193 protein-coding genes, 1 pseudogene and 1 riboswitch are annotated in these 211,847 nt (G+C 63.1%); of the genes and pseudogenes, 104 read left to right on the top strand and 90 right to left on the bottom strand.

All coding sequences use genetic code 11. From position 1 onward, the window contains the following. Nucleotides 1-998: NADP-dependent phosphogluconate dehydrogenase (gndA, locus tag ACQ5BM_RS22120; protein WP_429815940.1), on the top strand; the 998-nt coding region annotated here is incomplete at its 5' end. 740 nt (nucleotides 999-1,738) lie between these two features. On the opposite strand, the gene ACQ5BM_RS22115 is transcribed toward gndA, so the two are convergent. Continuing rightward, on the bottom strand, nucleotides 1,739-2,737 hold the full coding sequence (locus ACQ5BM_RS22115; RefSeq protein ID WP_429815937.1) for a chemotaxis protein CheB: 999 nt from the start codon (nucleotides 2,735-2,737) through the stop codon (nucleotides 1,739-1,741). Nucleotides 2,738-2,985: 248 nt separating this feature from the next. Between ACQ5BM_RS22115 and ACQ5BM_RS22110 the strand changes: the two genes are divergently transcribed. Further along, complete coding sequence (locus tag ACQ5BM_RS22110) at nucleotides 2,986-6,477, top strand: chemotaxis protein CheB (RefSeq protein ID WP_429815934.1); 3,492 nt, start codon at nucleotides 2,986-2,988, stop codon at nucleotides 6,475-6,477. Next, on the top strand, nucleotides 6,452-6,901 hold the full coding sequence (locus ACQ5BM_RS22105) for a response regulator (protein WP_429815931.1): 450 nt from the start codon (nucleotides 6,452-6,454) through the stop codon (nucleotides 6,899-6,901). The genes ACQ5BM_RS22110 and ACQ5BM_RS22105 overlap by 26 nt, the downstream gene beginning before the upstream one ends. A 45-nt stretch (nucleotides 6,902-6,946) precedes the next feature. Here the strand turns inward: ACQ5BM_RS22105 and ACQ5BM_RS22100 are convergent, their stop codons facing one another. The 3 genes from ACQ5BM_RS22100 to ACQ5BM_RS22090 form a co-directional block, all read right to left on the bottom strand. Beyond that, nucleotides 6,947-7,135, bottom strand: coding sequence for a hypothetical protein (locus ACQ5BM_RS22100; protein WP_429815928.1), 189 nt, complete (start codon nucleotides 7,133-7,135; stop codon nucleotides 6,947-6,949). A gap of 198 nt (nucleotides 7,136-7,333) precedes the next feature. Then, nucleotides 7,334-8,956 carry an ABC-F family ATP-binding cassette domain-containing protein gene (locus ACQ5BM_RS22095; protein WP_429815925.1) on the bottom strand — a complete coding sequence of 541 codons (1,623 nt, stop codon included), beginning with the start codon at nucleotides 8,954-8,956 and terminating at the stop codon, nucleotides 7,334-7,336. Between the two features lie 170 nt (nucleotides 8,957-9,126). Further along, nucleotides 9,127-10,185, bottom strand: a complete 1,059-nt coding sequence (locus ACQ5BM_RS22090; protein WP_429815922.1) for a LacI family transcriptional regulator — start codon at nucleotides 10,183-10,185, stop codon at nucleotides 9,127-9,129. A 520-nt stretch (nucleotides 10,186-10,705) separates the two neighbouring features. Here ACQ5BM_RS22090 and ACQ5BM_RS22085 point away from each other — a divergent pair. The 11 genes from ACQ5BM_RS22085 to ACQ5BM_RS22035 all read left to right on the top strand — a co-directional run bounded on the left by ACQ5BM_RS22085 (nucleotide 10,706) and on the right by ACQ5BM_RS22035 (nucleotide 23,471). Continuing rightward, nucleotides 10,706-11,941, top strand: coding sequence for an ABC transporter substrate-binding protein (locus ACQ5BM_RS22085; RefSeq protein WP_429815919.1), 1,236 nt, complete (start codon nucleotides 10,706-10,708; stop codon nucleotides 11,939-11,941). A 190-nt stretch (nucleotides 11,942-12,131) separates the two neighbouring features. After that, nucleotides 12,132-13,040, top strand: a complete 909-nt coding sequence (locus ACQ5BM_RS22080) for a carbohydrate ABC transporter permease (protein ID WP_429815917.1) — start codon at nucleotides 12,132-12,134, stop codon at nucleotides 13,038-13,040. A 19-nt stretch (nucleotides 13,041-13,059) separates the two neighbouring features. After that, nucleotides 13,060-13,983 (top strand): carbohydrate ABC transporter permease, encoded by a 924-nt coding sequence (locus ACQ5BM_RS22075; protein WP_429815966.1) that lies wholly within the window; start codon nucleotides 13,060-13,062, stop codon nucleotides 13,981-13,983. Nucleotides 13,984-13,987: 4 nt separating this feature from the next. Beyond that, nucleotides 13,988-15,082 (top strand): ABC transporter ATP-binding protein, encoded by a 1,095-nt coding sequence (locus ACQ5BM_RS22070; RefSeq protein ID WP_429815914.1) that lies wholly within the window; start codon nucleotides 13,988-13,990, stop codon nucleotides 15,080-15,082. 148 nt (nucleotides 15,083-15,230) lie between these two features. Next, a complete protein-coding gene (locus ACQ5BM_RS22065; protein WP_429815911.1) occupies nucleotides 15,231-17,705 on the top strand; it encodes a beta-mannosidase in 2,475 nt (824 codons plus the stop codon). 5 nt (nucleotides 17,706-17,710) lie between these two features. After that, nucleotides 17,711-18,400, top strand: a complete 690-nt coding sequence (locus ACQ5BM_RS22060; protein ID WP_429815908.1) for a D-lyxose/D-mannose family sugar isomerase — start codon at nucleotides 17,711-17,713, stop codon at nucleotides 18,398-18,400. A 26-nt stretch (nucleotides 18,401-18,426) separates the two neighbouring features. Continuing rightward, nucleotides 18,427-19,188, top strand: a complete 762-nt coding sequence (locus tag ACQ5BM_RS22055) for a sugar phosphate isomerase/epimerase family protein (RefSeq protein WP_429815905.1) — start codon at nucleotides 18,427-18,429, stop codon at nucleotides 19,186-19,188. Nucleotides 19,189-19,203: 15 nt separating this feature from the next. Beyond that, nucleotides 19,204-20,382 (top strand): Gfo/Idh/MocA family protein, encoded by a 1,179-nt coding sequence (locus ACQ5BM_RS22050; protein ID WP_429815902.1) that lies wholly within the window; start codon nucleotides 19,204-19,206, stop codon nucleotides 20,380-20,382. 128 nt (nucleotides 20,383-20,510) lie between these two features. Continuing rightward, nucleotides 20,511-21,539 carry an L-glyceraldehyde 3-phosphate reductase gene (mgrA, locus tag ACQ5BM_RS22045; protein ID WP_429815899.1) on the top strand — a complete coding sequence of 343 codons (1,029 nt, stop codon included), beginning with the start codon at nucleotides 20,511-20,513 and terminating at the stop codon, nucleotides 21,537-21,539. Nucleotides 21,540-21,814: 275 nt separating this feature from the next. Further along, on the top strand, nucleotides 21,815-22,921 hold the full coding sequence (locus tag ACQ5BM_RS22040) for a TRAP transporter substrate-binding protein (RefSeq protein ID WP_429815896.1): 1,107 nt from the start codon (nucleotides 21,815-21,817) through the stop codon (nucleotides 22,919-22,921). A 136-nt stretch (nucleotides 22,922-23,057) separates the two neighbouring features. Further along, nucleotides 23,058-23,471, top strand: a complete 414-nt coding sequence (locus ACQ5BM_RS22035; protein ID WP_429815893.1) for a cupin domain-containing protein — start codon at nucleotides 23,058-23,060, stop codon at nucleotides 23,469-23,471. A gap of 342 nt (nucleotides 23,472-23,813) precedes the next feature. On the opposite strand, the gene ACQ5BM_RS22030 is transcribed toward ACQ5BM_RS22035, so the two are convergent. Next, nucleotides 23,814-25,637, bottom strand: a complete 1,824-nt coding sequence (locus ACQ5BM_RS22030; RefSeq protein WP_429815890.1) for a TRAP transporter large permease — start codon at nucleotides 25,635-25,637, stop codon at nucleotides 23,814-23,816. Continuing rightward, nucleotides 25,634-26,209 carry a TRAP transporter small permease subunit gene (locus tag ACQ5BM_RS22025; protein WP_429815887.1) on the bottom strand — a complete coding sequence of 192 codons (576 nt, stop codon included), beginning with the start codon at nucleotides 26,207-26,209 and terminating at the stop codon, nucleotides 25,634-25,636. Before ACQ5BM_RS22025 ends, ACQ5BM_RS22030 begins: the two co-directional genes overlap by 4 nt. Before the next feature lie 347 nt (nucleotides 26,210-26,556). Here ACQ5BM_RS22025 and ACQ5BM_RS22020 point away from each other — a divergent pair, with 347 nt between their 5' ends. Both ACQ5BM_RS22020 and ACQ5BM_RS22015 read left to right on the top strand, forming a co-directional pair. After that, nucleotides 26,557-28,212, top strand: a complete 1,656-nt coding sequence (locus ACQ5BM_RS22020) for a glycoside hydrolase family 43 protein (protein WP_429815884.1) — start codon at nucleotides 26,557-26,559, stop codon at nucleotides 28,210-28,212. A 97-nt stretch (nucleotides 28,213-28,309) separates the two neighbouring features. Next, nucleotides 28,310-28,687, top strand: coding sequence for an RcnB family protein (locus ACQ5BM_RS22015; protein ID WP_429815881.1), 378 nt, complete (start codon nucleotides 28,310-28,312; stop codon nucleotides 28,685-28,687). Between the two features lie 243 nt (nucleotides 28,688-28,930). On the opposite strand, the gene ACQ5BM_RS22010 is transcribed toward ACQ5BM_RS22015, so the two are convergent. From ACQ5BM_RS22010 to znuA, 3 genes are all read right to left on the bottom strand, one after another. Continuing rightward, nucleotides 28,931-29,143, bottom strand: a complete 213-nt coding sequence (locus ACQ5BM_RS22010; RefSeq protein ID WP_429815878.1) for a hypothetical protein — start codon at nucleotides 29,141-29,143, stop codon at nucleotides 28,931-28,933. After that, nucleotides 29,143-30,345 (bottom strand): zinc metallochaperone GTPase ZigA, encoded by a 1,203-nt coding sequence (gene zigA, locus ACQ5BM_RS22005; RefSeq protein WP_429815875.1) that lies wholly within the window; start codon nucleotides 30,343-30,345, stop codon nucleotides 29,143-29,145. The genes ACQ5BM_RS22010 and zigA overlap by 1 nt, the downstream gene beginning before the upstream one ends. Before the next feature lie 341 nt (nucleotides 30,346-30,686). Further along, a complete protein-coding gene (gene znuA, locus ACQ5BM_RS22000; protein WP_429815872.1) occupies nucleotides 30,687-31,724 on the bottom strand; it encodes a zinc ABC transporter substrate-binding protein ZnuA in 1,038 nt (345 codons plus the stop codon). A 182-nt stretch (nucleotides 31,725-31,906) separates the two neighbouring features. Here znuA and ACQ5BM_RS21995 point away from each other — a divergent pair, with 182 nt between their 5' ends. The 3 genes from ACQ5BM_RS21995 to ACQ5BM_RS21985 are packed head-to-tail and all read left to right on the top strand — an operon-like array spanning nucleotide 31,907 to nucleotide 34,030. Further along, nucleotides 31,907-32,812 carry an ATP-binding cassette domain-containing protein gene (locus tag ACQ5BM_RS21995; RefSeq protein WP_429815869.1) on the top strand — a complete coding sequence of 302 codons (906 nt, stop codon included), beginning with the start codon at nucleotides 31,907-31,909 and terminating at the stop codon, nucleotides 32,810-32,812. Continuing rightward, a complete protein-coding gene (gene znuB / locus ACQ5BM_RS21990) occupies nucleotides 32,805-33,635 on the top strand; it encodes a zinc ABC transporter permease subunit ZnuB (RefSeq protein WP_429815866.1) in 831 nt (276 codons plus the stop codon). Before ACQ5BM_RS21995 ends, znuB begins: the two co-directional genes overlap by 8 nt. Further along, nucleotides 33,635-34,030 (top strand): Fur family transcriptional regulator, encoded by a 396-nt coding sequence (locus ACQ5BM_RS21985; protein ID WP_429815864.1) that lies wholly within the window; start codon nucleotides 33,635-33,637, stop codon nucleotides 34,028-34,030. Before znuB ends, ACQ5BM_RS21985 begins: the two co-directional genes overlap by 1 nt. Before the next feature lie 44 nt (nucleotides 34,031-34,074). On the opposite strand, the gene ACQ5BM_RS21980 is transcribed toward ACQ5BM_RS21985, so the two are convergent. The 7 genes from ACQ5BM_RS21980 to ACQ5BM_RS21950 form a co-directional block, all read right to left on the bottom strand. Next, the gene (locus ACQ5BM_RS21980; RefSeq protein WP_429815861.1) at nucleotides 34,075-34,605 is read right to left on the bottom strand and encodes a gamma carbonic anhydrase family protein; all 531 of its coding nucleotides are present in this window, start codon (nucleotides 34,603-34,605) and stop codon (nucleotides 34,075-34,077) included. Nucleotides 34,606-34,680: 75 nt separating this feature from the next. After that, nucleotides 34,681-35,367 carry a fumarylacetoacetate hydrolase family protein gene (locus ACQ5BM_RS21975; protein WP_429815857.1) on the bottom strand — a complete coding sequence of 229 codons (687 nt, stop codon included), beginning with the start codon at nucleotides 35,365-35,367 and terminating at the stop codon, nucleotides 34,681-34,683. A gap of 252 nt (nucleotides 35,368-35,619) precedes the next feature. Further along, nucleotides 35,620-35,826 (bottom strand): hypothetical protein, encoded by a 207-nt coding sequence (locus ACQ5BM_RS21970; RefSeq protein WP_173516759.1) that lies wholly within the window; start codon nucleotides 35,824-35,826, stop codon nucleotides 35,620-35,622. A gap of 323 nt (nucleotides 35,827-36,149) precedes the next feature. Then, nucleotides 36,150-36,386, bottom strand: coding sequence for a DUF982 domain-containing protein (locus tag ACQ5BM_RS21965; RefSeq protein ID WP_429815854.1), 237 nt, complete (start codon nucleotides 36,384-36,386; stop codon nucleotides 36,150-36,152). 196 nt (nucleotides 36,387-36,582) lie between these two features. Continuing rightward, a complete protein-coding gene (locus ACQ5BM_RS21960) occupies nucleotides 36,583-36,819 on the bottom strand; it encodes a hypothetical protein (RefSeq protein WP_429815851.1) in 237 nt (78 codons plus the stop codon). 104 nt (nucleotides 36,820-36,923) lie between these two features. Further along, a complete protein-coding gene (locus ACQ5BM_RS21955) occupies nucleotides 36,924-37,316 on the bottom strand; it encodes a hypothetical protein (RefSeq protein WP_429815849.1) in 393 nt (130 codons plus the stop codon). 236 nt (nucleotides 37,317-37,552) lie between these two features. Then, nucleotides 37,553-37,675, bottom strand: a complete 123-nt coding sequence (locus tag ACQ5BM_RS21950; RefSeq protein WP_429815846.1) for a hypothetical protein — start codon at nucleotides 37,673-37,675, stop codon at nucleotides 37,553-37,555. A gap of 365 nt (nucleotides 37,676-38,040) precedes the next feature. Between ACQ5BM_RS21950 and dusA the strand changes: the two genes are divergently transcribed. Beyond that, complete coding sequence (gene dusA / locus ACQ5BM_RS21945) at nucleotides 38,041-39,138, top strand: tRNA dihydrouridine(20/20a) synthase DusA (protein ID WP_429815843.1); 1,098 nt, start codon at nucleotides 38,041-38,043, stop codon at nucleotides 39,136-39,138. Nucleotides 39,139-39,521: 383 nt separating this feature from the next. Here the strand turns inward: dusA and ACQ5BM_RS21940 are convergent, their stop codons facing one another. Then, complete coding sequence (locus ACQ5BM_RS21940) at nucleotides 39,522-39,734, bottom strand: cold-shock protein (protein ID WP_173516754.1); 213 nt, start codon at nucleotides 39,732-39,734, stop codon at nucleotides 39,522-39,524. A 925-nt stretch (nucleotides 39,735-40,659) separates the two neighbouring features. Between ACQ5BM_RS21940 and ACQ5BM_RS21935 the strand changes: the two genes are divergently transcribed. Beyond that, nucleotides 40,660-41,301 carry a DnaJ domain-containing protein gene (locus ACQ5BM_RS21935; RefSeq protein WP_429815840.1) on the top strand — a complete coding sequence of 214 codons (642 nt, stop codon included), beginning with the start codon at nucleotides 40,660-40,662 and terminating at the stop codon, nucleotides 41,299-41,301. Nucleotides 41,302-41,491: 190 nt separating this feature from the next. Continuing rightward, the gene (locus ACQ5BM_RS21930) at nucleotides 41,492-42,226 is read left to right on the top strand and encodes an LssY C-terminal domain-containing protein (protein ID WP_429815837.1); all 735 of its coding nucleotides are present in this window, start codon (nucleotides 41,492-41,494) and stop codon (nucleotides 42,224-42,226) included. Here the strand turns inward: ACQ5BM_RS21930 and ACQ5BM_RS21925 are convergent. Further along, nucleotides 42,153-43,058 carry an NAD(P)-dependent oxidoreductase gene (locus ACQ5BM_RS21925; RefSeq protein WP_429815834.1) on the bottom strand — a complete coding sequence of 302 codons (906 nt, stop codon included), beginning with the start codon at nucleotides 43,056-43,058 and terminating at the stop codon, nucleotides 42,153-42,155. The two genes, ACQ5BM_RS21930 and ACQ5BM_RS21925, sit on opposite strands and share 74 nt — an antisense overlap. Before the next feature lie 165 nt (nucleotides 43,059-43,223). Between ACQ5BM_RS21925 and ACQ5BM_RS21920 the strand changes: the two genes are divergently transcribed. Further along, nucleotides 43,224-43,574, top strand: coding sequence for a winged helix-turn-helix transcriptional regulator (locus ACQ5BM_RS21920; RefSeq protein ID WP_429815831.1), 351 nt, complete (start codon nucleotides 43,224-43,226; stop codon nucleotides 43,572-43,574). Nucleotides 43,575-44,194: 620 nt separating this feature from the next. On the opposite strand, the gene tyrS is transcribed toward ACQ5BM_RS21920, so the two are convergent. The 5 genes and pseudogenes from tyrS to ACQ5BM_RS21895 form a co-directional block, all read right to left on the bottom strand. Continuing rightward, nucleotides 44,195-45,457 carry a tyrosine--tRNA ligase gene (gene tyrS / locus ACQ5BM_RS21915; RefSeq protein WP_429815829.1) on the bottom strand — a complete coding sequence of 421 codons (1,263 nt, stop codon included), beginning with the start codon at nucleotides 45,455-45,457 and terminating at the stop codon, nucleotides 44,195-44,197. Nucleotides 45,458-45,757: 300 nt separating this feature from the next. Beyond that, complete coding sequence (locus ACQ5BM_RS21910; protein WP_429815826.1) at nucleotides 45,758-46,510, bottom strand: hypothetical protein; 753 nt, start codon at nucleotides 46,508-46,510, stop codon at nucleotides 45,758-45,760. After that, complete coding sequence (locus ACQ5BM_RS21905) at nucleotides 46,503-47,045, bottom strand: hypothetical protein (RefSeq protein ID WP_429815823.1); 543 nt, start codon at nucleotides 47,043-47,045, stop codon at nucleotides 46,503-46,505. The genes ACQ5BM_RS21910 and ACQ5BM_RS21905 overlap by 8 nt, the downstream gene beginning before the upstream one ends. 565 nt (nucleotides 47,046-47,610) lie before the next feature. Continuing rightward, nucleotides 47,611-47,871 carry a hypothetical protein gene (locus tag ACQ5BM_RS21900; RefSeq protein WP_429815821.1) on the bottom strand — a complete coding sequence of 87 codons (261 nt, stop codon included), beginning with the start codon at nucleotides 47,869-47,871 and terminating at the stop codon, nucleotides 47,611-47,613. Nucleotides 47,872-47,956: 85 nt separating this feature from the next. Then, nucleotides 47,957-48,283 (bottom strand): annotated as a pseudogene (locus ACQ5BM_RS21895) (excinuclease ABC subunit UvrB); the annotation flags it as partial. A 299-nt stretch (nucleotides 48,284-48,582) separates the two neighbouring features. On the opposite strand from ACQ5BM_RS21895, the gene ACQ5BM_RS21890 reads away from it, so the two are divergent. Continuing rightward, entirely contained in the window at nucleotides 48,583-49,248 is a 666-nt protein-coding gene (locus ACQ5BM_RS21890) for a uracil-DNA glycosylase (protein WP_429815819.1), read from the top strand. An 8-nt stretch (nucleotides 49,249-49,256) separates the two neighbouring features. Here the strand turns inward: ACQ5BM_RS21890 and uvrB are convergent, their stop codons facing one another. After that, on the bottom strand, nucleotides 49,257-52,328 hold the full coding sequence (gene uvrB, locus ACQ5BM_RS21885) for an excinuclease ABC subunit UvrB (protein WP_429815817.1): 3,072 nt from the start codon (nucleotides 52,326-52,328) through the stop codon (nucleotides 49,257-49,259). A 319-nt stretch (nucleotides 52,329-52,647) separates the two neighbouring features. Here uvrB and ACQ5BM_RS21880 point away from each other — a divergent pair, with 319 nt between their 5' ends. Both ACQ5BM_RS21880 and ACQ5BM_RS21875 read left to right on the top strand, forming a co-directional pair. Then, nucleotides 52,648-53,598 (top strand): FecR family protein, encoded by a 951-nt coding sequence (locus tag ACQ5BM_RS21880; RefSeq protein WP_429815815.1) that lies wholly within the window; start codon nucleotides 52,648-52,650, stop codon nucleotides 53,596-53,598. Between the two features lie 183 nt (nucleotides 53,599-53,781). Next, nucleotides 53,782-54,801: a FecR family protein gene (locus ACQ5BM_RS21875; RefSeq protein ID WP_429815812.1), complete on the top strand. Its 1,020-nt coding sequence runs from the start codon at nucleotides 53,782-53,784 to the stop codon at nucleotides 54,799-54,801. A gap of 157 nt (nucleotides 54,802-54,958) precedes the next feature. Here ACQ5BM_RS21875 and ACQ5BM_RS21870 read toward each other — a convergent pair whose 3' ends face one another. Then, nucleotides 54,959-57,130 carry a CHASE2 domain-containing protein gene (locus tag ACQ5BM_RS21870; protein ID WP_429815809.1) on the bottom strand — a complete coding sequence of 724 codons (2,172 nt, stop codon included), beginning with the start codon at nucleotides 57,128-57,130 and terminating at the stop codon, nucleotides 54,959-54,961. Between the two features lie 6 nt (nucleotides 57,131-57,136). Next, a complete protein-coding gene (locus tag ACQ5BM_RS21865) occupies nucleotides 57,137-58,891 on the bottom strand; it encodes a tetratricopeptide repeat protein (protein ID WP_429815806.1) in 1,755 nt (584 codons plus the stop codon). 169 nt (nucleotides 58,892-59,060) lie between these two features. Here ACQ5BM_RS21865 and ACQ5BM_RS21860 point away from each other — a divergent pair, with 169 nt between their 5' ends. Both ACQ5BM_RS21860 and ACQ5BM_RS21855 read left to right on the top strand, forming a co-directional pair. Then, nucleotides 59,061-59,216, top strand: a complete 156-nt coding sequence (locus ACQ5BM_RS21860) for a hypothetical protein (RefSeq protein ID WP_429815803.1) — start codon at nucleotides 59,061-59,063, stop codon at nucleotides 59,214-59,216. Nucleotides 59,217-59,372: 156 nt separating this feature from the next. Next, nucleotides 59,373-59,918 carry a GNAT family N-acetyltransferase gene (locus ACQ5BM_RS21855; RefSeq protein WP_429815800.1) on the top strand — a complete coding sequence of 182 codons (546 nt, stop codon included), beginning with the start codon at nucleotides 59,373-59,375 and terminating at the stop codon, nucleotides 59,916-59,918. A gap of 30 nt (nucleotides 59,919-59,948) precedes the next feature. On the opposite strand, the gene ACQ5BM_RS21850 is transcribed toward ACQ5BM_RS21855, so the two are convergent. Then, nucleotides 59,949-60,392, bottom strand: a complete 444-nt coding sequence (locus ACQ5BM_RS21850) for a TIGR02594 family protein (RefSeq protein ID WP_429815797.1) — start codon at nucleotides 60,390-60,392, stop codon at nucleotides 59,949-59,951. A 571-nt stretch (nucleotides 60,393-60,963) separates the two neighbouring features. Between ACQ5BM_RS21850 and ACQ5BM_RS21845 the strand changes: the two genes are divergently transcribed. After that, entirely contained in the window at nucleotides 60,964-61,317 is a 354-nt protein-coding gene (locus ACQ5BM_RS21845) for a DMT family protein (RefSeq protein ID WP_429815794.1), read from the top strand. 102 nt (nucleotides 61,318-61,419) lie between these two features. Here the strand turns inward: ACQ5BM_RS21845 and ACQ5BM_RS21840 are convergent, their stop codons facing one another. The 3 genes from ACQ5BM_RS21840 to ACQ5BM_RS21830 all read right to left on the bottom strand — a co-directional run bounded on the left by ACQ5BM_RS21840 (nucleotide 61,420) and on the right by ACQ5BM_RS21830 (nucleotide 63,179). Continuing rightward, the gene (locus ACQ5BM_RS21840) at nucleotides 61,420-62,055 is read right to left on the bottom strand and encodes a TerC family protein (RefSeq protein ID WP_429815791.1); all 636 of its coding nucleotides are present in this window, start codon (nucleotides 62,053-62,055) and stop codon (nucleotides 61,420-61,422) included. 132 nt (nucleotides 62,056-62,187) lie between these two features. Next, complete coding sequence (locus ACQ5BM_RS21835; protein WP_429815963.1) at nucleotides 62,188-62,721, bottom strand: hypothetical protein; 534 nt, start codon at nucleotides 62,719-62,721, stop codon at nucleotides 62,188-62,190. A 68-nt stretch (nucleotides 62,722-62,789) separates the two neighbouring features. After that, nucleotides 62,790-63,179 (bottom strand): acyl-CoA thioesterase, encoded by a 390-nt coding sequence (locus ACQ5BM_RS21830; protein ID WP_429815789.1) that lies wholly within the window; start codon nucleotides 63,177-63,179, stop codon nucleotides 62,790-62,792. 274 nt (nucleotides 63,180-63,453) lie between these two features. On the opposite strand from ACQ5BM_RS21830, the gene ACQ5BM_RS21825 reads away from it, so the two are divergent. The 8 genes from ACQ5BM_RS21825 (at nucleotide 63,454) to ACQ5BM_RS21790 (ending at nucleotide 71,416) form a co-directional block, all read left to right on the top strand. Further along, complete coding sequence (locus ACQ5BM_RS21825) at nucleotides 63,454-65,268, top strand: methyl-accepting chemotaxis protein (RefSeq protein ID WP_429815787.1); 1,815 nt, start codon at nucleotides 63,454-63,456, stop codon at nucleotides 65,266-65,268. Nucleotides 65,269-65,673: 405 nt separating this feature from the next. Continuing rightward, the gene (locus ACQ5BM_RS21820) at nucleotides 65,674-66,225 is read left to right on the top strand and encodes a Kazal-type serine protease inhibitor family protein (protein WP_429815785.1); all 552 of its coding nucleotides are present in this window, start codon (nucleotides 65,674-65,676) and stop codon (nucleotides 66,223-66,225) included. A gap of 319 nt (nucleotides 66,226-66,544) precedes the next feature. Then, the gene (locus tag ACQ5BM_RS21815) at nucleotides 66,545-67,801 is read left to right on the top strand and encodes an extensin family protein (RefSeq protein WP_429815782.1); all 1,257 of its coding nucleotides are present in this window, start codon (nucleotides 66,545-66,547) and stop codon (nucleotides 67,799-67,801) included. 608 nt (nucleotides 67,802-68,409) lie between these two features. Next, nucleotides 68,410-68,742, top strand: a complete 333-nt coding sequence (locus tag ACQ5BM_RS21810) for a metalloregulator ArsR/SmtB family transcription factor (RefSeq protein WP_429815780.1) — start codon at nucleotides 68,410-68,412, stop codon at nucleotides 68,740-68,742. After that, nucleotides 68,739-69,146, top strand: a complete 408-nt coding sequence (locus ACQ5BM_RS21805; protein WP_429815777.1) for a YeeE/YedE family protein — start codon at nucleotides 68,739-68,741, stop codon at nucleotides 69,144-69,146. Before ACQ5BM_RS21810 ends, ACQ5BM_RS21805 begins: the two co-directional genes overlap by 4 nt. Next, the gene (locus tag ACQ5BM_RS21800; RefSeq protein ID WP_429815774.1) at nucleotides 69,143-69,625 is read left to right on the top strand and encodes a DUF6691 family protein; all 483 of its coding nucleotides are present in this window, start codon (nucleotides 69,143-69,145) and stop codon (nucleotides 69,623-69,625) included. Before ACQ5BM_RS21805 ends, ACQ5BM_RS21800 begins: the two co-directional genes overlap by 4 nt. A gap of 106 nt (nucleotides 69,626-69,731) precedes the next feature. Beyond that, on the top strand, nucleotides 69,732-70,658 hold the full coding sequence (locus ACQ5BM_RS21795; RefSeq protein WP_429815772.1) for an ABC transporter ATP-binding protein: 927 nt from the start codon (nucleotides 69,732-69,734) through the stop codon (nucleotides 70,656-70,658). Next, nucleotides 70,655-71,416, top strand: a complete 762-nt coding sequence (locus tag ACQ5BM_RS21790; RefSeq protein WP_429815770.1) for an ABC transporter permease — start codon at nucleotides 70,655-70,657, stop codon at nucleotides 71,414-71,416. The genes ACQ5BM_RS21795 and ACQ5BM_RS21790 overlap by 4 nt, the downstream gene beginning before the upstream one ends. A gap of 13 nt (nucleotides 71,417-71,429) precedes the next feature. Here ACQ5BM_RS21790 and ACQ5BM_RS21785 read toward each other — a convergent pair whose 3' ends face one another. From ACQ5BM_RS21785 to ACQ5BM_RS21770, 4 genes are all read right to left on the bottom strand, one after another. Next, nucleotides 71,430-72,119 (bottom strand): permease, encoded by a 690-nt coding sequence (locus tag ACQ5BM_RS21785; RefSeq protein WP_429815769.1) that lies wholly within the window; start codon nucleotides 72,117-72,119, stop codon nucleotides 71,430-71,432. A gap of 92 nt (nucleotides 72,120-72,211) precedes the next feature. Then, complete coding sequence (locus ACQ5BM_RS21780) at nucleotides 72,212-72,913, bottom strand: retropepsin-like aspartic protease family protein (RefSeq protein WP_429815767.1); 702 nt, start codon at nucleotides 72,911-72,913, stop codon at nucleotides 72,212-72,214. Further along, nucleotides 72,910-73,131, bottom strand: coding sequence for a DUF1289 domain-containing protein (locus tag ACQ5BM_RS21775; protein ID WP_429815765.1), 222 nt, complete (start codon nucleotides 73,129-73,131; stop codon nucleotides 72,910-72,912). The genes ACQ5BM_RS21780 and ACQ5BM_RS21775 overlap by 4 nt, the downstream gene beginning before the upstream one ends. A 36-nt stretch (nucleotides 73,132-73,167) precedes the next feature. Then, nucleotides 73,168-73,956, bottom strand: coding sequence for an adenosylcobinamide-GDP ribazoletransferase (locus ACQ5BM_RS21770; RefSeq protein ID WP_429815763.1), 789 nt, complete (start codon nucleotides 73,954-73,956; stop codon nucleotides 73,168-73,170). A 213-nt stretch (nucleotides 73,957-74,169) separates the two neighbouring features. Between ACQ5BM_RS21770 and cobT the strand changes: the two genes are divergently transcribed. Both cobT and ACQ5BM_RS21760 read left to right on the top strand, forming a co-directional pair. Beyond that, nucleotides 74,170-75,186, top strand: a complete 1,017-nt coding sequence (cobT, locus tag ACQ5BM_RS21765) for a nicotinate-nucleotide--dimethylbenzimidazole phosphoribosyltransferase (protein WP_429815761.1) — start codon at nucleotides 74,170-74,172, stop codon at nucleotides 75,184-75,186. Nucleotides 75,187-75,514: 328 nt separating this feature from the next. Next, nucleotides 75,515-75,928, top strand: coding sequence for a diacylglycerol kinase (locus tag ACQ5BM_RS21760; protein ID WP_173516722.1), 414 nt, complete (start codon nucleotides 75,515-75,517; stop codon nucleotides 75,926-75,928). A 79-nt stretch (nucleotides 75,929-76,007) separates the two neighbouring features. Here the strand turns inward: ACQ5BM_RS21760 and petA (ACQ5BM_RS21755) are convergent, their stop codons facing one another. Then, the gene (petA, locus tag ACQ5BM_RS21755) at nucleotides 76,008-76,577 is read right to left on the bottom strand and encodes a ubiquinol-cytochrome c reductase iron-sulfur subunit (RefSeq protein WP_429815759.1); all 570 of its coding nucleotides are present in this window, start codon (nucleotides 76,575-76,577) and stop codon (nucleotides 76,008-76,010) included. Between the two features lie 233 nt (nucleotides 76,578-76,810). Further along, on the bottom strand, nucleotides 76,811-78,346 hold the full coding sequence (locus tag ACQ5BM_RS21750; protein WP_429815756.1) for a sensor histidine kinase: 1,536 nt from the start codon (nucleotides 78,344-78,346) through the stop codon (nucleotides 76,811-76,813). A gap of 277 nt (nucleotides 78,347-78,623) precedes the next feature. Here ACQ5BM_RS21750 and ACQ5BM_RS21745 point away from each other — a divergent pair, with 277 nt between their 5' ends. The 3 genes from ACQ5BM_RS21745 (at nucleotide 78,624) to ACQ5BM_RS21735 (ending at nucleotide 80,429) form a co-directional block, all read left to right on the top strand. Then, complete coding sequence (locus ACQ5BM_RS21745; RefSeq protein WP_429815753.1) at nucleotides 78,624-79,244, top strand: thermonuclease family protein; 621 nt, start codon at nucleotides 78,624-78,626, stop codon at nucleotides 79,242-79,244. After that, entirely contained in the window at nucleotides 79,237-79,875 is a 639-nt protein-coding gene (locus ACQ5BM_RS21740) for a uracil-DNA glycosylase family protein (RefSeq protein WP_429815750.1), read from the top strand. The genes ACQ5BM_RS21745 and ACQ5BM_RS21740 overlap by 8 nt, the downstream gene beginning before the upstream one ends. A 65-nt stretch (nucleotides 79,876-79,940) precedes the next feature. After that, complete coding sequence (locus tag ACQ5BM_RS21735; RefSeq protein WP_173516716.1) at nucleotides 79,941-80,429, top strand: Lrp/AsnC family transcriptional regulator; 489 nt, start codon at nucleotides 79,941-79,943, stop codon at nucleotides 80,427-80,429. Nucleotides 80,430-80,438: 9 nt separating this feature from the next. On the opposite strand, the gene ACQ5BM_RS21730 is transcribed toward ACQ5BM_RS21735, so the two are convergent. The 3 genes from ACQ5BM_RS21730 to ACQ5BM_RS21720 all read right to left on the bottom strand — a co-directional run bounded on the left by ACQ5BM_RS21730 (nucleotide 80,439) and on the right by ACQ5BM_RS21720 (nucleotide 83,051). Next, nucleotides 80,439-81,149, bottom strand: a complete 711-nt coding sequence (locus tag ACQ5BM_RS21730; protein WP_429815748.1) for a DNA alkylation repair protein — start codon at nucleotides 81,147-81,149, stop codon at nucleotides 80,439-80,441. Next, nucleotides 81,146-82,015 (bottom strand): NAD(P)-dependent oxidoreductase, encoded by an 870-nt coding sequence (locus ACQ5BM_RS21725; RefSeq protein ID WP_429815745.1) that lies wholly within the window; start codon nucleotides 82,013-82,015, stop codon nucleotides 81,146-81,148. Before ACQ5BM_RS21725 ends, ACQ5BM_RS21730 begins: the two co-directional genes overlap by 4 nt. Before the next feature lie 208 nt (nucleotides 82,016-82,223). Next, nucleotides 82,224-83,051 carry a methyltransferase gene (locus tag ACQ5BM_RS21720; protein ID WP_429815742.1) on the bottom strand — a complete coding sequence of 276 codons (828 nt, stop codon included), beginning with the start codon at nucleotides 83,049-83,051 and terminating at the stop codon, nucleotides 82,224-82,226. Nucleotides 83,052-83,254: 203 nt separating this feature from the next. Between ACQ5BM_RS21720 and ACQ5BM_RS21715 the strand changes: the two genes are divergently transcribed. Continuing rightward, the gene (locus ACQ5BM_RS21715) at nucleotides 83,255-83,980 is read left to right on the top strand and encodes a DUF2270 domain-containing protein (RefSeq protein WP_429815740.1); all 726 of its coding nucleotides are present in this window, start codon (nucleotides 83,255-83,257) and stop codon (nucleotides 83,978-83,980) included. Between the two features lie 119 nt (nucleotides 83,981-84,099). On the opposite strand, the gene ACQ5BM_RS21710 is transcribed toward ACQ5BM_RS21715, so the two are convergent. The 4 genes from ACQ5BM_RS21710 to ACQ5BM_RS21695 form a co-directional block, all read right to left on the bottom strand. After that, nucleotides 84,100-84,366, bottom strand: coding sequence for an usg protein (locus ACQ5BM_RS21710; RefSeq protein ID WP_173516711.1), 267 nt, complete (start codon nucleotides 84,364-84,366; stop codon nucleotides 84,100-84,102). A 252-nt stretch (nucleotides 84,367-84,618) separates the two neighbouring features. After that, entirely contained in the window at nucleotides 84,619-85,449 is an 831-nt protein-coding gene (locus tag ACQ5BM_RS21705; RefSeq protein ID WP_429815736.1) for an ABC transporter permease, read from the bottom strand. Further along, nucleotides 85,446-86,249, bottom strand: coding sequence for an ABC transporter permease (locus ACQ5BM_RS21700; RefSeq protein WP_429815733.1), 804 nt, complete (start codon nucleotides 86,247-86,249; stop codon nucleotides 85,446-85,448). The genes ACQ5BM_RS21705 and ACQ5BM_RS21700 overlap by 4 nt, the downstream gene beginning before the upstream one ends. A gap of 168 nt (nucleotides 86,250-86,417) precedes the next feature. Further along, complete coding sequence (locus ACQ5BM_RS21695; RefSeq protein ID WP_429815730.1) at nucleotides 86,418-87,200, bottom strand: ABC transporter substrate-binding protein; 783 nt, start codon at nucleotides 87,198-87,200, stop codon at nucleotides 86,418-86,420. A 416-nt stretch (nucleotides 87,201-87,616) separates the two neighbouring features. Here ACQ5BM_RS21695 and ACQ5BM_RS21690 point away from each other — a divergent pair, with 416 nt between their 5' ends. The 4 genes from ACQ5BM_RS21690 (at nucleotide 87,617) to ACQ5BM_RS21675 (ending at nucleotide 94,014) form a co-directional block, all read left to right on the top strand. Beyond that, nucleotides 87,617-90,076: an OmpA family protein gene (locus ACQ5BM_RS21690; protein ID WP_429815728.1), complete on the top strand. Its 2,460-nt coding sequence runs from the start codon at nucleotides 87,617-87,619 to the stop codon at nucleotides 90,074-90,076. 149 nt (nucleotides 90,077-90,225) lie between these two features. Continuing rightward, complete coding sequence (locus tag ACQ5BM_RS21685) at nucleotides 90,226-90,969, top strand: polysaccharide deacetylase family protein (RefSeq protein WP_429815725.1); 744 nt, start codon at nucleotides 90,226-90,228, stop codon at nucleotides 90,967-90,969. A gap of 53 nt (nucleotides 90,970-91,022) precedes the next feature. Further along, nucleotides 91,023-92,267 carry a tetratricopeptide repeat protein gene (locus ACQ5BM_RS21680; RefSeq protein WP_429815723.1) on the top strand — a complete coding sequence of 415 codons (1,245 nt, stop codon included), beginning with the start codon at nucleotides 91,023-91,025 and terminating at the stop codon, nucleotides 92,265-92,267. A gap of 145 nt (nucleotides 92,268-92,412) precedes the next feature. Then, entirely contained in the window at nucleotides 92,413-94,014 is a 1,602-nt protein-coding gene (locus ACQ5BM_RS21675; RefSeq protein ID WP_429815721.1) for a tetratricopeptide repeat protein, read from the top strand. Between the two features lie 28 nt (nucleotides 94,015-94,042). Here the strand turns inward: ACQ5BM_RS21675 and mobB are convergent, their stop codons facing one another. From mobB to ACQ5BM_RS21660, 3 genes are read right to left on the bottom strand one after another with little or no spacing between them, the layout of a single operon-like run. After that, nucleotides 94,043-94,570 carry a molybdopterin-guanine dinucleotide biosynthesis protein B gene (mobB, locus tag ACQ5BM_RS21670; RefSeq protein ID WP_429815718.1) on the bottom strand — a complete coding sequence of 176 codons (528 nt, stop codon included), beginning with the start codon at nucleotides 94,568-94,570 and terminating at the stop codon, nucleotides 94,043-94,045. Further along, nucleotides 94,567-95,232: a molybdenum cofactor guanylyltransferase MobA gene (gene mobA, locus ACQ5BM_RS21665; protein ID WP_429815715.1), complete on the bottom strand. Its 666-nt coding sequence runs from the start codon at nucleotides 95,230-95,232 to the stop codon at nucleotides 94,567-94,569. The genes mobB and mobA overlap by 4 nt, the downstream gene beginning before the upstream one ends. Before the next feature lie 10 nt (nucleotides 95,233-95,242). After that, the gene (locus ACQ5BM_RS21660; RefSeq protein WP_429815713.1) at nucleotides 95,243-96,151 is read right to left on the bottom strand and encodes a DMT family transporter; all 909 of its coding nucleotides are present in this window, start codon (nucleotides 96,149-96,151) and stop codon (nucleotides 95,243-95,245) included. A gap of 407 nt (nucleotides 96,152-96,558) precedes the next feature. On the opposite strand from ACQ5BM_RS21660, the gene ACQ5BM_RS21655 reads away from it, so the two are divergent. Continuing rightward, entirely contained in the window at nucleotides 96,559-99,102 is a 2,544-nt protein-coding gene (locus tag ACQ5BM_RS21655) for a methyl-accepting chemotaxis protein (RefSeq protein WP_429815711.1), read from the top strand. Between the two features lie 303 nt (nucleotides 99,103-99,405). Here the strand turns inward: ACQ5BM_RS21655 and moaA are convergent, their stop codons facing one another. Continuing rightward, entirely contained in the window at nucleotides 99,406-100,455 is a 1,050-nt protein-coding gene (moaA, locus tag ACQ5BM_RS21650; RefSeq protein ID WP_429815708.1) for a GTP 3',8-cyclase MoaA, read from the bottom strand. Between the two features lie 207 nt (nucleotides 100,456-100,662). Between moaA and ACQ5BM_RS21645 the strand changes: the two genes are divergently transcribed. Beyond that, nucleotides 100,663-101,037: a gamma-butyrobetaine hydroxylase-like domain-containing protein gene (locus ACQ5BM_RS21645; protein WP_429815705.1), complete on the top strand. Its 375-nt coding sequence runs from the start codon at nucleotides 100,663-100,665 to the stop codon at nucleotides 101,035-101,037. Between the two features lie 114 nt (nucleotides 101,038-101,151). Here the strand turns inward: ACQ5BM_RS21645 and ACQ5BM_RS21640 are convergent, their stop codons facing one another. After that, the gene (locus tag ACQ5BM_RS21640) at nucleotides 101,152-101,634 is read right to left on the bottom strand and encodes a MarR family winged helix-turn-helix transcriptional regulator (protein ID WP_429815702.1); all 483 of its coding nucleotides are present in this window, start codon (nucleotides 101,632-101,634) and stop codon (nucleotides 101,152-101,154) included. A 47-nt stretch (nucleotides 101,635-101,681) separates the two neighbouring features. Here ACQ5BM_RS21640 and ACQ5BM_RS21635 point away from each other — a divergent pair, with 47 nt between their 5' ends. The 3 genes from ACQ5BM_RS21635 to ACQ5BM_RS21625 all read left to right on the top strand — a co-directional run bounded on the left by ACQ5BM_RS21635 (nucleotide 101,682) and on the right by ACQ5BM_RS21625 (nucleotide 104,153). Further along, nucleotides 101,682-102,590: an alpha/beta fold hydrolase gene (locus ACQ5BM_RS21635; RefSeq protein ID WP_429815699.1), complete on the top strand. Its 909-nt coding sequence runs from the start codon at nucleotides 101,682-101,684 to the stop codon at nucleotides 102,588-102,590. 86 nt (nucleotides 102,591-102,676) lie between these two features. After that, nucleotides 102,677-103,285, top strand: a complete 609-nt coding sequence (locus ACQ5BM_RS21630; protein ID WP_429815696.1) for a pyridoxamine 5'-phosphate oxidase family protein — start codon at nucleotides 102,677-102,679, stop codon at nucleotides 103,283-103,285. 61 nt (nucleotides 103,286-103,346) lie between these two features. Next, on the top strand, nucleotides 103,347-104,153 hold the full coding sequence (locus ACQ5BM_RS21625) for a M15 family metallopeptidase (RefSeq protein ID WP_429815693.1): 807 nt from the start codon (nucleotides 103,347-103,349) through the stop codon (nucleotides 104,151-104,153). A 23-nt stretch (nucleotides 104,154-104,176) separates the two neighbouring features. Here the strand turns inward: ACQ5BM_RS21625 and ACQ5BM_RS21620 are convergent, their stop codons facing one another. The 3 genes from ACQ5BM_RS21620 to fumC form a co-directional block, all read right to left on the bottom strand. Then, complete coding sequence (locus ACQ5BM_RS21620; protein ID WP_429815691.1) at nucleotides 104,177-104,821, bottom strand: L,D-transpeptidase; 645 nt, start codon at nucleotides 104,819-104,821, stop codon at nucleotides 104,177-104,179. A gap of 174 nt (nucleotides 104,822-104,995) precedes the next feature. Beyond that, nucleotides 104,996-106,066: a GGDEF domain-containing protein gene (locus ACQ5BM_RS21615; RefSeq protein ID WP_429815688.1), complete on the bottom strand. Its 1,071-nt coding sequence runs from the start codon at nucleotides 106,064-106,066 to the stop codon at nucleotides 104,996-104,998. 191 nt (nucleotides 106,067-106,257) lie between these two features. Further along, nucleotides 106,258-107,649: a class II fumarate hydratase gene (gene fumC / locus ACQ5BM_RS21610; protein WP_429815685.1), complete on the bottom strand. Its 1,392-nt coding sequence runs from the start codon at nucleotides 107,647-107,649 to the stop codon at nucleotides 106,258-106,260. Nucleotides 107,650-108,160: 511 nt separating this feature from the next. Here fumC and ACQ5BM_RS21605 point away from each other — a divergent pair. Continuing rightward, nucleotides 108,161-110,059: a L,D-transpeptidase family protein gene (locus ACQ5BM_RS21605; protein ID WP_429815682.1), complete on the top strand. Its 1,899-nt coding sequence runs from the start codon at nucleotides 108,161-108,163 to the stop codon at nucleotides 110,057-110,059. A gap of 46 nt (nucleotides 110,060-110,105) precedes the next feature. Here ACQ5BM_RS21605 and ACQ5BM_RS21600 read toward each other — a convergent pair whose 3' ends face one another. Next, nucleotides 110,106-110,783 carry an HAD family hydrolase gene (locus ACQ5BM_RS21600; protein WP_429815679.1) on the bottom strand — a complete coding sequence of 226 codons (678 nt, stop codon included), beginning with the start codon at nucleotides 110,781-110,783 and terminating at the stop codon, nucleotides 110,106-110,108. A gap of 224 nt (nucleotides 110,784-111,007) precedes the next feature. On the opposite strand from ACQ5BM_RS21600, the gene rpiA reads away from it, so the two are divergent. The 5 genes from rpiA to ACQ5BM_RS21575 all read left to right on the top strand — a co-directional run bounded on the left by rpiA (nucleotide 111,008) and on the right by ACQ5BM_RS21575 (nucleotide 116,426). Then, nucleotides 111,008-111,703: a ribose-5-phosphate isomerase RpiA gene (gene rpiA, locus ACQ5BM_RS21595; RefSeq protein WP_429815677.1), complete on the top strand. Its 696-nt coding sequence runs from the start codon at nucleotides 111,008-111,010 to the stop codon at nucleotides 111,701-111,703. Nucleotides 111,704-111,825: 122 nt separating this feature from the next. Then, nucleotides 111,826-112,371, top strand: coding sequence for a DUF2059 domain-containing protein (locus ACQ5BM_RS21590; RefSeq protein ID WP_429815674.1), 546 nt, complete (start codon nucleotides 111,826-111,828; stop codon nucleotides 112,369-112,371). Nucleotides 112,372-112,563: 192 nt separating this feature from the next. Then, a complete protein-coding gene (gor, locus tag ACQ5BM_RS21585; protein ID WP_429815671.1) occupies nucleotides 112,564-113,952 on the top strand; it encodes a glutathione-disulfide reductase in 1,389 nt (462 codons plus the stop codon). Nucleotides 113,953-114,467: 515 nt separating this feature from the next. Further along, complete coding sequence (locus tag ACQ5BM_RS21580; protein WP_429815668.1) at nucleotides 114,468-115,841, top strand: class II 3-deoxy-7-phosphoheptulonate synthase; 1,374 nt, start codon at nucleotides 114,468-114,470, stop codon at nucleotides 115,839-115,841. Nucleotides 115,842-116,027: 186 nt separating this feature from the next. Further along, nucleotides 116,028-116,426, top strand: a complete 399-nt coding sequence (locus ACQ5BM_RS21575) for a GFA family protein (protein ID WP_429815960.1) — start codon at nucleotides 116,028-116,030, stop codon at nucleotides 116,424-116,426. 4 nt (nucleotides 116,427-116,430) lie between these two features. On the opposite strand, the gene ACQ5BM_RS21570 is transcribed toward ACQ5BM_RS21575, so the two are convergent. The 5 genes from ACQ5BM_RS21570 to ACQ5BM_RS21550 form a co-directional block, all read right to left on the bottom strand. Further along, nucleotides 116,431-117,348 (bottom strand): hypothetical protein, encoded by a 918-nt coding sequence (locus ACQ5BM_RS21570; protein WP_429815666.1) that lies wholly within the window; start codon nucleotides 117,346-117,348, stop codon nucleotides 116,431-116,433. Between the two features lie 193 nt (nucleotides 117,349-117,541). Continuing rightward, nucleotides 117,542-119,281 (bottom strand): pilus assembly protein TadG-related protein, encoded by a 1,740-nt coding sequence (locus ACQ5BM_RS21565; protein ID WP_429815664.1) that lies wholly within the window; start codon nucleotides 119,279-119,281, stop codon nucleotides 117,542-117,544. Between the two features lies 1 nt (nucleotide 119,282). Continuing rightward, on the bottom strand, nucleotides 119,283-119,705 hold the full coding sequence (locus ACQ5BM_RS21560) for a TadE/TadG family type IV pilus assembly protein (RefSeq protein WP_429815662.1): 423 nt from the start codon (nucleotides 119,703-119,705) through the stop codon (nucleotides 119,283-119,285). A 287-nt stretch (nucleotides 119,706-119,992) separates the two neighbouring features. Then, a complete protein-coding gene (locus ACQ5BM_RS21555) occupies nucleotides 119,993-120,541 on the bottom strand; it encodes a DUF1003 domain-containing protein (RefSeq protein WP_429815659.1) in 549 nt (182 codons plus the stop codon). Nucleotides 120,542-120,659: 118 nt separating this feature from the next. Continuing rightward, a complete protein-coding gene (locus tag ACQ5BM_RS21550; protein ID WP_429815656.1) occupies nucleotides 120,660-122,591 on the bottom strand; it encodes an LTA synthase family protein in 1,932 nt (643 codons plus the stop codon). Between the two features lie 268 nt (nucleotides 122,592-122,859). Between ACQ5BM_RS21550 and ACQ5BM_RS21545 the strand changes: the two genes are divergently transcribed. The 5 genes from ACQ5BM_RS21545 to ACQ5BM_RS21525 all read left to right on the top strand — a co-directional run bounded on the left by ACQ5BM_RS21545 (nucleotide 122,860) and on the right by ACQ5BM_RS21525 (nucleotide 127,875). Continuing rightward, nucleotides 122,860-124,542: an NAD+ synthase gene (locus tag ACQ5BM_RS21545; protein WP_429815653.1), complete on the top strand. Its 1,683-nt coding sequence runs from the start codon at nucleotides 122,860-122,862 to the stop codon at nucleotides 124,540-124,542. Between the two features lie 74 nt (nucleotides 124,543-124,616). Beyond that, nucleotides 124,617-124,820: a hypothetical protein gene (locus ACQ5BM_RS21540; protein ID WP_429815650.1), complete on the top strand. Its 204-nt coding sequence runs from the start codon at nucleotides 124,617-124,619 to the stop codon at nucleotides 124,818-124,820. An 85-nt stretch (nucleotides 124,821-124,905) separates the two neighbouring features. After that, entirely contained in the window at nucleotides 124,906-125,733 is an 828-nt protein-coding gene (locus ACQ5BM_RS21535) for a TolB family protein (protein ID WP_429815647.1), read from the top strand. 134 nt (nucleotides 125,734-125,867) lie between these two features. Further along, nucleotides 125,868-126,071 (top strand): hypothetical protein, encoded by a 204-nt coding sequence (locus ACQ5BM_RS21530; RefSeq protein WP_429815644.1) that lies wholly within the window; start codon nucleotides 125,868-125,870, stop codon nucleotides 126,069-126,071. Between the two features lie 262 nt (nucleotides 126,072-126,333). Beyond that, a complete protein-coding gene (locus ACQ5BM_RS21525; RefSeq protein WP_429815641.1) occupies nucleotides 126,334-127,875 on the top strand; it encodes a diguanylate cyclase domain-containing protein in 1,542 nt (513 codons plus the stop codon). On the opposite strand, the gene ACQ5BM_RS21520 is transcribed toward ACQ5BM_RS21525, so the two are convergent. Then, nucleotides 127,850-128,869, bottom strand: coding sequence for a LacI family DNA-binding transcriptional regulator (locus ACQ5BM_RS21520; protein ID WP_429815639.1), 1,020 nt, complete (start codon nucleotides 128,867-128,869; stop codon nucleotides 127,850-127,852). The genes ACQ5BM_RS21525 and ACQ5BM_RS21520 overlap by 26 nt on opposite strands. 104 nt (nucleotides 128,870-128,973) lie before the next feature. On the opposite strand from ACQ5BM_RS21520, the gene ACQ5BM_RS21515 reads away from it, so the two are divergent. The 3 genes from ACQ5BM_RS21515 to bluB all read left to right on the top strand — a co-directional run bounded on the left by ACQ5BM_RS21515 (nucleotide 128,974) and on the right by bluB (nucleotide 132,174). Further along, nucleotides 128,974-130,167 carry a phytanoyl-CoA dioxygenase family protein gene (locus ACQ5BM_RS21515; RefSeq protein WP_429815637.1) on the top strand — a complete coding sequence of 398 codons (1,194 nt, stop codon included), beginning with the start codon at nucleotides 128,974-128,976 and terminating at the stop codon, nucleotides 130,165-130,167. Between the two features lie 88 nt (nucleotides 130,168-130,255). Next, the gene (locus tag ACQ5BM_RS21510; RefSeq protein WP_429815635.1) at nucleotides 130,256-131,068 is read left to right on the top strand and encodes an SDR family oxidoreductase; all 813 of its coding nucleotides are present in this window, start codon (nucleotides 130,256-130,258) and stop codon (nucleotides 131,066-131,068) included. A 104-nt stretch (nucleotides 131,069-131,172) separates the two neighbouring features. Continuing rightward, nucleotides 131,173-131,384: riboswitch (cobalamin riboswitch) on the top strand. A 46-nt stretch (nucleotides 131,385-131,430) separates the two neighbouring features. Beyond that, nucleotides 131,431-132,174 (top strand): 5,6-dimethylbenzimidazole synthase, encoded by a 744-nt coding sequence (gene bluB / locus ACQ5BM_RS21505; protein ID WP_429815632.1) that lies wholly within the window; start codon nucleotides 131,431-131,433, stop codon nucleotides 132,172-132,174. On the opposite strand, the gene ACQ5BM_RS21500 is transcribed toward bluB, so the two are convergent. The 4 genes from ACQ5BM_RS21500 to ACQ5BM_RS21485 form a co-directional block, all read right to left on the bottom strand. Beyond that, nucleotides 132,131-133,210 carry a DUF2865 domain-containing protein gene (locus tag ACQ5BM_RS21500; protein WP_429815629.1) on the bottom strand — a complete coding sequence of 360 codons (1,080 nt, stop codon included), beginning with the start codon at nucleotides 133,208-133,210 and terminating at the stop codon, nucleotides 132,131-132,133. The two genes, bluB and ACQ5BM_RS21500, sit on opposite strands and share 44 nt — an antisense overlap. Before the next feature lie 154 nt (nucleotides 133,211-133,364). Further along, on the bottom strand, nucleotides 133,365-134,009 hold the full coding sequence (locus ACQ5BM_RS21495; RefSeq protein WP_429815626.1) for an acyl-homoserine-lactone synthase: 645 nt from the start codon (nucleotides 134,007-134,009) through the stop codon (nucleotides 133,365-133,367). 143 nt (nucleotides 134,010-134,152) lie between these two features. Continuing rightward, on the bottom strand, nucleotides 134,153-134,887 hold the full coding sequence (locus ACQ5BM_RS21490; protein WP_429815623.1) for a helix-turn-helix transcriptional regulator: 735 nt from the start codon (nucleotides 134,885-134,887) through the stop codon (nucleotides 134,153-134,155). A gap of 279 nt (nucleotides 134,888-135,166) precedes the next feature. Continuing rightward, on the bottom strand, nucleotides 135,167-137,479 hold the full coding sequence (locus ACQ5BM_RS21485) for an NADP-dependent malic enzyme (RefSeq protein WP_429815620.1): 2,313 nt from the start codon (nucleotides 137,477-137,479) through the stop codon (nucleotides 135,167-135,169). Nucleotides 137,480-137,651: 172 nt separating this feature from the next. Between ACQ5BM_RS21485 and ACQ5BM_RS21480 the strand changes: the two genes are divergently transcribed. Together ACQ5BM_RS21480 and ACQ5BM_RS21475 are read left to right on the top strand one after the other, a co-directional pair. After that, nucleotides 137,652-138,488 carry a UDP-2,3-diacylglucosamine diphosphatase gene (locus tag ACQ5BM_RS21480; RefSeq protein ID WP_429815617.1) on the top strand — a complete coding sequence of 279 codons (837 nt, stop codon included), beginning with the start codon at nucleotides 137,652-137,654 and terminating at the stop codon, nucleotides 138,486-138,488. A 96-nt stretch (nucleotides 138,489-138,584) separates the two neighbouring features. After that, a complete protein-coding gene (locus ACQ5BM_RS21475) occupies nucleotides 138,585-139,805 on the top strand; it encodes an MFS transporter (protein WP_429815614.1) in 1,221 nt (406 codons plus the stop codon). Here the strand turns inward: ACQ5BM_RS21475 and dgcA are convergent. After that, nucleotides 139,757-140,740, bottom strand: a complete 984-nt coding sequence (gene dgcA, locus ACQ5BM_RS21470) for an N-acetyl-D-Glu racemase DgcA (protein WP_429815612.1) — start codon at nucleotides 140,738-140,740, stop codon at nucleotides 139,757-139,759. The two genes, ACQ5BM_RS21475 and dgcA, sit on opposite strands and share 49 nt — an antisense overlap. Before the next feature lie 236 nt (nucleotides 140,741-140,976). Between dgcA and ACQ5BM_RS21465 the strand changes: the two genes are divergently transcribed. The 4 genes from ACQ5BM_RS21465 to ACQ5BM_RS21450 all read left to right on the top strand — a co-directional run bounded on the left by ACQ5BM_RS21465 (nucleotide 140,977) and on the right by ACQ5BM_RS21450 (nucleotide 145,218). After that, a complete protein-coding gene (locus tag ACQ5BM_RS21465) occupies nucleotides 140,977-142,125 on the top strand; it encodes an MlaE family lipid ABC transporter permease subunit (RefSeq protein WP_429815610.1) in 1,149 nt (382 codons plus the stop codon). Nucleotides 142,126-142,148: 23 nt separating this feature from the next. Further along, a complete protein-coding gene (locus ACQ5BM_RS21460) occupies nucleotides 142,149-142,958 on the top strand; it encodes an ABC transporter ATP-binding protein (RefSeq protein WP_429815957.1) in 810 nt (269 codons plus the stop codon). Between the two features lie 183 nt (nucleotides 142,959-143,141). Next, nucleotides 143,142-144,512, top strand: a complete 1,371-nt coding sequence (locus ACQ5BM_RS21455) for an MlaD family protein (RefSeq protein ID WP_429815607.1) — start codon at nucleotides 143,142-143,144, stop codon at nucleotides 144,510-144,512. Between the two features lie 88 nt (nucleotides 144,513-144,600). Beyond that, entirely contained in the window at nucleotides 144,601-145,218 is a 618-nt protein-coding gene (locus ACQ5BM_RS21450; RefSeq protein ID WP_429815605.1) for an ABC-type transport auxiliary lipoprotein family protein, read from the top strand. A 6-nt stretch (nucleotides 145,219-145,224) separates the two neighbouring features. Here the strand turns inward: ACQ5BM_RS21450 and ACQ5BM_RS21445 are convergent, their stop codons facing one another. Beyond that, complete coding sequence (locus ACQ5BM_RS21445) at nucleotides 145,225-145,497, bottom strand: BON domain-containing protein (protein WP_429815602.1); 273 nt, start codon at nucleotides 145,495-145,497, stop codon at nucleotides 145,225-145,227. 155 nt (nucleotides 145,498-145,652) lie between these two features. On the opposite strand from ACQ5BM_RS21445, the gene ACQ5BM_RS21440 reads away from it, so the two are divergent. Next, a complete protein-coding gene (locus ACQ5BM_RS21440) occupies nucleotides 145,653-145,829 on the top strand; it encodes a hypothetical protein (RefSeq protein ID WP_429815599.1) in 177 nt (58 codons plus the stop codon). Nucleotides 145,830-145,877: 48 nt separating this feature from the next. On the opposite strand, the gene hemF is transcribed toward ACQ5BM_RS21440, so the two are convergent. Beyond that, a complete protein-coding gene (hemF, locus tag ACQ5BM_RS21435; protein WP_429815597.1) occupies nucleotides 145,878-146,789 on the bottom strand; it encodes an oxygen-dependent coproporphyrinogen oxidase in 912 nt (303 codons plus the stop codon). 307 nt (nucleotides 146,790-147,096) lie between these two features. On the opposite strand from hemF, the gene ACQ5BM_RS21430 reads away from it, so the two are divergent. Further along, nucleotides 147,097-147,357, top strand: coding sequence for a hypothetical protein (locus tag ACQ5BM_RS21430; protein ID WP_429815595.1), 261 nt, complete (start codon nucleotides 147,097-147,099; stop codon nucleotides 147,355-147,357). Between the two features lie 18 nt (nucleotides 147,358-147,375). On the opposite strand, the gene soxR is transcribed toward ACQ5BM_RS21430, so the two are convergent. Next, nucleotides 147,376-147,846: a redox-sensitive transcriptional activator SoxR gene (gene soxR, locus ACQ5BM_RS21425; RefSeq protein WP_429815592.1), complete on the bottom strand. Its 471-nt coding sequence runs from the start codon at nucleotides 147,844-147,846 to the stop codon at nucleotides 147,376-147,378. Nucleotides 147,847-147,922: 76 nt separating this feature from the next. On the opposite strand from soxR, the gene ACQ5BM_RS21420 reads away from it, so the two are divergent. Beyond that, complete coding sequence (locus ACQ5BM_RS21420) at nucleotides 147,923-148,498, top strand: NADPH-dependent FMN reductase (RefSeq protein WP_429815589.1); 576 nt, start codon at nucleotides 147,923-147,925, stop codon at nucleotides 148,496-148,498. Nucleotides 148,499-148,586: 88 nt separating this feature from the next. On the opposite strand, the gene ACQ5BM_RS21415 is transcribed toward ACQ5BM_RS21420, so the two are convergent. Together ACQ5BM_RS21415 and ACQ5BM_RS21410 are read right to left on the bottom strand one after the other, a co-directional pair. Then, on the bottom strand, nucleotides 148,587-149,048 hold the full coding sequence (locus ACQ5BM_RS21415; RefSeq protein ID WP_429815586.1) for a tRNA (cytidine(34)-2'-O)-methyltransferase: 462 nt from the start codon (nucleotides 149,046-149,048) through the stop codon (nucleotides 148,587-148,589). A 6-nt stretch (nucleotides 149,049-149,054) separates the two neighbouring features. Then, entirely contained in the window at nucleotides 149,055-149,627 is a 573-nt protein-coding gene (locus tag ACQ5BM_RS21410; RefSeq protein ID WP_429815584.1) for a GNAT family N-acetyltransferase, read from the bottom strand. On the opposite strand from ACQ5BM_RS21410, the gene ACQ5BM_RS21405 reads away from it, so the two are divergent. From ACQ5BM_RS21405 to ACQ5BM_RS21380, 6 genes are all read left to right on the top strand, one after another. Then, on the top strand, nucleotides 149,615-150,052 hold the full coding sequence (locus ACQ5BM_RS21405) for a hypothetical protein (RefSeq protein WP_429815581.1): 438 nt from the start codon (nucleotides 149,615-149,617) through the stop codon (nucleotides 150,050-150,052). The genes ACQ5BM_RS21410 and ACQ5BM_RS21405 overlap by 13 nt on opposite strands. Next, complete coding sequence (locus ACQ5BM_RS21400; protein ID WP_429815578.1) at nucleotides 150,036-151,889, top strand: ABC transporter ATP-binding protein; 1,854 nt, start codon at nucleotides 150,036-150,038, stop codon at nucleotides 151,887-151,889. Before ACQ5BM_RS21405 ends, ACQ5BM_RS21400 begins: the two co-directional genes overlap by 17 nt. 120 nt (nucleotides 151,890-152,009) lie before the next feature. Next, the gene (locus tag ACQ5BM_RS21395; protein WP_429815576.1) at nucleotides 152,010-153,875 is read left to right on the top strand and encodes an ABC transporter ATP-binding protein; all 1,866 of its coding nucleotides are present in this window, start codon (nucleotides 152,010-152,012) and stop codon (nucleotides 153,873-153,875) included. A gap of 369 nt (nucleotides 153,876-154,244) precedes the next feature. Next, a complete protein-coding gene (petA, locus tag ACQ5BM_RS21390) occupies nucleotides 154,245-154,823 on the top strand; it encodes a ubiquinol-cytochrome c reductase iron-sulfur subunit (RefSeq protein WP_173516657.1) in 579 nt (192 codons plus the stop codon). Between the two features lie 14 nt (nucleotides 154,824-154,837). Then, nucleotides 154,838-156,118 (top strand): cytochrome b, encoded by a 1,281-nt coding sequence (locus ACQ5BM_RS21385; RefSeq protein ID WP_429815572.1) that lies wholly within the window; start codon nucleotides 154,838-154,840, stop codon nucleotides 156,116-156,118. 32 nt (nucleotides 156,119-156,150) lie between these two features. Beyond that, entirely contained in the window at nucleotides 156,151-157,020 is an 870-nt protein-coding gene (locus tag ACQ5BM_RS21380; protein ID WP_429815569.1) for a cytochrome c1, read from the top strand. A 173-nt stretch (nucleotides 157,021-157,193) separates the two neighbouring features. Here ACQ5BM_RS21380 and ACQ5BM_RS21375 read toward each other — a convergent pair whose 3' ends face one another. After that, nucleotides 157,194-157,760 carry a GrpB family protein gene (locus tag ACQ5BM_RS21375; protein ID WP_429815566.1) on the bottom strand — a complete coding sequence of 189 codons (567 nt, stop codon included), beginning with the start codon at nucleotides 157,758-157,760 and terminating at the stop codon, nucleotides 157,194-157,196. A gap of 166 nt (nucleotides 157,761-157,926) precedes the next feature. Between ACQ5BM_RS21375 and ACQ5BM_RS21370 the strand changes: the two genes are divergently transcribed. After that, nucleotides 157,927-158,310: a hypothetical protein gene (locus ACQ5BM_RS21370; RefSeq protein WP_429815563.1), complete on the top strand. Its 384-nt coding sequence runs from the start codon at nucleotides 157,927-157,929 to the stop codon at nucleotides 158,308-158,310. A gap of 326 nt (nucleotides 158,311-158,636) precedes the next feature. Here ACQ5BM_RS21370 and ACQ5BM_RS21365 read toward each other — a convergent pair whose 3' ends face one another. Together ACQ5BM_RS21365 and ACQ5BM_RS21360 are read right to left on the bottom strand one after the other, a co-directional pair. Next, complete coding sequence (locus tag ACQ5BM_RS21365; RefSeq protein ID WP_429815561.1) at nucleotides 158,637-159,059, bottom strand: VOC family protein; 423 nt, start codon at nucleotides 159,057-159,059, stop codon at nucleotides 158,637-158,639. Between the two features lie 331 nt (nucleotides 159,060-159,390). Next, nucleotides 159,391-166,026, bottom strand: coding sequence for a kinesin (locus ACQ5BM_RS21360; RefSeq protein ID WP_429815559.1), 6,636 nt, complete (start codon nucleotides 166,024-166,026; stop codon nucleotides 159,391-159,393). Nucleotides 166,027-166,565: 539 nt separating this feature from the next. Between ACQ5BM_RS21360 and ACQ5BM_RS21355 the strand changes: the two genes are divergently transcribed. Next, on the top strand, nucleotides 166,566-166,934 hold the full coding sequence (locus ACQ5BM_RS21355; protein WP_429815557.1) for an Hpt domain-containing protein: 369 nt from the start codon (nucleotides 166,566-166,568) through the stop codon (nucleotides 166,932-166,934). A 225-nt stretch (nucleotides 166,935-167,159) separates the two neighbouring features. Beyond that, entirely contained in the window at nucleotides 167,160-167,480 is a 321-nt protein-coding gene (locus tag ACQ5BM_RS21350) for a 2Fe-2S iron-sulfur cluster-binding protein (protein ID WP_173516650.1), read from the top strand. Nucleotides 167,481-168,013: 533 nt separating this feature from the next. Here the strand turns inward: ACQ5BM_RS21350 and ACQ5BM_RS21345 are convergent. Beyond that, a complete protein-coding gene (locus ACQ5BM_RS21345; protein ID WP_429815554.1) occupies nucleotides 168,014-168,643 on the bottom strand; it encodes a DUF922 domain-containing Zn-dependent protease in 630 nt (209 codons plus the stop codon). 107 nt (nucleotides 168,644-168,750) lie between these two features. Between ACQ5BM_RS21345 and folP the strand changes: the two genes are divergently transcribed. The 3 genes from folP (at nucleotide 168,751) to folK (ending at nucleotide 170,611) form a co-directional block, all read left to right on the top strand. After that, nucleotides 168,751-169,602, top strand: coding sequence for a dihydropteroate synthase (gene folP / locus ACQ5BM_RS21340; protein WP_429815552.1), 852 nt, complete (start codon nucleotides 168,751-168,753; stop codon nucleotides 169,600-169,602). Between the two features lie 126 nt (nucleotides 169,603-169,728). Continuing rightward, nucleotides 169,729-170,097 (top strand): dihydroneopterin aldolase, encoded by a 369-nt coding sequence (gene folB / locus ACQ5BM_RS21335; RefSeq protein WP_057248908.1) that lies wholly within the window; start codon nucleotides 169,729-169,731, stop codon nucleotides 170,095-170,097. Further along, complete coding sequence (folK, locus tag ACQ5BM_RS21330; RefSeq protein WP_429815549.1) at nucleotides 170,087-170,611, top strand: 2-amino-4-hydroxy-6-hydroxymethyldihydropteridine diphosphokinase; 525 nt, start codon at nucleotides 170,087-170,089, stop codon at nucleotides 170,609-170,611. The genes folB and folK overlap by 11 nt, the downstream gene beginning before the upstream one ends. A gap of 87 nt (nucleotides 170,612-170,698) precedes the next feature. On the opposite strand, the gene ACQ5BM_RS21325 is transcribed toward folK, so the two are convergent. From ACQ5BM_RS21325 to ACQ5BM_RS21310, 4 genes are all read right to left on the bottom strand, one after another. After that, nucleotides 170,699-171,250 (bottom strand): hypothetical protein, encoded by a 552-nt coding sequence (locus tag ACQ5BM_RS21325; RefSeq protein WP_429815547.1) that lies wholly within the window; start codon nucleotides 171,248-171,250, stop codon nucleotides 170,699-170,701. Nucleotides 171,251-171,457: 207 nt separating this feature from the next. After that, entirely contained in the window at nucleotides 171,458-172,546 is a 1,089-nt protein-coding gene (locus tag ACQ5BM_RS21320; protein ID WP_429815545.1) for a YcjF family protein, read from the bottom strand. Beyond that, nucleotides 172,543-174,039 (bottom strand): YcjX family protein, encoded by a 1,497-nt coding sequence (locus ACQ5BM_RS21315; protein ID WP_429815542.1) that lies wholly within the window; start codon nucleotides 174,037-174,039, stop codon nucleotides 172,543-172,545. Before ACQ5BM_RS21315 ends, ACQ5BM_RS21320 begins: the two co-directional genes overlap by 4 nt. 130 nt (nucleotides 174,040-174,169) lie before the next feature. Then, nucleotides 174,170-174,685, bottom strand: a complete 516-nt coding sequence (locus ACQ5BM_RS21310; protein WP_429815541.1) for a SixA phosphatase family protein — start codon at nucleotides 174,683-174,685, stop codon at nucleotides 174,170-174,172. A gap of 416 nt (nucleotides 174,686-175,101) precedes the next feature. On the opposite strand from ACQ5BM_RS21310, the gene dksA reads away from it, so the two are divergent. Continuing rightward, nucleotides 175,102-175,521 carry an RNA polymerase-binding protein DksA gene (gene dksA, locus ACQ5BM_RS21305; RefSeq protein WP_043614592.1) on the top strand — a complete coding sequence of 140 codons (420 nt, stop codon included), beginning with the start codon at nucleotides 175,102-175,104 and terminating at the stop codon, nucleotides 175,519-175,521. 129 nt (nucleotides 175,522-175,650) lie between these two features. Here dksA and ACQ5BM_RS21300 read toward each other — a convergent pair whose 3' ends face one another. Further along, nucleotides 175,651-176,634 carry a flagellar biosynthetic protein FliO gene (locus ACQ5BM_RS21300; protein ID WP_429815539.1) on the bottom strand — a complete coding sequence of 328 codons (984 nt, stop codon included), beginning with the start codon at nucleotides 176,632-176,634 and terminating at the stop codon, nucleotides 175,651-175,653. A gap of 268 nt (nucleotides 176,635-176,902) precedes the next feature. Between ACQ5BM_RS21300 and cckA the strand changes: the two genes are divergently transcribed. Continuing rightward, nucleotides 176,903-179,527 (top strand): cell cycle histidine kinase CckA, encoded by a 2,625-nt coding sequence (gene cckA, locus ACQ5BM_RS21295; protein WP_429815536.1) that lies wholly within the window; start codon nucleotides 176,903-176,905, stop codon nucleotides 179,525-179,527. A gap of 436 nt (nucleotides 179,528-179,963) precedes the next feature. Here the strand turns inward: cckA and ACQ5BM_RS21290 are convergent, their stop codons facing one another. Both ACQ5BM_RS21290 and ACQ5BM_RS21285 read right to left on the bottom strand, forming a co-directional pair. Further along, a complete protein-coding gene (locus ACQ5BM_RS21290; RefSeq protein ID WP_429815533.1) occupies nucleotides 179,964-180,893 on the bottom strand; it encodes a pseudouridine-5'-phosphate glycosidase in 930 nt (309 codons plus the stop codon). Nucleotides 180,894-180,924: 31 nt separating this feature from the next. Next, nucleotides 180,925-181,872: a carbohydrate kinase family protein gene (locus ACQ5BM_RS21285; protein ID WP_429815530.1), complete on the bottom strand. Its 948-nt coding sequence runs from the start codon at nucleotides 181,870-181,872 to the stop codon at nucleotides 180,925-180,927. Nucleotides 181,873-182,193: 321 nt separating this feature from the next. On the opposite strand from ACQ5BM_RS21285, the gene recA reads away from it, so the two are divergent. Beyond that, a complete protein-coding gene (gene recA, locus ACQ5BM_RS21280) occupies nucleotides 182,194-183,282 on the top strand; it encodes a recombinase RecA (protein ID WP_173516638.1) in 1,089 nt (362 codons plus the stop codon). A gap of 229 nt (nucleotides 183,283-183,511) precedes the next feature. Further along, entirely contained in the window at nucleotides 183,512-186,175 is a 2,664-nt protein-coding gene (gene alaS / locus ACQ5BM_RS21275) for an alanine--tRNA ligase (protein ID WP_429815527.1), read from the top strand. Nucleotides 186,176-186,219: 44 nt separating this feature from the next. Here the strand turns inward: alaS and ACQ5BM_RS21270 are convergent, their stop codons facing one another. Next, nucleotides 186,220-187,893: a SulP family inorganic anion transporter gene (locus tag ACQ5BM_RS21270; RefSeq protein WP_429815524.1), complete on the bottom strand. Its 1,674-nt coding sequence runs from the start codon at nucleotides 187,891-187,893 to the stop codon at nucleotides 186,220-186,222. Between the two features lie 173 nt (nucleotides 187,894-188,066). Between ACQ5BM_RS21270 and ACQ5BM_RS21265 the strand changes: the two genes are divergently transcribed. Both ACQ5BM_RS21265 and ACQ5BM_RS21260 read left to right on the top strand, forming a co-directional pair. Then, nucleotides 188,067-188,915 carry an AraC family transcriptional regulator gene (locus ACQ5BM_RS21265; RefSeq protein WP_429815522.1) on the top strand — a complete coding sequence of 283 codons (849 nt, stop codon included), beginning with the start codon at nucleotides 188,067-188,069 and terminating at the stop codon, nucleotides 188,913-188,915. 210 nt (nucleotides 188,916-189,125) lie between these two features. Beyond that, entirely contained in the window at nucleotides 189,126-190,121 is a 996-nt protein-coding gene (locus ACQ5BM_RS21260) for a carbon-nitrogen hydrolase family protein (RefSeq protein WP_429815954.1), read from the top strand. Here the strand turns inward: ACQ5BM_RS21260 and ACQ5BM_RS21255 are convergent. Continuing rightward, the gene (locus tag ACQ5BM_RS21255) at nucleotides 190,118-190,435 is read right to left on the bottom strand and encodes a LexA family protein (RefSeq protein WP_429815520.1); all 318 of its coding nucleotides are present in this window, start codon (nucleotides 190,433-190,435) and stop codon (nucleotides 190,118-190,120) included. The two genes, ACQ5BM_RS21260 and ACQ5BM_RS21255, sit on opposite strands and share 4 nt — an antisense overlap. Before the next feature lie 33 nt (nucleotides 190,436-190,468). On the opposite strand from ACQ5BM_RS21255, the gene ACQ5BM_RS21250 reads away from it, so the two are divergent. Further along, complete coding sequence (locus ACQ5BM_RS21250) at nucleotides 190,469-191,593, top strand: IS630 family transposase (protein ID WP_429815518.1); 1,125 nt, start codon at nucleotides 190,469-190,471, stop codon at nucleotides 191,591-191,593. Nucleotides 191,594-191,760: 167 nt separating this feature from the next. Here the strand turns inward: ACQ5BM_RS21250 and ACQ5BM_RS21245 are convergent, their stop codons facing one another. Next, on the bottom strand, nucleotides 191,761-192,975 hold the full coding sequence (locus ACQ5BM_RS21245) for an NADP-dependent isocitrate dehydrogenase (RefSeq protein ID WP_429815515.1): 1,215 nt from the start codon (nucleotides 192,973-192,975) through the stop codon (nucleotides 191,761-191,763). Between the two features lie 278 nt (nucleotides 192,976-193,253). Here ACQ5BM_RS21245 and ACQ5BM_RS21240 point away from each other — a divergent pair, with 278 nt between their 5' ends. The 4 genes from ACQ5BM_RS21240 (at nucleotide 193,254) to ACQ5BM_RS21225 (ending at nucleotide 198,708) form a co-directional block, all read left to right on the top strand. After that, entirely contained in the window at nucleotides 193,254-195,230 is a 1,977-nt protein-coding gene (locus ACQ5BM_RS21240; RefSeq protein ID WP_429815512.1) for an FUSC family protein, read from the top strand. Nucleotides 195,231-195,314: 84 nt separating this feature from the next. Further along, complete coding sequence (locus ACQ5BM_RS21235; protein ID WP_429815509.1) at nucleotides 195,315-196,160, top strand: RNA methyltransferase; 846 nt, start codon at nucleotides 195,315-195,317, stop codon at nucleotides 196,158-196,160. Beyond that, nucleotides 196,147-196,992 carry a glutamate racemase gene (gene murI, locus ACQ5BM_RS21230; RefSeq protein ID WP_429815507.1) on the top strand — a complete coding sequence of 282 codons (846 nt, stop codon included), beginning with the start codon at nucleotides 196,147-196,149 and terminating at the stop codon, nucleotides 196,990-196,992. The genes ACQ5BM_RS21235 and murI overlap by 14 nt, the downstream gene beginning before the upstream one ends. Nucleotides 196,993-197,190: 198 nt before the next feature. Beyond that, the gene (locus ACQ5BM_RS21225; protein WP_429815505.1) at nucleotides 197,191-198,708 is read left to right on the top strand and encodes a helicase HerA domain-containing protein; all 1,518 of its coding nucleotides are present in this window, start codon (nucleotides 197,191-197,193) and stop codon (nucleotides 198,706-198,708) included. A 50-nt stretch (nucleotides 198,709-198,758) separates the two neighbouring features. Here the strand turns inward: ACQ5BM_RS21225 and ACQ5BM_RS21220 are convergent, their stop codons facing one another. Beyond that, the gene (locus ACQ5BM_RS21220; RefSeq protein ID WP_429815502.1) at nucleotides 198,759-199,094 is read right to left on the bottom strand and encodes a cupin domain-containing protein; all 336 of its coding nucleotides are present in this window, start codon (nucleotides 199,092-199,094) and stop codon (nucleotides 198,759-198,761) included. Between the two features lie 117 nt (nucleotides 199,095-199,211). On the opposite strand from ACQ5BM_RS21220, the gene ACQ5BM_RS21215 reads away from it, so the two are divergent. The 5 genes from ACQ5BM_RS21215 to ACQ5BM_RS21195 all read left to right on the top strand — a co-directional run bounded on the left by ACQ5BM_RS21215 (nucleotide 199,212) and on the right by ACQ5BM_RS21195 (nucleotide 203,543). After that, a complete protein-coding gene (locus ACQ5BM_RS21215; protein WP_429815500.1) occupies nucleotides 199,212-199,739 on the top strand; it encodes a MarR family winged helix-turn-helix transcriptional regulator in 528 nt (175 codons plus the stop codon). Nucleotides 199,740-199,966: 227 nt separating this feature from the next. Continuing rightward, nucleotides 199,967-200,584: a 30S ribosomal protein S4 gene (gene rpsD / locus ACQ5BM_RS21210; protein WP_429815498.1), complete on the top strand. Its 618-nt coding sequence runs from the start codon at nucleotides 199,967-199,969 to the stop codon at nucleotides 200,582-200,584. Between the two features lie 173 nt (nucleotides 200,585-200,757). Then, nucleotides 200,758-201,705, top strand: coding sequence for a glutaminase (locus ACQ5BM_RS21205; protein ID WP_429815496.1), 948 nt, complete (start codon nucleotides 200,758-200,760; stop codon nucleotides 201,703-201,705). Nucleotides 201,706-201,837: 132 nt separating this feature from the next. Continuing rightward, nucleotides 201,838-202,722 (top strand): tRNA 2-thiocytidine(32) synthetase TtcA, encoded by an 885-nt coding sequence (ttcA, locus tag ACQ5BM_RS21200; protein ID WP_429815494.1) that lies wholly within the window; start codon nucleotides 201,838-201,840, stop codon nucleotides 202,720-202,722. Then, nucleotides 202,719-203,543 (top strand): inositol monophosphatase family protein, encoded by an 825-nt coding sequence (locus ACQ5BM_RS21195; protein ID WP_429815491.1) that lies wholly within the window; start codon nucleotides 202,719-202,721, stop codon nucleotides 203,541-203,543. Before ttcA ends, ACQ5BM_RS21195 begins: the two co-directional genes overlap by 4 nt. 116 nt (nucleotides 203,544-203,659) lie before the next feature. Here the strand turns inward: ACQ5BM_RS21195 and ACQ5BM_RS21190 are convergent, their stop codons facing one another. The 5 genes from ACQ5BM_RS21190 to ACQ5BM_RS21170 all read right to left on the bottom strand — a co-directional run bounded on the left by ACQ5BM_RS21190 (nucleotide 203,660) and on the right by ACQ5BM_RS21170 (nucleotide 207,888). Further along, complete coding sequence (locus ACQ5BM_RS21190) at nucleotides 203,660-204,952, bottom strand: multidrug effflux MFS transporter (protein ID WP_429815488.1); 1,293 nt, start codon at nucleotides 204,950-204,952, stop codon at nucleotides 203,660-203,662. Between the two features lie 164 nt (nucleotides 204,953-205,116). Then, nucleotides 205,117-206,355, bottom strand: coding sequence for a multidrug effflux MFS transporter (locus ACQ5BM_RS21185; RefSeq protein WP_429815485.1), 1,239 nt, complete (start codon nucleotides 206,353-206,355; stop codon nucleotides 205,117-205,119). 480 nt (nucleotides 206,356-206,835) lie between these two features. Then, a complete protein-coding gene (gene grxD / locus ACQ5BM_RS21180) occupies nucleotides 206,836-207,174 on the bottom strand; it encodes a Grx4 family monothiol glutaredoxin (protein ID WP_173516619.1) in 339 nt (112 codons plus the stop codon). Between the two features lie 225 nt (nucleotides 207,175-207,399). Beyond that, entirely contained in the window at nucleotides 207,400-207,648 is a 249-nt protein-coding gene (locus tag ACQ5BM_RS21175) for a hypothetical protein (RefSeq protein WP_173516618.1), read from the bottom strand. Nucleotides 207,649-207,654: 6 nt separating this feature from the next. Beyond that, nucleotides 207,655-207,888: a BolA family protein gene (locus ACQ5BM_RS21170; RefSeq protein WP_057248940.1), complete on the bottom strand. Its 234-nt coding sequence runs from the start codon at nucleotides 207,886-207,888 to the stop codon at nucleotides 207,655-207,657. A gap of 301 nt (nucleotides 207,889-208,189) precedes the next feature. On the opposite strand from ACQ5BM_RS21170, the gene ACQ5BM_RS21165 reads away from it, so the two are divergent. Beyond that, entirely contained in the window at nucleotides 208,190-208,645 is a 456-nt protein-coding gene (locus ACQ5BM_RS21165) for an ester cyclase (RefSeq protein ID WP_429815481.1), read from the top strand. Here ACQ5BM_RS21165 and ACQ5BM_RS21160 read toward each other — a convergent pair. Together ACQ5BM_RS21160 and purL are read right to left on the bottom strand one after the other, a co-directional pair. Further along, complete coding sequence (locus tag ACQ5BM_RS21160) at nucleotides 208,642-209,553, bottom strand: LysR family transcriptional regulator (RefSeq protein WP_429815479.1); 912 nt, start codon at nucleotides 209,551-209,553, stop codon at nucleotides 208,642-208,644. The two genes, ACQ5BM_RS21165 and ACQ5BM_RS21160, sit on opposite strands and share 4 nt — an antisense overlap. 45 nt (nucleotides 209,554-209,598) lie before the next feature. Beyond that, entirely contained in the window at nucleotides 209,599-211,830 is a 2,232-nt protein-coding gene (gene purL, locus ACQ5BM_RS21155) for a phosphoribosylformylglycinamidine synthase subunit PurL (RefSeq protein WP_429815476.1), read from the bottom strand. Nucleotides 211,831-211,847: the final 17 nt, after the last annotated feature.

Below are 211,847 nucleotides of genomic sequence, written 5' to 3'. Positions count from 1 at the left end.
GCGGCACGGAAGAGTCCTGGAAGCGGGTCGAAAGCGTGCTGACCTCGATCGCCGCGAAATACGACAACGACCCCTGCGTTGCCTGGCTCGGCGAAAACGGCGCCGGCCACTTCGTCAAGACGATCCACAACGGCATCGAATATGCCGACATGCAGATGATCGCCGAAATCTACGGCATCCTGCGCGACGGCCTGAAGATGTCGGCGACCGAGATCGGCGAGGTCTTCGGCGCCTGGAACAAGGGCCGTCTCAACTCCTACCTGATCGAGATCACCGAGAAGGTGCTGAAGGCTGCCGATCCGCTCACCGGCAAGCCGATCGTCGACATGATCCTCGACAAGGCCGGCCAGAAGGGCACCGGCAAGTGGTCGGTGATCGAGGCGCAGAACATGGGCGTGCCGGCAACCGGCATCGAGGCCGCCGTTGCCGCGCGCAGCATCTCCTCGATGAAGGACGAGCGCGAGGCGGCCGAAAAGATCCTCGGCCTGCCTCAGGTCGGTGACTTCCAGGTCGCCGACAGGGCCGCCTTCATCAAGGATCTCGAAAGCGCGCTGCTCGCCGCCAAGATCGGCGCCTATGCGCAAGGCTTTGCGGTGATGTCGGCGGCGTCGAAGGAGTTCGGCTGGAACCTGCCGATGCCGACGATCGCCAAGATCTGGCGCGCCGGCTGCATCATCCGTTCGCAGTTCCTCGACGAGATCACGACCGCCTTCACCAAGGCGCCGGATGCCGCCAACCTGATCGTCACGCCGGCCTTTGCCGCCATGGTCAAGGAGACCGACGGGGCGCTGCGGCGCGTCGTCTCGGCGGCGGTGCTCGGCGGCCTGCCGGTGCCGGCGCTCGCCTCGGCGCTCGGCTATTTCGATAGCTACCGCCGCGGCCGCGGCACGGCCAACGTCATCCAGGCGCAGCGCGACTTCTTCGGCGCCCACGGCTTCGACCGCGTTGACGGCGCCGACAGCCATCACGGCCCGTGGGGCAGTGGCCTCAACGGCTAAGTCTGACGAGCCGCTCGTAACGGGGTGGTCTTGGCTGCCCCTGGACTGCCGACAAACCCGTCGATTTTTTCGGCGGGTTTTGTTTTTGTTTGTGGGGCGCGACGAGCGAAGATGGCCAGTCGGGCTTGAAGGCACAAGCGCGGCGGCTTGGCCCAGGCCAGCCCCGCCCGGCCGCACGCATGGGCTCGCTTTGATGCGCCGGTCCCCAGGGAAAAGAACGGCGGCGCTTTCGATGTTCAAAGCGTCGAGGGTTGCGGCACGAGCTTCGTCCGATCGGAACCTTGTACCCCTCCGAACGGTTCTTCCATTGAAAGCGCGAGGACGAACCTGTGACCGAGAACCCTACCGCTCCACCGAAGCCAGGCAGCCCCAAGACCGGGCCCTCCCGACGGCGCGTTCACCAGGAAGGGGCGCCGAAACCCAACGATGACAAACATCCGCCTCGCGACACAAGGGAGGCTCCAGCGGCCAACCCGAACGGGCAGCCGCCCGATGATCCTCACCACGCGCCGAAGGATGACTGAGCAGTTGCGAGCTTTGGTCGATGCGCCCGAGGTGGCACAACAGCTTGCGGAGGCCCGCCAAAGAGGCTGGATGGGGGCAAGTCCTGGGCCGGCGAACAATCGTCCTGGACGGCTAATTCGCCAATAGGTCGTCTGCAAGGACTCACGGCCTTGCCGGACGAGATTGAAAGACAACTCAACGCACCCGCAGTTCTGCCTTTCTCGACCGGGAAAATCTCAGCGCGAGACGGGAGCGGAAAATCCTTCGGCTAACCCCCGTCGCAGGATGTCGGCATAGCCCCGGCTTTCTTCTGCCCGCCGCTCATTGGCGGTCGCAGCAGCGGTTCGCCCGCTCTGGCGGGCATCCTCAGCCATTTTCTCGCTAAGCGTGATGCGTTCCTCAATAACGCGGAGCGCCATCCGTATTGCCCCTGTTATCGATTCGTCCTCCCTCGAAGCAAGCACGTCTGACGTGAAGGCGTGGCCGACCTGACAGCGAAACCTCAGGGGAGGCGAGGATTTGATTTGCGAAAGAACGCCCCCGCACGAAGGACAGGACAAAGGCACGGCTTCCGCGATCTCGGCGATGGCATTCGTCCCTGATTGGCGACCGAGTGCAATGTCGATTTCCAGCTTGATGTCGTCTGGAACCGGCGGCGAGGGGCCAGCGGGTTCGGCGGCGAGTTTGACCAGGAGGGCAGGGAGATCGGCAAGGGGCGCGCGATAGTCGACGTCCGTTGCCGCCAAGGCCCCGAACGGCATGTCCGGCGCTTCTGCGTCGGCAGGGTTCTGGACGACGGCGATGCCGCCGCACCGCTTCAGATCGGCAAGACCCGCAGCGCCGTCGTTTAACAGTCCGGAAAGGACGAGACCGATGGCTTTGCTACCGTACGCGACCCCCACCGATCGAAACAAAGGATCGATGGCCGGCCGGGCGAGGTTCTCCCGCGGACCGTTGCCAAGACGGATCGAACCCCGACTTATGATCAAGTGACGGTCGGCCGGCGCGACATAGGCATGCCCGCGTTCGATCGGCTCACCATCAATCGCTGTTGTCACCGGGATCGGTGCGTGCTCCGCGAAGATGTCGGAAAGCAGGTTGTTTCCCCGGGCGCCGACATGAACGGCGATGAAAATCGTGGGATTGAAGCCAGCCGGCAATTCCGCAAGCAGTTGCCTTATAGCAGCTACCGAGCCCACCGACCCGCCCATCGCGATGAAACTGCGGGTTTCCATCGTGGCTTCTCCTTCACGTCAGAACCCCTGGCACGCCATTTTGTTCTCGGAATTCTTCGAATAGGGAAGTTTTCCCAAATCTGCTTGGTATCGGTCTGGCCACTGCTGTAAGAGTTGTGCCGGCAAATCGTACTCAGGTGTAGAATGCTCGGCCATTCCGGAGCAGGAAAATCGCGCCGGAAGGCACGGACAATACACGGCCGATTTGCGGCCGCAAGCGACGCAGCGGCGAGCGTCAGGGGGTAAGCATGGACAAGGAACTAGACCTTCCAATCGTCGCCATCGGAGCTTCGGCAGGTGGCGTTCAGGCGCTCCAGACCTTCTTCGATCAGATGGCCGACGATACCGACGCGGCATTCGTCGTGATCGTTCATCTCGACCCCGAGCACAGGAGCGAACTCGCGGGCATTCTCGCAGTGCATACGGCAATGCCAGTGATGCAGGTCGACGAGGAAGCGCCCCTCAGGGCAAACCATGTTTACGTCATTTCACCAAACCGGCGCCTCAAAATCGAAGACGGGATGATTACCGCGCTGCCGTATAATGAAGGTTACAACCGCCGCGCCCCAATCGATCTCTTCTTGAGATCGCTTGCCGAAGACCATGGGCCAGCGTTTGCGGTGATCCTCACCGGTGCGGGTGCTGACGGTGCCCTAGGCGTGACCGCCATCAAGGAAGCCGGCGGGATCGTGCTGGTACAAGATCCGAACGATGCCGAATACGCTTCCATGCCGCGCAGCGCTATCGACACCGAGGCCGCTGATTTCGTGCTGCCGCTTCCACAGATCGCCGACCGACTTGCAGAATTGCTGACGCTGCGCGACCAGCTTCCGTCGACCTATGTTCGATCTGGAGACGAGGATTGGCTTGGAAGAATCCTGGCACATGTGCGGGTGCGCACGGGCCACGACTTCTCGCAGTACAAGCGGGCGACGATTCTGCGTCGCATTGCGCGGCGCGCGCAGGTCACCCGCAAGGAGACTCTTGCCGACTATTACGCGCATCTGCGCGATACGCCCGAGGAGTCTCAGGCGCTCTTTACCGACTTTCTGATCTCGGTCACCATGTTCTTCCGTGATCAGGCCGCATTCCATTCACTGGCGCAGAACGCAGTTCCGCAGATTTTCGATGCCAAGGAAATGGGCGAACGAATTCGAGTCTGGGTGCCGGGCTGCGCGACGGGAGAAGAGACATACACGATCGCCATCCTCTTGCTAGAGGAAGCCGCCCGGAGAGACCTTTCACCGGAGATTCAGGTGTTCGGCTCCGATCTGGACGACCGAGCACTGGCAATCGCCAGGGAAGGCCGATACCCCGTGACGATCGAGAGCGATCTTTCGGAAGAGAGATTGCGCCGGTTCTTTCAGCGCGAAGGCGAGCACTACCGGGTGCGTCGCGAGCTGCGTGACACTGTCATGTTTGCCAGTCACAGCCTTCTTCGAGATCCGCCCTTTTCGCATCTGGATATGATTTCCTGCCGTAACCTGTTGATCTACCTCGACCGGCAGCTGCAACAGCAGGTTTGCAACACCTTCCACTACGCGCTCAATGCCGGCGGCTTCCTCTTTCTCGGGTCGTCTGAAAACGCCGACCAACCCGCAGGTCTCTTCCGCACCGTCGACCGAGAAGCCCGGATCTACCGCTCGCTTGCAAGCAGCAACGACCGCAGACCGGCATTGCCGGTCTTGCTTGGCCCACACCACACTGCCGAGCGTGCGCCGATCTACACGCGTGCTCCGTCAGCGGGCGGCAGCATCAGCGATGTCGCGCTCCACCGGCAGATGCTTGAGAAGATCGCCCCACCGAGCATGCTTGTCGATGAAGGTCATCGCGCCATCCACCTATCTGAAAATGCCGGCCGGTTTCTTCGTCCGTCCGGTGGGCCAGTCAGCACCGACGCGACCGATCTCGTGCGCGAAGAGTTCCGCTTCGACCTGCGGGCCGCTTTGCACAGGGCATTCGAGCGCAACGAAGCAACCTTGAGCATGCCAATCCTCGCGCAATTGGAGGGACACCAGCATCGCGTCTACATTCAGGTCAAGCCGGTCATTCAGGGCAGCGATCCAACGCGCCACGTTCTGGTTCTCTTTATAGAAGGCGAGCCTGTCGAGAAGACGGACGAGATTTTCTCCGAAAACCTCGATGACAGACCGGCGACGAACCAGACGATCCGCCAACTGCAGGAGGAACTGCAACTTGCCCAGAACCGTCTACGGGTGACGCGGGAGGAGTCCGAGGCCGCAAACGAGGAATTGCGCGCTGCAAACGAAGAGCTCCAGTCGATGAACGAGGAATATCGTTCAACCGCTGAAGAGCTCGAAACGAGCAAGGAGGAATTGCAGTCGATCAACGAAGAGCTTCAGACCGTCAACAACGAGCTGAAACTCAAGCTCGAAAGCGTTTCGCGCGCCCACAGCGATCTGCAAAACCTCATGGCCGCGACTGATGTCGCGACGCTCTTTCTCAATCCCTCATTGCGCATCAAGCGCTTCACGCCGCGGCTTACCGAAATCTTCAACGTCACACAGAACGATGAAGGACGGCCGATCACCGACTTCACACATCAGCTTGACTATGAAGGCCTGGCGGACGATGCGCGTTCCGTCCTCGAGAACCTCGCGCCAGTGGAGCACGAGGTCAAAAGCCGGAACGACAGATGGTATCTCGTGCGGATACGCCCTTACCGGACGATCGACGACAAGATTGACGGCGTCGTTGCCACCTTCGTCGATGTCACGGAGCGGCGCCGCGCCGAAGAGAGCGCAAGGGAAAGCAAACAGCGGCTGGAGCAAGCCTCGCGGCTTCTCGAGCTTTCGCGCTCGCCGATGTTTGTCTGGGACTTCGACAACGGCATAATGCAGTGGAATCGCGGCAGCGAGGAACTCTACGGCTACTCGCGTGACGAAGCTCTCGGTCGGAGAAAGGAAGAGTTGCTGAAAACCGAAGTTCCTGACTCGTCGTTCGAGCAACTGCGCCAATCGCTTCTTGCGACCGGTCACTGGAGTGGCGAACTGCGCCACACGACGAAATCGGGCCAGGTCCTGACGATCGAGAGCCAGATCGAGTTGCTTCCGCTCGGCGATCGGCGGCTCGTACTCGAAAGCACTCGCGATGTCACGGATCGAAAGCGGTGGGAAAAGCGCCGGCAGCTCCTCGTCAACGAGCTTAGCCATCGTGTCAAGAACACGCTTGCGGTGGTCCAGTCGCTTGCCCGTCAATCCCTGCGCGCGGCAAGCTCCAGCGAAGAGTTCGTCGAGCGTTTTGAGGGGAGGCTCTCAGCCTTGGCCAACGCCCACCAGTTGCTGTTCAAATCGGAATGGAGCGGGGCGGAGCTTGGTGCGCTGGCCATGAGCCAGCTCAATGCCTACGGCGCCGACAAGAAAAAGCTGCAGATCAAAGGCGCACCATTTGAGTTGCCACCCTCGCTTGCCACGCCTTTTGGCCTGGTCCTGCACGAGCTTGCCACGAATGCTCTGAAGTATGGAGCGCTCAGCACCGAAAATGGGCGTGTCAAGCTGAGCTGGAAAAACGGGAACAACGACCGGGAGTTGATTGTTGTTTGGGAAGAGAGCGGCGGACCGCCGGTCAAGGCGCCGGCCAAACAAGGATTTGGCGGCGTGGTGATCGAGAAAAGCCTTCCGGGCGCCACGGTAAACCGAGAGTTTCGTCCTTCCGGCTTGATCTGCACGCTCGAAATCGAGCTTCCGGAGACCCATGATGACGACGGCGGGGACAGATAATGAAGGGGTGCTTCGAGGTACGAGGGGTCTTGTTGTCGAAGATGAGCTGTTCATCGCTCTCGACATCGAAGCGGCGCTGCAAGAGGCTGGCGCCGACGTTGTCGGGCCATTTTCCGAGTTATCAGATGCTGTAGCCGCAGCCGGAAATGAGACCCTGTCCTTCGCGATCTTGGACATTCGGCTCGCGCGCGTAACCACGCAGCCCGTTTGCGATTTGCTCACAGAGCGTGGGATTCCGTTTCTTTTCTACAGCGGGCAACCGTTGCCTGAATCGATGACGGCACATTACGGGCGAGTTTCCTTCATCGACAAACCTGCGAGGATGGCCGACCTGGTGCACGCGGCGAAGCTGCTTTTGCCTGTCTCCGGAGAAAGAAGTGACAAAGCGGAAAAAAGTGACAAGGCGCGCAGGGCGACTAGCTGAAGCTCCAGAAGCCTTGAAACGGTTTTCCGCCGCAATATTCGGCCATTAACCGATCGTCGAAACGGGCGTCGATATCTCCGCCGAACCGGGACCGCTCGAGGGTCCTGGATTGGAGCATGACTTGATCGGCAACACGGCGAAGAGCGAGGCGATCATCAATGAAACGATGATCAGCAGCAGCCTGTCGGTGAAGGCGGCCCGAAAAATTTGCAGCACATAGTGCTTGGTCTTCATGATGCCCACACGCTTTCATCGTCACCAGCAAACGATGGCGGCAACGCACCGTCGGCACCTCAGCATCACGGTCCATGAGACGCGCGAAACCCCCTGACGATGCGTTGCCTGCGTCAATAGGATAAACCGCCGACAGCCGAGATGGTTCCGGAAAAGCGCGCCGGGCTTGGCGAAAGCGGCGCGCGGGCCGGCGGAGACTTAGCTCCTGAGCCCCGGGGCCTCCTGGCCGGTGCGGGCGACATATTCGGTATAGCCGCCGCCATATTGGTGGATGCCTTCGGGCGTCAGCTCCAGCACGCGGTTGGAGAGTGCGGCGAGGAAGTGCCGGTCGTGCGAGACGAAGAGCATGGTGCCTTCGTATTCTGCCAGCGCCCTGATCAGCATTTCCTTGGTGTCGAGGTCCAGGTGGTTGGTCGGCTCGTCGAGCACCAGCAGGTTCGGCGGATCGAAGAGCATGATCGCCATCACCAGGCGCGCCTTCTCGCCGCCGGAAAGCACGCGGCACTTCTTCTCGACATCATCGCCGGAAAAGCCGAAGCAGCCGGCAAGCGCGCGAAGCGGCGCCTGGCCGGCCTGCGGGAAGGTATCTTCCAGTTGCTGCAGTACCGTGCGGTCGCCGTCGAGCAGGTCCATGGCGTGCTGGGCGAAGTAACCCATCTTGACGCTGGCGCCGAGGGTGACATTGCCTTCGTCCGGCTCGGTGGAGCCGGCAACGAGCTTCAGCAGAGTGGACTTGCCGGCGCCGTTGACGCCCATGATGCACCAGCGCTCGCGACGGCGCACCATGAAGTCCAGCCCCTCATAGATGCTGCGGCTGCCGTATTTCTTGTGCACGCCCTTGATGTTGATGACATCTTCCCCGGAGCGCGGCGCCGGGCGAAATTCGAAGGCGACCGACTGGCGGCGCTTCGGCGGCTCGACCCGGTCGATCTTGTCGAGCTTCTTCACCCGGCTCTGCACCTGGGCTGCGTGCGAGGCGCGCGCCTTGAAACGCTCGATGAACTTGATCTCCTTGGCAAGCATCGCCTGCTGGCGCTCGAACTGCGCCTGCTGCTGCTTTTCGTTCTGGGCGCGCTGCTGCTCGTAAAAACCGTAGTCGCCGGAATAGGCGTTGAGCGAGCCGCCGTCGATCTCGATAACTTTAGTAATGATGCGGTTCATGAACTCGCGGTCGTGCGAGGTCATCATCAGCGCGCCGTCGTAGTTCTTGAGGAAGTCTTCGAGCCAGATCAGGCTTTCGAGATCCAGGTGGTTGCTCGGCTCGTCGAGCAGCATCACGTCGGGCCGCATCAGCAGGATACGGGCGAGCGCTACGCGCATCTTCCAGCCGCCCGAAAGCGCCGAAACGTCGCCGTCCATCATTTCCTGGCTGAAGCTCAGGCCCGCCAGCACTTCGCGGGCGCGACCCTCGAGCGCGTAGCCGCCGAGCTCTTCGTAGCGCGCCTGCACCTCGCCGTAGCGCTCGATGATCGCGTCCATCTCGTCGAGACGATCCGGATCGACCATGGCAGCCTCGAGCTCGTGCAGCTCGGCGGCGACTTCGCTCACCGGACCGGCACCGTTCATCACCTCGGCAACGGCGCTGCCGCCGGCCATTTCGCCGACGTCCTGGTTGAAGTAGCCGATGGTCACGCCCTTATCGACGGCGACCTGGCCTTCATCCGGCACTTCCTCGCCGGTGATCATGCGGAAGAGCGAGGTCTTGCCGGCGCCGTTCGGGCCGACGAGGCCGACCTTTTCGCCGCGATTGAGCGCGGCTGAAGCTTCGATGAACAGGATGCGGTGGCTGAGCTGCTTGCTGATGTTTTCGATACGGATCATGTCTGCGGTAGCCTGAAGGGAGGAGAGGGGCGCACTTGCGCCGAAATGTTGCCCCGGCCTGTCGCAGGTTTCTGCGTCACAAGCAAGACAGCAAGGGAATTTCGGAGACGAGTTGAAGCGGGATGCGGGCGGAAAACCGCATACACTTCTCCTCATCCCGCTCTGTCGGTTCAGGCTCGCAAACCGCGGATGATCGGCGGCTGGAACTCCGGCTGGCTGAGGCTCTGCAGCGTCTCCGGCGGCGCGCCGTCGATATGGCCGATCACGGCCTTGGCGAGCTCCCGGCCGGCGACGCGGATGTCCTCGTACATGGTCATGACCTCCGGCCGCAGCCAGCGCAGGAAGTCGCTCGGGACCTTCGAGACCATGTCGCAGTCCTCCGTGAGCTTCTTCTTGGCCATCTCCAGGCCGGCGATCAGCGCGATCGCGCCGGAGCCGCTGCCGGAAACGATGCCGTCGGGCGCATCCTCGGAGCGCATCAGCACTTCGAAGGCGTCACGGATCTCGACGAGCGAATGATCGATGTTGGTCTGGTGAAAGCCGACCGCGTCCGCCTGAAAATCGCGCAGCCCTCGCTCGAAGCCGGCGCGCATGTGGGAATAGAAGGTGAGGTGGGGAGGCGGTTCCAGAAGCACGAGCCGCCGACGGCCGCGTGCGACAAGCTTGCGCACCGCCTCATAGGCGAAGCGCTCGTTGTCGAAGTCGTGATAGGGGTGGACGATCCCCATCTCGGTGCGGCCGTGGGTGACGAAGGGCAGGCCGCGCTCGGTCAGAAGCGCCACGCGCGGGTCGTGCGGCTCGGTGCGCGAGATGATCACGCCGTCGGCGGCGCCCGTGTCGAGAATGTAACGGATCGGAGCCAGCGCGTCCTTGACGGCGCTATAGGGCGTGACCACCAGATGATAGGGCGTGCCGGCGAGGATCTCGGTGATGCCGACGACCATCGGGCTGGTGATGCCCATGATCTCTTCCTCCAGGGTCAGCACCAGGCTGATGACATTGGTCTTGCCGGTCCGGAGGCGCACGCCGGCGCGGTTCGGCTGATAGCCGATCTGCTTGGCGACGAGGCGCACGCGCTCCTTGGTTTCCGCGCCGATGTCGGGCGCATCCTTCAGCGCCCGCGACACCGTGGTGATGCCAAGTCCGGTCATGAAGGCGATCGTCTTCAGGGTCGGCCGGCCACCGTCCGGCGGCGGCGTCTGCGGCCTGTTTTTCGTCTTGCTGTCCATTGCCGTCACCCGCCCATTCTCTGCCCGCCCGCTGCCGGCGTTGTCCGTCCGGCAGCGAACCGCGTCGGTTCAGCCCTGTCCACTGCTGCCCGCCGCGTCACTTCATCGCCTTATATACGAAAAGCAGCGAGCGGCTATCCTGCTTCGGACGGAGCGAATTGCTTCAAATCTGTAACGATACAGTTGCGATGTCGAGCATTTTTGTTGCTGCGCTGCGAAAGATGAAGCGGTCTGGTTGAATCTCGCTTTTGTCCGCGTGCGTTTTGCCCATGACGGGTGAAGATTGTCGACTTGGCCTATGGCATCTCATTAAAATTTAGTTATATCAGTTATTTATATGGATCTTTCTCGTGCAATGAGGAGTTCAGGCCTGAGTGCAAAGCGCTTTGGACGCCCGATGTCATATGCACGCAATAGGTGTTTTCCAAGATTCTGTTTAAATCGATTGTGGTGGGTGTTGCGTCCTGTAATCGATTGCATTAAGTTTTTTACGGTAACGTTACAGTGAGGGAGGAGACTCATGAATTTACGTTCTTTCGCCGTCGTGCTTTCGGCCGCCGTGGCCCTGCCGCTCAGCGCGGCCAAGGCTGCCGATCTTGAAGTGACCCATTGGTGGACGTCCGGTGGCGAAGCTGCCGCGGTTGCGGAACTGGCCAAGGCCTTCGATGCGACGGGCAATCACTGGGTCGATGGCGCGATCGCCGGATCCGGCGGCACCGCCCGCCCGATCATGATCAGCCGCATCACCGGCGGCGACCCGATGGGCGCCACGCAGTTCAACCATGGCCGCCAGGCGGAAGAGCTGGTCCAGGCCGGTCTGATGCGCGACCTGACCGATGTCGCCACCCGCGAGAAGTGGAAGGACATCATCAAGCCGGCGAGCCTGCTCGATTCCTGCACGATCGACGGCAAGATCTATTGCGCGCCGGTCAACATCCATTCCTGGCAGTGGCTGTGGCTGTCGAACGCCGCCTTCAAGAAAGCCGGCGTCGAAGTGCCGAAGAACTGGGATGAGTTCGTGGCGGCAGCACCGGCGCTGGAAAAGGCCGGCATCGTGCCGCTTGCCGTCGGCGGTCAGCCCTGGCAGGCAGCCGGCGCTTTCGACGTGCTGATGGTCGCGATCGCCGGCAAGGACACCTTCCAGAAGGTCTTCGGCGACAAGGACGAGGAAGTGGCGGCAGGCCCGGAAATCGCCAAGGTCTTCAAGGCTGCCGACGATGCCCGCCGCATGTCGAAGGGCACCAATGTCCAGGACTGGAACCAGGCTACCAACATGGTCATCACCGGCAAGGCCGGCGGCCAGATCATGGGCGACTGGGCGCAGGGTGAGTTTGCTCTGGCCGGCCAGAAGGCCGGAACGGATTACACCTGCCTGCCGGGCCTCGGCGTCAACGAGATCATCTCGACCGGCGGCGACGCCTTCTACTTCCCGCTCCTGAAGGACGAGGAGAAATCCAAGGCGCAGGAAGTGCTCGCATCGACGCTGCTTGATCCGAAGACGCAGGTTGCCTTCAACCTCAAGAAGGGCTCGCTGCCGGTGCGCGGCGACGTCGATCTCGCCGCCGCCAACGACTGCATGAAGAAGGGCCTGGACATCCTTGCCAAGGGCAATGTGATCCAGGGCACCGACCAGCTGCTTTCGGCCGACAGCCAGAAGCAGAAGGAGGACCTGTTCTCCGAATTCTTCGCCAACCCGTCGATCACCCCGGAAGACGCGCAGAAGCGTTTCGCCGAGATCATCGCCGCGGCGGAGTAACCGCAACTGCCTTGGCCGGCCTCGTTGAAGAGGCCGGTCAAAGCCTCCCATCCGGCATGGCGTGAGCGTGCCGTGAGTCCGCGCGTGATGCGTTCGCGGCCCCATGGGAGTGGTTGTCGCCCTGATGAGGCAAGGCGCCTGAAAGCGCTGCCCATCGTCCGAAACCCATTGCAGTTCCGGAGGAACAAACATGGCAGGCTACAGTGAGGGTTCGGGCCGACCGAACCAGTGGCTGCGGAACCTGAATGCGAAGATTGCCTCCGTCCCGATGATCCTGACGGCCGTGGTCATTTTCCTCGGCGGCACGATCTGGACGGTCGTCTATTCCTTTACCAATTCCAAGCTCTTGCCGCGGCTCTCTTTCGTCGGCCTCGATCAGTACGAACGCCTCTGGGCGGCGCCGCGCTGGCTCGTCTCGGTCGAGAATCTGGCGATCTACGGCATCTTCTCTCTGATTTTCAGCCTGGTCATCGGCTTCGTGCTGGCGGCGCTGATGGATCAGAAGATCCGCTTCGAAAACACCTTCCGCACCATCATGCTCTACCCCTTCGCCCTGTCCTTCATCGTGACGGGCCTCGTCTGGCAGTGGCTGCTGAACCCGGAGTTCGGAATCCAGTCGGTTGTGCGCTCGCTCGGCTGGGAGAGCTTCACCTTCGACCCGCTCTACAATTCCGACATCGTCATCTACGGCATCCTGATCGCCGCACTCTGGCAGGGCACGGGGCTCGTCATGTGCCTGATGCTCGCGGGCCTGCGCGGCATCGACGAGGATATCTGGAAGGCCGCGCGCGTTGACGGCATTCCCATGTGGAAGACCTATCTCTTCGTCGTCATCCCGATGATGCGCGGCGTCTTCATCACGACGCTCGTCATCATCGCCAGCGGCATCGTCAAGGTCTACGACCTGGTCGTGGCGCAGACGAGCGGCGGCCCGGGCATCGCCTCGGAAGTCCCGGCAAAGTATGTCTACGACTACATGTTCCAGGCGCAGAACCTCGGTCAGGGCTTCGCCGCCTCGACCATGATGCTCATCACCGTCGCCATCATCATCGTGCCTTGGGCCTATCTGGAATTCGGGGGAGGGCGCAAGCGTGTCTGATATCGTTGCTTTCAATTCGGTGGACGAAGAGGCCGTGGCCCAGGCGCAGACGGACCGCGTCGTGGCTGGCCCTCGCGGGCGGAAACCCCGCCGGGCGCTGTCCTCGCGCAATATCGTGATCTACGGCACGCTGATCGTCGTGGCGCTCTATTACCTGCTGCCGCTTTACGTGATGGTGATGACCTCGCTGAAGGGCATGCCGGAAATCCGCCTCGGCAACATCTTCGCCCCGCCGGTCGAGATCACCTTCGAGCCCTGGGTCAAAGCCTGGGCGAGCGCCTGTACCGGGCTTAACTGCGACGGCCTTTCGCGCGGCTTCTGGAACTCGGTGCGCATCACCGTTCCCTCGACGATCGTCTCGATCGCGATCGCCTCGGTCAACGGTTATGCGCTCGCCAACTGGCGCTTCAAGGGCGCGGAACTGTTCTTCACGATCCTGATCGTCGGCGCCTTCATTCCCTATCAGGTGATGATCTACCCGATCGTCATCGTGCTTCGCGAGATGGGCATTTACGGCACGCTCACCGGCCTCATCATCGTGCACACCATCTTCGGCATGCCGATCCTGACGCTGCTCTTCCGCAACTATTTCGCCGGCCTGCCGGAGGAACTGTTCAAGGCGGCGCGTGTCGATGGCGCCGGCTTCTGGACGATCTACTTCAAGATCATGCTGCCGATGTCGCTGCCGATCTTTGTGGTGGCCATGATCCTGCAGGTTACCGGCATCTGGAACGACTTCCTGTTCGGCGTCGTGTTCACCCGGCCGGAATACTATCCGATGACGGTTCAACTCAACAACATCGTCAACTCGGTCCAGGGCGTGAAGGAATACAACGTCAACATGGCGGCGACGATCCTGACAGGCGCCGTGCCGCTCGTCGTCTACTTCGTCTCCGGGCGGCTTTTTGTCCGCGGCATCGCCGCCGGCGCAGTGAAAGGGTAACAACATGCAAAACGTCAGCGTATCGGTCAAAGACCTGTCGTTGAGCTTCGGTGCCGTCACTGTGCTCGACACGCTCAACCTCGACATCAAGGATGGCGAGTTCCTGGTGCTGCTCGGCTCGTCCGGCTGCGGCAAGTCCACCCTGCTCAACTGCATTGCCGGCCTGCTCGATGTCAGCGACGGGCAGGTCTTCATCAAGAACAAGAACGTTACCTGGGAGGAGCCTAAGGACCGCGGCATCGGCATGGTGTTCCAGTCCTACGCGCTCTATCCGCAGATGTCGGTGGAGAAGAACCTCTCCTTCGGCCTGCAGGTTGCCAAGGTCCCGAAGGAGGAGATCGACAAGCGCGTGCGCCGCGCCGCCGAGATCCTGCAGATCCAGCCGCTCCTGAAGCGCAAGCCCTCGGAACTCTCCGGCGGCCAGCGCCAGCGCGTGGCGATCGGCCGGGCGCTGGTGCGCGATGTCGACGTGTTCCTGTTCGACGAGCCGCTCTCCAACCTTGATGCCAAGCTGCGCTCGGAGCTGCGCGTCGAGATCAAGCGGCTGCACCAGTCGCTGAAGAACACGATGATCTACGTCACCCACGACCAGATCGAGGCGCTGACCCTGGCTGACCGCATTGCGGTCATGAAGAGCGGTGTGATCCAGCAGCTTGCCGATCCGATGACGATCTACAACGCGCCGGAAAACCTGTTCGTCGCCGGTTTCATCGGCTCGCCGTCGATGAACTTCTTCCGTGGCGAGCTGCAGCTTCGCGACCAGCGCGCCTACGTCCACGTCAACGGCGTCGATTTCGACGTGTCCGCCTATCCGTCACGCGCGCCGTTCGTGCATGGGCAGAAGGTCGTGCTCGGCCTCAGGCCAGAACATGTGCGTGTCGACGAGGTGGCGGGCGGCGCAGCGGCCTCGCATCGTGCAGTCGTCGATATCGAGGAGCCGATGGGTGCCGACAACCTGTTGTGGCTGAAGCTCGCCGGGCAGTCGATGTCGGTGCGCATCGCCGGTCAGCGGCGCTATGCGCCGGGTACGGCCGTGACGCTTTCCTTCGACATGGGCGTCGCCTCGATCTTCGATGCGACGAGCGAGAACCGCATCTAGCTGCATGTCGCGCAAAAGACTGAAGCGGTTTTGCGGAAACGACATGCGCGGACGTAAAGAATAGAGGGTGGCGCCGGGCGGAACTGCTGCCCGGCCGATCCCGACAATGACTGTGCCGGCGTTGCCGGTCGACCCGTGGAATACGATAATGCTTTCTGAGGACTACACCCGAAACGCCATCCGTCTCGACCTCGCAGGCGATTGGCAGCTCTCTTCCGTCGACCACAGCCACACGCTGACGATGGCGTTGCCGGGCGACGTGCACTCGGCCTTGCTCAAGGCTGGCGCGATCGACGACCCCTATGTCGGACGCAACGAGAACGACGTGCAGTGGGTGGCGCACAAGGACTGGGTGATCGAACGCACGGTTATGGTCGCAGCCGATGACCTCTCGGGCTACTGGTATCTCGACCTCGAATGCCTCGATACAGTTGCCTCGGTCTTCGTCAACGACCGGCTGGTGCTCGAGGCGGACAATTGCTTCCGCCGTTATCGGCCGGACGTCTCGAAGGCGCTCGTCGCCGGTGAGAACCGCATCCGCATCGCGCTACGATCCTCGATATCAGAAGGCGCGCGGCGTCAGGCAGCGCAGCCCTTTTATGTGCCCTATCATCCCGGCAATTCGCCGATCGCCAATGGCAATATGTTGCGTAAGCCCCAATGCCATTTCGGTTGGGACTGGAACCTCGCGATCGCGCCGCTCGGCGTCTATGGGGAAATCGCCCTTTGTCGGCTGGAGATCGCCCGCATCGAGCATGTGACGACGAAGCAGGTCTGGCTGGAGGATGGTGCCGTCGACCTTGTGGTGACGGTGACGCTCTTTGCCGATGCGCCCGGCATCGTGCCCGTACATTTCTCGCTCGACGATGATCGCGAGCGGCTGGACTGCGCCGTCGGCAAAGGGGAGACGCGCATCACCCATGTCTTCACCGTCGCCAAGCCGAAGCGCTGGTGGCCGGCGGGCAGCGGCGAGCAACACCTGTCCGTCCTGACCGTCGAAGTGCCGCAGGAGCAGGTGACCCGCCAGATCGGCTTCCGCACCATCGAACTGCTGACCGACAAGGACGAGGCCGGGAGCCGCTTTGCCTTCCGCGTCAACGGGCGCGAGATCTTCTGCAAAGGCGCCAACTGGATCCCGGCCGATGCGCTGGCGTCGCGGGTGACGCGCGAAGGCGTCGAGGACCTTTTGACCTCGGCCGTCGACGCCAACATGAACATGATTCGCGTTTGGGGCGGCGGCTTCTACGAGCCGGCCTGGTTCTACGATCTCTGCGACCGGCTCGGTCTCATGGTCTGGCAGGACTTTATGTTCGCCTGCAACCTCTATCCGTCGACCCCGGATTTCCTGGAGAACGTCGCGGCCGAAGTAGACTATCAGGCCAAACGCCTATCGACCCATCCGTCGATCGCGGTCTGGTGCGGCGATAACGAACTCGTCGGCGCGCTCACCTGGTTCGACGAGCCGCGCAAGGATCGCGACCGCTATCTCGTCTCCTATGATCGGCTGAACCGCACGATCGAGGTGGCGCTGAGAACCGCACTTCCCGAAGCGATCTGGTGGCCGTCGAGCCCGGCGTCCGGCTATTTCGACTTCGGCGATGCCTGGCATGCCGATGGCTCCGGCGACATGCACTACTGGTCGGTCTGGCATGAGAACAAGTCCTTCGACAATTATCGCAGCGTGCGCCCGCGCTTCTGCTCGGAGTTCGGTTTCCAGTCCTATACGTCGATGCCGGTCATCCGGCAGTTTGCGGCGGAAAAGGACCTCAACATCGCATCGCCTGTGATCGAGAGCCACCAGAAGAATGTCGGCGGCAACGAACGCATCGCCGGCACGATGTTCCGCTACTTCCGCTTCCCCAAGGATTTCCCTGCCTTCGTCTATCTCAGCCAGATCCAGCAGGGGCTGGCGATCCGCACCGCCGTCGACTACTGGCGCTCGCTGAAGCCCCATTGCATGGGCACGCTCTACTGGCAGCTCAACGATACCTGGCCGGTCGCGTCCTGGTCGAGCCTGGACTATGGCGGCAGCTGGAAGGCGATGCACTACATGGTCCGGCGCTTCTTCCAGCCGGTATCGGTTGCGGCGATCCCGTCAACTGACGGCAAGGAGGTCGCCTTCTCGATGGTCAACGACACGGCGGGGCCGGTGACGATCGAGCTGCAGACCTTCCTGGTTTCGCTCGACGGCAAGCGCACGCCGCTGACGGCAGCCGCCGGCACCTGCAGCCCGGATCGCGCAGCAACGCTGGTGACGATCGCTGCTTCCGATATTCCCGCCGACAGCCTGCTGTTCTGGTCCTTCGAGGCGTCGAACGGGATGCGCGGCGAGGGGCATCACGTCAACGGCACCTACAAGGCGCTCGATCTTCAGCCATCCGGCCTGACGCTTGATGTCGCACCATCAGGCGAGGGCGCTTTCGACGTCACCGTCAAGGCGAGTGGGCTGGCGCTGCATGTGATGATCGAGGCCGACGTCGCCGGCCGCTACTCCGACAATGCCTTCGACCTTTCCGTCGGCGAGGCGAAGGTCGTCCGCTTCACGCCGAAGGTGCCGCTTGGCGCAGGTGACCTCCCACGCTTTGCCGCCTTCGATCTCGAATCCTGCCAGGGAAAGGGTTGACCGCCATGAAACGCAGCCACGTCAACGATATCATCGCCAAAAGCGATGCCTTCATGAAGAGCTTCGGCTTCACGCTGCCGCCCTTTGCCTATTGGTCGCCGGAGGAATTGAAGGCGCGTGTCGCCTCCGACAGCCCGACGATCTTCGATGCCCGCCTCGGCTGGGATATCACCGACTACGGCAAGGGACGCTTCGACGAATTTGGCCTCGTGCTCTTCACGCTCCGCAACGGCGATGCCTCCAACCTCAGGACCGGGCAAGGCATGGTCTATGCCGAGAAGCTGATGATCACGGCCAAGAACCAGGTCAATCCGCTGCATCGCCATGCGGTGAAGACCGAGGACATCATCAATCGCGGCGGCGGCGCGCTGGTGCTGCAGATGTACAATTCCAGGCCCGACGGCTCCGTCGACGAGGAAAGCGATGTCGTCGTTGCCACCGATGCGCGGCTGCGCACCCTCAAAGCCGGTGATTTGCTGAAGCTGAAGGCTGGCGAAAGCGTCACGCTTTTGCCCGGCAACTGGCACGCCTTCTGGGCCGAAGGCGCCGACGTGCTGATGGGCGAGGTTTCGACCGTCAACGACGATCTCACCGACAATTATTTCCGTGAACCCGTCGGCCGCTTCTCGGCAATCGAGGAGGACACGGCACCCACCCACCTGCTGGTGTCGGATTACGACACCTGGCTCAAATGATCCCAAGACCAAACGAGGAGGATTTCATGAAGGACGTCAGTTTCCAGCTCTATAGCGCCCGCAATTTCCCGCCTTTCGCCAACGTGCTCACGGCGCTCGGTGAGGCCGGCTACAGCCAGGTCGAAGGTTATGGTGCGCTCTATGCGGCGCTCAGTGACGCGGAGATCGCGAGTTTCAAGGAAGGGCTCGACAGCAACGGCCTTGCCATGCCGACCGCCCACTTTGGTCTCGACATGCTGGAGAGCGATCCGGCACGCGTGCTCGAGATCGCCAAAGCGCTCGGCATCAAGGCGATCTATTGCCCCTACCTGATGCCCGACCAGCGCCCGACGGATGCCGCCGGCTGGCGCGCCTTCGGCGAGCGGCTGCAGAAAGCCGGCAAGCCCTATCGCGACGCCGGGCTGATCTTCGGCTGGCACAACCACGACTTCGAATTCGCGGCGCTTCCGGACGGCAGCATCCCGCAGGATCTGATCTTTGCAGGCGGACCGGATCTTTCCTGGGAGGCCGACATCGCCTGGATCATCCGCGGCGGTGCCGATCCGATCGCCTGGATCAAGAAACATGGCGACCGCATCACCGCTGTGCACGTGAAGGACATCGCGGCGGCGGGCGAGAAGAAGGACGAGGATGGCTGGGCCGATGTCGGCGAGGGCACCGTCGACTGGAAGGGCCTGTTCCAGGCGCTTGCCTCCACCAAGGCCCGCTACTTCATCGCGGAGCACGACAATCCGAGCGATTTCAAGCGCTTCGCCAAGCGCTCGCTCGCCTCCATCCAATCCTATTGAGAAGCAGGTTCATCCATGACCAAGGAACTCGGCGTCGGCATCATCGGATGCGGCAACATCTCCACCACTTATTTCCGGCTCGCGCCGCTCTTTAAGGCCATCAAGGTTATCGCCTGCGCCGACATCAATCCGGCGGCGGCCGAGGCGCGGGCGGCCGAATACGGCGTCGAGGCACAGAGCATCGAGGCGCTGCTGGCCAATCCGGATGTCGATATCGTCGTCAACCTGACGATCCCCGACGCGCATTTTCCGGTATCGAAGGCGATCCTCGAAGCCGGCAAGCACGTCTACTCCGAAAAGCCGCTGGTGCTTTCGCTGGAACAGGGCGAAGAACTGCGGGCGATCGCCAAGGCGAAGGGCCTGACGGTCGGCTGCGCGCCGGATACCTTCCTCGGCGGCGCGCACCAGCTTGCCCGCAGCACCATCGACGCCGGCAAGATCGGCCGGGTAACGTCCGGCACCTGCCACGTCATGAGTCCGGGCATGGAGATGTGGCATCCGAACCCGGACTTCTTCTTCCTGCCGGGCGGCGGGCCGATCCTCGATCTCGGGCCCTATTACATCGCCAACCTGATCAACCTGATCGGGCCGGTGAAACGCGTCGCCGCCCTTTCCTCGATGGCCAATCCGACCCGCACGATCACCAGCGAGCCGCGCAAGGGCGAGGTGATCCCGGTCAAGACCCCGACCAACATCCATGCGCTGCTCGAATTTGAGAACGGCGCGACGATCACGCTGTCGGCAAGCTGGGATGTCTGGTCGCACCGCCATGCCAACATGGAGCTCTACGGCACCGAGGGCTCGCTCTACGTGCCCGATCCGAACTTCTTCGGCGGCAAGGTGGAAGCAAGCGGCCGCGACAAGAATATCCAGCCGCTGGAACCCTGGGATCACCCTTTCGGCATCGAGAACCAGGAGCACCCGCAGGGACCGATGGCGAACTACCGCACCGCCGGCCTTGCCGACATGGCGCTGGCGATCCTCGAAGGCCGCGATGCCCGTTGCTCGCTCGACCGCGCGCTGCACGGCGTCGATGTGATGGTGTCGATCCTGAAGTCGGGCGAGGAGGGCCGCTTCATCGAGCTTTCCACCACCTGCACCCAGCCGGCCGCTCTCGGCATCGAGGAGGCGAGGGCGTTGCTGCGTGAGGCAGAGGAAGAAATATCGGGAAATCGTGTCGCTGCCGCTTCATAGCGACGGCGGACAGGTTTAGACCTTTGTGAACTGAGGTTTCCGTTGCGGCCAACCGCTACGGAAACCGTTTCATTTTCGAGAGTGGCGGATACGGCCGCCACCTGCACCCGATCGCGGAGGATTGTGCGATGACCTGGCTACCGGCGGAAAACCGCTACGACACCATGAAATATAACCGCGTCGGGCGCTCCGGCCTGAAGCTGCCGGCGATCTCGCTGGGGCTCTGGCACAATTTCGGCGGCGACACGCCGCATGACCGCAAGGTCGACATGTGCCGCACCGCCTTCGATCTCGGCATCACCCATTTCGATCTCGCCAACAATTACGGCCCGCCTCCGGGCTCGGCCGAGACCGCCTTCGGCGAGATCATGCGCACGGACTTTGCTGGCCTGCGCGACGAGCTGATCATCTCCTCCAAGGCCGGCTACGACATGTGGCCCGGCCCTTACGGCGAGTGGGGCAGCCGCAAATACATGATCGCTTCCTGCGACCAGAGCCTGAAGCGCATGGGCCTCGACTATGTCGACATCTTCTATTCGCACCGCTTCGATCCGGATACGCCGCTCGAAGAGACCTGCGGCGCGCTCGACCATATCGTGCGCTCGGGCCGGGCGCTCTATGTCGGCATCTCCTCCTACAATTCGCAGCGCACCCGTGAAGCGGCGGCGATCCTTAGGGATCTCGGCACGCCGTGCCTCATCCACCAGCCGAGCTATTCCATGCTCAACCGCTGGATCGAGGATGACGGCCTGATCCATACGCTCGAAGATCTCGGCATCGGCTCGATCGTCTTCTCGCCGCTCGCGCAAGGGATGCTGACGACCAAGTACCTCCAGGGCATTCCGGCCGACAGCCGTGCGGCGCAGAACCACTTCCTCAAGAAGGACTTCATCCGGCCGGAGATCATCGACAACATCCGCAAGCTGAACGGCATTGCCGAAAAGCGCGGCCAGACGTTGGCGCAGATGGCGCTCGCCTGGGTCTTGCGCGGCGGCCGCATCACCTCGGCGCTGATCGGCGCCAGCCGCTCCGAGCAGATCGTCGATTGCGTCAAGGCGCTGGAGAACGATACGTTCACGGCAGACGAACTGGCCGAGATCGATCTCTATGCGCGTGAGGCGGACATCAACCTCTGGGTCAAGTCAGCGGAGCTCTAAGCTCTGCTGAAAACATTGATTTGCCTGCATTTTAGGCAAAATCCCGGGCTTTCCGGCGCATTAGACAAAAGTCGAATAGGTGCCGGAAAGCGGCTTCTGGACATGCCTTGGTGTTTCTGTAAGGTGCGGGCATGCCCGTCGATGGCGGCGCCGATTTGCGTCGTTTCGGCAGGTTAACGAGGAGGAGCCACCTTCGTCCGGGAAGGCGCAGGGTGGATTGATGGGTGGTGGCGCTGATCGCGGCCGCCCTTTTGGCGAGAACTAGGGGAGGAACCATGGATCGCCGTTCATTTATCAAAAACGCGAGTCTCGGTGGGCTTGGTGCGGTCGCCGCCACGGCACTCGCATCGCCGGCCATCGCGCAATCAAACCCGAAGATCAACTGGCGCCTGGCATCGTCGTTCCCGAAGTCGCTCGACACGATCTACGGTGGCGGCGAAGTGCTGTCGAAGTACGTGTCGGAAGCAACCGACGGCGCCTTCCAGATCCAGGTCTTTGCTGCCGGCGAAATCGTTCCCGGTCTGCAGGCCGCTGACGCGGCTGCTGCAGGTACCGTCGAAGCCTGCCACACGGTCGCCTACTATTACTGGGGCAAGGATCCGACCTGGGCGCTGGGTGCCGCCGTTCCCTTCGCGCTCAATGCGCGCGGCATGAACGCCTGGCACTACCATGGCGGCGGCATCGACCTCTTCAACGAATTCCTCGGCACGCAGGGGCTCGTCGGCTTCCCCAACGGCAACACCGGCGTGCAGATGGGTGGCTGGTTCCGCAAGGAGATCAAGACGGTCGCCGACATGCAGGGCCTGAAGATGCGCATCGGGGGTTTCGCCGGCAAGGTCGTCGAAAAGCTCGGCGTCGTGCCGCAGCAGATCGCCGGCGGCGACATCTATCCGGCGCTCGAAAAGGGCACCATCGATGCCGCCGAGTGGGTCGGCCCCTATGACGACGAGAAGCTCGGCTTCTACAAGGTCGCGCCCTATTACTACTACCCCGGCTGGTGGGAAGGTGGCCCGACGGTCCACGCCATGTTCAACAAGGCGGCCTTCGAGGGCCTGCCGAAGAACTACCAGTCGCTGCTGCGCACCGCCTGCCAGGCGACCGACGCGAACATGCTGCAGAAGTACGATTACCTGAACCCCTCGGCAATCAAGCGCCTGGTGGCTTCCGGTGCCAAGCTCAGCCCATTCAGCGCCGAGATCCTTTCGGCCTGCTTCGATAAGGCGAACGAAGTCTATGCCGAAATGGAAGACTCGAACCCGACCTTCAAGAAGATCTGGGACTCGATCAAGGCCTTCCGTGGCGAATACTACCTCAACGCCCAGATCGCCGAATACAACTACGACACCTTCATGATGATCCAGCAGCGCGGCGGCAAGCTCTAAGCTTCCGCCCATTGCAGATAGGTCAGGAGCCGCTCGCAACATCCGTTGCGGGCGGCTTTTTCGTTTGGCGCGATCAACCGGCGAACATGCCGATTTCGTGGTAGGGTTGCGGCCTCAACGGAGCGGAGGAGCAGCCATGCCAAGTGAAGGCCAATCGCTGGTGCTCGGACCCGACGCGGGCCGGCGGTACGACATGGGCGCCATACAGGCGGTCTTCAAAGCCGATGGGCCGGAGACCGAGGGACGCTTTTCGATCTCGGAATGGTGGCTCGATGCCCGGCATGAAGGGCCGGGTGCCCACAAGCACGACGACAATGACGAGATCTTCTATGTGATCGAGGGAACCGCCAGCATCCTCGTCGGCGAGACCTGGCACCAGATGGCCAAGGGCTCGCTTTGTGTCATCCCGCGCGGGACGATGCATGATTTTCGCAACGAGAGCGCCTCGCGCATGGGCCTGCTCAACGTCTTCGTCGGAGGCCCGTTCGAGGAGATGATGCCCATGATCGTCGATTGGTATCGGGAAAACCCGGTCAAGCGGCTCGACTGAGCGGAATATCCATCCGGAGGAACCTGTCAGCAAATGAAGACGGCGGCTTTCTGGCAAGCGGGCATCCCCTTCTCCTTCATCCTCGCCCTTATGGTGGGGATCCAGCAACCCGACGTCCGTCGGGTCAAAAGACTCTTTTCAGCCCAAGAACTTGGGCTGTCTAGATTCCCGTGACAGGCACAGGAATCTTGGATAGCGCCCGGGCTTGCCCCGCAAGCTGCGATGATCAGATATGCCTTTCCCGGCAGCCTGACGGCGGCGCCGCAAAGGGCCATCTCCGGGGGGACCGCAAGCTGAGAGGGCGGCCCGTGGGGCCGCCCTCTATTTGCGTGCCTGTCCGCTCTACTTGAACGATGGCGGCTGGCTGAGGTCGTTTGAAGGTGCCGTTTGCGGCTGGGCACCTGTGCCGCCAAACGAAGGCGGCTGGCTGAGGTCGTTCGACGGAGCCGTCTGCGGTTGGGTGCCGCCACCCTGGTTGGCCGGCTTCTGGTCGAGCGGGCTGCCGCCCGGAAGCTGCAGGCCGCCGGGCAGGCCGAGGCCGCCGCCGCCGGGGGCAAAGCCCGGCACCTCGATCTTGATGGTGTTCGGATCGACGCCAGCACCGGTTCCCTTGTAGTGCATGACCATCTGCGGGAACATGATCGTCAGCGCCACCATCAGGATCTGGATGCCGACGAAGGGCACCGCACCCCAGTAGATCTGCCCGGTGGTGACCGGCTGGATCGTCTTGCCGGTGATCTTGTCGAGATAGGGTACCTTTGCCGCAACCGAGCGCAGGTAGAAGAGCGCGAAGCCGAAGGGCGGGTGCATGAAGCTCGTCTGCATGTTGATGCCGAGCAGCACGCCGAACCAGATGAGGTCGATGCCGAGCTTGTCGGCGGCGGGCGCCAAGAGCGGCACGATGATGAAGGCAAGCTCAAAGAAATCCAGGAAGAAGGCCAGGAAGAAGACGAGCGCGTTGACGGCAATGAGGAAGCCGACTTCGCCGCCCGGCATCGCCGTCAGCAGGTGTTCGACCCAGATGTGGCCGTTGACCCCGTAGAAGGTGAGCGAGAAGACGCGCGCCCCGATCAGGATGAACAGCACGAAGGCCGAAAGCCGGGTGGTGGCCGTGAGCGCGCCGCGCACGACGTCCATGTGCAGCCGGCCCTTGGCCGCAGCCATGATCAGCGCGCCGACCGCGCCCATGGCGCCGCCTTCCGTCGGCGTCGCAATGCCGAGGAAGATGGTGCCGAGAACGAGGAAGATCAGCGCCAGCGGCGGAATCAGCACGATGATGACCTGCTGGGCGAGCCGCGACATCGCATTGATCTTCAGGTTCTTGTCGGCAAGGGCAACGACATAGATGAAGGCGACGCCAACCGTTGCACCGAGGATGTCGGCGTTCTCGCCCTGGGTCGGGGAGAGGTAGACGTGGGCGGCATAGGCGATGCCGGCTGCGACCGCAAGCGCGATCGCCAGCGAGGTGACGCCGGAACCCAGCGTGCGCGCTTCCAGCGGCAGCGCCGGCATGGAGTCACGCTTCAGGATGGTCATGATCAGGATGTAGATCATGTAAAGGCCGGTGAGCACCAGACCCGGGATCAGGGCGCCGGCATACATGTCGCCCACCGAGCGGCCGAGCTGGTCGGCAAGAACGATCAGGACGAGCGACGGCGGGATGATCTGGGCGAGCGTGCCCGAAGCGGCGATGACGCCCGAGGCGACCTTCCGGTCATAGCCGTAGCGCAGCATGATCGGCAGCGAGATCAGGCCCATGGCGATGACCGAGGCGGCAACGACGCCTGTCGTGGCGGCCAGCAGCGCGCCGACGAAGATCACCGCATAGGCAAGACCGCCGCGGATCGGGCCGAAGAGCTGGCCGATCGTGTCGAGCAGGTCTTCGGCCATGCCCGATTTCTCGAGCACGATCCCCATGAAGGTAAAGAAGGGGATGGCGAGCAACGTGTCGTTGGACATCACCCCCCAGAACCGGTCCGGCAGCGCGTTGAGCAGCGGCCAGGAAAGGTTGATCGAGTCGGACAGCGGCGCGAGTTCGACGCCGACGATGAAGAACAGCAGGCCGTTGGCGGCGAGCGAGAACGCGACCGGGTATCCCAAAAGCAGGAACACGATCAGCGACGCGAACATGATCGGCGCCAGGTTTTCAGCGATGAATTCGATCATGGACGGGTCTCCGGAGACACGGCATCGTCAAGCGGCGCATGGGTCGGCACATAGGGTGTCGGGTCTTCCATGTTGCCGGTCATGATCGCGATCTTCTTGATGATCTCGGATACGCCCTGAAAGGCGAGCAGCAGAAAGCCGACGAGCAGGATGGCCTTGGCCGGCCAGATGATCAGGCCGCCGGCCGAGGAGGAGACTTCACCCGAGACGTAGGACATCTTCACATAGGGGAAGAGGTAGTAGAGCACGAGCAGCACGAAGGGCATCAGGAACAACAGGTGTCCCAGCAAATCGATCCAGTGCTGCACGCGGCGCGAAAACTGGCCGTAGACCACGTCGATGCGGATATGCTCGTTCTGGCTCAGCGTGTAGGCGGCCGCGAACATGAAGGCGGCGCCGAACAGGTACCATTGCGCCTCGAGCCAGGCATTCGACGACATGTTGAAGATTTTTCGGATCACGGCATTGCCGGCGCTGACGAGCACCGCGGCCAGAATCAGCCATGAAACGCTCTTTCCGATGAATTCCGTAATCGTGTCTATTAATCGGCTGAAGCCGAGCAAAGCTCTCATCGATTTCCTCCCCGCGATGGCTTTTTATGGTTGTTGTGCCAAGCACAGCCAGAGTGCCGATTTCAAGCGCGCGTTCAAGTCCAAGGCGTGATTTTCCCGTGTAGTTCGGCCGCCTCCGACTAAAGTAGAATGCGCCGTCCCCGCGCTCTGCTCATTGTTTGTGCAAACCCGTTCCGCCTCGTCGGTCCGAGCATCGGCGGATGGTTCAAGGCAGCGCGTCGGCCGCCCGAATCGGTGTGGAAAGACGGCCACAGAGGGCGGGGCGCGTGTTTTACTGCAACGTTGCAGCCTTGAAATTGTATGATTTTTGAGATCGGATGCGCCCACCAACGGAGGACGCCGAAACCATGACCGCCATGATCCGCAACCCGATTCTCAGGGGATTCAACCCCGACCCTTCGATCTGCCGCGTCGGCGACGATTACTATATCGCGACCTCCACCTTCGAATGGTATCCGGGCGTGCAGATCCATCACTCGCGCGACCTCGTGAACTGGCGGCTCGTTCGCCGGCCGCTGGAGCGCGCCAGCCAGCTCGACATGCGCGGCAACCCCGATAGCTGCGGCGTCTGGGCGCCGTGCCTCTCCTATGACGACGGGCTGTTCTGGCTGGTCTATACCGACGTCAAGCGCTTCGACGGCAACTTCAAGGACGCGCACAACTACATCGTCACCGCGGAGGCGATCGAGGCGACCTGGTCGGACCCGGTCTATGTCAATTCCTCCGGCTTCGACCCCTCGCTTTTCCACGACGACGATGGCCGCAAGTGGTTCCTCAACATGCAATGGAACCACCGCACCGAGAGTTTCGGCGGTTCGCCGAAGCATCCGGCGTTCGACGGCATCTTGCTGCAGGAGTGGGACGAGCGCACACGCAAGCTCGTCGGTCCGGTGAAGAACATCTTTGCCGGCTCGCCGCTCGGCCTCGTCGAGGGCCCGCATCTCTTCAAACGGAACGGCTGGTACTATCTGACGACCGCCGAGGGCGGCACCGGCTACGATCATGCCGTCACCATGGCGCGTTCGCGCACTATCGACGGCCCCTACGAGATGCATCCGAGCACCTATCTGATCACGTCGAAGGATCATCCGGAAGCGCCCCTGCAGCGCGCCGGTCACGGGCAATATGTCGAGACGCCGGACGGCCAGGCCTATCACACGCATCTTGCCGGCCGGCCGTTGCCGCCGCAGCGGCGCTGCACGCTCGGGCGCGAGACGGCGCTGCAGAAATGCGTCTGGCGCGACGACGGCTGGCTCTATCTCGAAAGCGGCGGCCCGGTGCCGGAGGTACTCGTGCCGGCTCCGGCTGCGGTGGAGCAGCTACCGGAAGAAACCGTCGTGGAGACGGAGTTCGACGAGGGCGTCCTTCCGATCGAGTTTCAGTGGCTGCGCACGCCTCAGCCGGAGCGGGTCTTCTCGCTCGACGCGCGGACCGGACATCTCAGGCTCTTCGGACGGGAGAGCATCGGCAGCTGGTTCGAACAGGCGCTGGTGGCGCGTCGGCAAGAGCATCATTCCTTCCGCGCCGAAACAGCGGTCGAGTTCGTGCCGGAAACCTACCAGCAGGTTGCGGGCCTGACGCATTACTACAACCGCCACAAGTTCCATGCGCTTGGCGTAACGTGGCACGAAACGCTCGGGCGGGTGCTGACGATCCTTTCATGCCCCGGCGATTTCCCGCATGGGCGGCTGGAGTTTCCTGTCGGCAGCGGTATCGCCATTCCAGAGGGGCGGATCGAGCTTGCCATGGAGATCCTCGACAACGACCTGCAGTTCTTCTGGCGGGAGACGCGCGCCGAGGATTGGCACGCAATTGGCCCGGTTCTCGATGCGGGCGTGGTCTCGGACGAGGGCGGTCGCGGCGAACATGGATCTTTCACCGGCGCCTTCGCCGGCATGTTTGCCTTCGACACTTCCGGCGCGGGCAGGGCGGCGGATTTCGGTTGCTTCCGGTACGTCAGCCTTGCAGCGGACGGATGTTTGTGCATTAGAAAAATAGAATAAGTGTCGGATATCATTACGCATTTGTAATGTAGAGCTTCATATTCGGTTCAGGAAGCGGGGCCTAATTTCCGGGTGTAGACAACGAAAGGACACCCGAATGAAACGTCTCCTGATCGCGCTCGTCGCCAGTTCCGTTCTGATCACGCCGGTCGCAGCACTTGCCCAGCCGGCAGGATCCTTCGAGGTGGCGCAGAACTATGACCGCTCCCGCCGCCCTGTTGATCGTCACGTCGACCGCCACGTCGACAAGCACGTCACGATCGAGAAGCGCGTGATCGTCAAGAAGAAGGAGCGCTGGGCGCGCGGCCATCGCCTGACACCGGCCGAACGCCGCCACATGGCGCAGGTGCGCGACTATCGCTATTACAAGCTGCGCCCGCCGCCGCGCGGCCAGCAGTGGGTGCGGGTCGACAACGACTTCCTGCTGATCAGCCTGGCGACCGGCGTCATCGTCGGACTGGCGACGGCTCGGTAAGTATCATTTGCTGGCCACGGGGCGGTGGTTTCGCCATCCCTTGCTGCCGCCGGGAAAGACATCTCTGTCGTTCAGAGGATGCCAGTGGACCACTGGCATCAACCAGGATCTGCCTCTTCTCTGTGTCTGTCACAGAGATCCAGCCGCCGTGCGTCGGCACGGCGAAAGATTCCGATACTCTCGGAGCTTTCTCGCGCCGCCGACGCGGCGCGGCTGGGCCCTCTGCGAGCCTTGTTTGCTTCCTCACGTGGCGCGCACCATAGCCATTTCGAGGGCAGGCAACCTTTCCCGCTCCCCAAACAGCAGATGTTCGATCTCACCCATTGGCTCCAGCGCCGCTTCGTCCCCGGGCGCATCGCCGAAAAACGGATCGAACATCGGCACCGGCCGGCCGGCGGCGTTCAGCGCCATGCATGTGAAGCGCGGCCGGCGCGGGGCGGGCGCAGTCTTGGCCATCAGGCGGCCCGTGGCGACCAGTTGGCGAAGGGATCGGCGAGATCGCGCCAGCGTTCCGGGCGGAAGCTTTCGTCCGTCAGCAGGCAGGCGTCGAGTTCGGCGCGAAGCTCTGCCTCGTTCATCGGGTCGGCGCCGATGAAGACGATCTCCTGCCGGCGGTCGCCCCAGACCGGATCGATATAGGGGCCGACCGCCTTCAGGAAGCCGGGATCGCGCGGCCATTGTTCCTTCGGCACCGCCGACCACCAAATGCCCATCTTGCCGGTTCTGACCAGCGGCCCCGCCTGGCTGATCTCGCCGACGTAATGCGGGCGGGTGGCGAGCCAGAAGAAGCCCTTGGCCCGCAGCACGCCCGGCCAGGAGCGATTGAGGAAGGCCTGGAAGCGCATGGGGTCGAAAGGTCGGCGGGCGCGATAGACGAAGGAGCGGATGCCGTATTCCTCCGTTTCGGGAATATGGTCCTTGAAGCCGTTGAGTTCCTTGTACCAGAGCGGATGCTGCTCCGCCTTCACAAGATCGAAGCGGCCGGTTCCAAGCACGTCGCGCAAGCTCACCTTGCCGAAATCGGTTTCGATCAGTCGCGCGTCCGGGTTTAGGCCGACGATGATCTTGCGGGCGGCATCTACCTGCTCGGGCGTGGCGGTGCCGATCTTGTTCAAGACCACGACATCGGCAAACTCGATCTGCTCGACCAGAAGGTCGACGAGCGTGCGCGTATCGCCTTCGCCTGCGGTCTCGCCACGATCGGCAAGGAAATCGAGCGAGGAATAGTCCGCAATCAGGTTCACGGCATCGACCACCGTCACCATCGTGTCGAGGCGGGCGACGTCTGCAAGGCTCTCGCCGTCCTCGTCGCGAAAGTCGAAGGTGGTGGCAACGGGCAGGGGCTCGGAAATCCCGCTCGATTCGATCAGCAGATAGTCGAAGCGGTTCTGTTCGGCGAGGTTGCGCACCTCCTTCAGGAGGTCGTCGCGCAGCGTGCAACAGATGCAGCCATTGGTCATTTCCACCAGTTGCTCTTCCGTGCGCGAGAGGTCCGCGCCACCATCGCGTACCAGCGCCGCGTCGATGTTGACCTCGCTCATGTCGTTGACGATGACGGCGACACGCAGGCCGTCACGGTTGGAAAGCACGTGGTTGAGCAGCGTCGTCTTGCCGGCGCCGAGAAAGCCGGAGAGAACGGTGACAGGGAGCTTTTCCATCGAATATTCCCTTATGTTATATCGTTACAACGATGTGTGAAAGAAACGGCGGGCACGATGGCCCGCCTGATACGAGAGTGCGGCGTTTGGCGTTCGATCTTCCGGCCTGACCCCGTTTGCCAGGCAACCGGATCGTTGTCGCAAACTCTCCGTTGCCTGTGGTTGACCTTTTCTCTCGTCATCCTCGGGCTTGACCCGAGGACCCAGTCGTCGGGTGCGAATCCATGGCCGGTTTTGCGGCCGTCGCGCCCGCGGGACTGGATGCTCGGGTCAAGCCCGAGCATGACGGAGGTGGGGACGACGGACGCGGACGCCCGCCGATCCCGTCTTGGGAGGACGGGTCAGCTTGCCGAGGCGAGGCAGGTCTTCAGCGACGTGCCGATACCTTCCATCATCTGGAAGTAGAGATCCGGGCCGGCGTCGAGCGTGCCGGCTTCCGGGTCGAGCGTGCCGGACTTCGCCGGCGTTCCTTCGATCACCACGTTGATCAGCTTCGGCTCGAACTGCGGCTCGGCAAAGACGCAAGTGGCGCCCAGCTCCTTGATCTTGGCATGGATCTCAGAGAGCCGCTCGGCACCCGGCAACACCTCGGGGCTGACGGTGATCGAGCCGGCGACGCGGACCTTGTAGCGATGCTCGAAATATTGGTAGGCGTCGTGGAAGACGACGAAGGGCTTGTCCTTCACCGGCGCCACGGTCTCCGTCAGCTTGGCGTCGAGCGCGTCCAGTCGCTTGTTGAGTGCTTCGAGATTGGCCTTGTAGGCGCCGGCATTGTCCGGATCGGCTGCGGCGAGCGTCTTTTCGATCTCGGCGGCCATCGCCTTGGCATTCATCGGGTCGAGCCACATGTGCATGTCGGTATCGCCGTGGCCGTGGTCGTGGTCGTGCCCGTGGTCGTGCGCTTGGGCCGCTTCCGGCGCTGCGGCGTGATCGTGCTCCGCTTCGCCTTCCGCATGCTTGTGGCCTTCCTCTCCGTGGCCCTCGTCGCCATGACCTTCTTCGCCATGGTCATGGGCTTCGAAGGCACCGCCTTCGCGGAACTTCAACTTCTCGATGCCGGGCGCTTCGCTGAGCTCCACCACCTTGGCGCCGTCGCCGAGTGCATCGAGCGGCTTGTCGAGAAAGGCTTCGAGGCCCGGTCCGACCCAGAAGACCACCTTGGCCGCCTGCAGGGCCGAGGCGTTGGAGGGCTTCATGTTGTAGGTGTGGGGAGAGGCGGCGCCCTCGACGATCAGCGACGGCTCGCCCACGCCCTGCATGATCGAGGCGACGAGGGAGTGGATCGGCTTGATCGAAACCACCACATTGGGTCCGGCCGCCGCAGCGGGTGCGGCAAGCAGCATGGTGGAGGCAAAGAGCAGGGCGGATGTCGATTTCATCGGGTTCTCCGGGCTTGATTGGCGCCTCTGGTCGCAGCGACCAGGCACGCTTCGGGCATGCAATGCTTCACTCCGACTGGCCATCGATGGCCTTGAAGTCGGCATGTAATGTTATTACATCAATTGCGTTATGCTATAACGTGTGCGATAGCCAGTGGCAACCATCAACCCGGAATTTTTTCATGCTGAACTTCCGCACCTCAGAAACGCTGCCGCTGGTCAATCTCAGCAATGCCGGCGTGCGCCGCAATGGCCGCTGGCTGGTGCGTGGCGTCGAGTTCTCGATCAGCCCGGGCGAGATCGTCACGCTGATCGGGCCGAACGGCTCGGGCAAATCGACGACGGCGAAGACGGCGATCGGCGTGCTCAAGCCGGACGAGGGCTATGTCGAACGCAAGCCGGGCCTCAAGGTCGGCTATGTGCCGCAGAAGCTCGCCGTGGACTGGACGCTGCCCTTGACGGTGGAGCGGCTGATGACACTGACCGGGCCCTTGAGGGGCCGGGAGATCGAGGAGGCGCTTTCGGCGACGGGCGTGCTGCATCTGGCCAAGTCCGAGGTGCAGCATCTTTCGGGCGGCGAGTTCCAGCGGGCGCTTTTGGCGCGCGCCATTGCTCGCAAGCCGGATCTGCTGGTGCTCGACGAGCCGGTGCAGGGGGTGGATTTCAGCGGCGAGATCGCGCTCTACGAACTGATCAAGCAGATCCGCAACCGCACCGGCTGCGGCATCCTGTTGATCTCACATGATCTGCATATCGTCATGGCGGAGACCGACACCGTCGTCTGCCTGAATGGCCACGTCTGCTGCCGCGGCACGCCTCAGGCCGTCAGCCAGAGCCCGGAATACCAGAAGCTTTTCGGACGTCGGGCCGCCAATACGCTTGCGGTCTACAGTCATCACCATGACCACACCCATCTGCCCGATGGCCGCGTCCTGCATGCGGATGGGTCGATCACCGAACATTGCTTCCCCGGCGATGGTCATCACCACGACGAAGAGCAAAACGTACACGACCACAGCGAGGATTGCGGCTGCGGCCACCATACGCGGCTGCACGGTTATGAGCAGAAGGAGAAGCGCGATGCTTGATGATTTCTTCGTGCGCGCGCTGATTGCCGGTATCGGCATCGCCGTCACGGCCGGGCCGCTCGGCTGCTTCGTCATCTGGCGGCGCATGGCCTATTTCGGCGACACCATGGCGCATTCGGCGCTGCTCGGCGTGGCGCTGTCGCTGCTTCTCGAACTCAACCTGATGCTCAGCGTCTTCATCGTCGCCGCCGTCGTCTCGGTGCTGCTGCTTTTCCTGCAGCGGCGCGGCGCGCTGTCGACTGATGCGCTGCTCGGCATCCTCTCGCATTCGGCGCTGTCCTTCGGCCTGGTCATCGTCGCCTTCATGACCTGGGTGCGCATCGATCTCGTCGGCTTCCTCTTCGGCGACATCCTCGCCGTCTCGGAATCCGACATCGATATCATCTGGGGCGGCGGCATCCTCGTCGTCTTCGCCATCGTCTATCTCTGGCGGCCGCTCTTGGCCTCCACCGTAAATCCGGAGCTGGCGGAGGCGGAGGGGCTGCAGCCTGAGCGCGCGCGGCTCTTCTTCATGCTGCTGATGGCGCTGGTGATCGCGATCGCCATGAAGATCGTCGGCATTCTGTTGATCACCTCGCTGCTGATCATTCCGGCCGCCACGGCGCGGCGCTTCTCGACCTCGCCGGAGGTGATGGCGGTGCTCGCCTCCGTCATCGGTGCGCTTGCCGTTACCGGCGGACTTTTCGGTTCGCTGCACTGGGATACGCCGTCAGGACCGTCTATCGTCGTTGCCGCGGTTGGGCTTTTCGCTCTGAGTCTGTTGCCGATCGGCCGCCGCCCGATCGAGGCAGCGCATCATTCCACGCCCGGAGGACACCACTGATGGCTACCCCGCTACTGACCAAGAACCAGACGCTGGTGATGGATGCGCTCAGCCATTCCGAAGGGCCAATGAGCGCCTATACCATTCTCGACAAGCTCCGCGACCATGGCTTTCGCGCGCCGCTGCAGGTCTATCGCGCGCTCGACAAGCTGCTCGAATACGGTCTCGTGCATCGGCTGGAGAGCCTGAACGCCTTCGTCGCCTGTACCTGCCCGCATGATCACGAGCACGATCATGGCGTCACCGCCTTCACCATCTGCGAAGGCTGCGGCCAGGTGACGGAGTTCCAGGACGCGGTGATCGAGCAGCGGCTTTCGACGCTGACGCGGGCGCAGAACTTCAAGACCGAGAAGACCACGATCGAGATTCGCGGCCATTGCCAGAGCTGCGCGTAAGTTCGGCTGCCTCGACCGGGACGGAGCCGCTCCCCCGCTTGTTTTCAATCCAGCCGGCTGAGGTCGGCGGCGTAACGCCGCCAGTTCTTCACATAGTGCGCCGCCGAGCGCTTCAGGCCCTCGACGGCCGCGTCGTCCAGCGTGCGGATTGCTTTCGCCGGCGCGCCGACGATCAGCGAATTGTCGGGGAATTCCTTGCCTTCGGTCACCAGCGCATTGGCGCCAACAAGGCAGTTGCGGCCGATCTTGGCGCCGTTGAGCACGGTCGCGCCCATGCCGATCAGCGAGTTCTCGCCGATCGTGCAGCCATGGATGATGGCGCCGTGGCCGATGGTGCAGCCTTCGCCGATCGTCACCGGAAAGCCGGGGTCGACGTGGATGACGACGTTTTCCTGGAGGTTGGTGCGGGCGCCGATCCGGATCGGCTCGTTGTCGCCGCGCAGTGTCACGCCGAACCAGATGCCGACCTCGTCGCCGATCTCGACCTGGCCGATGACATTCGCGTCCGGCGCCACCCAGTAGCTGCCGTCCGATGGAGTCTGCGGGCGAAGCGATCCAAGGGCATAAAGCGGCATCGGCAGATATCCTTCCTCTCGTCTGAATAATGCAAGGCCGGGAACAGTGCGTCAGCCATTCCCGGCACGGTTCCGCTAAAGGACGTGCACGGCAAGGGCCGCGACGCCGTCGACGCCGCAGGTGACCTCGTCGCCGCGCACCACGGCACCGACGCCCGACGGCGTGCCTGTCATGATGACATCGCCGGGGGCCAGCGTGAACAGCTTGGAGAGCCCGGCGATGATCTCCGGCACCTTCCAGATCATCTGGTCAAGATCGCCCTGCTGGCGCATTTCGCCATTCACTTTCAGCCAGATGTTGCCGTTGACCGGATGTCCGATCGCTTCGGCCGGCGTGATCGCCGAGACCGGGGCGGAATGTTCGAAGGCCTTGGCTGCCGCCCAGGGCTTTCCTGCCTTCTTGGCCTCGGCCTGCAGGTCGCGGCGGGTGAAGTCGATGCCGACGGCATAGCCGTAGACGCAATCCAGCGCGTCCTCGACGGCGATGTCGCTGCCGCCGCGCTTCAGGGCCACGACGAGTTCGACCTCGTGATGGACATCGGCAGTCAGCGGCGGGTAGGGGAAGGCGCTGCCGGCAGCAAGCAGGTTGTCCGGATTCTTCTGGAAGAAGAACGGCGGCTCGCGGTCCGGGTCGTGCCCCATCTCGATGGCGTGGGCGGCATAGTTGCGGCCGACGCAGTAGACCCGGCGAACGGGAAAGCCGACCAGGCTGCCTGATATCGGCAGCAAAACGGGAAGCGGAGGAGGGATGATTGTTTCCATGATCGTCCGGTCTTGGGCGTCCATCTGTCTCAAGCGACAGGAAGGCCGCTGCGCATTTCATGTACGCTCGCCGTCGACCGATTGCGGTTTCAAGCGAGGCGGAGAAGAATCCGGACGTTACTGCATAAATCCGCGAATCGGAATCGATCCGAAGAAAAATAAGACGAAGGATCGAGTGGAGGTTTCGGCATGGGCGCGCCCGGACGGGCGCGCGGGATTACGGCAGCCGATAGGGTGCCGTGAGCGGCAAACTCAGGCGCACTGTGCGTAGGCCTGAAGCTGATCTCGGGTCAGGAACCGACCGTCCGAGCGCGAATTGAGCTCGGGATGGCTGTATTCGAGACTGGGAACCTGGGGAAGCTCAAGCGCCTGGCGCACGGTCATGATGCCGACGTCACGGCGGCCACCTTCACGCTTCACGCTGACTTCAACGATGCGATAGAGATTGCTCTCGCTCATATGTTCTCTCCCGTGTATCGTTTTTATTGAATTCCCTTGTGGGGATTAAGCGCTCCGAAATTGGTTTTTGTGAGGCACCTCAGAATATAGACCAGAGAAATGAAGGCTTCACGACAGAAATCGGGCCGTTTCCGGAAAAATCATGCGTGATTGGGCGCTAATGCGCCGAAACGATGCAGTTCTTGAGCAAATGCTCAATATCTGAGCCATCCCTCTCTTGTCATCGGGTACGCGGCTTCAACGAAAAAACGATAGCTTGCGCTCGCCGATGGCGAGCGTTCGCCACCCGGGGGCAGCGAGATCCAGTCCGGCGCGGATGCGCGTCAGTGAGTGCCCAGTTCGGCTTCCTCGGCCGCCGAGATGAACAGCTTTCGCGCTTCCTCGGCCGTGCGGCGACCATCGATCGCGGCGCGGCAAGCACTGCGGGCGGCAACATAGAACGGCCCCCGGCGGGGCCAATGGTCGGCAAGGCAGGCGAGCGCGTCTGAGGGGCCTTTGACGGTGCGGCAAACACCGCCAACAAAGTCGAGCTCGATCGGCTGTTTCCAGACTAATTGCATGCGTCTCCTCCTCGAGATCATCTCAATGAACGTCGGCATTGCGGCTGTCGGCCCCTGGCTCCTCTCAAGTGGCGTCGGCAGTCGATCTTGCTAATGTAGCGCAGGAGGACGGATTTGTAAGCAGCTTTTCCGTGTTTGTACGGCCGGATGCAAGCGCAGGCCGTAGGCTCTGATGCCGATGACGGACGTGGCAGGCCTAGTAGGAAGCGTATCGCTGCAGGCGCTCGGCAAAGGCGCGGCCGGCAACGAGCAGGCCCATCTCGTCGGTGTTGCCGGCGAGATAGTCGTCGATCAGCATCCGGGCATGGCGGCGTGCCCGTTCGCCGTCGCGTGCCCAGCCCTGCTCACGGCAGAGTTCGTCGAAGACACGCTGCAGCCGCTCCATGTCGCCCTTCGACAGGGCAAGGCATTGTGTCGCTCGCAAAGGGGCCACCTGTTCCTCCCGCAGCACCGAGTTCCCCGGCGCGCACTATGGCAGAACGCTGCCGAATTGAACCCCTTGGGAATGAGGGGTCTGCCGGTCTCGGAGCTTGTCGGTCAGGCCGCCGGTACGACACGGTCGACCTTGGTGCGGCGGCCGCCTTCTTCGATGCGGTAATAGTCGGAGCCGATCAGCGCGTACTGGTCGCAACGCCGACCGCCGTCCTCGAAGGTGATGCAGACCTCGTCGCCGGTGATCGTGTAGGTTCCGCCGTCACGCACTTCGTAGTCGCGATAGCCGTAACGGCCGTCGGCGAAGAAGGTGGAGTTGACGCCGTTGAGATTGTAACGCAGCGTCTTGCCGACGAGAAAGGCCTGCAGCGCGTCGCCGGACAGCGTCGGCACCGAGGGGGCGGCAGGTCTCGGTGTTGCGACGTCAGGCGCCTCCAACTCCATCGACTGGCATCCGGCCAGTAGAAGCGTGAGCAGTGCCGCGATCGCGCGTTTCATGCCGTCCGTCCTTGTTTCTGTCGGTAACGTTGCAGGAGCCAGCGGCTCTCGCGCGTCAAACCACAGCGCCGCGCGTCGAACCAGATGCGCAAAGGTCGCTGCAGCATTTTGATTTGCCGCATGCCTTAGGCCCTAAATCGAGGTCGATTTATGGAGACACGCAGTAACGCGCGGCGCTGTAATCGCCTCCAGGGGCACCTGTCAACCCCGCTGAACACGGGCGGGCGGGGCAGCCTTCAGAAGAAGTTGCCGGCCACCGCCGCAGCGACCGTGGCAGCCAGCGCTGCAAGGACGATTGCTGCACCTATGACGGTCGCTAGTGTTCGCCGGCGCCGTGCGCCGCTCCAATCGTAGCTCATGTTTTCGCTCCGACGACGATCATGTCGAAACGGGACAATCGGCGATTCTGCTTAACAAAAGGGAAACCATGGCCGCTGGCCGTCGAGGTGGCCGCGGGGATACCGGAACATGTGCAATTTCGCTGCACAGAAAGTGACATCAATTGACTGTCGACCGCGGGAGACGATTTCGCGGTCGGCAGTGCCGCCCCATTTGCCGGATTCCGGCTTGGGAACGCCATCTCGCATTCTCAGGTTTTACGCTGTATAAGGCGCCGTCCCGGATGGGAGCTTTGGCGCCGCGCGGCGCCACTGCAGCAGATCCGCCGCGAGTGCTACAGTGTGGCACCGGCGCGCACAGCCAGAATGACGAGAGTTGACCGAGCATGGCAGAAGGCCGCGCACAGCCCGGAAACCCGGGCAATCGCCACTATTTCAACGCACCGGTCTTTGCCGTAGCGCCCATGATCGATTGGACCGATAGGCACTATCGGTTCTTCGCGCGGCGGCTGTCGCAGCATGCGCTGCTCTACACGGAAATGATCGTCGCCGAGGCGATCCTGCGTGGCGACCGGCAGAGGCTGCTCGGCTTCGATCGCTCGGAGCATCCGGTTGCGCTGCAGCTTGGCGGCAACGATCCGCGGAAGATGGCGGAGGCGGCCAAGATTGCCGAGGACTTCGGCTATGACGAGATCAACATGAATGTCGGCTGCCCGTCGGACCGGGTGCAGTCCGGCACGTTCGGCGCCTGCCTGATGCAGGAGCCGGAGACGGTGGCGGCCTGCGTTGCGGCGATGAAGGCGGCGGTCAAGATCCCGGTCACGGTCAAATGCCGCATCGGCGTCGACGACCAGGATCCGGAAGTGGCGCTGAGGGCGCTCGTCGCGCAGGTTGTCGCGGCCGGCACGGATGCCGTCTGGGTGCATGCGCGCAAGGCCTGGCTGCAGGGCTTAAGCCCCAGGGAAAACCGCGAGATCCCGCCGCTCGACTATGATCTCGTGCATCGGCTGAAACAGGAAAATCCCAATCTTTTCATCGGTATCAATGGCGGCATTCAGACGTTGAGTCAGGCGCTTGAGCAGGTGCGGCACCTGGATGGCGTCATGCTCGGCCGTGCGGCCTATCACGACAGCGCCATGCTGACGGCGGCCGACGGGCATTTCCCGCATCCGCTGACGGGGGCGGCACCGGCGGCGCAGGAAGCCGGTGCGTTCTCCGAGCGCGGCCATCGCCTCGATCTCGATTTCTGGGCCGATGTCCGCGACGCAATGGCCGACTACGCTGGCGCACATATCGCCAATGGCGGTCGACTGATTCATGTGACGCGCCACATGGTCGGCCTGTTCCAGGGCTGGCCGGGGGCGCGGCGCTATCGCCAGCTTCTTTCGGCCGATGCCACCCGCAAGGGCGCCGGGCCGGAGGTGATCCACGCTGCCTTCGACGCCGTGTTCGAGGCGACGGCGGCCAAGCAGGCGGCGGAGTAGGGCGGCGACGCGAGCAGATCGCGGCGATTGCTACTGTATGTTTCCCCGATCGTTGCTGAGGGAACGCAGCGATTGAATGTGCGATGGCGACCTTTGTGGTGTCTGCGGCGCTGTAGAGTGTTCGAGGTAGAGCGGCAAAAACCTCTCCACTCGTCATCCTCGGGCTTGACCCGAGGATCCATAGAGCTGCGCGGTTGAGGCACAGACATTGCCGCATAGAAGGATCGGCGCGCCTGGCTCTGGATGCTCGGTTCGAGCCCGAGCATGACGGAGGCGGGCAACTGCCTCCCACTATCTCACGGAGGATCTGCAGCCCCCCAAACGAAAACGGCGCCCCTTGCGGAGCGCCGTTTCCAAATGAATGTCCGACTGGACGATCCGGCTTAGGCAGCCTGGATGTTGACGGCCTTCGGGCCCTTGCCCATGCGGTCCGGCTCGGTGTCGAAGGTGACCTGCTGGCCATCCTTGAGGGTTGCGAGACCAGCGGCCTGAACGGCGGAGATGTGTACGAACACGTCCTTCGCGCCGCCTTCCGGCGTGATGAAGCCGAAGCCCTTGTCCTGGTTGAAGAATTTTACGGTGCCCTTGGTGGCCATGGAAGAAGTCCTTTTCCTTCAGTCAAATTGCGTTGCCCGCGCCCCCCAAGGGGATGTGGGCATGTCGTCTTCCGCTTGCAAGCGGAAAGGCGTCGAGTGGTCACGATATCGGGGAAAAGACGTCTACGGTGCCGATGCCGGCGGTCCCGGCACGGAGCCAGGCGCAGGTGAAAGTCCAGTCTCCGGGATAGAAATCGCCCGAACGGCGCAAGAAGTGACAGGATTTGCAGAAAAAGGCAAGCGCCTTGTATGCCGCGCGAAGGCGCGGAGCGTCTGTCTTTGCAAGGCTTTGGCCCGTTTTCGCCGCTTCGTTCACCGCCAGGCAGAAAAATCGGGGACGGTCCGTTTCTCGACACAATTTCGTCCCGAGCCCGACCGAACGTGCGCGCCGCCGACGGGCCGCTTGTGGATCTCGGTGGAGGATGTCGTCGCGCTTGGCTTCGTGCGAAGGCGTGGCATCCCCGGGATAAGCCTTGCGCATCCCCCGGGATAAGCCTGCGCGCATCCCTCGGGATAAGCCTTGCGCATCCCCTGGGATAAGGCTTGCGCATATCCGGGATAACGCGCAGGCTTTACCGAAGGTTGGTTTCGTCTTCGCTCACGATGGCGTAGCCAAGGGGCCGGGGCGGCGCGCCGTTTCGGGTGGCCGATGACGGCGCGTGCGGAATCGGACGAAGGGCGGCTGCCCTGGACGATTGTCGTCTGCAAGGGGGTGGTTGATCGTCACAAGGCGGGGCAAAGTTTGCCGACGCCGGACGAACGGCCGAAAGGGCCGGACGACTTGTCGCCTTGGCCGGACGACGATGTCGCCTTGGCCGGACGACGATGTCGCCTTGGCCGGACGACGATGTCGCCTTGGCCGAACGACGATCTCGCCTTGGCCGGACGATGGCCGGCTCGATTGGGGCGAAGTATCGCCAGGAGAATGCGCCGGCCGGTTCTGCCGGGCGGCGGGAGTGACATACGGAGAGGGAAAGCGTTGATCGACCCTTACGAATTGCTTGGACTGGAACGCGACGCCGACAATCAGGCGATCCGCAGCGCCTATCGCAAGGCGGCGAAGTCGGCGCATCCGGATTCCGGCGGCGATCCCGAACAGTTTGCGCGGCTGCAGGTGGCCTATGAACTGCTGAAGGATCCGGTCCGCCGCAAGGTCTATGACGACACCGGCTACGATCCGCAGCTCGCCGACCCGCGCGACCTCAAGGGCCTGATGATGCTGGAAACGCTGGTCAACGAGTTCATCCTCGACGAGCGCGAGCCAGGCACTTTCGATCCGGTCGCCGCCATGCGGCGCAAGCTCTCCGACGATATCGTCAAGAGCCGCTTCCATATCCTCGAGCTCGAGCGCCACCGCGCCCGCGTGCGCAAGCATCTCGACCGCCTCGGCCGCCGGCCGGAAACCGACGTGCTCGGCTCGATGCTGCGCGCCCGCTCGCGGTCGATCGCCGAGGCGATCAAGAACACCGACGAGCAGATCAAGACGATCGAGCAGGCCTACGAGATGCTGGAAGGCTACAGCTACGAGTTGGAGGCGCTGGAGGTGAAGGCGCACGCGGCGGAGTAGAGCTGCGCGTCAACCGTAGGTGTAGGGTCCACTTGGCGCCGGCGGTACCGTTGTCGTCCGCGCTCCACGGAGCCGCTCATTTTCTTCTGCCACGCCCCGTTGTGCGGATGCGGCCCTGGGTGTCATAATCTCTCGTTCCGTTGCGGTTGGCCTTGGGCTGCGGCTGCGATCGGCGGTGAGGGGGAGTGAGATGCGGCGTCGCTCGGGCATGCGCCTTGGTCTTTTCGTGACGGCGGTCGTGCTGATCGCCTATCTCGCGATCTGCTATTTCCTTGTGCCCGAACTCTGGATCTTTCACGACGACCGTCGGAAAACTCCGCTCAATGCCATGGTCACATCGACGGAACAGGGCATTCCGGGCGACCCTATCAATGTCGGGCTGGTCGGCTCCAGGGAGCAGATCATTCGCGCCTTTACGGCCGCCGGCTGGGATGCCGCCGACAAGGTCACGCTGCGGTCTTCGATCGATATCGGCCTCAGCGTCGTGCTCGACCGCCCGGATCTGGATGCGCCCGTCAGCCCGCTGTTCTACGAGGGGCGCAAGCAGGACCTGGCCTTCGAGAAGCCGGTCGGCCGCAGCGCCGACCAGCGCAACCATGTGCGCTTCTGGCAGACCACGACGACGGCCGAGGGCGACAGGCCGCTCTGGCTCGGTTCGGCCAGTTTCGACCGCGGCGTGGGCCTGAGCCACGACACCGGACAGATCACGCACCACATCGGCCCCGACCTCGACGCCGAACGCGATCTGGTGATCGGCGATCTCGGAAAGGCCGGACAGGTGCCGTCGACCTATGAGATCCCCGGCGTCGGTGCGACGAAAACCGGCCGCAACGGCGGCGGCGACCCCTATTTTACCGACGGCATGACCCTGGTCGGCGTGCTCGATCCGGCGATCGAAGACAGCGGCGCGAAGGCAGGCAAATGACGCCAGGCGCTTTCGCCCGGCGGAAGATCGCCTCGTAGCCGTCGGTAATCGTCCGGTCGATGCCGCGGGCTTCCATCAGGTCGACGAGATGACGGAAGGCGCCAAAGTGCGGCGAGACGGAGGAGAGCGTTTCGGCGTCGGCGGCATAGCGACCGGCGGCGCTACGCCTGATCAGATCGGCGACCAGCCCCCCGACCACCGGCGCCGTTGAAGACCACTGCTTGCTCAGCGTTTCGAGATCGATCGCCTCGGCGCGGCAGACGGCGATCGACTGCAGCGCGCCGAACAGGGCACCCCACATCAGCGCGAGCAGGGCGCTGTCGAGCGCATTGGCAAGGCCCGGATCCGCGCCGATGTATTGGACATTGCCGCCGAGCGCCCGCAGCATGTCGCGCGCCGCCTCGTAGACGTCATCCGGCCCGGAGACCAGCAACGTGCCCGCCTCGGTGCCGATGAAATCCGGTGTCGCCAGGATCGCGCCGTCGAGATGGCGGATACCGTGCCGCGCGGCCCAGCCCTGCACCTCGCGGGCGCCATCCGGTGTGCCCGAAGTCAACTCGACGATCAGCTTGCCGTGAAGCGCGGTGGCAACAGCGCCGTTGCGCAGCAGGCCCTCCGTCGCCGCATAGTCGCTGACATTGATGATGACGATGTCGCTCGCCGCAACGGCATCGCCAACGCTTGCGGCGATCTCGGCCCCGGCTGCGGCGAGCGGCGCCGCCTTTTCGGCCGTGCGGTTCCAGACCGTCGTGCGGTAGCCGGCGGCCAGCAGCGCCCGCGCCAGCGCCGATCCCATGCGCCCCATTCCCAGAACGCTGATTGCAGGTTGCATTTCCAATCTCCATATCCATGGCGCGGGGGCGTTTGTCTCGCCCGTCTCGCGCTTGACCCGTGACGCAGCCGGCGGCTGCCGGTGCGGGTCAGACGTATGGTGGGATCACCGCGGCGCAATACGCACCCGGCGGTTAGTGGTTACGCTGAGGTAAGGGAGAAGGACGTGACGAGACCGATTGAAAATTGCGGCTTTGCCACCGCGCTGCGGGCGATCGAAGGCAAGTGGAAGGTCGATATCCTCTGCGAACTCGGCAGCGCCGCCCGCCGTTTCGGCCGCCTGCGCCAGGCGATCCCCGACATCAGCGAAAAGATGCTGGCGCAGCAGTTGCGCGAGCTGGAGGCCGACGGCCTCGTCAACCGCACGACCTATCCGGAAACGCCGCCCAAGGTGGTCTATTCGCTGACCGAGCGCGGCGCTGCGTTGAACGTGGCGGCGGAGGCCTTGTGTCAGTGGGGCTTGAGGTACGGCGACGACGCAGGGCAGGTCGAGACGAGGGCGGTTGCATCCGCCTAGCGGCCGATCTCGGGTGGCCTCGTACCGGCTCGCCTTCGAGCGCGGCGTTGGAGCGACAATGTCGGCCGCCGCAGCCCCTCGATCTGTCGCCGGGGCCGTTGGCGCCTCGATCTTGGCGGCTCCAGCCCATTCTCTTCACATCCCTGCTTCCATCGGCGCGTTGGCGCGGCGGATAGAGGCGCCACCACGCTCGTCACTTACACCTGGCAGCAGGTCTCCCTCGCGCCGCAGACGCGGCGCGGCTGGATTCCTGTGACGAGCACAGGAATGAGGGCGGTGGTGTCGTTGTGTCGTTTGCTGAGACCCTTGTGACGCGGGGATCCAGCGGACTTTGTCCGAGGTTCTCGGAGCTGCCATCTCGCCGCTGCTCCGTGTGAAGTCCCAACCCTGTGCCTCTGGGAGCTGGTTCTTGGCGGATACACCCCCTCATCCCTGTGCTCGCCACAGGGATCCAGCAGCCGTGCGTCCGCAAGGCTGAAAACGGCGCCGGCAATGCTACACTCTTGCAGTGGGCCACGACGCGCGTTCGCGTCGCAGACGCGGTGGGGCTGGAATCTTGCGACGGGCACAGGAACCGAAGCGGCGGCTGCCTGGGCCTGGTAACCGCCGCGCAAGCTGGCCTACGTCACCACCACATGGCGCTTCTTGCCGAGCGAGAGCCGGAGCGGCTGTCCGCCGATGGTCACCAGCCCGTCCGCATCCTCGACGACCTCGCCGTCGATCCGGACGCCGCGGCCGGAAACCGCCCGTCGCGCCTCGCTCTTCGATAACGCCAGGCCGGCCCGAACGAGCAGGTCGACCAGCGCCACGCCCGCAAGGCGCTCGGCGTCGTTGAGTTCGACCGTCGGCAAGCCCGCGGCGGCCTCGCCTTGCCCGAAAGCCTGTCGTGCCGTCTGCTGCGCCCGTTCGGCCGCGTGCGACCCATGCGCCAGCGCCGTCGCCTCGTTGGCAAGCTGCTCCTTTACCGTGTTGAGCGCCGCACCCTCGGCGCGGCCAAGCCGTTCGATCTCGTCCAGCGGCAGTTCGGTGAAGAGTTTCAGGAAGCGCACGACATCGGCGTCCTCGGCGTTGCGCCAGAACTGCCAGTAGTCGTAGGGCGACAGGTGATCCGCGTTGACCCAGACCGCGCCGGCCGCCGTCTTGCCCATCTTGACGCCGGAGGCGGTGGTGAGCAGCGGCGTGGTCATGCCGAAGACCTCTGCGGCCTCGATGCGCCGTACCAGGTCGACGCCGCCAACGATGTTGCCCCATTGGTCGCCACCGCCGAGCTGCAGCCTGCAGCCGGTGCGGCGAAACAGTTCGAGGTAATCGACCGCCTGCAGGATCATGTAGTTGAACTCGAGAAAGCTCAGGTTCTCCTGCTGCTCCAGCCGCGTCCTGACGCTGTCGAAGGAAAGCATGCGGTTGACGGAGAAGTGCTTGCCGACGTCGCGCAGCATGTCGATCCAGGCCATCCGGTCCAGCCAATCGGCATTGTTGACCATGACAGCATCGGTCGGCCCGTCGCCGAAGGTCAGCAGCCGCTCGAACACCTTCCTGATGCCGGCCACATTGGCAGCGATCTCGTCCTCCGACAGCATTGGCCGCGCCGCCGAGCGGAAACTCGGATCGCCGATGCGCGTGGTGCCGCCGCCGATCAGCCCGATCGGCTTGTGCCCCGCCTGCTGCAGCCGCCGAAGCGCCATGATCGGCAACAAATGACCGACATGCAGACTGTCCGCCGTGGCGTCGAAGCCGGCATAAACGGGGACGATGCCGGTCGCGAAGGCGCGGTCGACACCCTCAAGGTCGGTCATCTGGTTGACATAGCCGCGCTCGACCAGCGTCCGGGTGATCGCCGAACGCGGCGCGAAGACATCGGTGGGACTGTCGGAATGTGTCATTGGAGCTCTCCATGGCATGGCCGCCAGGGAGCACTGAACAAAACAAAGCCGCCTGACGGCGGCTTGTTTCAAGGCATGATCGAAACGCGCCGCTCCCTATGGAGACGTCGCATAATAGATAGCGGCGATGAGCGCGGTGTTGATCATGAGCCGGTTGTAGCGGGGAATGGGGGAGGCGGCAAGGGGCGGTGGAGAGTGGCGTCATCACGGACGCTAAACAAGTCGTCCGTTTGTTAGCCGCAAACCGACCCCGGCAGATTGTGGCAAGCCTCACAACGCGGGTGCGAAATGGAATCTGAGCTAGGTGGATGCCTGCACACGATTAATTTCGCTTACTGCAGCAGCATGTCCAGCTTGCGTCAGCCGATAGCCAGCTTTTCCGTCCCCGTGGGCTAGCTTTGCCGTCCTTAGTTCACCTAGCCTGTTTCTGACTGAGCCGCTGCTCCTTGCTCGCAGGCTACCAAGGATACTCGCAACGGGAACATAGTCTGGATAGTGGCTATGGAGCAGAATCAATATTTCTCCGCGAACTGAAGTCTCGGCATGGACTAAACGCGTCCCGTCTATTTCCTCTACCAACGTCCCTACCGGAGTTTGAATTTTCGCAATCAATGCCCCAGCCTCACCCATCGATAGCCCCGAGGCGTTGCGAAGGAGTTCAGCCGTAATCCATGCTGCTCCCTGATGGGCAAGAGCCAAGTCTACAGTGTTTGGGTCAATGGGATTTTTATGCGCAATATTGCGCTTGTTGCGAAGTGTGTAGATCGATCTAGCAAGACGTGCAGCACAAATCCGAAGGCCCTCCGGAATGGAATTATCCTGCTCGGCCTTCTTGGAGAGATACCCGTCAACATCCGGTTTCACGTCGTAGGTGCCTGTCGAAATATACTGCAGGCACTGCACAAAGGTCTCTACAAATTTCCCCGGGGAGGCTCGCTCAAGGGTTGCAGTCGAACAATCTCGTCTAAGTTTAACGAAATCAGACGCCAACTCATTGGATAATGTGGCGCCGATTATCCCGGATAACGCGTGAGCAAGAGATCGTTCATCCATCGATCATGCCTTGGACCGCTTTGATCCCAGCGACAGTGATTTTGTAAACTTTCCTCGCTTGTTGACTCTTTCCTGTTTTCTTGAGTTGAAGTGCCAAAGCTGGCTTTTGATTCTTCAAGCTTTCTATGGCTGCTGTGATGTTGGCAAGGCCGTGCCCCAAGTGCTTTAACTCTTTATTTGCGGACTGACTGTCAAAGTTCTCTGCACCTTGGCAAAATTGTAGCCAATATCCTGCAATCAGTGCCTTGTCCGCATTACTTTTTGGTTGGGCAGCGTCATATAGTTCAGCGATGGTTGAATAATTATCTATTCCTGTGTTGGTCGCGGATGTATCGTCAGAAAAGTTTTGATCGACCTGTTCCACATCGTGGGGCGACGCGCTTTTTACACTTGCAGTGGGCTGCACACTAATCTGAAGAAGTGAAGTGACGTAGTTTACTACGCGGGCTTGAGCCTCGCGTTCCAACGGGGTTAGCGCTGAGTATAGAGTTTGAATCGCTTTGAATTCCGCGTCCGCATCTGGCACTTCGTTCATTTTACCAACCTCAGTATTTGCGAATTTTTAACTTATACGAATAATGTGTTTTCCGTCAATCGGCGATATGGCTACCAAGTTTATTATTCAAAATATTCCGCCTTTTTAATTTTTCGCATAACAAATTGTTTTCACTAACATAAACTATGTTATTGTGCTTGGATCTCGCTGCAAGGTGCGTAGATCGCTTGGATTAACTCCTGCATGTTAATTCGTAACTAATTGATATTTAACAGCAATATTCAAGGTGAATGGCGGGTCTATTTATGTTCATGTGGCGAATTTCTATGCTCCGATAGTTGGCAACCATGCGCAGGTATCCGATTTCGATTGAGTCGTTGGAGCCTCTCCAGAACATAATGAAAAGGAGCCACGATGAAGATTTTAGATGATGTAATCACCAACAGGACCGGGCGCTGCAGTTACAGATGCACTGAGCCGGTCCGTTGGCCGGAATCGGCGGGAGGAGATTGAATGTGATCGCTTGCCTAAGCTATTCTGGTGCCCAGAGAGCGGACACGGGAATCGGCGACTTCAAGGCTTGCGTGAGAGGCTGACGGCGAAATCAGTAATCTAAGCTCGTGTCGCGGGGTGTCCTCACCGCGCCAGCCTTCGACTTTGCGGTGCGGCTCGCGATCATCGCGCCCATGGCTTTCAAAACGACCGAGGACGAACTAGGACACGATACTGCATCGCTTTGAATCGCGATCACCAAGTAAAGCAGCGTTGGGTCTGCGGCGACGATACCTGGATGGCGGCCGGGCGGTTCTCCGGTCATGAAATACTCGATGGCCGAGTCCACGAGGGCCGGGCCAATCAACTCCATTCCGACAATCGCGGCAACCCTTCTCAATCGATCAGTTTTCGCCGATTGATGCGGCTTCTGCGCGTTCGCAATGCAATCGGCTCCGTCACCGCCCCGACCGCCCCGTTTTCCCCTTCGTCCGGCCTTTCTGCCGCTTCTCGTCCGCCAGATCCCTATAGGAGCCGACACCCGGCTTGGCGCGGGTGAGGATGGGCTTCTCCGGGACGTGGCCGATGACCGGCTTTTCGGTGCGGCCGACGGTCATTTCGTCGAGGGTGTTTTTCCTGGACAGCGACTGGTCGGACTTGCGGCCCGCCGGAGTCGCGACGTCGCGGCCCATGTCGTCGAGGTCGGGCTTGCGGAACAGTGGGCGTTCGGTGTCGGTGCCCGGGTCCATGTCGTCGAGCGAGGGTTTCTGGAAGTAGCTCTCGGATGATCTGCCCCGATAGGGCAGAGGGGTATCCTGCCAGAGGAGAGGGCCCCCCCTCTGTCCTGCCGGACATCTCCCCCACAAGGGGGGGATATCGCGCTGGGCTCGCCCTTGCCGGGTCGCTTGCACTCGGACATCATTGCTGGCTGCCAAATGAAAGCCGCGACTGCATGTTTCCTTTAACTGCAGCCGATTAGAGGACAAAACATGCAGCCATTCAAAACGCCACCGCGACCTTTGCGCGTCCGATAAGACGCACAGCGCTGTACGCTTTGCGGTGAGCCGTCAGGTTGGGCCCCGGTATGAACGCGATCGAGCGATTTGTTGAGCGGGTTTCAAACGTGAGGTTTGAGAATTGCTTCAATCCCTATGCCGATACTTGTCCTCTTCATGACCAGCAATCGGCGCCCGACATACGGAGGAACAATCTTACGCAGATCCTGCTCGCCCTCGCTGCGGCGCCTTCGGTGGACATCTGGGTCGGCCGGGACTTGGGTTACAAAGGTGGTCGCCGTACGGGCGTTGCCTTAACCGACGAATATTGCCTCGATACTTATGCTTCCCATCTGAGGCTGAAATCACTCCGTCGCGCCACCAATGGGCCCGCCGTGAGGGAACGAACGGCATCGAACGTCTTTCGCCTATTGGACAGAGCCGATGTGCCGATCATGACCTGGAATGTCTTCCCGCTGCATCCCCATTGCGGCGAGGATTCGCTTAGCAACCGTCATCACACGCGAGAAGAAGCCGAGGTTGGCTTTACGTTCCTGCAGGAACTCTGCGTCTTGCTTGAGGTGCGACGGATCGTGGCCATTGGCGACGACGCGGCTAAATGGGCTCGCAAAATATCATCCGAGACCATCCACGTTCGGCATCCAAGTTATGGTGGCCAGGCGGAGTTTTTAGAACAGATGCGTTTGCTCTACCCCATGGCGGGAACGAAGGGACGGCAGGCGCAGCGGCGTTAGGGCGACGATCACCGCCCCGGCCGCCCCGTCTTTCCCTTCGTCCGGCCCTTCTGCCGCTTCTCAGCCGCCGGATCCTCATACGACCCGATGCCCGGCTTGGCCCGGGTGAGGATCGGTTTTTCCGGCACGTGGCCGGTGACCGGCTTTTCGGTGCGGCCGACGGTCATTTCGTCCAGGGTATTTTTCCTGAACAGCGACTGGTCCGACTTGCGGCCGGGCGGGGTGGCGACGTCGCGGCCCATTTCGTCGAGGTCGGGCTTGCGGAACAGCGGGCGCTCGGTGTCGGTGCCCGGGCCCATGTCGTCAAGCGAGGGTTTCTGGAAGAGGGATTTTTCGTCGGTGGGCTTGGATCCTGGGGTCGAGTCCGAGGATGACGGAGAGGACGGGGACGCTGATGAGGAGGTATCCCTCCGGCTCTCCTGCGACTTTGCCGAGTCCTTGCCTTTCCCTGTCGTGCCTTCGGCGCTTCGCGCCTCTTCCCGCGCCAGCGGGTCGTCCATCGCTGCCAGTTCGGCGGCCTTGAGGCGCTTGATCTCGTCGCGCAGGCGCGCGGCCTTTTCGAAGTCGAGGTCGGCGGCGGCGTCGCGCATCTGTTTTTCCAGCGCGTTGAGATGGGCCTGCAGGTTGTTGCCGACGAGGTGGCCGCCGTCGGCGAAACCCTTGCCGGTGACGCCGGAGATGTCGGCGCGCACGTGGTCCTTCTCGTAGACCGAGTCGAGGATGTCGGAGATCTTCGCCTTCACCGATTCCGGCGTGATGCCGTTGGCCTCGTTGTAGGCCATCTGCTTCTCGCGGCGGCGGCCGGTTTCCTCCATCGCCCGCTGCATCGAGCCGGTGACGGTGTCGGCATAGAGGATGACCTTGCCGTCGACGTTACGGGCGGCGCGGCCGATGGTCTGGATTAGCGAGGTCTCGGAGCGCAGGAACCCTTCCTTGTCGGCGTCAAGGATGGCGACGAAGCCGCATTCGGGAATGTCGAGGCCTTCGCGCAGGAGGTTGATGCCGACGAGCACGTCGAAGGCGCCGAGGCGCAGGTCGCGGATGATCTCGATGCGCTCCAGCGTGTCGATGTCGGAGTGCATGTAGCGCACGCGAATGCCCTGTTCGTGCAGGTATTCGGTGAGGTCTTCGGCCATGCGCTTGGTGAGCACGGTGACGAGCGTGCGGTAGCCGGCAGCCGCCGTCTCGCGGATCTCGCCGAGCACGTCGTCGACCTGGGTCTTGGCCGAGCGCACTTCCACCGGCGGATCGATGAGGCCGGTCGGGCGGATGACCTGTTCGGCGAAGACGCCGCCGGCCTGTTCCATCTCCCAGGCGCCGGGGGTCGCCGAAACGGCGATCGTGTCCGGGCGCATCGCGTCCCATTCCTCGAAGCGCAGCGGGCGGTTGTCCATGCAGGAGGGCAGGCGGAAGCCGTATTCGGCCAGCGTCGCCTTGCGGCGGAAGTCGCCGCGATACATGCCGCCGATCTGCGGAATGGTGACGTGGCTTTCGTCGATGAAGATCAGCGCGTTGTCGGGGATATATTCGAACAGCGTCGGCGGCGGCTCGCCGGGGCGGCGGCCGGTGAGGTAGCGCGAATAGTTCTCGATGCCCTGGCAGGAGCCGGTCGCTTCCAGCATCTCGACATCGTAGCGGGTGCGCTGCTCCAGCCGTTGCGCCTCCAGCAGGCGGCCGGCCTTTTCCAGCTCGGCCAGGCGATGCGCCAGTTCTTCCTTGATCGCCTTGATGGCGCCGTTCAGCGTCGGGCGTGGCGTCACGTAGTGCGAGTTGGCGTAGATTTTCACCGATTTCAGGTCGCCGGTCTTCTGGCCGGTCAGCGGGTCGAACTCGGTGATTGCGTCGATCTCGTCGCCGAACATGGAGATGCGCCAGGCGGCATCCTCCAGGTGGGCCGGGAAGATCTCGATCGTATCGCCGCGGACGCGGAAGGAACCGCGCTGGAAATCCATGTCGCGGCGCTTGTACTGCTGCGCCACGAGGTCGGCGAGCAGTTGCCGCTGGTCGAGCCGGTCGCCGACATTCATCTGGAAGGTCATGGCGGTATAGGTCTCGACCGAGCCGATACCGTAGATGCAGGAGACCGAGGCGACGATCACCACGTCGTCGCGCTCGAGCAGCGACCGCGTCGCCGAGTGGCGCATGCGGTCGATCTGCTCGTTGATCGAGGATTCCTTCTCGATGTAGGTGTCCGAGCGCGGCACATAGGCTTCCGGCTGGTAATAGTCGTAGTAGGAGACGAAATACTCGACCGCGTTGTCCGGGAAGAAGTTCTTGAACTCGGAATAGAGCTGCGCGGCCAGCGTCTTGTTCGGCGCGAGGATCACCGCCGGGCGCTGCGTCGCCTCGATCACCTTGGCCATGGTGAAGGTCTTGCCCGAGCCGGTGACGCCGAGCAGCACCTGGTTGCGCTCGCCGGAGGAGAGGCCCTCGACCAGATCGGCGATCGCCGTCGGCTGGTCGCCGGAGGGCTGGTAGTCGGTCACCATCGTCAGCGGCACGCCGCCTTCGGATTTTTCCGGCCGGGCCGGGCGGTGCGGCGTCCAGAGCTTGCCGTCCTTGAACAGCGGATTGCCGCTCTCGATCAGCGCCGCCAGCGCTTCCACCGTGGCGGTGACGCCGGAGGTGGAGGTCAGCTTGTGGGCGTCCTCCAGCGACACGTCGAGGCCGGCGACCGGATTGAGGCCGGCGGCGGCGCGCGTCTTCGGATCGGTCGAGCCGCCCATCGAGGTGCCGCGCGAGGTTCTTCCGCTCGCGCTGCCGGCGCTCTGCGCCTTCGCTCCGCGGGGGCCTCGCGTCAGCTCGGACGCCCGTTCGGGCTTGCGGCCTTCGGCCGACTTGTCGTCGCTCCGGGCCGCCTTGGAGGCGGCGATCTCCACCGTCTTGCGGTGCTTGCCGGCCTTGGAGGCGATCTCGCGCTGGCTTTCGAAGGCGGAGGCCTCCGCCTCGGCCTCGAGCTGCTTCACCCAATCGGAGACGTTGCCGCCGAGCGGCGTGCCTGAGAGCGGCGCCTGCGGCGCTTCTTCGAAACCGGACGGAGTGGAGGGCTTCGGCGGGGCATTCTTCGGAGATTTGGTCATGCGGGGGAATATGGAGAGAGTCCGGGCGAAAGGAAAGGGGCGAGGGAGTACAAAACGGCAACATTCGCGCCTCTTCGGTCGCCCGATGGCAGGCGAGACGGCGGAGGCGGAGCGTCGAGTTCGCGGCAAGGTCGATGCCGAATTCGCGGCGGCCATCGATTGAACCGGCGCTGGCGCGGGGTCGCCCATGGCTTGTACCCGTTCAACCGCGCGGCGCCGGCATAACTCTTACGGTTGTGACGTGCCGTTGCGTTACCCCGATTGGGCGACAAGACATAAATCCCGGTCACGTGATAACAATAACACTTTGGAGGGTGCCATGTTCTGCCTGCGTGGTGCCGCACTCATCGCGTTTTGCGCCGTGACCTACGGTCCGACCATCGCCGCCGAACCCGTCGGCCAGGCGGTGCAGATCCGGACGGCGGTCAGCGGCGCGCGTGGTCCGATCGCGGTCAAGGACCCGGTCTACAAGGACGAGCGGATTTCGACGTCGAAATCCGGTCTCGGCCAATTCGTCTTCCAGGATGGCACCAAGCTTGCGGTCGGCTGGGGCTCGTCCGTGGTCATCGACAAGTTCGTCTATGACGATGCCAAGTCGGTGAAGAAGCTGACGATCATGGCCGCCAAGGGCACCTTCCGCTGGATCAGCGGCAAATCCGGCCATTCGGCCTATGAAATCGTCACGCCGGCCGGGACGATCGGCGTGCGCGGCACCGCCTTCGATTTCTATGTCGGCCGCGACGGCACCACCGCCGTCGTGCTTTTGAGCGGTGCGGCCAATTTCTGCGGCCCCGGCGGCTGCCGGCAATTGACGCAGCGCTGCGACTGCGTCGTCGCCAAGCCCGGCGGCGGCATCAGCGATCCGAAAAGGGTCAGTCGCAATACATTGAAATCACTGGGCAATGCACAAGCCCTGCCTTTCCTCTCCGGTGGGCAACGACTGTCCGGAGCGCTGGGCTGGGCGGGGGGCGGCTGCAGCCTGGCGGCGGCGATCCAAGAGGATCTCGAACGCCAGCCGCTGACTGTGAAGCCCCCCGCCGTCGAGCAAGAAAAGCCGCGCGAGGAAAAACCGAAGCCCGAGGAGAAGCCGCACGAGCCGGAGGAAAAACCTCAGAAGCCCGTGCAGGAAGAAGGCTACCGCAATCGCCACTGGGAGATGAAACATCCGGATATCCGCGGCGAGGACGCCAACCACAAGGATGTGCTCGAACATGCCAACGGCCACCAGAACAACGGGCATCAGAACGGGCGCAGTCATCACAATGACTGACGAACCGTCCGGCCGCCTGGCGCCTGGTCCTTTGCACGCCGCCGCTTGCCTCCGATGGCCACTACCGGGCAAGCGGCGATGACCGCCTAACTCTTACGGTTGTGACGGGACGCTCCGTTATCCGATTGGGCGACAAGACATAAATCCCGGTCACATGATAACAATGGCGCTTTGGAGGGTGCCATGTTCTGCCTGCGTGGTGCCGCACTCATCGCGTTTTGCGCCGTGACCTACGGTCCGACCATCGCCGCCGAACCCGTCGGCCAGGCGGTGCAGATCCGGACGGCGGTCAGCGGCGCGCGTGGTCCGATCGCGGTCAAGGACCCGGTCTACAAGGACGAGCGGATTTCGACGTCGAAATCCGGTCTCGGCCAATTCGTCTTCCAGGATGGCACCAAGCTTGCGGTCGGCTGGGGCTCGTCCGTGGTCATCGACAAGTTCGTCTATGACGATGCCAAGTCGGTGAAGAAGCTGACGATCATGGCCGCCAAGGGCACCTTCCGCTGGATCAGCGGCAAATCCGGCCATTCGGCCTATGAAATCGTCACGCCGGCCGGGACGATCGGCGTGCGTGGCACCGCCTTCGATTTTTATGTCGGCCGCGACGGCACCACCGCCGTCGTGCTTTTGAGCGGCGCTGCCAATTTCTGTGGCCCCGGCGGCTGCCGGCAATTGACGCAGCGCTGCGACTGCGTCGTCGCCAAGCCCGGCGGCGGCATCAGCGATCCGAAAAGAGTCAGCCGCAATACATTGAAATCACTGGGCAACGCGCAAGCTTTGCCTTTCCTCTCCGGTGGGCAACGACTGTCCGGAGCGCTGGGCTGGGCGGGGGGCGGCTGCAGCCTGGCGGCGGCGATCCAGGAGGATCTCGAACGCCAGCCGCTGACTGTGAAGCCCCCCGCCGTCGAGCAAGAAAAGCCGCGTAAGCCGCTGATACCCGGGACGCAGCGCCAGGAACAGAGGCAGCGGCAGGAACAGAACGGACAGCGTCAACGGCAGCGGCAGGAGCAGCGCCAGGAACAGGAACAAGGCCAGGGCAGCCAGCGGCAGTCCCAATCGCAGCGGCAGGAGCAGGAGCAAGGACAGGGCCAGGGCACGCAGCGCCAGGAGCAGGAACAGCGGCAGGAACAGTCGCAGCAGGGCGGTGGAACCCAGCACCAGGAACAGAGCCAAAGCCAGAGCCAAAGCCAAAGCCAGAATTAGGTAATCGGCGAGCGCATGAGCCGCAGGCTGGATTGGCAGCGTCGAGAGTGTGGCAACAACGAACCGACAATAAATCAAAGGTTTGCCGAGATATCCGAGAGTCTGAGTCGAGGTCGCCTGGGTCGGATGGAAACCATCCGCGGCGCCGCGCCGTCGTTCACTCCGCCGGGCGCTTGGCGTCTTCGGCCGGTGTTTCGGCGAAATGCTCCGATCGGCGCGAGATCCGGGCGTAGAAACCGACCAGGCCCGGCGCCAGGGCGGCAGACTTCAGCTTTGCCGCATTGATGATGCCGCGGCTCGAGGTTGCGCGCGTTCGCAGGACCGTGACGAGCCGCTCGTGCAGGCGCCGCAATTCCGCGAAGGCGGGCGAGGCGGCAAGGCTTTCGTCTCCGGCCACCGCGAAGAGCCGGGTGCGTGTCGTCTTTCCCTTGAGGCCCAGGCTCCCCGCATCCAGCAGCGCGCAGGCCGACAATGCCTCGGCGGTCGCTTCCGACACGAGCACGTCGAAATTGACATCCTTGCAGGCCGCTTCGATGCGGGCGGCAATATTGACGGTGTCGCCGACCGCCGAATAGTTGAAGCGGGTTTCGGCGCCCATGTTGCCGACGCAGGCGAGCCCGGTATGGATGCCGATGCCGATGCGGACCTCGTGGCCGGCGCCGAAGCCAAAGGCGTCCTCGGCATTCAGCCGGGCCAGGGTCTCGCGCATGCCGAGAGCGGCGCGCAGCGCCTTCTGCGGATGGTCGACGACATCGACCGGCGCATTCCAGAAGGCCATGATGGAATCGCCGATGAACTTGTCGAGCGTGCCTTCATTGGCGAGCACATGGCGGCTGAGCGCATCGAGCAGCGTGTTGAGGAAGGTGACGACCTCGGTCGGCGTCATGCGTTCGCTCATCTCGGTGAAGCTGCGCACGTCGACGAACATCACCGTCAGCTCGCGGTCGTCGCCACCGAGGCTCAGCGCGTTGCGCGTGTGCTCGATGCGATAGAGCAGCGAGGGCGACAGATAGCGCCCGAAGGCCTGGCGGACCTCGCGCCGCTCGCGATCCGTCACCAGGAAGCGATAGGCGGTGGCGGAAAAATGGGTGATCGAGGCGGCGAGGATCGGCGCCAGCGGATCGAAGAGCAGTCCGCCATAATAGAAGGCCAGCCAGGAAGCGGCGAGCGCCAGCGCCGTGACCGCAAGGCCGCAGACGAGCGCCACCACGGGGCTGACGAAGGTGGTGAGCAGCACGAGCAACGTCCCGGCCAGCGCGATCGAGAGGATTTCGAGCCCGTCGGCCCAATCGGGCCGCGAGAGATAGCGGCCGGAGAGGATCTGCTCGACGATTTGGGCATGGATCGAGACGCCGGGCACGTTCTGGCCCAGCGCCGTGGTACGCACGTCCTGCAGCCCGGCAGCCGAGGTGCCGATGAAGACGATGCTGCCTTCGATCGCCGCGCGAACGTCCGGCGACGACGCGTCGTCCGTGAGGACGCGCCGGGCGGAGATGTAGCGCTCCGTCGTATCCGGCGTGACGTAGAGCCAGAGTTCGCCGGTCGAGGTGAGCGGCACGACGAAATCGCCGATCTTGACGGCGGTAAGGGTGTTGGCGACGTTGGGCGCTCCTGCGAGCACATAGGTCGAGGCGCCCTGCGCCACCCGCAGCGCTTCCAGGGCGAGGCTCGGATAGAATTGCTGCCCGTCGCTCAGGAACAGCGGCGCAGCGCGCACCACCGCGGAGGAGGAGCCGGGATTAAGGCTGATATGGCCGAGGCCGGCAGCGTTGGCTTCGAGCTGGGGCCGCAGCGGTGTGGCGGCATGCAGGCGCGGCGGCGCCTCGGCGGCACTTTCGCCGGTGAAGGCGAAACCGGCCTTGACCGGCGGCAGGTAGCTGCCCTCGTTGGTGAGGCCGAAGCCGAGCACGATCGGCTTGTCGAGAATCGCCTGGGCAAAGATCTCGTCATTGTCGGGCAGGGTCGCGACGAAGGATGGATCGACGCCGCCGACGTCCCGCACGACGGTGCGCGGCGACAGCCGGTCCGGCTCGGCGAAGAGCACGTCGAAGGCGATCGCCGCGGCACCCATTCCGGTCAGCCGGTCCGTCAGCTTGGCAAGCCGGTCGCGCGGCCACGGCCATTGGCCGAATTCGCGCAGCGAGGCCTCGTCGATGTCGATCACCTTGACGGGCATCGCCTCGAAGCTGCGCGGCGCGATGCGCTGGTATTCGTCGAAGGTGACGTCGCGCGCCTGGCGAAGAAGCTGCGGATCGTTGGCACGCAGGACCGTGAAGACTGCCACCACCGCAAGGCCGATGAGAACGCCGAACAGCTGGGCTCGTGTCATGGCGGCCTACGGGACGATCGGCAGGCCCGCCTTGAGGAGCCCATCGTTGAAATGTGCGTGGTCGGCGGGATTGGCATAAGCGGTGAAGAAACGCCAGTAGCGCGGTATGTCGCTCGGCGCGTTGGCAATCACTTCCGGAAAGAGTTTGCGAGCCTCCTCGACGCGGCCCAGTTGGCCGAGGCAGGTGATCACCACGACCAGGCTGAAATAGGTGCGGCGCAGCAGTAGCGCCCGTTCGGCGTGGTGCAGCGCTTCGTCATAGTTGCCGAGATGGTAGTGGGCGATCGCGATGCGGCTGAAAAAGAGATAGGTCAGTGGGTCGTGGGGGCTGAGCCTGAGCGCCGTATGCAACGGCTCGAGCGCCTCTGTGAAGCGGCCGACATAGATGCGTGCCCAGCCGAGTGCCATATGGGCGAGGGCAAAATTGGGGTTGAGATCGATCGCCTGTTGCGCTTCCGCGACCGCGGCATGCGGCCGCTGGGCGGCGAAGTTGGCGAGGCACATGACATAGTGGCAATAGGGATCGTGATCTTCCAGCACGACTGCACGCGCGGCTTCAGCCTGCATCTCGGCGCTGTCGCGGTCGATATCGTCGCTGAAGCCGAAATAGCAACGCGCGAAGAGCGAGCGGGCGAGCATCATATGGGCCCGGCCGAAATCGGGATCCAGGGCGATCGCGCGCCGCTGCCACTCGACGGCCTCGTTGAAATGCGCAGCGGAGTCCTGCGCATTGTGCAGCAACGTGCCGCGCATGTGGCATTCATAGGCGTCGAGGTTATCGCTGCCGCGTAAGAGGGCGCGGCGGTTTTCGCCAATCAGGATCTCCGGTTCGATCGCCGCGACGACATGTTGGGTGATCTCGTCCTGGATGGCGAAGAGGTCGGCGAATTCGCGCTCGTAACGGTGTGCCCAGAGATGGATGCCGGTTTCGGCCTCGATCAACTGTCCGGTGACGCGGACGCGCGAGCCTGCACGGCGCACGCTGCCTTCGACGATGTAGCGCACGCCGAGATCGCGGCCGATCTGTTTGACGTCGACGGCGCGACCCTTGTAGGCGAAGGAGGAATTGCGGGCGATGACGAAGAACCAGCGGTAGAGCGAAAGCGCCGTGATGATGTCCTCGGTCAGACCGTCGGCGAAGAAGTCCTGTTCGGGATCGCCGGACATGTTGACGAAGGGCAGCACGGCGATCGATGGCTTGTCGGGCAGGGCAAGCGGCATGCCGGACAGATCCGGTTTCATGGGATCCTCGTGCCAGTCGACGCGGTGCACGAGCACCGGGCGCGGTATGTTCTTCAGCGCGCGATCGCCAAGCCGGTGCACGGGAAATTCCAGTTTGCCGACGATCTGCTCGTGCAGCGCACCGGAGATGCAGATGTCGGTCGGCTGCGCGACCTGCTGCAGCCGCGCCGCCACGTTGACGCCGTCGCCGAGCAGGTTGCCGCCGTCAACCACAACGTCGCCAAGATTGAGGCCAATGCGGAACTGCATGCGCCGTTCAGGCGCGAGATCGGCGTTTCGCCGCTCCAGATTGCGCTGGATCGCTACTGCCGCTCGGACCGCTTGCACGGCGCTCTGGAACTCGGCGACCAGGCTGTCGCCGGCCGCGCCGAAGATGCGACCCCCATGCTCGTTCACGAGGCGCGAGATCGTCGCGCTGTAGGTGGCAAGCGTTGCTAGCGCGCCTTCCTCGTCGGCCGCGACAAGGCGACTGTAACCAGCGACATCGGCAGCAAGGATTACGGCGAGCTTCCGTTCCAAGAGGGCAGCCCCTCCCGCGGCATCTTGTCAGAAGAAAGATGAGCGTAACTTAAATTAGAAAAGCCGAGAAGTATAAATCACCCCGATTTGTGTCCATTGCTGGGCCGGAGGCGCAAAAAGCAACCCATGGGGCTTCTACGGCAGATTGTGTCCGGCGGAGCCTCTGGGCGTGGAGATTGTGCAAGTTTCGCATTTCAGCAACCGTGACGGCTACCTTTCGGCAGCGCGGGCGGCCGAAACCGCCCGCGAGGGTGGTGCCACGATCGCCGCGTTGGCCCAGGCGTCCCTGGCCGGCGCGGCCGATCCTATCCGCAGCGGAGCGTGACCGCTGTCGAGCCGGCAGCCGCGCTTCAGGCAGCGATCAATGCCAACGCCAACCAGCGATATCACCTTATCCGGCTAATGATTTGCGGAATTTGAGAGCGCCGCAGCGATCCTTGCGCGTCTTTTAGGACGGACTGCGCTATAGCATGCCGGCATCATGACCCTGATTCGACCCACACGTGAAGAAGACGCGGCCCTGCTGCCCGACATAGAGCGATCCTCCGGTGAGGTGTTCCGGACGATCCCCGATCTTGCCTGGATCGCCGACGACGACGTGCAATCGGCCGAGGCGCATCGTGAATTCCTGCGCACCGGGCTTTCGGTCGTGGCGGTCGATGCCGATGACCGGCCGATCGCCTTTCTATGCGCCGGCGTTACCGGAGATGCCATGCATATCTGGCAGCTTGCCGTCACCGCCGAGTGCCAGGGGCAGGGGCTCGGGCGCAGCTTGATGCTGGCTGCGATCGCGCATGCGCGCGTGACTGCGCTCGCCGCGGTGACCCTGACCACGTTCCGCGATCTTCCCTGGAACGAACTCTTCTACCGCAAGCTCGGCTTCGCGACACTGGCCGCAGACGAACTCGATGTCCGGCTCGCGCAGATCCTGGCGAATGAGGCAGCACACGGCTTGCCGCCGGAGCGGCGTTGCGCCATGCGGCTTGCGCTAGGACATGCACCGGCGGTCCGGAAAGCCGGGCACTGAAAAGGCCGGGTTTCGTGGCTTGCGGAGACGCTACCGCCGGACGGCGACGACCTGGCCGCGCGCGAACTGCGAGACCCTGACGCCGCCGGACTGATTGCCGCCGATCAACTGAGCCGTCGACTTCGAAAGCGCGGACAGGACGCCGACGTGGTAGCCGCGGCCGGTTCGCACGACGACGATATCGCCGGCTCGCGCATAGGCGAGCTTGACCGGCGCGCCGAAATGCAGCCACGAGCGGGCAAAACCGAAGCTTTGGGGCGGGTTGCGTCCGGCCTTGCGGGCAACCATGCCCATGAAATGGCCGCACCAGGGGGTCCGTGCCGGGTTGATGCCGAGCGCTGCGCGAAGGGTCTTGTTGTTCTTGATCTCGTGCAGGCCTTTGTATTGCTGCGCCTGGGCAAGCATGCCGGCGCTGGCAAGAGTGGGCGGAAGGAGCGCGACATAGGCAGCCGCAAGTAACGCCAGGACCTTCATGGTCAGGTCTCCTTGACAAGTTGCTGGGTGCGAACGGTCGGGGCGGCCTGGCGAACGCCGGCATGGCACCCGGTTGCTCAACTGTTTCCAATGTTCCCTTGGGAAATTTCGGCGGACATGCGCGTGCCCAGCGTCTGATACGCAGCATCGGCGTGTCGGCGAACCGCGCTCAACGCGGAGCCAACTTCACGGCAACCGCCGTTTCGAAGTGTGGTATTCCCCTGCCTGTCCGTCGGACAGTCGAGCGACATTGCGCATGCGCCAGTACAAAATTGTGGCAAAACCCGTAAAAATATGGGGCAGGGGTTGCTATTTTCCGGAAAAAGTGCCGATCCGCTGTCGATTCGCCACTCTGGCCAGCCGAAAGATGTCATTTCGGCAGTCTCTATGACATGTTGCCTTTGGCCGCAACCGATCGAAGGGCATGCGGCAATTGAAGGTGCTGCTTTGCGCGTCCAGCAAGACGCGCGGCGCCGCAGGGCATCGCGTGCCGGTGTAAGGTTTCGGGGACTTGCATCCGCACGGGACGACGGCGCATGTTCGGCCCATGATTCGCAAGCCGAGGTTCTCGATGTCCTTCACCCTGTCTCCGGCCTATCTCTGGCCAGTCCTTCTGCTCCTGCTTTCCAACGTCTTCATGACCTTTGCCTGGTACGGGCATCTGAAATACACGTCGTCACCGCTCTACATGGCGATCGTGGCAAGCTGGGGCATCGCCTTCTTCGAATATTGCCTGGCGGTTCCGGCCAACCGTATCGGCGATCAGGTCTATTCAGCGGCGCAGTTGAAGACGATGCAGGAGGTGATCACGCTCCTGGTCTTCGCCGCCTTTTCGGTGTTCTGGCTGAAAGAGTCGATCGGCTGGAACCATCTCGTCGGTTTCGCCCTGATCGCGGCCGGCGCTTCCTTCATCTTCAAGGGCTGAAGGCGCCAATCACTGCGGCGTCCGAACGGCCGCAAAAGAAAAAAGGCAGGGCACGGGGCCCTGCCTTCCACTGCATAGCGGCTGGACCGTTACGATCCGGTGCTAGACCATCGACGCCACGACCGGCGCCAGATGCGGCCAGACCTCGACGGAGCCGCGATAGATCATGTCGAGCGCGACATAGAGGATGATTGCCAGGCCGACATAGGCGATCCAGTGATAACGGTTGAGCAGCCGGGCAATGAAACCGGCGGCAACGCCCATCATCGCGATCGAAAGTATCAGGCCGACGACGAGGATCGTCGGATGTTCGCGGGCAGCGCCGGCGACGGCGAGCACGTTGTCAAGCGACATCGACACGTCGGCGACAACGATCTGGATGGCCGCCTGCATGAAAGTCTTCTTCGGCGTGTCGCTCGCTTCACCGCTTTCGCCGGCGGCGTTGGCTGCCTGCTGCTCACGGATTTCGCGCCACATCTTCCAGCAGACCCAGAGAAGCAGGATGCCGCCGGCCAGCAGCAGGCCGATGATCTCGAGGAGTTGCACGGTAACGCTGGCGAGCGCCACGCGCAGCACGGTTGCCGCGATGATGCCGACGAGGATGACCTTCTTGCGCTGCGCCGTCGGTAGCCCGGCCGCAGCAAGGCCGATGACGACGGCGTTGTCGCCGGCGAGAACGAGGTCGATGACGATGACTTGCAGAAGCGCTGCCAGACCGGCAGCGGTAAAGATTTCCATGATGCGACAGTCCCCCGACGTGCCATGATGCGATTCAAATATGCCTAACGGATAAAGCACCGCCTCGCCCTGGGATCAAGGGCCGAGGCGCGCGGCTGGCGGAAAACCTTCGCAGCCGCTCAGATCGCCGTCTCAATCGAGCAGGTCGAAGGCTCGATACATCCACAGGAGCTGATAGGCGACGGCGACGACGACGAAAGCGGCATGAAAGCGCCGGTTCGGCGTCCAGGCGGCGGCTATGCAGCAGAGGATATAGGCGGCGTTGCGGGCGGGGTATTCGAGACCGTAGGAGGCAAAATACTGTTTGCCCTTCAGCGCGGTATCGACGAGGTCGACGGCGAAGGCGAGTGCCAGGAAGGCGAAGAACCAGGCCCGTCGCGACATGAAATAGTGTTCGTAGTCGCTGTAGTCATCGAGCGTCGTCGGGAACAGCATCACGCAGAGGAAGAAGAAGACGCAGCAATAGAGGATGACGAACAGGTAGACGCTGACGTCGATCACGGCCAGCGAATGCAGGTGGAACTCCCACCACCAGAAATGCACCAGGAAGACGAACATGAACAGGACCCAGCCGAGGTGGATCCAGTAGACGCGCGTCTTGCCGGGATGCTGTACGAAGAGCGCCAGCCCGCTGAGAAGTCTCGCCAGGCTCAGGCTGACGATCATGCCCATGACGGTGCGGATATGCGGGAAGATTTCCGGATTGGTCGGAACCGGATCCAAGGCGGCCGCTCCTATTCCTCCGGCGGTACCGGCTTCGGCTTGCCGTGCTCGTCGAGCGCGACCATGACGAAGATCGCGTCGGTCACCTTTTCCATGAGATGCGAGAGATAGCGCTGCGCCCAGGCCTCGACCTTGAGGGTCATGGAAGTGCGGCCGACCTTCACCACATCCGTATAGATGCAGAGCGTGTCGCCGATCTTGACCGGCAGGGCAAAGGCCATTTCCTTGACCGCCGCGGTCACCACGCGGCCGCGGGCGCGTTCCGCGGCGCGAATGCCGCAGGAAAGGTCCATCTGCGCCATCACCCAGCCGCCGAAGATATCGCCGGCCGCATTGGCGTCGGCGGGCATGGCGAGCGTGCGCAAGGTCAGTTCGCCGGTCGGTTTGGTCTGTTCGGTCATGCCGCCTGTCTCCCTGTTGGATGGAAGATGTAACCCGAGCGCACTTCCGGAGGGAAGACCGGTGCCGCACAATTGCCGGCGGTGTCCTGCCACACCGTCATATTAGACTTTCGCATGGGCTGATTGAGGATCGTCAATTTTGGGGATCGGTTGTTAGGGGCTTTGCAAAGACCTCCCTCTATTCTGCAGGCTCTTGGAGGGCCATCGGCGAAGCCGGTGGTGCCAGGATCCGAAGGGGCGGCGCGGGGAGCGCCGAAGGGGCAGGGGATTGGCAATGAAGAAATTCAGGATCTCGGCGCGTCTCTACGCGCTGGTGGTGTTTGCGCTTTTGACCATGGCAGCGGCGCTGACCTTTGGTCTGTTCCAGGCGCAAGACAAGCTCGTCGGCGAACGCAAGGCGATGCTTTCGGCAATGAACGAGAACGCGATCGCGGTGTTCGACGCCTATTACAAGCAGGAACAGGCCGGCACGCTTTCCCGCGAAGAGGCGCAGAAGCGCGCGCTCGAGGCGATCAAGGCGATGCGCTACCAGGGGAGCGGCTACTTCTGGATCAACGACATGCATCCGACGATGGTGATGCACCCGATCAAGCCGGAGATGGACGGAACGGATCTTACGGGCAACAAGGACGCCAACGGCAAGCATCTCTTCGTCGAGTTCGTGAAGACGGTGGAAAAGAGCGGCCAGGGTTTCGTCGACTATTATTGGCCGAAGCCGGGCGCCGACGAGCCGGTGCTGAAATACTCGCACGTGGCCGGCTTCAAGCCCTGGGGCTGGGTGGTCGGCACCGGCGTTTATGCCGACGATCTGGCGGCGATGTTCCGCGAGCGGGCATGGCAGGCCGCCGGCATCCTCGCCGCCGCCGCTCTTGCCATTCTGATGGCGGCACTTGCGATCGTGCGCAGCGTCGTCAAACCGGTCGAGAAGCTGAAGGCCTCGATGCGGGCGATTGCCGATGAGGACCTTTCGTCCGAGGTGCCGGAGACCGACCGCGGCGACGAGATCGGCCAGATGGCCAAGGTGCTGGTGGTGCTGCGCGATTCCGTCCGCGAACGGCTGGAACTGCTCTCGCGCGAAGCCGAGCAGCAGGAGCGGCTCGATTCCGAGCGCCGCGGCAACGAGCAGCGCCAGCGGGCAACGGCGGAAGCGCAGGCGGACGCGATGGAGACCGTCGGTGCCGCGCTTGAGCTTCTCGCGAGCGGCGACCTGACCGCCGAGATCGGCCCTATCGCGCCCGAATACGGCAAGCTGAGAGAGGACTTCAACACGGCCGTCGCAGCGCTTCGGGATGTCATCGGTTCCATCTCGCACTCGACCGAGATCGTCACGGACAGCGCCGGCGACATTTCGGAAGCGGCGAACAATCTCTCGCGCCGGACGGAGCAGCAGGCGGCCGCGCTCGAAGAGACCGCTGCAGCCCTGGATGAGATCACCTCGACGGTCCGCCACGCAGCCGAACGGGCGAACGAGGCGCGCGACATGGTCAACGAGACCAAGGCGAGTGCGGCGAAATCCGGCGGCATCGTGCGCAACGCCATCGATGCCATGGGGCGGATCGAGGGGTCGTCCGGCCGGATCGGCCAGATCATCGGCGTGATCGACGAGATCGCCTTCCAGACGAACCTGCTGGCGCTCAATGCCGGCGTGGAGGCGGCGCGGGCCGGCGAGGCGGGCCGTGGCTTTGCCGTTGTCGCGCAGGAAGTGCGCGAACTCGCGCAGCGCTCCGCGGGAGCCGCCAAGGAGATCAAGGACCTGATCGGCGCGTCGGTGCGCGAGGTCGGGGCCGGAGTCGAACTGGTTCGCTCGACGGGCGAAGCGCTGTCGGAGATCGAAACCCTGGTCAACCGGGTCAACGAGCAGGTGGCCTCGATTGCGACCGCCGCCCGTGAGCAGGCGACCGGGTTGCAGGAGGTCAACGTCGCGGTCAACAGCATGGACCAGATGACCCAGCAGAACGCGGCGATGGTCGAGGAAACGACGGCTGCAAGCCAGACGCTGGCCGCCGAGAGCCGGGAACTGAAGTCATTGCTGGCGAAGTTCCGGCTGCGGTCCTCGGCATCGCCTTCGGCCTACGGCCGCGCCGCCTAAGCACGACAGCCGAGCGTTGAGCAAGACCCGCGTGGCATGCCGCGCGGGCTTTGTCTTGATTGCAAGGCGGCGGGCTCCTCCCACCATCCTGCTCGGGGTCAACCGAGCATCCGCGCTGAGTCCGAAGCCCCCGAGCGAGAACGCATCAACTGCGCCGTTGGCCCAGCGTAGCTGGTCCTCGGGTCAAGCCCGCGGAGGACGAAAGAGATGCCGCGCTGTGGCGCCCAACTGGGTTTGGCCCCTGGAACACGGCGGGGCCGGCGCGCCCGGCATGCGTTCGATTGCCGTGCAAAGCGGGATGCTCGGCCTTGACCTTACGATAGCCGCGGATAGATACGCGAAATGCGCGAGGTGTTTGACGGGGCGTCGCTCCGGTTGCCTACCGCTTCTTTAGAGGGGATATCCATGGTACTTCTCAAAGGCCTTCTGACGCGCCCGGTCGCCGCGCTGATGCTGGCGCTCGGGGTTCTCTCCGCCTGTACCGTCGTCGGCGACGAGCCGCGCCCGGGCCCGCGGCCGATCCGTCCGCAGGTTTGCACGATGGAATACGCGCCGGTTTGCGGTGAGCGCGGCAATCGCCTGCGTAGCTTCCCGAACGCCTGCCAGGCCCGCGCCGACGGCTTCAACGTCGTCCATCGCGGCGAGTGCCGCCCGGACAACCGTCCGCCGGCGCGGCCGCCGCAGGCCTGCACGATGGAGTACATGCCGGTCTGCGGCCAGCGCGGCCGCAACACGCGGACCTTCCCCAATGCCTGCCAGGCGCGTTCTGAGGGCTTCCAGGTGATCGGCCGCGGCGAATGCCGTCGCGGCGACGATCGCCCGTCGGAAGGGCAGTTCTGCACCCGCGAATTCGCCCCGGTCTGCGGCCAGCGCGGCGGTCGCATGGAAACCTTCCCGAATGCCTGCGAGGCCGGCGGTGCGGGCTTTCGGGTGGTGCATCGCGGTGAATGCCGCTGACATCCCGGGGATAGATCGCTGAAAACTCGAAGCCCGCGTCTGACGAAGACGCGGGCTTCTTGTTGTCTGCCGTCGGCCGGAGCGGAGCGCCTTACACCCTCGTTTACGGGTGTCGGCCGCAAGGCTTCGTTTACCGTATTTGAATAAAATGCTTCCGAAATCAGGTCTTTCGGCTGTGTGCCCGGTTTGCGACACAGGCGAAAGGCAGCAATTCGAAGTGCTGCAGCGAGCATTGCGTGCCGGTTGGCGCGCCGCTGCAGGGGCGGCGGGGTGATGATGGCGATCTTTCTTGATCGCCCTAGGGAAGGCGCAGTTCGGTATGGCGTTTGTTACTCGTCTCCATCGCCCGCTGACGGCACTCGTTCTGTCGCTATCGCTCGTCGCCTGTTCGACCGACGACGCGCTTTCGCCACCCGGCCGCATCGATGGCGGCTCGCGGGTCGGTTCGATCGGCCCGCTCCCGGTCGATGCAGTGCCGCAAGAAGAGGTCGCCGCCTATCCTGCCGCAACATCCGCTTCGACCGGCAACGGCGATCCCGACTATGTTGCTCCCGTACGGGCGGCGCCTCAGCAAACGCGGCGCACGCTACCGATGATCGATAGCGACGAAGCGGTTTCCTCCGGCGCCCAGCCGGCGAATGCGGGCTCGACGGCCATTCCCGATGAAGGTGTCAACATGGATGCCATGCTCGGTGTCGAGCAACCGGTCGTCGGCCTGGCGGAAGAGCAGAGCAATGAGATCGCCGAGGGCAATGCCAGCCAGCCGGTGGTCGGCGGTATCGGTGAAGACAACGTACGCCAGCTCGGCGGAGCGTCCGGAGCCGCACCTCCTGCCGAAGCCAACCTCGGCTACGATCCGGACCTGCCGCCGCTCTCACCCGAGAGGATCGCCGCGGAAGAGGCACAACGCGCAAGGGCGATGGAAGAGCAGCGCGCCATGCAGCGAGCCCAGGAGCCGCAGCAGGTCGCCTTCCTGCCGCGCGTGCGCAATCCGATGGCGGCGCCGGATTACACCGGCGAAATGCCGGCTTCGGAGATCGCCTGCCGCCAGCGCCTGAAGAAGCTCGGCGTCGTCTTCCGCGACATTCCGCGCATCAGCGACGGACCGTCCTGCGGTATCGACTATCCGATCGAGCTCAGCGGTCTCTCGGGCAATATCGGCGTGAAGCCGGCGGTCAAGCTCAATTGCGAGGTGACGGAAGCCTTCGCCAAGTGGGTGAAATACGAACTCGCGCCATCGTCCCGCTATCGCTATTGGTCAGGCGTCAAGACCATCAAGCCGCTCGGTGGTTATTCCTGCCGCACGATGAATTCGCGCCGCGGCAACCCGATGTCCGAACACGCGCGCGGCAACGCCATCGACGTCGGCAAGTTCGTCTTGAAAAACGGCAAGGAAATCGATGTCCGCAAGAAGGGCTTCTTCGCCTTCCGCGAACGCGGGCTCCTGAAGGCCGTGCGCTCCGATAGCTGCAAATATTTCAACACCGTGCTCGGCCCGGGCAGCGATCCCTTCCACAAGGACCATTTCCACTTCGATCTCAGGACGCGCAAGACCGGTTATCGTCACTGCGACTGACGTCGGCGCCACGCGCGGAAATAAGAGGCCGGCGGGGAGGCCGGCCCAACGACCGGAGCAAAAAAGGGGGAGGCTCCGGCCTGCAAATCACGAGCGCAAATCAAAGGGCGATATCGCGCCGCGCGAGCAAATTGCTCGAAGAGCATCACCGTTTCGTGACAGGGGAACGGGATAGGCGACGATTCATTGGCAGATATTTCGCCGGATAACGGTCGAAGCTTGCCTTCGCGCCGGCGGCGAACCGGCGTCGAAGCACCAGTATCCGGTGTGCAGGCCGTCGACCCCGAGGCGTCATCGCAGGTTCCTGTTTGCGGTCACTATACCACAAGTTTTATGGCCGCCCGAAATCGTCTGGACGGTTGCCCCAAATATGGCGTTTTCCCCTTTGCCGGGGTCGCGTTGTAACGATCTGAATTTTCTATATGATTTGACAGTCAACGGACAGGTGTCCGGTACTAGCGATGGTAACGTGCCTTTTGTTTCGTCTGGTTAACCAATAAGTAATACGATATTATACTATTTGATATAACAATCATGGATAGTGGTCCGGCAAACCACAGCAAGCATTGGGGCTCCACTCACTCCTAGGGCAACGACAGGAGGAAGCAATGGGAACTGTTATGCAATTTCCGGGGGTGCGCGCGGATATGGCCGCGCATGCCGCCGAAGTTTCGAAAATCCTGAGAACCCTCGCCAACCGAAATCGACTGTTGATCGTGAGCGCCTTGCTGGAGGGCGAGCACTCGGTGGCGGCGCTCGAAGAAAGCCTGAGCATTCGCCAGCCGACCCTCTCGCAGCAATTGACGGTGCTGCGCGATGCCGGCATTGTCTCGACGCGTCGGCAGGCCAAGCAGGTGTTTTATCGGCTGAGCCACGACAAGGTGGCGCGTCTGGTCGGCGCGCTCTATCAGATCTTCTGTCGGGATGGTTCCAGGACATGAACGAATACGGGAATGCGCTGGCGGGCGGGCTGTTGATCGGCCTTTCCGCAGCGATCCTGATGGTGGCCAATGGCCGTGTGGCCGGGATTAGCGGTATCGCCGGACGCCTGCTGCAGGGGGTGCAGGCCCCCATCGGCGCATTGTTCGTGCTGGGGCTGATGGCAGGACCGCCGCTCTTTCGTCTCGTCTTCGGCGCCTGGCCCGGGGTGACGGTCACGTCATCCTGGCCGCTGCTGGTGGCCGGCGGGCTGCTGGTCGGCTTCGGCTCCCGCATGGGCTCCGGCTGCACCAGCGGCCATGGCGTCGTCGGGCTTGCAAGGCTGTCGCGGCGTTCGATGGCGGCGGTCGCCACCTTCATGGGCGCGGCGATCGTCACGGTCTTCGTCATGGGCCTGGTCGGATGAACGGTGCAGTTTTCCGCCTTGCGGCGACGCTCGTCTCCGGCCTCGTGTTCGGTTTTGGTCTTTCGCTGTCGGGCATGCTCGATCCCGCGCGGGTGCGGGCGTTCCTGGATGTCACCGGCAATTGGAACCCGAGCCTCGCCTTCGTGCTCGGCGGCGCCGTTTCGGTTTCCGCGCTCGGTGTCCTGCTGACGCGCCGGCTCAAGCGGCCTTTGTTCGATGAAACCTTCCATTTGCCGGATAATCAGACCATCGACAGGCGACTGATTGGCGGCTCGGCAATCTTCGGCATCGGCTGGGGGCTGGTGGGGCTGTGCCCGGGCCCGGCGCTTGCCTCGCTGTCGCTCGGTCTGCCGGTGACGATGCTTTTCGTGGCGGCGATGGTTGCCGGGATGCTCATCCATGACCGGCTGGTGGCGCGCAGACCGTCTCGAATGGGCGGCGGCGCCGGGGCGGAGACCCGCCTGTCACAGCCGCATTGACAAAGCGTCACCTTGTTTTTTCCATAGGGCAGGCTGCAAATCGCGATCAATTGCCCCATATAGGCGAAACCTGCCGACTTCGCCTCCCGCATCCGGATAAGCTTTCATGGCGCCCATCGTTTCCGTTTCCAATCTGTCGAAGACCTATGCCTCGGGGTTCCAGGCGCTGAAGGGCGTCAGCCTCGATATCGAGGAGGGCGAGATCCTGGCGCTGCTCGGGCCGAACGGCGCCGGAAAGACGACGCTGATCTCGATCATCTGCGGCATCGTCAATCCGAGCGGCGGAACGGTGACGGTCGGCGGCCATGATGTGGTGAGCGAGTTTCGCAAGACGCGGGCGATGATCGGGCTCGTGCCCCAGGAACTGACCACCGACGCCTTCGAGACGGTGTGGAACACGGTCTCCTTCTCCCGCGGCCTGCACGGCAAGAAGCCGAACCCGGCCCATATCGAGAAGGTGCTGAAGGATCTGTCGCTGTGGGACAAGAAGGACAACATGCTGCGTGAGCTCTCCGGCGGCATGAAGCGGCGCGTGCTGATTGCCAAGGCGCTGTCGCACGAACCGCGCGTGCTCTTCCTCGACGAGCCGACGGCCGGCGTCGACGTCAACCTGCGCAAGAGCATGTGGGACGTTGTCGAGCGGCTGCGCGCCTCCGGCGTCACCATCATCCTGACGACGCATTACATCGAAGAGGCGGAGGAAATCGCCGACCGCATCGGCGTCATCAACGGCGGCAAGATCCTGCTGGTCGAAGACAAGGTGGCGCTGATGTCGCAGCTCGGGCGCAAGCAGTTGCGGGTCGATCTCGCCAATCCGCTGGATGACGTTCCCGAAACGCTGTCGAGCTACAACCTGACGCTCGAGGGCGACGGGCACTGTCTGATCTACGATTACGACACAAGCGCCGAACGCACCGGCATCACCGCGCTGCTGGCGGCCTTGGCCGAGGCCGGTATCCGGCTCAAGGACATTTCCACGCGGCAGAGTTCGCTGGAAGACATTTTCGTCGAAATCGTGAGGGCAGGGCGATGAACATCGAAGCGATCAAGTCGATCTATTTCTTCGAGATGGCCCGCACCCGGCGCACGCTGCTGCAGAGCGTGGTGTCGCCGGTCATCTCCACTTCGCTCTATTTCATCGTCTTCGGTGCGGCGATCGGCGGGCGCATCCAGCAGATCGACGGCGTTTCCTATGGGGCCTTCATCACCCCCGGGCTGATGATGCTGACGCTGTTGACGCAGTGCATCGGCAACGGCTCCTTCGGCATCTATTTCCCGAAATTCACCGGCACGATCTATGAGGTCCTGTCCTCGCCGGTCTCGATGGTCGAGATCGTGCTCGGCTATGTCGGCGCGGCAGCGACCAAGGGGATGATGATCGGGACGATCATCCTGCTAACGGCTTCGCTGTTCGTCGACCTGACGATCGCCCATCCGTTCGTGATGATTTTCTTCTTCGTGCTGACGGCGATTTCCTTCAGCCTGTTCGGCTTCATCATCGGCATCTGGGCCAAGGACTTCGAGCAGTTGAACCTGATCCCGATGCTGGTGATCCCGCCGCTCGTCTTCCTTGGCGGCAGCTTCTATTCGGTCAAGATGCTGCCGCCCTTCTGGCAGGCGGTCAGTCACTTCAACCCGGTGCTCTATCTGATCAGCGGCTTCCGCTGGAGCTTCTTCGAAGTTTCCGACGTCAACCCGATCTTCAGCGCCGCGATCATCCTCGTCTTCCTGACGGCCTGCATGTCGATCCTCGCCTGGATCTTCCGCACCGGCTACCGGCTCAGAAACTGACGGCCATCCGCTGTCAGAGTGCCGGCAGCGGCACGGCTCCACTCGCATAGGCGATGATGACGCTGGCAACGGCCATCGCAAGCAGCGCCTGAAGGATCGTCACGACGACTTGGAGAAGCGACCGCATCGCGGAAAGCCCGAGGTCCGCCATGAACCAGCGTGTCTCGGCGACGACATACCAGCCGATCGAGACCACCACGAAGACGGCGCCGACGGGCGTGAAGGCGTTGTGCCCGGTCATCAGCAACTGGCCGCCGAGGCTGATCGCGAAAGCGAAGGGCGCGGTGACGTAGCACTGGCTGAAGAAGGGCGGGCGCAGCGTGTCGCGCGTCAGCTTGGCGCCCTTGTTGCGCAAGAGCTTCACCGCCATCAGCAAAGGCAGAATGCTGAAGGCGACGGCCCGAAACATCAGCAGGTTGGAGTCGGAGGCAAGCAGCGACGTCGCGGTCCAGGGAGCAGCCTGCCTGACGAGGCCGAGTTCCATTCCGTGTGCCAAGAGCAGTGTGATCAGCAGAAAGAGCGGTGGGCTCAGCGCGTCCGAATATTGCTCCGGCAGATCGTCGCCGAGCTCGACGTCGGCGTAGCGCATCATGGCCTGCGGATGGCGGAGCGTGCGCCACATGGTCAGCGGATAGAAAAGCAGCCAGCAGACGAGCTCGTAGAGAAGCTCTTCGATCGACTTCAGCAGTCGCATGAAATCCATGAGGCGCCCCTCGCATCAGTGGTTTCGTCTCTTGGCCCGACGATCGGCGCCTTTGAACAGTCCTCCGCCGTGCGTTCTGCACCAGCGACGCTCTAGTCGCGCAGGCGCAGCTCGTCGGTGCGCATCTGTAGCATCTCGAGCGTCGACAGGAAGCTCATGCCGAGCAGGCTCTGGTCGAGCCGCCCCTTGGCGGCGACCGTTGCGCCGATGTTGCGACGGGTGATCGGGCCGACGGAGATTTCCTCGAGCATGACGGGTGCTGCCTGCGCTCGGCCATTGGCCGTCAGGACGGTGACGATATAGCTGAGGTTTTCCGGATCGAGGCCGATGCGCTCGGCATCCTCGTAGGTCAGCGCGATGCTGCTGGCGCCCGTATCGACCAGCATGCTGATGTCCTTGCCGTTGACGGTCACGCCGGTCTCGAAGTGCCCGTTCAGCATCTTGTGCAGCACCACTTCCTGCTGGCCCTCGCTGTCGGTGATGACGGTCGCGCGGCCGGGAACGAGGCCGGCGAGCAGGCGATTGCCGAAACCCTGCAGTTCGAAGCGGTAGACATAGGCCGAGACGAGGGCGAGCGTGATGAGGAGCCAAATAGCGACCTGGCGCAGCCCTTCGCCGAAGCGGCGACGGCTTTGCAGAATGCCGGCGCCGATCAGCGTGGCGATGGCGCCCAGCGACACCAATTGGCCGAAATCTTCATTGGCAAGGCCCATGGTGCGGCCCGCATCGTGGTTGACGATCAGCAGAATGAGACCGATGGCCAGGATCGAGAGCAGAATGGCGAGACGGGTCATGCTTGGCCGCGTTCCCTCGCCAGGCGGCTGCGGCGGGTTTCGCGCCGGGGCTTGCGTTCGACGGTCTCGAGCCGGTCGGGCAATGTCGTCATGATCGCGCGGCGTTCGGCGTCGGTGTAGAGCGTCCAGCGGCCGATTTCATCCCGCGTTCGGCCGCAGCCGAAACAGTAGCCGGTCTTGTCATCGATCGAACAGACGAGAATGCAGGGAGATTCCATGGCCTTGCTCTATTTTTCCCTGAATATATCGATGTTTCAGACCGTCAGCGCAAGGGTGCCGAGCACCGCGATTTCGGTGAGTTGCTGCGTCGCGCCGATCGTGTCGCCCGTATGTCCGCCGATCTTGCGCGTCGCGACCCGGCCGAACCCTTTGACGGCGACGAAGAAGGTGGCAATCGTCGCGATCAAGCCAAGGGCCGGGACCTTGGCGAAATAGAAAAGCAGCATGGCTGCAATCAGTCCGGAGCCGAGAGCAACGCGCGTGGCGGCCGGGTCCGGTACCCCGGCGGAAGCCGCAACGCCGCCGCTGCGGGCTGGCGGCAGGCTTGACCAGTGCCAGACCATGGCGGCGCGGCTGAGCGCCGCGGCGCCAAGGATCGCCATGCCGGCGCCGAGCGGCGTGAAGAGCGGCAGGATCGAGGCCAGCGCCGAAACGCGCAAGCCAAAGGAGAGAATGAGCGCGACGGCGCCATAGGTGCCGACCCGGCTGTCCTTCATGATATCTAGTGCTGCGTCGCGGTCGCGACCGCCGCCAAAGCCGTCGGCCGTATCACCGAGCCCATCCTCATGCAGCGCCCCGGTCAGCAGCGCCTGGAGAGCGATGACGACGAAGGCGGCAAAAAGCGAACCGACCTGCAGCGCGTTCATCGCGCTGGCAGCGGCAGCGGAGGGCAGGACGATCACGATGCCGGCAAGGGGAAAGGCGCGCACGGCCCGGTTCAGCCGTCCGTCGTATCCGACGAAATGACGTCCCGGCATGGGAATGCGGCTCAGGAAGCCGATCGAGCGCGCCACGTCGTCACAGAAATCGCCCACAAAGCCCATGGCCCCTCCAAAGATCTACCCCCCAGCCGCATCGCAGATGTCACGGCGGCCCGCAAGTGAGGGCATGACGAGCGCGCCGGATCGCGGTGCGTCGAATCGTCCATCCCGTGACGGATCATGCTCTGGCGACGCAGATTGGCGCAAATGTCGTTGCCCGAAAATTCGACGCCCTCTATGAGGAGCGTAGATTCACGATATGCAAGGATATCCAGCATGAGTGCCAGCGGCCTGCCGTTTGATGATTTCCGCGAATTGCTGCGCAACCTGCCGGGGCCGGATTCGGCAGCGCTGGTTGCGGCACGGGAACGGGACGCACAACTGACGAAACCGCCGGGCGCGCTCGGACGTCTCGAAGAAATCGCCTTCTGGCTCGCCGCCTGGACCGGCAAGGCGCCGGCGGTCAATCGGCCTCTGGTGGCGATCTTCGCCGGAAACCACGGCGTCACCCGTCAGGGCGTGACGCCGTTCCCGTCGTCCGTCACTGCGCAGATGGTCGAAAACTTCGCCGCCGGCGGCGCGGCGATCAACCAGATCTGCGTCAGCCACGACCTCGGCCTCAAGGTCTTCGACCTGGCGCTCGATTATCCGACCGGCGACATTACCGAGGAAGCAGCGCTCTCCGAACGGGATTGTGCTGCAACCATGGCCTTCGGCATGGAGGCGATCGCCGGCGGCACGGATCTGCTCTGCATCGGCGAAATGGGCATCGGCAACACGACGATCGCGGCCGCAATCAATCTCGGCCTCTATGGCGGCACGGCCGAGGAATGGGTCGGTCCGGGTACCGGTTCCGAAGGCGAGGTGCTGAAGCGCAAGATCGCGGCTGTCGAGAAGGCGGTGGCGCTGCATCGCGATCACCTTTCCGATCCGCTGGAGCTGATGCGCCGCCTCGGCGGCCGCGAGATCGCGGCGATGGCGGGTGCCATCCTCGCCGCCCGCGTGCAGAAGGTGCCCGTCATCATCGACGGCTACGTGGCGACTGCGGCTGCGGCGATCCTGAAGGCGGCTAATCCGTCGGCCCTAGACCACTGCCTGATCGGCCATGTCTCGGGCGAGCCGGGCCATATCCGCGCAATCGAGAAGCTCGGCAAGACGCCGCTGCTGGCGCTCGGCATGCGGCTCGGCGAGGGCACGGGGGCCGCACTTGCCGCCGGCATCGTCAAGGCGGCGGCCGCCTGCCACAGTGGCATGGCGACCTTCGCGCAGGCTGGCGTCAGCAACAAGGAATAATCAAGATACGGCCGGCTTTCGCAGCAAAGCCGGCCAATTGCTGTCCAAAGCCTGTCGCGGGCGCCATTCCCGCGCATGGCGGGCCTTGATGGTCACGTGCTTCTCGCCTATCCAAAGCGCACATGCAGCCCTAACTATGGTCTGACAGCGCGCGCGCCCCGTCAGACGCGCAAAGGTCGCTGCAGCACTTTGAAGTGTTGCATGTTTTATCGCTGGATCGGATAGGATCTACGGATACGTGCAGCAGGCCGCCGCAACCGGGAACGCCTTGCATTCGCCTCATTCACGATGTCGAAGCAAGCGCAGTTTCAAGCCCTATCGAGAAGAAATGGACGCCAAGAACACCACGCACCGCATTGGCCAGACGAGTCCTGTCGAGAAGCAGACCGGCATTCGTCATCTCTTCGCCGCCGCCAGCTATTCGCTGGGTGGCGCGAAACGGCTGATCAGCGAAGCTGCTTTCCGCCATGAGTTGATCGCTTTCGGCATTGCCATGGTTGCCTTCGTCATCGTCGGCGCGACCTTCTTCCAATTCGTGGCGATGGCGATTCTGTTCCTGCTGATGATGGCCTTCGAGGCGATCAACACGGCGATCGAGGAGATCGTCGACCGCGTATCGCCGGAAATCTCGGAAATGGGCAAGAACGCCAAGGATCTCGGTTCCTTCGCCTGCCTCTGCCTGATCATCGCCAATGCCGTCTATGCCGGTTACGTCGTGATCTTCGACGGCTTCATGAACTGAGGCGACACATCCCGCAGCGAAATGTGCGCTAGAATTTAGTTAGAGCGTCCTTTGTGCGTTCATCTGGACGCACGGCACTCTAGCCGATCTTGATGACGGTATCGGAGATAAACGTCATCGGCGGTATCGCCAGATTCTCCGGGGCAGGACCCTTACGAATGCGGCCGGCCGTGTCGTAGTGCGAGCCGTGGCAGGGGCAGAACCAGCCGCCATAGTCGCCCGACTGGCCGAGCGGGATGCAGCCGAGGTGGGTGCAGACGCCGACCATCACGAGCCAGTTCTCTCGGCCCTCTCCGGCCGAACGCGCAAGATCGGTGGCCGGCTGGTCCTTGGGAAGATTGGCGTTACGCGCCACCGGGTCCTTGAGCTCGTCCATCGCGACCGCCTTCGCCGCCTCGATCTCCTTGGGCGTCCGGTTGCGGATGAAGATCGGGCGGCTCCGCCACTTGAGCGTCATCGACGCTCCCTCCTCAAGCGAGGCTACGTCGACCTCTATCGAGGCCATCGCCAACGTCGAGGCGTCAGGGTTCATCTGGTCCAAGAACGGCCAGGAAGCGCCAGCCACTCCGACGGCGCCGGCAATACCGGTGGAAAGATAGAGGAATTCGCGCCTTGTCGGCTCCCTGGTTTCATCAGTGAATATGTTCATGCCACAGCGCTCCTTCCGTCGCGCCACGCGGTCGAGCGACATGGCCCTGGCGAGGGGCAGAAGGGACGTCCGACCTTCGGCTATCGTGGTTGCGATGCAAGCGTGGCGGTATCCGACCTTTATCTTGCAATTTTATCCTTAATTCGCTCCGGAATTAAGGTGTTGCCTTGCAGTGGCGCTCACGGCGCCGCGCGCTTTAGGTGGCAAGCATGAACCGCTTCAGCGCATGGGGATCAGGCGAAACTCTTGCGACGGCGGACCGGGGCCGCCACGTCCTCGACCGGCGGCAGGCTTTCAAGCACGCGGCGGGCCGGCAGGATGGCGATCGCCTCCGTGCCTTCCCGAAGCTTGGAGCGCAGGATGAATTCGCCATTGTGCTTGGCGAGGATGGCCTGGACGATCGGCAAGCCGAGGCCGGTGCCCTGTTCGGCACTCTTGATCGCAATCGAGCCCTGGCCGAAGGCCGACAGGACGATCGGGATTTCCTCCTCGGGGATGCCCGGACCATTGTCCTTGATCGACAGATATTGTCCGCCGCCGGCGGTCCAGCCGCACTTGAAGGTGATTTCGCCGCCGGCATTGGTGAACTTCACCGCATTCGACAGCAGATTGAGGATGACCTGCCGCATCGACTTTTCGTCGACCCAGACCGAGGGCATGCCAGTTTCGAACTGCGAGTGGATGGTGATGTTCTTGGCGCGCGCCCTCAACTGCACCATGCCGACGCAGTCCTCGGCAATCTCGACAAGGCTGACTGCGTCCTCGTTCAGATCGTAGCGGCCGGCCTCGATGCGCGACAGGTCGAGGATTTCGTTGATCAGGTTCAGCAGGTGTTCGCCGGAACGATGGATATCGTTGGTGTATTCCTTGTAGGTCGGGTTGCTGAGCGGGCCCAGGACTTCCGTCGACATGACTTCGGAGAAGCCGAGGATGGCGTTCAGCGGCGTGCGCAACTCGTGCGACATGGATGCCAGAAAGCGCGACTTGGCGAGGTTCGCTTCCTCCGCGCGGCGCCGCGCTTCGTCCGACATCGATTTTGCCACTTCGAGCTCGGCGATCAGATCGTCCTTCTCCGATTGAACCGAGAGAATGTGGACATTGGCGCGGTTCATGCGGTCGGTCATGACCACGAGGAAGAGCAGAGACAGCGAAATGATGCCGGTGAGGCCGATATAGGTCTGATTGCCCGTCGTCAGCGAGACGAAGGCCAATGCGGCGATCACGGGTGTGAACGTGCACAGCAGGGCATTGCGCAACAGGAATGTGCCCATGGCGGTGATGGCGAGCGCGAAGAGCAGTGCAGTGCCGACGAAAAAGCCAAGGCGGACATCGCCGCAGGTCGCGCAATCCTGAGCAACGAGGGCCGCCCAGCAGAGACCCATCAACACCTGGGCGAGCAGCAGACGCCGGCGCCAGACCGGAACCTTTTCCGCGCTGATGTCCTTCTTGCGGGCCTTCCTTGCCAGCACGAGCGTCACCGCATGCGCCGAAAGGGTCATGACCGCCCAGAGGACGATGCTGAGATTGCCGGAGAGATAGACCCCGACGGCGGCAATCAGGGTGACGAGCACCGGGACGGCAATGGCGCCATGCAGGACGGAACCGATGTAAAGATTGAGCATCTCGCGCTCGAAGCCCGAAGGCGCGGACGAGCCCGCTTGCAGCCGTTCGCGCGTCGCGCGGACCGTCCTCGAAACGGCCTTGTTTCGATGGTTTCGCGACTTGTCGACAATGATCTTATCTGTCGAGGTGCTGGCGGCGATACTCATGCTCTTATGCGAAGGTTATGGTTTCCTTGCAGTCTAGTGAGCAATCCTTAAGAAGTTGCTGCCGGCTGTGAAGGATTCGACAACCATTGTGGCGCGGGGGTGTCTTTCGGCCGAAAGCGAGAGCCGGCGCATGAGATTTCGCCTCCAAGCTTTTGGAATCATGTGTATTCATGGTGCGCCCCGTGTGTATCGGGAACGCGCGTAACGATCGAGGTGCAGGAACGTGAAATCGGGCCGGACGAGATACCGCTTCACGGGCGGGCGAGGCGGAGGCCCTGTGGGCCGATCGCGACCGGCCGGCCGTGGCGGGATGCGCGTCGGGTGGATCTTTCTTCTGATCCTTTCGATCGGCGCCTACTTCGCCGACAAACTGCCGGTGGCGGAGCGCGCGGCGACTGGCGAGGCGCGTGGCCTCGCCACGGCAAGCGACGGCGACAGCCTTCGCCTCGATGGCAAGCGCATCCGCATCGAGGGGATCGATGCGCCTGAACTGGACCAGAGCTGCGAGCGCGACGGCGGGACGTGGGATTGCGGCCGTGAGGCGCGTGATCGCCTGAGAGCGCTGATTTCGGCGGACGATGTGCACTGCCGCTTCCATGGACGCGACCGCTACGGCCGCGACCTTGGGACCTGCGAGGCAGGCGGACGTGATGTCGGCCGGGAGATGGTGCTCTCCGGCTACGCGGTCAGTTACGGGCGCTACCAGGCGGAAGAGGCGCGGGCGGAGAAGGAGCGGCGCGGCCTTTGGGGAGGCGAGTTCACGGCGCCGCAGGAATGGCGCCGGACGAACGGCCATCCGGACGAGGGCCCGCATCTGGTCGACGGTTGGCTGGAGACGATCAGGGGCTGGCTGCTGGAGCGCCTGACCGCATTGTTTGCGAGTATTGGTGATGTCTGAGAACGATCTCCCGGACCTGGAGCGGCTGCGGGCTGCGATTGCCGCCTGCCGCATCTGTCGCGACAGCCCGATGCGCGGCGATGACGACCGGCTGCCGCATGAGCCGCGACCGGTGGCGGTGATCTCGACGGCCGCGCGCATCCTGATCGCCGGGCAGGCGCCCGGGCTTCGCGTGCATGACAGCGGGCTGCCCTTCAACGATGCGTCCGGCGATCGGCTCCGGCAATGGCTGGGGGTGGACCGCGAGACCTTCTACGATCCGGGGAAATTTGCGATCGTGCCCATGGGCTTCTGCTTTCCGGGTTATGACGCCCACGGCAGCGACCTGCCGCCGCGTCGGGAATGCGCGCCGCTGTGGCGGCAGCGGGTGATGGATCTGATGCCGCAGGTCGAGCTGGTGCTGGCGATCGGCCATTATGCGCAGCGCTGGCATATTGGTCCGCACTGCCCGAAATCGATGACCGAGACGGTGAAGGATTGGCGGCGTTACGCGCTGCGCAATAGGGATCCCGCCATCCTGCCGCTGCCGCATCCGAGCTGGCGCAACACGGGCTGGCTGAAGCGCAATCCCTGGTTCGAGGCCGATGTTCTGCCGTTCCTGCGGGAGCGGGTGACTATGCTCACAGCCTGAAACAATTTTCTTTATCTTCACCAATTTCGCGCTATAGAGGGAAAAATAATTCGAGAGGGACTTTCATGGACCGCCTAGACCGCAAAATCCTGCGCCTGCTGCAGGAGGATTCCACGCTGGCCGTTGCCGACCTTGCCAAGAAGGTGGGACTTTCGACCACACCGTGCTGGCGGCGCATCCAGAAGATGGAAGAGGATGGCGTCATCCGCCGTCGCGTCGCCCTTCTCGATCCGGTGAAGATCAACACGAAGGTCACGGTGTTCGTGTCGATCCGCACGAATTCGCACTCGATGGAATGGCTTCGCCGTTTCTCCGAGGTGGTCTCCGAGTTTCCCGAGGTGGTGGAATTCTACCGCATGAGCGGCGACGTCGATTATCTGCTGCGCGTGGTCGTGCCGGATATCGCTGCCTATGATGCGTTCTACAAGCGCATGATCGCCAAGATCGAGATCCGTGACGTCTCCTCCGCCTTCGCCATGGAGCAGATCAAGTACACGACCGAGCTTCCGCTCGACTACATGGTGATCGATCAGGCGAAATCCTCCGAGGACTGAGGGTATCCACTAACCGGCTCGGCTTTGATCGAGACCGAGCCGTGCGAGCACCTTGTCGCTCCTAAGTTCGCGAACCGCGTCCTTGCCCGTCCAGCGGGCGGCGCGGTTCGTGCTTGCGGCCAGGCGTTCCGCGAGCGCCAGTGCCGGACCGTGGCAGGCGGCATTGCGCTTGCCGATCTGCCTGAGCGCCCAGTTGACTGCCTTCTTGACGAAATTCCGCTCGTCGCCTGCGTGCTTTTCGATCAGCGGCAGCCAGCTGAGGAGCGTCGCGTCCGGTTCCTTTTTTAGGTGGACTGCGGCGGTTGCAATCATCGCAAAGGCGATGCGGCGGACGAACTCGCGTTCGTCGGCGGCGAATTCCGGGATCAATTCACGCTCGAAGCGGGCGGCGACGAAAAGGTCGGCAACGGTGTCGACGACTTCCCAGGAATTGCAATCGTCCGCCCAGCGGCGCGCCTCTTCCAGTGTCAGAACTTTCGGCTCGGCCGTGAAGGCGGCCAGGATGCGCGCCTCGCGGATGCCGGACTGCCAGAGTTCCAGCGCGCGAGGGTGATCGGCTTTCACCTGCCGAGTCACTTTGTGCAGCTCGACATTGGAGAGGCCGAGGGCGGCCTCGGTGACGATGCCGAAGCGCGCCATGCCGGCGAGATTGCCTTCAGAGCCAAGAGACCGCAGGTGAGCGATGATCTCGTCTGCGGTCGAGGACGGGCCGAGGCTCATTTTTCGAGGCGGGCGAGCAGCGAGGATGTATCCCAGCGGTTGCCGCCCATGGCCTGAACGTCACCGTAGAACTGGTCGACGAGGGCGGTCACGGGCAGCTTGGCGCCGTTGCGGCGGGCTTCCGCCAGCACGATATCGAGGTCCTTGCGCATCCAGTCGACGGCGAAGCCGAAGTCATACTTGCCGGCGTTCATCGTCTTGTGGCGGTTCTCCATCTGCCAGGAGCCGGCGGCGCCCTTGGAGATGACGTCGACCACCTTCTCGATATCGAGCCCGGCCTTCTTGCCGAAGTGAATGCCTTCGGCAAGCCCCTGGACGAGGCCGGCGATGCAGATCTGGTTGATCATCTTGGTGATCTGTCCGGCTCCGGCCGGGCCCATCAGGCCGACCATGCGGGCAAAGCCTTCAATGATGGGCTTGGCGCGATCGAAGACCGGCTCGTCGCCGCCGCACATCACCGTCAGCACGCCGTTTTCGGCGCCGGCCTGGCCGCCGGAAACCGGCGCATCGATGAAGTGGGCGTTGCGCGCCTTCGCCGCTTCGTAGAGTTCGCGGGCGACCTCGGCGGAAGCGGTGGTGTTGTCGATGAAGACGGCGCCCGCGCCAAGCGTTTCAAAAGCGCCGTCCTTGCCCGTCGTTACCGAGCGCAGGTCGTCGTCATTGCCGACGCAGGAAAATACGAATTCGGCGCCGTCGGCCGCTTCCGCCGGTGTGCGCACCGCGCGGCCGCCGAACTCGGCGGCCCATTTCTCGGCCTTGGCGAAGGTACGGTTGTAGACCGTCAGCTCGTGACCGCCGCGGACCTTGAGGTGGCCGGCCATGGGATAGCCCATGACGCCGAGACCGATGAATGCGACCTTTGCCATTTTTCGAATACTCCCATTGCTTTCGCATTGGTGTAGCCGATGGCGCGGATGGGGAAAAGAGCGAAGGAAGGCATCATTCGATGCTCGCCTGCAGCGCCGCGCGTCATTCAAGACGCGCAAAGGACGCTGTAACGCTTTAAATCTGCTGCATAATTTTACCCTCAGATCGATTTCGACTTGAGGAATTATACGAGCGGCATGAGATCAATCAGGGCTTGAAGCGGGCGATCACCAGATGGCCGGCGATCGGTTCGCCTTCTTCCATGCGCACGGTGATGTCGCCGACCTCGACGATCTCGAAGCCGGTGGCCGCGAGACGGTTGCGCAGGTAGCTTTCGGCATGGGCGAAGCGCTGGTGCGGACCGACCATGAAATCGCGGCCGGCGAAGGTTTCGGCCGGCAGCGTCTCGCTGGAGAAGATCAGCAGGCCGCCGGGCACCAGATTGTCGACGGCGCCGAAGAACAGCGCCTCGAGCGCGCCCATATAGGGAAGCACGTCGGTCGCGACGATCAGGTCGAAGGGCTCGTCGTCATTGTCGTCGAGATAATCGACGGCTTCGGCGACGTAGAGCGTCTCGTATAGATCCTTCTCATGCGCGATCTCGACCATGTTTTCGGAGAGGTCGACACCGGTGATATCGTCAGCCATGTCGCGGAGCGCACCGCCGGTGAGGCCCGTGCCGCAGCCGAGATCGAGCACGCGATCGAATGGGCCGAGTTCGAGCGCCTGCAGCCGTTGGCGAACGAGCAGCGGCACGCAGTAGCCGAGCTGGTCGACGAGCACGTTGTCGAAGACCTCGGCATGCTGGTCGAAGAGCGTGGCGACATAGGCGTCAGGCGCCTTCACCGGCGTCTCGCCGCGCCCCATCGAAGCCAGCCGCACGGCAGCGCCGCCGTGGTCTTCCGGGTCGAGCGCCAGCACTTCGGCATAGGCGTCGGCAGCGGCATCGAAGCTGCCGGATTTTTCCAGGGAGAGGGCGCGGTTATAGGCTTCCGCCAGCGCTTCCTCGTCGATTTTCGTGCTCTTCTGGGTCATGGGCGCTTCTTACGTCCGCAAAGGGGCTTTGGCAATCACCGTCGGCGATCGATTACCGCGGCCGCTCACGCATGGATTGCGAACGGATACAGAAATTTAGTCCTTTCGAAGGGAAAAAACGGCGACGCGTGGGGCAGCGGGATTTATCGGGCGGAGGAATGGAGTCATCATCATAACCATAAGAAAACATGGGAGGAACGCCAATGTCCGCCGAACTTGGTCCATTGGTGATAACGACGGAGATCAAGGAGCCGAAGGGGCCGCCGCTGCCGCAGTCATCGCAGGAGCAGATCAACGCAGTCGTGCATTATTACCGGGGCGAATTGGGCCGCATGGCCGGCTGGCGCGATCGCATCGACCGGACTTCGAACTGGGCGATCACCGTCGCCGCCGCGCTGCTCTCCGTTTCCCTGTCGACCCCGTCGTCGCACCATAGCGTGCTGCTCTTCGCGATGCTGCTGATCACCCTGCTGCTGCTCATCGAAGCGCGGCGCTATCGCTTCTTCGATGTCTACCGGGCGCGCGTCAGGCAATTGGAGCGGGGGTATTTCGCGCAGATCCTCGCACCGGACGGAACGCCGAACCTCAACTGGGCGGTGGCGATCGCCAAGAGCCTGCGCAAGCCGGCCTTCCTGATGAGTTACCGTGAGGCCGTCTGCCGGCGGCTGCAGCGCAACTATTGCTGGATGTATCTGATCCTGCTGCTTGCCTGGACGCTGAAGATCTCCTCGCCGAAGATCTCGACCAATGGCGAGCCCTTCGGCCACGTGCGCTCCTGGGCCGATGTCGCCCAGAATGCGGCGCTTGGCCCCATATCCGGCTGGCCGGTGATCGTTGGCGTGTTGCTGTTCTATGCGCTGGTGCTCTACGGCTCGCTGCACAGGGAGCCGGGCGAAGGGGAATTGGCGCATGGGGAGGTGCATGTTTGAGGGCGCGTCGCCTGGAGGGTCCTGAACGCCTGCGCCATCGCGGTAGTTCAGGCATGCCGATTGCAATGCGGGTAGCCTGACCGAACGGCCACTTAGGCTCATCAGTTTCGATCGGCGGTTCAGTGCAGGATGAACTCGCCCTTCAACGCCCGCCATTCCGTTGCCGAGATCAGCTTGCGGTGCACATAGCGCACCGAATGCAGCGGCCCATCCAGTTTTTCCTGCCAGAATTTCAGGAAGCTGCGCATCTCCGGAAAGTCGGGCGCGATGTCGTAGTGCTGCCAGACATAGGTCTGGAGGAAGGTCGGATGATCCGGCATGTGATAGAGGATCTGGGCCGTCGTCAGGCCATAGCCTTTAAGCTGAAGTTCCATCTCGTTTGTCATGAGGACCTCACTTCTCGCAAAGGTGGTCTCTATGATGAAACGCTTGATTTCTTAATCAAGGGCTAATGTTTGCCCCGAAATGAAACTTTCGTAGAAATAACAAAAGCTTGGCAGCACCTTGCGAAGAGTGCTGCCAAGCTTTTCCGGTAGTGGCTTTCGGACCTAAAGCGCATCGCGATCTTTCAGATTCGCTCCTTGCGCTTTCAGTCTTTGATACTTCGCATGTCGTTATCGCAAAGCCGCTGACAAACTTTAGCGCTTGAGGTGACGGGTCAGCCGCGCTTCCAGCAGGCTCCAGATGTTGCGCAGGATCTCGACCATGATCAGGTAGAGAATGGCTGCCCAGATATACATCTGGAAGTCGAAGGTGCGCGAGAAGGCGTAGCGGGTTTCGCCCATCAGGTCGAAGACGGTGACGATCGCGACGATCGCCGAACCCTTGATCATCAGGATGATTTCGTTGCCATAGGGGCGCAGCGCCACGATCATCGCCTGCGGCAGGATGATCTTCCAGAAGGCGACGCGCTCGGGCAGGCCGAGGGCGGCGGCACCTTCACGCTGGCCGCGCGGTACGCTTTGGATCGCGCCACGCAGAATTTCCGCCTGGTAGGCTGCGGTGTTGAGCGTGAAGGCGAAGAGCGCGCAGTTCCAGGCATCGCGGAAGAACCACCACAGCCCGACCGTTTCGAGCTGCGGGCGGAAACTGCCGAGCCCGTAATAGATCAGGAAGAGCTGCGCGAGCAGGGGCGTGCCGCGGAAGAAATAGACATAGCCATAGGCGAGCCACGACCAGAGCCTGTTCTTGGACATGCGGGCAAAGGCGATCGGCAGCGACAGCATGGCGCCCAGCACGATCGAGATCGAGACCAGCATCAGCGTGACGCCGAGGCCGGAGAGGAAACGCGGACCGTATTTGGCGAACTTCCCCGGGTCCCAGCCGTTGACGACGGTCAGGAAGATGCCGACGCCAAGTGCGAGCCAGATGCCGAGCGCAACGCTGCCGACGAAGCGGGCCAGCGTATAGGGTTTTGGCGGAACCGGAGGCGGGGCCTGCGGCGGGATCATCGTTGCAACAGCGGTCATCGGCCCATCTCCGCACGTTTGGTCCAGCGTTCGAGATTCGCAAAGACGATCGAGGATATCATCGCGAGGATCAGGAAGAGCACGCAGGCCACACCATAGAATTCAAAGGCTTGCTTGGTCACCCGGGCGGCGACGCCGGTCTGGCGCAGGATGTCCGTCAGGCCCACGACCGAGACGAGTGCGGTGTCCTTGAGCAGCGCCATCCAGAGATTGCCGAGACCGGGCAGCGCGATGCGCACGAGTTGCGGCAGGATGATGAGGCGCATGGTCCTGTTGCGATGGAAACCAAGGGCGTCGCCGGCCTCGTACTGACCGTGGGGAATGGCCTTGAAGGCGGAGAGCAGCACTTCCGAACAATAGGCGGAGAAGACGACGCCGAGTGCGATCATGCCGGCGAAGAAGGCGTTGATCTCGACCGGGCCCCCGTAGCCGAACGTCCCCAGCAATTGCTGAACGAGGATCTGCAGGCCGTAATAGACGATGAAAAGCGTCAGCAGTTCTGGCAGCCCGCGGAAGATCGTCGTGTAGACATTGGCGGCGAGCCGCACGGTGCGCTCTTCGGACTGCTTTCCGAGAGCGACGAAAAAGCCGATCAGCAGGCCGACAGGCAGCGTCGCGATGGCAAGGCTCGCGGTCACGACGAAGCCGTAGGCAATATCGTCGCCCCAGCCCGTGTCGCCGCAGGCCAGCAAGGTGCCGGGCGCCAGCCAACGAAAGACCCCGACCGGGCCACAGAATGGATCGACGATCGATGCGATCCAGGAGAGGATGGAATAGAAGCCGGCAAACAACCCGCTCATGTCAGAAGTTTCCCCTTTGCGCCGTTTTTGTGTGTACCGATCGCGCTGTGTTTTAGGCTCTTGTCAAACAAAAACGGCGGAAGGGCAAGCCATCCGCCGTTGCATTTTTCGCATGAACTGACGTTTCTCCGGCATGATTCACTAGGAAATCGCGTCGGAGCCCGTCAATTAGCTGCCATAAACGTCGAACGGGAAGTACTTTTCGTTGATTTCCTTGTACTTGCCGTTGGCGCGGATCGCTTCGATCGCCTTGTTGAACTTTTCGCGCAGCGCGTCGTCGCCCTTGCGCACGGCAATGCCGGCGCCTTCGCCATTGATGACCGGGTCGATCGGCAGGGTGCCAAGCAGCTTGCAGCAGGCGCCGTCAGCCGTCTTCAGCCACTCGGAGAGCACGACGACGTCGTCGATCACGGCGTCGATGCGGCCGTTGGCGATGTCGAGCTTGTACTCGTCAGCGGTCGGATAAAGCTTGATGTCCGCACCCTTCATATGCGCTTCGGCATAGTTGGAGTGGGTGGTGGAACCCTGCGCGCCGAGCGTCTTGCCGGCAAGCGCTGCCTCGGTCGCCTCGGTGATCGGCGAATCCTTCGGTACGACGATGGCCGGCGGCGTGTTGTAGTATTTGTTGGTGAAGTCGACCTTTTCCTTGCGCTCGGCGGTGATCGACATGGACGCGACGATGGCGTCGAACTTCTTGGCGATCAGCGCCGGAATGATGCCGTCCCAGTCCTGCGTGACGAAGGTGCATTCCGCCTTCATTTCCGCGCACAGCGCCTTGGCGATGTCGATGTCGAAGCCCGTGAGCGTCCCGTCCGCTTCGAGGTTGTTGAAGGGCGGGTAGGCGCCTTCCGTGCCGATAACGACCTTTTCGCCGTCGGCCATGGCCGAGCCTGCCATGAGCACGAAAACGGCAGCCGATGCGGCGGCTGCCAGCCGTCTGGAAATACGCATGATAGTCCTCTCTGTTGGTCGATGCCCGGTCTTTTCTTCTTCACGGACACCAATTTCGACCGGGGCGTTTGCCTCCGGTTGCGGCGATATTCGTACTCTTTCCCTGTAAAAATCAACAGGAAAGCGAAGGTGCTCACTGCGAATCGGATTTCGACCGCAGATTGCGATGGCGGCCCTCGCAATGAACATGAACGACGCGTTCAGCGCCGGTTAATCTTGCCTCCGCTAGCCCTTATCAAGGAACCGGCGCGTGGTTCGGCTTTTGCGCGTGACGGCATGCGTCGCGGGCAACACAAAAAAGCCGAAACCTTGGGTCAAGGCCCCGTGAGCATTCGCGTACGCATCATTCTTCGGCGTGTCATTGAGCGGGAAGAGGATGCGGGACCAGGACCTCCCAGGAAGAGGAAGGAAGACAAATGTCGATTCGATCCAAACTGTTTGCGACCGTCGCGCTGCCGGTGCTGTCGGTGTCCGTCGCGGTTCCGCCCGCCGTCGCCGATAGCCTGATGAAGCCATTCGAGGTTGCACAGGAGGGCGGTGGTCAGTCCGACGAAGAACTGCTGCTGCAGAAGCAGCGCCAGGCCGAGGAAGAGGCTGCGCGTCAGGCGGCCGAACAGCAGAGGGCCGCTGAAGAGGAAGCCGCTCGCCAGGCCGCCGAGCAGCAGAAGGCTGCGGAAGAAGAGGCAGCCCGCGCGGCCGCCGAACAGCAGAAGGCTGCGGAAGAAGAGGCAGCCCGCGCGGCCGCCGAACAGCAGAAGGCTGCGGAAGAAGAGGCAGCCCGCGCGGCCGCCGAACAGCAGAAGGCTGCGGAAGAAGAGGCAGCCCGCGCGGCCGCCGAGCAGCAGAAGGCGGCGGAAGAAGAGGCAGCCCGCGCGGCCGCCGAACAGCAGAAGGCGGCGGAAGAGGAGGCTGCCCGCGCAGCCGCCGAACAGCAGAAGGCGGCGGAAGAAGAGGCAGCCCGCGCGGCCGCTGAGCAGCAGAAGGCGGCTGAGGAAGAGGCGGCCCGTGCAGCCGCCGAGCAGCAGAAAGCTGCGGAGGAAGAGGCTGCCCGTCAGGCCGCCGAACAGCAGAAAGCTGCCGACGAGCAGAAGGCTGCGGAAGAGCAGCAGAAAGCCGCTGAACAGCAGAAGGCCGCGGAAGACGAGGCTGCCCGTCAGGCTGCCGAGCAGCAGAAGGCGGCTGAAGAACAGCAGAAGGCTGCCGAGCAGCAGAAAGCTGCCGAGCAGGCTCAGCCCGGCGACTGTGTCGTTCCGGAAGGTCAGGACGCATCCACCGCATGCCCGCCGGAAGGGGGCAAGGCGGCGCAGCAGCCCGCGACCACTGAGGAGCAGAAGGCCGGCGAGCAGCCGCCCGTGACGGAAGAGCAGAAGGCAAGCGAACAGCCTGCGCCGACCGAAACGGCGCCAGGCACGGAGCAGCAACCCCAGACGGGCGAAGGCCAGCCTGTGCCTGGCGCTGAACAGCCTAAGACCGGCGAAGGCCAGCCTGTGCCTGGCACGGAGCAGCCGCAAACCGGCGAAGGCCAGCCGGTCCCGGGGACTGAGCAGCCGGCGACCGCCGAGCAGCAACCGCAGGTGCAGCAGCCGGTTCCGGAAGTGGTCGACACTCGCACGGAAGAAGAGAAGGCGAAGATCGCCGAAGACCCGGCGGCGACCGACGAGACCGTCGTTTTGCCGGTTGAAAACGGTGCGGCCGTGCTCGACAGCGACAAGGATGCCGACAATTCGGGCGGCAACCAGACGCGCGAACAGCGCCAGAAGCTGCGCGAGGAGTTGCGCGCCAAGGAAGAAGACGTAGCGCCGCCGGCGGACGATGCTGCAGCCCAGGCTGCAATCGCCGCCGAAATCCCGGCCGACCTGCCGCAGAAGATCGAGGCCAACCTCAACGAAAAGGGCACACGTGTCGACGAGGCGCCGATCTTCGTGGTTCCGGAGACGACCAACATCGTCAACAACACCGTTATCAACAACACGGTGATCAACAACAACACGACCGTCAACAACATCACCAACAACGTGACCGAGGTGAAAGTCGTCGAGCAGGTCGACAACCGCGTGATCCTCGGCGTCGGCGACCAGATCTTCGTGCGGGGCGACGACCGTCCGCGCCTGCGTCACGATGCGGAAGAGACCTACTACGATCAGCTTCCGCGCGGCCGCACCCGCGAAACCATCCTGCGCCCGGGCGGCTACCGGATCGTCACGGTCTACAACCGTTACGGTGACATCCTGCAGCGCTCGCGCGTCGACCGCGACGGCAACGAATACCTGATGATCTATGCTCCCGAGCGTGACGAAGGTCCCCGCCCGGCGATTATCGACGTCGGCTACGAACTGCCGCCGATGCGCCTGCGCATCCCGGTGCGCGACTATATCGCCGACGTTTCGGACGATCCGGATCGCGACTACTACGAGTTCCTGGCCGAGCCGCCGGTGGAGCCCGTCGAGCGCGTCTACACGATCGACGAGGTCCGCCACTCCGCCCGCCTGCGCGACAAGGTTCGTCGTGTCGACCTCGACACGATCACCTTCCCGACGGGCAGCGCCGAGGTGTCGATGTCGCAGGCCAAGACCATGCGCAAGGTCGCAGCCGCGATGGAGAAGATTCTTGCGAAGGATCCGGGTGAAACCTTCTTTATCGAAGGCCACACCGATGCCGTCGGTTCGGACCGCTCCAACCTCGTGCTTTCGGACAAGCGCGCCGAATCGGTCGCGTCGCTGCTGACCGAGGTCTACGGCATCCCGCCGGAAAACCTGGTGACCCAGGGCTACGGCGAGCGCTTCCTGAAAGTTCGCACGCAGGAAGCCGAACAGCAGAATCGCCGCGTCACCATCCGCCGCGTCACGCCGCTGGTCCGCCCGGTCGCGCAGCGCTAACAAAGCTTCGCGCAGCGCTAACCGAGCTTCGCTGAGCGCTGATCCAGCTTCGGGCAGGACTGCCCGGCTACATCCAGGAAACCCGCCTCGCAAAAGGCGGGTTTCTGTCGTTTCAAAGATCTGCCATTTTTTCGCTTCCCCGGATTGCCATGAAAGCCGCTGCCCTCTCATTTTTCGCCTTCGCCCTGCTCACACACTCGGCCAGCGCGGCGCCCGGCCTCGTCGAGCCGGATCTGCGCCTGCCGACAAACCCGGATGGCAAGGGAGCGGCGCCGCGCGTGGCCTTGACGCTCGATGCCTGCAGCGGTGCGACCGACATGCGCATCCTTGGCACGCTCATCGAAAACCGCATCCCGGCGACGATCTTCGTGACCGCGCGCTGGCTGAAGCGCAACGGCCTCGTTGTCGAGGTGATGAAGGCCCATCCGGATCTCTTCGAAATCGAGGATCACGGCGCGATGCACGTGCCGCCGATCGACGTGAAAGTCTCCGTCTATGGTCTGGCGGCGGCCGGCTCCGCGGCAGCGGTCGCGGCCGAAGTCGACGGCGGAGCGACGGCGATCAAGGCGCGAGGCCTGCCGGCGCCGCGCTGGTTCCGCGGCGCGACCGCCAAGTATACCCATTCGTCGATGAGCCAGATCCGCGCGATGGGGTATCGCATCGCCGGCTATTCGGTGAACGGCGACGGCGGTTCGCTGCTCGGCGCTGCCCTCGCTGAGAAGCGCATCCGGGCAGCCAAGGACGGCGACGTCATCATCGCCCATATCAACCAGCCGACCCATTCCGCCGGCGCCGGCGTCGCGCGCGGCATCCTCGACCTCAAGGCGAAGGGCTATAGCTTCGTCCGGCTGAACGACATTCCGGACGAAATGACCGTCGGCGCGACGAACTGACGGCCGATCGAGACACGTGCGGCGAATGTTCGTGTCTTCCCGGCGGTTCGCCAATGCGCAAGGCGGATCGACTGTTGCGTCTCTGTCGAAGGGAAACCCGATGGCGAATCAACTCTTCGTTGCTTAACGTTCCCCGAATGCGTTGCCATCGGGAGGAATGGATGAAACCCGCCGTTTTCGGCCTTGTTGCCGCACTTGCGCTCGGCACGTCATTTTTCCCGGCGCTCGCAGAAATGCCCCCTGTCCCGACAGAGCAGGACCGAGTGCTTGCGGAGAACGGGGACATCTACGCGCAGTTTCGCATCGCCTGGGCCTACTTCACCGGGAAAGGCGCCAAGCAGGATGATGCCGAAGCGTTTCGCTGGTTCCAGAAGTCTGCTGAAGGCGGCAACGTGCCGGCGCAATATAATCTGGCAGCAATGCTGATGGAGGGCCGCGGCGTGGCCCGAAACGAGGTCGATGCCGTCAGGTGGTTCAGGCGGGCCGCCGAGAGCGGGCATGCCATTGCCCAGTACGAGCTGGCGCAGAAGTATTTCAAGGGCGAAGGCGTCAAGCCAAACATTGAAGAGGCGCTCCGCTGGTACCGCCTTTCGGCGGCGCAGAAGTTTCCACTGGCGCAATTCAAGCTAGGCTTACTCTACGCCACGGGGCAGGGCGTTTCGCGCGACGACGAAGTTGCGGCGCGCTGGTACCGGAATGCTTCCGAGGGCGGGTATGCGGCTGCGCAATTCAATCTCGCGATCATGTACCTGCAGGGGCAGGGTGTGGCGCAGGACCGGGCCGCTGCTTTCGATCTGTTCAAACAGGCGGCGGAGAACGGGGACAAGACGGCGCAGCTAAACGTTGGCCTGATGTATGTGAGCGGGACAGGTGTCGCCGAGGATCAGGTGGCAGCAGCACGATGGTTCCGAACTGCTGCCGATACGGGTGATGCCGCTGGTCAATACAATCTGGCGCTAATGTATAGTGATGGCCGCGGCGTAGAGCGTGACGCGAAGGAGGCGGTGCGGCTCTATACGCTCTCGGCAGAGCAAGGCTACGTGCTGGCGCAACACAATCTCGGCGTCGCCTATGCGACCGGCACCGACGTGGACCGTGACCCGGCAGCGGCCTTCGGCTGGTTCATGAAGGCAGCTGAGCAGGGCCACGCCAAGGCGCAGTTCAACGTCGCGCAGGCCTATGTCGAGGCGAACGGGGTCGACAAGGATCTGAAAGCGGCGGCGCTCTGGTACGGCAAGGCAGCGGCCCAGGGGATGTCCGAGGCGCAACAGGCTCTCGATGCGCTGCCGAAAGACTGACAGCGACCATTTTCCCGCATGACCTTCAAATGAGGCGGTTAACGGCCGCTGCTCGACGCGCTGAAGCCGTCTGTCGAAATCGGTTTTCCGTTGAAGGAACCTCGCCATAGGATTTTTCCGCGTAGCGGTAGCCTGGGAGGTGTGGATGAAACGTGTCGTCTTCGGGCTCGTTGTAGCCTTGATGTCGTCGGTATTTTCGTCGTCCGCCCGCGCGGATGGCGCGGCTCCGGCACTGCCGCCATTCGAGAAGGTGCTGGAGCGGGCCGAAGACGGCGATGTCCAGGCGCAGGTCGATCTCGGGATGCGCTACCAAACCGGCGAGGGCGTTGGGCGCGACTTCCTGAAGGCGATCGGCTGGTACCGGAAGGCGGCCGAGAGCGGCGATGCGAAGGCGCAATTCCATCTCGGCACCATCTATTTCAACGGCGGCGAAGGCGTGAAGCAGAACTACGAGGAGGCCGGACGATGGTTTCGGTTCTCCGCCGAGCAGCGCGTTCCGGAGGCTCAATATAGTCTCGGGGTGATCTACGAACAGGGGCTGGGCGTCGCCAAGGACGATGCGCAGGCCTTCGCCTATTACCGGTTGGCGGCCGAACAAGGCTATGCGGCGGCCCAGTTCAACTTGGGCTTTCTGTACCAGCAGGGGCGCGGTACGCCGCGCGACCCGACCGCAGCGTTTGAGTGGTATCGGAAAGCATCGGAGCAAGGCCTGGTTGCTGCCATGCACAATCTGGCGATCGCCTATTTTCAGGGCAGCGGCACGCTGAAGAATGACGCGGAGGCCTACCGATGGACGTCGCGAGCCGCGGTCGCCGGGGAGGCGCGTGCCCAGTACAATCTCGGCTTCATGTACGAGAAAGGTGTCGGCGTGGAACGCAACATGGCCGAAGCGCTGCGCTGGTACCTGCGTTCCGCCGAGCAGGGATACGTCGATGGGCAAGCGAATGCCGGCCGGCTCTATTTCAACAGCGAGGCGGGGCGGATCGACGCCCAGGAGGGACTTCGCTGGCTTCGCCCGGTTGCGAACGCCGGCCACAAGGACGCGCAAAATTTGCTCTGCGGCGTTTACGTGCGCGCCTTCGGCGTCGGACGCGATGATCGAGAGGCGGTGAACTGGTGCCGCAAGGCGGCCGACCAGGGCATGGTTGCGGCGCAGGTGGACCTCGCCACCTTCTACATGCTCGGCCGCGGCGTCGAAAAGGATCCGGCGGCAGCGTTTGACCTCTATCTGAAGGCGGCAAAGCAGGGAGATGCCAAAGCCCAGTTGAACGTCGGCCTCATGTATCTGAAGGGAGCCGGCACGGGAGAAAACTACGCGGAAGCGCACCACTGGTTTCTGACGCTGGCTGATCGCGGCGATCCCCGCGGCCAGTTCAACCTGGCGGTGATGTATGCAGGCGGCCTGGGCCTTGAGAAGAACCTCAGGGAAGCGGCACGGCTTTATGAGCTCGCGGCCAATCAGGGCTACGCCCTGGCGCAGTTCAATCTCGGCGTGGCCTATCTCAATGCCATCGGCGTGGAACGAGACGCTGCGGCTGCCGCCAGATGGTTCCGTAAGGCCGCCGAGCAGGGAAATGCCGACGCGCAACTCAATCTCGGTATTGCCTATGCCAGGGGAAATGGCGTGGAGCAGAATCTGGCATCGGCCGCCGAATGGTATGCCAGGGCAGCGAAACAAGGGATGCAGAAGGCGCAGCAGTTGCTCGACGGGCTGCCGCAGGAGTATCGCGACGCCAGGAAGCCTTGACTGCCGGTCTCTCGCCCGTGCCTCTTGGTCAGGATGCGGCGTCTTTCCTTTCGAGACCTGTGACCTTTTCGACGAAGTCGGCGATCGCGTTCGTGTCATCGAGGTCGAAGACAGGCAGTTCGCTATCGGAAACCGGGTGATCGGCGGCGATCGCGCAGATATACGAATCGGTGGGGGCCAGAGGCTCGCGGTTTGCCGATTCCAGCCGGCGGGCCTCGATCTTCGGGATCGGTTCCCGCTTGTAGCCCTCGACGAGCACCAGATCGCAAGGGGCGAGCCGCGCAAGGATGTCCTCGAAGCTCGGCTCCGGCGCACCGCGCAATTCGTGCATGATCGCAAAGCGCGTGCCGGAGACGATGGTCACCTCATGGGCGCCGGCCTGGCGGTGGCGGTAGCTGTCGGCGCCCACCTTGTCGATGTCGAAGTCATGGTGCGCGTGCTTGACGGTGGAAACCACATAACCGCGCTGCGTCAGTTCGCTGACGAGCCGCACCATCAGGCCGGTCTTGCCGGAGTTCTTCCAGCCGGCGATGCCGAAGATCTTCATGGCGCTCATGCGTTGCTATCCTCGAAGAAGCTCAACCATTCCCGCGCCTCAGCGAGATCCTCAGGCGTGTTGATGTTGAAGAAGGGATCGAATGCACCTTTCGATGTCATCATGACAGGAAAATCGACCGTTACCGAGGCATGGCGTTCGATGAAGGCACGGACACGGCGTTTCGGGTCGTTCGTCAGCCAGTTCTCCAGATCGTCAGCGAGCGAGACCGGCCAGAGTGCGAACAGCGGATGCATCTGGCCGACAGATGCCGCTACGGCGATCTGCTGACCTTGGGTCAAGGCGCCGGCCAGCTGCGCGACGAGATCATCGGGAAAGAAGGGCGTGTCGGTCGGAACGGCCACGACGTGGGTTGCTTCCGGCGTGGTCGCCGCCGTGTGACGCATGGCCGTCAGCACGCCGGCAAGCGGGCCGAGAAAACCTGGAACCGTGTCGGCAATGACGGGGATATCGCCGACAATCGCGTCCGCTGGTTCGGCGTTGAGGTTGACGACGATGCTCGTGACCTGCGGTCGAAGCCGTTCGACGATGCGCGAAAGCATCCCTTGGCCGCCGAGTTGAAGGTCGGACTTCGGGCTTCCCATGCGGCGCGACAATCCACCGGCGAGGATGACCGCTGGTCGCGGCGCGCTGATTAACGATGAGTGTCTTATCTCCGCCATCGGGATGCTCCTATTCGAGCGGGCCGGTCAGCGAGCGCTGGGCGACAGCTTTCCTGCCGCGCCGCGTCTCGCGATAGAAGGTGTAGAGACCGGAGCCGATGATGACCGCGACGCCGACCAGCATCCAGCTATCCGGCACTTCCGCAAAGAAGAAGATGCCGATGGCGATCGACCAGATAAGGCTGGTGTAGCGGAAGGGGGCGATGACCGAGATGTCGCCGGCGCGCATCGCCAGCACGATCGTCTGGTAACCGAGCATCAGCAGGATGCTCGCGGCGGCGATGTGGCTGAGCGTCGTCGCCGACATCGGCTGCCAGCCGCCCATTGGCTGGATGAGCACGGCGCCGACGAAGGTGGTGACGAGGGAGGTCGATACGGTGATGTAAAGCGACGGCACCTCATGGCCGATGCGGCGGGTGCAGAGATCGCGCGTTGCCGTCACGAACACGCAGGCGACGACGGTCAGCGCCGCCGGAGTGAAGCCCTCGGGGCCGGGTCTGAGCACGATCAGCACGCCGATGAAGCCGGCGATGATCGCCGTCCAGCGCCGCCAGCCGACCGGCTCGCCGAGGAAGAGCGCGGCGCCGAGCGTTACGGCCAGGGGCAGGGCCTGCATGATCGCCGAGGCGTTGGCAAGCGGGATCTGGCCGAGGGCGGAAATATAGGTGACCGAGGCCAGCGCCTCCATGGCGATGCGCAGCAGGATCACCGGCTTCATGAGGGTGCCGAGCGGCCGGAAGGCACGAAACTGCCAGGCGGCGAGCACGACCATCGCGGTCGTCAGCAACCCGCGCACGAAGATGATTTGCCCCACATTCATCGCGCCGGTGACCGATTTGACGAGCGCGTCGTTGCAGGAGAACGTGACCATCGCCAGGCACATGAACAGAATGCCGCGGAAATTGGTGGAGGCTTGCATGCTTGCTGTCCTGCGGCGCCGGCGAGAGGGTTGCTGCCGACGGATGGGGAGGCGAATCCACGGGATGGGATCGCCCAATGTTTAAGCATTGGCCGCGGTCTTGTGCAAACGGCTTCGCATACGCCGGCCGTTTTTCTTTCAGGACAAGTAGAACGGTCGAAACGGCCGCGGCTGAACGCGAGCTTATTCGCGGAATCTTAAGTTTCGCTGCCTATCGTCGCCACAATTCCGCATCCATTCGCATGACGCGATCGGCGGGGTGGCGCCGCAGTAAACCTTGCAGGATGGCCATTCCAGGGATGTCTGCCGAGGCTTGGGAGAGCCTGCGGCAATCGTCCCATCGGTGTTCCCACCAAGAAAAGCCGCCGCGCGGGCCTGCTTCCCATAAGAATATTCAGGGGTGCGCAATGTCTTTCATCGATCGCCTGCTGCAACGCTTGCGGATCGTCACCAAGGTTCTGCTTTTCGTGGTTCCGCTGGTGGCGCTGATCGCCGGTATTGGTCTCATTGGCTTCTTCACTGCCCGCACGCTCAACGGCCACATGACCGTGACGCGCGAAACCATCAACAATCTCTCGGATTTCCAGGCGCTGCGCAGCGCGCTGCAGGCCTTCTCGGATGCGCCGAGCGAGGAAACGAAAGCAGCACTCGCGGTTGAGATCGACGAGCAGGAAAGCGGCGTGAAGGCGCTCGATAGCCTGCTGACGCGCGAGCAGGACAAGGCGGAGATCGCGTCCGTTCTGGCGCTGGGGGAGGCGATGCGCGGCCAGGCGGAAAAGCTCTGGGCGACCAAGCTCGAACGGGATCAGGTGACGGCATCCTTGCAAGCGGCGCTCGCCGACATGACCGAACAGGGCAACGGCGCCTATAAGCAGATCGATTTCATCCGCAAAGAATCCGGCGAGAAGGAAGCCTTTGCCAAGGCGCTTCTGTTCGACGCTGCCGCCTATCAGGGCCTCGCTGAGCGCATCAAGAAGTTCCGCCTGCCGGTAACGATGGCCGTCAATCCCGATGCCAAGATCGACCAGGCCGGCAAGCTGCTGCCGCATCTCCTGAAGCAGATCGACGAGGCGGAAAAGATTGCCTCGGAAAAGGTGCAGGGACCGATCGCCGAAGTGAAGGATCAGGCGCTCAAGGTTCAGGCGATCCTTGCCGGCGCCGAGGACAGCGAGGCGAAGAAGAACGCGCTGGTACCGATTCTCGGCAAGTTCTCCAAGTATGAAGCGGACTTCGCCAAGGAGGCCGCGAAGAATTCCGACACGGCCGCCAAGCGCTTCGTCGGCATGGACGCCGAAATCTCGCAGCTCAAGACCCTGATCACGCTGATGGGCGACACCTTCAAGGGGCTCGACAGCACGCGGCTGCATATCAGCGAGCTGCATCGCAAGCTCGATGCGGCCGGCCGCGAGCCGGTCATGGCCGACATCGAGGCGGTTCGCGGAACGGCGGCCAAGCTCGGCGAACTCGGTGGCAAGAACGCAGCTCTCCGTGACCTGCCGGTCAAGCTCGGCCCCTCGCTCGACGACATCGCCAAGGACACCGCAGCGCTGATCGACGTCGGCAGCCGCTGGCACGCGGCGAAGGCGGAGGCTTCGGCGCTCGTCGCTGCCGCCAGCACCACGCTCGAAAGCTTCGTCAGCAGCGCACAGGAAGCCGGCAAGGTCGACAGCCAGCGTTCGGCCGACGTTTCGATCGTCGCCATGATCGCCGGCACGCTGCTTGCGATCATCGGCGGCCTGATGCTGGTCGAAACGCTGCGTGGTCCGCTGAAGCGGGTGACCGAAACGATGACGCGGCTTGCCAGCGGCGATCTCGATGTCGCCATCGAAGGCCGCAACCGCGGCGACGAAATCGGCGATATGGTGCGCTCCGTTGCCGTGTTCCGCGACAATGCCGTCGAAAACGTGCGGCTGGGGCGCGAGGCGGAAGCGGCACGCGCGCTTTCGGCCGAGGAGGAAGCGCGCCGCGCCGCGGAGCGTGCCCGGGTCGAGGCCGAGCAGATGCAGGCGCTGAATGCGCTCTCGGACGTTCTGGCGGCGCTTGCCGACGGCAATCTCGAGGAAGGCATGGCCGAGGATCTGCCGGCCGACTACGTGATCATGGCCCGCACCTACAACAACGCGGTCGAGGCGCTGCGGGCGACGCTTGCCGACGTGCGTGTCGTTACCGGCGAGATCACCGGCGGCACCGGCAACCTTGCGTCGTCGGCCGACGACCTGGCGCGCCGCACCGAGCAGCAGGCGGCAGCGCTCGAGGAAAGCTCGCGGGCGCTTCGGCAATTGACGGAGATCGTTCGTGCGACGGCGGAAAGCGCGCGCAAGACGACTGTCTCCGTCGGCGAGACCAATACCTATGCCAAGCACTCCGGCCAGGTGGTGGCCAAGGCGATCGATGCGATGGCGGAGATCAACCGCTCGTCGGAAAAGATCGGCACGATCATCGGCGTTATCGACGAGATCGCCTTCCAGACCAACCTTCTGGCGCTGAATGCCGGCGTCGAGGCGGCGCGGGCGGGCGAGGCGGGCCGCGGCTTTGCCGTCGTGGCGCAGGAAGTGCGCGAGCTTGCCCAGCGTTGCGCCGGTGCGGCGCGCGAGATCAAGGGGCTGATCTCGGAGAGCTCGGCACAGGTGAGAAGCGGCGTGGCTCTGGTGCAGGAAACGGGCGATGCGCTCACCGTCATCACCAGCCACATCACCACGATCCACGAGCTCGTCAGCAACATCGAGGCCTCGGCCGCCGACCAGTATACCGGCCTCAACGAGGTGAATTCGGCCGTGCACGAGGTGGAACTGATCACCCAGCAGAATGCCGCGATGGTCGAGGAAAACACCGCCGAGATCCACGGGCTGCGCCGGCAGGTGGAAATGCTCAACGAGAAGATCGAGCGCTTCCGCACCGGTACGGACGACATCGGTGGGCAGGCGCAGGGCCGTCGCAGCTACGCGGCTTAGGTTTTGGCTCGGGCTTGGGTGCGACGATCAATCTTTGAAGGCGACGTCGTGCGGATCAGCCCGTCTCCTCGGGTTTAACCCGAGGACTAACCCTCTCCCCGCAGGCGGGGCTAGGGGACGTGCCCAGCGCGCGGACTTCACCTGCAATCGCCGCTGCGCGACCACATACGCACTCTCCGATGTGACGCTGCAAGGGAGTGAGGCGGTGCCTCGTATATCCTTCTCTCCGCTTGGCGGGGAGAAGGTGCCGGCAGGCGGATGAGGGACGCCTGCCGGCTGTCATTTCCAGGAAGTTCTGAAAGCTCAGCCGCCGGTGACGCTCATGTGGCGGGCGACGGCGGGGCGGTTGTGCTCCCGGTCGATGATGAAGTCGTGGCCCTTTGGCTTGCGGCCGATCGCTTCGTCGATCACCTGGCTCAAATAGGCATCGTCGTCGGAGGCGCGGAGCGCCGTGCGCAGGTCGGCGGCGTCGTTCTGGCCGAGGCACATGTAGAGCGTGCCGGTGCAGGTGAGGCGGACGCGGTTGCAGCTTTCGCAGAAGTTATGCGTCATCGGCGTGATCAGGCCGAGCCGTCCGCCGGTTTCGGCGACTTCGACGTAACGGGCCGGGCCGCCGGTGCGATAGGGAATGTCGGAGAACGTGAATTGCTCTTCCAGTTGCCGGCGCATCTCGGAGAGCGGCATGTAATGGTCGGTGCGGTCTTCTTCGACCTCGCCCATCGGCATGGTTTCGATCAGCGTCAGGTCCATGCCGCGGCCGTGGGCCCAGCGCATCAAGTCGGGGATCTCCGCGTCATTGAAGCCTTTCAGCGCCACCGCATTGATCTTGACCTTGAGGCCAGCCGCCTGGGCCGCATCGATGCCTTCCATCACCTTGGCGAGATCGCCCCAGCGGGTGATATGGTGGAATTTCGCGGGATCCAGCGTGTCGAGCGAGACGTTGATGCGCTTGACGCCGCAATCGACGAGCTCGGTTGCATATTTCGCAAGCTGCGAGCCGTTCGTGGTCAAGGTCAGTTCGTCGAGCCGACCGGCCTCGATCTCCTTGCCGAGCTCGCGCACCAGAAACATGATGTTCTTGCGCACCAGCGGTTCGCCGCCGGTGAGCCGAAGCTTGCGCACGCCCTTGGCGATGAAGGCGGAACAGAGCCGGTGCAATTCTTCGAGCGTCAGAAGATCCTTCTTCGGCAGGAAGGTCATGTGCTCCGCCATGCAATAGGTGCAGCGGAAATCGCAGCGATCGGTGACGGACACGCGCAGATAGGTGATCGCTCGACCAAAGGGGTCGATCATCGGAGCGGTTTGCTGCTCGATCGGCATGGCGCCGATTCTGTCTATCGTGGCTGTGTTCAAGCGTCTTTCTCCCAGCCCTTTCAATGTCGTTGCTGAGAATGGTCGCGTCAAGGCGCATACTGTCGCAAAGTGTTGATCGGAAGAGCAGGGTAATTCACGCGGCAACGCGGTGCGTCACTTTATCCCTGGGCCGGAATCGGTTTGAAGATGAAATAGATGGCGAAACAAGGCACTGCCTTTTGCAGCCCAGAAACAGGAGCAGGCAATATGAGTGAAATCTGGCCGACGGAACTGCGTGTCTCCAAGGATCGCCATCGGCTCGTCATCACCTTCAACGATGGCACATCCTTCGATCTCTCGGCGGAGATGCTGCGGGTGCTTTCGCCGTCCGCCGAAGTGCAAGGACACGGCCCCGGGCAGCGGGTGACGGTGCCCGGCAAGCGCAACGTGCAGATCATTTCCGTGCAGCCGACCGGCAATTATGCGGTCCGCATCGGTTTCGACGATTTCCACGACACCGGCATCTTCACCTGGAGCTATCTGCGTGAACTCGGCGAGAGGGGCGAGGAGCTGTTCGCCGCTTACGAACAGGAACTCGTCGACAAAGGCATGTCGCGTGACAAGGCGGAGAAACCGCGCTGACCATTACAGCGCCGCGCGTCTTATCAGACGCGCAAAGGTCGCTGCAGCACTTTGATTTGCTGCATGTCTTGGTCCTTGATCGGTTCCGATTCAAGGAAACATGCTGCGGGTAGGTCAGGCCAGCTCGCCTTCTTCCTTGAGTAGAATGCCGATCAGCCGCTCCATGGACTGGGCGACGATCATGCATTCCTCGATCGGTGCGCCCACCATCGACTTCTCGATCAGCGCCGTGTGGATTTCCATGGCCGCCTCGGTCAGCGTGCGCCCCTCCGGCGTCAGCGACAGCCGCAGCACCCGTTTGTCCTTCTCGTCACCGCGGCGCAGGATCAGCCCGCGCTTCTCCAGTTGCGGCAGCAGCATGCTCATGTTGGAACGGCCGACCAGCAGCTTGCGGGCCAGCTCCTGCTGCGAGATGCCATCGAACCGATAGAGATTGATCAGGATGTCGAGATGCGGCGGCTTGATGTCGAGATGGGCGATCTCGCGCGTCAACGTCTGCTGCATGAGCTGGCAGGCGCGCGCCACGGCGATCCAGCTACGGAAGCGGGGATGATCCCAGGGAAAATGGTGTTCGTTCGTCACTTGATTTTTGTTCAACGTTGTACAATTATGTTCAGCATTGAACATAACAAGAGATTCCCACTATGGCATCCTTTGCGATCAAGGTCATCCGCCACGCGCTGAAAGGCGTGGCAGCGCTCTCGCCGGAGGCCGCCGGCAGCCTGGCTTTCAAGCTTTTCAGCATCACACCCGGGCGAAAGCCGAAAAACGCCAAGGAAAAGGCGGCACTTGCCGCGGCAGAGCCGGTGATCGGCAAGGCAAGGCCGGTGACGCTCTCCTATGCCGGCGGCTGGGTACTGGCGCGGCAGTTCGCGGCGCCGCATGGGGCGGCAAACGCCAAGCGCATCCTGCTCGTGCACGGCTGGGGATCGCGGAGCGACTACCTCGCCGCGATGATCGATGGCCTGGTCAAAGGCGGCGCCGAGGTGGTGACGCTCGACTGGCCGGGGCATGGCGGCTCGCCGGGACGGACGCTCACCATGCCCGCGGCGGTCAGGGCGATCGATGCCGCCTGGCGGCATTTCGGCAATTTCGACGTCTGCGTCGGTCATTCCTTCGGCGGCGCAAGCCTTGCCTGTGCGGCGGGCAGCATCGTCTGTGACGTCCGCAGCCATGTGGCGAAGAAGCTGGTGCTGATCGGCGCGCCGAGCGAGATGACCTGGCTTTTCAAGGGATTCGGGAAGGTTCTTCGCCTGGCGCCGAAGACGCAGGCTGCCTTCGAAGGTGTCGTCGAGCGTCTCTCCGGTCGGCGGCTCGAGGAATTCGACGCCGCGCGGATCATCGGCGTCCTGGCCGTGCCGACGCTGATCATCCACGCCGAGGACGACAAGGAGGTCGCGGCCGACCATGCGCGCCGCTATGCAGCCGCAGGGCCGAATGTCGAGCTCCATTGGGCAAACGGCCTCGGCCATCGCCGCATCGTTTCGGCCGCCAACGTGATCGCGCGGATCAACGCCTTCATACACGCGGAAGATCAAAAAGCAGCCGCCTGACACTTTTTCGTTGCTGCCGTCATCAGACTGTCATGCTATCGGTCGAAGGGTCGCTTTGGCGAGATCTTTCGGTATTGGAGGACGGCATGTCGGTCATCACCTCGGTCGAGGAACTCAACGCCCTCTATGGCGGTGTCAGCGAAGCTTCGGTGGCCAAGGTCACCAGGACGTTGACGGCGGAGTATCGGCTCATGATCGAGGCTTCGCCCTTCTGCGCACTCGCAACCGCCGGGCCGGAGGGGCTCGATTGTTCGCCCCGTGGTGACGACGCTGGCGTGGTTCGGATCGCCGACGACAAGACGGTGCTGCTTCCCGACTGGCGCGGCAACAATCGGGTCGATTCGCTTGCCAATATCGTGCGCGATCCGCGCGTGGCGCTGATGTTCCTGATTCCCGGATCGAACACGACGATGCGCATCAACGGTACGGCCGTCGTCAGCATCGATCCGGCGCTTACCGATAGCTTCGCGGTTGACGGCAAACACCCGCGCAGCGTCATCGTCGTGACCATCGGCGAAGTCTATTTCCAATGTGCGCGCGCGGTGATGCGGGCGCAGCTCTGGAACCCCGACCGTTTCCTCGATCCGGTAACGCTGCCGACGCCCGGCACGCTGCTGAAGGCTGCCAAGGCGGATTTCGACCGCGAAACCTATGACCGCGAATGGCCGGAGCGCGCCGCCAAGACCATGTGGTAGGCTGCCGTCCGGGCTGACCTGTACGGTCGCCCATCAGCGAGACGCGTGGGTGGAGGCGAGGGTGCGGCAGCAAGGTCTGACAGGTGCATCTGCCATCCTGTTCGCGCTCGCTCTCTTGGCCGACAGGGCGACGGCTGCCGAGCCCACGCTTTCGGAGAAACTGCGCCTGCTGGCTGCAGCCTATCCCGGAGCAATCGAGCGGATCGACGCCAATACCCTGATCCTCAGCGATGGCGGGCCGCCGCTTGAGATCGACGACGGCAGGAAGAAGAGCCACGCCGAAAAGCTGGCCGCGGCCGATGTCGAGGACAGCCTGTCGCAAATTTATCCGCTGGGTGCCTGCGCGAAACTACCGGCCGTCGATTTCGAACCTGGACGCATCCGCAGCGAGGCGCTCCTGAAACGGCTCTATGGCGGCACGGCCAAGGCAGTGAGCCAGGATCTCGTCACCGTCGATTGGTTCGGCGAGCGGCTGCGGGTCACGCGGAAGCACGGCGCCGCAGACGCACTGAAAGCGGCCGCCGCGGACCTCTCGCGGCATGCCGGCCTGAAGCGCTATCTCAGCCCAAGCGCCGGCACCTTCAACTGGCGGCCGATTGCCGGCGCCGCGACGCTTTCGGTCCATAGCTTCGGTGCGGCGATCGACCTCAACACGGAGTTTGCCGACTACTGGCGCTGGGCCGGGAAGGCGAGTGGCGGCGCGCTGCGATATCGCAACCGCTATCCGCTCGATATCGTCGAGATTTTCGAGCGTCACGGCTTCATCTGGGGTGGTCGATGGTATCATTTCGACACGATGCATTTCGAGTACCGGCCGGAGCTGATTGCGATCGCGCGGGACGCGGGGGCTGATGCCTGCGGCCGCTAACCGGTGAGGTTTTCGCCACAAGCTCAATCGCGAACGATGACCGTGGCGCCGATCTCGACGCTGGCATAGAGGTGTTCGACATCCTCGTTGGCCATGCGAATGCAGCCGGATGACATCGCCTTGCCGATCGACGATGGCTGGTTCGTGCCGTGAATGCGGTAGATGGTGGAGCCGAGATACATGGCGCGCGCGCCGAGCGGGTTGTCGATGCCGCCCTTCATGCTGGCTGGCAGGATCTTGCCCTTCTTCGCCTCGCGGGCGCGCATTTTTTCCGGCGGTGTCCAGGTCGGCCATTCTGCCTTGCGGCTGACCGTGTTGGTGCCAGTCCAAAGGAAACCGCTGCGGCCGACACTCACGGCATATTTGACCGCAACGCCGCCACCCAGGACGTGGTACAGACGGCGCTCGGAATTGTCGACGATGATCGTGCCCGGGGCCGCTGCTTCGTTGAAGGCAACCAGTTCGCGCGGGATCGGCGACTGGCTGATGTCGCGGCGCGCGGCTTTCGACTTCGCACCGCCCTTTGACAAGATCTGGAGCGAACTCGTCTTGGCGGCGGCGCTGTCGAGCGAGGCGACGGTGATCGGCGCGTCGTCCGCGGCCTTCGCCGACGTGGTGGCGCCTGCAAGGAAGCTGGTGGCGATCAGCGCTGCGAGAATGGTCTTCATGGTGGTTCCCCTCGGTTGCGGGAACCGCCCGCGCCTGTCCTCGTGCGGTTGTTCCCCGTTGAGGAGAGTTCTAGCGGTTGTGGCGAAAGGCGGGTGTTTCCAAAGGAACGCGGCTCTCAAACGCAAATGGCGCCGGGACGGGCGCCATTTGTGAGTGCAGGACCAGGATAAGGATTAGCGCCGGTAGATCAGCCAGTTGCGGCCGGATTCCTTGCGCATGCCATCCTCGAAGAGAACGGTCTTGTTGCGCCCGCCATTCTTGGCCGAATAGAGCGCGATATCCGCCTTGTTGTAGAGATCGACAGGGTCTTCGGCCGCCGTCGCCATGCAGACGCCGACGGAAAGCGTGATCGGGCCGTAATTGACACCGGTCTTCGAGTTCCGGAAGGGCGTTGCCGCAAGCACGGTGCGGATGCGATCGGCGATCTGCAGGCATTCTTCCTGGGTACTGTCGCCGAGGATGATGGCGAACTCCTCGCCGCCGGTGCGGGCCACGAAGGCCTCGCGGCGCAGGTTGGCGCGAAGCACCCCGCCGACGGTCGCGAGGATCTTGTCGCCGACCGGATGGCCGAAGGTGTCGTTGACTTTCTTGAAATGGTCGATGTCGGCAACGAGCAGGCCGGTGAAGTTCTTGAGATGCTCGCTGTTGTAGACCGCGGCCAGATTGTCGTCGAAGGCGCGGCGGTTGGCGAGGCGCGTCAGCGAATCCGTGTTGGCGATGCGCTTGTACTCGTCGAGCTCCTGCCGGATGACCTCCATCTCGAAGGACTTCTGCACGACCGTCTGCACACGCTCCTTGCCCTGGCTCATCGTCTCGGCCGTCGCTTCGGTCAGGATGCCGATCGCATGGCGCAGGATATCAGCGCTGGAAGCGCTCTTGCTGATGATGTTGACATAGGCCTGGTCGAGAACCTTGTTGTAGTTCTCGAGCGCGTATTGCTCATCCTTCAGCAGGGTGACCAGTTCGGCAAGCTTGGCTGCGAGCGTGGTGTGGGCGCGCTCGATGCCGGTCGGGCGGTGGATATGGCTGAAATATTGCGCGCCGATCGCGTCCAGCTCTTCCTGGGTCGCGCGGCTGCCGAGGGCCGCAAGCTCCTTCGAGAGCTGCGGGTTGGAGCCGAGATAGGCTTCGTAATAGAGCTCGTAGTTGCGGGGGATAGGCGCGACACCCATCATGCGCATGGCATGGGTCACTTGCGCTGCGATATCGGGCGTTTGAGCTTTGCCCGAGTTTGCCGTTTGCATGTGCAAATCCCCTAATATTAATCACTGCTTATGGGTTATGATTTTTAGGGGCAAATGATTTGCGAAGTCTTAATATTTGCCGCCTCCGCGCACCGCCGTTCGATCGATTGCGGCCGTTTCGCCGACCTATCCCTTGCGTTTGCGGCTTGTAGCCACGGCGCCGGTGAGGCGCCGTGGTGTGTCAAAATGGATCAGGCCGGGCTGATCATCGTCTCCGGGCGCACGATCGCGTCGAACTCTTCGTTCGTCACGTAGCCGCCGCCGACGGCCTCTTCGCGCAGCGTCGTGCCGTTCTTGTGCGCGGTCTTGGCGATCTTGGCGGCGTTGTCGTAGCCGATCTTCGGGGCAAGCGCGGTGACGAGCATCAGCGAGCGGTCGAGCGCCGCCTTGATGTTGTCTTCGCGTGCCTCGATGCCGACAACGCAATTGTCGGTAAAGGATACGGCCGCATCGGCGAGCAGTTGCACCGACTGCAGGAAGTTGTAGGCCATCAGCGGGTTGAAGACGTTGAGCTCGAAATGGCCCTGGCTGCCGGCGAAGGTCAGCGCCGCGTGGTTGCCGAAGACCTGGACGCAGACCTGGGTCAGCGCCTCGCACTGGGTCGGGTTGACCTTGCCGGGCATGATCGACGAGCCCGGCTCGTTTTCCGGCAGCGACAGTTCGCCGAGACCGGAGCGCGGGCCGGAGCCGAGGAAGCGGATGTCGTTGGCGATCTTGAAGAGGGCTGCGGCAGTCGCGTTGATCGCGCCATGGCTGAAGACCATGGAATCATGGGCAGCGAGTGCTTCGAACTTGTTCGGCGCCGAGGTGAAGGCGATGCCGGTGATCTTGGCGATCTCTTCGGCGACCTTCTCCGCAAAGCCGACGGGCGCGTTGAGGCCGGTACCGACGGCCGTGCCGCCCTGGGCGAGTTCGCAAAGGCCCGGGAGCGTCATCTCGATGCGCTTGATCGAGGAAGCGACCTGGGCGGCGTAGCCGGAGAATTCCTGGCCGAGCGTCAGCGGGGTCGCGTCCTGGGTGTGGGTGCGGCCGATCTTGATGATATGGTCGAAGGCCTTGACCTTGGCTTCGAGCGCCTGGTGCAGGTGCTTCAGCGCCGGCAGCAGGTCATGGATCACCCGTTCCGCGCAGGCGATGTGCATCGCCGTTGGATAGGTGTCGTTCGACGACTGGCTCATGTTGACATGGTCGTTTGGATGAACCGGCTTCTTCGAGCCCATGACGCCGCCGAGCAGTTCGATCGCCCGGTTCGAAATCACCTCGTTGGCATTCATGTTCGACTGGGTGCCCGAGCCGGTCTGCCAGACAACGAGTGGGAAGTGGTCGTTGAGCTTGCCGTCGATCACTTCCTGCGATGCCTTGACGATGGCATCGGCGATGCTCGAATCCAGACGGCCGAGCGCCTGGTTGGTGCGGGCGGCAGCCTGCTTGACGATGCCGAGCGCCCGGACGATCGAGGCCGGCTGCTTTTCCCAACCGATCTTGAAATTGCCGAGCGAGCGCTGGGCCTGAGCGCCCCAATAGCGGTCGCTTGCCACTTCGATGGGGCCGAACGTATCTGTTTCCGTGCGCGTCGATGTCATCGTGATACCTGCCTTGATCATGCGGTTCATGAAGCCTGGGCGAGGGGGGCCGCGCGGCGGATCTCCCCAGGTGCCGGGCCTCTCTCTGCCCCGCCTGCCGAAGCTTGTAAAGGGGCGGGGCGCGGCTTGCCATGCTACAATCGTTTGAAACGTTGCAGTGCAACAAGGCAGCCCCGCGGCGAGCGTGATTCGCGCGCTTCCGGCCCGCTGGCGCCGTTGTGATGTTTCGGTCACAGGCGCGGTGTTCTTTTCGGGCGACGATCGGCCATTGCGGCCGGCCCATGTCCTCCTGCTGAAATAAAATCCATGTGGATCAAACTTTTATCCCCCTTCGAACGTTATGGAATCGAGGCGTTTGCTGGAAGGAAGAAGGAGGATCCAGGTCGATGTTCGCAGGCGCGTTTCCTTTTCATTCACCATCCTTTTCTATAACTTTCAGTGCACGAGGGCGTGGCGAGAATCTGGCTTCAGCCGAATTCGGCGACAACGCGATACGGGGACGTAGTTTCATATGAGAGTAATTAAGACGGCAGCGATCGTGGCGCTCATGAGCGGCTGTGCGATCGCGACCATAGATGCGCGGCCGGCTTCGGCCTTCTCGCTCGCCGATTTCATCCGGGCTGGCAGAAAGAAGCCGGATTCCGCCGAACAGACCCAGCCAGCCCAGCCGCTCCCCGGCATGGGCGGAATGATCGATCCGCAGCCGAACTTGGCCGCCAGGCCGCTGCCGAAGGTGACCGGGCCGAAATACTATACCTACAAGGCCGAATCGCTGCGCCGGATCGCGACCGACAAGCTGCTCGACCCGGTGGTGACCGGCTCCGTGCGCAACGGCGCACTGCCGCCCATGCTGCGCATGCCGCTTGCCGATGCGCGGCAGTTCCTTCCGGAAATCAACGTGCGTGCCGCGGGCGACGTCGCAAAGGCGATCGAGGCCCATTACGGCGCGCGCATGGATTACATCTGGATTGGCGCCGAGGGCGTGAATGCCAAGGCGAAGGCGGCGATCGCCGTTCTCGCCGATGCCGCCAAGGTCGGCCTCGATCCGCAGGATTATGCCGTCAGCGTACCGGCCGACAGCTTCGATCGTGGTGACATGATCGCGCGGGAAAAGGAGCTGCTGCAGTTCGAAATCGTGCTGTCGGCGGCAACGCTGACCTATGCGCAGGACACGGTGCGTGGCCGCATCGATCCGAACAAGATCTCCGGCTACCACGACTTCAAGCGCAAGACCGTCGATCTCACGTCGCTTCTCGACAAGCTGTCAGCGAGCGCCGACGTCGCCACGCTTCTCAAAGACCAGAATCCGAAGAGCGCACAATTCGCAGCACTCTCCGTCGAACTGGAGAAGCTGAGGGCGGAAACGGGCGCCGAGCAGCGCGTCGAGATCGCGCCCGGCACGCTGCTGAAGCCGGGCCAGAGCAATCCCGAGCTCGCCAATATCATTGCCGGCATTCGCCTCAAGGGTTCGGAAGCGCTGAAGGCCGAACACGCGGCGGTTCTTGCCGCCTATCAAGGCACTCCGGAATACACGCCGGAACTGGTCGCGGTGGTCGAGGCCTTCCAGAAGGAGCACGGGCTGAAGGCCGACGGCGTCGTCGGCCAGGCGTCGGTACGCATCCTGACGGGCGGCGACAGCGTGGCGAACAAGATCAACAAGCTCGAAATCGCCATGGAACAGGCGCGTTGGCTGCCGGATGGCCTCGGCGACCGCTACGTCTTCATCAACCAGCCGGCCTTCACCGCCACCTATGCCGACCAGGGCGCCGAGCAGTTCTCGATGCGCGTGGTCGTCGGCTCGAAGACGAACCAGACTTACTTCTTCCAGGACGAGATCCAGACCGTCGAGGTCAATCCGTATTGGGGCGTGCCGCAGTCGATCATCGTCAACGAGATGCTGCCGAAGCTCAGGAGCGATCCGAACTACCTCGATCGCATGGGCTACCAGGTCGAGATCGGCGGGCGGCCGGTTCCGTCGGCGTCGGTCAACTGGAACGGCTCGACCGCTTCGATCGCCGTGCGCCAGCCGCCGAGCAGCGACAATGCGCTCGGCGAGCTGAAGATCCTGTTCCCCAACGCGCACGCGATCTACATGCACGACACTCCGTCGAAGAGCTTCTTCAAGCGCGACAACCGGGCACTCAGCCACGGTTGCGTGCGGCTTGCCGATCCGCGCCGCATGGCGGCCGCCGTGCTCGGCACGAGCGTCGAGGATGTCGGCAGGGAAATTGCCGACGGCCGCAACAAGGCGCTGCAGGTTCCGGTGAAGGTGCCGGTTTATGTCGCCTACTTCACGGCCTGGCCAAACAAGGATGGCGTCGTCGAATATTTCAACGACGTCTATGAGCGCGACATGTACATGAACCGCGCCTTTGACGCGACGCGAGACGCCCGCAGGGCCGAAGGCTAAGGCATAAGGATGGAAAAGGCCGCTTTGAGCGGCCTTTTCTTTGCGACTATCGGGCTTCGAGCAGAGCCGAGACCAATTCCGGCGTCAGCTCATCGAAATGGCCGATGACCTTCGTCGGCTCGAGGCTTTCGACGGGCACGTCGGAGTAGCCGAAAGGAACCGCGATCGACGGCACCGCGGCATTGCGGGCGACGAGGAAGTCGTTGAGGCTGTCGCCGACCATCACCGAGCGTTCGGCCAGGCCGCCGGCATTGGTGACGGTTCTCAAGAGATGCTCGGCGTTCGGCTTGCGCACTTCGAACGTGTCGCCGCCGGAAATCGCGGCGAAGCGTTCGATCAGTCCCAGGCGTTCGAGCAGGCGCTTTGCCAGCTTTTCCGGCTTGTTGGTGCAGACCGCCAATTTGAAACCGGCGCCGGAGAGGCGGTCGAGTGCGTCGATGAGGCCCGGATAGGGCAGCGAATCGCCGGGCATCGAGCCGTGGTAGAAATCGACGAACTCCTTGAGCTGCCATTCCAGCACGTCTTCAGCGAGCGGCTTTTCCCGGAGCGCGAAGGTGCGCTCGATCATGGCGCGTGCGCCGTGGCCGACGAGGTGGGTCAGGTCGGCATAGCCGACCGGCGCGATGCCGGCCTGGGTCACTGCATGGTTGAGGCTCGCGACCAGGTCCGGCGCGGTATCGACAAGCGTTCCATCGAGATCGAAGACGACTATGGGAGATGACACCGAAAAACCTCATGGCACCGGAAACGTTGCCGTTCGGGTAGGCGAAGTGACGGCAGAATGCAATGGGGAGTACACCTCGCAAGCGGTGCGGATTCCTTGGCGGCAATTTCATTTTGACTTTTGTTTGCGTCGCCGGGCGTGTAAGTGTCTCAGCGGAAAACGGGCGCGCGGTTCGCAGTTTGGAGCGAAGCCGTCCGTCGGCATTACAAGGGAGCGACTGGCGCATGGACGCCCGCGAAATGAAAATCAAAGCCGCGGCTGCGGCTCTGGAATATGTCGAAGACGGCATGCGCCTCGGCATCGGTACCGGCTCCACCGCTGAGGAATTCGTCCGACTGCTGGCCGAGAAGGTTGCGGCCGGCTTCCACATCGAAGGCGTTCCCACTTCGGAGCGCACGGCGCGGCTCTGCCTCGAACTTGGTGTGCCATTGAAGTCGCTCGACGAGTTGCCGGAACTGGATCTGACGATCGACGGGGCCGATGAGGTCGATGGCCGGCTGCGGCTGATCAAGGGCGGCGGCGGCGCGTTGCTGCGTGAAAAGATCGTCGCAAGCGCCTCGAAGTGCATGATCGTGATTGCCGACGAATCGAAGGTCGTCGACGTCCTCGGCGCCTTCAAGCTGCCGATCGAGGTCAACCCCTTTGGTCAGGTGGCAACGCGGATCGCGATCGAGAAGGTCGCCGCGCGCCTCGGCCTTTCCGGCGAAATCGCCGTGCGTCAATCCCATGACGGCGCCTTCAAGACCGACGGCGGGCACCTCATTCTCGATGCATCTTTTGGCCGTATTCCTGATGCAGATGCGCTCGCGGGAGAGCTGAATGCCATTCCCGGCGTCGTCGAGCACGGGCTTTTCATCGACATCGCGTCGCTGGCGATCATTGCAGGGCCGGAAGAGGCACGCATTCTGACTGCGTCCTGAACCGGCTCCCGACAGCCCGCACCGGGCTGGGAGCGGCAAAGACAAACAGGTTTCCATACATGCGGGCCTGGCGGCGGCAATCGCCCGGGCAGCATGCGACAAACACAGGAGCAAGGGTAAAAATGAACAAACTCGCAGGTCTTGTCCGCACATTCGCTGCCACCGCGGTTCTGCTTTCCGCATCGGTACCGGCGGTGCAGGCCCAGGACGTCTCCGAAGAGCAGATCAAGGCGGCGCGCGCGACGATCGCAGCGCTTGGCGTCACCAACAGCTTCGACAATATTCTGCCGAATCTTGCCGAGCGGCTGAAGAACACGCTGATCCAGGCATCGCCGAACCATCAGGAATTGATCACCGCCACGGTTGACGACAAGGCTCTGGCCCTTGCAGCCCGCCGCGCCGACCTCGAAAACGAAGCGGCGACGATCTACGCCAAGACCTTTTCGCTGGAAGAGCTGAACGCGATCACGGAATTCTACGGCTCCGCCGCCGGCAAGAAGCTCCTGAACGACGGCCCGATCGCTTCGCGCGAACTGCTCAAGGCCGCCGACATCTGGGCCGCGGGCGTTTCCCGCGACCTGACCCAGGAAGCGACCAAGTCGCTCGACGCCAAGGTTGGCAGCACCCAGCCGGCCGCCGAGGGCGCCATCCAGCAGCCGGCGCAATAATCAAGCGCGCCGGCGCCATTCATCACGTTTCAAGGAGCCCGGAGCGATCCGGGCTTTTCTTTTGCCGGGGGGCACCACTATATGTGGCTGCGGCCCGGTCCTCGGCTGGGCGCTTCAGGCTGCCGGACGCGAGATCGTTCGGCCAGCTTTCCATTTCGCCATTCCGGCCCGCTTGCTTTCAGGAGACTGCCCATGCCCGCATTCGACTATGACCTCTTCGTAATCGGTGGCGGGTCCGGCGGCGTCAGGAGCGGGCGCCTGGCGGCGAGCCTCGGCAAGAAGGTCGCGATCGCGGAGGAGTTTCGTTATGGCGGCACCTGCGTCATCCGCGGCTGCGTGCCGAAGAAGCTCTATGTCTACGCGTCGCAGTTTTCCGAACATTTCGAAGACGCCGCCGGCTTTGGCTGGTCGGTCGGCGAGAGTCGGTTCGACTGGAAGAAGCTGGTCACCGCCAAGGAACAGGAGATCACCCGGCTCGAGGGGCTCTACCAGAAGGGGCTGAACAACGCCGGCGCCGAAATCCTGCATACGCGCGCCGAGCTCGTCGGCCCGAACACCGTTCGCCTGCTCGACAGCGGCAAGACGGTAACGGCGGAGCGGATCGTGATCGCCGTTGGCGGTCATCCGACGCCGCATGATGCGCTGCCGGGACACGAGCACTGCATTTCCTCGAACGAAGCTTTCGATCTTGCAGAACTGCCGAAGTCGATCCTGATTGCCGGCGGCGGCTACATCGCCGTCGAATTCGCCAACATCTTCCACGGCCTCGGCGTCGAGACGACGCTGATCTATCGCGGCAAGGAAATTCTCTCGCGCTTCGACCACGACCTGCGCCGCGGGTTGCACGTGGCCATGGAAGAGAAGGGCATCCGTATCCTCTGCGAAGACATCATCCAGTCGGTCACCCTCGATGCCGACGGCAAGCGCGTTGCGCACACGATGAAGCACGGCGAGATCGCCGTCGACCAGGTGATGCTGGCGCTTGGCCGCGTGCCGAACACGAAGGGGCTGGGCCTCGAAGCGGCCGGTGTGAAGACCGATGAACGTGGCGCCATTGTCGTCGACGCGTTCTCGCGCACCAGCGCGCCCGGCATCTACGCGCTTGGCGACGTGACCGACCGCGTGCAACTGACGCCGGTCGCGATCCATGAGGCCATGTGCTTCATCGAGACCGAGTACAAGAACAATCCGGTCTCGCCGGACCACGACCTGATCCCCACCGCCGTCTTCTCGCAGCCGGAGATCGGCACGGTCGGTCTGACGGAAGAAGAGGCGGCGCGCCGCTTCGACGAACTGGAAGTCTACCGCGCCGAATTCCGGCCGATGAAGGCGACGCTTTCGGGCCGCAAGGAAAAGATGATCATGAAGCTGGTCGTCAATGCCGCCGACCGCAAGGTGCTTGGCGCCCATATCCTCGGCCACGACGCCGGCGAGATGGCGCAGTTGCTCGGCATCTCGCTCAAGGCCGGGTGCACCAAGGACGATTTCGACCGGACGATGGCGGTGCATCCGACGGCGGCCGAGGAATTGGTGACGATGTATTCGCCGTCCTATCGTATCCGCAAGGGCGAGCGGGTCTGACCGCCTCGGACGGATGCACCTGCAAACCCTCCCGGAAGTCCACCTGTCGCGCGCCTGCTGCGCCGACGGTGGGCATGCGCCGGGATGCAGGGACCTCCTGCCGCGGGCCGGAAGTCGCCGGGCACGATTGATGAACGATCTGTCGTCCATCTCGTCGCCGTTTCTGCGCAGAGAGGACGGCGGCGAGTTGGCGCTCCTATCTCGTTGAAACTGCGCACATTTCTTTCGAGATGTCGCCTTGGCTTTTCTGGATTGTGCGTTGCCCGGACATATCCTTGCGCCGGATGTGTCCTGCAACGCAATGAATTCTGGTAGGATGGCTTTCCAAGCGTTTCCTTAACGTCTATAAGCCCGCATTCCGCGGCGTTTCCGCCCGGGGCCGGCACAGAGGCCGGGCTCAGCGTCCGGGCAGGGCATGCGGATGTGAGTGAAATTTCCGAATACCGGGCGGCCGCCTTCGGCCGTCAGGGCGCGACCCGCGCGGATGGATCCGCGGCAGACAACAGGTGAACGAAATGGCACAGACTTGGACTCCAAACAGCTGGCGGCAGAAACCCATCCAGCAGGTGCCGGACTATCCGGACCTGGCAGCGCTTGAGGCGACCGAAGCGCGCCTCGCGAAGTATCCGCCGCTGGTGTTTGCGGGTGAAGCACGCCGTCTGAAGAGTGCCCTTGCCAATGTCGCCGAAGGCCGCGGTTTCCTGCTGCAGGGCGGCGATTGCGCCGAGAGCTTCGCAGAGCACGGCGCCGACACGATCCGCGACTTCTTCCGCGCCTTCCTGCAGATGGCCGTCGTCTTGACCTTCGGCGCACAGCAGCCGGTGGTGAAGGTCGGCCGCATCGCCGGCCAGTTCGCCAAGCCCCGTTCTTCCGGCGTGGAGAAGCAGGGCGAAGTGACGCTGCCGTCCTACCGCGGCGACATCATCAACGGCATCGAGTTCACCGAGGAAGCGCGTATCCCGAACCCGGAACGCCAGATCATGGCCTACCGCCAGTCGGCCGCAACGCTGAACCTTTTGCGCGCCTTCGCCATGGGCGGCTATGCCAACCTCGACAACGTGCACCAGTGGATGCTCGGTTTCGTCAAGGACAGCCCGCAGGCGGAACGCTACCGCAAGCTCGCCGACCGGATCTCGGAAACCATGGACTTCATGAAGGCGATCGGCATCACCTCGGAAAACCATCCGAGCCTGCGCGAAACCGACTTTTTCACCAGCCACGAGGCGCTGCTGCTCGGCTACGAGCAGGCGCTGACCCGCGTCGATTCGACCTCGGGTGACTGGTACGCCACCTCCGGTCACATGATCTGGATTGGCGACCGCACCCGCCAGCCCGACCATGCGCACATCGAATACTGCCGCGGCATCAAGAACCCGCTCGGTCTCAAGTGCGGTCCTTCGCTGACGGCCGACGGCCTGCTCGAGCTGATCGACATTCTGAACCCGGCCAACGAAGCCGGACGCCTGACGCTGATCTGCCGCTTCGGCCATGACAAGGTGGCCGAGCATCTGCCGCGCCTCATCCGCGCGGTCGAGCGCGAGGGCAAGAATGTCGTCTGGTCCTGCGATCCGATGCACGGCAACACGATCACGCTCAACAACTACAAGACCCGTCCGTTCGAGCGGATCCTGTCGGAAGTCGAGAGCTTCTTCCAGATCCACCGCGCGGAAGGCACGCATCCGGGCGGCATCCATATCGAGATGACCGGCAACGACGTGACGGAATGCACCGGTGGTGCACGTGCGCTTTCCGGTGACGATCTTGCCGACCGCTACCACACGCATTGCGATCCGCGCCTCAATGCGGATCAGGCGCTGGAACTGGCGTTCCTGCTTGCCGAACGCATGAAGGGCGGCCGCGACGAGAAGAAGATGGTCGTCAACGGCTGATCTAAATCCATGGCATCGTTCAGGTTTTCTGAACGTCGCTTAGGAGTTTTGAATTTGACAATGCCGGGCCGGCTCTCGAAGCTGGCCCGGCATTTTCGTGTCTGGAGCAGGAAGCGGCGCGCGTGACCGTGCTGCCGCTCTCACCTCATGGCAGGATGACGCATGACGATTGCGCTTGGGGGGACAATGCCGGACGTTCACAAGGGAAACTGCCTTTGCGGAGCAGTGCGCTTTGCTGCGCACGGTGAGCTGCGCGAGCTGATCTATTGCCATTGCAGCCAGTGCCGCAAGCAGACCGGCCTCTACTACGCCGCGACCAACGTGGAGGATCGGAACCTCGAGGTGGAGGGGGCGGAGAACCTCACCTGGTATCGGGCAAGCGAGACCGCCAGCCGCGGCTTCTGCCGCCGTTGTGGATCGGCCCTTTTCTGGAAGGCGAATGGGCTGGACTATACCTCCATCCTGGCCGGTGCCTTCGAGAAGCCGACCGAGCTGAAGGGCGGCTATCACATCTTCTGCGAAGACCAGGGCGACTTCTACGAAATCAGCGACAACTTGCCGAAATATGCGGCCGGGCGCGGCTGAGCGTTCACTCCTGTGTATGCTTCGCGCGCCGAACCGCCTGTTCGAAGCCGTTGGCAAGGCCGGCCATCTTGATCGACTGCCACTGACAATATTCGTCTAGCAGGCGTTCGCTTAGCCAGAAGAGCCCGCGCTGGCGCTCATCGGCGCGACCGATGAGGCCCGCATCCTGGGCGCGGGTGAAAATACGCCTGATATGCGTGTTCGAAATCATGTAGTGCGTGGCGAGCTCCGAGAGGCTGGCTTCGAGCCAGACCTTGCCATCGACGGGATCGAGACTTTCCGGCCGCGACATGAGGTCGTCCAGCAACAGGCCGCCGCATTCGGTCCAGACGAAGGCGGCCACGGCTTCCGGTGGCTCGCTCCAACGTTGGTCGGCGAGCAGCAGGCGAGTGGCGATCGGTTGGGCGCGCTCGAAGATGGTCCGATCCGCCTCGACGCGCTGGACGCGGCCCTTGCCGTCGAAGCGGTCGAGTGTGGCCATCTGGCTCATGAACCAGCGCAGCATCGCCCCTTCGCTGGTTTCGGTCGGCTCCAGGGGCCGCACCTTCTTTCTGGCGCGACCGCCATCGACATCACGAAGCAGCTTGTAGGTCAGCAGCTCGGCGATGAAGGCGGCAGCGGTGTTGCGGCTGGCGCCGCCCATTTCGTGCATGAACTTCAGGAGGCGCGCGGTGGTGATGCCGGTCTCCGGATTGGTCGGATCGCGCTCCAGGTGCAGCGTGTAGACGGCCTGGCTCAGCGTCCATTTCTGATGGGAGGCGACGAGGCGGCCGACCCGCGGGAAGATATCAAACACGGACATCAGATCCCGACCGCTCGCCTGAAGGATCGTCCGGAAGTTCGGATGATTGCGAAAATCCTCTGCGGTGAAGGCAAGGGCACCAGCTTGCGCAAGCCCCTCATGCTCTGCCACGACACGCATTTGCTGCGCTCACCCCCATGCTTGCGCGGCGTGCCGGATGCTTGAATTTCAAGTTGCCCGGTCGCCAATCGCCACTCAGCCTCACCCCTTATAGTAGGAGTAGCTTGCGCTTAACGTGTGGACAACCGATTTTGTTCAAACGGGGCATCTGACATTCAACCGTCAGACGCCCCGTTCGACTGCTGGATCTCGATCACTGCACCAGCACGGGCGGCTGGCACTTGACACCGGTGACGCGCACATCGGCTTCGCCGACCCGGACGCCGACGAGCAGAAGCAGGTTGTAGAGCAGGTCGTCGACCGGCTTGGTGACGCCACCCAATGTCTGGGCCAGTGCCTGCTGGACGACCGTCGGGCTGCCGAGCGTCAGGAGCAGAACCTGGATGTTGAGATCGAGATTGTTGAGCAGCGTTTGGGTCGTGGAGGTGAGGATATCCTTGGTGGAGACGCTCTTGATCGATCGAGCGGCAATCTCGGACGGGCTGAAGTTCAGGCGTGAGGCCTTCAGGTTTTGTGCCTCGACATGAGCGAGCGCATCGATCTTGACGACGAGGGCATCGACGAGGCGGGCCCTTTGCACGCGAGCATCGGACGAGAAGTTCGACAACACCGTCGGATCGACGTCGCCGATGGCGATCTCGGCAATGCCCGGCACCGCATCGACGCTGACCGCTGCGTTTTCCGGGGTGCCGCCGTAGCAGCGAATGTCGGCAAGCTTTGCCTCGGCATAGGCGAGTTCGACGTAGATCGGCAGTCTGATGCGGATGCCGGCGAGAGCCGCCAGGCCGTCGACGTTGACTTCGACGGCGAGGCGGGTTTGTGCGGTGCGGACGGCCGCGCCCGGTGTTCCGAGGCGATGGCTGGGCGTTTCGACCGGCGGCTCGCCGATCGCGAGCTTGACCTTGGCAGAAGCGATGCCCGGAAGCCCGGTCACGGCGTTGAGCGCGATCTGTTTCTCGCCGTTGGCGATCGCTGCCGCCGCGGAGACGATCTGCAGCGCGCTGACCTTCATCGCCCAGTCGGAACCGGCATCGATCTGCAGGCTCTTCTTCGGATCGAGGTTGAGGATCTGCGCCAGCGTCACGGTCTTTTTGTTGTTTGAGGTCGAAAGCTCGATGCTCTTCAGTGCCGCCGTCACGGTTCCCGAGAGGCCCTGGACGAGCCGCATCGAGGAGAGCAGTTGCGGCATGGTCAGATTGGCCTTCAGCACGTCCTCATAGGAGGCCGTGGTCAGGTTGAGCTTTGTCGCGACGATCTTCAGGAACGGCTGGACGTCGATGTCGGCATTGATGAGCGCCTCGTAGTCCATGACCTTGAGGGAGATGGTCGTGCCGAGCATTTGGCCGAGGATCGAATTCAGCAGTCCGTCGTTCAGGCTGGCGAGGCGCGAACCGACGGAGAAGGCGGCAATCTTGGAGCTCGCGGCGGTGCCGACGACGCTGAGATCCGGCGGCGCGCTGAACAAGGAGGCAAGGACGATTTCCCCCTTCTTTTCCAGCAGGACCTGCACGGCATCGGTCGGTGTCGCGTCCTTGACGAAACGCTGCCCGGCATCGAGTGAGGGGTCGGGGACATAGCGGCCGCGGGTCAGCGTCGCGACACCATCCACCTTGCCCGAGCCGACATCGCTCAACGGCAGCACCTTGCCGTCGACTGTCATCAGTCCGCTCGGCGTTGCCACGGCATAGTTGAGACCGTTGTCGGAGAAATGATTGAGCACGGCCTTCTCGGCCAACGCAATGTTGGCCGCCGCCGCGATCGCGGCAAGGTCGACCGTCGACTGCATCTCACGTTTCTGCACGGTCAGATAGCCGTAGTCGATGCCGAGCCCCATGGAGGCGACGACCAACGGCATGACCAGTGCGGCGGAGATGCCCACATTTGCGTCCGGTGATCGGAGCAGCCTGCGCAGTCGCGTTGAATTCCACGACATGTCAGACCCCTCCCACGCGAATGGTTGCAAAGCGCTCGATCTGGCTGCTCGGCATCGCGAATGTGAAAAGATTAAAAATCGGCAGGTCTGCGGCGTCGTACTTGATCCGAACGGTGAACTGGTTGGTGTTGTTGGCGTCGTCCTTGACGGTCACGACCATGCGAGAGGATTTGATGAAGGCCTGGTCCATGGTCGTGCGCTGGATATAGTCGGTCGCGAGGCGTTCGCGTTCACTTTCCGACAGTCCAGCGATGGCTGTGCGCGCGGCATCGGCGGCGATCTGCTGTATGGAATGGGCTGTGCTGAGATAAATACCGTAGGCGATCAAGGTCAGCACGCAAAGGAAGAAGAGCGGCGCTATGATTGCAAATTCGATTGCAGCGGCGCCGTCTCGGCCGCCTAAAAGGCGCTTGAAGTTGGACATTGCAGCATCTCCGCGTACCCACGTTGCTGTATTTTTTCGAATGTCCCTGCACCCGTACGATGCCCCTCAAACGTTAATTTTTTCATACCCCGATAAGTTGTTGAATCTGCGCATGTTTCGCGAATGTTGCAAAAAATGTATTTTCAGTTGAATTAGTGTTTATGAAAATTAGCGCGGTTTACCGGCCCGAAGCAGATGGATGGCCGATGGGCGGATGGCAACGAAACTGATCCGCCGGGCCGTATTTCGCCTCGTGCCAGGGGGCGGATCATGCTTGTCGGGTGCGTTCAGTCCCGGCCGGGCGCTGAACGGTATTGTTCGAGCTGCCGGTTGAGGGTTGCGACGTCGGCGCGCAGTTCCGAAATCTCGCGCAGCAACACGTCGTCGACCTTGTGGTGCAGGGCGATCAGTTCGACCTCCGCTTTCAGATTGACCTCATAGTCCTTGGATGCTGCGAAGCGGTCGCGTTCGGCCTGGCGGTTCTGCGACATCATGATGACCGGCGCCTGTAGCGCGGCAAGCATGGAAAGCACCAGGTTGAGGAAGATGTAGGGGTAGGGGTCGAACGCACCGGTGATGAGCAGCACGGAGTTCACGAGGACCCAACAGACGAGGAAGCCGCAGAAGCCGATGATGAAGCTCCACGAACCGCCGACGCGGGCGATGCTGTCGGCAAGCCTGTCGCCGAAGGAAAGCCCAGCCGTAAAGGCGGCATGTGAATCGGTGGCAAGGGTGCGCCGATCGCGGGAGTGCGCAAGAATGCGACGTTCGATTTCGCCAAGCTCGTTCAGCGGCTTGCCGAAAAGCTGCTTTGATATCTCGTTGAAGTGCGGCATGGCGATCTCCGATGTTGGCCGGAAGCCAATCTAGAGCGCAGGGGCCGCAAGGAAAATCAGGCGGGATCGGAAAAATGCGGAGAGCCGGACCGGATTCTGCCGGTCCGGCTCTCATGGATCAGTGGGTTTCAGCCGCGCTGGCGAAGAGCTCGGCGTGGGACTTGAAGAACCGGTCCGTCGAGTAGCGTTTTCCGAACATCATATCGTGCTGCAGGAAGCGATAATCGCGCAGCAAGGCGGGCACCTTCGGCTGACGCGACCACTCGGCGACTTCCTTGCCGTTCTTGCGGATCAGCATGTAGCGGTCGACGACGCGGAACTGGTCATGAACCTTGCCGAGGAACCCGGTGTAGTAGGGATGCTCGTAGCCGGATTGCTTGAGGATCGTGTAGGAGAGGAAGGCCGGGCTGATGGTGCCGACGTTCTTCTTCGGTCCGGTCTTGTTCGACCAGACGACCAGCGGCGTTTCATGCTGCGCCTTCATCTGGTCCTTGGAACCTTTGCGCTCTGCGGTGACGCCCTTCATGAAGCCGGTACTGGTATAGACGGTGTTCAGCGGCGGCAGATGGTCGCCGAAGAGCACGATGATCGTTTCGCGATCGCGCTTCTTCGCCCAGTCCATCAGCTTCTTCAGGCTGTCGTCGGCTTCCTTGATCCCTTGCGCATAGGTAGCGAGCACCTGGCGGTCGCTTTCCGGTAGGTCGCCTTCGATCTTGATGGTGTTGTTCGCGTAGCGGTTCGCCTCATAGGGACCATGGCCCTGGAGCGTGACGGCGAAGAAGAAGAATGGATCGTCCATCGCATCGGCCTGGCGGATGATCTCGTTGGTCAGCGACTCGTCCGAGGCGAAGATGCCGCGTTTTTTCATCGGCGGCATGTTCTCCTCCGACTTGAAGGTGTCGAAGCCGAAGGCCTTGTAGACCGCGGTGCGGTTCCAGAACCAGCTCTGGAAGGGATGGATGGCGCGCGAGACGTAGCCTTCGCCACGGAAGAAGGTGGCAAGCGACGGGATCGGGTTGCGGATGTACTGCTGGTACGGAATGCTGCCATAGGGCAGGAAGGCGTTGGAGAAGCCGGTCAGCGCCTCGAACTCGACATTGGCGGTCATGCCGCCGAATTCCGGCGAGAAGACATTGCCCGACTGCATCTCGCGGATCGTCGGCATCGGATCGGGCGAGAGCTTGACGTTCGGCAGGCGGGTCGGATCCCAGAAGGACTCGCTCATCAGCACGATGACGTCGGGCTTGCCGCGGTGCGAGGTGCCGGCCGGAAGCGGCTTCACCGGAATGCGATCGATGGCATCGGCCATGTAGCCGGCGGGCGCACTGACATTGGCCATCGGCAGATTGATGGCAAAGGCGAGTGCGAAGCCGTTGTGCTTATAGTTCTCGGTCTGGTCCCACATGATGGGGATGACCTTCAGGCGGTCACGGATCCAGGAGAACTGGTTGTAATCCATGATGTTCCAGAAGGCGACGAGCAGCGGCAGCGCGAAGGCGAGCCGAGCCACGCGCTCGCGCGTCGTCAGCTTGGGGAAGGTCCGCCAGGCAAAACGCAGCAAGAGCGCGATCGCGATGACCCCGGCGACGAGGCCGACGGCGATGCCGACGGCGGTCCAGGGCCGGTCCTTCACCAGCACCGGCATCAATTCCATGATCTGGCGGCCGAACAGGAAATCTGTCGGATAGAGCGGGTCGGACAGGAAGACCTGCTTCTGCTGGCAGATGACGGCCGGTATGATGGCAAGCGGCGCCATCACCACGGCCGACTTGTGCTCGCGGCCTAAAATGCCGTCGATGGCGAGCAGGACGAGGAAGAAGGCACCGACCGTCGTCAATGCCGGACGCATGGGGTCGAGGAAATAGGCGACGGTATCGGACATCGACTGACGCACGACCAGTTCGACGACGAACACGAGAGCAGCTGCGAAGAAAAGGGAGAACAATGCGCTGCGGGCGCCCGCGAGCGTCTTGGCGTGCCGCGCGGTGAAGCCGGGTCTATCGACATAGACGCGCGAGCCTCTCGCGACCGCGGAATCGATACTGGCCAATATATTCTCCAATTCACAAATGTGTCGTGTAACTGTCATACGCTCGTCATTTTGAACAGGGGATGAATGGTTTCTTAACGGGAGTTGGGAACAGCTTTCCGCCGCGTGACGGTGCTGCAACTACCCCCGATAAGAACCGGGAAAGACAGAATTTTTCGGATTTTTTCGTCTAGCGGCGATTGCCTGTGGGTATTTTCCCGCGGATTGCGCTAAAGAACACTGCGAAAAGCCAGATGCAATCGCTCAGAAGAGATCGACAGGCCCGCTCATGACCGCTCACAAGACCGCTCCCTCGCTCCTCCGCATCGCAGTCGCCCAGCTCAATCCGACGGTGGGTGACATTGCCGGAAACCTGGCCAAGGCCCGTGAGGCGCGCGCCGATGCAGCGCGCCAGGGCGCCGATCTCCTGCTTCTGACGGAGCTGTTCATCTCCGGCTATCCGCCGGAAGATCTGGTATTGAAGCCAGCCTTCCTGAAGGCCTGCTACCAGGCGGTCGAAAAGCTGGCGGCCGAGACGGTCGACGGCGGTCCGGGCGTCATCATCGGCTTCCCGCGGCAGACCAAGATCGGGCGGCACAATTCGGTGGCAGTGCTCGACGACGGCAAGGTCATCGCGGTTCGCGACAAGGTCGATCTGCCGAACTATGGCGAGTTCGATGAAAAGCGCGTCTTCGACCAAGGCGAGATGCCGGGTCCGGTGAATTTCCGCGGCGTGCGCATCGGCATTCCGATCTGCGAGGACATCTGGGGCGATCTCGGCGTTTGCGAGACGCTGGCCGAAAGCGGCGCGGAAATCCTGCTGTCGCCGAACGGCTCGCCCTATTATCGCGACAAGGTGGACGTGCGGCATCAGGTGGTGCTGAAGCAGGTGATCGAGACCGGCCTGCCGATGATCTATGCCAACCAGCTCGGCGGCCAGGACGAACTGGTGTTCGACGGCGCGAGCTTCGCCTTCAATTCCGACAAGTCGCTGGCCTTCCAGATGAGCCAGTTCGAAGAGGCGATCAGCATCGTCGAGTGGAAGAAGGGCGAAAACGGCTGGCACTGCGACAGCGGGCTGAAGTCCCGCCTGCCGGAGCGGGAGGAGGCGGACTACCGCGCCTGCATGCTCGGCTTCCGTGACTACGTCAACAAGAACGGCTTCAAGAATGTCGTGCTCGGTCTTTCCGGCGGCATCGATTCGGCGATCTGCGCCGCACTGGCGGTCGATGCGCTCGGCGAAGAGCGGGTGCGCACCGTCATGCTGCCCTATCGCTACACCTCGCAGGAATCACTGAAGGACGCCAAGGATTGCGCCGCGGCGCTCGGCTGCCGCTACGACATCGTACCGATCTCAGAACCGGTCGAAGGCTTCCTGAGCGCACTCTCCGACATGTTCGAGGGAACCGAATCCGGCATTACCGAGGAGAACCTCCAGAGCCGCACGCGCGGCACGATCCTGATGGCGATCTCCAACAAGTTCGGCTCGATGGTGGTGACGACGGGCAACAAGTCGGAAATGTCGGTCGGCTATGCCACGCTCTATGGCGACATGAATGGCGGCTTCAATCCGATCAAGGACCTCTACAAGATGCAGGTCTATGCGCTGTCGAGTTGGCGCAACACGACGGTTCCGCCGGGCGCGCTGGGTCCGTCGGGCATCGTTATTCCGCAGAATATCATCGACAAGGCGCCGTCGGCAGAGCTTCGCCCCAACCAGACGGACCAGGATTCGCTGCCGCCCTATCCGGTGCTCGACGATATTCTCGAATGCCTGGTCGAAAAGGAGATGGGTACCGACGAGATCGTGGCCCGCGGCCATGACGAAGCGACGGTTCACCGGGTCGAACACCTGCTCTACATTGCCGAATACAAGCGGCGACAGTCGGCGCCGGGCGTCAAGATCACCAAGAAGAATTTTGGCCGCGACCGCCGCTACCCGATCACCAACCGCTTCCGCGACCGGGGATAGACGGTGAGCGCCTTCGGCGAAGGGCGGGACGGCAGCACGGCGGTCCCGAGTTCACGGACGAGGAGATCCGGTTGATGCGGCTGTGGTCGTTGAGCGACGTTTCCGCTGCCGGGCAGCTTTCGGCACAGATCGCCTATTTCGCGACACCGGCGGTCTTCGGCATCCATGGCCTTGCAACCGGCAGCGCCGTCATCGTCGACGTTGCCTTCGTCTGCATCCTGCTGCTGTTGGCCCGGGGCCTCGTCTCAAGCTGGCGGGAGCAACGTCATCCATCGTGATGCAGCCGGTCTGCGCCAAGGTTCTGGCGACGCTGCGAGCGGGTGAAAAACGCAAACAGCTGCTTCACCGCGGCGGGAGAACGGTATGCGCAGTTCCATCGAAACCTATGACATCGTTACCGGCGAAACACGCGTCGTCTGGCAGACGGATCGGCTGGTCGAGGCGCCCAACTGGTCGCGGGATGGCACGCACCTCGTCATCAACGGCGATGGCCGCCTTTATCGCCTCGGCTTCGACGGTTCGCAGCCGACGGAGATCGACACCGGCTTTGCTACGCTCTGCAACAACGATCACGGCATCTCGCCCGATGGCGGCACGATCGCGATCAGCGACAAAACCGAGTTCGGGAAATCGGCGATCTACCTGCTGCCGGCCGAAGGCGGAACGCCACGGCTCGTCACCCGCAACCTGCCATCCTATTGGCACGGCTGGTCGCCCGATGGACAAGAGGTGACCTATTGCGGCATCCGGGACCAGATCTTCGACATCTACACGATTTCGGTCGATGGCGGCGAGGAGAGGCGCTTGACCCACGGGGAAGGGCGCAATGACGGGCCCGACTGGTCTGCCGACGGGGAATGGATCTATTTCAACTCAAGCCGCACCGGCCGCATGCAGATCTGGCGCGTCCGTCCCGATGGCAGCGATGTCACGCGGATCACCGACAGCCCCTATGGCGATTGGTTCCCGCATCCGTCGCCCGATGGAAAGCATCTGCTGGTGCTTTCCTATGACGGCGACGTCTTCGATCATCCGCGCGATCTCGATGTCCGCCTGCGGCTGATGGATATGGATGGCGGCAATGCGCGCGTGCTGTTCGAGCTCTTCGGCGGGCAGGGAACGATGAACGTGCCCAACTGGTCTCCCGCCGGCGACCGCTTCGCCTTCGTTCGTTATCAGCCGGAAAACTGAGGGCGCGGCTGCAGAGTTCCTTCGATCGGATCCAGGGAAGAAAACCTGCAGCAATTCACAGCGTTACGGCGACCTTGGCCGTCCGACAGGACGCGCAGCAGCCCCAGGGTATCTTTGCGGCCGCATCCTTTGGAATGGTCGAACGCGTTGCCGAAATTCTCGATCGGCAGCCGAAGCTTATCAAGGCCGCTTTCGGGGCGTTCCGGGGCCGCGGCTGGCCGGAGCCGCAGCAGGACTGGATGACGCCGCTCGCTTTCGTTGTGATCAGCAGGCGAACGTGGTCCGGCTTCTGCTCGAGCGCGGTGCGAATGCGGGCCCGCGCGATCGCGCGGCTGTGACCCGATAGGCGATTGCGAATATGGGTGCGCGGGCCGGCGCTTGCGCGCCCATAGGTTTTGCCTGCGACTGCTGATTGTCGGTCGGTTTGTCTATCGATTCAGGTGGTTGAAATCGTTAAGTATTTCAACACCAGCTTATTTAAGCCAAACTTCTAATTTGGTCGCTAGGGTGCCGGCGTATCGGCTGCCATCGCCGGGCATCGCGCTTGCAGGAGCGCCAAAATGCTCGCCGTGGCCGGTGCGGACGAGGGGGACTGGCGTAGTGGACAAGACGTTGCGGTTGGCGAAGCGGAGGAGAACGGTTTGGGCGATTCATGCCGCCTGTACCCTGGTCGCCGTCCTGATCATAGCGAGCCTCATCTTCGTTCTTGATCGTTCGGTCGCGGAAGCGGATCGCTTCGGCCTTTCGGCGGAGCGGCGGCTGGTGGCAAACGAACTGCGCCACCAGATGGATGCGGTCGTTCAATTCCAGGCGCAGCTCTCCTTCTGGGACAAAACCTACCAGGAACTCGCCAAAGGACACGTCAGCGACGCCTTCGTTGCGGACGAGATGTCGGGCTGGCTGTGGGAAGACTACGGGTTCTCCTGGCTGATCTTCACGGATCGCGACCACAACGTTTCGACGGTGTTGAAGGACGGCGTTGCGGTATCAAGCGAGGCGGCCCGTGTTCCGCTCGAGGAGGTGGACGATCTGCTCGACGAAGCCAGGCGCCGCTACGACAACGCGCTCAGAAACAATCACGGCTCCTATGTGCTGGATGTCGTGACGCCGGACCCGCAATCGGTGATGCCGACCGTGCCCGGAATTCACGCCGTGGACTTGCGTGAAATCGACGGACGCATGAGCGTCGCGGTCGTGCAGGCGGTGATCCCGGAAACGCTGGCGATACCGGCGGAGCGTCGCGCGCCCGTGCTCATGGTTTCGGTGCGGCCGGTGACGCCGAAGATGATGCGCGAGATCGCGGCGCGGCTGGGTATCGGTAGACTCGCCTTCGTGCCGCTCGCAGCGCGGCCGGAGGGCAGCGTCTATGCGTCCGTCGGGCGCTGCTCCGACGCATCCTGCCTCGTGTCGGCGTGGATGCCGAAGTCACCGGGCGGGTTCGTCCGGGCCGAGTTGTTGCCGAGCGTCATCGTAATGGCGATCGTGGCGGCGCTGCTGATGGCCTTTGTCGCCCTGCGCTTCTCGTCGCTCTTTGCCGCCTTGCAGCAGAGCGAGGCGCTCAACCGGCATCTTGCCAAGCACGACCGGCTGACGGGGCTGCTCAACCGGAGCGGTTTCGACGACATGCTGGCGGCGGCGCTATTGAAGGCAAAGACGCACCCGTTCACGCTCGTCTATGCTGACCTCGACGCGTTCAAGGCGGTCAACGACCGCCATGGTCATGCGGCGGGCGACGCCGTTCTGGTCGCCATGGCCGAGCGCTTCCGGAACCGTGCCGGCTCCAAGGGTACCGTCGCACGGCTCGGCGGCGACGAGTTTGCCATTATTCTCGGCGAATGCAGCGAGGCCGAGGCTCGCGGGCTTGCGGCTGGTCTTGTCGCCGATGCGCAGACTCCGGTCGGGTTCAATGGCCAATTGCTCATCGTCGGCGGCAGCGCCGGCATCGCCTTTGCGCCGCGCCACGGGCTGACCGCACGCGCCCTGCTGCTGGCCGCCGATGAGGCGCTCTATCTCGCCAAGCGGCGCGGCCGCAATCGCGTCGAATCGGCTGACGATACGGTCCTGCCGGGCCGAACCTCGGGCAATCAGTTCGTCCCCGGACCGAGTGGCGATCGTCCTACTCCGGCACGTTATAGGGCGTGATGACCACGACCGCCGAAAGCTGAGGGCCGACCGCGCCAGACGAAGCGCGGCCGTGCAGCATGATCGTGCGAAATGCCGTGCGCGCGTCGGTCTTCAGATCATGGTGCAGGACGAAATGAATGCGCCGCTCGCGCAGCAGCGCCAGATTGTCCTCGTCGAGGTCGTGGGCGACGTAGAGAGCGCAGCGGCGGCCGAGCCGGTCGAAGGCGGCCAGCACCGAGCGGTTGCCGCCGCCGATGGAATAGGCGGCATTGATGTCAGGGTTGGCGGCGAGTGCCGCATCCGCCAGTGCACCGGTTTCGCTGTCCCGCCCATGGCCCTCGCTGATCTCGACGATCCGGATCGTCGGGTAGCGCTGGCGCAGCACGCGGCGAAAGCCGATTTCCCGCTCTTCCTCACCGCGGAAGCGGCCGCTGGACAAGGTGACGAGCACGGTCGCCGACGCGCCGGCGAAGCGCTCGCCGATGAGATAGGCGGCGGTTTCTCCGGCTGCCCTGTTGTCGGCGCCGGCATAGGCGGTTCGCTGGGAATGGGGCAGGTCGGTCACCAGCGTGACGACGGGGATGCCGCTCGTCTCGAAGCGCGCCACGGCGCCGACGATCTCGGGCACATCAGGCGCCTTGAGAACAAGCCCATCGGTTCCCCGCAGCCGGATGCGGTCGAGCAGTTGGACGATCTCCTGCGGGCGCATCGTCTCGGCGAAATGGAAGCGGCAACGAAAGCTCGTCGGCGCCAGCGTCATCGCTTCGCCCTCGAAAGCCCGCCGCACTGCATCGGTAAAACGTTCCGGCGCCTCCATCACGATATCGATCGCGAACTTGCGGCCCTGGATGTCGAGCCCGGCCTGCTGCTTCTCCAGCTCTTCGATGGCCGCGCGAACCCTGGCGATGGTCTGCCGCCGTACGCCCTGGCGTTCGTTGAGCACGCGATCGACGGTCGCGGTGCTGAGGCCGGCCTGAAAGGCAATGTCCTTGACCAGAAACGGATGGGCCATCGCGCCAACTCTCCTGATGGATTTTTGATGGATTCTTGCCCTATATCATGTTTTGTGGCCGCCTATAGTCGTGCTCATCAAGATGTTCCAGGGGAGGAAACGGGATGAAGACCGACAACGGTGCGAGGCAGCGGGTGGAGCGTGTCTGGCTCACTGAGGAGGCCTGCGATATCGAGGCGTTCCGGGCGGAAGTCGAACGGCGCACCAACCTGGCCGACTATCCCTATGCTTCAGGCTGCGACAAGAACGTGCTCGTCTACAACAGCGCCGACCTGATTGCCGCCTGCGGCAATGCCGAAACGCGGCGGGCGGTGCTTGCCGAAATCTGCGAAGCGCTGGCAGCCGGCCCGGGTGTGGCGGTCTTCAAGCGCGCCTTCGCCGATACGGCCGCAATCGACGTCGCGAGCGCCGTCTTCGACGGGATCATCGAGGAGCAGCATCGCAGCAACAGCGGCGGCGGTGATCACTTCGCCAAGCCCGGCGCCAACGATCGCATCTGGAATTCGTTGGAAAAACACTGCCTGAAGGCGCCCGAGAATTTTGCGGCCTACTATGCCAATGCGATCATTGCGCTCGTCAGCGAAGCCTGGCTCGGGCCGAACTATCAGATGACGGCGCAGGTGAACCGCGTCAATCCGGGCGGCGCGGCGCAATCGGCACACCGGGACTACCATCTCGGCTTCCAGACCTCCGCGGTGATCGAGCGATATCCGGTTCATGTGCACAAGCTTTCGCCGGTGCTGACGCTGCAAGGCGCGGTCGCCCATTGCGACATGCCGCTCGAAAGCGGGCCGACGCTGTTCCTGCCCTATAGCCAGACCTACGTGCCGGGCTATCTGGCGCTCAACCGGCCGGAGTTCCGCGCCTATTTCGACGAGCACCACGTGCAGCTTCCGCTCGAAAAGGGCGATGTCGTCTTCTTCAACCCTGCGCTCTTCCATGCCGCCGGCAACAATCGCTCCGCCGATATCCGCCGCGTCGCCAATCTCCTGCAGGTGTCCTCGGCTTTCGGTCGGGCGATGGAGACGGTCGACCGGCTGACGATGAGCGCGACGCTCTACCCGGCCTTGAAGACATTGCTGGCGAAGGGCAAGCTGACCGAGGCGGAAGCCGCCAACGTCATCGCATCCTGCGCCGAGGGCTATTCGTTTCCGACCAATCTCGATCGGGATCCGCCGCTCGGCGGCCTGGCACCGAAGACGCAGGCGCAGTTGATGCGCGAGGCACTGGCTGCGGGAACGAGCGAGCAGGACTTTCAAGCGGCACTCGATGCACAGGCACGGCGCAAGCTGAGCTGACGGTTCAATCTCACATTTGACGGGCTCCCGATGCGTTGCGCTCGGGAGCCGTACCTGTTTCACGCGATCATTCCCGAGGGAGAATTCGATGAACGGACAAATGCAAGGCAAGATCGCCATCGTCACCGGTGGCACGCAAGGACTGGGCGCAGCGATTGCCGGCCTTTTCGCCGAACGCGGTGCAGCCGGCATCGTCATTTGCGGGCGCAATGCCGCCAAGGGGCGCGCGAAGGCGGAGGAAATCGGCAAGGCCAGCGGCGCGAAGGTGGTCTATGTCGAGGCCGATCTTGAAAAGGTGGAGCTCGCGCGGAAGGTCGTTGCCGCCTGCGATGCGGAGTTCGGCCGGGTCGATGCGCTGGTCAATGCTGCGGCCATTACCGATCGCGGCACGATCCTCGACACGACACCGGAGCTCTTCGACCGGATGTTCGCCATCAATGTACGGGCGCCGTTCTTCCTGATGCAGGAGACGGTGAAGGTGATGCGGCGCGAGCGGACCGAAGGCACGATCGTCAATATCGGTTCCATGTCGGCGATGGCCGGGCAGCCCGTCATCGCGGCCTATTGCGCATCGAAAGGGGCCCTCGAAACGCTGACCAAGAACACGGCCTACGCGCTGTTACGCAACCGCATCCGCGTCAACGGCCTGAATATCGGCTGGATGGCATCCGAAGGCGAAGATCGCATCCAGCGCGAGTTTCACGGCGCCGCCGCAGACTGGCTCGAAAAGGCGGCCGCCAGCCAACCGTTCGGCAGGCTCGTCGATCCGGCGGAGGTCGCGCGCGCCTGCGCCTATCTGTCTTCGGCCGAATCCGGGCTGATGACCGGATCGGTGATCTGCTTCGACCAGTCGGTCTGGGGCGGCTATGACGGTTCGCCGCATCCGGTGGCGCCGCTTTAGATCACGGTGATCGATCCTTATAAGTAGAGCGGGATGCGGGCGGAAAACCGCCGGCACTTTTCCTCACCCGCCCTGACGGGTGCTTGTCTTTCCCTGGCGGCTGTGCCCTTATGGCGCCGTCAGGTGCCCGCGCGAGCGGGAGAATCGGGAATCCGGTGTCATTCTGGAACGTGCCCAACGCTGTGACGGGGACGGTTGCCTCTCGAAGTGCCTTGAATTGATTCAAGGTTTTGCCACTGGATCTTCAAGCGATCTGGGAAGGTGGGGCGACCGGTTGAACCGAAGTCAGAAGACCGGCCTGGCGAGATAGACCGAACCCCGCGTGGACGGCGGGAGGTTTTCGCATTGTTGGGGATCGAACGATGCTGACTGAACCGAAGGGCGGCCTTGCGGCTGCCGGTGCCTTTTCGCTGGAAGAGCGGGAGGCCGTCTACCGCGCCATCGAAACACGCCGCGACGTGCGCGATGAATTCCTGGACAAGCCTTTGCCCGACGAACTGGTGAAGCGGCTGCTGACGGCGGCGCACAGCGCGCCGTCCGTGGGTTTCATGCAGCCCTGGAACTTCGTGCTGGTGCGGGCGCCGGAAACGCGCGAACGCGTCTGGCAGGCCTTTCGCCGTGCCAATGACGAGGCGGCGCGGATGTTTGCGGAGGAACAACAGGCCAAGTATCGATCACTGAAGCTCGAAGGCATTCGCAAGGCGCCGCTCAGCATCTGCGTCACCTGTGATCGCACACGCGGCGGCGCCGTCGTTCTCGGCCGCACGCACAATCCGCAGATGGATGTCTATTCGACGGTTTGCGCCGTGCAGAACCTGTGGCTGGCGGCGCGCGCCGAAGGGGTCGGCGTCGGCTGGGTCAGCATCTTCCACGAGACGGAAGTCAAGGCGATCCTCGGCATCCCCGATCATATCGAGATCGTTGCCTGGCTCTGCCTCGGCTATGTCGATCGCCTCTATCAGCAGCCCGAGCTGGCGGTGAAAGGGTGGCGCCAGCGCTTGCCGCTGGAAGAACTGGTCTTCGAGGAAGGCTGGGGAACTGCAGCGACGGATCGTTCCGACATCAATTCTGGACCGGTTGATAGGCCGGTCCCTTTGGGTGCTTGAGGTCGATCGAGGTTTCTTCGTTGGGCAGGAAGGTCGGGCCGACGACGCGCACCTTGTTCTTGGATGGGTCGTAGGGGCGCTCCTCGGGCGGCGCCTTAGCGGTCGTTGCATCTGCCGGTTTCTTGGTTTCGATCACCACGATTGACGACTGGTCATCGCCGGTCATCGTACCGGTCGCTTTCGGCGAGGTCGCGGCCGTCTGCGGTATCTGGCAGCCGCACATGCCGGGTTTGCTGATGCCGCGGGTGCGATAGGCGAAGGCATTGGGCATTTCGGTATAGGGCCGGCCGGTCACGGCCGAGACCATCTGTTCGCTCTCCTCCGTGTTGAGGTCGTGGAAGTAGAGCTCCGTCTCGGCGCCAGGGCAGCGCGCCCGGCAGGCCTGTTCGTCACGCGGGAAGTCGGCGGGCGTCGCATCCGAAGAGATCGGGAAGAAGGCGCCGTCGCAGGTGCGCACGCACATGGTCCGCAACGTCCCGCGATAGTAGCCGTCCTGCGGCGCATAGCCGTCTTCGCCATGCCCAAGCATCGGCCCGTAGGCGTCGTCAGGCGGCAGATCGGCGATGATGTTGCGGTGCGTCTCCGGCTCTTCGGGTTCGACGCTCGCAAAATAGTCGCGGTCGCTGTAGCAGCCGTTGATCTCGAGCGCGGCGACGATACGGCGACGGGTGTCTTCGCTGCCGCCGGCGACGATCTGCTCACGCTCCGATTTCAGCATGCGCAGGTTGTCTTCCATCTCGGCGATGAGGCTGTCGAGCTCGCTGCAGGTGTCGGGGTCTCCGCCGTCGAAGGTGGCGACGCTGCCGCCACCGCAGCCCGCGCGCCGGCGATCGTTCTTCGCCCGGCGCAACTCGATGTTCTGGCGTGAGATGGCGCTGGCATAGTCGCGGGCGTCGGCATTGCTGGCGACGATGTCGGACATTTGCGCAAGCCGGGTGTTCAGCCGGTCGCACACGGTCGATGCCAGCGAAGGATCGGCACCGACCAGAGCCAACGGCACAAGCGCCGCAGCGACGTGTTTCAAGCGCGGGAACACGGGCGAAGTCTCTTCCTACTGCCACACGATGCCAACCTTCTGGTATGGGCGGCTGCTGGCGGCAATTCCTGTTTCACCTCCATCATAGAGCTTGTCGATGATCGTGCAACGACAAGCGGCGGTTTGCGTTAACGGGTCCGGCCGACCGAAGCGGTCAGGCGGCGCGGGCGGTTTCCAGCGACATCGGGCGTTCCAGAACGGTGCCTTCGATGGCAGCAACGGCCTTCATGCGCTGAAGCAGGTTCTCGGTCACTTCCCAGGCGACGGCAACGGCGAAAACCGAGCCGATGCGATGCGGTTCGGCGATGCGCTCGCCCGGGCATCCCATGCGGCGGAACATGCGTTCCAGGAACACGTCGGTGACCGTGACGATATGGCTGATACCGGATGCGAGACCGAGCTCGCCGACGCCGCACATCAACTCGGCGGCCGCGACCGTGACCTGATTCGATGCGCGATCCTGCGAAATGTCGGGCTCGATGCAGAAGCGGCTCGATTCCCAGACCGAAGCGCTGCGGATTTCCGGGTTGTCGCCGAGCAGGATCGGGAAAGTATCGTCCAGCATGTTGGGGCCGAGCGTCGGAAGCAGTCTCAGTGCGCCGCGCAGGCGACCGGTATCGGGGGCGTAGGACAGCACGTAGAGCGGGTTCGCCTTGTCGTAGTTGTCGATTTCCCACTCACCGTCGGTCTGAACATCCCATTTCAGGAAATCGTGAAAGACGCGCTTGCGCAGCCGGAACATCTCGTCGACGGCCTGCGGGTGCTGTGCGCGGGTCTTTCCGTTCAGGATCCTGATCATCTTTTTCTCCATCCTTGTTTTGGGATGGGCGGATGCTGTCAGGCTGGCGACGGCCGCGTAACTGTCGGTAGTGACAGTTTAAATCGGTGATATTTCCCACTAGATTTCGAGGGGTTTTGGGAGGGGCCTTGGCGCGGCCGGCGTCAAACGGTGGGGATCAGCGCATGGCGCACGGCCTGGGCAACGGCCTGCGTATTGGAGACGACATTCAGCTTGCGCCTCGCATTGGTCATGAAGAAGCGCACGGTACGTTCGGAAATGCCGAGAATCGTGGCGATTTCCCAATAGCTCTTGCCGGCGGCGGCCCAAGTCAGAACCTCGGTTTCGCGGCCGGTGAGGCGCTCGCGCGCCGAAAGCGCTCCGGGCATTGCGGCGTGCTCGAGCATTGCGGCATGGAAGAGGTTGGCGGCGAGCTGGAAATCGCGCAGATGCTGGCGCCGATAGGCCGTCCATTCGTCGGCCGGCATGTTGACGTTGAGGGCAAGCAGCGCCATGCGGCCGGCTGGCGAAGGCAGCGGCAAGGCGACGCCTTCGGTCGAAAGGCCGATCTCCTGCGCCGCCTGGAACAGAGGCTCGCAATCCGGAAAACGATGCCGCGCCATCGTCCACTCCACCGGGCGGACGCCGCCAAGTGCGAGTTTCAGGATGGGATCGATTCGATGAAGGCTGCGCGACCGGTAGATTTCGGCCGCATAGGCACCGAAGGTGTGATGCAGGCGGCAGATCTTGAGCTCGTCGGCGTAGGGCTCGGCTTCAAGGTACAGGAGATGAGCGATGCGGAAGGTCCGGCGCATCAGCGTAAAGAAATGAGCGGGCTCGACACAGCCCCCGCATTCCAGGATTTCCAGCATGTCGAGGACAGCCTGTTGCTCAGTCATGCCACAACACCGAATCTCGTCCGAGGTTGCAGCATGGTTAGGGGTTCACCTTTTGTCCAGCGCAAACTTAGCTGTTTAGTGTGCAATACCAGACATGCAATTTCTGATTGGCGGTTTTCCCGACTGGTCTGCCCGAGCGGGTGGCAGAGGATGATTTCTCTGTGATTCCCGGACGATAGCGCGCCGCGCGCGATTGCGCGACGCCTGGATATGGCATTGGGGGCGCCGGTCTGGCGCCCGGTATCCGCGAAGATCGATGGCGATCTCCGCGGCTTCATATCAGCCCGGATGGCTGGCTTCGACGACCGCGAGGGCCGCCATGTTGACGACACCGCGCGACGTGACCGAAGGCGAAAGGATGTGTGCGGGCAGCGCCGAGCCGAGCAGGATCGGGCCGACATGCAGGCTGTCGGTCATGGTCTTGACGACGCCGAGCGTGATGTTGGCGGCATCGAGATTGGGGAAGACCAGCAGGTTGGCTTCGCCCGGCAGGCTGCTGTCCGGCATGACGCGCTGGCGCAGCGCTTCCGAGATTGCCGCATCGCCGTGCATTTCACCGTCAACTTCGAGGTCGGGCGCGAGTTCCCGCACGAGCTGGAGCGCCTTGCGCATCTTGGTGGCGCTTTCCGAGTCGCGCGAGCCGAAGTTCGAATGCGAGACGAGGGCAGCACGCGGCGTGATGCCGAAGCGGCGGATCTCCTGTGCCGCCATGACGGTGGTCTGGGCGATTTCCTCGGCGCTCGGACAATAGCTCACATAGGTATCGGTGAAGAAGGTGGCGCCGCGCTGCGAGATCAGCAGGCTGAGCGCGGAGAAGTCGAGCACGCCCTCGCGCTTGCCGATGATCTGCGAAACGTCACGCATGTGCCGGGAATAGCGGCCCTCGACGCCGCAGATCAGCGCATCCGCTTCGCCGCGCTTGACCGCCAGCGCGCCGATCACGGTCGTGTTGGTGCGCACGATCGTACGGGCGGCTTCCGGGATCACGCCCAGGCGGCCGACGAGCGAGAAATAGTCCTCGACATAGTCGCGATAGCGCGGATCGCCTTCGGGGTTGACCACTTCGAAATCGACATCGGGACGGATGCGCAGGCCGTAACGGCGCAGGCGCGTCTCGATGATCTGCGGACGGCCGATCAGGATCGGGCGGGCCGTGCCTTCTTCGAGAAGAACCTGGGCGGCGCGCAGCACGCGTTCGTCTTCGCCTTCGGCAAAGATCACGCGGTTCTTCTGGGCGTTCTTCGCCGCGGCGAAGACCGGCTTCATGATGAAGCCCGAGCGGAAGACGAAGCGGTTCAGCTTGTCGAGATAAGCGTCATAGTCCTGGATCGGACGGGTGGCGACGCCGCTCTCCTCGGCCGCCTTGGCGACGGCCGGCGCGATGCGCAGGATGAGGCGCTGATCGAAGGGCGAGGGGATCAGGTAATCCGGGCCGAAGACCGGGGTCTCGCCGGAATAGGCGCGGGCGGCGACGTCGGACGGCTCCTCGCGGGCAAGGCCGGCGATGGCGCGGACTGCCGCCATCTTCATTTCTTCGTTGATGGTGCTTGCGCCGCAATCGAGCGCGCCGCGGAAGATGTGCGGGAAGCAGAGAACGTTGTTGACCTGGTTCGGGAAATCCGATCGACCGGTGCAGATCATCGCATCCGGACGGGCGGCACGGGCAGCCTCCGGCATGATTTCCGGCGTCGGGTTGGCAAGCGCCATGATCAGCGGCTTCTCCGCCATCTGCACCAGCAGTTCCGGCTTCAGCACGCCGGCTGCGGAAAGTCCGAGGAACACGTCTGCGCCGGCGATGCTGTCGGCAAGCACGCGGTTGTCGCTCTCCTGCGCGTAGATGGACTTCCACTCGTCCATCAGCACTTCGCGGCCCTTGTAGACGAGGCCTTCGAGGTCATGCACCCAGATGTTCTCGCGCTTGGCGCCAAGCGTCACGAGCAGGTTGAGACAGGCGAGCGCGGCGGCACCGGCACCCGACGTGACGATCTTCGCCTTGGCGATATCCTTGCCGGCGAGTTCGAGGCCGTTGAGGATGGCGGCTGCGACGATGATGGCCGTTCCGTGCTGGTCGTCATGGAAGACCGGGATCTGCATCTTTTCGCGCAGGCGACGCTCGACCTCGAAACACTCAGGCGCCTTGATGTCTTCGAGGTTGATGCCGCCGAAGGTCGGTTCAAGCGCCGAGATGACATCGACCATGCGGTCGATGCTCGAGGCATCGATCTCGATGTCGAAGACGTCGATGCCGGCAAACTTCTTGAAGAGAACCGCCTTGCCTTCCATGACCGGCTTCGAAGCCAGCGGTCCGATATTGCCGAGGCCGAGCACGGCCGTGCCGTTGGAGATGACGGCGACCAGGTTGGCGCGGGCGGTGAAATCCGCGGCCGTTTCCGGGTTGTCGCGGATGGCGATGCAGGGGGCGGCGACACCAGGCGAATAGGCAAGCGCCAGGTCACGCTGGTTTCCGAGCGGCTTGGTGGGCTGGATTTCGAGCTTTCCCGGGCGAGGGTAACGGTGGAAGAAAAGGGCCTGCTGGTCGATGTCGCCGCTGGCCGGACCGGTTTGGGATTTCGTTTTGTCGCCCGTGTTCATTCTCTCGCATTCCTCATTCGTGGTCGTGCCTTTTGGCATGAATTCGGAACGAGGTACAGTTTTGCCGTATCGATTTTGGCGGCCAGATGGGCGGCAAGGCGCTCATGTCATCTTCCTGAAACACGAGTCTGGTTTTCACGGGGGCAGAAAGCGTAACCCAGACGAGGCTGGCATGACGGCGCAGCAAGACAACTCCGTACGAAAGCTCAGGACGTTGTTCATCTCCGACGTCCATCTCGGGTCGAAGGCCGCCAAGACGGACTTCCTTCTCGATTTCCTGCGGCATCATGAAGCGGAGACGATCGTGCTGGTCGGCGACATCGTCGACGGTTGGCGGCTGAAGCGCAGCTGGTACTGGCCGCAGAACTGCAACGACGTCGTGCAGAAGCTTCTGCGCAAGGCACGCAAAGGCGCCCGCATCGTCTACGTCCCCGGCAATCACGACGAATTCCTGCGTGATTTTCCCGGCGTGCATTTCGGCGGCATCGAGGTGGCGCAACGCTACCTTCACGAGGGCGCCGACGGCCGAAACTATCTGGTGCTCCATGGCGACGAGTTCGATGTCGTGGTGCGCAATGCCCGCGTGCTCGCCTATCTCGGCGACTGGGCCTACGACACGGCGATCGCCATCAATATCGGCTTGGCCGCAATCCGCCGCCGCCTCGGCATGCCCTATTGGTCGTTCTCTTCCTGGGCCAAGCTTCAGGTGAAGCATGCCGTCAACTTCATCGGCGAGTTCCAGAAGGTGGTTGCCGACGAGGCCCGTCGCCACGATGCGCAGGGCGTGATCTGCGGGCACATCCACCATGCGGTCATCGAAGACATCGGCGACATCCGCTACATCAATACCGGCGACTGGGTGGAAAGCTGCACGGCGATTGCCGAGCATCATGACGGGACGATGGAACTCATCACCTGGCACCAGATGCGTGGCGGCGCCGTTGAAAACGAAGCCTCCGGCGAAGCCGACAAGCTGCTTGCCCAATTGCTGACCCAGCGCGCCGCCTGACCGAGAGCGACAGTTCGGCTCCTGTCGCGAAAACTAGGTTATGGCGAGGCCTGCCGGGGCTGTGCTAGAGATCGGGTACAGCCATCAGGTCAGCCGATGATTCCCACCTCAGCGCCCGCATCCGTGGGCCCTCCGCCGCGCCATTTCGCGCTTCGCATCGCCTTGCTCTTCTGCGCGCCGCTGATCGTCAACGGCTTCGCCATGCCGTATTTTCCGATGTGGCTGAGCACGCTCTCGATGACCGACTTCGAGATCGGCGTCGTCCTGGCGCTGCCGATGTTCGTGCGCGTCATCACGGCGCCGATCGCGGGCGTCATCGCCGACCGCCTCGGCGAGCGGACGATCGTGCTGATCTGGTCCGGATTCCTGTCGCTCGCGACCGCACTGGTGCTGTTCTATTTCCGCGACTTCTGGCCGGTGCTGGTCATCTACACGCTGCAATCCGCCGTCTATTCGCCCTATGTGCCGATCGTCGAGGCGATTGCGCTCTCCGGCGTCCGGCGCTGGGGCTTCGACTACGCCCATATGCGGCTCTGGGGCTCGGTCGCCTTCATCGGTGCGACGATGCTCGGCGGCTGGATGGTCGGCATTTTCGGCAGCGACATGGTTCTGCCGGCGATGGCGATCGGCTTCGGCCTGACGATCGCCATGGCCTACGCGGCGCCGCGCGTCGGCAAGCCGCGCCGGCCGTCGCCGATCACCGCGCTCACCGAGCCGCCGCCGAAGTCGCTCAAGCAGCTCGACCTGCAACTGCTTCTGATCGGGGTGACGCTGGTGAACGCCAGCCACGCGATGCTGTTCGCCTTCTCGGCGATCTACTGGCAGCAGATCGGCTACAGCGGCACCGAGATCGGCTTGCTGTGGAGCGCGGGCGTGGCGGCCGAAGTCACGATGTTCATCTTCGCCAAGGCGATCAGTCGCCGCTTCAGCGTGTGGGTGATGATCCTGTCGGGCTGTTCGCTTGCGGTGGTGCGCTGGATCATCTTCCCGATGAATCTCGGCTTCAGCGGCTATTTCGTCCTTCAGTGCTTCCACGCCTTCACCTACGCGATCATGCACACTGGCATGCAGCACAAGCTCGTCGAGCGGGTGGTGGAATCCCAGGAAGCGTCGGCCCAGGGACTCTATTTCTTCTACACCGGCATCTTCACCGCGATCTTCACCTTCCTGTCCGGCTATTTCTACGCCTGGTACGGCGTGAACGGCTTCTATTCGATGTCGGTCGTCGCCTTTGCCGGTTGCTGCTTCGCGGTTACCGCCTGGTATCTTCAGCCCCAGAGACGCGGCTCCGGGGGGAAGACGAGCGAAGCCTCGTAGCGCAGGCCAGGTGTGCGATCTTCGGCGAGCAGCAGCGGCCCGTCGAGGTCGACGAAATCAGCACCCTGGGCGACGAGGGTCGCCGGGGCCATCGCCAGCGAACTGCCGACCATGCAGCCGACCATGACCTTGAGGCCGAGGGCTGCTGCCTGATCGCGCATGCGCAGCGCCTCGGTGAGGCCGCCGGTCTTGTCGAGCTTGATGTTGACCGCGTCATAGCGGCCGACGAGGGCGGCGAGGTCCTCGGTCGCGTGCACGCTTTCATCCGCGCAAATGGGGACGGGGCGGGCGACCGTCGCCAGCGCCTCGTCGCGCCCGGCCGGCAACGGCTGCTCGATCAGGTCGATCCGTTCCTCGGCGCAGATCGCGAAGTGGTAGGCGAGCGTTTCGGGCGTCCAGCCTTCATTGGCATCGAGGATGATGTGGCTCGTTGGTGCGCCGGCCCGGACAGCGCGGATGCGCGCGGCATCGTCCGACGTGCCGACCTTGACCTTGAGGAGCGCACGGTGGGCGTATTTCGCCGCCTGTTCGCGCATGGCATCCGGCTCGGCGAGCGACAGCGTATAGGCGGTCGTCAATGCGTCGGGTGAGGCTATGCCCGCAAGCGCATGAACAGGCTCGTTTTTCTGTTTGGCTTCCAGATCCCATAGGGCACAATCGACGGCGTTTCGCGCGGCACCCGGTTTCATCTGGCGCTGCAGTTCGGCACGGGTCAGGCCGCTTTCGATGCGCGGGCGAACGGAAGCGATCTCGGCCAGCACCGAATCGATCGTTTCTCCGTAGCGGCCGTAGGGCACGCACTCGCCGGAGCCGGTGTGAATACCGTCGCTGATTCGGCAAGTGACGACGCTTGCCGTCGTCTTGGAGCCGCGCGAGATCGTAAAGGTGCCTGCAATCGGGAAATGTTCCACTACGGCATCGAGGGAAAGTGACATGAAAGCGTCTCCGGCGCGCAATCTGAGGGTCCGACATCGCCGCCAACCGAACGTGCGGGTGACAGCCACGGTGCGAGCCGTTATGACGGTGTAAGGATTTACGAATCTTTACAGCGCCGCGTCCGTGGGACACGCAACGGTCGCTGTAACACTTTAGGTCTGCTGCATTATTTTGTCCTCAAATCGATTCCGGTTTAAGGAATTATGCAGTCGCAAATCAGGAAAACCGAAGCCAGGTGACGCCATCCGCCCGCAAGCTTACCGCCGATGTTGCGCTGGCCGAAAGTGCCGGCGGGCGAAGCTATGTCTTTACCGGCGCCTGGCGGCATGAAACCGCCGAAGCGATGGCAGCGAAGCTCGACGGACTTGCAAGCAAAAGCGACGGGGTCGCGCAGTTCGATCTTTCCGGCGTGACGGCAATGGACACGGCCGGCGCGTGGATCATCCGGCGGTTCATGACCCGTATTGCCGGTTCGTCCCGGGATGACATCCATTTCGCCGAGGGCGGGCAGCGCTATGTCGAGCTGATCGATGCCTTGCCGGCGGAATTGCGCGCGCCCGAGAAAGGCAGCGAGCGGCTACCGCTGTTCCAGCGCATTTTCGCTCCGGTCGGCGAGGTAATGGTCGCGACCTGGGACGACGTCGTCGCGGCGATGTACATCCTCGGTTCCGCGGTGCGCGGCGCCCAGCTCAAGCTGGGGCGGCACAGCGGCGTCTCGCCGGCGGCGATCGTTCATCAGATCGACCGGATGGGCGTGATGGCGGTGCCGATCATCACGCTGATGTCGTTCCTGATCGGTGCGATCATTGCGCAGCAGGGCGCGTTCCAGCTCCGCTACTTCGGCGCGGAGGTCTTCGTCGTCGATCTCGTCGGTATCCTGCAATTGCGTGAAATCGGTGTTCTCCTGACGGCGATCATGATCGCCGGTCGCTCCGGCAGCGCCATCACCGCCGAAATCGGCTCGATGAAGATGCGCGAGGAAGTGGACGCGCTGAAGGTGATGGGACTGAGCCCGATCGGCGTTCTCGTCTTTCCGCGCCTCGTCGCGCTCACCGTCGCGCTGCCGCTGCTGACGATCATCGCGAACTTTGCCGCCTTGACCGGCGCCGCCCTGGTCGCCTGGGGCTATTCCGGCATCACGATCCCGACCTTCCTTGCGCGCCTGCAGGAAGCGGTCGATTTTTCGTCCGTCGCGGCCGGCATGATCAAGGCACCGTTCATGGCGCTGATCATCGGTGTGGTCGCGGCCGTGGAGGGGCTGAAGGTCGGCGGCAGTGCCGAGTCGCTCGGACGTCACGTGACCTCTTCGGTGGTCAAGTCGATCTTCGTCGTGATCCTGATCGACGGGCTCTTCGCCATGTTCTACGCAGCAATCGATTTCTGAGGCGAGGAACAGCCGTGAGCGCAATCGAGAAACGACACGAAGAAGACCAGGCAACGGAAGCGAACGGCCGCGAGTCCGTGCTTTCCGTCCGCGACCTGACGGTGGGCTTCGGCTCGAACATCGTGCTCGACAAGCTGAACCTCGAAATCTACCGCGGCGAGATCCTCGGTTTCGTCGGTGCTTCCGGCACGGGCAAGTCGGTGCTGATGCGCACCGTGCTGAGGCTGCTGGCGAAACGATCCGGCAAGATCGAGATCCTGGGCGCGGACTACGACAAGATCACCGAAGCCGAGCGCATCGCGCTCGACATGCGCCTCGGCGTTCTCTTCCAGCATGGCGCGCTCTTTTCGGCGCTGACGGTTCGCGAGAACATCCAGGTACCGATGCGGGAATATCTCGACCTGCCGCAAAGGCTGATGGACGAACTGGCGCGGGTGAAGATCGAACTCGTGGGCCTGGCGCCGGAAGCGGCGGAAAAATACCCATCCGAGCTTTCGGGCGGCATGATCAAGCGCGCCGCCCTTGCTCGGGCCCTGGCGCTCGATCCCGACCTGGTTTTTCTGGACGAACCGACCTCGGGCCTCGATCCGATCGGGGCCGCGGAGTTCGACGAGTTGATCGCCAAGCTGCGCGACACGCTGGGACTGACCGTGTATATGGTGACTCACGACCTCGACAGCCTCTTTTCCGTCTGTGACCGCATCGCGGTTCTCGGCAAGAAGCGGGTTCTGGTCGAGGGGACCGTCGAAGACATGCTGGCCTGCGATGAACCCTGGGTGCGGTCCTATTTCCGTGGCAAGCGGGCTCGATCGATCGTGCGCCACGAGCAATGACCGGAGCATGCTTGCGCGCAAGCGAATGGCTTGATGCGGAAAGATGCGCCGGAAACGAAGTGCAGCAGCGTTCTTCGTGCGTCATTTGAACGAACGGCGCTCGAAAATGAATGCGGTTTTGGCGCCAAGGCGTCGAGATCGGAGGAAGAGCCGGTGAAGCGGCCACGAAGGTAGTCGGTACGAATGGAAACGAAAGCGAACTACGCCATTGTCGGTTTCTTCACGGTGTTCGTGATCGCGGCCGCCTTCGGCTTCGTCTACTGGATGTCACAGTACGGGCGCAGCGGCGAGATGGTCGAACTGGTGGTCAACATTCCGGGTTCCGCGAACGGCCTCTCCGTCGGCTCGCCGGTGCGCTTCAACGGCATCGCCGTCGGTACGGTGCGCAATCTTGCGATCGACGCCAATGATCCGCGCTATTCGATTGCCGTCACCGAAGTCTCGGTCGACGCGCCGGTGCTGCGGTCGACCAAGGCGACGCTGGAAGTGCAGGGGCTGACGGGCGCCGCCTATATCGAACTCAGCGGCGGCCGCAAGGGCGACGAGAACATCCTGAAGACCGCGATCGAAAAGGGTACGCAGGCGCGCATCCTTGCGGATCAGTCGAGCGTCACCAGCCTGCTGGCGACCGCCGACCAGATCATGGACCGCGCCAACAACGCGATCAGTGACATCCAGGGCTTCGTGACCGACGTGCGCGGCCCGCTGACGACAACGATCGGCAATGCGGAGAAGTTTTCAACGGCGCTCGCCAACAATTCCGGCGCGATCGATGACTTCCTGCAGAGCGTGACGGAGCTTTCCGGCTCGGTGAGTACCGCCTCGAAGAAACTCGATTCGACCTTGGCGTCCGCCGAGACCTTGGTGAAGTCCGTCGACCCGAAGAAGATCGATCACATCGTCTCCAACGTCGAGCAGATCAGCAACGATCTGAAGGCGGCCTCAGGCGGCGTCTCCGAAACGATCGCCGCCTTCCGGCGGACGGTCGAAACCTACGATCAGTTCGGCAAGAACGCCCAGAAGACGCTGGCGCGGGTCGATACGCTCGTGGCCTCGGTGGACAAGAACAAGGTCGAACTCGTCGTCGACGACATCACCGCAGCGACGGCCGATGCCCGCAGAACCGTTGCGAATATCTCTCAGTTCGCGTCGAAGATTACCGCGCGGCAAGAGGACATCGACCGTACGATCACCGACGTTACCGAGCTGGCGAGCAAGCTGAATGCCTCGGCCAACCGGGTCGACAGCATTCTCGTCAAGGTCGATGGTTTCCTCGGCGACGCGGATGCGCCGTCGCTTTCGGCCGAAGCACGCACGACGCTCGAATCCTTCCGCAAGGTTGCCGACAATCTCAACGCGCAGATCGGGCCGATCGCCGAAAACCTTCGGCGCTTCTCGGGTTCGGGCCTGCGCGATGTCGAAGCGCTCGTCACCGATACGCGGCGCACGGTCCAGAGCCTGGAAAACACGATCTCCACCTTCGACAAGAACCCGCAGCGTCTTCTCTTTGGCGGCGAAACAGTAAAACAATATGATGGCCGCACGCGGCGCTGAGTCGGGGGCGACAGGACCGGTGTGGGGCCAGGCGGTGTGCTTTCGATCAAGGGCGCGCCAAGGTGTGTGGGACAAAGGTATTGGCAGTATGAATTTTCCGGGGCTGGTTGGTTTACGAGTAGCGGGAGCGCGGCGCTCCGCCCTGATTTTCATGCTGGCAGCCGGGCTTGCCGGATGCGGCACGCGCGCCGCCGTCAACGACACCTTCAGCCTTTCGGCTTCGCCCATTGTCGGAGGACACGCGTCGACCGGCAAGCAGATCCTCGTGCCGGAACCGACGGCGGTGAAGGCGCTCGACAGCGACCAGGTCGTCGTCCGTCTGTCCGGTTCCGAGCTACAATATCTCTCCAAGGCACAATGGAGCGACCGGCTGCCGAAGCTGGTGCAGGCGAAGCTCGTGCAGGCCTTCGAGGACACCGGCAAGATCGGGGGCGTCGGCAAGCCGGGCCAGGGGCTCGCGATCGATTATCAGGTGATCACCGAAATCCGCGCCTTCGAGGTTTCGACGGAGGGTGCCGATACGGCCGTCGTCGAAATCTTCGCGAAAATCCTCAACGACCGCAACGGCACGGTGCGGGCGCAAAAAGCGTTTCGCGCCACGGCCGGCGTCAAGGGCGCCGGCAATCCGGCCTTCATCAAGGCGATGGACCAGGCCTTTGCCGGCGTCTCCGCCGAGATCGTCAGCTGGACGCTGGGCACCATCTGACGCCCGTTATTCAACGCCGGCCGTCTCGATACGGTTGATCACTTCCGCAACGCCTTGCATGTGCCTTGCCGCCTCTTCGGCGCGGATAACTTCGGCTGCGGTTGCCACGAAGCCGGCGAGTATGATCGTATTGCCTTTGGCGGTCACCGTGATGTCGGCGGCATCGAGGCCGGGCGCCACCGCCAGGAAATGGGCAACGCGGCGCTCCAGTTCCGCCGGGTTGTCCGCGGCCTGCCGCTCCGGCTCGTCGCCGTAGAATGTTCGCTTCTTGAAGATCATCGCCTCCACCTTGCTCAACGCAGGGGAAACGTCGGATGCCCACGCTTTGTTCGCCTGTTTCATCCGAAACAGCGGGAAATCCTCAGCCGTGCCATGTGTCTCTGCAAGCGACGGGATCTGTCGCGGTCACGAACGGCAGGCAGGGGACATATTCGATGCGCGGCTCTTTTTTCGCCATGGCTCTGGCGATAGCGATGACACTTGCCTTCGGCATGCCGGCCCAGGCCGAAAACTACAGCTATGGCCAACGACTGAGCTGCGTCGTCAAAACCGTGAAGACCTACGGCGCCTATGGCAGGGTCATCCTGAAGAAGGTGCGTGTCTGCGGTTAGCGTGTCGAGAGCGGATCGCGCTTGGCGAAGCGCTCTCAAATCTTGCCTTTACGGCCAGCGCACCACCGGCGGCAGGGACGACAGGATCGACTCGACGTTGCCGCCGGTCTTAAGGCCGAAGATGGTGCCGCGGTCGTAGAGCAGGTTGAACTCGACATAGCGACCGCGCCGTACGAGCTGCTCGTCCCGGTCTTCTTCGGTCCAGGGCATGTTGAAGTTGGTGCGGACGATCTTGGGGTAGACGAGGGCAAAGGCCTTGCCGACGTCGCGGGTGAAGGCAAAATCCGCATCCCAGCCGCCCTGTTCCTCGGACGAATGCAGCCAGTCGTAGAAGATGCCGCCGGTACCGCGCGGCTCGTTGCGGTGCGGCAGGAAGAAGTAGTCGTCGCACCACTTCTTGAACTTGGCGTGGTCGGCAACCGCATGACGGCTGCACGTGATTTCCATCGCGCGATGGAAGAGCTGCGTGTCCGCATCGGTCATGACGCGGCGGCGGTCGAGCACCGGCGTCAGGTCGGCGCCGCCGCCAAACCAGTTGCTCGTCGTCACCACCATGCGCGTGTTCATATGCACGGCCGGCACGTTGGGGTTCACGGGATGGGCGATCAGCGAAATGCCGGACGCCCAGAAGCGAGGATCCTCCGCTGCACCCGGGATCTGACTGCGGAATTCGGGCGAGAACTCGCCGTAGACGGTCGAGGTGTGGACCCCGACCTTTTCGAAGACGCGGCCTTCCATCATCGACATGCGGCCGCCGCCGCCCTTGCCGTCGTCGCGGCTCCAATCCCTGGCGGCGAAACGCCCGGGCGCACGATCGGAGAGAGGACCGGTCAGGTCATCCTCGATCGCCTCGAAGGCCGCGCAGATGGTGTCGCGCAGCCCTTCGAACCACGCACGCGCCTCCGCCTTCTTCTCTTCGATATCTGCAGGGAGGCCTGGGGGGAGTTGCGGTCGTTCCATGGAAAATTACGTCCTGTTGGCGGGTTTCCCGATGAAATTCCGCCGATTCGCTTGAAGTCGCCACAGTTCATACTTTCGCGCCGATGGCAACGCCGGTCCAGCGCCTCGGGCGGTCTGTCGCGCCACGGCGCCGTGTGTCTCCCAAGACGGGCAGGGCCGCCATCACGGTCAAGACTGCTGCATCTACCAGCGCCAATCTAAGGAATACATGCAGCGACAGTTTGGCCGTACGACGAAGCCCGCCGCCGAACAAAGCCCTGGCAAAGATCAAGCGCCGTCACTATCTTAGCGCTTAGAGGTATAGCCCATGGCAAGAATACCTGCAGGCCCGCCGCTCGATGGTTTGCGACGGCAGATCGCCCGGCATCGCCGGGACAATCCGACACGAGGCGATGGCCTTTTCGTGCGGGAAACCTTTCGGCTCAATCGCAGTGCCGCCCGAGCCAAGGCACGAGAATGGTTCGATACCTGGCCGAAGGCCGCCTATTGGACCGAGGTCGAAAGCTGGCGGCAGCTCGAGGGCGACGAGATCGAGTTCACCATGCGCCGTCTGCCGTCTGCCGACTAGCCGAGTTCGGCCGCGCTCTCAGCCGTGGCTATCGTCATCCATGAGCCGCGGGCCGGCGCCTTCCATCGACAGCACGTCGTGCGGGTTGCGCAGCGGACATTCACGCAGCGACAGGCAGCCGCAGCCGATGCAGCCCGTCAGGTGATCGCGCAGGGCCATCAGGCTGGCAATGCGTTCGTTCAGTTGCTCGCGCCAGTTCTCGGACAATCTGCCCCAGTCTGCCACCGTCAGCGGACGATCGTCCGGCAGCACCGACAAAGCGTCCTGAATTTCCGCCAGGGGGATGCCGGTGCGCTGTGCCACCTTGATGACCGCGACGCGCCTGAGCACGCTGCGCGGATAACGGCGCTGGTTGCCGCGGGTGCGGTTGCTGCGGATCAGGCCCTTGGCCTCGTAGAAGTGTAAGGTGGAGACCGCGACGCCGCTTCGTTCGGCCACTTCGCCGACTGTCAGCTCGCGGCGCAATTCGCCGCTCTTCACAATTGTCATAATCGCTATTGACCTCAACTATTGTTGAGGTTTTATAGCATTGGCTCCATGACGTCGACAACAGGAGCTTGATCCCATGACTGAGAAAATGACCCTTGCCGTGATCTATGGCAGCGCGCGCCAGGGTCGCTTCTGCGATACGGTCGCCAACTGGTTGATCCGCGAGCTTTCGGCTTCCGAGACCTTTACCCTGACGATCATCGACCCGGCGCGGCTCAGGACCTCGCGCGGCCTGGGTGCCGCGGTCAATCCGGGCGAGTGGCTGGAACGCAAGATCGCCGAGGCCGACGCCTTCATCATCGTCACGCCCGAATACAATCACGGTTACCCGGCCGCGCTGAAGGAGCTGATCGATTCGGTCTACGAGCCCTGGCACGCCAAGCCGGTCTCCTTCGTCTCCTATGGCGGCGCCTCGGGCGGCATTCGCGCCGTCGAGCAGTTGCGCCAGGTTTTCGGCGAGTTGCATACGGTGACGCTGCGCGATGGGATCACGCTCCCCAAGGCGTGGTCGAAGTTCGACGCCGCCGGCAACCTCTACAAGCCCGAGGAACTGCGTGCGCCGCTGTTTCTGATGATGGACCGGCTGACCTGGTGGGCGCGCGTTCTCAAACAGGCGCGCAAGAGCGCACCGTACAACGAGGTGGCGGCGTAACACGCCGAGCGCCACGGAGGGGCGGTACCGCTTCTGCGGCGCCGGCTGCGGCCAACAGCCAGGGTAGGAGGTAGCAATGTTTACGCTGTCAGGCTGGAGAGACCTGCCGGATCGCTTCACCGGCGATCATCGCGGCGGAGATCGCGATGTTCAGCGAGCGCTGGCCCTCGGCCATCGGAATGAGGACGCGGCCGTCGGCACGCTCGTGTACGTGGTTGGGAACGCCGGCGCTTTCCCGGCCGAAGAGCAGGATGTCGTCCGGACGGAACGCGAAGCGGGTATAGGGCAGGGCGGCCTTGGTCGAGGCGAGCACCAGCCTTCGGCCGCTTTCCGCCCGCCACGCCTCGAACCGCTCCCAGTTGACGTGACGGGTGAGCGCGACCGAAGCGATATAGTCCATGCCGGCGCGCTTCAGGTTGCGGTCGGAAAGGTCGAAGCCGGCCGGCTCGATTACGTCGACGGAAAGCCCGAGGCAGGCGGCAAGACGCAGGATCGTGCCGGTATTGCCGGGAATGTCGGGCTGGTAGAGGGCGATGCGCAGATTGCTCACGTCAGGTCACTCGTTTCCGGGGGCATCGCGGCGCGCATCAAACTCCGCAGCCAGGATGCCCATCATGATGTCGTCGTGCCATTCACCGTCGATCAGCGCCGACTCGCGTTCGCGACCCTCGATCGAGAATCCGGACTTGAGATAGGCGGCGATCGCCCGCTCGTTGAAGGCGAGAACCCTCAACGAGACCCGATGAAGGGCAAGTTCATCGAAGGCATAGGCCAATACCCGCTTGGTGACCGCAGTGCCAAGACCCTTGCCGAGGCGCCCCGGATCAAAAATGCCGATGGCGAAGCTCGCGCGCCGATCAGCGTGATTGCTGTTGTCGAGCCGGACTTCACCGACAAGGCCGTCCTGGTCGATGATCCAGGCGGCCGGGTGTGCGGCGATCCGTGCGATCCAGGCGGCTGCCTCGAGGTGGCTGAAGAGGCCGGGGAACGCCCTGCCTGCACCGAACATCCGGCAGATTTCCGGATCGCGGCCGAGCCTCAGGCGTGCATCCACATCACCGTCACGAGGGCGCCGAAGGACAAAGCCGACACCTTGAAGATCAGGAGGCGTATCCGATGAAGCGTTCATCCTTGTTCTCCGCTGCGAAAAGCCCGGCACTGCTTGATTTTGCGGTCGCTCATTTTGCCGGCGCTAATCTGTGCCGAAACGGCAACAGATACGCGTACGATGAAAAATTGTGCAAGAAACAGCCTGCGACAATCTGGCATGCCGCCGCGAATAAGGGTAGAGATCAAGCCTCTTCAACGCGAACCGACGGAGGCAAACATGAATGTATTGATGTTGACACGCCTTCCTGGAGTAGTGGGCCACCGTTTGGCCTGACCGGTTCCGCGACCTATCTTTTAACAGATCGACGCGCTTCCGGGACTCCGGAAGACGAAGCTCTCTTTCGGGCTGCATTTCCGGACCGACTTTTTCATCCTAAGAACGCGGGGAAACCCGCTTTCCTTCAAAATACTCTGAAGGAGCAATGCAATGTTTGGCTGGTTTGAATCCCGCCTCAATCCCTATCCGGCGGAGGAGCCGACGCTCCCGCCGAAAAGCCTTTTCGGCTTCTGCTGGCATTATTCCAAGCCGGCCGTGCCGTGGCTTCTCATCATGTCCGTCTGCACGATGCTGATTGCCATCGGCGAAGTGGCGTTGTTCCAGTTCCTCGGCAACATGGTCGACTGGCTGTCGAGCGCCAACCGCGAGACTTTCCTCCAGGCCGAGGGCGGCAGGCTCTTCTGGATGGGCGCGCTGGTGCTCATCGGCCTGCCGGGTCTCGTCGCGCTCGACTCGCTGATCATGCACCAGGTGCTGCTCGGCAACTATCCGATGATCGCCCGCTGGCAGATGCACCGTTATCTCCTACGCCAGAGCATGACCTTCTTTGCCAACGAGTTTGCCGGACGCGTGGCGACGAAGGTGATGCAGACCTCGCTTGCGGTGCGCGAAACGGTGATGAAGATCCTCGACGTCTTCGTCTATGTCGTCAGCTATTTCGTCACCATGCTCGCGGTTGTGGCGACCGCCGACTGGCGGCTGGTGATCCCGCTCGCCATCTGGCTCGCGATCTATATCTGCATCGTCGGCTATTTCGTGCCGCGCCTGCAGAAGATCTCCAAAGAGCAGGCCGATGCACGCTCGATGATGACCGGCCGGATCGTCGACAGCTACACCAATATCGGTACGGTCAAGCTCTTCTCGCATGCGGGCCGCGAGGAAGGTTATGCGCGGGATGGCATGGACAGCTTCCTCGACACCGTGCATCGCCAGATGCGCAAGGTGACGCTGTTCCACATCCTGGTCTACGCCAACAACAGCGTCGCGCTCTTCGCCATCGCGGCACTCGGCATCCATTTGTGGCTGACCAGTGCCATCTCCGTCGGCGCGATTGCGATCGCCGTCGGTCTCGCCATGCGCATCAACGGCATGTCGCAATGGATCATGTGGGAAGTCTCGGCGCTGTTCGAGAATATCGGCACGGTCTATGACGGCATCGGCATGATGACCAAGGCGCACGACATCGTCGACGAGCCGGATGCCAAGGCGCTGAAGGCGGACAAGGGGGCGATCGCCTTCGACAACATCCGCTTCCACTACGGCAAGGCCAAGGGCGTCATCGATCACCTGTCGCTCGACATCAGACCCGGCGAGAAGATCGGTCTGGTCGGCCGCTCGGGTGCCGGCAAGACGACGCTGATGAACCTGCTCCTGCGCTTCTACGATCTCGAGGAGGGCGCGATCCGGATCGACGGCAAGGATATCTCCACCGTCACCCAGGACAGCCTGCGCGCCCAGATCGGTGTCGTGACGCAGGATACGTCGCTGCTGCACCGTTCCATTCGCGACAACATCGCCTATGGCCATCCGGAAGCGGACGATGAGGCGATCATCGCGGCGGCGAAGAAGGCGAATGCCTGGGACTTCATCCAGGGCCTCGAGGACAACCAGGGCCGCAAGGGACTGGACGCGCAGGTCGGCGAACGCGGCGTCAAGCTCTCCGGCGGTCAGCGGCAGCGCATCGCGATCGCGCGCGTGTTCCTGAAGGACGCGCCGATCCTGATCCTCGACGAGGCGACCTCGGCGCTCGATTCGGAAGTCGAAGCGGCGATCCAGGAAAACCTCTTCGCGCTGATGGCCGGCAAGACGGTGATCGCGATCGCCCACCGCCTGTCGACGCTGACGGAGATGGACCGGCTGGTGATCCTCGAAGCGGGCCGCATCGTCGAGACGGGTTCACACGGCGAACTCGTCGCCAAGGGCGGCCTTTATGCCGATCTCTGGTCGCGCCAATCCGGCGGTTTCATCGCCGACGACGTCGAAAAAGAAGAGGCGGCGGAATAAGATACCGGTGGCCCGTCGTTCGAAAGAGCGGCGGGCTGCGGTCTTGGACGTTACGTATTTGTAATCAGCAATTGCGTTGAAACCGATTGCTGTTGCCGCCGAACCGCCTATATCGGAACAATGCTCAGCGCCATCGTCAGCCTTTTCGAGAACTGGATCAAGCCGTTCGCGCCGCGCGAGCGCCTGCAGCCGCCCAAATCGCTCTGGGGTTTCGCCTGGTTCTACGCCAGCCAGGCAAAGGGACCGTTCATTGCCATGGCCGTGCTCGGCGGTCTCGTCGCCATGCTCGAAGCCGGCCTGTTCTATTTCGTCGGACGGCTCGTCGACGTTCTCGACACGGTGAAGCCCGAGGCCGGCTGGAGCGGCCTGATCGCCGCCAACGGGCCGGAACTCCTGTTCATGCTGTTGACGGTCATGGTGTTCCGCTTTGTCGCGGTGTCGCTGGCCGCGCTCGTCGAAGAGCAGTCTATCATCACCGGCTTTCTCAACTTGGTGCGCTGGCAGTCCTATGTGCATGTGGCGCGCCAGTCGCTCACCTTCTTCCAGAACGATTTCTCCGGCCGCATCGTCACCAAGGTCTGGGCCGGCGCCCAGGCGACGAGCGATCTCATCGTCTCGCTGCTGCAGGTCGTCTGGTTCATCGTCATCTACACGGCTTCCACCATGGCGCTGATCGCGCAGCTCGACTGGCGTCTTGCGGCGATGGTCGCCTTCTGGATCGTCGTCTTCCTGTCGCTTGCGCGCTACTTCGTTCCGCGCATCCGCAAGCATGCCCGTGACACGGCCGAAATGGCATCGATGCTGAATGGCCGCATGGTCGATGCCTATTCCAATATCCAGACGCTGAAGCTCTTCGGTCGCGACGAGGAGAACGATCGCTATATCCGCTCCGGCTTCGATCGGTTCCAGGGGGCGGTCATTCCGTTCACGCGGCTGCTGACGGCGGTGCGCGCGTCGCTGGCGCTGCTTTCCGGCCTGATGATCACGGCCATCGCCGTCTATTCGATCCACCTCTGGCTCGGCGGCGCGATCAGTTCCGGCGCCATCGCCTTCACGCTGGCGCTGGTGCTCCGGCTCAACATGCTGCTTGGCCGCATGATGACCCAGTTCAATGCGATCATGCGCAACATCGGCACGATCCAGAACTCGGCCGAACTCGTGTCGCAGCCGATCGGTCTCATCGACCGACCCGGTGCCGCAGAGCTTGCCGTCACCAAGCCGGAGATCCGCTTCGAACACGTGCGCTTCCATTACGGCAAGGGCGAGCGCGTCATCGACGATTTTTCGCTGATCGTCCGTCCGGGTGAGAAGGTCGGTATCGTCGGGCGGTCCGGCGCCGGAAAATCGACCCTGGTCAATCTGCTGCTGCGCTTCTACGACCTCGAGGGCGGGCGGATCCTGATCGACGGGCAGGATATCGCGGCGGTCACGCAGGAGTCCCTGCGTGCCCAGGTCGGCATGGTCAGCCAGGATACCTCGCTGCTGCACCGCTCGATCCGCGACAACATCCTGTTCGGCCGACCCGATGCAAGCGGGGAGCAACTGATTGCCGCCGCGCGCAAGGCGGAAGCCCACGACTTCATTCTCGGTCTGCAGGACCAGCGCGGCCGCAAGGGGTTCGATGCCCATGTCGGCGAGCGTGGCGTCAAGCTTTCCGGCGGTCAGCGGCAGCGCATCGCCATTGCCCGGGTGATGCTGAAGGACGCGCCGATCCTCGTGCTCGACGAGGCGACCTCGGCGCTCGATTCAGAGGTCGAGGCAGCGATCCAGTCCAACCTCGACCGGCTGATGCAGGGCAAGACAGTGCTCGCGATCGCGCACCGGCTTTCGACGATCGCAGCGCTCGACCGGCTGGTCGTCATGGACAAGGGGCGGATCGTGGAGGAGGGAACCCACGCGGAGCTCGTCGCCCGCGGCGGGCTTTACGCAGGGCTCTGGTCGCGCCAATCGGGCGGATTTCTCGCCCGCGAAGAAGCGGCGGAGTAGAGCGCCCCTCGAGCACTTCCACGCCCACTCGATCAGCCTGAATTCACCCTAACCGGCGAGCGTCAAGTCCTTGTGCCGATTGGCCGCGCTTTTCCCCGCGACAATCTGCCCACATCCCCTTGTCAAGGCTGGACATAATTTGCGATCAAGCATAGAACGCGCCGGATTGACGGGGAATCTGTGTGCCGTGCGCGCGCAGAATTTTTTCGGATTCTGGTGCCGATGTCGTGTTTGCAGCCGCAAGACGACGGGGGCGACAGCACTATGAATAGGGCGTGGTTCCTTGACCTGGATCAAGTCGCAAGGGGCAGGAATTTCGCCGGGGGCGGATGCGGTTTCCGCAATATTGCGTGAGAGGATGGTTTAGCCGTGAGCGAACACGACACTTCAAGCGAGGCCTTGGGCGAGCCCACTCGCCGCGATTTCCTTTATCTGGCTACCGGTATGGCAGGCGTCGTCGGCGCCGGTGCTGTCGCTTGGCCGTTCATCGACCAGATGCGTCCGGATGCATCGACGCTCGCGCTCGCCTCGATCGAGGTTGACGTTTCGAGCCTGCAGCCCGGCATGTCGCTGACGGCGAAATGGCGCGGCAAGCCGATCTTCATCCGCAACCGTACGGAGAAGGAAGTCGAAGAGGCAAAGGCCGTCAAGCTCGACGAGCTGAAGGACCCGGTTGCGCGCAATGCCAACCTTCCGGCCGAAGCACAGGCAAGCGACGTCGATCGCTCCGCCGGCGAGGGCAAGGAAAACTGGATCGTCATGATCGGTTCCTGCACCCATCTCGGCTGCGTGCCGCTTGGCCAAGCCGGTGACTTCGGTGGCTGGTTCTGTCCCTGCCACGGTTCGCACTACGATACGGCCGGCCGCATCCGCAAGGGTCCGGCGCCGGAGAACCTTCACGTGCCGACCTTCGCGTTCGTTTCCGACACAGTTATCAAGATCGGTTGAGGGGACTACTGATAATGAGTGCTGAACATTCAACCTACACGCCGACGACTGGCATTGAGAAATGGGTTGATTCCCGTCTGCCGTTGCCGCGTCTCGTTCACGATAGCTTCATCAGCTATCCGGTTCCCCGGAACCTGAATTATGCCTACACCTTCGGTGCCATGCTTTCGGTCATGCTGGTCGTCCAGATCCTGACCGGCATCGTGCTGGCGATGCACTACGGCGCCGACACGGTCGTTGCCTTCAACTCCGTCGAAAAGATCATGCGCGACGTCAACCACGGCTGGCTGCTGCGCTACATGCATGCCAACGGCGCATCCTTCTTCTTCATCGCCGTCTACCTGCACATCGCCCGCGGTCTCTACTACGGCTCCTACAAGGCGCCGCGCGAAATCCTCTGGATCCTTGGCGTGGTCATCTATCTGCTGATGATGGCGACCGGCTTCATGGGCTACGTTCTGCCCTGGGGTCAGATGTCCTTCTGGGGCGCGACCGTTATCACCGGCTTCTTCACCGCATTTCCGCTGGTGGGCGAGTGGATCCAGCAGTTCCTGCTCGGCGGCTTCGCGGTCGACAACCCGACGCTGAACCGTTTCTTCTCGCTGCACTACCTGCTGCCCTTCATGATCGCCGGCGTCGTCGTCCTGCATATCTGGGCGCTGCACGTCACCGGCCAGACCAATCCGACCGGCGTCGAAGTCAAGTCGAAGACCGACACCGTTCCCTTCACGCCCTATGCGACGCTGAAGGATGCGCTCGGCGTCTCCGTCTTCCTGATCGTTTACGCCTGGTTCGTCTTCTACATGCCGAACTTCCTCGGCCACCCGGACAACTACATTCCGGCTGACGCCCTGAAGACGCCTGCCCACATCGTTCCGGAATGGTATTACCTGCCGTTCTACGCGATGCTGCGCGCCATCACCTTCAACATCGGCCCGATCGACTCCAAGCTCGGCGGCGTTCTGGTGATGTTCGGCTCGATCCTCGTCCTGTTCTTCCTGCCCTGGCTCGACACGTCCAAGGTCCGCTCGGCCGTCTACCGTCCGTGGTACAAGCTGTTCTTCTGGATCTTCGTCGCCAACGCCATCATGCTCGGCTGGCTCGGCTCGCGCCCGGCAGAAGGCCTCTACGTCGTGATGTCGCAGATCGGCACGCTGTACTACTTCGGCTTCTTCCTCGTCATCATGCCGGTTCTCGGCCTGATCGAAACGCCGAAGCGCATTCCGAACTCCATCACCGAAGCGGTGCTGGAAAAGAAGAATGCCAAGGCGCAGCCGGCCGCCGCGCGCGCCTGATCAGAACAGCGATTGATAAGGAACCCACAACAATGAAAAAGCTTGTTACAGGCATTCTGTCACTCGCTGTCGTCGCTGGTCTCGGTCTCGGTGCAGCAGTCGCCGAAGAGGCGAAGGGCGGCGAGGAGCATGCCGGCGGTACGCCTCACTATCCGATCCACAAGCCGGAACAGCAGGAATGGAGCTTCGCCGGCCCCTTCGGTCACTATGACAAGGGCCAGCTTCAGCGCGGCCTGAAGGTCTACACCGAAGTCTGTTCGGCATGCCACTCGATGAACCTGGTGGCCTTCCGTACGCTCGAAGACCTCGGCTACTCGGAAGCGCAGGTGAAGGCGTTTGCGGCGAACTACGAAGTTCAGGACGGCCCGAATGCCGAGGGTGAGATGTTCACCCGCAAGGCTCTGCCGTCCGACCACTTCCCGTCGCCCTTTCCGAACAAGGAAGCGGCCGCGGCTGCGAACAACGGTGCAGCGCCGCCGGACTTCTCGCTCATCGCCAAGGCGCGCGGTATCGAGCGCGGTTTCCCGCAGTTCATCTTCGACATGTTCTGGCCCTACCAGGAAGGCGGTCCGGACTACATCCACGCGCTGCTGACCGGCTACCAGGATCCGCCGCAGGGCGTCGAAGTCGCCGAAGGCACGCACTACAACCCGTACTTCGCCAACGCTGCCGCTCTGGCGATGGCCCAGCCGATCTCCAACGACCAGGTCACCTACGACGACGGCACGCCGCAGACGGTCGACCAGTACGCCAAGGACGTCGCCTCGTTCCTGATGTGGGCGGCCGAGCCGCACCTCGAAGAGCGCAAGCGCACCGGCTTCATGGTCATGGTGTTCCTGCTGATCTTCACCGGCCTCGTCTACCTCACGAAGAAGTCGGTCTACGCCAACAAGGAACATTGACCAGATGCCGGCTTAAGCCGGCGCTGATCGAGATCCACCAAGAGGCCCCGGTTCGTCCGGGGCTTTTTCGTTTGGGCAAGGCGCGCTCTAAATCAGGCGCACTGCTGCACGGGAGCGTCGCCGCTGACCCGAACCGAACTCAAGCGTGCTTCACATTGCGTTCGCCCATGCGCCTAAGCGTCGGACGGGCCTGGCATCCAGCCGATTTCTGCCGCCCATCGATCGGCACGCTGAATGATCTCCCACACCCGCTCTGATTTTGCCTCGGAGTAGGCGGCTCTGTCGTGACGGTATCGCAGCGCCAGCACCCGTTTCAGGTCGGCATAGGGGGCGTGTTCATTGACGTGAGCACGCATGTAGTCGCGAAACAGCAGCGTCCACTGCTCCTGCCAGCTTCCCACGCGGCGCATATGGATGTGGGTCCGTTCGTCACCAGGGCGCTCCCGGAAGTAGCGTTTGGTCAGGTCAGCGTTCAGGGGGCGCCAAATGTAGCCAATCGTCGCCATCCGCTCCGCCAAGATTTCGATGGTCGTCAGATCGGCAACAGAAATCTGGATGTCGATGATCGGTTTGGCGGCCAAGCCTCGGATTGCCGTGGAGCCGACATGGTCGATACGCAAAGCATGGTCGCCCAGAGCCCGGCGTATCGCCTCCGCCTTGACAGAGAACTTGTCCGGCCAATCGGGGGACCAATCGCAGATTTCAACCGGTTGTGCGACGTACTGTGGTTCTGTAGCCATTGCGTGAATTGCAGACGCAGCGCTTAGCGATATCAACATCCTCGAAGACTTTGGCTCGCATGTTCTTCCCAGGCGCGCGTTAAGTATGCTTGCAGATTAAGGTTGTGTTTCCTATGTGGAAAAACCTAGAGGATCATGTCTCACAATTCTCAAGGGTTGAAATTCGATGCCTATTTCATTCAGGCCACTTGTGGTGGCCGCAGCGATCGGCTTTGCCTTCGTTCCCGGTATTGCCCAGGCGGAAAGCTATTCCGCACTCGCCAAGCAAGGCTATGCGACAGGCAAGCTCTCTAGGGGCAAGTCCGGCGCCTGGGGCTGGGTCGTTGCGAACGGCGAGAAGAAGTTCTTCTGCCGGCTCAATGTCGCCTCGGCCTATGTCAACAAGAAGGAGATGGTGGGCATCACGGCGAGCGGACAATTGCTCAAACTCAACCGCGCCACTTATGACGCAACGATCGGGGGAGCCGACCCGAACAAGCCCTATTGGAAAGACCTTCAGGCAGGCCGCGTCAAGCCGGTTGACGTCGGCGGCTGTTCCCCTTTGCGCTGAGCGCCGGTCCTGATCGGCTCCGCCCAGCCGCGGGGAGAGGTCTAACGGTCAGGAGATAGCGCGATCACCTCAGGAAGCGTTGATCGTCAGAGCGCTTGTTGTCGCAGCGCTTCAACGGAAGCGGCCAATCACTTTTCTTCCTTGAGACTTGCTTATTTGAAAGCGGCCCTATCACGTGATGGGGCCGTGTCATTCGTCTGATGCGCGCGCCGCTTAACCGGAGCGGTCGACGGCGTGGGTAAGCATCGTACAGACCTTGCCGGTATCTGACGCCAAAGGTCCAGGTGATGGGCTTGTCCGCATCGCTGCGGGCGCCACACGAGCTTTCAATCCGCGACGGTCCATTGCGGATTCCAGGCGATTTCCCAAAGGTGGCCGTCGGGGTCGTGGAAGTAGCCAGAATAGCCGCCCCAGAAACGTTCGCGTGCGCGATCGGTAACGATCGCGCCGGCATCTTCGGCCTGTTTCATGACAGCGTCGACCTCCTGCCTTGAATTGACGATATGTCCGATTGACACGGCGCCGAGGCGCGCCTGCGTCGGGGATATCTTTGCGTCGTTGGCAAGCGAAGCCGCGGGAAAGAGCGCCAGTATCAGGTCGTCGCCCATGTGGAAAAAGACCACTGCGCCGTCCTCGAATTCCTGGCCGATAATTCCCTGCGTCGGAAGCCCCATGCCGTCGCGATAGAAGGCCAGTGACCTTTCAAGGTCGTTTACCGCGAGCGTGAGGACTTTCAGCCGTGGTTTCATACCCGCCTCCCGATCTACTGTTTCCTTTAATCGCAGCCGATTACAGGACAACAACATGCAGCAAATCAAATTGCCGCAGCGACCTTTGCGCGTCCGAAAAGACGCGCGGCGCTGTAGGCGAAGGCGTTGCCGCACAAGCCGCACCAACCCCTACCAGGACATTATAACGGAGGATGGTTGCCTTTTCGCCGGTGGGATCGAGCTCGGGAGCAAGGGGTATGGGCTTAGCCGCCCCGATCAGCACTGCCCCGATCAGGATTGGCATCGTGGGCACGCGAAAACGGCCCCGTTTTGACGGGGCCGTTCACGAGATTCCTTTGACTTTCGCCGCTTAGCTGAAGCGGCCGGCGGCGTGGGCGAGCATCGTGTAGACCTTGCCGGTATCCGACGTCAGGTAGGTCTGGGTGATGCGCTTGTCCGGGTCGTTGCGGGCAACGTCGGCGAGCAGCTTCTCGAAGTCGGCGATGTAGCGGTCGACGGCGGTACGGAACTCCGGCTCGCGGTCGTACTTACGCTTGATCTCGTCGAAGGTCTGCTGGCCCTTCAGCGTGTAGAGGCGACGGGTGAAGACGTCGCGCTCGCCGCGCTGGTAACGGCGCCACAGTTCGACCGAGGCATCGTGATCGATGGCGCGGGCGATGTCGACCGACAGCGAGTTCAGCGACTCGACGACGTGGCGCGGATTGCGGCTGTCGCCGGTGCGGGCCGCAGGCTGCGCTTCGGCCGGGCGCTGCGGCGCCGGCGAGGGCGCCTCTTCGCGCGATGCCGCACGCAGCAGATCGCGCATCCAGCCACCACCTTCAGCAACCTCGCTGGTCACCGCCTGCGACGGAGCGGGCTGGCGAATGGCCGGCTGCTCGATGCCGAGGCTTCCGCGCAGCGCCGGGGCCGGTTCCTGCCGGGCCGGCTGCTGCACTACGGGCTGTTGAGCGACCGGCTGAGGCTGAGCGACCGGCTGCTGCGGCTGGGGCGCAGGCTGCTGCTGCACCGGACGAGAGACCGGAGCGGCGGGCTGCTGACGCAGCGGCTGGGCGACTTCGAGCTGCGTCGAGGACTTGCCGATGATGTCGGACAGTTCCTGCAGCGCCTTGATCTGTTCGCCGACGGCGCGACGCATGACCGCCGCATTTTCCTTTGCCTCTTCCGGCAGGTCGAAGGCACCGCGCTTCAGTTCTTCGCGGGTCATGTCGAGTTCCTTGCGGATCTCGCCGGCCGAGCGACGGATTTCGTCGGTGGCACCGCTGAAGCGGCCAATCGCCTCGTCGATCGCCACGCGAACCGCGTCGCGCAGTTGGCCTGCAACGCCGTCGGACTTCTTGCCGCTCTCGGCGAGCATGCGCTCGATGTCGGACACCGAGGCCGCGACGCTGCCGCGCAGACGCGAGGCCACTTCCTTGGAGCGTTCCTCGGCATTGGCGAAGGCGCCTTCGATCGATGCACCGGCATCTTCGCCGATTTTGGCGATCGCCTGGCGCAGGGCTTCCGACGCGCCGAGCGCACGGCCCTCGACCGAAGAGAGCGTCTTGTTGACGTCGGCAAACGAGGTCTCGACGCCGGAGCGAAGCGTATCGGCGATCTGGCGCGAGCGCTCCTCGGCTCGGCTGAAGACCTGCTCGACCGACGCACCGGCTTCGTCGCCGGCCTGGGCGAGCGTGTTGCGCAGCGCTTCGGCAGCCTCGGCCGCGCGCTGTTCGGCGCTGGTTAGCAGGCGACCAACATCCGAGAAGGATTGCTGAATACCGCTGCGCAGGTTGCCGGCAACGAGGCCCGACCGCTCTTCGGCGCGCTGGAAGGCGCCATCGACGAAGCCTTCGAGCGCACGCATGGTCCGTTCGATCTCTTCCGAGCGCTGGACGAGGCCGACCGAAAGGGTGCGCAGCGCATCCTGCCGCTCCTCGAGCGTGCTGACGAGGTTCGATTGGGCAGCAGCAAGCAGGTCGGACGCCTGGCTCAGCACCTTCGAGTGATCCTCGAAGCGGCCGACGATGCCGCCGATCTGCGACAGGGTCGAGGCGGAAATGTCGGAAAGCTTGTCGACCTTGCCTTCGATCAGGCGGGTCGAGGTCGACAGCATGTCGGAGGCCTGACGGGTCGATTCGGATACGCGGGCGATCGTCGATTCCAGACGCTGGTCCATTTCGCCGAGGTTGTTGCTCGCCTGGTCGATAACCGTGGCGATCGCGGCGTTGTTGTTGGCGAGCTGGTCGATCAGGCCCATGGCGGTGGACTGCAGACGGTTCTCGACCATCTTCATCGCCTTTGCCGTTTCTTCGGCGCGGTGCGAGATCGCGTTCAGCGTTTCGCCGGTGCGCTCGGCAATGGCGTTGACGAGGGCGGCGTTTTCCGCACGCAGGCGGTCGGCGCTTTCCTGGGTCATGGCGGCAATGCGCTCGGCGGCCTCGCGGCCGGTCGCGGCATATTGGTCGATGACCGGCCGCGCCTGCTCGTCGATCAGGCGCGACAGTTCCAGCGAACGGCCGGCGAGCATCGAGTTGAGCTCGCGGGTGCGGTCGTCGAGCGTGTTGCGGATCGCTTCGCCACGGGCTTCGAGCGCCTTCTCGGTGCTGGCGAGGCCCTGGTGAATGTTGTCCGCGTGGCTGGCGATCTGGCTGTGCGTGGCCGCCAGCCGTGCCGTTACCGTATCGGCCGCGTCGGCGATCGAACGGGCAAGATCGGCGTGACGCGCTGCGGTGGCAGCAGCCTTCTGCTCGATCGTATCGGCAAGCTCCGCATGGCGGGCGGCGGTTGCCGCTGCCGTCTGGTCGATCGTGTTGGCAAACTCGGCCTGGCGGGCGGCAAGCGCCGAGGCGAAATCGTCGCCGGCCCTGGAGAGGAGCTCGGCGGAGCGTGCCGCTTCCGCGTCGATCTCCCGAGCGACATCGCTGACGGCGCCGCGAAGCGTGGTCGCGAGGCCTGCAGCCTTGCCTTCGATGCGTGCGGCCTCTGCGTCGAGCTCCTGGGCGACATCGCCGACCGCGCCGCGAAGCGTGGTCGCAAGCCCAGCAGCCTTGCCTTCGAAGCGCGCGGCTTCGGCGTCGAGTTCCTGGGCGACATCGCCGACCGCGCCACGAAGCGTGGTGACGAGACCGGCGGCCTTGTCCTCGATGCGGACGGCTTCCGCGTCGAACTCCTGGGCCACGTCGCCAACGGCGCTGCGCAGATTGCTGACGAGATCGCTGGTCTTGCCTTCGAGGCGGGAGGCTTCCGCGTCCAGATCCTGCGTTGCTTCGTTGACAGCACCGCGCAGGCTGCTGACGAGCACGGCGGCCTTGCCCTCGATCGTGCGGTTGACGTTTTCAAGGCCGATGTTGAGGGCACGATCCATGGTGCCGAGGCGCTCGGCGATGTGCTCGGCACCAGCTTCGATGGCGCCGGTGATCCGGCTTGCCGCCATCTCGCTCATGCGATCGATGTCGCCCGCCCGGTCGCCGAGGCTGTTGGCGATCCGCTGGCCGGCGCCATCGACGATCTCGTTGACGCTGCCGACGCTGTCGCGGACGCGTTCCTCAAGCGAGCTGAGGCTGACTTCCAGGCGCAGGCCGGTATCGTCGACCAGGGCGTTGACGTCGTTGACGCTACCGCGGATGCGATCCTGCAGGGCACCAAGGCTGTTTTCGATGAGCGTGCCGGTGTCGCCGACGACCGAGCCGACGCTGCTGACGCTGCCACGGATCCGATCTTCCAGCGCATTGAGGCCGCTTTCGACGCGGGCCGCGGCATCGTCGACGACGGAGCCGACATTGGCAACGCTGCCGCGGATGCGGTTTTCAAGCGCGCCGAGATTGCTTTCGATGCGGGCGCCGGTGTCGTCGACAACCGTGCCGACATTGCCGACGGTGTTGCGAATGCGATCTTCGAGCACGCCGACGCGGGTTTCGATATGCATGCCCGTTTCGTCGACGATCGAGCCGATGTTGCCGGCGCTTTCGCGCATGCGCTCCTCGAGAGAGCCAAGGCTCGTCTCGATGCGCAGGCCGGTATCGTCGAGGCGGTCGTTGATGCCGTTGATCGACATGTCGACGCGGTTGGTCAGGCTGTCGGCCGCCAGGCTGATCTGATTGGCGGTTTCGGCCAGGCGCTCGGCAATATTGCCGGTTGTCGAGCGCATGCGGGCTTCGAGCGCTTCGCCGCTGCGATCGATGACGCCGGCAAGCGCAGACTGGCGCTCATCCAGCGACATTTCGAGCATGCTGGCGCTGGTGGCAAGCGTTGTGGCGATTGCGGTCGACTGATCGGCCAGCATGCCTTCGAGCTGATCGCGGCCCTGGCCGACGGCGAGGTTGATGGCGTCGATGCGGTCGTCCAGCGTGGCGCGGATCTGTTCGTGCGTCGACGACAGGGTATCGCGCAGGTGCTCGGCGCGGCCGCTCAGCGTCTGCTCGATTTCGGCTGCTTTGCCCGCGAGCGAAGCGGTCGCTTCGGTCGTGCGTGCCGTCAGGGCATCGGCGATGTGCGCGCTGGTCTCGGTCAGCGTGTCGGAGATCTTGCCGACGCGGTCGCTGAGGTCCTCGGCAATGCGGGCGCTCGTCTGGGTGAGGGTGTCGGAGATCTGGTTGACGCGGCCGCCGAGGTTTTCGGCGATCGTGTTGACGCTCTCGGAAAGCTTCTGCTCGATATCGCCGACGCGGTCGGTCATGGTTTCGGCGACGGCCGTCGCGCGGAACGTCAGGCTGTCGGCCACGTCTTCGGCGTGGCGGCTCAGCGTGTTGGCCATTTCATTGGCGCGAGACGACATCGTCGAGGTGATGGCGGCGGCACGTTCGGCGAGCACGCCATCGAGGGCCGAGGTCTGGCTCGTGAGCGCTTCGGAGATCGCTTCGCCACGTTCGGACAGAACGCGCTCCAGCCGGTCGGCTGTGCCGCTGACGGCGTTGTCGATCGAGTCGGCGCCCATGGACAGGATGGTCGAAAGGGCGAGCGTGCGCTCGGAGAGCGTGTTGTCCAGGCGGTGCTGGCTGGCAGCGATCGCGCTGGTAATCTCGTCGGTCGAGCCGCTGAGCGTCTGTTCGATGCGGGCGTGGGCGGCGTGCAGGCCGTCGACGAAGGCGGCGGTGCGGGTATCCAGTCCCTCGGTCAGGCGCTGTTCGCTGGTGGTGAGCGCGCTTGCGAGCGCGTCGGCGCGCTGGCCGAAGCCGTTCTCGATGCGCTCCTGCGCCTGCGAGAGGGCGCCCATGAGGCCGCTGGTCTTCTCGGAGAGAACGGCATCGATGCGGCTGTGGGCATCGCCGACCAGGTTGCTGAGTTCCGAGGTGCGGCTGGCGAGCGTCTCCTCGATGAAGTCCTGGGTCGCGCCGAGCGTCGTCGCCAGCGTCAGCGACTGATCGGAGAGGGCGGAGCCGATCTTCTCGATGCTGCTGTCGAGCGCGCCGCCGATCGCTTCCGAGCCGCCGGAGACGGTCTCGTTGATGCGGTGCAGGCTTTCCATGAGCTTGGTGTCGAGCATGCTGGCACGCTTGTCGAAGGCGGAAGCAAACTCGTGGAAGCGCTCGTCGAAGGCGGTCGCGAGCTGGCCGACGGTGGTCTGCAGCTTCTCTTCGAAGAAGCCGCCGCGCAGGTCCAGATCCATGATCGCATCGTCGGCGCTGGAGCGCAGGCTCTGGCGGAAGCTTGCGCCTTTCTCGTCAAGCGTGGCGTTGAGCGAGGCGAGGACGTCATCGAGGCCGCCGGTGATCGCCTGCTGGCCGACGCTGAGGCTTTCATTCAGGTCACGCGTGCGGGCGATCAGCGTCTCGTTGAGCTGGCGCGCACGGTCGTTGAGCGCCGCGTTCAGCCGCTCGGTGCTGGCGTCGAGCGAGGAGGCCCGTGTCTCGAACTGGCTGAGCAGGTCTTCGCCGCGCTTCGTCAGCGTCTCGCTCAACTGGTCAAGCCGGGTATCGAATTCGGTGCTGAGGCCAAGGCCGGCCGCAGTCAGGCCGGAAAGCAGCGCATCCGTGCGGGACGACAGCATGGTGCCGATCGACTGCAGGGCGCTGTCGGACTTTTCGCTGAGGGCTGCGGCGCGCGTGTCGATCAGCGAGGCGAAGGCTTCGCCCGAAATGGCAATGCGCGAGGCGATGTCGTCGCTCGCCTGTTCCAGGTCGTCCTTCAGCTTGCTGTGGGCGCCCGATATCGCCGAGCGGATACGCTCCGAATGACCGATGATCGCTTCGCGCTCGAGGCCGAGTTCCTGGACCAGCGTGCGGACGCGCAGTTCGTTTTCGCTGTAGCTGCGCTCGAGCGCGTTGACTTCCGAATGCACCAGCGTTTCGAGCTCGGTGGCGCGCGCGATCGTGCGCTCGATACCCTCGTTCATGGCCGAGACTTCGCGGCGAACGGCCTGGCCGACGGTCATGACGCGGTCGGCCGCAGCCGTTTCGGGCTCTGCGAGGCGCAGCGCGACCTCGGCCATGGACCGGGCGGCGTTGCGCAGTTCCTGCGCACGGGCGATCATGATGGCGAAGGAGAAGAAGAGCATGACCGGCAGCAGGATGCCGATCGCGACGCCAATGGCGCCCGGCGTCGCAGCGAGATCGCTCAGCGAGCGGATCTGCCAGATTTGCGGCCCATAGAGCAGGTTGGCAATGCCGAGGCCGGCGATGGCCCAGATGACCGACACCAACGCAGCAACCCGGATCGCGGCGCGATTGGAGCGCACGTCAAGCGCGCGCAGCATCGCAGCCGGCGATCGACGACCGTCGTCGTTGGCGGCGGAAAGGGCAGGGGATTTCGGCGCAGGTTCCGGTGCGAGCGTCTTGGCCGCTTCGGCACCACGCGCGGCGCGGGATGACTCCGGTTGAGACTTCGCTCTTTTATTCTGATCGGGCGCGTGCGCCTGATTTCCGGGCTGAGACACATTTTCCTCCGGATCATCCAAGGAAGTCTTGTCGTTCGGGCTCGAGTTAAGCTCGTCGAAATCGATCTTCAGGGCAGCTTCCAAAGCCTGGAAGGCCTTTTCGTCGATTGACTCATTGCTCTTTTTCGTCGCCATAGGGATACGCCTCATTACCTTTTGCCAGCGACAACACTGCCAGCGCTCGCGCACAACGGGCGGGCCGGATTTCTTCCTCGCGGGCTGTGACGGCAAGATACGCGCATCGGATCTACGCAATACCCTACTGATCACACACTGCATTGCCTCGACGGATAGTCACATTTGTGGCCGAAAGGGACCACGTGTTGAGCTTATCCACCGGAACGGTTGCCATTTTCGTACGTAGGCAAGTTCCTAAGCGTATCGTAGTGACACATTAGCTGGGTTCTTACAATTAAGAGCGCTCGGGCTTAGTTAAAATCCTAATGAAATCTTAATGCGATAACCGTGCCAAAGCCAGAAAATATAAGGAAATCAGCCGGTTTAACGGCCGTTAACCATTTTCCCAGATTCCTGCCCATATTGCGCCCCGATTTAAGCTGATAGCAGCCCGCACCCGCAAAGGATGAGTATCTGAGTTTGCGCGTGTAGGTGGCCTCGACATGGCGACACCGAAAGCAAGACCAACATACAATAAACAATAGGGAATTTGGCTCATGGCGGCCCTCAGGATTGCCTTCGAAGCTCCGGACACTCCGGGAAACTCTGCCGCTGCCGGCAGGAAGCCGATCGACTTCGCCCATCTTGCGGCGCAGACGATGGGCGACAAGGCGCTGGAAATCGAAGTGCTGCAACTTTTTGCGCGCCAGGCGCGTCAGGTCATGAAAGAGATCGTGGAGGGCGAGAGCACGCTTCGCGCTCAGGCCGCCCACCGGCTGAAAGGTGCGGCGCTTGCGGTTGGCGCGGTCGACGTCGCCAGCATTGCCGGCGCGATCGAGCAAAACCCGGCAGACGCATCGCTTTCCGACAGGCTTTCGGCCGCCGTGCTCGAGGCCGAGCTCTTCATATTGAAGCTTTGCCGCTAATCCAGCGGCCCGATGGGGCGAGCGGAAGCGGAGAACGCATCCCAACCGCCCCACATTTCAAGATTGCGGCCTCGCGCCTTGGCGCGCGAGGCGCGGACTGACGGCCGTTGTTGACTGGCCGGCGGATTTGTTGGAAGAACTTCCACTGAATTTGCGCCCGAGCGGCGTGCGTTCTGAAAAGGCTTTGCGCCTTGCCAGTCCCAGCAGTTCATTCCGGAAAGAGACATGACAAAACTTACGATCGTTGCCTTTGACGGCGCGCGCCATGAACTTGATGTCGAAAACGGCTCGACGGTCATGGAAAACGCCGTTCGCAATTCGGTTCCCGGCATCGAAGCCGAATGCGGCGGAGCCTGCGCCTGCGCGACCTGTCATGTCTATGTCGACGATGCCTGGGCGGCGGCCGTCGGCGCTCCGGAAGCCATGGAAGAAGACATGCTGGATTTTGCCTATGACGTCCGGCCGACGTCGCGGCTTTCCTGTCAGATCAAGATGAACGATGCACTCGACGGTCTCGTCGTGCATGTGCCGGAGCGTCAGGCGTAAATCGCGCCGCGATCTTTCGGAATCGCGCCTTGAGTTCTTGATATTTCGCATGTCGTAGTCGCAAGACCGCTGCGTATTTGCACGCGACATGCGCTCCACGCCGCCCAGCGCGCCTTTCCAGTTCTTGATTGACGCACAAAAAAAGCGCCTCGCCGGTCGTTGGACAAGCGAGGCGAGGAGGGCGCATCGCTAACAGATGAGGGAGGGGACATCTGCAGCACCAAGACACGCCAGGAGAACCCATTTTGGCCCCGCTGTTCGGTTTTCTTCTTTTTAATATTGAACAACGTCGCCTAAACTAAAGTAACGGCAACATTTAAGCTCTTCGCACAACTACTGCGCCGCGCTTAACCCGCTCGTTCAGCGGAGGCTAGTCTTTACCCTGGCCCCTCGCTCGATGGTTTCAATATAGATGAGTCGGTGGCCGGCAGCCATCGTTATATTTCACCAATAAAATACTGTGGGTATTGCCACTGAAATCACGCCGGGCCCGACTATAGTCAGGCTCTTCTTCAGGGGCTGGGCGTGGCTACCTATTGTTGCGTTTTCTTCAGCGTTTCGAGCCGGTACTGCAGAAGCCGGATCATGCGTTTGTCGAAATTCGCAGCTTCGGTGCGATCGAAGCGCGCCTGATCCTTGTCGTGCGCCTCGATTGCCGCGGCACTGACGCGCGCCACGGTTGCCTGCATGCGTTCACAATTCGCTTCCGGCTTCAGGGCGAGGAACGTCTTCTCCATGAGGCGGGCGTGGTTGCGGGCGATTTCCGCGTGCCGCTCCTCATGGCGCTTGATGTCGCTCGAAAGCGTATCCCAAACGAGCGCCAGATCCCGGCCGGCCTGGCGTCGATATTTCCAGCGCGGCAGGATGATGCGGGTGCTGAGCGTCACCCGTGCCGAGCCTACTGCACAACGACCGCCACGATTGACGTAGGTGATGGAGCCTCCGAACTTGATGCGGGTAGCGCCCGGGTGGCGCGCACCGGTGGATTTCATCATCGGGCCGCCGGCGGAGAGCGCCTTGTCGAGTTCCTCCGCAGTCCGGCCACCGATCGTGAAATAGGAAAAGCTCTTGTTGATCACGGTTTCGCCCGACGCAGCGCTGAGGGGAGCGGCGACCAGGAGAGCGAGGAGGGCGGCTTTGAGCGGGACGCGTACTCGGGACATCAATGCGTGGTTCTCTTCAGTTGAACTTCGATCAAGCTTGGGGCATAGCCACGACCGGCGCAACAGCAAATCGAGGGCTCTCGGCCGAGGACGGATCGTGAGGGAAAATGACTTACAATCCATTTCAGAAATTTAGCTGGAAGCTGGCGCATGGGCGCAGCCTCGAACTCGGGCCGCGTGGCGTTTTGATGGCGATCGTCAATGTTACCCCGGATTCTTTTTCCGACGGCGGCCGTTTCATCGATGCCGTTGCCGCGGTGGCACAGGGCGTGCGTTGCCTGCAGGAAGGCGCATTGATCCTCGATATCGGCGGTGAATCGACGCGGCCGGACGCGGCAGCGGTCAGCGCCGAGGAGGAGCAGGCGCGCATCCTGCCGGTGATCTCCGCGCTCAGCCGCGAGATCGATGCGTTGATCTCCGTCGATACCTACCGGGCCTCGACGGCTCGGCTTGCGGTCGAGGCAGGCGCCCATATCGTCAACGACGTGCACGGCCTGCAGCGCGAGCCGGATATCGCCGCCGTTGCCGCGGATACCGGAGCGGGGCTCTGCATCATGCATACCGGGCGCGACAGGCAGAAGCTTGCCGACGTGATCGACGATCAGTTCCATTTCCTCGATCGATCGCTGGAGATCGCGGCCGAAGCCGGCGTGAAGCGCGAGCAGATCGTGCTGGACCCGGGATTCGGCTTTGCCAAGGATACGGAAGAGAATCTCGAGCTGATGGCACGATTTGCCGAATTGCACCGTTTCGAACGTCCATTCCTGGTCGGAACGTCCCGGAAGCGCTTCATTGGAGCGGTGAGCGGACGTGAGGCGGCCGACCGGGATGTGGCGACGGCGGCGACGACGGCGCTGTTGCGGACTGCGGGCGCCTCGATTTTCCGTGTACATGATGTCGCAAACAGCAGGGATGCGCTGGCCATGGCCGATGCTATGCTGAAGACCAGAGCGGGATGAGGACAAGCGCATGCGGCCCTTCGCCCGCATCCGCCTGCAATTTACCAGAATAGATTACGTCACGATTTTAGGTCGGCTCGACCCAAAACCAGCGTGATCCCAGAATAGCCGATGGGACGGAGAAGCATGAGCCCGACTTACACGATCACTCTCAAGAACTGTGCCTTCTTCGCGCGCCACGGCGTCTTCGACGAAGAAGAGCTCCTCGGGCAGCGCTTCTTCGTGGACGCCGAGCTCGAAGTCGAGCAGGGAACGGCGCTCGTCGATGATTCGATCGAAGACACCGTCCACTATGGCATCGCCTTTCAGGAGATCGAGCGCATCGTCACGGGGCGCCGCCGCTACCTGATCGAGGCGCTGGCGCTGGAAGTCGCAAAGACGCTTTGCGTGCGGTTCCCGCAGATCAAACGCGCCAAGGTTTCGATCCGCAAGCCGAATGCACCCGTACCTGGCGTGCTCGACTATGTCGAAGTGACGGTCGAACATGTCGTCTGAGCCGGACTGGCGGGTCGCCACACTCGGCCTCGGCGGCAATCTCGGGGATCCGCGCAAGGCCATGGCGGCAGCGCTTCAGGCGCTCGATCAGCGCACCGACTGCGTCGTCAGGGCCGTGTCGCGGCTCTACCGAACGCCGCCATGGGGCAAGACCGACCAGGCGTGGTTCTTCAACGCCTGCGCCGCGGTCAGCACGACCTTGGAACCAGAGGCCTTGCTCGACACCTGTCTGGACATCGAACGTTCGATGAAGCGGGTGCGTGACGAGCGCTGGGGACCGCGGACGCTGGATATCGACGTCCTGACCTATGAAGGCGTGGCTCAGACAGAAACACGACTGGAGCTGCCGCATCCCAGGATGACGGACCGGGGCTTCGTGCTGATGCCGCTCGCCGATATCGCCGCCGACATGCCGGTTCGCGGACGCACGGTCGGCGACTGGTTGCGCGGGGCGGATGTGACCGGTATCGAGGTCGCCGACGGCGACATGACCTGGTGGCGCGCCAATTCCTGACCGATCCGGTTCAGTCGACGAGCTTTCCCGAAACAGCAAAGCCCCGGCGAAGACGACAGGGGCTTTGTTTTTTGGCTCTGCCTGGAGTTACTTGATCGAGCCGACAGCGATCGTGTCGACCTGGCGGTTGAGGCTGACGCCGATAACCGGAACCATCGTCTCCTCGACCTTGACGGAGATGGTGATGTTCATCGTCTGGTCGTCCTGAAGGCGGGCGATCATGGCGCCGTTCAGCTTCTTGCGGTTGATGCCGACGACGACCTTGTCCTTGGCGACGTTGCCGGAAACGATATCGAGGCCCTTGCCTTCGGCGCCGTCGAGGAACTTGCCCGTATAGCTGTTGCCCTTGCTGGTGATCAGCGCCGACATCGGCTGCTTGAATACACCGACGCGGCAGAAACCGTCGAGCTTGATGCCCGTGTCGTCACCAGCGACCGGTTCGCCCGAGAGGTCGCAGGTGAACTTGGTGCCCTTGTATTTGCCGGCGACGATCTCGCCCGGACCCTTCCACTGGCCGGCGACCTTCTCGAAGAAGGCCTTGTCCTTGACGCCGGAAGAGGCTGGCGTCGCAACGCCGACGGCAGCCGCAAGCGCGATGGCGGCAGTGCCGCGGGCGATCAAAGAAGGGCGCGAGAACATAAACGATCCTTGATGGGTCAACGTCCGAAACTGGAAGCCACATTTGCGCGGAAATGGTTAATGGAGCGTTTCCGAGAGGTGGCTATCAAGGCAACTTTGTGGCCGTGACGCCGATTATGCACTGAGCTTTCGGGCCTACCAAGGCCAACTGGAACAGGTTTTCTGCAAACCTGTTCCAGGACTCCTCCGGAAGGCTGGGAAGGCAGTTCAAGCGATTCGATCTCCGCCTTCGCTGCCGGTGCGCCCGGCACCGGGACTCAAGTCGGCGAGAAAGTCGCCGATACCCGGGCGCTTCAAAGCGCGGAACGGCATGGGACGGCAGAGATCCATGGCCGCTATACCGATGCGCGCGGTCATCAGGCCGTTGATGACGCCTTCGCCAAGACGCGCCGAGAGCTTCGAGGCGAGGCCATGGCCAAGCACCTGCTGGATGAGGCTATCGCCGGCGGCGATCGAGCCGGTGACGGCAAGGTGGGCGATGACATCGCGCATCAGCCTCAGCAGGCCGAACGTGCCGGGGCGACCGCCGTAGAGCTCGGCCATGGCGCGGATCAGGCGCGCGGATTCGTAGAGCACATATCCGAGGTCGACGAGGGCGCGTGGGCTGACTGCCGTGACGATCGAGACGCGCTTGGAGGCGGCAAGGATGAGACGGCGCGCCTCGCGGTCGAGCGGGCTCAAAAGCTCGCGCTCGGTAAGCTCGGTCAGATGCAGTCCATCGATGATCTCGCCCTCGGTCTCCTTCAGCCGCGTGCGGCCGCGTGCCGTTCGCGGATTGGCGGCCAGCAGATGCACGAGCTTCGCCTGCGCCGACCGTGCGAGCTTGGTGTTGCCGGAGGTCGCCGCGGTCTCCGTATCCGCTTTCAACCTCTGGATGGCGGTGAGCTGCATCATGCCCGAGAGTTCGCGGGCAACGACGATCAGCAGCGCCAGAAGTCCGATCGCGACGACCGCGAGGGCCGCGTAACCGAGCCAGTCGGCGCGGGTGAAGAGATCGCGCAGCAGCCGGTCGACCCACAGGCCGGCGGCAAGCGACAGGATGATGCCGAGGGCGCCGACCGCGATCTTGCCGACCGACAGACGGCGCTTACGCGGGGCCGCCTCCGGGAGTGTCAGCGCCTCGACGGCCAGCGTGGTCTCGCGGAATGGGTCTTCCGCATCGGGCGTCAGCACGACGTTGTCGTCGAAGCTCGCAGGCGAACGCGGCGCGCGCGTCTGAGGTCCGGGCTGAACGGGCTTCTCCTCTCCAATCGAAAAGGCGCCGGGTCGGCGGCGGCCGTTGCTATCGTCACTCATGCGAGCCGGTCCCCGAACAGGAATTGCATGGCCCGGTCGAGGCGGATATGCGGCACCGACAGCTTTAAGCCGCCACCGGTTTCTTCGAGATGGGGCGGACGGAAGCGAACGAAGCTGAGCTCCGGCGGCGGGTGGGCGCTTTCGACGAACGTCGTCCCGCCGGACTGCATCTCGATCGCTTTGAACAGCACTTCAGGGTCTTCCGGCAAGTCACCGGGAAATATCGCAATTTTCTTTTCGCCGTCAAAGATTTCGCCGTTGATCTTCTCACCGGCGATCGGCGTGCCGACGATAACCGGCAGCGTGTGGCCGTCGTGGTTGACGGTTGCTTCCCGGGTCGCCCTGACCGAGGCGAGCGCCATGACCTCGAGGCCGGCGCCACTCATGCCGATGCTCTCGGCCGCGCGATCGACCAGGCGCGCGGCGATGCGCTCCAGCCGGTCGTGGCTTTCATGGTGGAGATGATCCGCCTTGGTTGCGGCGATCAGCACCTTGTCGATCCGGCGTGTCAGGAAGGACGAGAGCCAGTTGTTGGTCCCCGGGCGGAAGCAGGCGAGCACATCGGCCAGCGCCTGCTCGAGATCGAGCAGCGCCTCCGGGCCGTTGTTGATCGCCTGCAGCGCGTCGACCAGCACGATCTGGCGGTCGAGGCGTGCAAAGTGCTCGCGGAAGAACGGGCTGATCACGTGTTTCTTGTAGGCTTCGTAGCGCCGCTCCATCATCGCCCAGAGCGAACCCTTGGGCGCGCGTCCGTCGGGAAGATCGGGAAGTGGCGAGAAGGTGAGCGCCGGCGACCCTTCGAGATCGCCCGGCATGAGGAAGCGACCAGGCGGCAGGGTCGAGGGGGATCGTTCGTCCGCCTTGCAGGCTCTGAGATAGCCGGTGAAGCTCTCGGCAAGCCGGCGGGCGCTCGCCTCGTCGGCAATAGCCGTCGGCCCTGCGGACGAGGCCAGCGTCAGCCATTCCGCCGAAAGGGCGCTCCGGCTGGCGGCGCGGGCGCGCGTCACGGCGTTATTACTGAACGCGCGGAAATCCTGCGCCAGCAGCGGGAGGTCGAGCAGCCATTCACCGGGGTAATCGACGATATCGAGCGACAGGCGGCCCGGCGAGAACAGTCGGTTCCAGCCGCTGGCGCTCTCATAGTCGAGCGTGATGCGCAATTGCGAAATGGCGCGGGTCGAATCCGGCCAGATGCGATCGCGTACCAGCGCGGCAATATGATCCTCGTATTGGAAGCGCGGTACGGCATCGTCCGGCTGCGGCTCGAGCTTGACCTTCGAGACCCGCCCGGAGCGCACCGGCTCGAACACCGGCAGGCGTCCGCCGTTCAGCAGATTGTGCACCAGCGACGAGATGAAAACGGTCTTCCCGGAGCGCGACAGGCCGGTGACGCCGAGGCGGATGGAGGGGTTGACGAGGCCGGAGGCTCGATCGGCCAGATTGTCGAGCGCAATCAAGGCGTCGTCTTTGAAGCTGGTCAGGTTGGGCGCCAAATCTTGCTCTTTCTAGCGGCGTATGTCCGTGGGTCGTTCTTCCGCCGCCGTCCGGCAGAACTGTCGCACGCAGGCAGCCACCGCGATATAGGCAATATTTCCCCGGCCGCAACGAGGCGTGGCAAATCTTCTATTGGTTCGGCAGCAGGATCGAGACCAGTGTCGCCGTCTCGTCGTCTTCCGGCGCGGCTGCCGGCAGATCGAGGATCGAAAGCCCCGCCGGCGGATAGCCATGGGGCATTGCCTCATGCGCGGCGTCGTCGCCGATCAGCCGGTAAAGCAATTGCTCGATCATCGGATTGTGCCCCACGAGCATCAGGGAATTCAGGTGCCGATGAGCGTCGATCAGATCGAAATAGACGCTCATCGGACCCGAATAGAGTGCGTCGATATAACGGATATCGAGGTTTTCGCTGACGGTGCGAAAGAACGGTTCGGCGGTCTCCCGGCAGCGCACGGCCGTGGAGCAGAGGATGCGTTCGGGGCGGATACCCCGGTCGGCGGCAATCTGCGCCAGCCGTTCCGCATCGACGTAGCCGACATCGTCCAGAGCCCGGTCGAAGTCCCGTTGCCCGGGCAAAGCCCAGCCGGAGCGCGCGTGCCGCAGCAGGTAGAGGCGAAGGACCTTTGGGGCGCTGTCTTGCATCGAGCGGTTTCCGGTGGCTGCCTGTTGCTTGTCGCTACAGGGGTCGAATGTGGTTGGCGGGGCAGCTTTCGCGTCGTCCGGCCAACTTTCACCTTTTCCCGCACGGATCGCAAAGATCAAGCTGCCGGCCGCGTTTTTTCCGGGGATCGGGGCGCTGCTGCGCTTTGCCGCGGTCGCGATCAGACGATCCAATGACGCAAACACATCAGCCTCACTTTTCAGCGAGGTCCGCCGAATGCAACGGTACGCACAAGCAGGAAATCAAGTTCCAATCTGTAATTTTGATGAAATATTCGTCAGTTAGCCTGAATCGCGAGCAATATCAAAATACCGTTGAGTGTCCGTTCCGAGGCTTGAATCACGGCTTCCATAGGTCTATACACCGCCGCAATGAGATGTTCTTCAGGAGAATCGCGTTGAGTGAGAAGATCGATCTTAGTACCTTTGTCCTTTCCGAGGACGAGGAATTCATGAATGCCAACCACCGGGCGTATTTCCGGGCCAAGTTGAACGCTTGGAAAAACGACATCCTTCGCGAGGCACGCGAGACACTGGATCACTTGGCGGAGGAGAGCGCCAATCATCCTGATCTCGCAGACAGAGCTTCTTCCGAAACAGATCGGGCTATTGAGCTCAGGGCCCGGGACCGCCAGCGCAAGCTGATCTCCAAGATCGATGCGGCGCTGCAACGGCTCGACGAAGGCACCTATGGCTATTGCGAGGAAACCGGTGAGCCGATCGGCCTGAAGCGGCTGGATGCACGCCCAATCGCAACCCTGTCGATCGAGGCGCAGGAGCGTCACGAGCGTCGGGAAAAGGTCTACCGGGACGAATAGGATATCCGGCTTTCGGAACTGTCTGAAAAAAGGCGCGGGTCAAACCGCGCCTTTTTCTTTGGTCCGAATGCACGCCAAGCGCGGACGTTTTCGCGTGATGCCGAACGACGACACACCTGAGAGCGGAAGCTACGGCTTCCGGCCAGCCGAGATATCGGCCAGCATGCGGTTCATCTCTTCTTCGATGGTCGGTTCCCTGCGGCCGCCGTCGGCACTGGGCGTGCCAAGCATCGGCTCCTGCCGGCCGGATGGCGTCAGGGAGCGGCTCTCCGGGGCGACCATGCCCGAAGCGGCAACCGGGCCCTGGCCAAGGCGCTGGAGGTCGCCGCTGATCTCCGCATCAAGCAGGCGCTCGAAGTCCGTGAGCCCGGCCGTCGGCGCCGGCTGCGGCTGTTGGACGGAGGGGGCCGGGCGCTGCACCTGCATGGGCTGCGACGGGATTGGCTGCGTCTGGACCTGCTGAGCCGCCGCAATGGGCCTGTCCAAGGATACATCGAAGTTTGCCTGGGGTGCCGAAGCGGTCGCCACGGCCGGGCTCTCCTGGGACGGCTGCACGGACGGACGGACAAGCGGACGCTGTTCAGCCGTGACCCCGGGGGCCGCCACCGGGCGCTGCTCGGCGACGACGCGCGGCGGCGCGGCCGGCTCGACACGGGTGGCCGGTTGTTCTTGCGGTCGGGCGACGGGCTGCACCGGCGTGACCGCAGCGACGGGCTCGGATTGAGGTGAAGGTGCCGTTTGCTGCGGAAGCTCCCTGGCTGCCGGTCGGCTCTCCACTCCCGTCGGCTCAGCAACTTTGCGTTCCGCAACGGGCGCGCGCTCCTCGGCGCTTCCGATCCGGCTCTCGATGACGATATCCGTCGGACCGCCGATCATGATCAGATGTTCGACATCGTCTCGGCGCACGAGGACCAGACGGCGGCGGGTGTCGACGGCGGCGGCATCGAGCACGGCAAGCCTGGGCTGGCGGTTCTTGCCGCCGCGAATGAAGGGCGAGGAGGGGCGGTTGCGCATGATCCAGAGCACGATCACGAGGCACAGAAGTCCGATCGCGACGGCTGCGGCGGCAATGACGAACCGGCTGCCGTTGTCGGCGATGATCGTTTCCATCATAGGCTGAGCTCCTTCTGCCTTTCGAGTGCCAGTATTTGACGGCTTTTTTCGGGCTCGGACAAGGACTTCGCCGACATTCCCTGTGAATTGGCGGCAATGCTTCCGCCGAGGTGCTTTTTGCTGTTATCTCTGATTGTTAAAGATGATTCTTGTCCGAGTGATCGAGGGCGTGTCGGGAATGGCCGATTTCGCCCGGCGGATCTTGCGGATGCCGGCCGGAAGGGCTGGGCCGCGCCGGCGCGCGGCGCCGGCCGCATAAGAGGACCCGATGACGAAATTGCGGCAGTCAGGCGACTACCAGATGCCGGTTGTTGACCGTGGCGTCAGGCCGGGCACCGTGCTGCGGATCGTTCTGCTCGCGATCGTCCTCACTGTATCGGCCATCGCCTTCGTGATCTTCAAGAACGAGATGGACAACGAGATCGTTCTCGGCATCCTCGGCGTTCTTGCCATGGTCGGCATCTTCTTCCTCGTTTCCTCCGTCATCGGTTTCATCGAGGTCATGCCGCAGTCGCGCCCGGACGAGCTGGCACGCGCCTTTCTCGATGCGCATGAGGACGGCACCATCGTCACCGACCGCAAGGGCCGGATCATCTACGCCAATGCGGCCTATGGCGCTTTGACAGGCGCCAAGAGCGCCGCCGGCATCCAGTCGCTCGAAACCATCCTGTCGCGCAACCGCGAGGCGACGGAGGCGATCTACCGGCTGACCAACGGTCTGCACGAGGGCAAGCAGGGGCATGAGGAATTTCGCCTGCTGAAGCCGCTGGCGACCACCACCTCCAGCGGTTCCGGCGCCCATTGGTTCCGCTTGAAGGCGCGGGTGCTGCCGCTCGAAGACAACGCACGCAATCCGCTCTATCTCTGGCAGATCGCCGACATCACGGCGGAGCGCGACGATCAGGAGCGCTTCTTCAAGGAATTGCAGAACGCGATCGACTATCTCGACCACGCGCCGGCCGGCTTCTTCTCCGCCGGGCGCAAGGGCGAGATCTTCTACATCAACGCCACCTTGGCCGATTGGCTCGGTATCGACCTGACCAAGTTCCAGCCGGGCTCGATCAGCATCGGCGACCTGGTGGCCGGCGAGGGGCTGACGCTCGTCCAGGCCGTACAGGCCGAGCCCGGCCTGAAGAAAACGAAGATGCTCGACCTCGATCTGCGCAAGATGAACGGCCAGAGCCTGCCGGTGCGCATGATCCACCGCGTCTCCTCGACGCGCGACGGGGCGCCTGGCGAAAGCCGCACCATCGTGATGTCGCGCGAAGGCGGCGAGGACAACGAGCAATCGGCGTCCAGCGCCGCCATGCGCTTTACCCGCTTCTTCAACAACACGCCGATGGCGATCGCCTCGGTCGACGGCAATGGCCGGATCCTGCGCACCAATGCGCCGTTCCTGAAGCTCTTCTCCGGCCTCGTCTCGCAGGACGACGTCGAGCGCGGAGCGCTGATCGAGGCCGTGGTCCACGAGAACGAGAAGGGCCGCCTGCACGAGGCGCTGGCAGCAGCGAAGGATCGGCAGGGCGACATCGCGCCGATCGATGCGCTGCACCCGACGGACGGAGAGCGCCACTTCCGCTTCTACGTCAATGCCGTGATCGACCAGAGCGATCAGTCGCCGGAGGAAGCGGCGATCATCTATGCGCTTGAAATCACCGAGCAGAAGGCGCTCGAGAACCAGATGGCGCAGACCCAGAAGATGAACGCCGTGGGCACGCTCGCCGGCGGCATCGCGCACGACTTCAACAACGTGCTGACGGCGATCCTGCTCTCGTCCGACCACCTGCTTCTGTCGGCCCGCCCGGCAGACCCGAGCTTTGCCGATCTCATGGAGATCAAGCGCAACGCCAACCGCGCCGCGGTTCTCGTGCGACAGTTGCTTGCCTTCTCGCGCAAGCAGACGATGCGGCCGACGGTGCTCAACATGACGGATGTGATCGGCGACCTGCGCATGCTGGTCGACCGCATGACCGGAACCAACGTCAAGGTCGAGGTCGATTATGGCCGCGATCTTTGGCCCGTCAGGACCGATCTCGGCCAGTTCGAACAGGTGCTCTTGAACCTGGCGGTCAATGCCCGCGACGCCATGCCCGAGGGCGGCACGATCACGCTTCGGACGCGCAACCTGCCCGCCGCCGAGGTTGCGGCCTTCGGACGACGCGAGTTGCCGGACGAGGATTTCGTGATGGTCGAGGTCGCCGACCAGGGGACCGGCATCCCGCCGGAGATCCTCGACAAGATCTTCGAGCCGTTCTTCACCACCAAGGAAGTCGGCAAGGGCACCGGCCTCGGCCTGTCGATGGTCTATGGCATCGTCAAGCAGTCGGGTGGTTACATCTATCCGGAATCGGAAGTCGGCAAAGGCACCACCTTCCGCATCCTGCTGCCGCGCCACGTGGAGGCACCGGCTGCGTCCGAAGGGGCCGAGACGGCGACCGTAACGGCGGAGGCCGCACCAGCGCCGGCGGCGCAGGTGGCTGCGGTACCGACGGCAAAAGCCGAGGAGCCGGCGGATCTCACGGGGGATTCAGCCGTCGTCCTGCTCGTTGAGGACGAGGAGGCGGTGCGCCGCGGCGGCAAGCGCATGCTGGAAACGCGCGGTTACACGGTCTACGAGGCCGGTTCCGGCGTCGAGGCGCTCGATATCATGGATGAGCTCGACGGTGCGGTCGACATTGTCGTTTCGGACGTGGTGATGCCGGAGATGGACGGGCCGACGCTTCTCAGCGAACTCAGGAAGAAGTATCCGGACCTGAAGTTCATCTTCGTTTCCGGCTATGCCGAAGACGCCTTTGCCCGCAACCTGCCGGCGGATGCCAAGTTCGGCTTCCTGCCAAAACCGTTCTCGCTGAAGCAGCTTGCGGTCGCGGTGCGCGAGATGCTGGACTCCTGAATTAGGGCCGCAGATTCAAGGGGCGATCCGGATCGATGCTTGGATGCTCCCATCGTTAGGCGGATGGAACACAATCGCCCTTCTGTCTTAGCCAAGGCGCGCCACCTGCGGCGCGCGTTGCCGACCAGCCGGAAGGAAGGTCGGCGATCTCATCAAGATCAGGGTGAAGATCGACGACCTCGGACATCGCGACCGAGCGCGTTCGCCATGTCGATCGGTGCGCCGTCTGTAAACGCCCAGGAGTGATCGTCTCATAGTGATCGTCTCATAATGTGTGGCGGCGAGAACCGAGTGCCGCGATCACCGAGCGGCAGGCAACGCAGGCAACACCAGGCGGCTGATCAAACTTCCGACGCATACTGAACCTTCGCCAATGTAGAAGCCCGGCGCTTGCGTGCCGGGCTTCTCAAATTATCCGCGTCTTTGCGGAGAGAAGTTACTTGGCGTTCAACGCGACCGCGATCTCGCCGGCAAGCCGCGCATTGTTCTCGACCAGCGCGATGTTGGTCTCGAGGCTACGGCCTTCGGTCATGTGGAAGAGATTGTCGAGCAGGTAGGGCGTGACGGCCTTGCCGGTGATCTCGTCGCTTTCGGCATTGTCGAGCGCGCGGGCGATGTAGATTTCCATCTCTTCGCGCGGGATTTCGCTTTCTGCCGGGACCGGATTGGCGACCAGCATGCCGCCGTCGACGCCGAGCAGCTCGCGCATGTTCTGGAAGTTGGCGATCGCCGCCGGGCTGTTCAGCATCAGCGGGCTCTTGAGGCCGGAATCGCGCGACCAGAAGGCCGGGAAGACTTCGCTGTCGTAGGTGACGACGGGTACGCCGCGGGTTTCCAGGACTTCGAGCGTCTTCGGGATGTCGAGGATCGCCTTGGCGCCGGCGCAGACGACGATGACGGCGGTGCGGGCGAGTTCGTCGAGGTCGGCGGAGATGTCGAAGCTGAGTTCGGCGCCGCGATGCACGCCACCGATGCCGCCGGTCGCGAAGACGCGGATGCCGGCGCGGGCCGCGGCAATCATGGTCGCGGCGACAGTGGTCGCGCCGGTGCGGCGTTCGGCGATCGCGAAGGCGAGGTCGGCGCGCGAGACCTTCATCGCGCCCTGGGTCTTCGCCAGTTCTTCGAGCTTGGCGTCATCGAGGCCGATATGCAGCACGCCATGGATGACGGCGATCGTTGCCGGCACGGCACCCTGTTCACGGATGATCGCTTCGACGCTGCGGGCCATGTTCAGGTTGCCCGGATAGGGCATGCCATGGGTGATGATGGTCGATTCCAGCGCCACGATCGGCGCGCCACGCGCCTTGGCGGCGGCGACCTCGTCGGAAAATTCCATCGGCAGGGAGGGAGAAGCGGGTTTGGTCATGGTCGTTCCTTGGGAGTTCTGCTGGCAATTGTCATGACAGCATTTGGGGCGCCGGCACAAGGGCCAGCGCCTGTTCGAGATTGGCCGCGGACATCTCTTCGGATGCGGCCAAGGGAGAGCGCAACGTGATTCCGGCGGCTGCGATGCCGTGCCGCAGGCACTCGGCAAGATCGCGGCCGGCGAGGCGCGCGGAAAGGAAGCCGGAGGCAAGCGCGTCGCCCGCCCCGGTGACATCGGCAAGTGCCGGAAGCGCCGGCGGAACGGCAACGCAGGCGCCATTGTCGTCAAAAGCGACGACCGCGCGGCCGCCGCGCGTCACGACACCGCCCTTGAGGCCCACGTCTCTCAGCAACGACGGCCATTCCTCCGCCTCGGTCGTCTCCTTGCCGGTCAGCGCCCGTGCCTCGGCTTCGTTCAGGAACAGGAACGAGAGGTGCGGGAGGCACGGCCGGTAGCGGATGACCTTGGCGGGCGACACGGCAATGCCGGCGACGAGGCGCCCGTTGCCTGCGGCCGACTGCACCAGGGCGGCGATCGTTTCTTCCGGCAGGTTGGCATCCGTGAGCACCAGCTTGCTCGCGGCGACGACATCGCGGAACGCGCGGCGTTGCAATTGCCGCGGCGAGAACAGCCGGTAGAGCTCCATGTCCGCGAGCGCGATGACCAGGTTGCCGTCGTTTTCGAGGATCGCCGTGTAGCTCGGCGTCTGGCGATCGAGAAAGGTGAGGGGGCTGTCGATGACGCCGGCCGCGGCCGCCGCCGCCGTCACCATTTCGCCGGCGGCATCGCCGCCACGGGTGCTGATCATGCACACCCCGTGGCCAAGGCGAGCAAGGTTGCGGGCCGCGTTGAAGCCGCCGCCGCCGGCCTCCTCGAACCAGGTGCCGGGATTGCTGGAACCCGGTGCGGTCGCGCCCGATATCCGGCCGCGCCTGTCGATATGCGCACCACCGAAAACGGCGATTTCAGCTTCCGTCATGAATGTTCCTCTGCTTGGCCCTTCGGCCGAAAAATCTGTTGGCTTTCTGCAATGGCCGAGGCGCGAATTCCAAGGGACCGGTGCGTCCGGTGTCTCCGTCTCAGGCGAATCGGCTCAGCCTTGCCGGGCAGGTTCGAAGGCGTGGCGCGCGCATTTCAGAACCTATGGTTTCAATCCGTGAACATGAAAGGAACGAAACCAAGATAATGATTGTTTTTCAATGTGTTGTTCTGCCCTTGCAAATACGGAACAAAACATGTACAAAAACTCCTGCGGCGGCTTCATTGCCTCGGTAGCTTCAATAACCTAAAGGTGGACCAAATGGCACAAAACTCTTTGCGGCTCGTAGAGGACAAATCGGTGGATAAAAGCAAGGCACTTGAGGCGGCACTTTCCCAGATCGAACGGTCGTTCGGCAAGGGATCGATCATGAAGCTCGGTGGGAAGGACAGCATCATCGAGATCGAGACGGTATCGACGGGTTCGTTGAGCCTCGATATCGCGCTCGGCATTGGCGGCCTGCCGAAGGGCCGCATCATTGAAATCTACGGCCCGGAAAGCTCGGGCAAGACGACGCTGGCGCTGCAGACCGTCGCGGAAGCACAGAAGAAGGGCGGCATCTGCGCCTTCGTCGACGCCGAACACGCGCTCGATCCGGTTTACGCCCGCAAGCTCGGCGTCGATCTCGAAAACCTCCTGATCTCTCAGCCGGACACCGGTGAGCAGGCACTGGAAATCACCGACACGCTGGTGCGCTCGGGCGCGATCGACGTGCTCGTCGTCGACTCGGTTGCAGCGCTCGTGCCGCGCGCCGAAATCGAAGGCGAAATGGGCGACAACCTGCCGGGCATGCAGGCTCGCCTGATGAGCCAGGCGCTGCGCAAGCTGACCGCTTCGATCTCCAAGTCGAACTGCATGGTCATCTTCATCAACCAGATCCGCATGAAGATCGGCGTCATGTTCGGTTCGCCGGAAACCACCACCGGCGGCAACGCGCTGAAGTTCTACGCTTCGGTTCGCCTCGACATCCGCCGCATCGGCTCGGTCAAGGAGCGCGAAGAGGTCGTCGGCAACCAGACCCGCGTCAAGGTCGTCAAGAACAAGATGGCGCCTCCCTTCAAGCAGGTCGAATTCGACATCATGTATGGTGAGGGCGTATCGAAGACCGGCGAACTCGTCGACCTCGGCGTCAAGGCCGGCATCGTCGAGAAGTCGGGTGCCTGGTTCTCCTACAACAGCCAGCGCCTCGGCCAGGGCCGTGAAAATGCCAAGCTGTTCCTGCGCGACAATCCGGATCTCGCCCGCGAGATCGAGATGGCGCTTCGCCAGAACGCCGGCCTGATCGCCGATCGGTTCCTCGAAAACGGCGGTCCGGAAGCGGACGACGGCGACGAGGCTCCCGAAGCGTAAGCCGCTGCGGCCCACGGAAGCTGCCAGGAAACCGGTCGTCCCATGGCGGCCGGTTTTTTGCTGCCGTCTGGACAGTATGGTACGTGAACGATAAAAGCCTTTGGTTCCGGCGACCGAGGGCGTTGGAGGGCGCGGCCATTATGGGTGGCTGCGGGGTTTAAGGACAACGGCTGATGGCGCGGCGATGGCCGCGGCCGGGCCGGAATTGGTGCTAAGAATAGGACGCAAGATGAGCGGCGTGAATGAAATCCGGTCGACCTTTCTCGACTATTTCCGCAGGAACGGTCATGAGGTCGTGTCGTCGAGCCCGTTGGTGCCGCGCAACGACCCGACATTGATGTTCACCAATGCCGGCATGGTGCAGTTTAAGAACGTCTTCACCGGGCTGGAGCAGCGTCCCTATTCGACGGCCGTGACCGCGCAGAAATGCGTGCGCGCCGGCGGCAAGCACAACGACCTCGACAATGTCGGCTACACTGCGCGTCACCACACCTTCTTCGAGATGCTCGGCAACTTCTCCTTCGGCGATTACTTCAAGGCGAACGCCATCGAGCTTGCCTGGAACCTGATCACCAAGGAATACGGCCTCGACGCCAAGCGCCTGCTGGTCACCGTCTACCACACCGACGACGAAGCCTTCGATCTCTGGAAGAAGATCGCCGGCTTCTCCGACGATCGCATCATCCGCATCCCGACCAGCGACAATTTCTGGGCCATGGGTGATACCGGCCCCTGCGGTCCATGCTCGGAAATCTTCTATGACCACGGCGACCAGATCTGGGGCGGACCGCCCGGCTCGGCCAATGAAGACGGCGACCGCTTCATCGAGATCTGGAACCTCGTTTTCATGCAGTACGAGCAGGTCACCAAGGAAGAGCGGGTCGATCTGCCGCGTCCGTCGATCGACACCGGCATGGGTCTCGAGCGTCTGGCCGCTGTCCTCCAGGGCGAACACGACAACTACGACATCGACCTTTTCCGCGCGCTGATTGCCGCTTCGGAAGAAGCAACCGGCGTCAAGGCCGAAGGTGACCGCCGCGCCAGCCACCGCGTGATCGCCGACCACCTGCGTTCGTCCGCCTTCCTGATCGCCGATGGCGTGCTGCCGTCGAACGAAGGCCGCGGCTACGTTCTGCGCCGCATCATGCGCCGCGCCATGCGCCACGCCCAGCTGCTCGGTGCGCAGGATCCGTTGATGTGGAAGCTCCTGCCGGCGCTCGTCGGCCAGATGGGCCGCGCCTATCCGGAGCTGATGCGCGCCGAAGCGCTGATTTCCGAGACGCTGAAGCTTGAGGAAACCCGTTTCCGCAAGACGCTGGAACGCGGCCTCAACCTCTTGTCCGACGCCTCGGCCGACCTTTCCGAAGGCGACCAGTTCAGTGGCGAGACCGCCTTCAAGCTTTATGACACCTACGGCTTCCCGCTCGACCTGACCCAGGATGCGCTGCGAGCCAAGGGCATCACGGTCGACACCGACGCCTTTTCGGCAGCGATGGAACGGCAGAAGGCCGAAGCGCGCGCCAACTGGGCCGGTTCCGGCGAGGCTGCGACCGAAACGATCTGGTTTGAGCTCAAGGAAAAGCACGGTGCAACCGACTTCCTCGGTTATGACACCGAGACGGCCGAAGGCGTGATTCAGGCGATCGTGCGCGATGGCGCCGTCGTCGCTTCCGCGGCCAAGGGCGACACCGTCCAGGTGGTGCTCAACCAGACGCCGTTCTACGGCGAATCGGGTGGCCAGATGGGCGACACCGGTACGATCACCACCGAAGGCGGCAAGCTCACCGTGACGGATACGCAGAAGCGCGGCGAGGGGCTCTTCGTCCACTACGCCGTCGTCGCCGAAGGTTCGATCAAGACGGGCGACGCCGCCCAGCTCGATGTCGATCATGCGCGCCGCTCGCGCCTTCGCGCCAACCATTCGGCAACCCACCTGCTGCACGAAGCGCTTCGTGAAGTGCTCGGCACCCATGTCGCCCAGAAGGGCTCGCTGGTGGCACCGGAGCGGCTGCGCTTCGACGTTTCGCATCCGAAGCCGATGACGGCGCAGGAGCTGAAGGTCGTGGAAGAGATGGCCAACGAGATCATCGTGCAGAACACACCGGTGACCACGCGCCTGATGAGCGTCGACGATGCGATCGCCGAGGGCGCCATGGCGCTCTTTGGCGAGAAGTATGGCGACGAGGTCCGCGTCGTTTCAATGGGCCGCGGTATTCACGGTTCCAAGGCGAACCGGCCTTACTCGGTCGAGCTCTGCGGCGGCACGCACGTGTCGGCCACCGGTGACATCGGCCTCGTCCGCGTCGTCTCGGAAAGCGCCGTCGGCGCCGGCGTTCGCCGCATCGAGGCGCTGACCGGCGAAGCCGCGCGCGCCTATCTCAACGAGCAGGACGAGCGTGTGAAGACGCTTGCCAACACGTTGAAGGTTCAGCCGGCCGATGTGCTCGGCCGCGTCGAGGCGCTGCTCGACGAGCGCCGCAAGCTGGAACGCGAACTGACCGAGGCGAAAAAGAAACTGGCGCTCGGCGGTGGCGGCGAGGCGGGCTCCGCCGATGCGGCCCGTGATATCGCCGGCGTTCGCTTCCTCGGCAAGGTCGTCTCGGGCGTCGAGCCCAAGGACCTGAAGAGCCTTGCTGACGATGGCAAGAAGAGCCTCGGCTCCGGCGTCGTCGCCTTCGTCGGCGTTTCCGGCGACGGCAAGGCGAGCGCCGTCGTGGCCGTCACCGACGACCTGACCTCGAAGCTCAGCGCCGTCGACCTGGTGCGCGTGGCTTCTGCCGCCCTCGGCGGCAAGGGCGGCGGCGGGCGCCCGGACATGGCGCAGGCCGGCGGTCCGGATGGCGGCCGCGCGGCGGAGGCCATTGAGGCCGTCGCGGTAGCGCTGGCGGGCTGAGCGTCCATAGGGAACCATGAAAAGGGCGCTGCGGGCGCCCTTTTTTATGCCGCCTTTTCGCTTGCGGCCTTTTCACTCCGGATGGTCTGGAGCGCCGCCGCGACGGAGGGGCGCATCAGAACACGCGGCGGCCGGACGTCATGCTGGTAGAGCGTGCGGCGCACCTGTGACCTCGCGCCCGTGATGATGAATCGAACCCCCGTCCTCTCGGCTTTCCGCAGCGTTCCCTCGATGACGTTGGCGGCGGTCGAATCCATGAAAGGCACTTCCGAGCAATCGAGGACGAAATTCTGCCGCTGGTCGGCGATGCGGTCGAGGACGGTCCCGACGGTTGCGGCCGAGCCGAAGAAGAAGATCCCGGATATCCGATAGATCACCGTATCCGGATCGTCGGCGATGAGGGGATGTTCCTCCTCGCTGTTCTCCAATTTGCTGGGCGCCAGCGGTTTGGTTTCACCGATGGAGATGCTCTTTGCCATGCGATCGATGAAGAGAACCGCGCCCAGCGCGAAACCGATGACGATGCCTTCCGTCAACTCGCGGAAGACGACGATGAGGAAGGTTGCGAGCAGGACGACCGCGTCGCCGTAGGAGGAGCGCAGCAGCGCCATGAAAGCCGGCTTCTCGATCATGTTCCAGGCAACGATCGCGAGCACGCCGGCAAGCGAGGCGAGCGGGATATAGCTTGCGAGCGGCGCCGCCAGGAGCATGAAGAGCAGCAGAAAGACGGAATGCAGCATGCCGGCGACCGGGCTGGTGGCGCCGGCCCGGACATTCGTCGCCGTTCGCGCGATCGTGCCGGTGACGCAGATGCCGCCGAAGAGCGCGGAACCGATATTCGCGATGCCCTGGGCTACCAACTCGACGCTGGAGCGATGCCTGCGCCCCGTCATGCCGTCGGCAACGACGGCCGACAACAGCGACTCGATCGCACCGAGCAGAGCGAACGAAACCGCATCCGGAAAGACAGCCGTTGCCTTTTCGAGCGAAAGCGGCGGCAGGGCGGGAAGCGGCAGGCCGCGCGGAATGCCGCCGAACCGCGTGCCGATCGTTTCTGTCGGGAGTTGCAGGAGGGCGACGAAGGCCGATGCCGCGGCCACGGCGATCAGCATGCCGGGCCAATGCGGTCTCAACCGACGCAGGCCGAGAATGATGCCGATGGTCAGGCCCGCCGTCAGCACCGCTGCCCCGTTGACCGTACCGGCGGCGTGGGCGAGGACCACGACCTTGTCGACGATCGGACCGGGCTCGGGGCCGGCGAGCGTCAGGCCGAAAAGGTCGCGCAACTGGCTGGCGAAGATGATGACGGCAATGCCTGCGGTGAAGCCGACCGTGACGGGGTAGGGTATGAACTTGATGTATTGCCCGAGCCGGAGATAGCCTGCCGCAATCAGCATGATCCCGGCCATCGCCGTCGCGAGCAACAGGCCGTCGAGGCCGTGCCGGGCACCGGTTGCCGCAACGAGCACGATGAAGGCCCCTGCCGGACCGCCGATCTGCACCCGGCTGCCACCGAGAAGCGAAACGAGGAAGCCGCCGACGATCGCGGTATAGAGCCCGCGGTCGGGCGTCACCCCCGAGGCGATCGCGATCGCCATGGAGAGCGGCAGTGCGACGATCGCGACGGTCAAACCAGCGAGCGCGTCTGTCTTGAAGCGGACAAATCCATATCCCTCCGCAAGAACGCTGACCGTTTTCGGAACAAGAGAATCGGGCATCGGACTCTCCAGAGGCACCGCGTTGGCTGGAACAAACATGGCGGGCATGCTCAGCCTATCTGAGTCGCGATGCGGCACAAGCGAGCGCGGCAGAGGTCCGCAGGATTTGTCAAATCGATCTGTGATTTGAAGGGTTTCGAGCGAAACGCGAGAGTTTCGACAGGGAGCACGACATGGGTGAAGGCGCATGGGCAATCTACGAGGGGCGGCTCCACCGCGTCTCGGCCTATATTTACGCGCATCTCGACGGCGATCTCGACCTCGATCGTCTTTCCGAGATCGCCTGCCTGTCGCCGCATCATTGGCACCGGATCTACCGGGCCGTTCATGGCGAGACGCTGGCGGCCACGGTGAAGCGGCTGCGGCTGCAGCGGGCCGCGGCCGATCTTGCCCAGTCCGACCTTCCCGTCGAAGCGGTCGCGCGACGCTCTGGCTACCCCAATCTCCAATCCTTCAATCGCACCTTCAAGGCTGCCTACGGGTTGCCGCCGGCGCGCTACCGCAAGGAGGGCAGCCATGTTGCCTTTGAAACCGCCTCAACGGAAGGAATTACGGATATGTATGAAGTCACCCTCAAGGACATTGACGCCTTCGACCTCGTCGGCATCGCCCATAGCGGCTCCTATATGGAGATCGGCAAGGCGTTCGAGACGCTCTACGGCACCCTGTTTTCACGCAAGCAGTTCCGGCCGGACATGGAAATGATCGGCATCTATCTCGACGATCCGGAACTGGTGTCGACGGAAAAGCTGCGTTCCTTCGCCTGCGTCAGCGCTCGCACGCCGGTCCCGGTGGAAGCGCCGCTGACGCCGCAGCACCTCGACGGCGGCCGCTACGCCGTGCTGCGCCACAAGGGTCCCTATGCGGATATGCCGAAGGCCTATCAATGGCTCTACGGCACCTGGCTGCCGCAATCGGGCCGCGAAATCCGCGACAGCCTGATGTTCGAGAAATATCTCAACAATCCGCGCGAGGTTCCGCCGACGGAATTGTTGAGCGAGATCTATTTGCCGTTGAAATGATGACAGGCGTCGGGTCGCCGCGTTGGAATTGACGAATCGGCGGCTCAGCGGCACCTTTGGTTCGGCGTGGCCTGCGCCGAACCTCCAACGATCGTCCCCAGCACGGTCCTTCCACGGAGGCAAAGGGACTTCAGTCTCGGGTCGCAATTTCGGTCCCACCGTTTCGGGTCCGGTTGCTGGGGAACTGCCCGAGACGCGAAAGGCCTTGCTATGACTGAAAACCGAAACTTCAAACGGCGCGTTCGCGCCCGCGTAGTCAAGACGGGCGAATCCTACACCACTGCGCTCATGCATCTTCGCGATGCGAAGGCAACCGGGGTGCGGCCCCAATCAAATTCGCTGCGCTTGGCTGTGGCGCAATCCGGCTATTTCGATGACCCCCGCGACGCGGCTGCACTTCGCCTTGCCGGGGAGAAAATCCGGCACCTGATGCGGGACGCGCATCGGGCAGGAGCCCGCGTGGTGCATTTTCCGGAGGGAGCGACATGTTTTCCGAACAAGCGCATTATGTCCGCTATCGGTCCCCGCGAAATAGGTCCATCCGATTGGCGCCGGTTCGATTGGACAGTTCTGCGCGAGGAGCTTGATGCCACGCGAACGCTGGCGCGGGAACTCGGCCTATGGACAGTCCTCGGGTCTGTACATCCGCTCACCGAACCTCACCGCCCGCATAACAGCCTGTATGTAATCTCGGACAAGGGAACGGTCGCGACACGCTACGACGAGCGCATGCTTTCGAATACCAAGATCTCGTTCATGTACACGCCCGGATCGATCCCGCTGACATTCGACGTCGACGGTGTGCGCTTCGGCTGCACGCTTGGCATCGAGTGCCACTTTCCCGAGCTTTTCATCGAATACGAGCGGCTAAATGTCGACTGCGTCCTGTTCTCGACCACCGGCGGCTCCTTGCCAATCGACCTGGCTTTTGCCGCCGAGGTGCAAGGGCATGCGTCGAGTAATCGCTATTGGGCGAGTTTCGCCGTTCTCGCGCAGCCGGGTCTCGTCGCTCCCTCGGGTATTGTTGCTCCCGACGGCCAATGGGCGGTGCGATGCGCTGGAGACGAGCCTTCGATTGTCGTGGCCGATATCGGCAACGATCCTTGCGATCCGGCCCGGCCATGGCGCCGACAGGCCCGGGACGGAATCTACGATCCGCATATCGTGGACGACGATCCGCGAAGCAACAGTCGTGACATGTTCTAGTACCTCTGCACAGAGGATTTGACGAGTTGGTTTGGTTGCAGAGTGGGTAGGCTGTTGTGGTTGACGAGCAATTCGATGCTGCGGGCGACACCGGGTTTCCTTCGGATTAAGCCGGCCCGCTCGAGGGTGAGCACCATTTGGTGGACGGATGGTGGGGTGACGCCGAAATAGCGTTGCAGGTCGCGTTCGGCCGGCGCCCGTTCGTTGATTTGGCTATAGGCCCAGATGAAGGCGAGGTACTGGCCCTGCTTTTCGGTGAAGTGGAGTGGCGCTGCCGGCTGCCCGTCAAGTAATTGATTCATTTTTCGATTCATCCGGAACCTCCGCAATTGAAGGAGGTTTTCCGGATGAATGTACGCCATCGTGTCGACCTCGACCAACCCGAACGCAACGAACTCTTGAGCATCCTGCGCGGCGGCAAGCACCCGGCGCGCAAGCTCAAGCGGGCGCAGATCCTGCTCGCCGCCGACGCGGGGCTCAGCGACGAGGCCATCGCCGCAACGGTGGCGGTCGGCGGTTCCACGGTTTACCGCACCAAGCGTCGCTTCGTGGAGATGGGCCTGGAGGCGGCGCTTGGCGAGGAGCTGCGCCTCGGCGCGGAACGCAAGCTGACCGGCAAGGAGGAAGCCCTGCTGGTGGCCACCGCCTGCTCCAGCCCGCCGCCGGGCTGTGCCCGCTGGACGCTGGAGCTGCTGGCCGACGCGTTCGTCAAGCTGACCGAGCACGAACAGCTGTCGCGCGAGACGGTGCGCTGGCGCCTGGCCGAGAATGATCTCAAGCCATGGCGCAAGGACATGTGGTGCATTCCCAAGATCGATGCCGAGTATGTCGCGCGCATGGAGGATGTGCTGGATCTCTATGGCGAAGCTTCCGACCCGCAGCGGCCGGTGGTGTGCTTCGACGAAAGCCCGACCCAGCTCATCGGCGAGGTGCGCCAGCCGATCCCGGCCGAACCCGGAAGGCCGGAACGTTACGACTGCGAGTACAAGCGCAATGGCACTGCCAACCTGTTCGTCTTCCTCGACGCGCACCAAGCCTGGCGCAAGGTGAAAGTCACCGAACGGCGCACCGCCGACGACTTCGCTCACTGCATGCGCGATCTCGTCGATGTCCATTATCCCGAAGCCGGGCGCATCCGCGTGGTGCTCGACAATCTGTCGACCCACACACCCGCTGCACTCTACCAGGCCCTGCCGGCCGATGAGGCGCGCCGAATCCTGAGAAGGCTGGAATTCCACTACACGCCCAAGCACGCCAGCTGGCTTAACATGGTCGAGATCGAAATCGGCGTCCTGCGCCGCCAATGCCTCAACCGCCGCATCGAAAGCCGCGACCGCCTCGTCGACGAGGTTGCAGCCTGGGAACGCCGACGCAACGCCAGTGGTGCCCGCATCAAATGGATGTTCTCTACCGAGAAGGCCCGCGTCAAACTGGCCAAAGCCTACCCAAAACCAACGGACAAAGAGTCATAACCTCTGTGCAGAGACACTAGGAGATTCTGCGAAAACGACTGCCGCTCTCGGCTTTAGCGCAGACGAGCGTAGGCCGCAGAACGGTGATCGGGGATTCGGAATTGTGATCAGCCAAAAAGAAACCCGACTCGAGGCCGGGTTTCGTTGACTTCGGGTCTGGCGCCTTATCAGGCGGCCATGGCCTTCTTCAGGTTCTCGTCGATCTTGTCGAGGAAGCCGGTGGTCGAGAGCCACGGCTGATCGGGACCGATGAGGAGCGCCAGGTCCTTGGTCATGAAGCCGGCTTCGACGGTGTCGACGCAGACCTTCTCAAGCGTGTCGGCGAACTTGGCGAGCTCGGCATTGCCGTCGAGCTTGGCGCGGTGGGCGAGGCCACGGGTCCAGGCGAAGATCGAGGCGATCGAGTTGGTCGAGGTTTCCTCGCCCTTCTGGTGCTGGCGGTAGTGGCGGGTAACCGTGCCGTGGGCGGCTTCGGCTTCGACCGTCTTGCCATCCGGCGTCATCAGAACCGAGGTCATCAGGCCGAGCGAGCCGAAGCCCTGGGCAACGATATCGGACTGCACGTCGCCGTCGTAGTTCTTGCACGCCCAGACGTAGCCGCCGGACCACTTGAGAGCGGAGGCAACCATGTCGTCGATCAGGCGGTGTTCGTACCACAGCTTCTCGGCCTTGAACTTCTCGGCGAATTCTTCGTCGAAGACCTTCTGGAAGATGTCCTTGAAGCGGCCGTCATAGACCTTGAGGATGGTGTTCTTGGTCGAGAGGTAGACCGGAACCTTGCGCTGCAGGCCGTAGTTGAACGAAGCGCGGGCGAATTCGGTGATCGAATCGTCGAGGTTGTACATGCCCATGGCAACGCCGGCCGACGGCGCGTCGAAGACGTCGTATTCGATTTCCTTGCCGTCTTCACCGACGAACTTCATCGTCAGCTTGCCCTTGCCGGGGAACTTGAAGTCGGTGGCGCGATACTGGTCGCCGAAGGCGTGACGGCCGACGATGATCGGCTTGGTCCAGCCCGGAACCAGGCGCGGAACGTTCTTGCAGATGATCGGCTCGCGGAAGATGACGCCGCCGAGGATGTTGCGGATCGTGCCGTTCGGCGACTTCCACATCTTCTTCAGCTTGAATTCCTCGACGCGGGCTTCATCCGGCGTGATGGTGGCGCATTTGACGCCGACGCCGTGCTTCTTGATCGCGTTGGCGGCGTCGACCGTCACCTGGTCTTCGGTGGCATCGCGGTTTTCGACGCTGAGGTCGTAATATTCCAGATCGATGTCGAGGTAGGGATGGATCAGCTTGTCCTTGATGAACTGCCAGATGATGCGGGTCATCTCATCGCCGTCGAGCTCGACGACCGGATTGGCGACCTTGATCTTTGCCATGAATATGCCTCGTAGCTTATGCGGGACAGCGGGAGCGATGTCCCTTCCTCTCTGAAAAATCCTGTGCCCTATAGCACTCAGAACCGGCAAGGCAAAGCATGCTTGGCTGAAACTTTGGATGGAGGCGAAGGCTTCAGTCGACCGAGGGCTCGGCAATGCTTTGCGGGGGCATCCCAGGACGTCATCGGCCTTGCAAAGATCGCTTCTGTCGTTATGCAGGAAGGAACCGGCGAGGCGGCGCCCGTTTGAGGCGAACGCAGACAAGCAAAAGGCGTCCGATGGCATTTCGCTCCCGCGTACGTGACTGGCTACTCGCCAACGATCCGGCTTTCTCCCGCCTGCGGCAGGCCTCCCGCATTACCGCGACGATCGTCGTTTCCGTCCTGATCCTGATGGCGGTCCACTACCTGATCGCGCCATTGCCGCCGGCGGCCTATGGCCTTGCCGCGTCGCTTTCCGTTGAAGGCGGGCTGGCAGTCCGCGACCGCACCGTGGCCGGCCAGCGCCTCACGCGCATTATCGCCGTTCTCGTCGGCGTTTCGATGATCTGGCTCGCCTCGTTGCTCGAGGAGTATCGCTACCTCTCGGACGTCGTCTTCCTGCTGATCGTCTTTCTCGCCGTCTACGGCCGATCCTTCGGTCCCCGCGGCTTTGCCGTCGGCATGTTCGCCTTCATGTCCTACTTTACTGGCGCCTATCTCCGGCCAACCGCCGACCAGTTGCCGGCATTGTTCTTCGGGGCAGCCGTTTCCGCGACGGTTGCGCATCTCGTTCGCACCCGGTTGCTGCCGGATGACCGCTATCGTGACCTGCTGCGCGCTGCGGCGAGCGTGCAGCGTCGTGTCGACCGCATGCTTCTCGAATTGGCGGAGATTGCGCGCAAGCCGGTTCTTTCCGAAATCGATCGGCGGAGGCTGCTGACGGCGGAAGAGCGACTGAAGGAAGCCGTGCTGATGGCCGAGAGCTTCATTCCGACCGAGAACCGACGGCCGGAGCCCGAACCCGGAGTGGCGTCCGCCGATCTCGTCGTCAACCTCTTCGACCTGCATCTCGCCGCTGAAAGCGTCATCGTCGTGAGCTTCCAGTCGATGCCGCCGCCGGCGCTGGTGGAGGCGATGCTGGCGCGCGACGGCGGACGGATCGACGAGGAGATAGCCCGGCTTGGCGACGCCACTCCACGCCGACAGGAAACGGTGAAGGCGCTGCTCTGGCTTCGAAACGTCCGGCAGAGGCTCGCCCGCAGCCTGGCGAAGTTGACACCGGCCGATCTCGAAGAGCCGCCGGCACAACCAGGTGGCTCGGCAACCCGATGGAAACCGTCGTTTGCCGACCCGGCGCTGAAAGCGGCGATCCAGATCACGCTTGCCTCCGGCATCGCCATGGTCTTCGGACTGATGCTGTCGCGGGAGCGCTGGTTCTGGGCAGTGCTTGCGGCGTTTCTGGTTTTCACCAACACACGCTCGCGTGGCGACACGGCCGTCAAAGCGCTGCAGCGCTCTGCTGGCACGCTCTTCGGTATCGTGGTCGGCATCGTCGTCGGCACGCTGGTTGCGGGCAATATCTATCTCGTCTTGCCGCTGAGCGCGCTTTGCATCTTTCTCGCCTTCTATTTCCTCGCGGTTTCCTATGCGACGATGACGTTCTTCATCTCCGTCGTGCTGTCGCTGGTCTACAGTCTCATGGGCGTGCTGACCCCGCATCTCCTGCAGCTTCGCCTCGAGGAAACGATGATCGGCTCGATCGCCGGTGCTGCCGTCGCCTTCGTCGTGTTTCCGACCCGCACCCGCACGACGCTCGATGCTGCGGTCGCAATCTGGTGCGACGAACTGACGGGCCTGCTGCAGGCGGCGAGGGACGGGGCCTCGGGGTTGGTGCTCATCACCCGATCGCAGGCGCTCGATCGCGCCTATCGCGATCTGGCGTCGGCGGCAAAGCCGCTTGGGCTTCCCTGGCAACTCGTCACCCGGCCTGGCCATGTTCGTCAGGCGCTGGCGATCTTTTTGGCCTGCACTTATTGGGCGCGGGTCTTCGCGCGGCGCGTCGGCACGGATCCCGAACCTGAAGGCGCCGCCTTCAAAGAGGAAATCGAGGCCAATCTCGAGCTCGTCCAGTCGGTTCGCGACAAGGCTTCGGCCTATTTCTACCAAGTCGGCCGGATCGGCGGGCCGGTCGATCGCCACCTGCCGATCTCGAGGGATGACGCCGAGCTTGGCCTGGAGATGATCGGGGTCTCTCTCAACCGTCTTCACCTGTAGCTGCACGGCCCAGACCCAAGCCGGACTTTAATTTCGCCGGCTTTTGTGCAAGGGAAGCGCCGAACGAGAGCAAAGGCTAAGGAAATGGCAGGCACGAACAGCGAGCGCGAACTTCTGGCGGAAGGACCGGCCATCATTCTCGCCTATCCGCAGCTCGGCGAAAACATTGGCATGGTCGCCCGCGCGATGGCGAATTTCGGCCTGGCCGAGCTTCGGCTTGTCAATCCGCGCGATGGCTGGCCGAGCGAAAAGGCGCGTTCTGCCGCGAGCCGCGCCGATCATGTCATCGACGCGGCCAAGCTTTACGGTTCGCTCGAAGAGGCGATTGCCGACCTCAATTTCGTCTATGCGACGACGGCCCGCGACCGCGACGGCTACAAGCCGGTGCGCTCGCCGATCGTTGCCGCGCGCACGCTTCGCCAACGCTTCAACGGCGGCGAAAAGATCGGGATCGTCTTCGGGCGCGAGCGCACCGGACTTACCAACGAGGAAGTCGCGCTTGCCGACGAGATCGTGACCTTTCCGGTCAATCCGGCCTTCGCGTCGCTCAACCTCGCCCAGGCCGTGCTGCTGATGTCCTACGAGTGGATGAAGACCGGCATGGAATCGGAGGACCAGACCTCGTTCCAGGCGATCGAGCAGCGACCGGCGACCAAGGAACATCTGCAGGGCCTCTTCGACCATATCGAGGATGCACTCGATGCGCGCAACTATTTCCGCTCCGCCGACAAAAAGCCGAAATTGGTCGAGAACCTGCGCGCCGTTCTGACCAGACCATCCTTTACCGAATCGGAAATCCAGGTGCTGCGCGGCGTCATCTCTTCGCTCGACCGGTTCACGCGGGAAAACCCGCGCGGCTCCGGCGCTCCGAGTGACCACAGCAGGGGCGAGCACGGCAGGAAAGCGCGGGACAACGGTGACAGCGAGTGAACTGAAACCCATCCTCGTCTTCGACAGCGGCATCGGCGGCTTGACCGTGCTGCGCGAAGCAAGGGTGCTGATGCCCGAGCGGCATTTCATCTATATTGCCGACGACGCCGGATTTCCCTATGGCGGCTGGGAAGAGGCGGCGCTGAAGGAAAGAGTGATCGCACTGTTCGGACGGCTGCTTGCCGAGCATGATCCGGAAATCTGCGTGATCGCCTGCAACACCGCCTTCACGCTCGTCGGCGCCGATCTGCGCGCAGCCTATCCGCAGATGACCTTCGTCGGCACGGTGCCTGCGATCAAGCCGGCGGCCGAGCGCACGCGTTCCGGGCTCGTTTCGGTGCTGGCGACGCCGGGTACCGTCAAGCGCGCCTATACGCGCGATCTCATCCAGTCCTTTGCCAGCCAGTGCCACGTGCGCCTCGTCGGCTCGGAGAACCTCGCCAAGATGGCAGAGGCCTATATCCGCGGCGAGAAGCTGGACGACGAGACGGTGCTTGCCGAAATCGCCCCGTGTTTCGTCGAGATGGACGGCAAGAAGACCGATATCGTCGTGCTCGCCTGCACGCACTACCCCTTCATGGCGAACGTCTTCCGCCGGCTTGCACCCTGGCCGGTCGACTGGCTGGACCCGGCGGAAGCGATTGCCCGGCGGGCACGGTCGCTGGTACCGCTGCCAAACGGTTTCGAACCGCTGAACGGCCAGGACCCGGCGATCTTCACCTCGGCCAAGCCGGATTTTGCGACGCGGCGGCTGATGCAGGGCTTCGGCCTGACGGTGATGCCGAATGCTACCGTTGACGAGCGGGTAGGGCCGGTCGAAGCGATCAGCTAGAAGAGGATCGCGAGTAGCGATTTTCACGCGCGTATTCCCTGTGGGTTTTCTGTGTCGGCGGCACGATTTTCCGGGAAACCGTGCTAGGTGTCGCCTGATCGGCGGTCTCCATATGACCGCGAATCAGTCCAGAGCATTTCAAACGTGAGCAGCGATTTTGCGTCCGGAAATGCGCGAGCGTAGCGCGAAGGGGTGGAAATGAAGGTCGGCATCGATATGGGAACGACGTCCGAAGGGACCTCGGCCTCGCTCGATATCGAGGAGCTTCTGGCCACCCGTCTCCTGGTGCAGGGCAATTCCGGCTCGGGCAAGTCGCACCTGTTGCGGCGGTTGCTGGAGCAATCGGCGCCCTGGGTGCAGCAGTGCATCATCGATCCCGAAGGCGATTTCGTCACGCTTGCCGACAAGTTCGGCCATGTGGTCGTCGAGGGCGAGCGGACCGATGCGGAACTGATCGGCATTGCCACCCGCATCCGCCAGCACCGCGTTTCCTGCGTGCTGTCGCTGGAAGGCCTCGATATCGAGCAGCAGATGCGCAATGCCGGCGTTTTCCTGAACGCGATGTTCGATGCGGATCGCGAATATTGGTATCCGGTTCTCGTCGTCGTCGACGAGGCCCAGATGTTCGCGCCCTCGGTTGCCGGCGACGTTACGGAAGAGGTGCGCAAGATCTCGCTCGGCGCCATGACCAACCTCATGTGTCGCGGCCGTAAGCGCGGGCTCGCCGGCGTGATCGCCACGCAGCGCCTGGCGAAGCTTGCCAAGAACGTGGCGGCGGAAGCCTCCAACTTCCTGATGGGCCGTACCTTCCTCGACATCGACATGCTGCGCGCGGCCGATCTGCTCGGCATGGACCGGCGCACGGCGGAAATGTTCCGCGACCTGAAGCGTGGCTCCTTCGTGGCACTCGGCCCTGCGCTGTCGCGCCGCCCGCTCAAGGTGACGATCGGTACGGTCGAGACGTCGGCCCGTTCGACAAGTCCGAAGCTCATGCCGCTGCCGGAGGCGCCGCAGGACGTCGAAGATCTGATCTTCACCCCGGATCCGGACGAGTTGACGCGACCGATCATGCGCCGCACGGTTGCACCGCCGCGTCCGACGACCGACATCCTCGCAGAATTGTCACGTCCGCGACCGGAAGCGGCGACCCCGATCGAGCCGAAGCCGGCTCAGCCGGAATTGACCGCCGAAGAGAAAGAGAACCTGCTCGACAGCGTCTTTACGGAAATTCTCGCCAATCCCGAGGCAGCCTTCCGGCCCGATGCGGAACTGTTCCAGGATTTCCTGGTGCGCTGCCGCATACGCCGCCTGCCGTCCGGAGCAGCACTTTCCCTCAGCGCCTTCCGCCGCAAGATGGCGGTGGCGCGTTCGGGTGTCGACGCGGAGACGGCAGCGACCGAGACCTGGACGCAGGCCCTACAGCTCGCCGATCGTGTGACGGAGGATCTTCAGGCCGTGTTCCTGATGATGGCGCAGGCTGCTGTCCGCGGGCTGCCATGTCCTTCGGACGCGATGATTGCGCGCGCCTACGGCACGCATTCGGCCCGTCGCGCGCGCCGTCTGCTCGGCTATTTCGAAGAGCACGGGCTGATCGTCGTCCATGCGGATTTTTCCGGCAAACGGATCGTTGCCTTTCCGGATCTCGGCAGCGAAACCGCGCCGGGCGACGCGAACGGGCCCGATATGGCGAATGCGACAGCCACGGCCGCCGAGTAACCCCGCGCTATCTCGTTCTTGGGGCGTCGGCGCAACGCCGACGGCAAGCGCTAGAGCCAGCTTTGAATGACCCTGTCGGACGCATGGATGCAAGTCATCTGCAACCGGCTGGTGCCGGTATTGACGAAACGGTGCGGCGTCTCCGGATCGACGACGATGATGTCGCCGGCCTTGCCCATGATCTTTTGTGTGCCGACGGTGAACTCCGCTTCGCCGGAGTGGACGATCCAGGTTTCCGGATAGGGATGCACGTGAAGGGCCGGCCCTTGGCCTGGCTCCGCGTCCATCAGGAACAGCGAAATCGGGGTGCCGTATTGCCCGCCTTCAAACAGGATCGTCCGGTTGGGGCTCTGCTTCTGCTCTGCACGCGGAATGACATGAAACATGTTGGCCTCCATCTCCGGCCGGGTTGGCTTCCTGCTGCGGATGAACTATCTTCACAAGAAGATATTATTCAAACTATCTTCTCGTCAAGATATGTTGATGGGATGCCGGGGTGAGCGATGCAGAACGGGAACGAGGCGAGGGATCATGTCGACCGCTTGCAGGCGCAGTGGGCGCGGGAATTGCCCGATCTCGACACCGAGCCCATGACGATCCTGGGGCGGGCCTACCGGCTCTCCAATCTGGTGCGTCCGTCGATCGAGGAGACCTTCGCCGCCTTCGGCCTCGACCGGGGCGAGTTCGACGTGATCTCCACGCTGAGACGATCCGGTCCGCCCTACCGGCTGACGCCGACCGATCTCTATACGTTTCTAATGATTTCCTCGGGCGGGCTCACGCACCGGCTCGACCGGCTGCAGAAGGCCGGGCTGATCGTGCGCGAGCGCTCAGCCTCCGATGGCCGCAGCAGCGTCGTCGGACTGACCGAGAAGGGAATGGCGCTTGCGGAAGCGGCGATTCGTGCGGATATGACCAGCGAAGCGCGGTATCTCGAAGGGCTGAGCAAGGAGGACCGCGCCACCTTGGCTGAGCTCCTCCGGAAACTGCTCGTGTCGCTGGAGCGGGCAGACGCTGTTGATCCGGCTTGAACGAATGCCGGTTGCCACGATTTCGTTTGACAAGAGGGGCCGGACCCACTAAAGCCGCCCCAACGCCGGGCAGAAATGTCCGGTGTTTCATTTGACATGTCCCGTGGTTTCTCCGTCAGCGTGATCGTGAGAAACCTGTCAGAACCCCGAAAATGGGTTCAGAGGAGGGCGTGTTTCCTTGATCCGGTTTGGAAACAGACCGGTGTAACTATTTGAAAGGAAATGCGATGAGCAAGCGCGAATCGTCCAAGTACAAAATTGACCGCCGTATGGGCGAAAACATCTGGGGTCGTCCGAAGTCCCCGGTCAACCGCCGCGAATACGGCCCGGGCCAGCACGGCCAGCGCCGCAAGTCCAAGCTCTCGGACTTCGGTGTACAGCTGCGCGCCAAGCAGAAACTGAAGGGCTACTACGGCGACATCCGCGAGAAGCAGTTCCGCGCGATCTTCGCTGAAGCTTCCCGCCGCAAGGGCGACACCCCGGAAAACCTGATCGGCCTCCTCGAGTCGCGCCTCGACGCGATCGTCTACCGCGCCAAGTTCGTTCCGACGGTCTTCGCTGCCCGTCAGTTCGTCAACCACGGCCACGTCAAGGTCAACGGTGTCCGCGTCAACATCGGTTCCTACCGCTGCAAGCCGGGCGACGTCATCGAAGTCAAGGAAAAGTCCAAGCAGCTCGTGACCGTTCTGGAATCGGTTTCGCTCGCTGAACGTGACGTTCCGGACTACATCGAAGCCGACCACAACAAGATGGTTGCGACCTATGTCCGCGTTCCGGTTCTCTCCGACGTTCCGTACCCGGTCGTCATGGAACCGCACCTGGTCGTCGAATTCTATTCGCGTTAATCCGGGGCTTACGCCTTGTGACGTTTCGAAAACCGCCCGGAAACGGGCGGTTTTTTTGTCGGCGGCGATCACTGTCAGATGCTGCTGTCCTATTTCGGAGGTAACCGCCGCCCTCCGATGTCTCAGCGGTTTCGTCGCTTCGATCCGAACGCGATGCAGTGAGAGGAACCCGGATGCCCGAGCAGAACATGCCGCAGGACCTGCAGGCGATCATTGAGGATATCCATCAGGAGCTGAGCCCAAGGTTCGGCCAGGGCAAGGTTGCCGACTACATCCCGCAGCTCGCGCGCGTCGACCCCAAGCATTTCGGTATGGCGATCGTAACGACCGATGGCAAGGTGCATCGGGTCGGCGACGCGGAAGTGCCGTTTTCGATCCAGAGCGTCTCCAAGGTCTTCACGCTGACGCTGGCGCTCGGCAAGCACGGCGAGAACATCTGGCACCGTGTCGGCCGCGAACCGTCCGGCTCGGCGTTCAATTCGATCGTCCAGCTCGAGCAGGAAGGCGGAAAGCCGCGCAATCCCTTCATCAATGCCGGCGCCATTACCATCAGCGACCTGATCCTCGCCGGTCACACGCCGCGGGAGCTGATCGGCGAGATCGTGCAGTTCGTCCGCTATCTGGCCGACGACGACCAGATCGTCATCGACCACGAAGTGGCGCGTTCGGAGACGGCCACTGGCTTCAGGAACGTCGCGCTCGCCAATTTCATGCGCTCCTTCGGCAAGCTCGACCATCCGGTCGACCACGTGCTCGGCGTCTACTTCCACCATTGCGCCCTGGCGATGACGTGCAGCCAGTTGGCCAAGGCCGGCCTGTTTCTGGCGGCCGGCGGCAGCAATCCGCTGACAGGTCACAACGTCGTCTCGCGCCAGCGGGCACGACGTATCAACGCGCTGATGCTGACCTGCGGCCACTATGACGGCTCGGGTGATTTCGCCTATCGCGTCGGCCTGCCCGGAAAGAGCGGCGTCGGCGGCGGCATTCTGGCGGTAGCACCGGGCAAAGCGTCCGTTGCCGTCTGGTCGCCGGGCCTCAACGAAAACGGCAATTCGCTGCTCGGCTCACTGGCGCTCGAAATGCTCGCGGCGCGCACCGGCTGGTCGGTCTTCGGGCCCTAGAACCCGCTCCGTCGCCGTCAGTCGCTTCATCCGGCCGATTTCCCTTGATCTTGACGGCCGGAGCGGGCAAGTGCAGGCCCAAGATTTGCCGGGCGCCGGTTGCGCCCGTGCCTGCCGCACAGGATCCCCGCCATGGACCTTTCGCTCAACGCGTCGCAAGACCAGGCCGAAACCGCTTTCGATGAGGGCGAGATCGACGCCGGCACGCATCCGCTTTTCGGCCGCATGCCGTCCTCCGTCTCGTTCAACAAGCTGCGCAAGCGGCTCCTTCGCCAGACCCGCCAGGCGCTCGACGATTTCGGCATGCTGAAGGGGGCGAAGCGCTGGCTGATCGGCCTTTCCGGCGGCAAGGACAGCTACAGCCTGCTGGCGCTTTTGATGGACCTGCAATGGCGCGGGCTGCTGCCGGTGGAACTCATCGCCTGCAATCTCGACCAAGGGCAGCCGAACTTCCCGAAGCATATCCTGCCGGAATATCTGCAGTCGATCGGCGTCAAGCATCGCATCGAGTACCGCGACACCTATTCGATCGTGAAGGAGAAGGTGCCGACGGGGGCCACCTACTGCTCGCTCTGTTCGCGGCTGCGCCGCGGCAACCTTTACCGCATCGCCCGGGAGGAGGGTTGTGACGCGCTGGTGCTCGGCCACCACCGCGAAGACATCCTCGAAACCTTCTTCATGAACCTCTTCCACGGCGGCAGGCTCGCCTCGATGCCGGCAAAGCTTCTCAATGACGAGGGCGACCTGATGGTGCTTCGGCCGCTCGCCTATGCGGCCGAGGACGATCTCGCCAAGTTCGCGACCGCCATGGAGTTTCCGATCATCCCCTGCGACCTCTGCGGCTCGCAGGACGGCCTCGAGCGCAACGCGATGAAGGCGATGCTCGCCGACATCGAGCGACGCATGCCCGGCCGCAAGGACACGATGCTGCGCGCACTCGGCCATGTGAACCCGTCGCATCTGCTCGATCCCAAGCTGTTCGATTTCCTGTCCCTCGCTCCGGAGCCCAAAGAATGAGCCATTCCGTCGATATCGCCGGCCTTGCCAACCTCATGCAGGAGGCGGCAGTCAAAGAGATCCTGCCGCGGTTCCGCAATCTCGGGGCAGACGATGTCCGGATTAAGTCGGAAGCGATCGATCTCGTGACCGAAGGCGACGAGGCCGCCGAGCGGCTGATGAAGTCGCGCATCCAAGAGGTGGCGCCGGGCGCTCTGTTCGTCGGCGAGGAATCGGTCGCGGCCGATCCGGCCCTGCTCGACAAGCTCGCCGATGCCGATCTCGCCGTGGTTGTCGACCCGATCGACGGCACCTTCAACTTCGCCGCTGGCCTGCCGCTCTTTGGCGTGATGGCAAGCGTCGTCTCCAGGGGTGAGACGGTCGCCGGCATCATCTACGATCCGCTCGGCAACGACTGGGTGATCGCCGAGAAAGGCTCGGGCGCCTGGATGTGCCGTCCGGATGGATCGCAGGAGCGTCTCTCGGTCACGGCCGGCGTGCCGCTCGAAGCCATGGTCGGGGTTGCGTCGACAGGCTTTTACAAGCAGGAAGCACGGCGCGAAGTCATGGCCAATATGGCGAAGGTCCGCATGGCCACCAGCTACCGCTGCGCCGCCCACGAGTATCGCATCTTCGCCGCCGGTCACATTCACTTCCTGATGTATCAGAAGCTGATGCCCTGGGATCACCTGGCGGGAACCTTGATCTCGCAGGAGGCCGGTGCCTATGCCGCCCGCTTTGACGGATCGCCCTACCTGCCGGCGCATCTCAACGGCGGACTGCTGCTCGCGACTGACAAGGAAAGCTGGGAGATACTTCGCCGCGAGGTCTTCACGGTCTGATTTCAACAGCAATGTTGAAACAAAGGGCCCGCCGGGATCGCTCCGGGCGGGCCTTTTCATGTCATGCGGCGACTACAGCGGTCTTCGCCCGTCTCAAGAGACGCGCGGCGCTGCAATTACATATGGCCGCCACCGTGATCCATGGCGACATCCTTGTCGCCGGGATGGGTGAAGAGCTTGCCCTTCTCCGCCCACAGCGTCGCCAGGATCGTCAGGATGCCGAAGAGCGCGAAACCGCCGAGGAGCGGCTGCAGCGTGCCGTTGAAGAGCTGGCCGACGGCGCCGCCGATCAAAGCTCCGCCCGTGGTGGAGACGAAGCCGGTGATCGCCGTCGCCGTACCGGCGAGGTGCCCCATCGGTTCCAGGCTGATCGCGGTGAAGTTCGTTGCAATCACCGCAAAGAACATCAAGAGCACCGAGAACATCAGGTAGCTGACGACGAAGGCCGGCGTGCCGGAGAGCGACATCACGAAGCCTGCGACCGAGATCAGCGTGAAGAGGATCATCGCGACGTGCGAGATGCGGCGCATGCCGAAGCTGCGGACGAAGAAGCCGTTGGCGAAGTTCGCGACCGCAATACCGCCCGCCGTGCCGGCGAAGGCGATCGGCAGCCAGTCACCGAGGCCGTAGACCTCGCCGAAGATCTGCTGAACCGTGACGATGTAGGCGCAGATGACTGCGGTGAAGAGCGTCATGCCGATCATGTAGCCGCAGGTGATGCGGTTGGTAAGGACGGTCTTGAAACCCGAGGCGACGGCGCCGACAGAGAGCGGCATGCGCTCTTCGCGGGGCAAGGACTCCTTCATGCGGGACAGGGCCCAGACGAACAGGACCGCGCCGATGACGCCGATCAGGATGAAGATCCAGTGCCAGTTGGCATAGAAGATCACGAGCTGGCCGATCGAGGGCGCGACGATCGGCACGATCATGAAGACGATCATGACATAGGACATGACGCGCGCCATCTCGCGGCCGCCGAAGCAGTCGCGCACGATCGCCATGGTGGTGATGCGGATTGCGGCAGCACCGATGCCCTGGATGAAGCGCAGGGTAAGCAGCGTCTCGAAGCTTTCGGTGAGGGCCGCCGCAAACATCGACGCGGTGAAGAAGGCGAGGCCGCCGAGCAGCACCTTGCGGCGGCCGAAGGCATCGGAAAGACTGCCGAAGAAGATCTGCGAAATGCCGAAGCCGAGGAAGAAGACACCGATCACCAGTTGGCTGTCGTTGGTGCTGGCGACGTTCAAGGACTGGCCGATGGCCGGCAGCGCCGGCAGCATGCTGTCGATGGCGATCGCAACACTCGCCGTCATGACGGCGATGGTGATGATGAATTCGAAGAGGCCCATGTTGAGGCGCTCTGCCCCGGAAACTCCGTCGATATGTTCGGATCGATTGGTGATGGTGGACATTGGGAAACCCGCAAATTCAATCTTGGAAAAGACTGGCTTGGAAAAGACTGACCGGCTCGACTGCATGTTTCCTGGAACCGTCCCTGATGAGGACAAAACATGCAGAATTTCAAGGTGCTACAGCGATCTTTTCGAGTCTGACGAGACACGCCTCGCTGTAGCGATCAGCCGGCCGGCTGATGGTGTGGTTTGAAGAGCTTGCCGCCTTCGGCGATGAAAACGAAAACGAGGCCGATTACGGCGACGGTGAAGTAGCCGGTGGCAAGAGGTGTCGCCGTTCCATCGAACAACTGGCCGATGAAAGCGCCGATCACGCTTCCTCCGATCGTCTGCATGAAACCGAGTACCGAGGAGGCCGTGCCGGCAACGTGGCCGAGCGGCTCCATGGCCATGGCGTTGAAGTTCGGCGCGATCAGCCCGAACTGGAACATCGTGGCGCAGTAGAGGACCACGAAGACCGGGAAGGGCAGCGGCGCATAGAGCGAGGCCGACATCCAGACGAAACTCGCCAGCGTGAAGCCGATGAGCGCCGCATGGGACAGCGGCCGCATGCCGAAGCGGCGAACAAGGCGGGAATTGGTGAAGGAAGCGACCGCCATCATACTGGCAAATGCCGCGAAGACAAGCGGAAACCACACGCCAAGGTCGTAGACACCGACGAGCACCTGCTGCGCCGAATTGATGAAGCCGAAAAGCGCGCCGAGAATGACGGAGGTCGCAAGCGTATAGAGCAGCGACAGCCGGTTCGTCAGCACGATGCGGAATCCGCTGAGGATGACCGACGGCGTAAAATCGCGGCGATGGGCCGGATCGAGCGTCTCGCCGAGTTTTGAGGAGACGATCGCAATGTTCATCACCGCATAGAGCGCGACGACGACGAAGATCATGTGCCACTCGGCAAGGCTGATGATGAGCTGGCCGATCGAGGGGGCGATGACCGGCACGATCATGAAGACCATCATGACCAGCGACATCACCTCTGCCATCTGCCGGCCGCCATAGACGTCACGGACGATCGAGATGGTGATCACGCGCGTGGCCGCAGCGCCAGCGCCCTGTACGAAGCGCAGCGCCAGCAGGAGGCCGAAGCTCGGCACGATCGCGATCGCCAACGCACAGACGGCGTAGAGAATGAGGCCGGCGAGAAGCGACGGCTTGCGCCCGAAGCGGTCCGAAAGGGGGCCGAAAAATAGCTGCGCCACGCCCATGCCGAGCAGATAGGCGGTGATGATGTATTGCCGCTCATTTTCAGAGGCGACGCCAAGGCTGGCGCCGATCTGCTGCAGACCGGGCAGCATGATGTCGATCGAGATCGCGTTGGTCGCCATCAGCATCGCCATCAGCGCGATGAACTGAGATTTGCTGAGGCCCGGCAGGGCGTCGTCGTTGGTCGTGCTTGTCATTTTCAAAAAGTCCTAACGGCGCACGGGGCGCGAGCGGAACAGGTTGGTCCGGAGCAGATCCGGAAAGAAGAATGCCGGCTGGCGTCATGCCGACTGGCTTTTCAAATCTCGAGCGGGGGCGGCCGGGGCGATCTGAAACCGCACGGACCAGGCCGGCATGAAGCATGGGAAGCGTCGGGCGGCAGGGACAGGGTTTTCCGGCGCCAAAGGGCGAGGCGAGAACCCCTGCAGGCAGCTTATGCCGAACGATCGCAACCGATTCATGACAGGCCGGATCTCCGGCCCTTCGCTCCACATTCGAACGCTGGAATGCGTTCATGAAGGAAGCACGCTCTGAACGTATCTTGGTGGCACCTGCGCGAACCGCACGCGCAAGGCCTTCAGAAGAACAACAAAAATTAGGCAATCCGTAAGTACGGCCGGAATCAAAAAAGGCGGTTGCCCGCCTTCTCCGATGGATCGGGACGAGGCGTCCTTAGATCAGGCGACGGCGCCCTTGACGGCAATGCCCTGTGCCTCGAGGTGCGACTGCAGCTCGCCGGCCTGGAACATTTCACGCACGATGTCGCAACCGCCGACGAATTCGCCCTTGACATAGAGCTGCGGAATCGTCGGCCAATTGGAGTAATCCTTGATGCCCTGACGCAGGTCCGCATCGGCGAGCACGTTGATGCCCTTGTAGTCGACGCCGATGTAATCGAGAATCTGGACCACCTGACCGGAGAAGCCACACTGAGGGAACTGCGGCGTACCCTTCATGAAGAGTACCACATCGTTCGTCTTGACTTCGTTGTCGATGAATTCGTGAATTCCGCTCATCTTGTCTTCCTTCCTGCGCCGGCTTCAAGGGCCGGATATCGATTGGGTCTTAGATAGCATGCATATCGGTGATTTTCACCACCCAATCGCAACAAATATTGATGGTCCTCAAGATGTGGTTTTATTACCACTACGGCGCCGCGCGTCTTATCAGACGCGCAAAGGTCGTGATTTGCTGCATGTTTTTTCCTTAAATCGCCTACGAACTAAGGAACCATGCGGTAGTCAAGCGGTGCGGCGCCGGGTCTTGCTGCGGGCCGCAGCCGTTCGACGACGGCTGACCTGTTTCTTGGCCGGTTTGCGAATGGCCGCCTCGAGGATATCCCCGAGGATGCCCCCGCCGGCGGACGAGGTTGTCCGTGCCCGGCGCTTTGTCCGCTTGGTCGAAGTCCGCTTGACGCCGGTCTTCTTGAGGATTTCCTTCAGCGCGCTGTCGACGACTCCGCTGACAAGTTCCTTGATCAGATCAGCCATGCCGGCTCACTCCGGCGCGCTCGTCTGCAGGGCGAGGGCGTGCAGAACGCCCCCCATGTTGCCCTTGAGCGCATTGTAGACCATCTGGTGCTGCTGCACGCGGGTCTTGCCGCGAAACGCTTCGGCCACGACTTCGGCGGCATAGTGGTCGCCGTCACCGGCCAGATCGCGGATCGTGACCTTGGCACCGGGAATCCCGGCCTTGATCATGTCTTCGATGTCGCCTGGTGTCATGGGCATGATACGCCAACTCCTTGTTTTTCTGCAGCACCGGCCGCGTCGCCTGCACCGCTCCATACTATCAGGGAACCACGATTCAGGGGCGAAACGCAAATGCTGAATCAGGTGAGCAGCAACGAGGTGTCGACGGCAATCGATGTTCTGCAAATCTGCAGAGGGTCGCTGCGACAAAGCTGATAGCAGCGAAATGCAGGTTCCTCTCTAATGCGCGACGGGGCGGCGAGACGAGGCGAAAAACCGTTGCCGCCCCTCGTTTCAATAGCGCCCGTGCCGATGTGCCGGGCCCCGGCAGGGAGGTCACATGCCACGAGATCAGGCGAACAGGGCGACGGTCGAAGCCTATGTGCAGGCGATGAATGCCGGGGATATCGAGGCGCTGCGCCCGCTCTTTACCGTCGACGCGGAGATCCAGGGGGTGGTGGGCACCGGTGCCTTCGATTTTGCGGCACGCGTCTGGCACGACCTTCATCATGGGCTGAACATGAGGCTGGACGTTCTGTCCATGGTGGCCGACGGTGACACCGTCGTGGTTCGCCTGCGCGAAAGCGGCAAATGGACCGGCCCGTTTCTGGACTTCAAGCAACCGACCGGCCATTCCTACGAGCTGCAGGCGATCGAATGGTTCGATTTCCGCGACGGCAAGATCGCCCGGCGTTGGGGCGCGCGGGACGGCGGCTCGCAGGCGCGGCAACTGGGCTTTCCAGGCTCGGCGAGCCATTGTCTGGCCGCAAAGGAGGATAGGCCAGAAACCGCCTAGGCCCTTGGCGCGGGGCGGCCCTCGAACCGGTGGCGGACGGCTGCGAAGCGAGCCGTCACCGCTTCGCGAAACAGCCGCACGTGCGGGCTCTCGCGGAGGCTTTCGTGATAGAGGAGCCAGATATCCGAACGGGCCTCGAGTTCGGGAATGGGACAGCGCAGCAAGTCGTCGTCCTCGGAAGCAGCCCAGCACGGAAGCGGGCCAACGGCGACCCCCGAGCGGACCGCCGCGATCAGATTGGGCACGGAATTGCAGTGGATCCCGATCGGGACATCGGGTGCCGCTTTCCGCAAGGCGACGAGAGGCCCCAATCCCGCGAGACCGCCGGTGCCGCCGACGATCTCATGTCGGCCGAGGTCGGCGACGGTGCCGGGCAAGCCGTGGCGCGCGGCGTAGGATTTGGCGCAATGAAGCGCCCACACACTGGTCGCAAGCCGGCGCCGCACGATGCCCGGCTCTTCCGGGCAGGAGCCGACGCGGAGCGCCACATCCACTTCACCGCGCGAAAGGTCGAGCCGGCGATCATCGGCGATCAGTTCAATGGACAATGACGGGTGCTGGCTGCGCAGTTCGAAGACCAGCGGCGCCACCACGTCGATCGCAAGAATCTCCGTCGTGGTCACGCGCACGGTTCCCGCGATCGCCCGGCTCCACCCGCGTGTCGTGTCGGCCAGCATCCTGGCGCCTTGCTCAACCTGTTCGGCAAGCGCGACGGTCGCTTCCCCGCGCTCCGTGAGGCGATAGCCGTTCGGGAGACGCACGAAGAGGGCAAGGCCGAGACCGCGCTCGAGCGCGTCGATCCGGCGAGCGACGGTCGTCTGATTGACCCTGAGGCTGCGCGCGGCGGCAAGCGTGGAGCCTGTGCGCGCCACGGCGAGAAAATATTTCAGGTCGTTCCAATCGAACATGGCGCGTCCGGAAAAATCGCCCGCCGTGATGGCGCTGTTCCTGTCTCAGTTCTCCGGCGCGAGGTCGCCCTGCATGAATTCCGGGAACCAGGCTTCGTGGGCGGCACGCAGATCCGTAACCGGAACCGCCCTGGCGTCGCCGAGCTTGACGGCATCGCCGCCGGTCTTGCCGATAACCGGGAGCGAGACGCCGGCGGCCTTCGCCCGTGCTACAACCCCGTCGAGCGCGCCGGCAGCAACCGTCACAACGTAGCGGCCCTGGTCTTCGCCATAGAAGGTGGCAATCGGGTCGTGGCCGGCAACCGTATCGACCGTAGCGCCGATGCCCGAGGCCATCGCCATTTCGGCGACAGCAAGCGCCAGGCCACCCGACGAGCAGTCGTGCACGGCGGTTGCGAGACCATCGACGATCAGGCCGCGGACGAAATCGCCAACCTTGCGCTCGTGGGCGAGATCGACATGCGGCGCCGGACCGTCGGTGCGGCCATGAACGTCACGCAGGTAGACCGACTGGGCGATGTGGGAACCGAGACCTTCCGGCGCACCGGCGAGCAGGATCGTCTCGCCTTCGGCCGCAAAGCGGATGCGCGCCATCTTCGACCAGTCCTTGATCAGGCCAACACCGCCAATCGTCGGGGTCGGCAGGATCGCCTGGCCGTTGGTCTCGTTGTAGAGCGAGACGTTGCCGGAGACGATCGGGAAATCGAGCGCCGTGCAGGCTTCGCCGATGCCTTTGATGGCGTGGACGAACTGGCTCATGATCTCCGGACGCTCCGGGTTGCCGAAGTTGAGGTTGTCGGTCGCAGCGAGCGGCAGCGCGCCGGTTGCCGTCAGGTTGCGCCAGCACTCGGCGACGGCCTGCTTGCCGCCCTCGTAGGGATCGGCTTCGACATAACGCGGCGTCACGTCGGACGAGAAGGCGAGCGCCTTGGAGGCGTGGCCCTCGACGCGAACGACGCCGGCGTCACCGCCGGGAAGCTGCAGCGAATTGCCCTGGATCAGCGTGTCGTACTGCTCGTAGACCCAGCGGCGCGACGAGTTGTTGGCCGAACCGACGAGCTTGACGAGCGCATCGGCAACATCGGCGGCCGGAATGTCGTTGGTTGCCAGCCGCGCAGGGGTCTTCGCCGGGGTCCAGGGGCGGTCATATTCCGGGGCCTGGTCGCCCAGTTCCTTGATCGGCAGATCAGCGACCTGTTCGCCCTGGTGCAGGATGCGGAAGCGCAGGTCGTCGGTGGTCTTGCCGACGATCGCGAAATCGAGGCCCCACTTGACGAAGATCGCCTTGGCAACCTCTTCCTTGGCAGGCTCCAGCACCATGAGCATGCGCTCCTGGCTCTCCGACAGCATCATTTCATAAGCGGTCATGCGCTCTTCGCGCACCGGCACCTTGTCGAGATCGAGCTCGATGCCGAGGTCGCCCTTGGCGCCCATTTCGACGGCGGAGCAGGTGAGGCCGGCTGCACCCATGTCCTGAATGGCGATGACGGCGCCGGTCTGCATCAGTTCGAGGCAGGCTTCGAGCAGGCACTTTTCGGTGAAGGGGTCGCCGACCTGAACGGTCGGGCGCTTCTCTTCGATCGACTCGTCGAATTCGGCAGACGCCATGGTCGCGCCGCCGACACCATCGCGGCCGGTCTTGGCGCCGAGATAGACGACCGGAAGCCCGACGCCTTCGGCCTTGGAATAGAAGATCGCGTCGCTCTTGGCGAGACCGGCGGCAAAGGCGTTGACGAGGATGTTGCCGTTGTAGCGGGCGTCGAACTCGACTTCACCGCCGACGGTCGGAACGCCGAAGGAATTGCCGTAACCGCCGACGCCGGCAACGACGCCCGAAACCAGGTGGCGGGTTTTCGGATGATCCGGCGAGCCGAAGCGAAGTGCGTTCATCGCCGCAACCGGGCGCGCGCCCATGGTGAAGACGTCGCGCAGGATGCCGCCGACGCCGGTCGCGGCACCCTGGTAGGGTTCGATATAGGACGGGTGGTTGTGGCTCTCCATCTTGAAGACGACGCAGTCGCCGTCATCGATGTCGACGACGCCGGCGTTTTCGCCCGGGCCCTGGATGACGCGCGGTCCCTTGGTCGGCAGCGTGCGCAGCCACTTCTTCGAAGACTTGTAGGAGCAGTGTTCGTTCCACATCGCCGAGAAGATGCCGAGTTCGGTAAAGGTCGGCTCGCGCCCGATCAGGCTCAGGATGCGCTCGTATTCGTCGGGCTTCAGCCCGTGCGATGCGATGAGGTCCGGGGTGATGGGGCGGGTGTTGGAAATCGTCATCGTCGACCGTCAAATCC

The organism is Ensifer sp. B1-9 (genome assembly GCF_050474445.1).
Taxonomy (GTDB): domain Bacteria; phylum Pseudomonadota; class Alphaproteobacteria; order Rhizobiales; family Rhizobiaceae; genus Ensifer.
The sequence above is the reverse complement of the archived record's forward strand: the minus strand, read 5'-3'. Positions and strand labels throughout refer to the sequence as shown.

What these genes read in the sequence shown, in the direction of transcription:
- ACQ5BM_RS22115 (WP_429815937.1), bottom strand. Translation starts at nt 2,737, where the DNA reads ATGGAAACCCGCAGTTTCATCGCGATGGGCGGGTCGGTGGGCTCGGTA.
- ACQ5BM_RS22110 (WP_429815934.1), top strand. Translation starts at nt 2,986, where the DNA reads ATGGACAAGGAACTAGACCTTCCAATCGTCGCCATCGGAGCTTCGGCA.
- ACQ5BM_RS22105 (WP_429815931.1), top strand. Translation starts at nt 6,452, where the DNA reads ATGATGACGACGGCGGGGACAGATAATGAAGGGGTGCTTCGAGGTACG.
- ACQ5BM_RS22100 (WP_429815928.1), bottom strand. Translation starts at nt 7,135, where the DNA reads ATGAAGACCAAGCACTATGTGCTGCAAATTTTTCGGGCCGCCTTCACC.
- ACQ5BM_RS22095 (WP_429815925.1), bottom strand. Translation starts at nt 8,956, where the DNA reads ATGATCCGTATCGAAAACATCAGCAAGCAGCTCAGCCACCGCATCCTG.
- ACQ5BM_RS22090 (WP_429815922.1), bottom strand. Translation starts at nt 10,185, where the DNA reads ATGGACAGCAAGACGAAAAACAGGCCGCAGACGCCGCCGCCGGACGGT.
- ACQ5BM_RS22085 (WP_429815919.1), top strand. Translation starts at nt 10,706, where the DNA reads ATGAATTTACGTTCTTTCGCCGTCGTGCTTTCGGCCGCCGTGGCCCTG.
- ACQ5BM_RS22080 (WP_429815917.1), top strand. Translation starts at nt 12,132, where the DNA reads ATGGCAGGCTACAGTGAGGGTTCGGGCCGACCGAACCAGTGGCTGCGG.
- ACQ5BM_RS22070 (WP_429815914.1), top strand. Translation starts at nt 13,988, where the DNA reads ATGCAAAACGTCAGCGTATCGGTCAAAGACCTGTCGTTGAGCTTCGGT.
- ACQ5BM_RS22065 (WP_429815911.1), top strand. Translation starts at nt 15,231, where the DNA reads ATGCTTTCTGAGGACTACACCCGAAACGCCATCCGTCTCGACCTCGCA.
- ACQ5BM_RS22060 (WP_429815908.1), top strand. Translation starts at nt 17,711, where the DNA reads ATGAAACGCAGCCACGTCAACGATATCATCGCCAAAAGCGATGCCTTC.
- ACQ5BM_RS22055 (WP_429815905.1), top strand. Translation starts at nt 18,427, where the DNA reads ATGAAGGACGTCAGTTTCCAGCTCTATAGCGCCCGCAATTTCCCGCCT.
- ACQ5BM_RS22050 (WP_429815902.1), top strand. Translation starts at nt 19,204, where the DNA reads ATGACCAAGGAACTCGGCGTCGGCATCATCGGATGCGGCAACATCTCC.
- mgrA (WP_429815899.1), top strand. Translation starts at nt 20,511, where the DNA reads ATGACCTGGCTACCGGCGGAAAACCGCTACGACACCATGAAATATAAC.
- ACQ5BM_RS22040 (WP_429815896.1), top strand. Translation starts at nt 21,815, where the DNA reads ATGGATCGCCGTTCATTTATCAAAAACGCGAGTCTCGGTGGGCTTGGT.
- ACQ5BM_RS22035 (WP_429815893.1), top strand. Translation starts at nt 23,058, where the DNA reads ATGCCAAGTGAAGGCCAATCGCTGGTGCTCGGACCCGACGCGGGCCGG.
- ACQ5BM_RS22030 (WP_429815890.1), bottom strand. Translation starts at nt 25,637, where the DNA reads ATGATCGAATTCATCGCTGAAAACCTGGCGCCGATCATGTTCGCGTCG.
- ACQ5BM_RS22025 (WP_429815887.1), bottom strand. Translation starts at nt 26,209, where the DNA reads ATGAGAGCTTTGCTCGGCTTCAGCCGATTAATAGACACGATTACGGAA.
- ACQ5BM_RS22020 (WP_429815884.1), top strand. Translation starts at nt 26,557, where the DNA reads ATGACCGCCATGATCCGCAACCCGATTCTCAGGGGATTCAACCCCGAC.
- ACQ5BM_RS22015 (WP_429815881.1), top strand. Translation starts at nt 28,310, where the DNA reads ATGAAACGTCTCCTGATCGCGCTCGTCGCCAGTTCCGTTCTGATCACG.
- ACQ5BM_RS22010 (WP_429815878.1), bottom strand. Translation starts at nt 29,143, where the DNA reads ATGGCCAAGACTGCGCCCGCCCCGCGCCGGCCGCGCTTCACATGCATG.
- zigA (WP_429815875.1), bottom strand. Translation starts at nt 30,345, where the DNA reads ATGGAAAAGCTCCCTGTCACCGTTCTCTCCGGCTTTCTCGGCGCCGGC.
- znuA (WP_429815872.1), bottom strand. Translation starts at nt 31,724, where the DNA reads ATGAAATCGACATCCGCCCTGCTCTTTGCCTCCACCATGCTGCTTGCC.
- ACQ5BM_RS21995 (WP_429815869.1), top strand. Translation starts at nt 31,907, where the DNA reads ATGCTGAACTTCCGCACCTCAGAAACGCTGCCGCTGGTCAATCTCAGC.
- znuB (WP_429815866.1), top strand. Translation starts at nt 32,805, where the DNA reads ATGCTTGATGATTTCTTCGTGCGCGCGCTGATTGCCGGTATCGGCATC.
- ACQ5BM_RS21985 (WP_429815864.1), top strand. Translation starts at nt 33,635, where the DNA reads ATGGCTACCCCGCTACTGACCAAGAACCAGACGCTGGTGATGGATGCG.
- ACQ5BM_RS21980 (WP_429815861.1), bottom strand. Translation starts at nt 34,605, where the DNA reads ATGCCGCTTTATGCCCTTGGATCGCTTCGCCCGCAGACTCCATCGGAC.
- ACQ5BM_RS21975 (WP_429815857.1), bottom strand. Translation starts at nt 35,367, where the DNA reads ATGGAAACAATCATCCCTCCTCCGCTTCCCGTTTTGCTGCCGATATCA.
- ACQ5BM_RS21970 (WP_173516759.1), bottom strand. Translation starts at nt 35,826, where the DNA reads ATGAGCGAGAGCAATCTCTATCGCATCGTTGAAGTCAGCGTGAAGCGT.
- ACQ5BM_RS21965 (WP_429815854.1), bottom strand. Translation starts at nt 36,386, where the DNA reads ATGCAATTAGTCTGGAAACAGCCGATCGAGCTCGACTTTGTTGGCGGT.
- ACQ5BM_RS21955 (WP_429815849.1), bottom strand. Translation starts at nt 37,316, where the DNA reads ATGAAACGCGCGATCGCGGCACTGCTCACGCTTCTACTGGCCGGATGC.
- ACQ5BM_RS21950 (WP_429815846.1), bottom strand. Translation starts at nt 37,675, where the DNA reads ATGAGCTACGATTGGAGCGGCGCACGGCGCCGGCGAACACTAGCGACC.
- dusA (WP_429815843.1), top strand. Translation starts at nt 38,041, where the DNA reads ATGGCAGAAGGCCGCGCACAGCCCGGAAACCCGGGCAATCGCCACTAT.
- ACQ5BM_RS21940 (WP_173516754.1), bottom strand. Translation starts at nt 39,734, where the DNA reads ATGGCCACCAAGGGCACCGTAAAATTCTTCAACCAGGACAAGGGCTTC.
- ACQ5BM_RS21935 (WP_429815840.1), top strand. Translation starts at nt 40,660, where the DNA reads ATGCGCCGGCCGGTTCTGCCGGGCGGCGGGAGTGACATACGGAGAGGG.
- ACQ5BM_RS21930 (WP_429815837.1), top strand. Translation starts at nt 41,492, where the DNA reads ATGCGGCGTCGCTCGGGCATGCGCCTTGGTCTTTTCGTGACGGCGGTC.
- ACQ5BM_RS21925 (WP_429815834.1), bottom strand. Translation starts at nt 43,058, where the DNA reads ATGCAACCTGCAATCAGCGTTCTGGGAATGGGGCGCATGGGATCGGCG.
- tyrS (WP_429815829.1), bottom strand. Translation starts at nt 45,457, where the DNA reads ATGACACATTCCGACAGTCCCACCGATGTCTTCGCGCCGCGTTCGGCG.
- ACQ5BM_RS21910 (WP_429815826.1), bottom strand. Translation starts at nt 46,510, where the DNA reads ATGGATGAACGATCTCTTGCTCACGCGTTATCCGGGATAATCGGCGCC.
- ACQ5BM_RS21905 (WP_429815823.1), bottom strand. Translation starts at nt 47,045, where the DNA reads ATGAACGAAGTGCCAGATGCGGACGCGGAATTCAAAGCGATTCAAACT.
- ACQ5BM_RS21900 (WP_429815821.1), bottom strand. Translation starts at nt 47,871, where the DNA reads ATGGAGTTGATTGGCCCGGCCCTCGTGGACTCGGCCATCGAGTATTTC.
- ACQ5BM_RS21890 (WP_429815819.1), top strand. Translation starts at nt 48,583, where the DNA reads ATGAACGCGATCGAGCGATTTGTTGAGCGGGTTTCAAACGTGAGGTTT.
- uvrB (WP_429815817.1), bottom strand. Translation starts at nt 52,328, where the DNA reads ATGACCAAATCTCCGAAGAATGCCCCGCCGAAGCCCTCCACTCCGTCC.
- ACQ5BM_RS21880 (WP_429815815.1), top strand. Translation starts at nt 52,648, where the DNA reads ATGTTCTGCCTGCGTGGTGCCGCACTCATCGCGTTTTGCGCCGTGACC.
- ACQ5BM_RS21875 (WP_429815812.1), top strand. Translation starts at nt 53,782, where the DNA reads ATGTTCTGCCTGCGTGGTGCCGCACTCATCGCGTTTTGCGCCGTGACC.
- ACQ5BM_RS21870 (WP_429815809.1), bottom strand. Translation starts at nt 57,130, where the DNA reads ATGACACGAGCCCAGCTGTTCGGCGTTCTCATCGGCCTTGCGGTGGTG.
- ACQ5BM_RS21855 (WP_429815800.1), top strand. Translation starts at nt 59,373, where the DNA reads ATGACCCTGATTCGACCCACACGTGAAGAAGACGCGGCCCTGCTGCCC.
- ACQ5BM_RS21850 (WP_429815797.1), bottom strand. Translation starts at nt 60,392, where the DNA reads ATGAAGGTCCTGGCGTTACTTGCGGCTGCCTATGTCGCGCTCCTTCCG.
- ACQ5BM_RS21845 (WP_429815794.1), top strand. Translation starts at nt 60,964, where the DNA reads ATGTCCTTCACCCTGTCTCCGGCCTATCTCTGGCCAGTCCTTCTGCTC.
- ACQ5BM_RS21840 (WP_429815791.1), bottom strand. Translation starts at nt 62,055, where the DNA reads ATGGAAATCTTTACCGCTGCCGGTCTGGCAGCGCTTCTGCAAGTCATC.
- ACQ5BM_RS21835 (WP_429815963.1), bottom strand. Translation starts at nt 62,721, where the DNA reads ATGATCGTCAGCCTGAGCCTGGCGAGACTTCTCAGCGGGCTGGCGCTC.
- ACQ5BM_RS21830 (WP_429815789.1), bottom strand. Translation starts at nt 63,179, where the DNA reads ATGACCGAACAGACCAAACCGACCGGCGAACTGACCTTGCGCACGCTC.
- ACQ5BM_RS21825 (WP_429815787.1), top strand. Translation starts at nt 63,454, where the DNA reads ATGAAGAAATTCAGGATCTCGGCGCGTCTCTACGCGCTGGTGGTGTTT.
- ACQ5BM_RS21820 (WP_429815785.1), top strand. Translation starts at nt 65,674, where the DNA reads ATGGTACTTCTCAAAGGCCTTCTGACGCGCCCGGTCGCCGCGCTGATG.
- ACQ5BM_RS21815 (WP_429815782.1), top strand. Translation starts at nt 66,545, where the DNA reads ATGGCGTTTGTTACTCGTCTCCATCGCCCGCTGACGGCACTCGTTCTG.
- ACQ5BM_RS21810 (WP_429815780.1), top strand. Translation starts at nt 68,410, where the DNA reads ATGGGAACTGTTATGCAATTTCCGGGGGTGCGCGCGGATATGGCCGCG.
- ACQ5BM_RS21805 (WP_429815777.1), top strand. Translation starts at nt 68,739, where the DNA reads ATGAACGAATACGGGAATGCGCTGGCGGGCGGGCTGTTGATCGGCCTT.
- ACQ5BM_RS21800 (WP_429815774.1), top strand. Translation starts at nt 69,143, where the DNA reads ATGAACGGTGCAGTTTTCCGCCTTGCGGCGACGCTCGTCTCCGGCCTC.
- ACQ5BM_RS21795 (WP_429815772.1), top strand. Translation starts at nt 69,732, where the DNA reads ATGGCGCCCATCGTTTCCGTTTCCAATCTGTCGAAGACCTATGCCTCG.
- ACQ5BM_RS21790 (WP_429815770.1), top strand. Translation starts at nt 70,655, where the DNA reads ATGAACATCGAAGCGATCAAGTCGATCTATTTCTTCGAGATGGCCCGC.
- ACQ5BM_RS21785 (WP_429815769.1), bottom strand. Translation starts at nt 72,119, where the DNA reads ATGGATTTCATGCGACTGCTGAAGTCGATCGAAGAGCTTCTCTACGAG.
- ACQ5BM_RS21780 (WP_429815767.1), bottom strand. Translation starts at nt 72,913, where the DNA reads ATGACCCGTCTCGCCATTCTGCTCTCGATCCTGGCCATCGGTCTCATT.
- ACQ5BM_RS21775 (WP_429815765.1), bottom strand. Translation starts at nt 73,131, where the DNA reads ATGGAATCTCCCTGCATTCTCGTCTGTTCGATCGATGACAAGACCGGC.
- ACQ5BM_RS21770 (WP_429815763.1), bottom strand. Translation starts at nt 73,956, where the DNA reads ATGGGCTTTGTGGGCGATTTCTGTGACGACGTGGCGCGCTCGATCGGC.
- cobT (WP_429815761.1), top strand. Translation starts at nt 74,170, where the DNA reads ATGAGTGCCAGCGGCCTGCCGTTTGATGATTTCCGCGAATTGCTGCGC.
- ACQ5BM_RS21760 (WP_173516722.1), top strand. Translation starts at nt 75,515, where the DNA reads ATGGACGCCAAGAACACCACGCACCGCATTGGCCAGACGAGTCCTGTC.
- petA (WP_429815759.1), bottom strand. Translation starts at nt 76,577, where the DNA reads ATGAACATATTCACTGATGAAACCAGGGAGCCGACAAGGCGCGAATTC.
- ACQ5BM_RS21750 (WP_429815756.1), bottom strand. Translation starts at nt 78,346, where the DNA reads ATGAGTATCGCCGCCAGCACCTCGACAGATAAGATCATTGTCGACAAG.
- ACQ5BM_RS21740 (WP_429815750.1), top strand. Translation starts at nt 79,237, where the DNA reads ATGTCTGAGAACGATCTCCCGGACCTGGAGCGGCTGCGGGCTGCGATT.
- ACQ5BM_RS21735 (WP_173516716.1), top strand. Translation starts at nt 79,941, where the DNA reads ATGGACCGCCTAGACCGCAAAATCCTGCGCCTGCTGCAGGAGGATTCC.
- ACQ5BM_RS21730 (WP_429815748.1), bottom strand. Translation starts at nt 81,149, where the DNA reads ATGAGCCTCGGCCCGTCCTCGACCGCAGACGAGATCATCGCTCACCTG.
- ACQ5BM_RS21725 (WP_429815745.1), bottom strand. Translation starts at nt 82,015, where the DNA reads ATGGCAAAGGTCGCATTCATCGGTCTCGGCGTCATGGGCTATCCCATG.
- ACQ5BM_RS21720 (WP_429815742.1), bottom strand. Translation starts at nt 83,051, where the DNA reads ATGACCCAGAAGAGCACGAAAATCGACGAGGAAGCGCTGGCGGAAGCC.
- ACQ5BM_RS21715 (WP_429815740.1), top strand. Translation starts at nt 83,255, where the DNA reads ATGTCCGCCGAACTTGGTCCATTGGTGATAACGACGGAGATCAAGGAG.
- ACQ5BM_RS21710 (WP_173516711.1), bottom strand. Translation starts at nt 84,366, where the DNA reads ATGACAAACGAGATGGAACTTCAGCTTAAAGGCTATGGCCTGACGACG.
- ACQ5BM_RS21705 (WP_429815736.1), bottom strand. Translation starts at nt 85,449, where the DNA reads ATGACCGCTGTTGCAACGATGATCCCGCCGCAGGCCCCGCCTCCGGTT.
- ACQ5BM_RS21700 (WP_429815733.1), bottom strand. Translation starts at nt 86,249, where the DNA reads ATGAGCGGGTTGTTTGCCGGCTTCTATTCCATCCTCTCCTGGATCGCA.
- ACQ5BM_RS21695 (WP_429815730.1), bottom strand. Translation starts at nt 87,200, where the DNA reads ATGCGTATTTCCAGACGGCTGGCAGCCGCCGCATCGGCTGCCGTTTTC.
- ACQ5BM_RS21690 (WP_429815728.1), top strand. Translation starts at nt 87,617, where the DNA reads ATGTCGATTCGATCCAAACTGTTTGCGACCGTCGCGCTGCCGGTGCTG.
- ACQ5BM_RS21685 (WP_429815725.1), top strand. Translation starts at nt 90,226, where the DNA reads ATGAAAGCCGCTGCCCTCTCATTTTTCGCCTTCGCCCTGCTCACACAC.
- ACQ5BM_RS21680 (WP_429815723.1), top strand. Translation starts at nt 91,023, where the DNA reads ATGCGCAAGGCGGATCGACTGTTGCGTCTCTGTCGAAGGGAAACCCGA.
- ACQ5BM_RS21675 (WP_429815721.1), top strand. Translation starts at nt 92,413, where the DNA reads ATGAAACGTGTCGTCTTCGGGCTCGTTGTAGCCTTGATGTCGTCGGTA.
- mobB (WP_429815718.1), bottom strand. Translation starts at nt 94,570, where the DNA reads ATGAGCGCCATGAAGATCTTCGGCATCGCCGGCTGGAAGAACTCCGGC.
- mobA (WP_429815715.1), bottom strand. Translation starts at nt 95,232, where the DNA reads ATGGCGGAGATAAGACACTCATCGTTAATCAGCGCGCCGCGACCAGCG.
- ACQ5BM_RS21660 (WP_429815713.1), bottom strand. Translation starts at nt 96,151, where the DNA reads ATGCAAGCCTCCACCAATTTCCGCGGCATTCTGTTCATGTGCCTGGCG.
- ACQ5BM_RS21655 (WP_429815711.1), top strand. Translation starts at nt 96,559, where the DNA reads ATGTCTTTCATCGATCGCCTGCTGCAACGCTTGCGGATCGTCACCAAG.
- ACQ5BM_RS21645 (WP_429815705.1), top strand. Translation starts at nt 100,663, where the DNA reads ATGAGTGAAATCTGGCCGACGGAACTGCGTGTCTCCAAGGATCGCCAT.
- ACQ5BM_RS21635 (WP_429815699.1), top strand. Translation starts at nt 101,682, where the DNA reads ATGGCATCCTTTGCGATCAAGGTCATCCGCCACGCGCTGAAAGGCGTG.
- ACQ5BM_RS21630 (WP_429815696.1), top strand. Translation starts at nt 102,677, where the DNA reads ATGTCGGTCATCACCTCGGTCGAGGAACTCAACGCCCTCTATGGCGGT.
- ACQ5BM_RS21620 (WP_429815691.1), bottom strand. Translation starts at nt 104,821, where the DNA reads ATGAAGACCATTCTCGCAGCGCTGATCGCCACCAGCTTCCTTGCAGGC.
- ACQ5BM_RS21615 (WP_429815688.1), bottom strand. Translation starts at nt 106,066, where the DNA reads ATGCAAACGGCAAACTCGGGCAAAGCTCAAACGCCCGATATCGCAGCG.
- fumC (WP_429815685.1), bottom strand. Translation starts at nt 107,649, where the DNA reads ATGACATCGACGCGCACGGAAACAGATACGTTCGGCCCCATCGAAGTG.
- ACQ5BM_RS21605 (WP_429815682.1), top strand. Translation starts at nt 108,161, where the DNA reads ATGAGAGTAATTAAGACGGCAGCGATCGTGGCGCTCATGAGCGGCTGT.
- rpiA (WP_429815677.1), top strand. Translation starts at nt 111,008, where the DNA reads ATGGACGCCCGCGAAATGAAAATCAAAGCCGCGGCTGCGGCTCTGGAA.
- ACQ5BM_RS21590 (WP_429815674.1), top strand. Translation starts at nt 111,826, where the DNA reads ATGAACAAACTCGCAGGTCTTGTCCGCACATTCGCTGCCACCGCGGTT.
- gor (WP_429815671.1), top strand. Translation starts at nt 112,564, where the DNA reads ATGCCCGCATTCGACTATGACCTCTTCGTAATCGGTGGCGGGTCCGGC.
- ACQ5BM_RS21580 (WP_429815668.1), top strand. Translation starts at nt 114,468, where the DNA reads ATGGCACAGACTTGGACTCCAAACAGCTGGCGGCAGAAACCCATCCAG.
- ACQ5BM_RS21575 (WP_429815960.1), top strand. Translation starts at nt 116,028, where the DNA reads ATGCCGGACGTTCACAAGGGAAACTGCCTTTGCGGAGCAGTGCGCTTT.
- ACQ5BM_RS21570 (WP_429815666.1), bottom strand. Translation starts at nt 117,348, where the DNA reads ATGCGTGTCGTGGCAGAGCATGAGGGGCTTGCGCAAGCTGGTGCCCTT.
- ACQ5BM_RS21565 (WP_429815664.1), bottom strand. Translation starts at nt 119,281, where the DNA reads ATGTCGTGGAATTCAACGCGACTGCGCAGGCTGCTCCGATCACCGGAC.
- ACQ5BM_RS21560 (WP_429815662.1), bottom strand. Translation starts at nt 119,705, where the DNA reads ATGTCCAACTTCAAGCGCCTTTTAGGCGGCCGAGACGGCGCCGCTGCA.
- ACQ5BM_RS21555 (WP_429815659.1), bottom strand. Translation starts at nt 120,541, where the DNA reads ATGCCGCACTTCAACGAGATATCAAAGCAGCTTTTCGGCAAGCCGCTG.
- ACQ5BM_RS21545 (WP_429815653.1), top strand. Translation starts at nt 122,860, where the DNA reads ATGACCGCTCACAAGACCGCTCCCTCGCTCCTCCGCATCGCAGTCGCC.
- ACQ5BM_RS21540 (WP_429815650.1), top strand. Translation starts at nt 124,617, where the DNA reads ATGCGGCTGTGGTCGTTGAGCGACGTTTCCGCTGCCGGGCAGCTTTCG.
- ACQ5BM_RS21535 (WP_429815647.1), top strand. Translation starts at nt 124,906, where the DNA reads ATGCGCAGTTCCATCGAAACCTATGACATCGTTACCGGCGAAACACGC.
- ACQ5BM_RS21530 (WP_429815644.1), top strand. Translation starts at nt 125,868, where the DNA reads ATGGTCGAACGCGTTGCCGAAATTCTCGATCGGCAGCCGAAGCTTATC.
- ACQ5BM_RS21520 (WP_429815639.1), bottom strand. Translation starts at nt 128,869, where the DNA reads ATGGCCCATCCGTTTCTGGTCAAGGACATTGCCTTTCAGGCCGGCCTC.
- ACQ5BM_RS21515 (WP_429815637.1), top strand. Translation starts at nt 128,974, where the DNA reads ATGAAGACCGACAACGGTGCGAGGCAGCGGGTGGAGCGTGTCTGGCTC.
- ACQ5BM_RS21510 (WP_429815635.1), top strand. Translation starts at nt 130,256, where the DNA reads ATGAACGGACAAATGCAAGGCAAGATCGCCATCGTCACCGGTGGCACG.
- bluB (WP_429815632.1), top strand. Translation starts at nt 131,431, where the DNA reads ATGCTGACTGAACCGAAGGGCGGCCTTGCGGCTGCCGGTGCCTTTTCG.
- ACQ5BM_RS21495 (WP_429815626.1), bottom strand. Translation starts at nt 134,009, where the DNA reads ATGATCAGGATCCTGAACGGAAAGACCCGCGCACAGCACCCGCAGGCC.
- ACQ5BM_RS21490 (WP_429815623.1), bottom strand. Translation starts at nt 134,887, where the DNA reads ATGACTGAGCAACAGGCTGTCCTCGACATGCTGGAAATCCTGGAATGC.
- ACQ5BM_RS21485 (WP_429815620.1), bottom strand. Translation starts at nt 137,479, where the DNA reads ATGAACACGGGCGACAAAACGAAATCCCAAACCGGTCCGGCCAGCGGC.
- ACQ5BM_RS21480 (WP_429815617.1), top strand. Translation starts at nt 137,652, where the DNA reads ATGACGGCGCAGCAAGACAACTCCGTACGAAAGCTCAGGACGTTGTTC.
- ACQ5BM_RS21475 (WP_429815614.1), top strand. Translation starts at nt 138,585, where the DNA reads ATGATTCCCACCTCAGCGCCCGCATCCGTGGGCCCTCCGCCGCGCCAT.
- dgcA (WP_429815612.1), bottom strand. Translation starts at nt 140,740, where the DNA reads ATGTCACTTTCCCTCGATGCCGTAGTGGAACATTTCCCGATTGCAGGC.
- ACQ5BM_RS21455 (WP_429815607.1), top strand. Translation starts at nt 143,142, where the DNA reads ATGGAAACGAAAGCGAACTACGCCATTGTCGGTTTCTTCACGGTGTTC.
- ACQ5BM_RS21450 (WP_429815605.1), top strand. Translation starts at nt 144,601, where the DNA reads ATGAATTTTCCGGGGCTGGTTGGTTTACGAGTAGCGGGAGCGCGGCGC.
- ACQ5BM_RS21445 (WP_429815602.1), bottom strand. Translation starts at nt 145,497, where the DNA reads ATGATCTTCAAGAAGCGAACATTCTACGGCGACGAGCCGGAGCGGCAG.
- ACQ5BM_RS21440 (WP_429815599.1), top strand. Translation starts at nt 145,653, where the DNA reads ATGCGCGGCTCTTTTTTCGCCATGGCTCTGGCGATAGCGATGACACTT.
- hemF (WP_429815597.1), bottom strand. Translation starts at nt 146,789, where the DNA reads ATGGAACGACCGCAACTCCCCCCAGGCCTCCCTGCAGATATCGAAGAG.
- ACQ5BM_RS21430 (WP_429815595.1), top strand. Translation starts at nt 147,097, where the DNA reads ATGGCAAGAATACCTGCAGGCCCGCCGCTCGATGGTTTGCGACGGCAG.
- soxR (WP_429815592.1), bottom strand. Translation starts at nt 147,846, where the DNA reads ATGACAATTGTGAAGAGCGGCGAATTGCGCCGCGAGCTGACAGTCGGC.
- ACQ5BM_RS21420 (WP_429815589.1), top strand. Translation starts at nt 147,923, where the DNA reads ATGACTGAGAAAATGACCCTTGCCGTGATCTATGGCAGCGCGCGCCAG.
- ACQ5BM_RS21405 (WP_429815581.1), top strand. Translation starts at nt 149,615, where the DNA reads ATGAAGCGTTCATCCTTGTTCTCCGCTGCGAAAAGCCCGGCACTGCTT.
- ACQ5BM_RS21410 (WP_429815584.1), bottom strand. Translation starts at nt 149,627, where the DNA reads ATGAACGCTTCATCGGATACGCCTCCTGATCTTCAAGGTGTCGGCTTT.
- ACQ5BM_RS21400 (WP_429815578.1), top strand. Translation starts at nt 150,036, where the DNA reads ATGTTTGGCTGGTTTGAATCCCGCCTCAATCCCTATCCGGCGGAGGAG.
- ACQ5BM_RS21395 (WP_429815576.1), top strand. Translation starts at nt 152,010, where the DNA reads ATGCTCAGCGCCATCGTCAGCCTTTTCGAGAACTGGATCAAGCCGTTC.
- ACQ5BM_RS21385 (WP_429815572.1), top strand. Translation starts at nt 154,838, where the DNA reads ATGAGTGCTGAACATTCAACCTACACGCCGACGACTGGCATTGAGAAA.
- ACQ5BM_RS21380 (WP_429815569.1), top strand. Translation starts at nt 156,151, where the DNA reads ATGAAAAAGCTTGTTACAGGCATTCTGTCACTCGCTGTCGTCGCTGGT.
- ACQ5BM_RS21375 (WP_429815566.1), bottom strand. Translation starts at nt 157,760, where the DNA reads ATGGCTACAGAACCACAGTACGTCGCACAACCGGTTGAAATCTGCGAT.
- ACQ5BM_RS21370 (WP_429815563.1), top strand. Translation starts at nt 157,927, where the DNA reads ATGCCTATTTCATTCAGGCCACTTGTGGTGGCCGCAGCGATCGGCTTT.
- ACQ5BM_RS21365 (WP_429815561.1), bottom strand. Translation starts at nt 159,059, where the DNA reads ATGAAACCACGGCTGAAAGTCCTCACGCTCGCGGTAAACGACCTTGAA.
- ACQ5BM_RS21360 (WP_429815559.1), bottom strand. Translation starts at nt 166,026, where the DNA reads ATGGCGACGAAAAAGAGCAATGAGTCAATCGACGAAAAGGCCTTCCAG.
- ACQ5BM_RS21355 (WP_429815557.1), top strand. Translation starts at nt 166,566, where the DNA reads ATGGCGGCCCTCAGGATTGCCTTCGAAGCTCCGGACACTCCGGGAAAC.
- ACQ5BM_RS21350 (WP_173516650.1), top strand. Translation starts at nt 167,160, where the DNA reads ATGACAAAACTTACGATCGTTGCCTTTGACGGCGCGCGCCATGAACTT.
- ACQ5BM_RS21345 (WP_429815554.1), bottom strand. Translation starts at nt 168,643, where the DNA reads ATGTCCCGAGTACGCGTCCCGCTCAAAGCCGCCCTCCTCGCTCTCCTG.
- folP (WP_429815552.1), top strand. Translation starts at nt 168,751, where the DNA reads ATGACTTACAATCCATTTCAGAAATTTAGCTGGAAGCTGGCGCATGGG.
- folB (WP_057248908.1), top strand. Translation starts at nt 169,729, where the DNA reads ATGAGCCCGACTTACACGATCACTCTCAAGAACTGTGCCTTCTTCGCG.
- folK (WP_429815549.1), top strand. Translation starts at nt 170,087, where the DNA reads ATGTCGTCTGAGCCGGACTGGCGGGTCGCCACACTCGGCCTCGGCGGC.
- ACQ5BM_RS21325 (WP_429815547.1), bottom strand. Translation starts at nt 171,250, where the DNA reads ATGTTCTCGCGCCCTTCTTTGATCGCCCGCGGCACTGCCGCCATCGCG.
- ACQ5BM_RS21320 (WP_429815545.1), bottom strand. Translation starts at nt 172,546, where the DNA reads ATGAGTGACGATAGCAACGGCCGCCGCCGACCCGGCGCCTTTTCGATT.
- ACQ5BM_RS21310 (WP_429815541.1), bottom strand. Translation starts at nt 174,685, where the DNA reads ATGCAAGACAGCGCCCCAAAGGTCCTTCGCCTCTACCTGCTGCGGCAC.
- ACQ5BM_RS21300 (WP_429815539.1), bottom strand. Translation starts at nt 176,634, where the DNA reads ATGATGGAAACGATCATCGCCGACAACGGCAGCCGGTTCGTCATTGCC.
- cckA (WP_429815536.1), top strand. Translation starts at nt 176,903, where the DNA reads ATGACGAAATTGCGGCAGTCAGGCGACTACCAGATGCCGGTTGTTGAC.
- ACQ5BM_RS21290 (WP_429815533.1), bottom strand. Translation starts at nt 180,893, where the DNA reads ATGACCAAACCCGCTTCTCCCTCCCTGCCGATGGAATTTTCCGACGAG.
- ACQ5BM_RS21285 (WP_429815530.1), bottom strand. Translation starts at nt 181,872, where the DNA reads ATGACGGAAGCTGAAATCGCCGTTTTCGGTGGTGCGCATATCGACAGG.
- recA (WP_173516638.1), top strand. Translation starts at nt 182,194, where the DNA reads ATGGCACAAAACTCTTTGCGGCTCGTAGAGGACAAATCGGTGGATAAA.
- alaS (WP_429815527.1), top strand. Translation starts at nt 183,512, where the DNA reads ATGAGCGGCGTGAATGAAATCCGGTCGACCTTTCTCGACTATTTCCGC.
- ACQ5BM_RS21270 (WP_429815524.1), bottom strand. Translation starts at nt 187,893, where the DNA reads ATGCCCGATTCTCTTGTTCCGAAAACGGTCAGCGTTCTTGCGGAGGGA.
- ACQ5BM_RS21265 (WP_429815522.1), top strand. Translation starts at nt 188,067, where the DNA reads ATGGGTGAAGGCGCATGGGCAATCTACGAGGGGCGGCTCCACCGCGTC.
- ACQ5BM_RS21260 (WP_429815954.1), top strand. Translation starts at nt 189,126, where the DNA reads ATGACTGAAAACCGAAACTTCAAACGGCGCGTTCGCGCCCGCGTAGTC.
- ACQ5BM_RS21255 (WP_429815520.1), bottom strand. Translation starts at nt 190,435, where the DNA reads ATGAATCGAAAAATGAATCAATTACTTGACGGGCAGCCGGCAGCGCCA.
- ACQ5BM_RS21250 (WP_429815518.1), top strand. Translation starts at nt 190,469, where the DNA reads ATGAATGTACGCCATCGTGTCGACCTCGACCAACCCGAACGCAACGAA.
- ACQ5BM_RS21245 (WP_429815515.1), bottom strand. Translation starts at nt 192,975, where the DNA reads ATGGCAAAGATCAAGGTCGCCAATCCGGTCGTCGAGCTCGACGGCGAT.
- ACQ5BM_RS21240 (WP_429815512.1), top strand. Translation starts at nt 193,254, where the DNA reads ATGGCATTTCGCTCCCGCGTACGTGACTGGCTACTCGCCAACGATCCG.
- ACQ5BM_RS21235 (WP_429815509.1), top strand. Translation starts at nt 195,315, where the DNA reads ATGGCAGGCACGAACAGCGAGCGCGAACTTCTGGCGGAAGGACCGGCC.
- ACQ5BM_RS21225 (WP_429815505.1), top strand. Translation starts at nt 197,191, where the DNA reads ATGAAGGTCGGCATCGATATGGGAACGACGTCCGAAGGGACCTCGGCC.
- ACQ5BM_RS21220 (WP_429815502.1), bottom strand. Translation starts at nt 199,094, where the DNA reads ATGTTTCATGTCATTCCGCGTGCAGAGCAGAAGCAGAGCCCCAACCGG.
- ACQ5BM_RS21215 (WP_429815500.1), top strand. Translation starts at nt 199,212, where the DNA reads ATGCAGAACGGGAACGAGGCGAGGGATCATGTCGACCGCTTGCAGGCG.
- rpsD (WP_429815498.1), top strand. Translation starts at nt 199,967, where the DNA reads ATGAGCAAGCGCGAATCGTCCAAGTACAAAATTGACCGCCGTATGGGC.
- ACQ5BM_RS21205 (WP_429815496.1), top strand. Translation starts at nt 200,758, where the DNA reads ATGCCCGAGCAGAACATGCCGCAGGACCTGCAGGCGATCATTGAGGAT.
- ttcA (WP_429815494.1), top strand. Translation starts at nt 201,838, where the DNA reads ATGGACCTTTCGCTCAACGCGTCGCAAGACCAGGCCGAAACCGCTTTC.
- ACQ5BM_RS21195 (WP_429815491.1), top strand. Translation starts at nt 202,719, where the DNA reads ATGAGCCATTCCGTCGATATCGCCGGCCTTGCCAACCTCATGCAGGAG.
- ACQ5BM_RS21190 (WP_429815488.1), bottom strand. Translation starts at nt 204,952, where the DNA reads ATGTCCACCATCACCAATCGATCCGAACATATCGACGGAGTTTCCGGG.
- ACQ5BM_RS21185 (WP_429815485.1), bottom strand. Translation starts at nt 206,355, where the DNA reads ATGACAAGCACGACCAACGACGACGCCCTGCCGGGCCTCAGCAAATCT.
- grxD (WP_173516619.1), bottom strand. Translation starts at nt 207,174, where the DNA reads ATGAGCGGAATTCACGAATTCATCGACAACGAAGTCAAGACGAACGAT.
- ACQ5BM_RS21175 (WP_173516618.1), bottom strand. Translation starts at nt 207,648, where the DNA reads ATGGCTGATCTGATCAAGGAACTTGTCAGCGGAGTCGTCGACAGCGCG.
- ACQ5BM_RS21170 (WP_057248940.1), bottom strand. Translation starts at nt 207,888, where the DNA reads ATGCCCATGACACCAGGCGACATCGAAGACATGATCAAGGCCGGGATT.
- ACQ5BM_RS21165 (WP_429815481.1), top strand. Translation starts at nt 208,190, where the DNA reads ATGCCACGAGATCAGGCGAACAGGGCGACGGTCGAAGCCTATGTGCAG.
- ACQ5BM_RS21160 (WP_429815479.1), bottom strand. Translation starts at nt 209,553, where the DNA reads ATGTTCGATTGGAACGACCTGAAATATTTTCTCGCCGTGGCGCGCACA.
- purL (WP_429815476.1), bottom strand. Translation starts at nt 211,830, where the DNA reads ATGACGATTTCCAACACCCGCCCCATCACCCCGGACCTCATCGCATCG.